Below are 230,686 nucleotides of genomic sequence, written 5' to 3'. Positions count from 1 at the left end.
CCCTGGTGGTAAAAAGAAAACTGATGAACCGGGAAAATACCACCATCCCGATCCCGGCCCCCAGTACAAACCGCACCAGAAAGGACATGCTCTTTCCCGGATTGCGGAAAAAGGAACTGACCGAGGAAATGAGCCTGTCATACACGCCCATGATCATGGCCATGGAACCTCCGCTGACTCCCGGGACCGTCATGGTGCCGCCGATCCACATTCCTTTTAATATCGTAATCAGATGATCTTTATTCATTCTCAGACTCCTTTTTTTCCATTATCCGGATCATTGTAACCCATGGACCGCCAAATGGGAATTAATTTTCTGTATATATTATGCCGGAAGCCGCGTTCTTATTGCAGAAGGGCAAAAAAACTCCCCGCCGTGAAACAGACACAGGCGGGGAGATTTTATAAGGGAATATGATTATGTAGGTATATTAGTTTTGTTCGTATCTAAGTTTGTAGGTATATATAGTTTGTTGGTTTGCAGGTGTATTCGTTTACAGATACATCAGTTCCACATCAATAAGGATTGCTTAGAATCCCATTCCGTTGGAAAATCCGCTGCAGGAATTACCGGACGGTGCGCTGACACCCATCTGGGACAGAATACAGTCCAGATCCTGGTTTCCGTGCTGGTAGCATACATTCTGAGGATTGTTGGATCCGTTGTAAAGCCCTGCATTATAATCATTCATGGTTGCCATATTCGTACCGCATGCAGAACCTAACATTGCGGCAACTGCCATTGTTGAAATTGGTAACATAGTTTGTCCTCTCTTTCTGTGCTTGTAATATTCTCTTGAATATTACAAAAGTATTTCTTTTTTGTTACAAAACCATATTATCACATTTATAACCATCTGTGTCAGGGAGTAATTGGGGACATTTCCAGAAAATGGTGACAAATTTCGCACTTCTTTACACTTTTTTAAGTTATATACATTGCGCATCGTGAATATATTTGTATTATTATGTAACCGCCGCCCTGTTTGCTGTTAAGAGGGATTTGGCAGTTAGTATTATATGACAGGGGATATTACATCATGCTAAACAATGTGAAAAAAAACATAAGTACAGCTTTTCCGCTTTTCAGATGCGAGACAACATTCAGACATGTACAGGAACTGTTTGACACGGTCCAGACCATGAACATCAGCCAGACACTGAACTTTTCCGTTCTCCTCATTGTACTGGAACTGGTGAATCTGGTCAGTTACCTGGCCGTGGACATAAGCAACAGGCTGATCTCACCCATCAGCATGGCCATCGTCCTGTTCCTATTGTTCATGGTAAGCAATCTGTTCTACTGTGAACATATATTCAAATTGGAGCGCAACCGGAGGACACGCCGTATGATACAATACCATACCTATGTGTTCACCTCACTGCTTGGCTTATTCTGTCTGTTGATCAATCATTATTGCCTGAAGAGCAGGATGACTGCGGAAAGTGTGCTTATGTTCTATATCTATATTGCAGCAGGGCCCTTCTTTACGTTTACCGAGGCAGCCACCGCCGTATTCGTCACAGCGGGACTGGCTCTTCCTTCCTTTGTGACACAGCGGGCGCCGGTGGCCCTGTACTCCAACCTGTTCCTTTACAGCTTTATCAGCCTGTTCCTGTCCCAGGTCCGCTGCCGCATTATCGGAAACAACCTGCGTATGCTGCGGGAAGCGCGTGACGAACAGGTCTACCTTCAGAGCAGGGCTGACAATGACCCCCTGACCCATATACCTAACAGAAACGGATTTGCCCTGGGCCTGGAGGCGCTGATGCCCGGGGCCATCCGGCTTCAGATCCCTGTGGCTGTCATTATGGTGGATATTGATTACTTTAAACAGTACAATGACACATTCGGCCACGTGGCGGGGGATGAATGCCTGAAACGGGTGGCGGATGCGCTGGCCACCCACATCCATCAGGAAAAGGATCTGATCTGCCGCTTTGGCGGAGAGGAGTTTGAGATCCTCCTGTATGGGATCAAACCGGAGGACGCCGTCCAGGTGGCGGACCGTCTCAGGTTGTCTGTAACCGACTTAAGGATCCCTTCAGCCAACCACAGCATTTCTCCCTATGTGACCATCAGTGTGGGAATATGCAGCGCCATCCCCACCTCCCTGGAAACATACCCCAATATGGTACAGGCTGCTGATGATGAACTATATTATGCAAAAAACCACGGCAAAAATATGGTCTCCTTCCGCGAGCTGCCCCCTGAACAAAATAAGGACACGGCAGCACCTACTGTGGTCCAGTGTGCCGCCGCATCCTATGAACTGCCCCGTCTCTAAACCCATGGGGCTTTATTTTTATGTTTTTACCTGACAAAAATGCTCTCCGCATAATTGACAGATGCCATGGCGTCCCGGCAGTACATGTCGGCTCCTATGGTCTGGGCATACTCTTTTGTGAGCACTGCCCCTCCCACCATCACCTTGACGTTTGGCGCTGTTGCCCTGAGCTTTTGGATGGTCTCCTCCATGCTGGGCACCGTGGTGGTCATAAGGGCGCTGAGCCCCACAAGGGGAACCTTTCCCTTTACAGCCTCCTCCACGATCCTCTCCGGAGGCACATCCTTCCCCAGATCCATTACATCATACCCGTAATTTTCCAAAAGCACCTTTACAATGTTTTTTCCGATATCATGGATATCGCCTTTAACGGTTGCCAGAATGACAGTGCCTTTTTTCTCCTGCACCTGACCGCTTTGGTCCATCCTGGTCTTAATGACCTCAAAGGCCGCCTTTGCCGCCTCAGCGCTCATAAGGAGCTGGGGAAGGAAGACGGTTCCCTTTTCAAACCCTTTGCCCACCCGGTCCAGGGCAGGGATCATGTGGTCATTGATAATGTCCAGGGCATCCCTTTTCTCCAGCAGAACACCCACTGCCTGGTGGGCCGCATCCTTCAGTCCCCGCTCAATGGCCGAGGTAAGGAGCGCTCCGGCATCTTCCCCGCCGGACAAAGCCGATGATGCGCCGGACGCCTGGCCGCCGTTGCCTGCCGCCTGGCCCGCGCCGTTCTTTCCTATGGTCCGCCCAAGGCCGGATGCCTGGCCGCTGTAGATGCTTATATACCGGCTGCACTGGGGATCCCTGTCCATCAGGGCATTAAAGCTGTAAAAAGCACGCATCATGGCCTCGGAGTTGGGATTGATAATAGCCGCATTCAGCCCGGCCTCCATGGCCATGGTAAAAAAGGCCCCATTGATGATCTCTCTCTGGGGAAGGCCAAAGGAAATGTTGGACACCCCCAGCACCGATTTGCCCCCCAGTTCATCCCGGATGCGCCGCAGGGTCTCCAGTGTGGTCAGGGCCCCCCTGCTGTCCGAACTCACAGTCATACACAGGCCGTCCAGTATGATATCTTCCGGCCCGATCCCATAATCCGCAGCTGTATCAATGATCTTACGGCCCACTGCAATACGGCCCTCTGCCGTCTCCGGGATCCCGCCCTCATCCAGGCACAATCCCACCACAACGCCGCCGTATTTTGCAACCAGAGGAAACACCTGGCTCATAACCTCCGCCTTTCCGTTGACGGAGTTGATCAGAGGCTTGCCGTTATAAACCCTCATGGCCCGCTCCATGGCTTCGATGTTGGAGGTGTCGATCTGCAGCGGAAGATCGATAATGCTTTGAAGTTCCTTTACCACCTCCTCCATCATGGAAGGCTCATCTATCTCAGGCAGACCCACATTCACATCCAGCACATCGGCTCCGTTGTCCTGCTGGCTCACCCCTTCCCTGAGGATGTATTCCAGGTTATGGTCCCGGAGAGCCTGCTTGAATTTAGATTTGCCCGTGGGGTTGATCCGCTCCCCGATAATGACCGTTTTCCTGTCCACCACCACGGCCTGGGCATAGGAGGAAATAACCGTGCGCCTTTTTTTCTCAGGCCATCTTACGGGGATGTCCTTACAGAGCTTAACAGTCTCCCGTATGTGGTCCGGAGTGGTGCCGCAGCATCCTCCCACCACGGCGGCTCCCATGTCTACGATCTCCCTCATGACCTGGGCAAACTGGTCTTCGTTGATATCATAGACCGTTTTCCCGTTCTCGCTTCTTGGAAGTCCGGCATTGGGATTCACCATAACAGGAAGGGAAGTCACTTCAAGGATATCCTTCAGGATCCCCTTCATCTGCTCCGGTCCCAGTCCGCAGTTGATTCCCAGGGCATCCACCCGCAGGCCTTCTAACAGCGCCACCGTGGATTCCACATTTCCTCCTGTGAGAAGCTTTCCCTTCTCATCAAAGGTCACTGAGGTAAACACGGGAATATTTTCACCTGTCACCGGATCCACCCCGGCTTCCTTTGCAGCCAGCACCGCCGCTTTCAGCTCATAGCTGTCGCTCATTGTGGCAATGAACACCAGGTCGGCCCCGGCCTTAACACCGTAAGCCACCACTTCCTTGTACAGACTTACCGCATCCTCAAAGTCCAGGTCTCCCAGGGGCTTTAACAGTTTTCCCGTGGGCCCCACGTCCAGGGCAACATAGCCATGTCCCGCTTCCTCCACTGCCGCCTTTGCGTGTCCCACCGCCGCAGTAATGATCTCCTCCAGGTTGTCCTTATATTTAAGCCCATTGGCTCCAAAGGTGTTGGTTTCCATGATATCAGCCCCTGCCTTCAGGTACTGCCTGTGGATATCCCTTACAATCTCAGGATGGGTCAGGTTCCACATCTCAGGCATTTCCCCTGCCTGAAGTCCCCGGGCCTGAAGCATGCTTCCCATTCCGCCGTCACAGAACAGGCGGCGTACTTTCATTTCCTCTAATAGTCTCATTGTCATTCCTCCCAAGCAGTATCCATCCCGGAGCATGTTCCAAATACACTCCAGGTGTTAGCTGTTTAATATATCCTTTACCAGGGCATCCACATGCTCCTCGCTGGTAACCCAGCTGGTACAAAGCCGGATGGCCGTGTGGGTCTCATCCACCCGGCCCTGGTTGGTATAGCTGTATTTATCCTTCCATTGCTCCAACAGGGCATCAGGCATAATGGGAAATACCTGGTTGGTGGTATTGGTCACCAGGAAGGGAATCTCTTTGTCCCGGCATGCCTTTCTGATCTTATCCGCCATCCTGTCCCCATGGCGTCCCAGTTCCATGTACAGACCGTCCCGCAGCAGTTCTCCAAACTGGATCCCCAGAAGCCTTCCCTTTGCCAACATTCCGCCTCTCTGCTTAATGTGGTAGCGGAAATCCTTTTTCAGCTCCTCATTGGTGATCACCACCGCTTCACCGAACAGGGCGCCCACCTTGGTTCCCCCAATGTAGAACACGTCACAGTTGGAAGCCAGAACCTTAAGATCCACATCATTGCCCTCTGCCGCCAGTCCGTATGCCAGACGGGCGCCGTCCACAAACAGGTACAGGCCCCATGTTCTGCACACCCTGTAAAGAGCTTCCAGCTCAGCCCTTGTGTAGATGGTCCCCAGCTCCGTGGGATTGGATATATATACCATTCCCGGCTGCACCATATGCTCAAAGCTTTCATCGTTAATATGGGCCAGGTACAGTTCCTCCACCTGGGACGCAGTGATCTTGCCGTCAGCGGAGGGCAGCGAAAGGACCTTATGCCCGGTTGCCTCCACTGCCCCCGTCTCATGTACATTGATGTGGGCGGTCACGGCTCCCGCCACACCCTGGTGGGGTCTGAGGGCGGATGCGATTACTGTGGCATTAGCCTGGGTGCCGCCCACCAGAAAGTGGACGCCGGCATCTTCCTTTTGACAAAGCTCCCTGATGATCGCGGCAGCCTCCTCACAATAGGGGTCTTCCCCGTATCCCGGAGTCTGCTCCAGGTTTGTCTCCATCAGTTTGTTTAAAATGCGCTCATGTGCGCCCTCGCTGTAATCACAGTTAAAACGTATCATAATAATATCCCCTTTGCCTGATTCAATCTTCATGATTCCCATTCGTCCCCGGCTCACCGCCTGTAAAGACAATCCCTTTTCCCGCAGGATTCGCAGCCCTTCACATCGCAGCGGTAAGGCTTCTTGCTGACTCCCATCACCGCTGTCACTGATTTGGACGGCATCATAAGAAGGCTGTCCGTCAGCTTGATCCCGATCCTTTTGCCTGCCTCCAGGCTGTCCAACAGCCTCTGCTGGCAGTCCAGGGGAAAGTCCCCGTACCCGGGGCTGAATCTGGGCCGCAGATACCGGTCCCCGGATTCATACTCCTCCCTAATGCCCGTACACACCTGGTCGCAGTATTCCTCTATCATGGCCGTGGCAGCCGCCTGCATGATCACCGCCTTGCTCATCTGAAGTTTGTTGTATTTCTGGATCAGATGGTCCGCTCCCGTACCCAGGGTGGCGGCAAACACAATGATCTGGCCGCAGTCCCTCAGATTCCTTGACAGATTCCTGCTCACGGTCTGGAAACAGCCGCCGTCCACCGCGCCCTCCGGCCCCAGGATCAAAGGATATTCCCTGTACAGACAGCGTGGCTGGGCTTCCTTTAACAGCTGTGCGATACACTCCTCCACCAGACCCATCACGGCCTGATCCGCCTCATGTCTCCCATAACCCAGATACCGGAGCACTTCCCCCCGGTCAATGTCTTCTGTATTCATCCTTCCCTCCGACTAAAACTCCCTGCCTCTACAGTATCTCAGAAAGATTTTCCCTGATCTTCATGGCCACATCCGGCTTATTCATAGAGTAAACGTGGATTCCCCTGACGCCGTTGGCGATCAGGTCAATGATCTGGTCCGTGGCATATGCGATCCCTGCCTGCTTCATGGCTGCAGGGTTATCTCCAAATTTGTCCACAATGGCCAGGAACCTGGAAGGCAGGTAAGTGCCCGACATCTGGGTAATGCGTTTGATCTGTTTGGCGCTGGTCACCGGCATGATCCCCGCGATCACAGGAACCGTGATCCCCTTTTCCCTGATGCGGTACAGATAGCTGTAAAGGATGCTGTTGTCAAAAAACATCTGGGTGGTCACAAAATCGCAGCCGGCTTCCACCTTCTCCTTGAGATAATCCATGTCCACGGATTTGTTGGCTGATTCCACATGGCCCTCCGGGTAACAGGCGGCCCCAATACAGAAATCCCCCGACTGCTTGATCTCATGGATCAGTTCCGAAGCGTAATGGTATTCCCGCGGAGTCCGGCCGTCAGCCGGAATGTCTCCCCTCAGGGCCAGTACATTTTCAATGCCGTGGTTTTTCAGTTCCTCCAGCACGGAGTGTACCTTATCCCGTGTGGATGACACACAGGTGAGATGGGCCAGGGGTGTCACCCCTGATTTTTGTATATCGGAAGCGATCCCCACCGTATAATCGCTGGTCCCTCCGCCTGCCCCGTATGTAACACTCATAAAATCAGGCTTCAGCGTTGCAATCTTTGCAGCTGCACGCTCCACCGTATCATAGGCATCCTCTGTTTTGGGAGGAAACACCTCAAAAGACAGGGTGGGCCTTCCCTGAGCCAGTATATCGCGTATCTTCATTTTTATCGTCCTCTCCTTCCCGTATCCTGCTTTTACAGAAATGCCCCGGCTGCCTCCATGTTTCAGGCTTGCCGGAGCATATTCAGTACCGCACAGCAGCACCGGAATGTATTACATTTCCACTGTCACCTTTTCAAGGTGCCAGATATCCCTTACATACTCCTCAATGGTTCTGTCCGAGGTAAACTTACCGCTGCCTGAAATGTTGAGGATCGCTGCCTTTGCCCACCACTTCTCGTTCCTGAATGCCTGATCCACCCTTTCGTGGGCCTGGGCGTAGGAACGGAAATCCTTCAGGATAAAGTAGGTGTCCGCCTTGTCGCTGCTCTTTGTATTCAGTAGGGAATTGTAGATATCCCGGAACAGTTCTGGGTTGTCAGGCGCATAGTAGCCGTTGATCAGCTGCATCAGCACCCTGCGGATCTCCTGGTCATTGTTGAAAATATCCATGGGGTAATATCCGCCGTTATTCTCGTAATTGATCACCTCATCTGAGGACATGCCGAAGATAAAGGCATATTCCTGGCCCACTTCCTCCACGATCTCCACATTGGCTCCGTCCATGGTGCCCAGGGTCAGGGCACCGTTGAGCATAAACTTCATGTTGCCCGTGCCGGATGCCTCCTTACTGGCCGTGGAGATCTGCTCACTTACATCAGCTGCCGCAAAGATGAGTTCTGCGTTGGATACGCGGTAATTCTCGATAAACACCACCTTGATCTTGCCCCCGATGGATTTGTCATTGTTGATCACATCCGCCACGGAGTTGATCAGCTTGATGGTGAGTTTGGCCCGCTTATAACCGGCGGCGGCCTTTGCGCCAAAGATAAAGGTCCTGGGTACCATATCCATCTCCGGGTTATCCTTTAGCTGGTTATACAGGTACATCACATGAAGTATGTTCATCAGCTGGCGCTTATACTCATGAAGTCTCTTTACCTGCACATCAAAGATGGAGCGCGGATCCACATCGATCCCGTTGTGCTCCTTGATGTATTTCGCAAGGCGTATTTTATTCTGGTACTTGATATTCAGGAATTCCTGCTGGCACTTCTCATCATCGGCATAGATCTCCAGCTTCTTGATATGCGGAAGGTCTGTGATCCACTCATCCCCGATCTTGGAGGTGACCCAGTCGGCCAGAAGGGGATTGCCGTGAAGCAGGAACCTTCTCTGTGTAATGCCGTTTGTCTTGTTATTAAACTTTTCAGGCATCATCTGGTAAAAATCCTTCAGTTCCTGGTTCTTTAAGATCTCTGTATGCAGTCTGGCAACACCGTTCACGGAAAAGCTGGCCGCAATGGCCATGTATGCCATCTTCACCTGACCGTCATAAATGATGGACATGCTGCGCAGTTTATCCTGGTTGCCCGGGTACATGGACTGGATCTGGTTCTGGAACCTGCGGTTGATCTCCTCCACGATCTGGTAAATACGCGGAAGCAGGCGTGAGAACAGCTCAATGGGCCACTTCTCCAGGGCCTCCGACATAATGGTGTGGTTGGTATAGGCACATGTCCTGGTGGTTACATCCCATGCCTCCTCCCATGTCAGCCCTTCCTCGTCCAAAAGGATACGCATCAGTTCCGGTATGGCAACTGTGGGGTGGGTATCGTTCAGCTGGAACACCACCTTTTCATGGAACTTGCGGATGTCCTCGTGTTTCTCCTTATATTTTGTAATTGCCCGCTGTACACTGGCGGAAATAAAGAAATACTGCTGTTTCAGGCGCAGCTCCTTGCCCGCGTAGTGGTTGTCATTGGGGTAGAGGACCTCCACAATGGTTTTTGCCAGATTTTCCTGCTCCACTGCCTTCTGGTAATCTCCCCGGTCAAAGGAATCCAGGTTAAATGTATTCACCGGTTCCGCATCCCAGATACGAAGGGTATTCACCACATTGTTGCCATAGCCGATCACCGGCAGGTCATAGGGCACCGCACGCACGGTCTGGTAACCGTCCTGCACAAAATGGTTCACGCCTCCCACATTCTCAATGCGCACATATCCCCCGAACTTGACCTCCTGGGCGTATTCCGGGCGGCGGATCTCAAAGGGGTTGCCGTCCTTCAGCCACTCATCCGGCACCTCGATCTGGTACCCATTCTCAATCTTCTGTTTAAACATACCGTAACGGTAACGGATCCCGCACCCGTAAGCCGGATAACCCAGAGTTGCAAGGGAATCCAGGAAACATGCGGCCAGGCGGCCCAGACCGCCGTTGCCAAGGGCTGCATCCGGTTCCTGGTCCTCGATCATATTCAGATCAAATCCCAGTTCATCCAATACTTCCTTGATTTCATCATGGGCACAGATATTGATAATATTGTTGCCCAGGGCCCGGCCCATCAAAAACTCCATGGACAGATAATACACTGTCTTAACGTCCTTTTTCTCGTATTCCTTGTGGGATGCGATCCACTCGTCTATAATGACGTCCTTTACTGCAAACGCAACCGCCTGGAACACCTGCTGCGGCGTGGCTTCATCAATGGTCCTGCGGAACATGTTCTTAACATTGTCTATGACGCTCCGCTTGAATGTGGCCTTATCGAATCCTTTATTCATCAGCATTATCCTCCATCCTCATATAGGCGGGGTGCTTAAACCCCGCCTCCCATATTACCATTATTTCATGGTCTTTTCAACACCGAGCATTACTTTTTCACCGTTAATGCTCCACTCCTTGGCATAACCTCCCATGCCTCCCAGGAAGATGGTATCGGCCATAACTTCCGCCTTTATCTCATCTGCATGGGCCTTTAAAAGCTCTGCGATCTTGTCATTGTCGTCCTGGTACACGGCGATATGGTCCATCACCTCAAAGCCTGCCTCCTTGCGCATGGTCTGTACCTTGCTGATGATCTCACGGACAAAGCCCTCCTCGATCAGCTCCGGTGTCAGATTGGTATCCAGCACAACGGTCACGTAGTTGTCTTCCTCCGTCACATACCCGTCCTTTTGGGACACATCGATCAAAAGGTCATCCTTGGTAAGGACCACTTCCTGTCCGTCAAAGTCAAAGGTCAGGGCGCCTTTTTCATTCAGTGTGTCCATGGCAGCGCTGCCGTCAATGTCTGTCAGGGTCTGGCGGATCCTGTTCAGCAGTTTGCCGTACTTGGGTCCCACGGTCTTAAGCTGCGGTTTAAATGTGTAGGAGGTAAATGCCCTCACATCATCAGAGAAGATCACCTGCTTTACATTCAGTTCATCTTCTATGATCTCCACATAGAACTTAGACAGCGCATGGTCGGCCTTTACATACATTTGGCCAATGGGCTGACGGTTCTTTATATTAGCCGTATTCCTTGCCGCACGGCCCATGACAACCGTCTTTAACACCTCGTCCATGTCCGCCTCCAGGCTGGCATCGATCCAGTCCTCCTTCACCTCCGGGAAATCACACAGGTGAATGCTCTCAGGCGCGTCTCCATCGATCTTTCTCACAATGTTCTGATAGATCTGCTCTGTCATAAACGGGATCATGGGAGCCGCTGCTTTGGCAGTTGTCACAAGGGCGGTATACAGTGTCATATAGGCATTGATCTTATCCTGCTCCATTCCCTTTGCCCAGAAACGCTCGCGGCTTCTGCGCACATACCAGTTGCTCATGTCATCCACAAACTCCTGGAGAGACCTTGCAGCCTCAGGGATCTGGTAGTTCATCAGGTTCTCATCCACGCATTTTACCATGGAATTCATCTTGGACAGCAGCCATTTGTCCATGACCGGCAGCTTGTCGTACTCAAGGTTGTACTTGGTGGCGTCAAAATTGTCAATGTTGGCATAGAGCACCCAGAATGCATAGGTGTTCCACAGAGTGCCCATAAATTTGCGCTGTCCCTCTGTCACAGCCTTATCCTGGTATCTCTTTGGAAGCCAGGGAGCGCTGCAGGTGTAGAAAAACCAACGGATCGCATCCGCGCCGTGGGCTGCCAGGGTATCAAAGGGATCCACCGCATTGCCCTTGGACTTGCTCATCTTCTGTCCGTTCTCATCCAGCACAAGACCCATAACAACTACATTTTCATAAGGCGCCTTGTTAAACAGCAGGGTGGATTCCGCCAGAAGGGAGTAGAACCATCCTCTTGTCTGGTCCACCGCCTCGGAGATAAACTGGGCCGGGAACTGGGACTCGAATAATTCCTTGTTCTCAAATGGATAATGATGCTGGGCAAATGGCATGGCTCCTGAGTCAAACCAGCAGTCGATCACCTCCGGCACACGCTTCATGGACTTGCCGCACTTGGGGCACCGGATGTTTACATTGTCAATGTAAGGACGGTGAAGCTCAATATCCTCCGGGCAGTTGTCGGACATGCTCTTTAACTCTTCAATGCTGCCAATGGAGTGCTGGTATCCGCACTGGCACTCCCAGATGTTAAGAGGCGTGCCCCAGTACCTGTTCCTGGAAATACCCCAGTCCTGGATGTTCTCCAGCCAGTCGCCGAAACGGCCCTTGCCAATGGAATCAGGCACCCAGTTGATCGTATTATTGTTGCGGATCAGGTCGTCCTTTACCGCCGTCATCTTGATAAACCAGGATTCTCTCGCATAGTAGATCAGAGGAGTCCCGCATCTCCAGCAATGGGGATAGCTGTGCTCAAATGCAGGAGCTGCCAGCAGAAGTCCCCTGGACTCCAGATCCTTTAACACCAGGGGATCCGCATCCTTTACAAAGGTTCCTGCAAAGGGTGTCTCAGCCGTCATATCGCCCTTGGCATCCACCAGCTGTACAAAGGGAAGGCCGTATTTGCGTCCCACATTGGCGTCATCTTCACCAAACGCAGGGGCAATGTGTACGATTCCCGTACCGTCTGTAAGGGTGACATAGGTATCGCACACCACATAGTATGCTTTCTTGTGCTGCTTCTCACACAGAGGCACCGAGCAGTCGTACAAAGGCTCATACTCCTTAAATTCCAGATCCTTGCCCTTGTAGGTTTCCAGCACTTCGTAATCCTCGCCCAACACCTGGGTTGCCAGGGCCTGGGCAATATAGTAGGTATAACCGTCACCTGTCTTAACCTTGACGTAATCCTCCACCGGATTCACGCACAGCGCCAGGTTGCTGGGAAGGGTCCACGGCGTGGTGGTCCATGCCAGGATATAGGCATCCTCCCCCTTTACCTTAAAGCGTGCAATGGCGGAGCGTTCCTTTACATCCTTATATCCCTGTGCCACCTCGTGGGAGGACAGAGGGGTGCCGCAGCGGGGACAGTAGGGAACTACCTTAAAGCCCTTGTACAAAAGGCCCTTGTCCCAGATCTGCTTTAATGCCCACCACTCGGACTCGATAAAATTATTCTCATAGGTCACATAAGGGTCATCCATGTCGGCCCAGAAACCAACGGTGTTGGAGAAATCCTCCCACATGCCCTTGTATTTCCAGACACTTTCCTTACACTGCTTAATAAAGGGCTCCAGTCCGTACTGCTCGATCTGGTCCTTGCCGTCCAGCCCCAGCTTCTTCTCCACTTCCAGCTCCACCGGAAGTCCATGGGTATCCCATCCCGCCTTGCGTGGCACCATATAGCCCTTCATAGCGCGGTATCTGGGGATCATATCCTTAATAACACGTGTTTCCACATGGCCGATATGAGGTTTGCCGTTGGCAGTTGGCGGCCCGTCATAAAACACGTAAGGCTTGCATCCCTCGCGCATCTGAATGCTCTTTTCAAAGATATGCTCATCTTCCCAAAATTTTTCTACTTCTTTTTCCCTTTCCACAAACTTCAGGTCTGTGGAGACTTTGTCATACATCTTTGTATTCCTCCGTTCCTAAATTGATCCATTTGTTCTTTGATCCAGTGATTCCGGTATGTGTTATGATGACTGAGGTCCCATGGAAGTGATATACCCATAGAACAAAAAAGCTCCCGTCCTTAACAGGACGAAAGCCATAAAACTTCCTTCGTTTAACCACCTATTACTGCATACCATCATATGAGTTCCCTTAACGCAGGAAATGCGATCCGGCTTACCAAAGGGCGGGCGCCGCAAATATCTCGGCCGGACAGCTCCGGAGTGATCTTCAGTTCTGCGCTACTTGTACCGGGATCCCACCCTCCCCGGCTCTCTGAAACGTTCCTGCAGGCCTACTGTCTCCATCACAGCTTTTGTTATTTAACTTCTTTATTATAATAATGGGCGTGAAAAATGTCAACTGAAACCGTATAACAAATAAAAATGTTATAAAACAGAAGTTTCCATCATATACTATAATATTCCCAATTCATATTTTAATCATACCGCGAGGTGCGAGTCATGACGAATCAACTGCATTAACTGGTTTGAATATTCTGTTTATCTGAATTGTTGTGTCTAATAATACATTTATAAATTACTCCCAGGCAGGAAAAACTTCTATCCCGCAATTGTATAACTCTTTATCATATTGATAATACTGTTTTTCTTGTATTCTTTTCAATTCATCAACTGTTTTGGTAAATTTATATCCATAAGTACATCATCTGTCTTTATTTTTATATTGGCATTGGCAACACTGCCGTCTTCATTTTTGGTACGCATACCTTCTCTTTTCCAACTTGAATTCACTAATACTTTTTATACTGTCCTCATCAACTTTTTCTTCTATTAAATATTTCTTCCAGTGGTTTATTATAATTCTGCTCCAAAATGGTCAATATCTCCGATTTCAATAGATTAATCTTTTTACCTTCCGCCAAAACCATTCTCATCCTCTCTTCCCTATTATAACAGAAATTAATTTTTGTTCATAATTTTTTTACTCATTCGTTTATCCTGATTCCACATAATTCATAAGGGGATCCGGTATAGTTTTTGCCGTACTGCAAAAACTAAAACCAGGCGCGCATATGGGTGAAATAATCATCCCGCGGTGCTAAAATGCAATACAGGAGGTAACGTCATGGCAAAAGCAGGTATGAGAAGGCCTGATCCTTATGATCCCAAAAATCACGGCACGGAAAATCACCAGAACATGCATCACCCGGAAAACAAACAGGCCCAGGTTCCTGAGATACAGGGTGCGGCTAAAAACGGGAACGCCAAGGCCGGCCCGATCAATGCCCCCAACTGGGCCAGGGAGGATTACAAAACCGGAAACTGATCTGAGAGCAGGGAGATCCATTCCCTGCTTTTATTTTATAGATTGTTAAGAATTTAACATTTCATTTGCCTTTTGTAAAATTTGTGCTATACTACTAACCAACATACAAGCGCAGCCGCCAAAATCCAGCCGGACCGCACCAAATGCGGACAGCTCCCGGCCACGCACCAGGGAGGAACCTATATGGAACAGAGAAATCTTACATTACTTACAGACCTGTATGAGCTGACTATGATGCAGGGCTATTTTAAGGAAAAGGACGCCAACGAGACCGTTATCTTTGACATGTTCTACCGTACCAATCCCCATGGCAACGGGTTTGCCATCTGTGCAGGCCTTGAGCAGGTGATCGAATATATCCGAGACCTGCATTTTGATGAAAGCGATATCGCTTATCTGGGCAGCCTGGGGATCTTTGAGGAGGACTTCCTGGACTATCTGAGGGACTTCCGTTTTACAGGTGATATTTACGCCATTCCCGAGGGGACCATCATCTTCCCAAGAGAACCCCTTGTAAAAGTCATTGCCCCCATCATGCAGGCACAGCTGGTGGAGACAGCCCTTCTTAATATCATCAACCACCAGAGCCTGATCGCCACCAAGACGGAACGGATCGTATACGCTGCCAAGGGAGACGGGGTCATGGAGTTCGGCCTGCGCCGCGCCCAGGGGCCTGACGCAGGAACCTACGGCGCCAGGGCGGCCATGATCGCAGGGTGTATCGGCACCTCCAACGTGCTCTGCGGCAAGATGTTCGATGTTCCTGTAAAAGGCACCCATGCCCACAGCTGGATCATGAGTTTCCCGGACGAACTCACGGCCTTCCGCACCTACGCGAAGCTGTATCCAACCGCCTGCATCCTTCTGGTGGACACCTACGACACCTTAAACTCCGGCGTCCCAAATGCGATCAAGGTATTTAGGGAAATGCGCCAGGCCGGTATCCCCCTGACTTTTTACGGCATACGCCTGGACAGCGGCGATCTCGCCTACCTTTCCAAAAAGGCCAAAAAAATGCTGGATAATGCCGGCTTCCCGGACGCGGTGATCTCCGCCTCCAACGACCTGGACGAGAACCTGATCAACTCCCTGAAGATGCAGGGCGCCACCATCAACTCCTGGGGTGTGGGCACCAACCTGATCACGGCAAAGGACTGCCCCTCCTTCGGCGGTGTATACAAACTGGCGGCAGTAAAGGACAAGGCCACCGGCCAGTTTATTCCCAAGATCAAGCTTTCGGAAAATGCAGAAAAGATCACCAATCCGGGCAATAAAACCATCCAGCGCATTTACGACAAGGCCACGGGCAAGATCATAGCCGATCTGATCTGCCTGGTCGGCGAAGAGTTTAACACAGGCAACTCCCTCCTTCTCTTTGACCCCATTGAGACCTGGAAAAAGACCATGCTGGCACCGGATTCCTATACGCTCAGGGAACTGCTGGTCCCTGTGTTCCTGGAGGGCAAATGCGTCTATGATTCACCCAAGGTAATGGACATCCAGGCCTACTGCAGACGGGAGCTGGAAACCCTGTGGGATGAGTCCAAACGTCTGATCAATCCTCACGAAGTCCATGTGGACCTGTCCAATGAGCTGTGGCACATAAAAAACCAGCTGCTGGATTCCTACCACAGGAACTGAGACAGCGCAACGAACAGCAAAGCCGCAGGCCAATTGATTTACTGGCCTGCGGCTTTGTTCCTGTCCGGATTTGATTTTCAGCTTTTATCTTTTATTCTTCCTCCACCAGCAGAGGCAGTATATTCTGGGGAAGGTCATAGACCACCATGTCGGCTTTCTCATCCAGGGGCCTGGGCGCCCTGTGGATGATGATCATCTTCTTTCCCTGAAAATACCGTATGTAATGACTGTACACCTCGGATCGGAGGGATGTTCCCAGTACCAGAAGCACCTCGGCCCTGGATATCTCCTCCGCGGTCCGGCTCATCAGCCCGCTGTCCACCATCTCCCCGTAAAGGAAGGTGCCCGGGCGTATGATGTGCCCGCAGTCCTCACAAAGGGGAATGTGTTTTGAATTCTTCATGTATTCCATGGAATATTTTTTGCCGCAATGGGTACATGTGTTATCATAGATCCCTCCGTGGAGGTAGATCACATTTTCCACTCCGGCCGCCTTTGGAAGATCAAAAATACTGGTGGTCACAACACACTGAAGCCTGCCCTGCCGTTCCATCTCGGCCATGGCTTCCACTGACGGTGTCATGCTGGGAACTTTTTCCAGGATCTCCTTTTTATAAAAATCATAAAAGATTTCCGGCCTCCTGGAAAAACAGGATATGTGGAACAATTCCTCCGGGGACTCGCCATACGTTTGTTCAATCTCGTATGCCCTCCCCTCCTCCTTCAGTCCCAGTATGCCGCCCTCTTCCATCATACCGGACCCACAGACAGCCACCGTATAACTGCTGTCAGCCAATGTCTGTTTCAGGAGTTTCAATGTCTCTTTACCTATCATACAAATGCTCCCCCCTCTATCATTTTCTGACCTTATTATACCCTATTATCCTGCTGTCCGCCACCATATTTTTGGGGAAAGCAGACCCGCATCATCCCATATGGTCATTGATACAGATCGCCCCGTATGGACGGATGCTCATACGAAAAGCACTGCCCTTTCCCGTACAGTTTTCAATGTATTCAACATACTCATCCACCAGTTCATTGGGAAGCATGGCCATGATCACACCGGCAAACCCTCCGCCGTGGACACGGCAGGCGCCCTTTTGTTTCCCGGCAATAAACAATTCGGTCAATGCCAGGGTCACTGTGATGCCCTGTTCCTGGTAATTGCTGTTGGTAAAGCAGTTCTGAAGCCATTTCCAGGAAGAGTTTCCCGATGCTGTGATGTTGGCCAGAAAATCCCCAAAGCGGTTCTCCTTCAGCGCAGCCACCTCTGCTTCCACCCTCTTGTTTTCCTCAAAGAAATGAAGGGCGCGAAGCACGGAACGATCCCCCGCAAACTCCCGCACCGCTGCCAGGCTGCGGATCACCTCTTCCTCCGACACCTGGGCCAGCACTTCCTTGCCAAAATACTGGGCCACCTTCTTCATCTCGCTGGGAACGGATGAGTAGTCCGCGCTCAGGTCAGCGTGGCCCTTGCCGGTCTGGACAATGATCAGGCTGTGGTTCTGGGATCCGAAATCAAACTCGATTTTCTCCACTACCGGCGCTGAAGGCTCCACAAAATCAATGGTGATCAGGCCACCCACCGCGCAGGCCATCTGGTCCAGAAGGCCTGACGCCTTATCCCAGTAGTTGTTCTCTGAATATTTTCCAATATGGGCGTATGCCACATTGTCCATGCGTCCCTCATTAAAGAATGTGTTGAGCATGGAGCACAAAAGCATCTCAAAAGCAGCCGAGGAGCTGACGCCTGCCGCACTGATCACATTGCTGGTAATGTATGCATTAAAGCCTCCCACATCATACCCCGACTCCTCAAATCCCTTTAACAGCCCCTTTACCAGGTCCACGGTCCCTGCCTTTTTATCGCTGGGCTCCAGATGATTTAAGTCAATGGTAAAGTCCTGATTATACGTCTCACTGACAATATGTACATAGTTGGAGCTGTTCTTTGCAGCCACTCCCACACAGTCCAGGTTAATGCTTCCCGCAAGGACCTTTCCATGGTTATGGTCCGTGTGGTTTCCGCTGATCTCCGTGCGTCCCGGTGATGAAAACAAAAGCACATCCCCGCTGTCTCCAAATGTTTTCTCATATCCTTTCAGCAGTTCCTGGTACCGTGCCATGTTCTCAGCCACTGCGTCCTCTCCGTACAGCTTAGCCAGAAGTTTTTTTGCGTTTTCACTTTCCATCAACCGGATGGTATCATTTACCTTCATGCCTTACCTCTCCTTTAATCATACACAAAATCAGGGGCTGTCCCCTGTCTGTGATCAGTTTAACACAACAGCAGCCCGGACCACAATAGAATATTTTACTGCATTGTATGAATTTTTATGGAAATGCTTTCTGCTCCCGCCTACTGCCTATTTTGATGGCCTCCAGACACTGTCCGGCTGCGTGTGATCCTCGTTCTTCTCTTCGGAGATGATCAGGCTGCGCAGATCATGGTGCAATAGTCCCCGGTGGGCCAATAGGGCTGATCGTCATATACCGTAAGGGCATATTCCGAGAGCAGGCGCGAAAGACTGTCAAGCTGGGTTGGGTATCATTTCTGACTACCTGATTTCACAGGTTCCTAACAGTTTTTATGGAAATACTCCCTCTTTCCTGGTATAATCCAAAAAGAAAATAACCGGAAAGGCGGCGCCCTATGGACTGGAACGGTAAACCTTATCATTCCCTGGATTATGAACTGAAACAACAATTTGGACAAAAGGTATATAAGCTCTCCCTGAACGGAGGCATGACCTGTCCCAACCGGGACGGGACGCTGGGCACGGGCGGATGTATTTTCTGCAGCGCGGGGGGATCAGGGGATTTTGCATCCCCTGCCATGGAATCCGTTACAGCACAGATCGAGGCCGCCAAAGCCCAGGTACGGAGAAAAATGACGGGCAAGGGCGCATATATCGCCTACTTCCAGTCCTACACCAATACCTATGGGCCTGTCTCCCGCCTGCGCTCTGTCTTCACGGAAGCCATCTGTCATCCGGAGATCGCGGCCCTGTCCATTGCAACCCGGCCGGACTGTCTGGAACCGGAGGTGGTGGAACTGTTAAAAGAACTTGCCGCCATCAAGCCCGTGTGGGTGGAATTGGGCCTGCAGACCATCCACCAGTCCACGGCGCAGTTCATCCGCCGCGGCTATCCCCTGCCCGTGTTTGAATCAGCGGTGGACCGGCTCAAAAAGGCGGGGTTAACGGTCATTGTCCATGTGATCCTGGGACTGCCGGGCGAGACAAGGGAAATGATGCTGGACACGGTCAGATATCTGGCTGAAGGGATAACAGGCGCCGGCCAGGCCAATTCCGGGCTGGCAGGCATTGGTCCAGCCGTTTCCGGGCGGCCAGGTGCAGGCCAGGCCGCCGCCATTGACGGCATCAAACTACAGCTGCTCCACATACTGGAGGGCACGGACCTGTCCCAGCTTTACCGCAGCGCCCCCTTTCCGGTCCTGGAAATGAGTGAATATATTGATCTTGTCATAGACTGCGTGGAACTTCTTCCGCCTGAGATGACCATACACCGCATCACCGGTGACGGCCCGAAAAAGCTTTTGATCGCCCCGTTGTGGAGCGGCAACAAGCGCCTTGTGCTCAACACCCTTCATCAGCGTTTTAGGGAAAGGGACACATGGCAGGGGAAAAACAGGTGAAAACAAGCTTAAAAATTTTAGAGTTTTAAACTTGTTCTAACCTGTAATTCGTTGTATACTATAACATAATGCAAAAAATCAGGAGGACATAGTATGGACAAAATTAAGATGACCACCCCCATTGTAGAGATGGACGGCGATGAGATGACGAGGATTCTCTGGCAGATGATCAAAGACAACCTGATCCTGCCGTACATAGATCTGAAGACAGAGTACTACGACCTGGGTTTGGAATACAGGGATGAGACAAATGATCAGGTAACCATCGATTCCGCCAACGCCACCAAAAAGTACGGTGTGGCTGTCAAGTGTGCTACCATCACCCCCAACGCAGCCCGCGTGGAGGAGTATCATCTGAAGGATATGTGGAAAAGCCCCAATGCCACCATTCGTGCCATCCTGGACGGGACCGTGTTCCGCGCCCCCATTGTGGTAAAAGGGATCGAGCCCTGTGTAAAATGCTGGAAAAAGCCCATCACCATTGCAAGACATGCCTACGGTGACGTGTATAAGGCTTCTGAAATGAAAATCCCCGGCCCCGGCAAGGTGGAACTGGTATACACGGCAGAGGACGGGACTGAAAGCCGCGAGCTGATCCACAGCTTTAACTGCCCCGGAATCGTACAGGGTATGCACAATGTTAACAAGTCCATTGAAAGCTTTGCCAGAAGCTGCTTTAACTATGCCCTTGATACCAAGCAGGATCTTTGGTTTGCCACCAAGGATACCATTTCCAAACAGTATGACCATACCTTTAAGGACATTTTCCAGGAGATCTTTGACAGTGAATATACAAAGAAGTTTGAGGATGCGGGCATTACTTACTTCTACACTCTGATCGATGATGCCGTTGCCCGCGTTATGAAATCTGAGGGCGGCTATATCTGGGCCTGCAAGAACTATGACGGTGATGTGATGAGCGACATGATCTCCTCGGCCTTTGGTTCCCTGGCCATGATGACCTCTGTTCTGGTATCCCCGGACGGTAACTTCGAGTACGAAGCAGCCCACGGAACAGTACAGCGCCATTACTATAAGCACTTAAAGGGCGAGGAAACCTCCACCAACTCAGTGGCAACCATCTTTGCATGGACCGGCGCACTGAGGAAACGGGGCGAACTGGACGGCAATCAAGATCTGATGGAATTTGCCGACAAACTGGAGAAGGCCACCCTGGATACCATTGAGGGCGGCGAAATGACCAAGGATCTGGCCCTTATCACTTCCCTGCCGGATCCGGTTGTGTTAAACAGCGAGGACTTTATCAAGGCCATTGCACGCAGGCTTTAATACTAAAATAAGCATATATACAAAAACACCGCCCGGCCGCTGGAATCCAGTGACCGGGCGGTATTCTTAAGCCCCGTATATCTCTTTTTACAGTTTAACTGATAAATATGTGCCGTCCCCTGTCTCCACATGGATTACTTCCAGGCCCTTGCTTTCTTTGATCACATCCAGGCATTCTTCCAGCACCATAAGGATATGATCTTTTGTAACCAGGCCGCCATATGGCTCCGGTATATTGGCCCTGATATCCTCCATGATCCTTTCAGGCATCCATCTCATGGCCAAACCCATAAATTTCACCGGCACAGGCAGAAACAGGCGCATCCCCTTTGTCCTGATCTTAACAATCATATCTTCGGCCCCTATTTGTCAACATATACCCTTACAGTGGAGCCGTCCGCAGCCTCCACATTGACAAAGTCCCCTTCCAGCTCATCATCCAGACATTCGGAAATGGCTTCCATCATACTGGCAAGATCCACACCCTGAAGATCCTTTTCCGGTATGGGAAGTTTGCCCGTTGCCTTCAGTACCTTCTTAATGGCTCCAACAGGAAACTGGACCTTGACCTTGTCCCCGGAAACGCTGTCCACAATAATGCGAAACATCTTCTTATCATAGTTGATCCGTTCGATCCCTGTCTCCGGTGCCTGTGAATCCAGATTCATGGCCGCGATCAGCTCCGCTCCCTGCTCCGCCGTGATGGTGCCTTCCTCTATCATCTTTAATATTCTTAGTTTTTCATCCATAATGAATGCTCCTTATTCTTGAAATCGTGGTTTCTGGCTGCTACTTTAATTGGGCAATGGCCTGTTCTGCTGTTATCTCCCCATTCTCCAGCGCCCTTAGGATCTCTTCCTTTCTGGCCGCCTGATCATCGGTTCCCGTCTCATATCCCAGCTTCTTGATCACTGCTTCCAGCTTGGAGCGTACCGTGGGATACGATATCCCCATGGCCTTTTCCACTTCCTTGATATTCCCCCTGCACCGGATAAATGTCTCTGTAAAATACAGTTCCTCATCGGAGAGATAATCAAATTTACTGAGTTTAAAATTGTTCTCAATCACCGTATCGCAGGAATCACACTTAAGCCTTGCCACGGTCAGCTCACTGTTGCATACCGGACAACGGCTGATAACCTTTTTCATCTCATCACTTCCCTTCTTTTCCCTGCTGCCTGATGTCAGTATACTACCACAATCTCATAAATGTCAATATAAATATTAATATTTTTAATTATTTTATTGATTATATTAATATTTATACTGAATTTCATTCACTCTTGGTTTTATTTATTTATAATCTGCTCTCAATCTTATCCATCTATAATTTCCTTTACCAAGGCCCTGACATGTATCTTCATGGTGTCCAGGCAGGGAACAGGGGAAATATGGTCATTAAGGATCAACGGCAGCTCCGTACATCCAAGAACGATAGCCTGGATCCCATCCTCCTCCTTCATTCTGCGCACAATGGACAAAAATTCCTGCCGGGTATCCTCCCTGACATCTGCAAATTCCAGCTCGGTATAGATTTTTCTGTTTATGTACTCCATCTCATCTTCCCTGGGAATTGCGATCTGGATCCCCTTATCTGTAAATGGCTTTTTAAAAAAGTCCTCCTCCATGGTAAATATGGTTCCCATTAAACCGATTTTTGTCAGATTCCGCCTGACCGCCTCCCCGCAGGCGGCCCCCACAATACTGATCAACGGAATGGGCGACTGCTTTTGTACCTGGTCAAATACAATATGAGGCGTATTGGCTGACAGGGCGGCAAAGTCAGCCCCTGCCGCGGCCAGGTTCCCGATCGCCTTTAACAGATATTCAGCCAGGTCATCATATCGCTTCTCCCTGCAGAATACCAGGATATCAAACACGTTTACACTTTCCATGGACAAAAACGGCATTACATTTTCCCCCATCCGTTCACGGACGCCATAGACGATCCCACGGTAATAAGGGATCGTGGATTCCGGCCCCATGCCCCCTACCAGACCCAGTTTTTTCATATAAAAACACCTCCTGAAAATGATTTTTTAAAATGTTTCCCTGAATATCAGGATACTACAAATAATATGGATTGAAAAGCCCGTCCATTAAAGATATAATGGGATTCATAACGATTTGAAAAAGGAGAAATTTATGGACTACAGAACATACCTAAAAAACTATCCGGACAAAGACGGGCGTTTTGGCGCTTACGGCGGCGCCTACCTGACCCCGGAACTGATTCCCGCATTTGAGGAAATTGCAGACGCCTACCAGACCATCTGCCATTCTTCCCAGTTTATCAATGAACTGCGCAGGATCCGCAGGGAATTCCAGGGAAGGCCTACCCCTGTGTACCATTGCGAGCGTCTCTCCAAGAAGATCGGCAACTGCCAGATCTATCTGAAACGCGAGGATCTAAACCACACCGGGGCCCACAAGCTGAATCACTGTATGGGCGAGGGACTTCTGGCAAAGTTCATGGGAAAGAAGCGCCTGATCGCGGAAACAGGAGCCGGACAGCACGGGGTGGCCCTGGCTACCGCCGCCGCGTTTTTCGGACTGGAGTGCGAGATCCACATGGGTGAAGTGGATATTGCAAAACAGGCCCCCAATGTGACCAGGATGAAGATACTGGGCGCCAAGGTGGTTCCGGTTACCCATGGGCTTAAGACTCTGAAGGAGGCAGTGGATTCCGCATTTGAATCCTATGCAAAAAACTATAAGGACTCTATCTACTGCATCGGCTCTGCCCTGGGTCCCCATCCGTTCCCACTGATGGTGCGGGATTTTCAATCCGTGGTGGGCTATGAGGCAAGGGACCAGTTCTACGAGATGACAGGAATGTTCCCGGATGAGGTCTGCGCCTGTGTGGGAGGAGGAAGCAACTCCATCGGGATGTTCATACCCTTCTTAGATGACCCGGTGGACATCACCGGAGTGGAACCCCTTGGCAAGGGAGAACATCTGGGTGACCACGCGGCATCCATGAAGTTTGGTGAAAAAGGCGTCATGCATGGATTTGAGAGCATTATGCTCAAGGATGAAAATGGTGAGCCGGCCCCGGTCTACTCCATTGCCAGCGGCCTGGACTATCCTTCCGTGGGCCCGGAGCACGCCTTCCTTCATGATCTTGGAAGGGTCAAATACGATACGGTCAGCGATGAGGAAGCCATGGACGCCTTCTTTAAGCTGTCCCGGTATGAGGGGATCATCCCTGCCATTGAGAGTGCGCATGCGGTTGCCTATGCCATGCGCAGGGCCAGGGAAATGCGCCAGGGTGCCATCCTGGTCTGCTTAAGCGGCAGAGGCGATAAGGATATCGACTATGTGGTTGAGCATTACGGCTATGGGGAGCAGTTTGTGGATTGATCCTGATCGGACTCAGGATACCGCACCGGCCATCTATGACAAAAGGGCGTGCACACGATGGGATTCGTGCTGCACGCCCTTAATATATCCATATATGATCAAATCTTTTTACTCCTGCCTGCACCCTTCCCCATCGATCACTACCCCATAAGAGAGTCCCGTGAGATACCGGTAAAATGCCTGCTTTTCATCTTCTCCCGTCAATGGGCGCGTGTAGCCGCCCGAGGATGTCCCGGGTACGAACGCAAGGGACAGGTTCTCTCCATCCCAGTCAGCTGTGAGAAGGGCTGTCTTAGGGATGCTGCTTCCAAATACAAAATTGCCCAGGCTGTACACAATGGGTTTACCATTGTAGTATTCCATGCCCTGAAGCACATGGGGATGGCTGCCGATCACCATGTCCGCCCCCGCGTCAATATACTGCTTTCCCATGGTGCGCTGGTAATCCTGGGGATACTCGTCCCGCTCAATTCCCCAATGCACGTACACAATCACAAAATCACATGTTTCCTTTGCGCTCTTGATATCCTCTAGCAGCATGGCGGGATCGTAGGTGGTCAGCATGCCCGGGCTTGTGGCCGTGGCATTCCAGGAACCCACGGGTATCACCCTGGATGCGCCCAGAAATCCTATGGTCTTTCCCTTGATCTCCATGATCACAGGTTTCCTGGCTTCCTCCAGGTTTGCGCCTGCCCCTACCCGGTATATTCCCGCCTCATCCAGCGTGTCGCAGGTGTCCAGCAGGGCATCCGTACCAAAATCCAGGGCATGGTTATTGGCAAGGGTTACAATGTCAATCCCCATCTCCTTTAGCAGGGACACCTTCTCCGGAGGCAGGCGGAAGGTAAACTGCTTATCTGCGGCAGCGCTTCCCCTGTTGCTGAACGGAAACTCCTGGTTTGCCATAAACACATCGCTGCCATCGATCACGTCCCTCAAGCCCTGGTCCACAACACTGCCAATGGTCCCGGTTTTGTTATAGGCTGCCAGCACATGGTCTGATAAAAGGATATCGCCGGCAAACACAAAACGGATGGTGGAATCCTCCGGCTCTGGATCCGCTCCGCCATCCTCTGTCATACTGCCTTCTTCACCACCGTTGTCAAGGCCTTCCACTCCCTGTCCGGCGTCCTGCCGGCCATCCTGAAAACCTTCCGGTCCGCCGAGGCCCCGGGATCCTTCTCCCTGTCCGCCCGCGCCCTGGTTGCCGTGAAGGCCGGCGCTGTCCTGGCCGGCGCTGTCCTGACCGGCGCCGTCTGCCGGACCGGCATTGCCTGATGCCCCCGGACCGCCATCCATCACTTCGGCCTTCACATAGCTGTTATGCACCGTATGCCATATCAGGTATCCTGTTATTCCTGACAGCAGCACTCCCAGTACAAGCACCACTGCCAATATCCAGCTTCTTCTCATCCACAACTTCCTGTCATCTCAAGTTATATTGCCAGGATAATGCCGCCGTCATTGGCATACACAGTAGCCACTCCGGCTGCTGTGGTAATCACAATATCCTTAAAAGTCCCTCGCTTCTCCAGCTCTGATTTCATGTACTCTGCCCGCTGGGGGTGGTTTACATGACATACCACTGCGATCTTATCCACGGTGTTCCCGGCTTCCTTCACCGCAATATCGCACATTCTCTGAATCGCCTTATTGATTCCTCTGGCCTGGTCCAGCTTGATGATAGTTCCTGAATCAGCGCCCATCACAGGCTTAATGTTCAGGGCCGTGGCAAAAAATGCCTGAAGCCCAGAAAGCCTTCCGTTCTTGCGGAGCGTATCCAGGCTTTCCAGAACAAAATATGTTTTCATACTGTCCCTGTACGCAAGAGCCTTTTCCAGCACCTGGTCAAATTCCAGACCAGCTTCGCACAGGGCCTGGATATACATGGCAATGTTCAGTTCACCTGAGGATGCGGACAGTGAATCGATCACAGCCACCCTCTTCTCCTGATCCCCATGACCCTTTTCAGCCCGCTCCTCCTCAAACAGCTTCCTGGCCAGCTCCGCCGAATTATAGCTTCCGCTGAGATGGCCTGAAAGAGTGATCACAAACACTCCCTCTGCATCTGCTTCCTCATATGCTTCCTTAAATGTCTCCGGTGAAGGGCATGCCGTCTTCGGGCATTCCGGGCAGGCCTTTACCAAATCTATAAATTTCTTCTGGTCAAATGTCTCGTCATCCACTACCAGCGCGCTTCCAACCTGCAATGTCAGCGGTATCATCTGGAATCTTGGATCCTTCTTTAACTCATCAGTCAAATCAAGACAACTGTCCCCAATAATCTTGTAGGTCATACAAAAGTCCTCCGGTTTCTTATCCATGCATTTTAACATGTAGTATTGATTACTACTTATTATAACAGTATGTATTATAAAATGCAATCCTTAATATATGTAATCAGAGACCGGAGCACGGACAGGACAGCTGCCGGATCCTTGCGGCCCGGAGGAACCCTGCGCCATCCCTGTTCCAGCGTTATATAGGCTGCGCCGGAGAGTGTGGACTCATGGCAGACCCGAAAGCCATGTGCGTCCATCTGGACCATCCAGGATGTGCCGTGGCACCAGCAGTTGATGTCCGGCAGGCAGATATGGTCCGTGCCGTCTGTGAGGAACAGGCGGCAGAAAGGATACCGCTCCATGCGGCCGGCTAATTCCTCCAGCCCCCTGGCACAGTGGATCGGGGAGATCACCACCTGCTTTTTGCAAATCAGCGACAGGCTGGTGCTTATATAGCGGGTGCGGATCCGGCGCTGCATCTCATCCAGCTGCAGGATCTGTATGATCTCCTCCCCTGCCGCCAGATGCCGCTCCGTCATTGCCCTGAGAAGCCGGTTGATCTCCCTGCACCGGGAAGCTGCCTGGCCTGTGACTTCATTTTCCTGCAGGATATCATTTAACAGCGTTTCCTCCACTGTCATAAATGCAGGCGCCGGCAGATAGGAAAGAAGCTTTTCGCCCTGGCGCACAGAACTGTTTAACCTGCTTACAGCCTCCCGTCCCATATCGGTGGAGAGATCCATGAACATGGGCCGGCAGCTGGTCAGCACCATATGGAACACATTCCTGTGCTGGAGTATGGAATACGCATCCGTGTAGACCGTGGTGGAGGTCTGTTCCGTGGACATGGACATCCCAGAAACGCTCATGGCATGTTCCAGGATAAAAAAGGAAAACCAGTATATATTTTCATCATAATACTGGTGGTAAAACCAGTGGGCATTGCGGTGGAAGATCAGAGGGCTGCACAGGTGGAAAAATGATACAAATCCGTCCACTGACACGGAAAAGTGAAGGGCCGCCCGGAAGATAAATCCCCGGTCCAAAAGCCCCAGCATCCGCCCGACCCACTCCTGTGCATAGACCGGATCCTCCAGCAGCCACCTGCTCTGCTCGGAATCCACATAAAGCATCTCTCCCGGCATCTCCATGGCCTCAGCCACATCCAACAGGTCTGATATGGCCTGCCGCCGCCCTTCGCCGCTGGTATACACTGCGATCTCCGCCGTACACACCGCCTCTGTCCTCAGGGTAAATGCCCTGGGAACCGTAAAATGCCGGTCGGTGAGGACCCGCCGAAGGAGCACCGCGGTGTCCGGGGAATCCTCACTGTCCTTAAGCAGGACCAGGGAATGCAGGGCATCATCTAAGGCCGTGCCGTCCTGCTCTAAAAGCATGGCGCATATCTCCTCAAAATATACGGACTTCACATTGAGGCGGCGGCTGCCGCTGCGCCATTTGCTCACCAGGCTGGCATCCACATGGAGCCTGCGGGCCAGTCCCGCTGTGGAAAGGCCCAGCCTGTCCATAAGATAACCCAGGGTGGACAGCTTCTTCTCTGTCATGGCAGATCTCCTTCCAATCATTAAATGCTTGTTTCACATGACAGGCAGCTGTCACGGTACAGTATCTGACAAAGGTCCAAAATCCCTTTTCAAATTGAAATGACATTGTTATACTATAGTTACGACAGCAAAGTGCACAAAAACATTATGATAATAGGCTTATTATTGGTTATCTTCACTATTTCATGGATCTGATCCGGAACAGATTCCATACCCGTCAGCGTTTCGTTAAGAAAGGAGTACATATTTCATGGCAGAGAACAAGGATTATAAATTTGTGGATCATTATGAGTTTGATGAGGAACTTCTTAAAAAAGCATTTGCAGAGGCGCGCAAGATCTATAAAGAACGCGGATTCATGCGTAAAATGGGTTTTGGAAAAGCTCCGGCCATCACCACCGTGGATATGGCCAAGGCATGGATGAGTGAAGGACACCCCTTTACCTGTGACCATTCCGAGGAAGTATGCGCCAATGCCCTGAAGGTGCTGGAAGCAGGCCGCAAGGCAGGGGTTCCTATTTTCCATACCACCACAGGATATGTAGGCAAGCAGCAGTGGGATCTTCCCCGCTGGGATGAAAAGATCCCTATGAGCGCCCTGGATATCAACTCTGAGTGGCTGGAGATCGATCCAAAGCTGAAACCACTTCCGGAGGAGCCGGTCATCCATAAAAAATATGCGTCCAATTTCTTTGGAACCCATCTTGCCCAGACCCTGAATTTCCTGGGTGTGGATACCCTCATTGTCATGGGCGCCACCTCCTGTGCATGTGTACGCCATACGGTCATGGATTCCACCGGTTACGGGTTTAAGACCATCGTACCCGAGGGTACTGTGGGCGACCGTGTACCGGGCGTGATCGAGTGGAACCTGTTTGATATGGAAGCCAAGTTTGCCGATGTGGTTCCTGTAGATGAAGTGGTTGAATATCTGGAAGGGATCGATTCTAACGTTTACACCAAGCATGAAAGGTCCATGGATCAGTAATCATCCAATCCGGCCAAGTAAGCTGTCTGATCATGATACGCCGGTCCCGCGCCTGGGACCCGGGCGCATCATGTATCCATGAAAGGAGTTATCATGAGCCTTCTGATTAAAAATGGAACGATTCTCACAGCTACCAGTGAATTCACCGGCGACCTCTACATTGAAGGAGAGACCATCCGCCAGATTGGATCCAATCTTAATATGGATGCAGACCGTACCGTGGACGCCGCGGGCAAATACATCCTGCCGGGAGGCGTGGATGAGCACGTCCATTACGGCTCCTTCGGAGGCCGGCTTTTTGAAACCGCTGAAGCTGCGGCCGTGGGCGGGACCACAACCATTGTGGACTTTGCCCCCCAGGAAAAAGACGTGCCCCTGCTAGATGCCATCCGCCAACAGGCCGCCAAGGCAGAAGACATTTCCTCTGTGGATTTTGCATTCCATGCAGTGATCATGGACCCCAAGGAATCCGTATTTGAGGAAGTCAGGCATCTGCCTGAAGTGGGGGTGGCTACCCTGAAGCTTTTCATGGCATATAAGGGAACTGCTTTTTACTGTGATGACGAGGCGATCTTAAACGCCATGATGAACGCCAAAGAGGCAGGCGTTACCATGATGGTCCATGCGGAAAATGCAGATATCATAACCATCCTGACTAACCATTATCTGAGCCAGGGAAAGACCGCCCCAGTGTATCACTACCATGCCCGTCCTCCCATTGCCGAGGAGGAGGCCACCGGCCGCGCCATCGCCCTGGCCAAGGCCGCGGACTGCCCTCTTTTTGTGGTCCATGTGAGCGCAAAGGAAGCCATGGAGGCGATCCGCAAAGCGCACAGCCAGGGATGGCCTGTCTTTGGCGAAACATGCACCCATTACCTGACCCTTACCACCGACTATCTTGACCAGCCCGGTTTTGAGGGAGCCAAGTACATTTGCTCGCCGCCGCTGAGGCCCCAGGAACACGTGGACGCCCTGTGGCAGGCGGTGCGGGAAGGATGGCTCACTGCCGTGGGTTCCGACCACTGCGCCCTGGACGGCGGGTTTGAAGGAGCCAAAAAGAAAGGAACCAACTTTTCCAACATACCCAACGGCTGCCCCGGCGTCCAGGACCGTCTGGCCCTGCTGTGGACCTACGGCGTGTGCACGGGAACGATCACCCGGCAGAAATTTGTGGAACTGTTTGCCACCAATCCTGCCAAGGTGGTGGGCCTGCCCGGCAAAGGGGAACTGCGCATTGGCGCTGATGCGGATATTGTCATATTCGACCCTGAGTGGAAAGGTGTCATTACCAACAAGGACAGCCTTCATGGAATTGATTACGAACCATTTGAAGGATTTAAGATCCAGGGGCGCCCGGAACAGGTATACCTGCGCGGCCGCCTGGTAGCTGAAAACGGTGTTTTCGTAGGCGAGCGCGGCAAGGGAAAATGGCAGAAATGCCAGCCTTACGGATTGTGTTACGATTATTACCACAAATAAACGACCCCTGCATAAATCCATATGTCTAAAATAGGGTGTTGCAAAACGCGGCTTCCCACACTGCGCAGTATCTGCCGTTTCGCTGGTAAATATTCCGCTGTGGAGTCCGTCATCCTGCAACACCCCGTTTTATGTCCTGTGATCATCCTCCCCTTTCCCGTATTATGTTATCGCGTTCACATTCAACTGTATCCATTATAGCAAATATCCTGTACTGCTGCAACCATAATCGGAAATACGTTGTTTTTCCCCTTGTTTTTATGGACATCCCCCTGCTGCGGTGCTATAATGATACTGGTTTTTTGCGTCTCCACATTCAACTAAAAACAGATCATTCTATGATCAAAATCTCACGAGGTGCTTAAAATGACAGATACAAACCAAACAGCAAAATCACTTCCGCACTATCACATTGACCATACCTTATATCAGGGCCGCCCGTCTGATCTCACCGGCAGGCTCGCGAAGGAGATCCGCACATACGACCTGCTGGATTCCCTGGGGGTGTCCTATACCCGGGTGGACCACGATGCCCTTCCCACCATTGAAGCCTGCCTGGAAGTGGACCGGCTTTTAGGCTCCGAGATCTGCAAGAACCTTTTTCTGCGCAATGCGCAGAAAACGGACTTTTACCTGCTTCTCATGCCTGGAAATAAAAAGTTCAAGACAGCCCTGCTCTCCAAACAGATCGGAAGCGCCCGGCTTTCCTTTGGTGAGCCTGAATTCATGGAGGAATTTATGGACCTCACCCCCGGCTCCGTCACAGTCATGGGACTGATGAATGACAAGGCAGGCAGGGTCAGGCTTTTGATCGACAAGGATATACTGGACGGCAAATCCTTTGGCTGCCATCCCTGTATAAATACCTCCAGCCTGATGTTCTCCGTCAGGGATCTGATCGATAAAATACTGCCCGCCATGGGCCACCCCTATACGGTGGTGGATCTGCCTTATGCGGAGTGACCGATCTGTGTGATACAAAATAAAAATGACCGGCAGATACGATTCCTGATCAGCCGGTCATTTTTTATGGATCATGTTCTTTTTTCATGGACCATGTTCTTAAATCAGATACGTTCCCATGGTCTGATAGCCCAGTTCCTGAACTCCCATGAGTTCCAGGATCCTTTTCCGCCATCCCTCAGGCATGCTCCAGGACAGGCCGCAGCCCGCTGAAATCTGCCGTGGGACCGGGATCAGACGCCCGGGGATCTCCATTTTACGGCACACCGTCTCCATGGCTATGGCTTCCGCTGTTGTATGAAAGGTTATCACCAGTTTCAGTTCTTTTTTCCTCATAGCATCCTTTCCCGCTCCCTACTCAATGGTAAGCCTGATAGATATTTGTTATACGGCCAGCTCCCTCACTGCCTGTACTGCCTGGTCTATCTCTTCTTCCGTGTTGTAGTAGGACATGGAAAACCGGACCGCCCCCTGGCCGACAGTGCCCAGGGCCTGGTGCATCAGAGGCGCGCAGTGGGCTCCCGCTCTGGTATAGATCCCATAGTTTGCCGCCAGTTCATCTGATACCTCCCCGGAATCATAATTCCCTATATTCAGGGCCACCACCGGCGCATGGCGGTCCATATCGGAAAAATCACCGTATACAGTAACTCCGGGGATACCCAAAACCCCTTCATAAAAACGTCTCATGAGCATCAGCTCCCGGCAGCGGATGGTCTCCATCCCGGTGCTCCGTATAAACTCCAGGGCCGCATGAAGCCCCGCTATGCCGTGGCCGTTGACCGTGCCCGCCTCCAGGGCTTCCGGCATTTCCCCGGGATGGAATTCCTGATAGCTGTGGGTTCCGCTTCCCCCGGCCATCAGAGGCCGTACGGCAACGCCCTCCCTCAGGCATATCCCCCCTGTCCCCTGAGGTCCCATAAGGCTTTTGTGGCCGGTAAAGCAGAGGACGTCAATACCCATGTGTTCCATATGGATGTCAAATACCCCCGCTGTCTGGGACGCATCCAGGACAAACAGCAGGGATGCCTTTGTGCAGATCCGTCCCACCCGTTCAATATCCACCACATTTCCCGTAAGGTTGGATGCATGGGTACATACGATCCCCTTTGTGTTGGGCCTGATGGCTCTTTCCAGGTCCTCATACCGTATATTCCCCCGGCCATCGGCCCTGACAATGGTCAGCTCCACTCCCCTCTCCCTCATCATATACAGGGGGCGGAGGACGGAATTGTGCTCCATCATGGTGGTGATCACATGATCACCAGGTGAAAAGAGCCCCTGTATGGCCATGTTAAGGCTTGTTGTGGAGTTTGCAGTAAATGCAGCCCGGCAGGGATTTCCCAGGCCAAACAGGTCCGACACCAGGACCCTTGTGTCATAAATGGTCCTGGCAGCCCCCAGGGATGCCTCATGGCTCCCTCTCCCGGAGTTGCCCATATGTCGCATGGCATCAGCCACTGCCTGTATCACTGCCTCCGGCTTATGGAAGGTCGTGGCCCCGTTATCCAGATAGATCATATTCTTTTCCCCTTTCAATGCAGATGTTATAAGGTGTTTCAAAGACCATGCTCCCTTTGGTATGTCAGTGGATCAGGACCCGCTTATCTCCCACCATTTTCGTAATCTTTTTCTTATCCATGAACTCCAGCAGCTGTACCGCGTATTTGCGGGAAGTGCCGCACAGATCCCTGAACTCTCCCAGTGAGATCTCCCCGTGCACTGCCAGGTAACCCTTCAGGTCTGCAAGTACCTGATCATAGGCCCGGCTGTCCATGTAGGAGGCCGGATTCAGTTTGATCAGTCTGCCGTTTTTATGCATGTCGGCAATGATCTGCCTGGCCCTGTTCTTATCCTTAAACCGGTCCGCCACCTCTGCGGTGAGAGGAGCCTCGATCCCCGCCCGGGCATACAGGGTCCCTATCTGTTCCAGCATGCCCTTAAGTTCCCGGGAATACGTGGTGGAAAAATCCTTTCCCGACACATACGCCCCCTGGGTCCTGACCACCATCCGCTTCACCAGCTCCGCCAGAAGAGCGGCGCCCTTCCTTATATCCTTTATACGGAATTGCTCGCTGAGCCTGGATTTAAACTCCTCCTTGTCCATGCCCTCGTTGATGGGGTTTTCCCTGTGGTATTCTGCCAGCAGTGCCTCCCCATAATCAGATATCTTCTTCCAGTGATCCATATGGATCACCGAGTCATCGGACAGGATCAGGATCCGCTTGCTTTCCTTTAATGAGCCCATAAGCTGGACAACCCGGGATTTGGGCAGATCCATATTTGCCGCGATCCGGCCTGCGCATGGAAAGTTCCTGCTCTCCTCCTTTATCATCAGCTCCATGACTTCCAGGTCCGTACCCTTCTCCTTGATGCCCAGGGATTCCATCACCTGCGGATCCCCCCGCCTGTGTTTGCAGGGAGATGCGTCCAGCACAATGCCTCCCCCAAAGGTTTCAACCGGCGAGAGGAAACGGATGATGAACCGGTCGTTCCTCTTAAGCACAACGGGTTCGTCAAACCTGAGCTGGGCGTAAGCGCTCTCGCCGCGGGCGATGCGGTCCTGGTCCATGAGCACTGCCTTTGCAATGGTCTGGGCGGAACCGTAGTTGAGATGGATCCTGTCCCCGGACTTAAGTTCCCTGTCACTGGTCTGAAAAATGGACAGTTTCACATCCACCAGGGCGGATGGGACAAGGGAGCCTGGATATGCCAGAACGTCCCCTCGTTTCAGGTCCTCCTTTTTTACATTCAAAAGGTTCAGGGCCGTGCGCTGTCCTGCAATCGCCGCATCCTCCTTCCGTCCGTGGGACTGGATGCCCCTTATCTTAATGGGGCGCTCCCGTGGATATACCATGACTTCCGCTCCTGCCTGAACCATTCCTTCCTGCAAGGTTCCTGTGATCACGGTGCCAAACCCTTCTGTTGTAAATACCCGGTCCACCGGAAGCCGGAACAGTTCCGGCTCCTCACACCTGGTTCCCAGATCGGAAACCATCTGGATGATCCTGTCATGGAGAAGATCTATGTTTTCGCCCGTGAAGGAAGATACGCGGATCACCGGCGCATGCTCCAGGAAACTGCCCTGCACCAGGTCCTCCACATCCGCCTCCACCAGTTGTGCCCACTCCTCATCCACCAGATCGCTTTTTGTCAGCACCAGGATCCCCTGCCTGATGTGAAGCATTTTTAGGATCTCAAAATGTTCCGTGGTCTGGGGCATGACACCCTCATCCAGCGCAATGACCATCAGTACCAGGTCTATGCCCCCTATGCCCGCAAGCATGTTCTTCACAAACTTTTCATGTCCCGGCACATCGATGATCCCTATGTGCAGTCCGGCATCATTGGGCAAATTGGCAAATCCCAGATCAATGGTGATCCCCCTCTTTTTCTCCTCCTTCAGACGGTCTGTGTCAAAACCGGAAAGCGCTTTGATCAGGCAGGTCTTTCCGTGGTCCACGTGGCCCGCTGTTCCCACAATGATATTCTGCATCAGGACTCACCGCCTTCCATGCCGGAAAATGCCTCCACTGCCGGCAGGAATTCCTCGTCTGAAAGGGTCCTCACATCCACCAGGACCCGGTCATGGTTTACCCGCACGATCAGCGGGACCGGCGCCTTTCTCAGCTTCCGCTCCATCCTCTGCGCGGACAGCCCTTCCTTCCACACCGCAACCCCGTACCCCTCCAGCTCACAGGTAGGCGCGCTTCCCCCGCCCACCTGGTCCCTGCAGGACTCTACCTGTACCCTCAGATCCGGGCAGGCAGCTTTCAGCATAACACCCAGCATTTCGGCCCTTTCCTTCAGTTCCAGGGGACTGGCGCAGATCATCTTCAGCACCGGTATCTCCTTTAAGGCCGCCTCCTGGTCAATGTACTGTAAAAATGTCGCTTCCAGCGCCGCCAGGGTCATCTTATCCACCCGGAACGCCCTGGCCAGGGGGTGCTCTTTCATTTTGTCTATATATTCCTTTTTTCCTATGAGGATACCGGCCTGGGGGCCGCCAAGCAGCTTGTCGCCGGAAAACAGGACCACATCAGCCCCTGATTTCAGGGCGTCTGTCACAGTCGGTTCATCCAGCCCATACCGTTTTAGGTCCGCCATGAGCCCATTTCCCATATCATAGATCACAGGCAGGCCCAGTTCCCTGCCCAGCTGTGCCATCTGCTCCAGCTTCACATCCTCGGTAAATCCCACAATGCGGTAATTGGATGTGTGGACCTTCATAAAACAGCCCGTCACCCCTTCCTTATACGCACTTCGGTAGTCGGAGATCCTGGTCTTATTGGTGGTTCCCACCTCCTTTAAAAAGGCTCCGGACTCGCTCATCACATCCGGGATCCGGAAGGATCCTCCCACTTCCACCAGTTCCCCCCTGGAGACCACCACCTCTTTTCCCCTGGCCAGTGCTGCCAGGGCCAGCATTGTGGCGGCGGCATTGTTGTTCACTGCCATGGCAGCCTCGGCCCCTGTCACCTTTTTTATGATGCCCTCCACAATGGCATGGCGGCTTCCCCTGGTCCCTGACTTCAGATCGTATTCCAGGGTACAGTATGCGTCCATGATCTCCCAAACCGCGCCGGATGCATTGCTGCTGAGCCTAGCCCGCCCTAAATTGGTATGGAGCACCACCCCGGTGGCATTGAGTACCCTTCTCATTGTTCTTTTCTTTTTTTCACTTAAAATACCGGTTATCCTGTCCATGATCTCATCCTGGGACAATCCCCTGTCCACGGTACCTTCCAGGATCCCGTTCCTTACATCCCCCACTGCTTCCCTTACCGTGTCCACGATCAGCGGTCTGGGCATGGTTTCATAAAATAAAACGAGGCGCTCATCCTGCAGCACCTCGTCCACTTTAGGAAGCCCGCGCAGAAGCACCTGTTTGTCTCCCATTGGTCTACCTCCTTGTTTGTACCGAAAGGCAGGCTCACTGCCTGGCCTTTCACAATACTTGCCGCATCATTCACAAAACGGAGGTGGTGGGAATCGAACCCACCCGTGAAGCTCTTAACTCCACACAACGGTTTTGAAGACCGCGGGGCGCACCAGCTACCCAGCTCCCTCCCGATTATAAAGCGAAACGATTCAATTGTATGTGTTCGCCGAAACGGAGATGGTGGGAATCGAACCCACCCGTGAAGCTCCTAACCCCACACAACGGTTTTGAAGACCGCGGGGCGCACCAGCTGCCCAACTCTCTCCCTGATATTCCATATTCAGTGCCGGATCCCTTTCAGTGCCGGATCCCTTTTACCGCCGCCGGACAGATACCGGCGGCAGGTTTGCTTAAACTTGACTTGCGTTTATTGATCAGCCGGTGTATCCGGCTTTTTTCAAAATCTCGGCTGCCTTTTCCAGATTGGCTTCCGATATCTGGACAATGGGGCCAGTGCATCCCATGCCGCTTTCCGCGTAGATGCCTTCCTTCCAGAGCGTTTTAACCGCCTCGTCCAGGTCCATGACTTCGATCCCGGGAATGGCTGCTGTCACCACTTCCTTGGGGGGACAGGTAACTTCTTCCGCTGTCTCCTGCCCGGCAGGGGTATTCTTTGCCAGAAGCTCATCCAGGCCCGCCCTTCGGGCTGCCTCGTATTCCTTTGCCGCAACCGCCTTCCAGTCTCCTGCGATCAGGCTGGCCGCATATTCCATGGCTCCTGCGATCACAGGCGCTCCCGAAGCCCTGGACACGATCATCACCAGTTTGTCATATCCTTCGCCGATCCCCGGCCCGTATCCGTACCCTGTGGCCTCGTACTGGCCGCCGGTAGTGTAGGAGGAGAATAGTTTCATCATCAGGTTTCCTGTAAGGGAATCCATCACCACCACATCCGCGGTGCCCATTAACAGGTCATTGCCCCTCATCTCCACGCCTTTGTCCGCTCTGGCAGATTCCGCAAAGGTTATGTCATATCCGTTTTCCTTCAGGGCTTTCAGGATCTTTTCACAGGACCTGGCCCCGTCTATGTTGGCAATCCCCACCGCGGGGTTTAATACCCCGTCAGCCTTGGCGGCAATGATCCCTGCAATGGCATTCTTCACCAGGGCGGATACCCTGTCCGTATGGGAAGTGCCCGTGGTGTTGGCAATGTACATGGCCTTTCCCCTGGCAGGTGTGATCACCTTGCCCACGGTGGATACCCCGATGGGGAATGGATAATGCATGGTCACTCCTGCCTGGGCGCTCCCGGATTCCAGGGCAAACTCCATGGCCCTGTGGGCATCTGCCCCATGGCATACGTTTACCTCGATCCCCTTTCTGGCAGCCAGTCCAAGGGCCAGATCCGTATCCTCCTGTCCCTGCTCGCTTCCCTCCAGGGCAAATACGATCCTGGCTCCATGACAGGGCGCTGTGACCATTGGATGGGAGGGGCTGTGTTCCGGTATCACATGCGCTGTCTGCTGACCTGCATCCGGCCCTGCGTCCTGACCTGCATCCTGGTATACATCCGGCCCTGCATCCTGACCTGCCTTTCCTCCTGTCTTTCTTTCTCCCTCATTGGCCTCCACCACAAAGGATACTCCATCGAACAGGTTGGTCATACGTCCCAGGAACAGTGAGCCTTTGCCCACGATCATGGCCCGTTTGGTCTTTCCCTCCATACATTCTTTTACAAGCGGCCCCAGATAAGGGACGCCGGAAGGAATATGGCCCTGGGTGGGAGCCCAGCCGGTCATTCCATGCTCTTTAACAAAGGATGGGATATCCGCCCGCTGGATCTGCTTTTTCATCACGGCCAGGGCCGCGATCATCTTATAATTGGCTTCCGGCACATCTCCCGCTCCCGCGGGTTTGGTAATGTCCGGGTTCTGAAGCTCCGGCGCGTACTTGTCAATGTCCGTAAACGTAAGCCCTGCTTTTTCAAGAGGCTCCGCCACCAGGGAACTGATCACCATCTGAGGGGCTGAACCGGTCCCGATCTTATGGCATCCCACAATATCCGTGCGGATCATGGGATGGATGCCGTCATCCTCAGAGACCAGGACTGAAAATCCTGCAATACAGTCTTCCAGCACCGGAAGTCCTTTCTTTACATGGTCCTTGCCGTTCATTCCCAGTTTGGCCGTACAGCCTCCGGCCGTGACGATCACATGTTTAAATGTTCCTGACTTTACCAGGGCCGCCGCATGGATCATGGCATGGGCCGGGCCTGCACAGAAACCGCGCACGTCAGAACCGGTGGCGTTTTTATAACCGGCTATCTCAGCCGATGCCTTGGCAAAATTGCCTCCGCCCCTCTGGTTCATGTCCCCGCAGGCTTCCTCACAGCAGTCGATCACATATTCCACCTCATCGGGATCAAAGTTGTTCTTTCGTTTCAGTTCGATCAGCGAGATGACATTGGATGCCTTGGATACCAGATTTTCCAGCATCACATGGGCCGACAGGTTCACATCCACATCATGGGCGCGTTTTACCACTCCCACCAGCTCATCCCGGCGGATGTAAAGCCCCTCGGAATGCTCCTGGGTCACAAGGCGCTCCAGCTCCTCCCCTGTCCCGTTATTCTTCAGAAGTCCTTCCAGCTGCTGCTGTGTGAACATTCCGCGCTTCTCCAGCTTATCCTTAACGGTCTGCGCAAAACCATGTTCCAGCATCACCAGCTCGAACACGTCACAGATGTGCATAACCCCGTAAAATTCATCTTCAGGAAGGATACATCCAAAGGGTCCTTCTTCCTTTGGCTCTTTCCATTTTTTGTCATAGTATGGGAATTGTGTATCCCTCAGTTCCTCGTGGGTGGCATTCCCTATGTAAACCTGGTTTGGGATATAGGAAAGCACATCCTCATATCCCCTCAGGTGTCCCGGCAGTTCCACCAGGTAATCGGAATCCGGGTTTACAACCCGCTCCGTTGTCTGTGTGGTGCCGTTATATAAAACCATATCCGGGGTGGCAGCCAATGTGTAGCTGGTCCCCTTGATTACCGGATAACCTTTCATTCTGTTGATCTCCCAATATTCGTGAATGACATGTGTCTTGTGCTGCAGATCCCGAGAAGGGGAACAGGAGGGGCTTAAGATGGTTTCACCCGCCCCAGCCTGTTTGGATCCTCACCCGGACCATGCTCTAGAGTGTGTTTGAAAATTGCTTTCTGGCAGCTGTACGTTACACTTTGTGGGAGATTTGGCCCCGATGAAGGAGGCGTAGTGGGCTACGCTGACTGAATTGGGGCCAAATATGCCGCGAAGTGGGGCGTGCTTTGTCCTAAGGGGTACCGGGCAGAGCCTGGGGGATTCCTTAGGGCAGATGGCGGGAATGAATTTTCAAACATGCTCTAATACTTGCCGTAGTCCTTGCGGATCTTCTCCACTTCCTCATGGATGGCCGGAACATCCATGACCATCTCCATCATTCCCACCTGTTCATCATAAACAGAAGGGTCTGCCTCTGCCTTTACTTCATCTTCGCAAATGTGATATACATTTAGTCCCAACTGGACTCCTGCTAAAGGACCTGCGTAAGTAGGATCCCCTGCTGTCACGGTTTCTGCGGCCAGGCCGGCGGCTTCCGCTTCAGCAGCTCCCAGAAGAACAACGATGTTCTCCGGTCCGTACTCCTCACTTAACTTTAAAACCCTTTTCTGGTTTTCCAGATCCATAGCACCCGCGGACGTTCAGACAAAGCATTCCGTTGAGGAGTAAGCTATCTTTGCGCCGGCTGTCTTTGCGCACTCTTCTATGGCCGGTCCCGGTACGCCGTCACGGTCACCGATAATGATCGCATACTTGTCTTTTAAAACTGCCATATCATTTCCTCCTATTTCATTTTATTTATGCGTAAGCGCTTATGGCTTTAAGCATACGTTTTGATCATTTCCTCACATGCGTCAGGTGTGGCGTCCTCTTTCACCCTGGAATCGATCATTAAACCGTCTTTGTAAACGGCAATGACCGGAAGCCCCAGAACCTTCTGGGAAATGGCAAGCCTTCTTGCCTTTGTGGTGTTTAAGGAGCAGAACTTCATTGTCTTTCCATACACCTCTTCAAAACCATGGATATGGGGCGTAAGGGCTGCGCAGGGCACACATCCGTCACCGTAAAAATCCACCAGGATATATCCCTGGGCCTTCAGCACTTCTTCCTCAAAGTTTTCCTTTGTCAAATCGATCACTTTTATGTCCTCCTGTCTCACATAACATATTTATAAATAAAACCAACCTCTGTTTCCCGTAATGTAATCGCGATAACTTTTGTCTATATTATACATGGTAATCCCGATTTAATCAAGCGCTATTTTATAATATTTACCAATTTCCTGACGGTACACCGACATTTTTTTAATCACTGCAGATCAGCCACATAATGCTCGGCCTGGCACGCGGCAATGGCTCCGTCAGCAGCAGCCGTCACCACCTGGCGCAGGGATTTGACCCTGACATCACCGGCCGCATACACGCCTGATAGATTGGTGCGCATGTCTTCATCTGTCCTTATGTACCCGCCCTCCATGGCAAGGCCGGTGCCCTCAAGCAGGCCGGTATTAGGCAGGTATCCGATAAACCCAAAGAGTCCGAACATGCCGTCATCCGGGTCAGCGTTCACCTGGGTCAGTTCCCCTGTCTTAACATTTCTCACAACCATGGCGTCCAGTATTCCGTCACCCCTTACCTCATCCACCACGCTGTCCCACATAAAATGCAGTTTTTCATTTCTGAACGCCTTTTCCTGGATGGACTGAGCCGCCCTTAACTGGTCCCTTCTGTGGATCACCGTTACCTTTCTGGCAAATTTGGTGAGATAAATGGCTTCCTCTATGGCGGAGTCCCCGCCTCCCACCACATAGACCTCCATGTCCTCATAGAAATTGGCGTCACAGGTGGCGCAAAAGGAAATGCCCCTGCCCAGAAACTCCTTTTCATTTTTACATCCAATGGGTCTTGGATGGGCGCCCGTGGCTATGATCACGGTCTTTCCCTCATAAACATTGCCCTTTGTGTCCGTAAGCCGTTTCACCGGGCCTTCCAGCTCCACCTTTTCAATGGAGGCACTTACCCGGTGTACGCCGAACTTATCCACCTGCTTTGTCATGCGGGCAATGAGGGTGGCGCCGGATTCCTCCGCCTCCACCATCTGGCCCGGATAATTCTCAATATCCGAGGTGATGGCGATCTGCCCGCCATCCTGTCCTCTCTCGACCAAAAGGGTGTTTAAACGGTACCTGCCTCCGTAAAGTCCTGCTGCAAGCCCTGCCGGTCCCGCCCCCAGAATGATCAGATCATATATGGTTTCCATTTTCTCCGCCTCCTGAAACTTAATGTAATCTCCGCACAAGTATCCTTGATCAACTGCGGAATTAAATATGATAAAAATAGAATCTGCCAATTTTTTACAATGCCAATGCCGCCCTACACTTCCCGGCAGCAGTCCAGCAGGCCTCCAAGGAAATTCTTGATCCTCACATTTCCGTGCTTCTCACTTCTGCCCCGTATAAAGTTCATTTCCTTTTTCATCTGTTCAAAGCTGTAAAGCCTGCCCCCATATTCGTTAAACACAGGATCCGCATAGTCATCCAGGCCTCTGGCAGCCAGATGATACATGCCGTCCGAGGCCGCCCTCCGGATACGCTGCTCCACACTCTTGGGATTTTGTTTCATCCTCCTGCACAGTTCCCGCACCGTAATGTCGCTCAGATCCAGCTCCTGTTCAATGAGATAACTGATGATCCGGATAATATCCTTGCTTCCGGCCTCATTGATGATCCCGATCTCCTGCAGGATCCCCTTAAGGTGCCTGATGGACAGGCTGAGGCTTACGCTGTTATCCATCTCCTCGTCCCGGTTTTGGCTTACTTCCCGGTCCGGTGTACCCATGGTCCCGCTCCTGGCCTGTTTCAGGATCCACTGCATGTTTTGAACCATTTCCATGCTGCGCAGGACGTTCCTGATCTCCGTCATGTTCACAGGCTTGTGAAGGAGCAGCTGTGCTCCCCCCTCATACGCCCTCTGTACCGTTTCCGTATCGTGGGCCGGGGACAGCATGATGATGGATGACTCCGGCAGCTTCTCCTTGATCCTGCGTATGCAGGTGATGACCTTGAGCTCCGGAAGGGGCAGGTCCGCCAGGATCACATCCGGGCGTATGCCGGGAATCCGCCTGCAGGCATCGTCCCATCCGGCCGACACCCCGGATACCTCACCCAGTTCCTCTGCTTCGATCATGCCAGTCAGTTCTGTGCGTGAGATACTGTCACAATCTATGAGATAGATTTTCATTTTTTATGTATAAACGTATCCTTTATATTCTTCCACAACATAAATAAGATCAATACGGCTCCCACATATCCGTTGAGCACATAGATCACATTGACCAGGACCCTGAAGGGAAGGAATAGTCCCACCAAAAGCCCCGCAATGCCTAAAATAACGGTTAAGATCTTAAACCGGGGGGTTCCCTCTTTGGCAAACCTGGCACAGGGATTGTACAAAAGAGGCACTGCCGTTGTGTAGATGCCTGCAAATACCACCACCGCAAATATAGATGCAAATGGTTTCCATATACGCTCTGCCAGGATCAGGTTGGGTATATCTGCATTCCACACAAAGATCCCGTTGTTGCTGACACCGGCCGTATTGATATTGGCGATCTGGGCAAGCATGATTAATATTATGGCCACGCACACAGCCACTGTTCCCAGATAAACTCCATATTCCACGTCTTTTTTCCGATTATTAGCTCCCAATGCTGCTGTAAAGCTGGCAAACCACAGCAGCACGAATCCCGCATAGGACAAACTGGAGATCACCCAGTTGGGTCCTGCATTTTTTATGGTCTCACTGCCTGCCTGTGCAAATGCGCCGCTGTGTATGATCTCCAGCCCCGCGCCGATCTGTCCGCCGTCCCTTGCCAGGGTCACCGCACCGATTCCAATGCACAGTATTACAATGGCAGGCCCTACCAGACCGATCTTATCTACCAGTGAATTCAGCCCGCCTACCACGGTCAGGATGGCAAGGGCTGCCAGGATCACGCCTCCCACCACAAAGGGAAGGCCGTACTGCTGGTTTAAGGTGGATGCTGCTCCCCCTACCATGACAAAGAATGACATATAGCAGAACACGGTTGAATAATAGTCCATAAATGTTCCGATATAGGTTCCGCAGTAGAACTTGTAAACGTCATTCCCCTTTTCAAAATGTTCCTCTGCGCCTGCTTTGGCAAAATTGTAATTGTAGTAGATAAAGCAGACCGCAAACAGTAATATTGTCAGGATCCCCTGCACGCCATATGCAGTAAAATATTGAATGATTTCCTGTCCTGTGGCAAATCCTGAGCCGATGGTAAATGCTATCACCGCCCCCGCAAGTATCAGCACCCGGCTCCAGTTAACTTTCTGATCATTTTCCATATGTCTTCTCCTCTTAGCAGACCTGGCTGCCGCAGGGGCACAGCAGCGTCCGGGAAGCAGCTCTTTTAAACCGCGTCCCGGAGCGTGTCTGAAAATTGCTTTCTGCCACGCCGCAGCAGCCTTCAGCAATTATTTTTCAAACACTGTCTGTCCTTCCACCGGTGTTTCCAGGGCTTTAAGCGCCCTTCTCACCATGGATAAGCGGAGTTTGTAGCTGTCAGTCTCACCCTGCGGCGGGTCGCCCAGTGGGTAGGGGATACCTATGCCGGGGATGATACGATTGGCACCGATCGTCAGGGAGATAGGAACAACGGTTGCCATATGAACTACAGGAAGACCATACTTCTCAATACCTTTCACCATCGTTGCACCGCAACGAGTACAGGTCCCTCAGGTGGAGACGAGGATGACCCCGTCCACATGTTCATCAACAAACATTTTTCCAATCTCGGTCCCGAACCTGGCCGCTGACGCGGTGGCTGTTCCGGTACCGGTAGTAGCACAGAAATAGTTGACAAGTTCTCCGAACTCACCTTCTCTTTCCAGCTCTCTGAGCGCATCTAAGGGGACCACCACATTGGGGTCCGCGATGGCAAACTGGCGGTCATATCCGCCATGGATGGATGTGAAATCATCCGGTGACAGCCGGTCCATTCCGGTCATGTCATATTTGCCCCACTTGGTGGCATTGGATGACTCGATGTGGTCCGGGTTCCCTGTGGGCACGATCCCTCCGGAGGTGACAACCGCGATCCTGGCTTTCTTTATATCCTTAATAGGAGCGGCAGGCTCAACCCGGTCAAACTTGGGCATGGGCAGGTCTGTCTCAAAGGCCTCGCCCTTTAACTTCTTCACCAGCATCTCAACCGCCCGCTCAGAACCTCTCTTTTCCGCAAAATAGTTCACCCGGATCCCTCTTTCAAGATATCCTTCCTCTGAGGGTCCCAGGATCTCCTGCCCCTGGGCCAGCTTCTTGACCAGGGCTGATATAACGGGAAGCACCTTGGGCATACCGGCCGCGGAATTTGGAGTGCTCACGATCAAAAGATCCTTGCGGAACATATCCACACCGGGATTCTCCTCGTACATTCCGGTGATGACCGGTATCATAAGGCGTTCTTCCACCGCTTTGCAGATCGTGCCGCAGGCCACGCCGTAACGTCCGGCGTTAAATGCAGGCCCTGCCACGAACACATCCGGTCCGTATTCCTTTACCATCTCAATAACGGTATCCGTAGCTGCATCCAGGTTTTCCCCAAAATAGTTATCGCCGCAGATAACAGTAGCCGCGATCTCATAGTCACTTCCCAGCGCGGTCTGAAGCCCTCTGCCCGGTCCTACAGCGCCCTGGCGGACTTCAGGCATATGGTCGGCCTTTTCTTCCCCGCCGATACCGGCAAAGAACTGGTTAATATAATGTACTACTTTATATTTAGCCATGTTTCCATCTCCTTTGATTGATTTAATATCCTCTTGCTGCCAGCTTGTTAAAACCATTGGCAATGGTGGAGGCGATGATGATCTGAAGCTCCGCCTCAAAGCTGCCGTCAGGGTTCTTGCACCCGTCCCAGCCCCCGATCTGCATCTCGATAAATTCCTGGGTGCCGATGACCTTATCCATGGCAGGGAATATAAGTGTGGCATTGCCCTGACCGCAGGATGCCAGCGCATCCGCTTCCCGGCACACATCCGCCAGTGACTGGGACTTGCCGTCCTTGCCCGGGAACTCATCTGTGATCAGAACCACCTTGGTCCCCGCATTCTCCACCTTGCGGCAGTTCATCATCAGGTCCGTATCCGGATTTCCATATCCCTCCTCGGTGATCAGGACACCGTCCAGGCCCATCCAACTGCACAGCTTTGCAACCATGTCGGAATGGCGCTCCTTATCTGCCAGGAATACATTCTCATTGGTGAGGATCACTCCCATGAAGTTGATGTCTTTGCCGTGATGTTTGAAGCAGTCCTCGATCACCGGATTGTGGAAATGATGGTATGTGGTAACCTTGTCACAGGGAGCCACACAGTTGCCTGAGACAATGGCTCCGTCCATGATCTCCGTGGGATACATAAAGGTGGGAACAAACTGCTTGGCATCCACTCCGTAATAATATGTATCATGGAGAAGTCCCTGGGACTGCAGCATGTGGATGTAACCTACCTTTGGAAGGTCCGGATACATGGCCGCCTGCTCAAAGATCGGTTTTGTCTCATAGGTGACGATCTCATCCGGCTCCAGGTCCCTTGCTGCCTCGCCAAGGTAGGCGGCTACCTTTAATCCTGCCATGCGTGCCGCCTTCTCGTACACATGGGTCTCCAGGCCATCGGCCGGTTCCACCACCAGGCAGAGATTATTGGTCTTGGAGAAGGGGCAGTAATCCGCGGCAGGGCCGCTCATATCAATCACGCCTTCCTGGAATCCCACGATCCTGCCTGCTGTTATGACGCAGCATCCTTCCAGGGCATGGGTCCTTCCGGCGCCCACCTGAGGGCTTACCTTGCCCACCACACCCGGGAAAATCTCTCCGCCTCCGCTGACCTTGACCCTTGGTTCGATCACATCCTTTACAGGGGTGATCCTTACCGACTCACCCGGCCTCGCAATGTCAACATGGCAGCCTGCCAGCTTGTCGTCTTCCAGGACAAGGGTTTCAACTTCCTTTTTGCTGACATGGAGGACGCCGTCCTTCACGTGAGTCTTGTCATCGAATCGGATATCTTTTATAAAGATTTTTCCCAATTCAAGCTTCATATAAAATACCTCCCACTTCTTTATGATTTACTGTCCTTTTCCCGGCATTCTTTCACCCACTCCGGCAAAATTACAGCATTTTTACAATTGACAAAATTTGTTATTGTGTAAAAATCATAGTTTTAAAATAGTAATCGCGATAACTTATGTATAGAATATAACATATGTTATCGCGATTATCAATGGATTTAATGAAGTCTTTTGTTACTTTTTGTAGGAAACCTGTTTTTCGTCATTTTGTTATATTTTTGACATTGTTTTTGTACATTTTTACCACTAAAACTATTGGGGAACAAAGTCACTGGCATAAAGCCTGGTGATCTCCTTGCTCTCTGAGATAAACCGTTCCACCAGTTCAGGTATCTCTTCCAGCTCCACGCCGTGTTCCTGGACAAACTTAAAATATCCCAGAAACAGTGTACAAAGGATGTGGTTCAGCTTTCCGGCGTTTTCCTCCGTGATCTTGCCTTCCGCCACAAGATGTTTGCAGATAAAATAATCCCGGTCATAATATCCGGGGATCTCCAGCATCTCCTTGACCAGAGGGCTGACCCGTATGATGGCATCCGGGAACATCTCATAATATTCCTTCAGCGCCTCCCCCAGGTCCCTGTTGATATTCTGATAGAACACGGACTCAAATGCCTCCGGATTGCGGAAGGCCTCCGTTGCGTAGGAACGCCATATGCCAAAATGCACATCCCACATATCCTTCCATTCCTTTTCCCGAATGGAAAGGTCCAGGATATATTCATTGAGGGCATCCAGCTGGGCATAGAACAAAAGCTCGTCCAGATTGTCAAAGTACCGGTACATGCTGGCAGAAGAGCATCCCAGTTCCGATGCCATGCGGCGTATGCTGACCGCCCCGACTCCCTCCTCCTTAATAATCCTGCTTGCCAATTCCACGTAATCTTTTCTGCTCAGATCCTTAAAATAGGACGTTCCTGATCGTTTCTTCATGGTTTCTCACACTCCGCTCCCCGTCAATCACTGCAGTCTGTCCCCTACAGCCTTGGAATCACATTTTCAATCATCGACAGATCAATGGTCTTGTAGTCATAAGCCGTCTTCTCATCATACTCCGGGATCTTTTTTATGGAATTCCATTTCTCATAAGTCTCCAGGGCATTTTCTATGAGGCACACATCCTCCGCCTCACCGCTTCCCTGTACGCCGTATAACAGTATGGTCCTGTAGGGCGTCTGATTGGGTTTTAAGCTGGATGCCTGAGGATGGGTCAGAAGCTTGTGCCCGGTATGGATCAGATCCCTGGCTTTTTTAAGCACCTCCTCGTAGGTATCCATCATAAATACATGGTTCACGCTGTCCCCCCACTTCCCGGCCGCCCGGTCATTGTTGGTGACCAGGATACACTTTCCCAGTTCAAACATTGAGTCCACCTCCTTTCATTTCTAAGATTTTAATGCTTTTATTATCTTACATCATATTTATTATTCAGTCAATTTGTGGTAGAGTTAATTCTAATAGTGTACGCTCGGAATCTCCCGGTACTCAGATCTGTGAGATGATTTTTAATCAGTTGTGCACCAATTTATGAGGCGTACACGGTGTGTACGTTGATTAAATAAGCAAAAGGAGTGTCTTAGGTATGTGGAGTTTATATTGGGTTATATTGATCGTCCTGGTGCTGTTCGCCCTGTATCAGATTGCGGTCTCAAGGGCCGTGCAGATGGCTGATGAAATGATCGGGGCGGCACCGGAAGATGAGATTCCAAAGCTGGTCCAGATACGGAACCTGAAGGAGGCCGGCATCACATTTCGCACCGAGGCCCTGGAACAGGAATTTATATTTGACCATTCAGGCAATGAGTACTATGCAGCCCATCCTTATTATGCACTGCTGACCGATGCCGGGGCCAGGGGGATCCTTGCCAATGTTTACGGCATCATCGACAGGGAATGTATCTATGACGATGAATACGGAAAGATCCTGAAAGGGCTGGCAGATATCTCCGGCCTGGATATCACCCATATCACCTGCCCTGGACGGCATACGGTTTCCTGGCAGCTGAAGGGAAGGACCTTTTACTGGAGAGGAAAAAAGCAGAGGGATTGGGCCGACCACCGGATCGGGACTGCCCTGAACCGCTTCTGCAAGGGGGAACAGCGCATTTTTACAGACAATTCCCACCTGGGGATCATTTTCTTTTATGGAACCGTGGCTCAGGCCGAAAACCTGAACCGGGAGTTCGGCCTCCGGTTCCGGTAAGTCATCCTTCCTTTTTCTCAAATTCCTTTTGAAACGCGGTCAGATCCTGCCCCTTTAAAGCGCGCTCCAGGAGATGGGGGATCTTCTGGGGATTGCATGCAAAACATGGGATTCCCATGGATGCGATCCGGCCCGCCACCTGGGCATCATAGTATGGCTTTCCCCTGTCCGCAATGGCCAAGAGGCAGATCACCGAAGCACCGCTGTCACGTATTTCCCCCAGACGCCTGATCAGTCCGGCCCGGTTTCCCCCTTCCATCAGATCGCTGATCAGGAAAAACAGGGTCTTTTTTGGGGTTTCCATCAGCTGCTGGCAGTAGGCCACGGACTTTTCAATATCCGTTCCTCCACCCAGCTGAAAGCCGAACAGCAGGTCCACGGGATCACTGCATTTTTCCGTCAGGTCCGCCACCTGGGTGTCAAATGCCACAATATGAGTTTTCACTGACGCCATGCTGGCCAGGATGCAGCTGATCACGGAGGAATAGATCACCGACTCCCCCATGGACCCGCTCTGGTCCACATCCAGGATCACCGTATAGCGGTTGGCCGCGCTGGCGGTACTTCTGTCAAAAAAGTAAAAATGCTCGGGCACCAGGCACTTTAATTGGGGATCGTAGTTTTTAAGGTTTCTCCGTATGGTTTCCTTATAATCCAGGGCCGCTGCCGAGGGTATGGGGGAATGCCGCCTTTTATTGATGGCAGCTGTCACGGACCTGCGTATATCCTCAGCCAGCAGCTTATTGATCTCCTCCACGATCCGCCGGATAAAGGAGCGCACCTGTTCCTTTGACCGGCCGGGTATCTGGTCCTTCAGGGTGAGGATCATGGATGCAAGGCTGATATCCGGCTCCAGCTGCTCCAGAAGCTCCGGCTCAAACATCAGCTGCTTTAAACCGCAGCGCTCCATGGCATCCCCCTGGATAACGGTCACCAGTTCTTTGTCAAACAGGCTTCTGATATCCCCCAGCCATTTGGAGATCACAGGCATGGAGGGCCCCTTTCCCGCTCCCGCCTGCCCGAAGTTCCCCTCCCGGGTATTGTCATAGATGGCTGCCAGAGCCTGATCCATCAGCGCTTCCTTCTGGTCCAGCTGCCCGCCCCCCATCTGCTGGAACCGGGCCTGGCTGTCATTTCCCAGTATCAGGCGCCAGCGCTTCATTCTCTCTTCCATTTCCATAAATCTATCCTTTCTGGCTGCCGCTGTCTGGCTGCATACCGGCTGCCGCTGTCCGGCGGCGGCTCAGATATCGTCAAAATCAAAATCCTCCAGGCCGTCCAAAAGTTCCTGCTCATCTTCCTTTACCGGCCTGTTAAGTATCTCTGCCGCCTGTTCCCTGCCCACCTGCCATATTTCACCCAGGTTTTCCGCTACATCAAATTTCTCCTTGGGGCTGAAGTCCGCAAAAGCACGCCTGAGAAACAGGAGGGCACGCTTAAACTCCTCATTATCCAGGGTGTCCAGATAATCACTCAGTTCCCTCCAGAGGCTGAGCCTGGCAATGAGGGCATACCGGTTTTTCCGTGACAGGCCCGCAAACCATCCGGCTCCCAGCTGGGCGGGGATCCCTTTGGAAAGCCGCCTGTGCACTTCCCTCCCCAGTTCCTCATCCTCCATCCGCCCACGCTCCAAAATGATGGCGGCCGAAAAGCCGGAAAGCCCTGTATTGATATCATCCCTTGATGCAAGCCGGGCCAGCAGGCTGATCCACCGCTCACTGTCCAGGAAATCATGGTGCAGGCACAGTGTATTCATCCGTTCCATGGCCTCCATCACCCGGCCCGCCGCCTGGTCATCACAGGCACAGGCAGAGCTTAACAACAGACAGAACCGCAGGAACAGCTGGCCGATCAGCGGTTTCAAGGGCTGGGTGTCCAGATGCCGGATGGTGCCGAACCGTATCACCAGGGACAGGCTTTCCCCTGCGGCAGCCAGTTCCTCCACGGCAGCGGAATCCACAGCCAGCTTTTGCAGGCCCGTTGTGGCATACTCCACGTCCTTTGGCATACCGCAGTAAAATGCCGCCCGGATCACCCCGGATGCCTCCCTAATCCCCGTGGCCGCCTGGGCCTGTTCCTTTAGCACAAGGGACGCTGCCTGGAGAACGGTATCTCCCTTCAGGGCCGCCTCCACCAGCTCAATTTCCACCTCCGGGCTCCAGCGGATGTTCCAGACTTCCGACCATGTGGCATTGTCCTGGGACGATTTTGCCGGACTTGCGAATTTAACCCCCAGTACCCGAAGTCGGTGCAGGAAAAAGGACCGGTTCAGATCTCTGAACGCTGCTTTTTCCGACTTCACGCTCAGCTTTTCCCGCAGATCCAGGTCCAGGGTGGAGGCGGTATCGGATTTAAACTTTTCCAGTTTCAGTTCCTGGAGATTCCGGTAAAAATCATCCTGCAGGCTGGTCCTGCTGACCCCTTGAGGAAGGGAACCCACCACGGAGCCGATCTCCGTGTCCGCTGCCGCCAGGGCAATCTCCGAAAAAGAACCGTGTCCCATGGATGTCACCGCCCCGTCCTGAAGATCCCTGAGGGAGGGCACCTGATAACCGTGAATGGCTGCCAGGGAACGGGCCAGATTTACGGCCTCGATCACCTCTGCGGTGGAAACCATAAAGCCGTGCGCCCGCTGAAAGCCGGAGATCCGGCTCAGGTAGCGAAGTGCCGCCATGTCCCGGTCCCCTTCGCAAAAAGCCTGCCACAGCATACCGTAATAGGAGGGAGCCCTGTTGCCCGCGCCGTATCCGGAGCGGGAGGACAGGCGGTAGTAGGAATAGGGCATCAGGGTAATGCTGCACTCCAGCTTTGGAAGGGATTCCAGGCTTGGCACGGACTTAAGTTCCGGCGCAGCCTCAGGCCTTGGTGCAGATTCCGCCTTGTCCCCCTCCCGTTCCCGGTCTGTCCCCTCCGTCCCTTCCTGTTCCCGGTCTGTCCCCTCCAGGCCTTCCACGTGGTAAGCGCCTGTGACCACCACAATATCCTGGGGCGCATACCCCTCTGCGACCGCCGCCGCGATGGTCCGGCGCATATATGCCTCCCGGACCAGGATCTCCGGCCAGTCCCTGTCTTTCCCCTGGGTCAGGCTTCTCAGCTGCGCCCCAAACATACGGGCGCCTGCAGCGTAGCTGCCCGGCTCAAAGGAATGCTCCATCACATGTTCCCAAAAGGTCTCATGGTCATCCTCGCCCGATACCTGGTCCAAAAGCCGGTAAACCCGCTCTGAGGCCGAACCGGAGGCATCCTCCTCCCTGCACAGGGGTTCCCCGCAGGCCTGCATTCCCAGAAATACCCCTGCAGGCAGGTCCATAAACCGGCAGTCCGCGCCGTTCTCCCTGGCCCACAACATAGCCTGGTATTTCGGCGAATACTCGGCAAAGGGATACAGGATGGTCCGCACCGGTGTCTCCCGGGTAAATGCCATCACCGCAATGGGCGGCTTTGTCCCGGGGCCTGCGATCTCATTCACCAGCCCGCTGAAATCCGAAGGTCCTTCCACCAGGACCAGCCTGGGCTTTCTCTCATCCAGCAGGCGGCGCAGATGCCAGGCGCCGGCCGGTGACAAATGCCGGATTCCAAAATAATATGGTTTTCCCATCTAACTGTTCAACTCCTTACACTCCCTGTAAAGCCCCAGCCATCTGCTTCCGCGTTTCATCATGATATTCTCCAGATATTCCTTCCACGCCAGGCCGTCCTTGTCCTCATCCTTTACCACTGCTCCCTGAAGGGCCGCCGCCAGATCGCAGTCTGTAATGTTCCCGTCCCCGAAGCTTCCCGCAAGGGCCATGCTGTTTGCCAGCAGGGATATGGCCTCCGCTGTGGAGAGCACGCCCGATGTGGATTTAAGCTTTTGTTTTCCGTCCAGGGTCATGCCGGCCCGCAGTTCCCGGAAGATGGTGCACACACGCTCGATCACATCCAGCTGGGGAACCCTGGCATGGAGTTCCAGATTTCCGGCCAGCTGCTCCACCCTGGTTTTTACGATCTCCATCTCGGAATTCAGATCCGCGGGAGGAGGAAGGATCACAATGTTAAAACGCCGCTTTAATGCCGCGGACATCTCATTCACGCCCTTATCCCTGGTATTGGCCGTGGCGATCACGGAAAATCCTTTCTGCGCCGGAAGCTCCAGCAAGAGTTCCGGCACGGCGATCCGCTTTTCGGACAGGATGGAGATCAGCGCATCCTGGACCTCGCTGGCACAGCGTGAGATCTCCTCCAGGCGTGCAATGGTCCCGGTCTCCATGGCCCGGTACACCGGACTTTTTATCATGGCTTCCCTGGACGGTCCCTGGGCAATGAGCATGGCATAATTCCAGGAGTAGCGGATCTGTTCCTCCGTGGTTCCGGCAGTCCCCTGCACCACCTTGGTGGAATCGCCGTTAATGGCAGCGGTCAGGTGCTCCGACAGCCAGGACTTGGCTGTTCCCGGTTCCCCGATGAGAAGAAGGGCTCGGTCCGTCACAAGGGTTGCAACGGCGATCTCCACCAGACGTCTGCTGCCTATGTACTTGGGAGTGATCTCCACCCCATCCGCTCTGCCCCCGGTTATGTAGGTGAGTACGGAGCGTGGGCTCATCTTCCATCCCGCAGGCACCCAGTCCTTCTCCGCCCGGATCAGGGCATCTATCTCCTCCCGGTACTGCTGCTCCGCGGGCAGTCTCTGTACATTTTGATTGTTTTCCATTATCTTCCTCCCTGATTACTTCTCTGATCTCTTCTCTGATTTCATCCCTGATTTCCTCTCTATTTACCGCCCGGCAGACCTGATGCTTCATTGATCATCCTCCGCTGCTGCTCATAGGCATCCCAGTTCTTGCGGGCCGGGCTGTGCTTGGGATAACCGCAGAGAATGCGGTCGATCTCCCGTATTTCCATCTGCCGTTCCTCCTCTGTGAGAGGAATGCCTGCCAGCATGCGGTTTATTTCCCATATGCTCAGTCCGGCTTCCGGGTTCTTCTTGACATAAAGGCTTACAAGTCCTCGATAGTCCTTCCAGCCGCACCGGATCAAAAGCCCGTACAGGGAGCGGTTATCCTTCATATCCAGGGCGCGCCTGTGAAAATAGTCTCCCATTGCCGGCCTGCGCTCCGGCGGCAAAAGCCGGTACAGGATCTGGTCATATGTCATCATATCCTGACGGCCGTTTTCGTCAATGGCGCTGACGGTTTCATCCCCGGGCATATCATCCATAAGAAGCTCATACCACCTGGGATCCAGAGGCTCCACAAGGGGCCTGCGGCTTCTGAAAGTCCTACCCTCCGCCCCATACTCCTCCATGCGCTGGGAGCATTCCTGGCGGCCGGTCTTATCATTGTAATGGATCCGGCCAAACACCCCCATCATGGCTTTGCGGATCCTCTGCTTTTCCTCCCGTCCCAGTCCCAAAAAGCCGTCTTTTGGAATGGCTATCCTGTACCGGTCATAGACTTCCTTGGCAGGAAGGATCAGAAGATCTGCGGCAAAGGCAGGGGCGTTCCACCATTTCCCCGCAGTTTTGGCCAGTTCCCCGGCCAAGTCCACAAGGCGTTCATCCCCGCTCTGCAGGATCGAGGTTATGAGCATGTCGGGGAACCTGAGATACTGCTGCCTGTCCGGGGAGCCGGATCTGGCTGCCCGGCGGTATACGTCCTGCATGGCGCAGGACCCCTTGCATGCCATGGATAAAAACAGCTGGTCGAACTGGTCGTTCCACTTTGCGGGCATCTCCCCCTGTGCCTTGTCATATTCATTTAAAAACACTTCTATCTCTCCGGCCAGCCGGTCGGAAATGGAGTCGTCCCGCAAAAGGCGGATATAACCTGCATTTCCCTGGGGATCCTTTGTGAACTGTTCCTCCAGATACTGCCTGGCCGGTTCTGTTCCCATGGCCGACAGGGACTGCTTTACAGCTTCCAGGCAGGCCCCTTTTTCCGTGTTGGCAAGATCCAGCAAACGCTCCGTATTGCCGGGGTCCATCCTCAGGGCCCGGATCGCCTCTTCCCTCAGTTCCTTTTTGGCATGGTCCAAAAGGCTGACATAGAAGTCGTTTTCATCCTTTCCCCCGATCCCTTCCATGGCCCTGAGCCGGCCGAGTTTTCCATATTCTGAAGCTTCTTCAAACCCTTCCTTGATCAGAGGCAAAAGCCCTTTATCCTGTTTGGCCAGATACCGTGCTGCGGTCACCGCAATATCCCTGTAGGAATCGGAAAGGGCTGTCACCATTGCCGCGGACAGGCGGTAATCCTTCAGGTCTTCAGGACGTTCATTTATGGCTTCCATGATCAGGGCATACCTGCCTCCCCCAGGGCAGGTGAGCGCCTCCTCCAAAGGCTTTACCCTGCTGTAGGGAAGACACGGGCAGTATTCCCTGTGAGCAGGTGCCAGGGCGGTAATCTCCTCCTCCCCGCCTGCTCCAAAGGATGCCTGGGTACATAAAAGCGCCTGGGACAGTGCCAGGACATCTAAGAGACTTCCCGCCCGGTCCTCACACTCCGGCGATATGACACCAAGAGCCATCCGGTACAGCTTTCCTATTACCGGTGAAGCCTGGGACAGGGGTTTTACCGCCTCTATGGCCCGTTTTAACCGAAAGTCTTCCTCCATTAGGTTTACGCCTGCAACCGCTGCGGCTTCCAGGCGGTCATGAAGTTCATATAATTCTCTGAGTTCCATCTTTTTCCCTCCTATGGCCCATATTTAATAAAGCAGACGCAGAATTTCCTTTTCCGTGATAATGGAATGGGGCTGCATACATATGTTCTGCCGTTTTCCATCGTACCAGAGCACCCCAAACATCACCTGGCCGGTGCAGAATTCCCTGTCCGGCAAAATGCCCGGCCTCCGGTCCAGGTGCCTGTTCCCGTCAGGGTTTAAAAGCTCTATGGTCTGCCCCTCCCGGTCCACAAGAATGTATCCCTCTCCCGCTCCTGCCTTGCTGCGCCCCAGATGATCAAACCAGATCAGGCAGCCGTACAGGCCGTCCGACATTGTATTTTTAAGCTCATTCTTGGCTGACTTTACAGCCGTCTTCAGGGAGGCTGCCCCATATTCACGGATCGTGCTCCTTATCTCATCCGTCACTGTCTCAAACTCCTGGCTCTCCCAGCGGATACGCCGGTTTCCAGTGCCCGGATAATAAGTGAGGACCGGTGTCTTTACCATCTGGAACGTGGTGTCCTCGGCTTTTACATATTTAAGCGCTTTTAAGGGACGGTAATTAAAGGTGACCGAGAGTTCCCCGCTGTCCACATCGATCCACCAGCCCTTGTCCACAATCTCCCTTCTCGACATATCAGCATATACGTCAAAAGAAAGCTGGACCAGACGGGCATCTTCTTTTTTCAGGCCCAGGCCATTGAGGCGGTTCAAGGTCCAGATCCCCCCCATCTCCTCATACAGGACGCTGTTGTCGTCTTCCAGCCGGTCCTCCTTCCGTTTTTCCTCCAGGTAATTCCTGGACTTTTTTATCAGGGCCCTGAGATAGACCAGGATGCGCACGGCTTCACGGTAATCCCCGGAACCGCCCGCCGCGGCCTGGGCGCCGTAACTGCCCCCCGTGGCGGAACCGCCCGCTGTAACGGGGCCGCTTGCCGCCCGGCCGCCTGTGCCTGTTCCTTCCAGCATCTGCACCTGCAGGGCCAGAGACTGGATCATACGCTGGGGACCTGGCAGGTAATGATCCCCCAGCTGCTTTGCCAGGTCCTGGTATACCTTCACCGATGTGCCTTTCAGGGTCCCAAGTCCTGCCTCCAGCAGTTCCTTTACCATCTGCTCCGCCAGATCCAGCCCTTCCAGCTGCTTATTCAGCTTTTTTATCCGGGCAGTCCTGTTGACCTTTTTTGTCTCCCTACCCCGGACGGCTCCATCCCCAAACGATTCTTCCCCATGTTCTTCCTTTTTGGCTTCCCTGGCTTCCTTCTTTGCCCGTTTGGACAGAATATCCTCAGGTATCTCACACAATTCCCACTGGCGGTCCTGGGTCATTTCCATAAGGAGCGCCAGCCCGTGCTTGCAGGGAAACTGGCGGCTGGGGCAGCTGCACCGGCACAGGGGTGCCGACCCATCTATAAAGTCCGCGGACACGGTGTACACTGAACTGCCGCTGCCCTTACACTGGCCCGCGTAATATGTATCATCCGCCGAACGTTCCCATTTGATAAATCCATTGCCCCGGGATATCTTCCTGGCATTATTCACCGCATTGGCATTGGGCGCCATGGCCGTGATCCGCTGTTCGTCTATTTGTCTCATGAGTAATTCCCTCCTTCTCCCATATGTGTACTTTTAAAATCTCCTGGTGCTCAGATCTTCCTCTTTCTTGTCCTGATCCATTCCTTCCATCTGCAGCAGTCATTCAGATGGAGGATCACATGACGGGTGGGAGGCATTAACAAAAGGCCTGCCACATCCTTTTGGCCCCAGTAATCCAAAAGCCAGAGGGATTCCTCCTGCTTTGTCACCCCACCCTCCTTAAGAATCTGTTCCAATTGCACAGGAGATACCCTGCGCTTCATATCATCCGGCGTAAGATTGGTAACGATCTCCCTAGTCCGTCTTCCCACACAGTTGCGGTATTGGAGCAGTTCCTCCATATCCAGTTCCCTGCTTAAGCCTATGATCTCACTGTCGGTAAGGGCATTTCCTGTATCTGTAATAGAGGCCCTCATCCTCTCTTTCCACTCCTGGTCAAACAGCTGTCCCTGTTCCGCCACCAGCATCCCCATGGTCAGATCTTCGATCCTTGCAATATGCCAGAGCGCCCAGGCAATGGTTTCGTCCTTTGCAGTGGGCATGACCGCATATTCATCTGTGGACAGGTCATTAAACAGCTTGTCTACCTCATTGGGGACCTGGCACCTTTGATCCCCGTCAGCCTTGTCAGTTCCAGGCATACCTGTAAGATGCAGCGCTCCGTGGAGCTCCATAAACAGCTGTTTTGCTTCCTCCAGGCGATCTGTTTTCCGTATCATACGGCTCAGTTCCTTATGTATTTCACTTAAACCACTTCCAAAATATTTCATCTGTCCCTCCCGTTGAGTCTCACTCATTGACCGCGTACAGCACGGCCAGCCGTATCTGGGCAAACAGTTCATCCGTCATTCTCCCCTGTTTTTAAATATCTGTATTTTCTCTATTTTACCACTATGCCGCTTCTATTTCCACTTAATTACAGATATCTTACCCTGCGATTATTTTCCGTGTTTTTCTGGCTATTTATGTTTTTTCCCTGTAAAATAAAGGGGGCAACTAAAAGTAGCGTCAAAAATGTAAAAGGAAACATGAAGTTGGTGGCAGTGGCTTCAGGGCAACTGTAGAATAAACCTATCAAGTTCAGTGTACAGGAGGAATAAATGAGTTTTTCAGAAAATATGCAGTATTTGAGAAAAAAAGAAAACCTGACCCAGGAACAGCTGGCGGCCTGCCTGGATGTTTCCAGGCAGGCCGTGTCCAAGTGGGAGTCCGGAGTTTCCCATAGTTAAGGATATGAAACCACAACTCACGCTTACCTTGCCTATAGCTAATTTTTTTGCTATATTCTTATTACGTATTGACATTGTCATTACGAAACAATATAATAAGTACTAAAGAATAGAGTTTAATCATACTTGACTATATGTGGAGGTATTAATAATGGAGAAGACATTTTTGCAAGTGCGTACTGATACTAAGGATAAGGAACAGGCTAGTGTCATTCTTGAAGAGCTTGGGACAAATTTGTCATCAGTTGTCAATATGCTGTTAAAACAAATTATATTGACAAAAAGTATTCCTTTTGAAATAAAAATCCCACATTTATATACATCTGAAGAACAGATTTCCGAAGTAAGCGCTTCTTTAGCTATGGAACAAATGCCGCTAGATAGGGAAGATATAAAAATGTTAGAAAAATATCAGCAAACTAAGGACAAGGAAGCAATCCGGCAGCAGATTTTGAAGAATTATAAGGAGAGCTAAATGAGTGATAAAATCTACTGTTATCCTAATTCCGATGTTTTGATTAATAAATTGAACATTCATGACACAGATAAGCTTCTCGAAGTAGAACGAAAACTGACAATGCTCCGTTTAATGGATTTGCTAGAGAAACCAATATCAGGTAAATTTGATTTAGAACATTTGCGGAATATTCACAAATATATATTTCAAGATATATATCCCTGGGCTGGAAAAATTCGTACAGTTGATATTGCAAAATCAAATATGTTTTGCAAAGTACAATTCATCGAAATGCAAGCAAAAGAAATATTTGGTAAATTACAGAAAGATGATTATTTAAAACAACTCTCCAAAGAAAAATTTGCCAAAAGAGCAGCTTATTATTTTTCGGAAATAAATGCACTCCATCCATTTAGAGAAGGGAATGGGAGAACTCAAAGGGAATTAATACGGCAATTAGCATGCGAATCAGGTTATATTCTGCATTTTGCTGCCATCACTGAGACGGAAATGATGGAGGCCAGTATTGATTCTTTTGTTTGTGATTATAAAAAAATGGAAGCCTTATTCACAAAAATAATAGAAGTACGATAGGGCATATCTTTCCAAATGGGAGTCCGGTCAGTCCTATCCGGAAATGGAGAAGATACTCCAGCTCTGTGAAATGTTCTGCTGTAACCTGGATACCCTGATCAAGGGGAATGTGATGGCCATAGGGATGTTTGCCATGGTGGGGATAGCAGTCTCCATCTTGATCGTGTCCGGAATCAACCATAGATATTTTAAGAAACGATACTCAACCGTCCAGGATTTCTATACGGAAGAAGAGCGCTACCGATTTAACAGGAAATTTGCAGTGGCCATTGCTGCCGGTGTATGCCTGATCCTCTTTGGACTCTGCTTAAATATGGGGCTGGAGCTTTTGGAAGATCCTGTGCTTGAAGAGGCGGGCGGCGGGATCCAACTGTTCTTTGTAGCAGCCGCCGTGTGGATCTTTATCTATTTTGGGGTACAGAGAGCAAAATATGAAGTGGGGGAATACAATAAAAAAAACCGCGGCGAGCAGGACAGCGGTGCGAAACTGACCGGAAAGATCTCCGGTGTGATCATGCTGTTAGCCACGGCAATTTTCTTTTATTTTGGACTGGTCTTGGATATGTTCCGTATTGCATGGGTAGTTTTCCCCATTGGCGGCCTTCTGTGCGCTGCCGCCAACGTGATATGGGGTGACAAAAAATAGTATCTTTTCCGGTCAAGATGATGAGCCGCCCTGAACAGTTACGTATTTTCTATTGGTCCCGCTTTCTCACAACCGGATACTGTTCCACGATCTCCCGATAGCGGAAGCACTCCTTCCTGTGGTCGTTAATGATCCCGCAGGCCTGAAGGTGGGAATATACGGTGACCGACCCCAGATACTTAAAACCCCGATGTTTCAGATCCTTGCTCACTTCATCGGACAGACTGTTTTTGGCAGGTATCTTTCCCTTCTGATGGCCTGAATACAGAAGGGTCTTTCCTTTGGAGAACCCCCACAGATACCTGCTGAAGGAGCCAAATTCCTCTCTCACCGCCCGGAAACACCGGGCATTGTGGATCACTGCCTCCACCTTTCTGCGTGATCGTATCATGCCCTCGGACGCCAGGATACGCTCCACATCCGCCTCAGCGTACAGGGCGATCTTTTCATAGTCAAACCCGTCAAAGCATTGGCAGAATATCTCCCGCTTCTGGATCATCATATTCCAGTTCAGGCCGCACTGCATCACCTCCATCATGAGAAACTCAAACTGCTTTTGGTCGTCATGAAGGGGCGTGCCCCACTCCTCGTCATGGTATCTCATCATCTTCTCATTGCATAAACACCAGTTGCACCGCTCCATCTTACCTCCCCCTTCTTTATGTGTACGCTCGGAATCCGTGGGCGTACACCTATGATTCGTTGGAAAGGGACATGCAGAACTTGTAATGGTCGTTCTTCATCCCCTGCGCCTCATAGAACCCATGGCTGGGTTTTCGTTTTTTATTGCAGCACACCTCCAGTTGGATGCAGCCGTGATCCAGGGCAGCTTCCTTTGCTGCCTGAAACAGCTGACTGCCAATGCCGGCTCCCCTTCTGTCCCGGTCCACCACCAATTCCTGTATCTCAGCCACATAGGCGGTGTGATGAAGCAGTCTCTGCACGTACAGGCTGGCAAATCCGGCAACCCGGCCCTCCTCCTCATAGACAAAATAATGTATGGCCGGATCTGTCCTGTTTGCCTCAAAGATTTCAAAAAAAGCTGACCTGTCTATCTCTGTTTCCTCCAGGGCAGTGATCAGGACACAGATCTGCTCCCTGTCCTCAGATTTGGCTGCTCTTACACCTTTCATGGATCCCACCTCCAGAATTTATTCCTGTTCTTTGTCCTTCAGCTTCTCAAGCTCCCTGGCCGCCTTTTCCGGCAGCACCTCCAGCAAACTGTTGCGCTTCAGCCGCGGCTTTTCCAAATACTCTTCCCTGAGCATTCCCTTGACCCGCTCCAGGTCCTCCCAAAGCTCCCTGGCAGAGACACGGCGGCAGCCCTGTCCTAGGATAATGACCTGTTCCAGACCGTCTGAGGTTGCCACTGATATGTCAAATCTGCGGGCATTTTCGTGGGCAAACTTCTCAATGTACTGGTCCGCTGTCTCGGCCTCCTTTGTGTAGACCACATGGATGTTATGGTAATCCAGGATCTCGGTTGCATGGCCCTTGACCCTGTAGGCATCAAACACAAGGATCAGATTGCATCTGCGCACTGCCTGGTAATTACACAGCAGGTCCATCAGCCGCCCTCTGGCCCCCTCCATATTGTCCTCCGCAAGGCTGTTTAACTCATCCCAGGCGTAGATGATGTTATATCCGTCCACCAGCAGATATTCCTCTGCAGGCTGGGGACGGACTGCTGCCGGGCGATAGGTGCGGGTCTCAGGCGGGCTGTAGGTCCTGCGGCCCACGCCCTTTCCGGGTATCCCGTTCTTCTGCCTGGCCTTGCCGCGGCTGTTGGAATAAAATGTCCGCTCCAGTATGGCATCGATCTCATCCGTGCCCAGCCATATTTCTTCCTTCCCGGAACCCTCAGGCGCGTTTTTGGCCGGCCCCTTAAATACTTCCGGGCCGGTTCCCTGGTTCTCCTTAAAAATCCCGCTGTCCATATGCATGTACTCCTTCACATGGTCCCAGCTTACCACGAACCCGGCCCCGTGGGCACAGAACACAGACCCGGACGGATTGTCCTCATCCCGTTCCGGGTCATAACCGGACGCTTCCACCACTTCCTCCTGATCATGGCATGGTTCATATCCCCTGAAGGTACAGGTCAGATGGCCGCATCCCTTTGTGTAAGCAGTCACCTCAGTCTGGTAATCTCCCATGGCCGACACGGGAGCGCTTCCTGTCAAACGGGCCTGACCGCCCTCCGTATGGGCGATGACACAGCTCCCCTTTCGTTTTTCGATATCCGTCATGGCCCGGCCAATGGCTGTTTCAGGTATCTCCAGGCAAAAATCATACCAGGGTTCCAAAAGCAGGCTGTCAGCCTCCATAAGGCCCTGGCGGAGAGCCCTGTAAGTAGCCTGCCGGAAATCACCGCCCTCCGTATGTTTGATATGGGCCCTTCCCGCCACCAGCGTGATCCTCATATCCGTAACAGGAGCGCCTATAAGGACTCCCCTGTGCACCTTTTCCTCCAGATGGGTCATCACCAGTCTCTGCCAGTTTCGGTCCAGGATATCTTCGCTGCACCCCGTGGCAAACTGCAGTCCACTGCCCCGCTCCCCCGGCTCCAGAAGAAGGTGTACCTCTGCATAATGGCGCAGGGGTTCAAAATGCCCCACTCCCTCCACCGGTCCCGTTATTGTCTCCTTATAAACAATATTGGGACGGCCAAATTCCACCTCTGCGCCAAACCGCTCAGAAATCAGGTTCTTTAATACCTCAATCTGCACCTCGCCCATGAGCTGCACCTGGATTTCCTGAAGGTGCTCGTCCCACGCCACGTGAAGCTGCGGGTCCTCCTCCTCCAGCTCCCTGAGTTTGGGAAGCATCACGGCCTTGTCACAGCCCTGGGGCAGCTTTACCTCATAGGTGAGCACAGGTTCCAAAAGAGGTTCCATGGATGCCTGTTCCATCCCCAGTCCCTGCCCCGGAAACGTCCGGAGAAGTCCGGTTACCGCGCAGATACATCCTGCTTCCGCCTCCGGTACCGGCTCATATTTTTCACCGGAATACAGACGGATCTGGTTCACCTTTTCCTGCCACTCCTCCCCCTTCTCCCTCCCGCCGGACAACAGGCTTTTCACCTTCAGGCTTCCGCCGGTGATCTTCATATGGGTCAGGCGGCCGCCCTGGTCATCCCTTGTGATCTTAAACACCTTTGCGCCGAACTGGTCCGGATAAACCGGCATCTTTCCATAGGCCCTGATGCCCTCCAAAAGCTCCTCCACTCCCTTAAGCCTTAAGGCCGAGCCGAAATAACAGGGAAACAGCTTCCGCTCACATATCAGACGGCCAATCTCCCCCTCCTCCACGTTCCCTGTTTCCAGGAAATGCTCCAGCACCGTTTCATCACACATGGCCACCTGCTCCAGACATTCCATGGTGCCCGCCTGTGTAAAATCCACACAGCCGTCATCCAGCCTGTCCCGTACCTCCAGGAGAAGGGAATCCCGGTCGGTTCCCGGCTGATCCATCTTATTGACAAAAACAAAGGTTGGCACCCTGTACTTTGAAAGGAGGCGCCACAATGTGGCTGTATGCCCCTGGACCCCATCGCTGCCGCTGATCACCAGAACCGCATAGTCCAGGACCTGCAGGGTGCGCTCCATCTCAGCTGAAAAATCCACATGTCCCGGCGTATCCAACAGTGTAATAGACATACCTTTCCACTCTATTCCGGCTTGTTTGGAAAAAATTGTAATTCCTCTGGCCCGTTCCAGGGCATATGTGTCCAGAAACGCGTCCTGGTTATCCACCCGTCCCATTTTCCGTATGCTGCCGGTGAGATACAGCAGCGCCTCTGACAGAGTTGTCTTTCCCGCATCTACATGAGCCAGCAGGCCAACACATATTCTTTCCCTTGTTTTATCCTCCGCCTGTCCGCCCATAAAAAATGCCTCCTTGTAAAATATACGTTGTATCCCTGGTCGGATAAGGGAACACGCCCTTATCCACTGAGGGTAGTATATCACAAGAGGAGGCATCAGTCGAGACATCACCGTAACGCAGATCGTCACTTACCGGATTCGCAGTCCGTTTGGATCAGATCCAAAAAAAGCTGTATTGCAGGATTGGTATTATCAGGATTGGTTACACAAACATAGGAGTCGGCATATTCAGAATCAAATTTTACAGCATGGTAATGGGGGCTGTCCAACAGCACCGGATCATATGGATTTGAGATCGTGAGTCCATTATCGGATAATACCTTAAAATAGGCATTTTCTGATGAGGACACTTCCACCTGATGAACATCATCCAGGCAAAAACGGTGTTTGAAGATTTTATCCACCTGATATCCGTTGGGCGCGGTGAGAAAAAATGTTTCCCCGCAAAGGTCGTTATATTCAAGGGTTTCTTTTTTTGCCAATCTATGATTGGTAGACATCACAATAAGGGTTTCTACTTTTTTCAACTTTCTGACCGTAAAGCCCAATTCGTTCCAGTGAGGGAATTCAAGGCCAACGGCAACATCTATGCTCTCATTTTTAAGACCCTTGATCTGGTCCCATGAAAACAATTTATTACTTCGTATCTGTAATGCAGGGCTGGTTTCACGCAGTTTGTTGATGGTGGAGAAAAACATATATTCCGAAAAATAACCGGATTGAAAGGAGATGGATAATACCCCCTCTTTTCCCTCCGAAACAATTCTGGCCTTTTCAAGGGTATCATTGATCCGGGAAATGGCTTCTTTCATCCCTTCATACAATATCTGTCCGGGTTCGGTAAGACGGAGCGGTTTACTGTTCCGATTAAAAAGAGAATACCCTAATTCCTCCTCCAGCATCTGTATCTGACGGCTTATGGTGGGCTGGGATGTATAGGCTTGTCTGGCCGCATGGGTGAAATTCCCTGTCTCAACAACAGTAATAAAATATTGGAGCTGTAACAATGTCATAGTAACCTCCCCATTGGTCATGATTGTATATGAGCCGCCAAAATATTTTATACTATATCATATAAATGGGGAATTTTCAATATGATGCAAGCAAGGTCCAGAAAGGTCAGGGGACGGTCCCCTGGTACTCATCCCCGCTATTTTAACGTTTCTCCATCCACCACATACTTCTTACACCTTAGCAGCTTTCCGCCGATTTTAGGCAGGCTTACAAACAGCCATACAGTGGGGACCGTCATCAGAAGGCCGCCTGCGTTTAAAAGACCCTTAACTGCATTCACCCCACCTGAGACAACCAGCAGATAGGCCACCACAGAAACTGCTATGCCTATTATGATCTTAATGTTTTTAGGAGGCTCTTCATCGATCTGCTGTCCATGTACGCACAGGGTTGCCATTGCAGAAGTATTGGGATCCGCCAATGTTACAAAGGATAAACAGACGGTGATCAGGAACACGAATTGAACGATCCTGCCTCCCGGCATTGCCCCCAGCACCTGATACAAAGCCGTCTGCATGCCAAGTTCCTGAACATTGGCCCATATATCAATTGCTCCGCTGACCTGCATCTGCATTGTGGTGCTTGCAAAGATGGCGATGAACAGACAGCAGAATAAGGACGGCACAAGGATCTCCACCAGCAGGAACTCTCGCACGGTTCTTCCTTTTCCCATTCTTGCCAGGAACATTCCCATAATGGGAGCATAAATAAAGAAGGAATTCCAAAAGGTAATGGGCCATTCATTTGCCCATTGGTCATGTTCAGACAATGCATTGTTATAGGTGATCTTGCTGAAAAAATTGTCCAGCATATTGCCAAAGGACTCCATTCCAAGTTTTCCGATGAACTGCCCGTCTCCGGCAATCACAACATAGATCATCAAACCCAGAAAACAAATCATACATGCCATTGAGACGTAGGTGAGCCCTTTATTGATCCCGGTCAGACAAGACAGGATAAAAAACGCACCTACAAAAACAGCGATCAAAAGATATATCTTCTCATCCTGGGGAAGTCCGAAAACAGAGTTGAGTCCCCCGCTGATCTGCATCATTCCCGCTGCCATTGAATTAGATACCCCGCTTGCCACTGCATAGCCGCAAAAAATGTGCAGCAGTATTGTCAGCCATATCCTGTCTTTTCCCGTTACCTCCGTGACAAGAGACCGGAAGGAAAGAGGTCTTTTGCAATTATAGGCAAGAAGCGCAAACACCACTGCCGGAATCGCATAAATAAAATATTGGACAAACGACCAGTGGAACATGGTCTGCCCTACTGCAAAAACTGCAGCCGCTTTGCTCTCAGCTTCGATCCCCGCGGTCACCGGAGGATGCATAAAATGATAGATTGGTTCCCCCATGGCCCAGAATAAAAGACCGCACCCGATCCCGCCGCAGATAGAAATAGAAAACCACTGCCATGTAGAATATTCCGGAACCGCATCTTCCCCGCCGATCCGTATATCCCCATAACGGAAGATTATATAACAAAGCCCCAGAATAACCGCCAATACCACACACAGATCGATCCACCAGCCGAAATTGTCCCCGATCAGGTAGGTCATCTGTGACATGACAGCGCCAAAGGCATCTGTAAAAAACACCCCCAATATAAGCTCAATCATGAATAAAATACCTACTGCGCCCAGAACCTCCTTATGTATGCTTCCCTTTACATAATGTTTTGTCTTCATTTGCTTCATCTGCCCCTCTCCCTACACATCCCATGATCCTCACCCGCATCATCCGCCCATACGACAACATGACCAGATATACGACTTTTCATCGATCACCCGGTCATGTCTCACAGCTCCCTTTCACTCACATTGATATTTCATCGGATCATTTATTTAAAAAGTAATTACTGGGGCCATAGATCTTTGCAGGATTGCGGCCGATCCCCAACTCTTTATACATGTATTCAACAGACTCACGCAAGCCCTTTAATTCCATCTCACGGCCTTCTTCAATCGAATAACCGGAAAGAGGCAATTCAATTTCAAGGTCAATGGTATCCAGACCATCAGGAGCCTCCTCCCTCAGAATATCCATGATCGCCCTGCAGTCAACATTACCTGCCCCAATGGCTGTACCAAGTGAATGTGTTCCATCAGGATCGGCAAATACCCTGTTATCACAGAAATGTACGCAGTAGCAGTACGGCGCCATTTTGCGGACGCACTCCGCAATTCCTTCCATCACCATTAAAGAATTGATCGTATCACAGCATGCGCCGACCAACGGATGGTTTAACTGTTTCACCAGCCAGATCACTTCATCTGCGAACAGGTCACAGTGGTTCTCAATGGCGATCTTCATGCCGTATTTTTCGATCAGTGGAAGATTTTTCTCAAACTGACCGTAGATTTCAACCAATTGCTTCATGACAGAAGGCGCTAAGCATGAGTGGGACGATTTCTCCGGATGCTCCACGTCTGTGCTGTATTTTACAAGATTGCATCCCAGCTTACGGGCAATATGTAAAGAGTTTTCAACATCACAGTTTACACGGGGATCTGAAGGCGCATTAAACGAAACATTCAGTTCCAGTTCAATACCTGCTTCTTCCGCAATTTTACGGCACTCTGCCAGATGGGCATCGGATGTATCATTCTGGATATCCACCAATGTGATATGAAGAACATCAAGTCCAACTTCTACCGCAATGTCTACCAGGTCCTTAAATGTTGCCACCTGCTCAAATGCATGGTGCTCGCCGTATTCCTGAAATCCCCAGCTCTCGCCAAACCCTGAAAGGTGTAATGTGTAACTATGCATTCCGATTTTAAATTTTCTGTCGTGATTCCTGATCATATTGATCCTCCTCTTTTCTTCATCCTATTTTAGATCACTATTGTCTGCCAAGTTCCTTACAACGTTCCACTGAAACTCTTACAAATTCATCGTACATTGCGTCAAATCCCATGGATTCTATTTTTTCCAAAGCCGTTACAGTTGCTCCGCCCGGCAGTCTGAGTGCGGCTTCAAGCTCCTGTAAGCTGATATTGGAAGAGAGGATCATTTCCGCGCTTCCCTTCATGGTCTGGGCAAATAAACGGATCGCCGTGTCAGGATCCAGTCCATATTTTTCCGCTTCCTTTACCATTAAATTGGAAATATGATAAAAGAATCCAGGCGCCGAACCATTAAACGGAAGGATTTCCGCCATCATTCCATCCGGGATCTCCTCCACAAGACCGCATGATCTGAGGATCGCTGTGACACGCTCCACATCCTCATCTGTACAGTTTGTATTGCGTGATACCGCAAATGCGCCTTCCCCTACCTGTGAGCTCATGTTCGGCATACAGATCACAACCTTACAGTCCTCCCCGAGATGTTCCGTATACCAGGGCTGTTCAACACCCGTTACCACGGTTAACATCAGCTGTCCCGGCCGGTAGCATGCTTTCAGTTCATCAATGATCAATCCAACGACCTTGGGCGTTACCCCAAGAACGATCATCTCTGAATTATTAACCAATTCCGTCATATTGTCAAATGTTTTATAACCTCTGGACGCGTAATCCTTACGCACATTCTCATTAATATCAAAAATTCCAATTTCCGAGGGATTGTAATCCGCATGAAGCTCCCCTCCCCTGTGCATTGCACGGATAATATTTCCTGCTGCAATAAATCCATATCGTAACACGATTGTTTCCACCTTTCTTTTAAAGTGTACTCCCCCAAATCCGGATACCGGTGAGACTCCGGGGGGACACTAAATAATCGTTTTGACATATTTACCTGTAATGCGCGCGCACCGCTCCATGTACTCCTGTGAAGGGGTCCTGGCATCAGGAAGCTGATATGTAAGTCCCAACTTGCGGTAGGTATCTGTTCCAAGACGGTGATAAGGCAATAGCTGCAGATGATCCACGCCCGGCAGTTTTGCAAGGAATCCGCCAAGAAGCTTAAGATCCGTCTCAGAATCATTGACTCCCGGGATCAGCGGGCTGCGGATGATCAGCTTCGTGCCGCCTTTTCTGGCCCCGGCTCTGCGGATATTACTGAGGATCACCTCATTATCCACCCCCACATATTGTTTATGGGCTTTGGGATCCATTACTTTTATATCCACAAACGCGGTATCGGTGCTGCTTAAAATAGGCTCGATCTTATCCCACCCTCCATAAAAGGAGGTTTCAATGCAGGTGTTGATGCCTTCCCAGCTTGCACGATGCAGCAAATGATACACAAACTCCGGCTGTGTAAGAATCTCTCCCCCTGATATAGTCATTCCGCCCCCTGAGTGGAAATAAAAGGGAATATCTTTCCGGACTTCCACCAGAACCTCTTCAACCGTCATTATGCGGCCATAGGTGATCTTTTTGTCCAGGGTTGTCTGGATCTCCTTATGATGACTCTCCGGCGTTGAGCACCACCAGCACCGCAGGGGGCATCCTTTCATAAATACAACGGTACGAAGTCCATCTCCATCGAAAATGGAACTTTTTTCAATTCTGAGTACGGAACCCGGCATATCCATGTTTTCGTAAATCAGATCTTCCATTCGACTGCCCTTTCCATCAACCCCAGTTTTCAATTTCCGTTCGCTGGATGATATCATCCTGAATGTCCTTGCCAAGTTCTACAAAGAATGCCGTATATCCCGCAACCCGGACCAACAGATCTTTGTGGTCCCCTGGATTTTTCTGCGCATCCATAAGGATCTCCGGATTGATGACATTGTACTGGGTGTGATAGATATCCAGTGTGCACTGAGTCTTAAGCAGGACCATCATGCTGTTCAGCCCGCGCTCCCCCTCAAGAAGCTTGGGATCGATCTTCAGGTTCATCTGTGTTCCCTGCGTAAAACGCGCATGGGGCAGATTACTGATGGATTTTAAAAGGGCTGTGGCTCCATTGATATCAGTGCCGCCAGTGGCCCCGATGCCGTCAGCGAGAGGCGTCCACGCTTTCCGTCCTGAAGGAAGCGCACCCACGCTCTGTCCAATGGGCACATTGCCGGATACGGGAAGCATACCTGCCGTCAGCTTGCCGAATGGTGAATCGTATTGCTCAATCTGATCCACAAGGTAGTTATAGATCTCTCCCACACAGAAGTCGGCCTTCGGATCATCATTGCCGTATTTTGGCGCATCCATGCACATTTTATGGATGTGCTCATATCCCTCAAAGTCCGCATCCAATGCCCTGCAAAGCTCATCCATGGATATTTTCTTTTCATCAAAAACAAGATATTTAATATCTGCCACGGAATTGATAATGTCCGCCTGTCCGATGATATTGATCCCATTCCCCACATTAAACTCAGCGCCGCCGTTTGCGTAATCTTTTCCAACCACCATACAGTTGGGATATGTCAAAGAAAGGGCCGGCACCGGACGGTAATTCTCGCTCAGATAATCCAGATACGAGTTCATGGTTGCCATTGTATGTACAAAATGATCAATCTGCTTTTTGACCGCTGCCATAAAGTCATCAAACGTTTTGAAATCACGCGGATCACCGGTCCGGATGGAGATCTGTTCTCCTGTCTTACGGCTCCTTCCGTTATTCATAACCATATCCACCACGCCGCCCATGCTGATCTCGCCGATGTCGGTATAGGATTTAAGGCGGCCTTCCAGGTTCGTCTCCACGCAGCCGCATGGAGTCCAGTCCCATGCCTGTGACATTGGGATTCCTTTATTGAGAAGCATCTTGATTCCTGCATCGTCATGGTAGACGGCCGGCATTGTACGTCCCATGCGGATACACTCTGCGGCTTTTCGCAAAAAGGAATCCGGATTTTTGGAAATGCTGTAGCGGACCGTCATGTTGGGTTCCTTAAGAGCAGTGTCTTGTGTGGCCTGGATCGTCATATAGGACAGGTCGTTGACGGCGTCATTTCCATATTGGTCAATACCGCCGGCGCAAACCTGAACCGTCATATTATAACCCGCAGAAAAGGCAGCGCTCTCACCGTCCTGGAACAATCCCATTTCCGAGATTTTGATCCAGAAGCAGTCCATAAGCTCCTGGGCTTCGTCCTGTGTCATGGTGCCGTCCGCCAAATCTTTTTCGTAATATTGAATCAGATATTGATCCATACGGCCCAGGTTGTAAGAAGACGCATTCTGTTCCATAAAAATACAGAACTCATAGGTAAGCATACTCTGCAGCGCTTCATAGAAGTTACGGGGCGGATTGGCAGGAACATTGCGGTTAACTTCCGCGATCTTCAGCAATTCTGCCCTGCGCTTCTCATCCGCCTCTTTTTCAGCCATCTTCTCAGCCAGATCAGCGTGGCGGTTCGCAAGCGCAATGATGCCTTCGGCTGAAATAATAAGGGACTTGTAGAAAATGATCTGTTTCAGCACATCCTCTCCATGTGCATCATCGAGAGCGGCAAGCTTTTCTTCCGCCTCTTTTTTGATGCCGGCGATCCCCTTTGCAAGAAGGGTTCTCCAGCCGGGTGTGTTCTCACCGTATCCGCGGACAAACTTCTTATCAACATATAACATGCCGCCATCGCGCATTGTCCTTACATCTTCCGGCATCATTGCGTTCCATCGGTCCAGAACGCATTTGCCTCTCCAGTAAGGAGCCACTTCTTCCATAAACAGTTTCTTGTTCTCTTCAGAAAGGTAGAATGGATCGTATTTGCGGGTACTGATCGTATCTAACTCTTTCTCGATCACAGAGCATGCGGAATCCGGGTTGAGAATACCTGCACGCGGCTTGAATGCCACGCCGCCGACTAAAAGCTCATGGTCCTGGATAAAGATGGGCTTATTCTCATAAACAGTTTTCATAGCAACTGCTTTCTGGATCTGCCACGGCTGGCCTTCCGTGGCTTTAAAGCCCTGTGTTACATAGTAAGCATCCAGAATATCCATCTCAACACGGTGAGACATATAGTTCTCTCTCAGCGCCTGGATCCTTTTCATATAATCTTTTGACATGATACGCTCTCCTTTATGATCTTTATATTAATTTGCCGCTAAATTTTCATTCATTTCCGCGGTATGGACTTCCTTTATAAACGTTTCAGGCGCAAACAGCTGGCATACCACCCCGCCAATCAGCAGGATAACAAGGCACACGCCTAAGGTGCCGTAGACTCCAATGCGTTCCACCAAAATGGGCAGTAAGAAGGTTCCTGCAGCTGCCCCGATCCGGCTAAAGGCGATCACGATGCCAACCCCGGTGCCTCTTACGCGGGTATCAAACAGCTCCGGCGGGTATGGATTTTCCATTACGACCGCAATTGACATGGACAATGCATACACACAGAATGAAACCACGGTAACTACCATGGATCCGCCATGGCCCACGATCATTACCCCCAGTGCAATGGCTGAAATATAAAAGGTTGAACAAAGAAAACGTCTCCGCGATATTCTGTTGCACAAATATGTTCCAATGAACGCTCCGGCCATACAGAAGACATCGTATAAAATACTGGATGTATTTGCGTCCCCCATGTTCAGACTGGCGATCAGGATCGGAAGGAAGATACCCACTCCAAAGTAAGGGAACACCTGACATGCATAGAAAACACCGCCTACCAGCGTGTTTCTGCGGTACTTTGGGCTGAAGAGTTCTATTACGGATACTTTTTCATTGGATGCATTGTTGTCCTCCGCCACAACGCAGTATCCGTCTCCCAGTTTTTTCGCGATCAACTTGTCAGCCTCATCCGAACGGCCAATTGCAGCCAGCCATGTAGGCGATTCCGGCACTCCTATCACAATTCTCGCAATGGCGGCGATCACACCCGGAATAACAGAGGTTACAAAAATGATATGGTAATCCATGGACAGATTCCCCATGATCAGCCCTGCAAAAAAGGAAGCCACATAGCCGAAGGTCCAGAAAATAATAAACCGGCTCAGGTAGACAGGTCCGTCTTTGGGCGGAAACCATTCTGAAATAATGGTAGTTCCCACTGTGTAATCAACTGCAATACAAAGGCCGATACAGATGCGCAGGAACATTAATACCCCCACGCTGGATGTAAAAAGCTGAAGGACCGAACATACGGAAAATAGCGCCATATCCGCCAGCATCAATTTGCTCCTGCCGATTTTGTCGGCAATGTTGCCTACAACAAGGCTTCCGGCAAGTCCGATCAGTGTTCCGGCTCCCAGCAGGCCCACCCAGAAGGTGCTTAACCCCAGCTTATCCTGTGCCTGTGTGACTGCAGTCCCCGCAATTCCCAGGGCATATCCGCATGCAATCTGGCCTAAAACCGTACAGACATACAGCATCATATGGAATTTTGTAAAGGGGGCTTTTTTGTAATCTTTTTTCATGATTCTCCTTTCCTGTTATCTTGTTAAAATGTAATATGTCGGCGCAGAGATCGTAACCGCATCTGTCCGCGCCTCTCTTGTTAAAATAATAACATTAAATCCCTTGAATTTGAAATATCTATATTAAATACTGCTATTCAGAAATTAAATGGTCTGTTTTTGGGGATTATTTTTGCACAAAAAACATTTGAATTTTTCAAAAATACCTGCTATAATATGGATGCAATGAGTAGCTGACTGCGTAAATCCGGTTGTCAGCTGCTCTTTTTTATTTTAATCGTAACAGTTCAGGACATTGTGAACAGTTATTTTAATCCTATATTTATGCATCACCCATGCATCAAAGCGTGTCGCCGCCCACAGCGTAAATCCAGCTTTCAGGCCCCACGCTTTATTTTTTTGCAATAAAGGAGGAAACATTTTATGGAACAACGATCAAATTCATTTCTGGAGACAGAAAAAATCAGCAGCCTGATGGGGAAATATGCGGTTCCCTGCATCATTTCCCTGTTGGTGGCCGCCCTGTACAACATTGTGGACCAGATTTTTATCGCCAATGCGGATTACCTGGGTTCCTACGGAAATGCAGCCAATACGGTGGTATTTCCCCTAACCGTGGTGGCCCTGGCCATCGCGGTAATGATCGGGGATGGCTGCTGTGCCTTTGTAAGCCTGTGCCTGGGGGCCAATGAAAAGGAAAATGCCCACCGCAGCATCGGCAATGCCATTGTCCTTTGCATTGCGGCCGGTCTGGTCCTCACCGCTCTCTATTTCCTGTTTCAGGATCCCATCCTTACCCTGTTTGGGGGACGGATCAATGAGGAAACCTTTTTACATTCCAAGGAGTACTTTACCTATATCACCATGGGCATCCCCTTTTACATGTTTGGCCAGGCGCTAAACCCCATTATCCGTTCTGACGGCAGCCCCGGCTTTGCCATGGTCTCCACCCTGGCAGGCGCGGTGGCAAACATCATCCTGGATCCTGTGTTCATTTTTATTTTCCGATGGGGGATGATGGGAGCCGCTGTGGCCACTGTTATCGGCCAGGTCCTCACCGCGGTGCTGGCCGTATGGTATCTCTGTCACATGAAGGCAGTGACCCTGCACAGGCAGAGTTTTGGCCTGCATGGAGGGTTGATGAAGCGTTTCCTGCCCCTTGGCATATGCAGCTTTTTGTCCCAGATCTCCCTGGTGGCTTCCATGGCTGCCATTAACAACATGATCCGCACCTATGGAGCCCTGGACCCGGTGTTCAGCCAGCCCGTATACGCCCAGATTCCCATGGCCGTGGTGGGCATTGTGATGAAGTTCTTTCAGATCGTCATATCCATCTCCGTGGGCATGGCCGCAGGGTGCATTCCCATTGTGGGCTATAATATGGGTGCCGGGCGCAGGGACCGGGCCAAAAGCCTGTTCACCCTCTTGCTGGCCCTGGAAGCCGCAGTGGGCGCAGCGGCACTGGGGATCGTGGAACTCTTTCCCGGCCGGCTCATTGCCCTGTTCGGCGCATCCAATGAGAGCATATATTATACGGAGTTTGCGGTAAGGGCATTCCGCATTTACCTCTGTATGCTCATCCTGGCATGTGTCAACAAAGCCACCTTCATTTACCTCCAGTCCCTTGGAAAGGCTCTGGTATCCACCCTTCTCTCCATGGTCCGTGAGGTGGTGTTCGGCGTTGGCTTTGCCCTTTTGCTGCCCGTGTTCTTTGAACTGGACGGCGTGCTCTATTCCATGCCAGTATCGGATGTGCTCACATTTATCATCTCTGCCATTGTAATAGGCAGGACATATAAAACATTAAAATAGCCAGGAGGAAGGACAATGAAAAACAGGATCATAACCATCAGCAGGGAATTTGGAAGCGGGGGACGCACCATAGGGAAAATGACAGCAGAAACATTGGGAATCCCCTGTTATGACCAGGAGCTGATCGAAAAGCTGTCTGAGGACAGCGGTTTTACAGAGGATTATATCCGGGAGCAGGATGAATCCAGCGCCCATAAGGGATGGTTTGCCAATGCATTTTCCGGCCGCTCACTAAACGGGGTTTCCAACCAGGACTATCTCTGGATCATCCAGAGAAGCATCATCCTGGAGCTGGCAGCCAGGGAATCCTGTGTAATCGTGGGGCGGTGCGCAGACTATATCTTAAAGGATGCGGCCGACTGTCTGAAGGTGTTTATCCATGCCGGCTTTGATAAGCGCGCCCAGCGGATCGTAAGCCTTTACGGAGAAACGGATGTGCCCACACAAAAGAGACTGGCTGACAAGGACAAACGCCGGGCCGCCTACTACCAGTTTTATACCGACACCCAGTGGGGGCTTGCCCGTAACTACCATGTCACACTGGACAGCGGGGTTTTGGGCATTGAGCAATGCAGCAGTCTCATATCAGGGCTGTATTGAGATCTTTCATGGGAACGACCCTCAGTGGACAAGGGGGGTGTGTCCCCTTGTCCACTGAGGGTACGTTCAATTTATGAAGATTTACTCACGTATTTCTATCGAATTTCTTAAGAAAATAATCCTTGGACTTTTCATCCTATCTAATGTACAATAGTTATAAGCACATTAAGAGGAGGTACATGCTATGTCAAAAAAGACATTTTTACTGGTTTTTTTGATATCGCTCCTGTCTTTAGGCATCCTGGTACCCGCTTATGGTGAAGAGAGTCTCATCGATTCCGTCCCCCTGTCCATTTCGTGGGACCGAGCACCAAAAGCCGGAGACCTGGTTGGTGAAGTATATGCCACTTCCAGCAATAAGCATTTTGTTGTGGAGGGCGCTTCCTATGTTAAACGAGATGATACATGGGTTTTCGGCGAAAGGCCTGTGGTAGAAATAGAGTTATCCGCCAAAAGCGGGTACAGCTTTACCAGCACTGGCAGAACATACTTTTCCTTATTCGGATGCGGGGCACAGTACAAAAAAGCCACCATGGACGGGGATGGGAATTCCCTGATCCTGCAGGTAACCCTTCCTACCATTGACAGCATCCTTCCTGCTTCCACAGCAGTGAGCTGGAACAATAATACAGCTGTGTGGGATGAGGTGGAAGGTTCCAAGAGTTATGAGATCCAGCTTTATAAGGATAACCGCCTGATGGCCACGGTAACAGCCAAGCATGACCGCTATGATTTCAAGTCATATATCAATGTGGAAGGTGTGTACACATTCCGCGTAAGGGCCTTCGGAACCTATAAATCACAGGCAAGTCCCTGGTCTGAACTCTCGGAGGAGAATAAGATCCGGCCTGAAGATGCCTGGTATATTGACAACGGCAGCTGGGAGCGGAACAGGCTGGGCAGGCGGTACGTTTACAAGAACAAGGCATATCCCACCAACACCTGGAGATGCATCAACAACAAGTGGTATTATTTTAATTACGAAGGCTATATGCTGACCAACTGCTATATCAAGTCAGGAGAGATGAATTTCTACTATTGGCTGGGTGCCAACGGTGCCTGGGATTCGGATAAGGATACTTTTAATCCGGACCTGTCAAAGTATACCATTGTAAAGCAGTGATAATAGAAATCCCGGTTTTTCCGGAACCCTGAACCGGGTCCGGAAACCGGGATTTTTTGTATGCCTAAACCTACGAATGTCTGAATCTACGAATGTCTGAATCTATTTATATCTGTATCACGACAGGTATGGTATGCACATCTTAACCTCTGTCCCTTTTCCCAGGACACTGCGCATCCTGAGCCCGTGAAATTCCCCGTAGCGGATCTTAAGTCTCCTGTTTACGTTTTTAAGGCCAATGGATTCCCTGACTTCCAGAGGAATGCCGTTGTCATCATTGAGTATGGCGTCTATCTTTTCCTGGCTCATTCCCACCCCGTTATCAATAACAGAGATGTAAAGGTTTTGCCGGTCTAAGTCTGCCTTTAAGGTCACAACCCCGTCCGCTTCCAGGTTCTCCACCCCATGTACCACTGCATTCTCGATCAAAGGCTGGATCAGCAGTTTGGGGATCTGGATGTCCAGAACCTCCCGGGGAACATCAATGTTAAAATGGATCCGGTCTCCATACCTGCAGTGCTGTATCATAAAGTAATTCCTGATATGTTCCAGTTCTTCCCCAATGGTGGCAAAGTCAGACCCGTTGATCGTATACCGTAGGATATTACCCAGCGAAACCGCCACCTCCCCCACCTCCGGAACACCTCTGTTCCGGGAGATCCAGCTCATCATGTCCAGGGTATTGTAAAGGAAATGAGGATTGATCTGCATCCTCAGTGACTTGAGTTCCGCTTCCTGACGCAGCATAGTCTCATTATAGACCCTGTCAATGAGATCATTGATATTGTACACCATCATGTTAAAATGCTGGGACAGCTGCCCCACCTCGTCATCGGAGTGGACCGCGCAAATGACGTTAAAGTCCCCTTCCCCAAACCGTTCCATAGCTCCCTGGAGCTCCTTGATGTTTTTCGTAAACCGCTCCGCCAGGATCAGTATAATGATAAAGGAGACAAACAGAACCACCATGACTACTGCAAAAATATAAAATCTCAGTTCATATAAAACCTCACTGTAATTCATCTTTGGTATCAGCGTGATCAGCCTCCAGTCATTGTACCTCAGATCTGATATCACCGCATAATACTTCTCTCCCCCAAAGTCAACGGAATACACATCCTCCCTGACATGGCCGGACATAAACCGCCGGCCCAATGTGTCAAGTCCGTCAGCGGACAACGCCGGATCCGTGGTCACGATCACCCCCTCCGACCGGCTGATGATCATGGTCAGCCCATTCCGTATAAAGGAATACTTGTTGATCTGGTTCTCAAAGTCCTCCACGGGCATCTGTATCATTACAAAACCCAGGGGCTTTAAATTTTTTGTGCTGTTGATCTGGGCCCCGGCCTGCATGAACTTACCGGATTCATCCACCCCCAGCCATACGGTCCTGCCCTTTCCCCCATAGATCTGTTCCTTTTTCTGCTTATTCCATATGACGCCGCCCCCTGACTTTTCCCACACTTCAGAATATCCCTGGTCTGATTCCAGATAAACATTGACCACGGAATCCTCCCACATGATATCCGCATAGATTCCCTGGCGTACCTTTTCCCTGGCCAGATATTCCTCATAAGCCCCATATGTCCCTTTGTCTATCTTTGTCAGGAACTCCTGGACCATGGTCTCGCTCTGGATGCTGAGGATCACACTGTCGATCTGGCGCATGGTAAGTTCAAGGCTGTCCTTTGACTGTTCCGCCATATTAAATACATAATCCTGGGTCTGGGTCACAAACAGCTTGTTAAAATATCCGTAATAACTGCCTGTCAGTATGAGGACCAGGAACAGGCTTATACCGATGCACGCGGCCATATACTTATACTTCAGTTTTCGCTGGAACCGCCTCCGCCTGTGTTTTTTCATATGCCCTTCCGTTTCATGTTCTGTTTATATTGCTTGGGGGAACAGCCATAATATTTTTTAAACATGGTGCTGAAATAACGCTGGTCCGGAATCCCCACCTGTTCCGCTATCCGGCTCACCTTCAGGTCCGTCTCCTCCAAAAGCCTCAGTGACACGGCCATTCTCTTATTGTTAAGGATCTCAAGGAACGTATAGCCCGTGTCCTTTTTCAGTATCCTGTTAATGTAGATGGAATTAAAATGAAACAACTCCGACAAGTCGTTTAAAGATAGATCTTTCCCATAATTGTTCTCAATATAAAACCGTATCTCCTTACTGTTTATCCTGCTCTCCCTTAAATCCCCATGATGTTCCCGGGTCTCCTTACCTTCTTCCCTGCCGTCCTCATTCCGGGCCACCATGGACCTTAAGTCCTGATATGCCTGTATATGCTCCCGTTTGTCCCTGAGCTGCTTAAGCGCCTCCCTGCAGCAGTTAAGTATCTCTCCGGGCGCCGCTGGCTTTAGGATATAATCACATGCCCCCATTTTCAGGGCCCGCTTTACATACTCAAAATCCTCATAACCGCTGAGAAAAATGATCATACAATCACTGTTGCGGGCCAGGATCTGCTCCGCCATTTCCAGTCCGTCCGTTATGGGCATCCTTATATCAGTGAGAATGATATCCGGCATGCACAAAGAAGCCATGTCAATGGCTTCCTTTCCGTTATTGGCGATTCCGCAGACCCGGACACCGATACTCTCCCAGTCCAGGGCACTGATCCCCGCCCGTATATGGGGCTCATCATCTGCAATTAAAAGCTTATATGGATCCATAGTCTAATTCCGTCACCCTTTCACTGCTCCGGCTGTCATACCCTCAATGATCTTATCATGTAAAACGATGTAGACTGCAATGGTTGGAATTACCGTCATGACAACAGCTGCCAGCATACCTGAATAGTCCACGGAATCAAGATCCGCAAACTGGGTCAATATGACGGGCAAAGGCATCTTTGACATGGTTGTCAGGAAAATCTGCGGGAACAAAAGATCATTCCAGACCGTGATAAAGTTGATGACAGACACCGTTGCAATGGAGGGTTTTGCAATGGGTAATATTATTTTATAATATCCTTTCAGGATTGTACACCCATCCATGATAAAAGCCTCCTCCAATTCACTGGGAATGGTCATAAAAAAACCTGTCAGGATATAGATCGTAATGGGAAAAGCAAATACAACATGGGCAATGATAACGGATGTAAAGGAATCCAACAGCTTCATCTGGTTAAACATTGCAAACATAGGGATGATGACCGCATAGGCCGGGATACTCATTCCCATGGAAAACAGGCCCCTCACCATATCAACGCCTGGAAACCGCAGCCTGGTGATTCCATAGGAAACCATGGCTCCAAAGAACACGGTAAGAAATACTGATGCGGATGTGATCAGCACGGAACTTATATAGCTGCTTCCAATATTTCCTTTGGAAATAGCCCTTGCATAGTTATCCAGCTGCATGGTTTCCGGCAGGCCCCATGTATTATAAAACAGCTCCTTATTTGTCTTAAAGGAATTGATCATCAGCCAGATGATGGGATACAGGCAGCACACTGCAAATATTGCCATGACCAGGAATGCGGCCAGACGAAATATGTTTCTCTTCATAGTCGGTCTCCTCTCTAATATTCCAGCTTCTCAGTCCGGATCAGACGGTTGACGCCCCATATCACCAGCATGCACAGCACCAGGAGCACCAGGCCGATGGCGCTGGCATAACCGAATTTCATGGTCCTAAATCCCTGATAATACATATAGGTTGCCATCACCTCACTGGCATGGTTGGGTCCCCCCTTTGTCATGGTCCACACCAGATCAAAGTATTTCAGGGAGCCTGTGATGATCAGCACCACATCGATCTTGATCACATGCTTGATCAGTGGATATGTGATCTTGGTAAACTGCTGCCAGGTGGTGGCCCCGTCAATCCTGGCAGCCTCAAACAGACTGTCGGGTATGGATTTCATGGCCGCCAGCTGTATGACCATATGGTATCCCACATACTTCCACATCACCACAATAATGAGGGCAAGCATTACCGTCTTCTCCTCGCTGAGCCATGCGTGTTTAAGACCGCTTAGGCGGATCAGATCCAGGAATGTGTTGAGGAGGCCGAATTCCGAATTATATATCATATTAAACAGAAGTCCCACACCGGCTCCGCAGATAACAGAGGGAAGAAAGAATATAGACTGAAAAAACCGGCTTCCCCTGATCTTAATAAAGATAGAATTTCCGAACAGCAGCGCCAGGGGCAAATGGGCAAGGAGTGAACCAACCACAAGCATTCCGTTATTTTTTAGGGCTTTCAGGAATATCTTGTCATTTAAAAGATTCATGTAATTGCGGAAAAGCACAAAATTCTTTTTTCCCATCAGATCCGTCTGAAACATGCTCAGGTATATGTTATAGATGATGGGTATCAGGACAAATACCCCATAAAGCAGAAATGCCGGCAATATAAATATTGCAATTGTTTTCTTATTACTCAATACCTTATTCATACACACCCTCCTTGTATAAACAGGGAGTGCCGCAAAAGCAGCACTCCTGTGGGCTCATTAATTATTTGCATTATCAATGGCAAACTGCTGTAAATTATCCATTGCCTCCTGTGGATCTGTGCCGCCTAAAATAGAAACCGATGCATTATTAAACTCCACGCCCTCACCTGCCCCATAAATCCTGTCCAGCCAGGGCGTATAAACCTTCATCTGGTCAAACATTTTCCTGGACCGGACCGTCATCTCGCTGAGATTATCCAGGTTTACCTGTACATTGGTTGCTGTTATCTGGGCATTGTCCGTCAGTACCTGCTGGTAATCCCCCAGCGTCATCTGCTTTAAAAACGCTGCCGCTGCCTCGGGGTTCTCCGCCTGGCTGCTGATGGCGTAGGTCTGTCCGATGGAACCTACATTCACACCGTTGTAATCCGGGTTATCGGAAGGCAGGAGAAAGAAATCAATATCATTGTAGTAGGGGTTCTCCGGGACATCCAGCTTGTTAACCCCTGATGTGATGCACATGAACATGGCCACATCACCGTTGTTAAATAATTCAAACCCTTCACTTGGGGACATTCCTAAAAATCCGTCCACCAGATATCCCTGGTCCATTATCTGTTTCAGAAGCGTTCCCGCTTCCACAAACGTCTTGTGATTCCACTGCACCTCATCGCTGATGGTGTAATTGTAAAACTCCTCGCCCCCCAGTACATTACACAGCTGCTGAAGCATCTGTCCTCCGTACCACGCTTCCCCGCAGGGGATGGCTAACGGGCTGATCCCGGCCTGTTTCAGCGCTTCACACGTTTCCAGGAATTCGCTGTATGTGGCGGGGACTTTGGTACCCGCATCCTGAAACAGCTTATTGTTATAAGCCACTACCACGATCTGCTTGGAATTCGGCACCGCCCATATCTCATCCCCGAATGTAAGGGGACCAAACACGCTTTTGTCCGGATACGCCCCATACCACTCCTCATCATTTACAAGGATGTCCCCTACGGGATATACCTTGTCACCGTCCACAAAGGGCTGAAGGAATCCGGACTCCCATGTAAAAAAGATATCCGGCTGGGCATTGGACGCCATCAAGGTGGTGAGCTTTGTCTTATAATTGTCATTGGAGTAACACTCCAGCTTGATCCTTACATTATACTCATTGCTTTCATTAAACTTATCCACTTCTCTCTGGATGGCCTCTGCAAACACATCATTGGTGCCCCCGTTTAGTGTGGTCATGGTCATCTCCACCACATCCTCTGTTTTTGTCTTGGCCTTGCTGACCGCCCCGCTGTCTCCATCAGCCGCCGCTGAACTGCCGCAGCCCGCCAAAATACCCATTGCCATAAGAACTGATAACCCTATACCTAATCTTCGTTTCATAGTTCCCCATCCTCCCTTATATCTCATATACAAGAACCCCAAAGGGCTCCAGTTTGATCGTCCCGCTTTCTTCATTTCCGGTCAGCACATTTTTCATTGTCCTTCGCAGCTGGATCTCCGTCCACTTATCTTCATAATTCAGTATGAACAGGCAGGCTCCCCGATCCCCTTCCCTGACAGCGGTCTCACACCATTCCGGCACGCTGGCCCAACAGCTCAGGCCGCTGCTGACCCCGGCTGACCGAAGCAGGGTTTTTACAGTCTTGCAGTCAAAGGCAGCCCCAAAGTAATATGCTTCACCTGCGCCGGTACGTTTCCTGACAATGGCCGGACTTCCCTGGTAATAACCGGAACAGTAGGTTGCAACTATTACACATGCCTCATCCACAGGTGTCAGTATATCATGAAACAGCGGCATGTAAATCTTCTGCCCGTCCATCTGGGCATACTGGTCCGTGGAATCCGGCATAACAGCTGTAAAATCCAGGATATGGATCCCAAACAGATCCGTCATCCGGATGGGCATGATCTCCATGGGACACCTTCCGTTCATATCCTTATATCCCGTCCTGGCGCCAGTAATGAACTTGCCCCCGCCTTCCACATATTCCCTGATCACCTGTACCAGGGCTGGATTTACTATGGTCATGTGGGGTGCAAATACCACTTCATACTGCTGCAGGGTGTGTACATCCATTTCCGGGGTGACGGTGACATAATCAAAGGGGATATGTTCCTCCTGAAGCGCCTGGAAAAGTCCAAGGTGGGAGTATCTTCTTAAGGGTCCATGCCACACATCCGTTTCCCCATCCCATTCATTATCATAATCATACAGGATAGCTGCCTTTGCCTGATATCTGCTTCCCGCCATGCCGCTTATTTTCTTTATATCCTTGGACAGGTTCCTGATCTCCTCCAGCCTCCGGTTGTCCAGATTGTCATAGCCCAGGATCCCATGCCAGTATATCTCTGTCCCAAAGGAACAGGTCCTCCAGCGGAAGTAACTTACAAAATCAGCGCCGTTGGCAATGGACTGGAAGGTCCACAGCCGGATCTGGCCGGGCTTTGCCGAGGGCGCCACCCTGAAATTATACCATCCTCCGGGGCCTGACTGCTGTTCCATGATACCGAATCCCTTTACGGTCCCCCGTGCCCTGGCCAGGTTCATGCTCCACCTTCTGTCCTTCAGATGATCGGCTCCCTCCATTAACCCGAACTCAGGATAGCTGTCATATGTAATGAAATCCAGCGCCTCATTGACCATCCTGTTATAATCCACGTGTCCGAACAATCCATTGGTTGTGACAAACACATGGTCCGGCAGGTATTGTTTCAGGATCTCATACTGTAATCTGCAATAGGAGATACAGCTTTCCGAGAAAAACCGGACGGCATCCAGCCTGAGATGGGGATTACAGGTATCCCTCTGTGTGTGGCGCGGCAGGTACACCTGCTCCCATTCCGTATAAGTCTGGTTCCAAAACACGGTTCCCCACGCGCTGTTCAGCTGCTCCAGGGTGCCGTACCGTTCCTGTAAAAATGTGCGGAAGGCTTCATGGTCGGATTCGGAATAAAACTCATTGGTGACACAGTTTAATTCATTATCAATCTGCCATCCGATGATGCATTTGTGTTCCCCATAGTGTCTGGCCAGCTGTTCCGTGATGATCCTGGTCTTATCCCTGTATATGGGGGAATTATAATTGTAATGTCTTCTTGCCCCATGATACTGTTTCCTGCCATCCAGGTCCACGGCCAGCACCTCAGGATATTTTAGCGTAAGCCATGCCGGCGGGGTCGCCGTGGGAGTACAGAAGATAACCTTGATATCCGTTGTCCGGACCACATCCAGGAAACGGTCAAAAAAGCTGAAATCAAATACCCCTTCCTGGTTCTCAAATTTGTTCCAGGCAAACTCCCCGATCCGGATCATTGTTATCCCGGCATCCCTCATACGCCTTAGATCCTCCGGCCATAATTCCTCTTTCCAGTGTTCCGGATAATAACACACCCCTAATGTTATCTCGTTAAAATATGACACTTTATTACCTCCCTTCTGCTGTTGTGTACGCTCGGAGTCTCAGAGAGTACACCTGTTGATGTCATTATAGTAAAAACAGGGCCGGGCTGAAACACAGAATACAAACCTAAAATGTTGAAAAAACAAACCACAAAAAGCAGTCCGGAAGCCGGAGTGCCCGGAGGCGGGTCTGGCGGCTGGACTGCCGCCAGCATACAGGGAATTCGCCGGAATACAAGAGTGCGGTCACCATACGAAAATGCCGCCGGCACACAATGGTACCGGCGGCATCCTGCAGTTCCCTGTGAACCGCATTTCCCCGTGATCAAGATTCATCCATTATAAAAAACTCTGTTACAAAGAACCTCCGCTATAAATATCCTTCGTTTTTCCGCAGAAATTCTTCCATCCCCTGCTGTGACAATGGTTTTGAGTAATAATACCCCTGTATCTGCTCCACCCCAAAATCGATCACCAGCTGCCTCTGCTCCTCGGTCTCCACCCCCTCCGCCACCACGGCCATCCCAAGGTCCTTAAAGGTTTCCACCAGATGCTTTACCGCCAGGGCCGATGTCTGATTGTCCATGGATGCCCACACAAGGCTTTTATCCAGCTTTATGGTTCCAAAGGGAATGCTGATAACAGTGGCAATATTGGAGTATCCTGTCCCAAAATCATCCAGACCCATTATGATGCCGTGGCGTTTCATCTCAATGGCAAAATCCGTCACCACCTGGGGGTTCTCCGCCAGCGTGCTCTCTGTAAATTCCAGCTTGACCATGGACATAGGGGTCCCGTTGCGCTGTATGATATCCAGTACCTTTGCGGTCAGGTCCGGCTGTGAAAACTGGATGGCCGAGAAATTCACATGGATGGCTTCAATGGGAAGCCCCTGTGCCCGGAGGCGGTTGATGTATTTACACACCTTGTCCAGGATCAGATAGGTCAGTTCAATGATAAGGCCTGTCTCCTCAGCAATGGGGATAAATTCCGAGGGATATACCGGGCCGATGGGAGTGTTGTTCATCCTCATAAGGGATTCTGCATACATGAATTTCCCTGAATCCACACAATAGATGGGCTGATAGTACATCTCCACATCCCCGCCGGCCAGCTGATCCTTCAAGATCTGGATGATCTGTTTTCTCCGCTCCAGTTTTCCCAGCATACTGCGGTCGCAGTATAGGACCTCCCCATATTTTCCGGTTTTGGCCTGGTAAACAGCATACTCAATGGCGCTCACCGCTTTCTCCAGCGTGTTCACATACTCGGACCGCCTGACAATGCCTATGGCCACCGGCAGGATGAACTGATAATCCCGGTTTTGCCATGGCTTAGCCATGCGTTCCTGTATCTCACCCACGCACCGGCGGATGCGCTCCCCATCCCCGTCCGTGAACAGTAGGGCAAACTCATCCCCGCTGTACCGGTAGACATTTTCCCGGGGACCGATCTCACACAGGAACCGGCACACCGATTTAAGAAACTCGTCCCCGCTGTGCTGCCCGCATATGTTATTGACCTGACGGAAATCCCGGATCGACACCACCATCAGGGTAAATTCCTTGTCCGGATATTTCTTAAACATCAGGTCCAGCATATTCAAAAGCTCCTGGCGGTTGGGTACACCGGTCAGGTAATCCATGGATATCTGTTTGTTCTGCAAATGTAGGTAGATGATCAGAAGCGCACATGTGGCGGCGGAGCCTGACAGGATGATATCAGGATACAGCTGCTGGAACAGGATGACCAGCACGGCCAGCACCGGAAAAGCCGCCAGGATATGGAAGATCTGCCGGTCAATCTTATGCCGGTTCCTGACCGCCACCACAATACATGCAATACAGTATGCGTAAAAAATCAGATAGGTCAGGAAAATGCAACCGCCTCTCACATATCCCTGGTCGCTGTTTATGGCAAACATACATCCTGTAAACGAATTGGACAATACCAGCATGGTATAAAGGACTGCGGGAATACTTCCGGCCAGGATCATCTGCCTTAATCTGGGGCGCTCCTCATATATGATGGAGACCACATAAAGATAATAGATCAGGCCCATTAAAGGAGTCAGTATAAAATAGACCGTGGTAACCGCCCAGGTCAGCCACAGGGGTGAGGGGATGTAACGGTACAGCATAAAGGTGGACAGGATGTTGCTTGTCATGGCCGCAAAGGTGATGGTCAGGCATCCCTGGAACATCCTGTTCTTCAGGCTCGGAATATGGCTGCCTTTTCGGGAATATACCCATATGATTCCCAGGATAACCAATGATATTGTTTCCGGAGCAATATTCCACTTCACCGTTTCCACCTGCCGTTTCCCACATGTTCGTGTTCTTATCTCTTAATCATATACTAAAATCCCATTTACAGCAATATCCATTTTGTGAACAGTCCTTCCTGTACTTAAAAATGTGCAAAATCTTTTAGTTATTCTAAAAATTTTTGTTGATAAACTCCTGGAAGTTTGTTACAATCCATTTAGGAGGGATTTATTTTAACCAAAAAATAGGAGGGTATTATGAATCAAATGTTACTTATAGTCCCCATCATAGGACTGCTGGGGCTTCTGTTTGCCATCATGTTAAGGCTGCATGTTATCAAGCAGGATCCCGGAAACCAGAAAATGAGGGAGATCGCTGACGCCATTGCAGAAGGCGCAAGGGCTTTTCTCACCTCAGAGTACCGTATACTTATTGTCTTTGTTGCATTGTTGTTTATTGTCATCGGCTTTGGAACAGGCAGCTGGGTCACTGCAGGATGCTTCCTGGTGGGAAGTTTCTTTTCCACAGCAGCCGGCTATCTTGGAATGAGCGCTGCCATCCGCGCCAACTGCCGTACCGCCAATGCGGCCCGCACCTCAGGCATGCGCAGCGCCCTGGCACTTGCATTTTCAGGCGGCAGTGTCATGGGAATGGCTGTGGTCGGCCTTGGACTGATGGGGGTTGGAGCCCTCTATATGATCACACGGGACGTGTCCGTCCTCTCCGGCTTCAGCCTGGGAGCATCCTCCATCGCCCTTTTTGCCCGTGTGGGAGGAGGCATCTATACCAAAGCCGCGGATGTGGGCGCTGACCTGGTGGGAAAAGTGGAAGCAGGCATCCCAGAGGATGATCCCCGCAACCCGGCCGTGATCGCCGACAACGTGGGCGACAATGTTGGTGATGTGGCAGGAATGGGCGCTGACCTGTTTGAATCCTATGTGGGTTCCCTGATCTCCGCACTGACCCTGGGCCTTGTATTCTATCAGGAATCCGGCATCATTTTCCCACTGCTGCTCTCCGCATGCGGCATTGCGGCTTCTATCATAGGAACCCTGCTTGTCAAGGCCATCGGGGGCACGGATCCCCACAAGGCACTAAAGACAGGGGAATACAGCGCTACCGCACTGGTTGTTATCGCTGCACTGGCGCTGAGCCGCACCTTTTTCGGCAATTACCTGGCTGCCCTGACCGTGATCACCGGCCTGTTTGTGGGTGTGCTCATTGGATTTGTCACTGAGATCTATACGTCAGGGGATTACCGGTTTGTAAAAAAAGTGGCCGGCCAGTCTGAGACAGGTTCCGCCACCACCATTATCAGCGGCCTGGCAGTGGGTATGCAGTCCACCGCTGTTCCCATCCTTCTGGTATGTATCGGCATCCTGATCTCCAACCGCCTTATGGGACTTTACGGAATTGCCCTGGCCGCAGTGGGTATGCTGTCAACCACCGGAATAACAGTTGCCATCGATGCTTACGGACCCATTGCAGACAATGCGGGAGGTATAGCGGAAATGGCCGGACTGGACAAATCCGTCCGTGAGATCACCGATAAGCTTGACTCCGTGGGAAACACCACGGCTGCCATCGGCAAGGGCTTTGCCATTGGCTCCGCTGCCCTCACCGCACTGGCCCTGTTCGTATCCTATGCCGAGGCAGTTAAGCTCACCACCATTGATATCCTCAATGCCCATGTCATTGTGGGCCTTTTCATCGGCGGGATGCTCACCTTCCTCTTCTCTGCCATGACCATGGAATCCGTATCCAAGGCAGCTCACCAGATGATCGAGGAGGTGCGCCGCCAGTTCCGTGAGAATCCGCAGATCCTTCAGGGAAATGCCCGCCCCGACTACGCTTCCTGCGTGTCCATCTCCACCACGGCTGCCCTCAGGGAAATGTTCCTGCCGGGACTTATGGCAGTGCTGGCGCCCCTGGCCACCGGAATTATCCTGGGACCGGATGCCCTGGGCGGTCTTCTCACCGGTTCCCTTGTCACCGGCGTCCTCATGGCAATCTTTATGTCCAACTCCGGCGGAGCCTGGGACAATGCAAAGAAATACATAGAGGAGGGCAACCACGGCGGAAAGGGAAGCACGGCCCACAAGGCAGCTGTAGTAGGTGATACGGTAGGCGATCCATTTAAGGATACCTCAGGACCTTCCATCAATATCCTGATCAAACTGATGACCATTGTGTCCCTTGTTTTCGCCCCTCTGTTCCTGCAATACGGAGGATTGATTTAAGTGAATGATACACATACTGAATGATACACACAACAAGGAAAGGGTTCCGGCAATTTTGTCCGGAACCCTTTTTGCGATACTCTTTCCACTATAATTTTTCTATCCGGACTTATTCCTGTCTCAATTCTTCCCCATTGGTCTCAATCACATGACGGAACCAGTCAAATGATTTCTTCTTATACCGCTCCCCGGTACCGCTTCCGTCATCCTCCTGATCCACGTAGATAAAACCATACCGCTTTTTCATCTCCCCTGTGGTGGCGGAAACCAAATCAATAGGCCCCCACATAAGGTATCCGAAGCATTCCACATCATCCTCCTCAACCGCCAGTTTCAGCTGCTCCAGGTGAAGCCTCAGGTACTCAATGCGGTAGCTGTCATCCACGGTCTTGTCCTCACTCAGGATATCCACCGCGCCCAGACCGTTCTCCGTAACGATCAGGGGTTTCCCGTACTTTTTGTACACTGCGTTCAGCAGATAGCGCAGTCCCTTGGGATCAATGGACCACCCCCACCTGCTCTGCTCCAGGTATGGGTTCTGCACACCCCCAAACAGGGTCTCCTCCCCCTCTTCCCCATCATGATGGCCCACGCTGGAGGAGTAGTAATTGACGCCGATAAAGTCAATGACGCCCTGTTTAAATGCTTCCTCATCCTCCTCTACACCCTCCGGTACAATGCCCATTTTTTCGTATTCCTTCAGCTTATACCTGGGGAAATATCCGTTGCACATGGCGTCCACCTGATAAAAATCCCGGTACATTTCCTTAAATGCCTGGAACGCATTCTCCGGTTTACAGTTATAGGCGTACACGGGTTGAAGGCCGAACACACATCCGATCTGGTTATCCGGGTCCACCCTGTGGCCCAGCTCCACTGCCTTCACCCCTGCCGCTGTCATATTATATCCCACCGCGGCCAAGGTCCTGGCAGGTTCTTCCATCTGTGAAAACTTAAGGCCCGCAATGATATAAGTGAAAATATCCGATGCCTCTGTGGCCGGATCAATATGGTTCATCTCATTAAACGTGACCCAGTACCTGACCTTTCCCTTCAGTGCACGGAACATGGTCTCACAGTACTTCAGATAAAAGTCAATCACTTTCCTGTTGGTCCAGGAACCATATTCCGTCACCAGATGATAAGGCATTTCAAAGTGATACAGGGTAACCATGGGTTCGATCCCCTGCGCGCGCAGTTCATCCACCACGGACCTGTAGTACCGGATCCCCTCCTCATTGGGCTGTTCCTCGTCACCCATGGGATAGATCCTGGACCAGTCCACAGAGATCCGCAGTGTCTTAAACCCCATCTGGGCAAAGAGACCAATGTCCTCCCTGTACCGATGGTAAAAATCAATTCCCCTGTGGGAGGGATAATACTTTCCCTCCTCTATCTCCGTACAGATTTCCCTTGGAACTTCATGGGAGCCGCTGGTCACCAGATCCATAATAGCGGTTCCCTTTCCGCCCTCCTGCCAAGCGCCCTCACACTGATGGGCCGCTATACTGCCTCCCCATAAAAAGTCTTTTCTCATCCTTATCAGCTCCTTTACGTTCTAAAACACAACACTGAGGCACTCTTCATCCAGATGGATATTCTCAGCCGTAGTGGGGATCACATCCAGGAACTGGGCCGTGTTGGTGATAATGACCATGACAGTGGTATCATACCCTTCTGCCTCAATGGCCTTCATGTCCGCTTCCACCAGAAGCTGTCCCCGCTCCACACGCTGCCCCTGCTCCACATGGGCGGTAAAATATTTACCGTCCAGCTGGACCGTATCGATCCCGATATGGACCAGCAGCTCCACGCCGGAATCGCTTTTGATCCCAATAGCATGTTTGGTGGGGAACAGGCATACCACCTGTCCGCTTACAGGAGCGTAGACCTGATCGGCCGCCGGCTTGATTCCGATCCCCTTTCCCATGGCGCCGCTGGAAAATGCCTTGTCATTTACCTGTGAAAGCAGAACCACGGTTCCTTCCGCCACAGTGCTCAGAAGTTCCTTCTGAAGCCCGCTGGAATCCGCCGGTACAGGAGCTGCATCCGGGCTGACTGTACGCTCTTTCTCCGTCTCCCCCCCGGGCGCACACAGAACAAATCCCGCAATGGCCGCTGCCACGAATCCGATGAGCACGGCCGCTATCATGTAATAGAAATTGTTAAAATCATTTACCCCGATATAGGAGGGAAGTCCGGCCAGTCCCCATGCCATGGTATATGTTTTTACCTGCATAAGGCCTGCAAACAGTCCTCCCAGACCTCCGCCGAATATAACGGCCAGGAACGGACGGCGGTATTTTACAAACACACCGAACACGGCCGGCTCTGTGCAGCCTAAGATCGCGGAAAAGCTGACCGTACCAAACAGTTCTTTCTGTTTTGGATCCTTTGCCCGGAGGAAGTATCCGAACATGGCGCCGCCCACAGCAATATCGGAAATGGTGCAGGCTGCCAGGAACAGGGGGTCATAACCCATTTCAGCCAGGAATGCCATGACCACGGGCATGATAAAGTTTCCGGCTCCCATCATGATCAGGAACGGCTGGATGGCCGCATAGAAGGCCACCACACTCCAGTTGCCCAGCGTATTGGCCAGGAAGGTGCATACAAAGCTGATCCCCTCCCCGATCCAGGTCCCGATAGGGCCAAAAAACATTAGGGTAACAGGGAGGGTGATCACCAGGGTCAGTACCGGGATCAGAAAATACTGCAGCAGATTAGGGATGACCTTTTTCAGAAACGCCTGCACATATCCCATAAACCATACGGCCAGCAGGATGGGAATAAAGGAACTGGAATAGGTAATGGCAGGAAGGGGGATTCCAAACACACTGAGCCCTTCCACCCCGTTAATGGAGGAGGACAGCAGGGTTGCCGCCAATGCCACGGCCAGATACGGGCTGGCGTTCAGACGCTTGGCACATGCCATGGCCATAAAAATGGGGAGGAAAAAGAACACGGCTCCCCTGATGGAATCCAGCACAATATAGGTTGGACTGTCCGCTGATACCAGCCCTGTCAGGGCTACCAGGGACAGCAGTCCTGCCAGCATGCCCGCTGCGATAATGGGCTCCAGCAAAGGTGTCATGGATTCCGACACCAGGTCCAGGGCCGCCTTAAAGGGATTCTTCTTTCCTTTGGGCTGCGGATCCCCGATCTCACTGCCAAGTCCCAGCATGGCGGTCAGCTCCTCGTGTACCTCCGATACCTGGGTTCCGATGATGATCTGATATGCCACATCATTGGATACCACGTCAATCACCCCATCCAAAGCCTTGATCTCATCTGTTTTCGCCAGGCTCCGGTCCTTCAGTGTAAAACGAAGCCTTGTCATGCAGTGCACCACTGCGCTGATATTATTTTTTCCGCCCACTAAGCGGATGATCGATTCATTTAATGCCTGATATTTCATGGCTTTTACTCCTTTTTTTCATTTCTGTCCGCGACCCTGTGTATATGCAGGATCAGATATGTTTCCTCATCAATTGTAAGTTCCATTTTAAAACTGTCTTTAATGTACGCCCTGATCTTCACCGCACACTCATAGGCTCTTGGGTACAGGACCCTCACCTGGGAATTCAACGCCTTGTCATTGTCCTCAAATACCTGTCCGGTCTGAAGCCGCTGGATAAAATACTGCAGATGGGTAATGAGCCGCATATAATTCACTGACGACTCGTCCAGGCGCAGGCTGTAATGGTATTGTATGATGGACAGGATATCTTTTAACACCTGCATGGCCTCTATGGTCTCCTTCAGATCGTGTCCCTCTGACTGGAGATTGACAAAATGAAGGGCAATGGAAACCGCCTCATCCTCAGGAAATCCCACGTCAAAGCGCTGGTTCATCAGATTCAGGGCATGCAGGCCGATCTGGAAATGTTTCGGGTAGAATTTCTTCACCTCCCATGTCAGGGGGCTGCGGATAAACTGCCCTTTTCCCGCCCTTTTCAGGGCAAAGTCAATATGGTCCAATAAAGTCAGATATAAATAATCATTTGCCTTCTGCCCCAGCAGGGTCTCGCCAAAAGCAATGACATTGTTGGCAATGTTCAGATACTCTTCATCTGTATTGGCAAGCAGGTAACTGAAATGCTCCAGCATATCATTGGAATCCAAAACATATGTTTTTTCGATTTCCTCTTCCCCTATCGACTGGCCAGCCTTTTTTCTGAATGATATGCCCTTGGAGTAGACGATCAGCTCACTGCCCCCTTTTTTTACCACTGCAACATTGTTATTTAAAATCTGACTTATCTTCACAATAGATCCTCCTTTCCAGAAAAAAAAACTCAAACTACACGGAAAATAAAAATTTTCAGTGTAATCTGAGTTCTGCCTGCATACCAGTAACATACTCACTTCGTGACTCCCTAGTCACATAAGTTTTCTTTTCTAAGTTTTTCTCTGGTTTTAATTCTATATAATAATTCCTGCAATGTCAAGTCCTTTTTCTTATGTAAAATGATCATCATTCATCAAATATACTGACAATCTCCCCATTGAGTATCCGGTTCATATTCTTAACCGCACAAAAGTTGCCGCACATAGAGCATGTATCTTCCTTTTCCGGTTTTGCGGATTCCCTGTAGCTCCTGGCCTTTTCAGGATCCAGGGACAATTCAAACATCCGCTCCCAGTCCAGATTCTTGCGGGCAGTGCTCATCTCATGATCCCACTGGGCAGCTCCCTTGATCCCCTTTGCAATATCCGCCGCATGGGCCGCGATCCTGGATGCAATGATTCCCTCCTTTACATCATTTACATCCGGCAGCCTCAAGTGCTCTGCCGGAGTCACATAGCAGAGAAAGGATGCGCCGCTGGCCGCTGCCAGGGCTCCCCCAATGGCTGCTGTTATATGGTCATATCCAGGGGCAATATCTGTTACCAGGGGGCCCAGTACATAGAACGGCGCTCCCTTGCAGATGGTCTGCTGTATCTTCATATTGGCCTCGATCTGGTTTAACGGCATATGTCCCGGTCCTTCGATTATAATCTGAACATTCTTATCCCACGCCCTCTGCGTAAGCTCACCCAGCGTTACCAGTTCCTCTATCTGTGAAATGTCCGAGGCATCAGCGATACATCCCGGACGGCAGGCATCTCCCAGGCTCAGGGTCACATCATATTCCTGGCAGATATCCAGTATCTCGTCAAAATGCTCATAAAAGGGATTCTCCTGTCCGGTCATCTCCATCCATGCAAAGATGATGGAACCTCCCCTGGACACGATATTAGTCAGACGCTTTGCCTTCTTAAACCGACCTGCCGTTCTCCTGTTGATCCCAATATGGATGGTCTGGAAATCCACGCCGTCCTCCGCATGCATTTTTACAATATCGATCCATTCCCGGGATGTGATATCCTTTAAGGGCTTATGGTAATATACCACCGCATCATAGATGGGAACCGTGCCGATCATGGCCGGGCATTCCCTGGTCAGTTTCTTCCTGAAGGTACGGGTATCCCCAAAAGAACTGAGATCCATAATAGACTCTGCCCCCATCCGCACTGCGTCATTTACCTTTTCCAGTTCCATGTTGAGATCCATGCAGTCCCTGGATGTGCCCAGATTAACATTGATCTTTGTTTTCAGCATGGAGCCGATCCCATTTGCCTCCAGGCATTGGTGGCGTTTATTGGCGGGAATGGCCACTTTGCCTTCCGCCACCAGCTTCATCAGCTCTGCAATATCAAACTTCTCCTTTTCAGCCACCTTTTTTAATTCCTTTGTCAGGATGCCCCTTCTGGCTGCATCCATCTGCGTTGTGTAGTTCATGATTCTCCTCCTTATTTTCTTTTGTGGAAAATAAAAATGGCCCGCTCCGTTAAGGAATGGGCCATGAATCACTCATGCTGTACAGCAACCTCGCATATTCCGCGCGATTCCTGTATGTTCCATATTTCCCTACGTTGGCATTATCCAAATCAGGTATAATAGGTCGAAGTTCGATTACTTCCTCTCAGCCTGCGCTACAAGCTCCCTGTTGTAATTGTATCGGACGTGTACATTGGATACCGGGTCCAAATTTATATATCCTTTACCAGTTTATTCGGTAATTCCCTATCTGTCAACCCCTTTTTTCACACCTCAGGCTTCAGATTCACCCGTGTTTCTCCGGGAGGGCAGACGGTGCTTATCCCCCCATGCACACATCATATCCAGAATGGGGATCAGTGACCTTCCCCGCTCTGTCAGGCTGTATTCCACTTTCGGCGGGATCTGGGGATACTCCTCCCTGTGTACCAGCTGGTCGCTCTCCAGTTCCTTCAGGGTGACGCTCAGTGTCTTATATGATATCTCACCAATATACTTTTTCATCTCATTAAAGCGCACCACACCAAATTCCATTAAAGTGTAGAGGATCGTCATCTTATATTTTCCATTGATCAGAGACAGGGTATAGCTGAAACCAGTGTCTCCCAGACATGCCTGGGATATACGGCATTTTTCCATTTCACACTCTCCTCTAGGTAAGTATATAACTTTTAGTTTAGTATCTAACTTTAAAGTTAGTATCTCACCTGAATGTTCGTACTTGCTTTTTATAATGGTACTGTTAAAATTATAATATGTTGTAATGGAAAAGTCAATGGACCATAAGGCAGATGATTCCAGTATTAACACTAAAAAGGAGATTTATGAATACAGTACAATCTAAAAAGCACACCACGACACAGGCGGACATGCACGACACACAAAGCAGACAATACACGGTTTCAGGAAATACGGCTCTTTCTAAGGAATGGGAACTGAATATTCCCAGCATCATCCATACCAGTCCTTTGGAATTCAGGAAACTGACCATACATGACCGCACCTGGGCTGCTCCCATTCTGGCAGCGGAAGACAGTCTGGCATCCGATGGATGCTTTGGGACCTTCTTTCTTTGGGGCAGCGCATATGGAATGACGGCAGCCAGGATCGACAACAGGATGATCCCAAAGTATAGCACAAAGGAGGGGCTGTTCTTTTCCTTTCCAGCGGGCAGCGGTCCCCTCAAACCGGCAATCCTTCAGATGAAACGGTTGTCAGAACAGCAGGGACAGCCCCTTTTGATCAGGGGCATGACCGAAGAGCAGAAAAACCGCCTGGAAAAAGAGTTCCCGGCCCAGTTCACCTTTGAGGAGGTTCGCAGCAGTGCGGATTATATTTACGAAGCAGAAGTCCTTGCAGGGCTGGGCGGCAAAAAACTGCACAATAAGCGCAACCACTGCAACCGGTTTGAACAGGAGTGCCCGGACTGGCGCTTTGAACAGCTCGGCAAAGAACATGCCAAATCCTGCCTTGATCTGCTAAACAGCTGGGAAGAAGATCACAGTGGGCAGGAAGGCGGTATGGCCGAGGCGGAAAAAGAAGCCATTCTGACAGCCTTTAAGCATTACGACCAGCTGGGGCTGGAAGGCGGCGTCATCTATGGCGGGGACCGTCTGCTGGCATTTACACTGGGGGAGCCTGTTGGCAGGAACGGGTTTGATGTAAGGTTTGAAAAAGCCGACATCTCAGTCCACGGCACATACCAGATGATCAACCGGGAATTTGTCCGCCATCTTCTTAAGACCCATCCGGGGCTTCGCTATATCAACCGGGAAGAAGATATGGGCATGGAAAACCTGAGAAAGGCAAAGGAGTCCTATTATCCGGCCTTTATGCTGAATAAATATGCGGCCCGCTGGTAATCAGCGGACCGCCCTCCGGGGCCCATTGAACCAACTGCGCCCTTTGCCAGCCCGTTTGATCATCATGAACGCCGTTTGAAATCATGTGTATAAGATCCCCTTGTCCACTGAGGGTAGCATCTGAATATAGATACGTCAAGATTAAAATTCCTGTCTTATAAAAAGGGACTTATAAAAAAGGGACATCAGACATGATATCCCTTTTTTGCCGCCCACCGAAACATTCCCTGGGGCAGTTCAAACACAAATACAATCCCCAGCACAATGGCAACCGCCACCTTCACCGCCTCATATCCCGTATATACGGCCAGGCGGAGCTGTTCTGTCACCAGATAGTACGCGGTCCAGTAAATACCTGCCCCGGGCACCAGAGGGAAGATGCCTGATACAAGGAAAATGGTAACCGGACACCTGTTTCGCACAGCGGCGGACCTGGACAGGAAAATCACCACCACCGTGGCAATAAAGGATGCCCCCGCCGGTCCGCAGCCGCCGGATGTTGTCAGCACATATACGGCCCATCCGGCTCCTCCAATGGCCCCGCACCATGGGTAGAATACCCTTGGGACTCCAAACAGAAGAGAAAACGCCACCGTCCCCACCATGGCAACACAAATCTGCAGTATCATAGCAGCGTACCCCCCTTCAGCCATCCGATCACGGTGAATCCCACGCCCACACCTATGGCAATGCAGAAAAACACCAAAAGGGCGTCCAGCATACGGACCGATCCTGATATATAATCACCATTGGCAATATCCCTGATGGCATTGGTAAAGGGCACTCCGGGTATCAGCGGCATGATGGAGCCGATCACCATATAGTTGAGATGCTGCCCCACCCCCAGAAGATACATGGCGCTGCACAGGATGGTGACCAGTGCCCCGCCGCTGATATTTGCCACGATCTTGGACAGATGAGGGCCGCTGACATACAGCACATACAGATACAGGGCCAGCCCTGCTAAAAGTGCAACAGTGCTGTCCCAGGGACTCCCTCCAAACAGATAGCAGAATGCGGCACTTCCGCAGCCGGATGCCATCACCTGCATAAGCCGGGTCTTACCCGGCATTCTTTTTATATCCTCCAGCCTTTCCCCCACTTCTTTTATGGTATATCTTCCTTCCTCTATCTCTCTGGAAAGCTGGTTTACAGCCGCCACACGGTCCAGATGGGTTCCGCTGACCGGAATGTGCTCCACCTTTGCAAAAAACGACTCGTTCCTGTCCCCTACCGTTGTAAATATACCATTGGAAAGCACAAATGCATTTCCGGAACGGACACCATAATAGTTGCAGATCCGGTCCATGGTTTCTTCCACCCGGGAGATCTCGGCTCCATTTTCCAGCAGCAGATGACCTGCCTGAAGCGACACCTCCATGACTTCCTTTTCCCTGTTCTCCTCCACTTCCCCACTTTCCTCCTAATAATCCCACCGGTGAAAATCCTGAATCAGGATGCCGGACGTTCCTATCTGTTCTTTTGTGTATTCCGAAAGATCCATATGCTCTGCAAGCCTTCGGTCCACAATGGCAAAGGGTATGGTCTTAGGGACCTTCCCCTGCTCTATGGCTGTAAGCCCCACACTGGCATCATCTGCTTCAAGGCCTGTCTGAATAGCCTTTACCGGATCAAATTTCCAGATTTCCCCTGCACATTCGACCACATCCTGTACCCTGTCACCTATAAAGGAACAGGATCCTTCCGCTTTCAGCATTTCACTTTCAGGGATGATGATTTCAAAACTGAACTGTCCGTCTTCCGGATAACGGTTCATCCAAAATCCCCTGACATGGGAAAATCCCCTGTAATCAAACAAGATCTGCTTGTAATTATGAAGATATGTTTCCGTGAACCCCAGTTTAAAATCCTGCTCCAACAGCCTCTGGTTAAAGGCGGCTGTCTCCGCAAAGCTGTTATCCTCCGAATTCCAGTAACCGCTTTTAAATATAAGGCCGGCCTTTTCCAAAGCCGTATGAAAATCCATTACAAACAAGGGATAGAGGTCCTCTCTCTGAAACTGGATACTCAAATTAAAATATGCCGGCATGACCATACACCTCCCCGCTTAGCCAGCTGTATTATTCATGTCTCTTCAGTTCAAGCACGTCAGGTCTTGCATAATGCCCCCAGACATCAAATTCCATAGGGATGCACAACACAGCTTCCGTCCCGGCATACGGTTGGGGGAAGCTTTTGAATCTCATCCGGGTATGCAGCCGGCCAAAAATCAGCCGCAGCCATGGGTGTGGAGGAGAATCCGAACGTACGCTCTTAGCTTACCACATTTTTATCCCATATTCTACATTGCCTGTATGGAATCGGGAAATATATATGACAGAAAGCAGGACGTACAGACAGATTGTTTTACTTCTGCCTGTACGTCCTGCCTGTTAATTCTACGGATCCTGCCTTCCGTCCCTCAACTATTATGTCTCTCAAACCCCAGATACCTGGTCCCCTGAAACTTCAATGTCCCGGTATCTCCCTCTGCCAGCATCCCATATTCCGAACCGCTCACGGACAGTTCCATCCGGTCACCGCTTGCCACCTCAAATGTAACATAATAACTGGTGGATGAGGAGGAATGGAATCCGTGGGCTCCTGTCATATCCCCTGCATTGGCATGCTGGCGGCGGACCACGTTGGTGCGTTTTGCCGTTACCCGGGCTGTCACGGATAATCTGGGAGAATGGTTGTTTTTATTCCACTGCCCGATCCCCCGAACGGCTCCAACCACAAACATTACAATAATAATGGTGAATATAAGGAAAAACAGAATATCAAACCCGCCTCCCCAAAAGAACGAATCCATATACATGATCCATCCACCTCCTGCTGCAAAATTAATGATCCCGCATATGGTTAAATATTACCATATGGCCGCTTCCACAATATTACTATTTATTTACGTTATTCTAAATTTTTCCTGTAACATTGCGTCATCTGGCTTGTATTGTGCGCAGGTTTGTGATAAAATTAATTAAACCATTAGTTTAATTAATTAACTGTATGGAAAATCCCCACCGGGAGGAAAAGATGGGACGAAGAAAAAAAGAACCGGAGCATGTGCACCGTGAGGCCATTGCCTCTGCCGCCGAAGACTTGTTCGTGCACAAAGGGATACAGGCTGCCACCATGGATGACATTGCTAAAAAATCCGGCTACAGCAAGGCAACCCTGTATGTGTATTTTGCAAACAAGGAGGAAATCGTGGGATATCTTGCCCTTAAAAGCATGAAACTTCTCTGTCAAAGCCTTTCCGACAGCGCTTTAGGGCAGGGAACCATAAGGGATAGGTACAACAGCATATGTACCGCACTGTGGAAGTACCATGAACAGTATCCTCTGTATTTTTCCTTTACCCTGAGCGAGATCAATGTGGATTTTGATCACGGTGACTTTCTTCCGGTGGAAAAGGAGATTTACCAGGCCGGGGAACAGATCATCGAAATCATTGCCTCATTTATACGTGAAGGGATGGAGACCGGGGACTTTCTGCCCGATCTGCCGGTTCCGGAAACTGTTTTTTTATTCTGGTCAGCGCTGTCAGGCCTGGTCCAGGTTGCCTCAAACAAACAGTTTTATCTTGAGAAAGCCATGCAATTGTCAAAGCAGCAGTTTTTGGATTTTGGATTTGATAAGTTGTACCGGATGATTGAAAGGAATGGTGTGATATGAAAAAAAGAATGGTCGCGCTTTTGGGAAGCCCCCATAAAACCGGCTCAACCGCATCCATGTTAGACTGTGCCGTAAAAGAAGCAATGGGAAATGGATGGGAGGTCACGGTAATCCATCTGTATGAGAAGCAGATCGGGTACTGCCAGGGCTGCCGGGCGTGTATGGGTACCGGGATCTGTGTACATCATGATGACCTGCAGGAAATCGCCGGACTTATCAAATCCTGCGACCGTGTTGTACTGGCTGCCCCGACTTACTGGGCCAATGTACCAGCGGTTGTCAAGAACCTGTTTGACCGTCTCCTTGGAACCGCCATGGAAGAAACCGCTGCATTTCCCCGCCCCCGGCTTTCCCCCGGCCAGGGCTATCTGCTTTTGACAGCCTGTAACACTCCCTATCCTTTTTCATGGATCTTTGGCCAGAGCAGGGGGGCCATCCGGGCTATGAATGAATTTTTTAAGACTTCCGGCATGAAAAAACTGGGAACGGTTGCATTTGCGGGGGCAAAAGGAAGATCCCACCTGCCTGCCGGCATACAAAAGAGGATCATCCATGCCCTAAAGTAATTGCAGCACCTGATTTAACCGGATACCAGTTTTGCGATCTCCTCCGCACTTTTTCCGCAGCAGAGGCATCCGTCCACCATCACATTGGGAGCCGTACGGCAATGCTTTAAGCAGGACCTGGTTTTCAGATACACGGTCCCATCCCTGGATATCCCATCCCCGTTGATTCCCAGCTTTTGTTTTAGCTTCTGCAGGACATCCAGACTGCCCTTTGCTGCACAGTTTTTTCCGATACAGAAGACGATCTCATGCCTATAAGCGGATTCCTTTAAACTGGGAATCCGCTTTATGATGGCCTGTATGGTGGATACCTTTACATCTGCTGCCTGCGCCGCCATTTCCCGGAGTCCGGGACCGATACAACCGTTCACTTCCTGGAGTTCCCGCAGCATTTCCACGATCATTTCCTGGGAGGAACGGTTTTGCAGACCTGCATAGTAGTCCAGGATCTCATTTGTTTGGATCTCATTTTCCGTGTTGCTGTTTGACTGCATTTTCTGTCTCCTTATTTCCCTTATATCTTCTGCCACTCCCCATGGATTTATTCATTTCATTCTCCCGCCGTCTGAACAGTTACATTTTCATTATATTTCATCCCTTGTACTGTTCTAAATCAAAATGCCGGTGCATACAGGTTATCCCTGTCCGCCACACACCAATCTCATTCTGCCGCATAAGATATGGCAAAGAATACTTTGAAAGGTAACCTTATGTACAACAACACTTACAACCCTTCGCTGACGGAAGATCCTTACTACTATCCCACTGCCTATTCTGAATCTCATCCCCAGGCAGAAGACTCCGTTGAGTGGGTGTATTCACAGGAATTAGAACCTATCATACCTTACCCTGATGATGTCTTTGATGAGGTTGACGATATCCTGGAAGAGGCTGAGGACGCCATATTAGAAGATTTTGACGATACCGTCTTTGATGATTCTGAGGATACCATGGAATTCACTGCCCAGGAAGGAATGGGACGCCCTGCGCCTCCGTTTATGCCTGACAGGCCAGGCCGGCCTCAGCCGCCAAGACCCCAGCCACCACGGCCCGAACCTCCAAGGCCCCAGCCTCCACGGCCCGAACCTCCAAGGCCCCAGCCTCCACGGCCCGAACCTCCAAGGCCCCAGCCTCCCAGACCTCAGCCTCCAAGGCCCCAGCCTCCACGGCCCGAACCTCCAAGGCCCCAGCCTCCCAGACCTCAGCCTCCAAGGCCCCAGCCTCCAAGGCCCGAACCTCCACGGCCCCAGCCTCCCAGACCTCAGCCTCCAAGGCCCCAGCCTCCAAGGCCCGAACCTCCACGGCCCCAGCCGCCCAGACCTCAGCCTCCACGGCCCCAGCCGCCCAGGCCTCAGCCGCCCAGACCCCAGCCGCCCAGGCCTCAGCCGCCCAGACCCCAGCCGCCCAGACCCCAGCCGCCTAGACCTGACTGGTCATGGAATTGGGGCGTGCTTTTGCCGGGAAATGTTTTCCCAATCACCACTGCACGCGTCAGATTCTATAACGCCGCGGTCCGTGAGCCGGTGCAGATCTACGTAAATGACCGGCTGGTTGTCTCCAACCTGGATTTCCTGAACTTTACTCGTTTTTATAATGTGGCACCGGGACGCTACCGCATCACGGTTTACCGAAGTTCCAACCTGCGTACACCCCTTGTGGATACCTGGATGAATTTCCTTCAGAATAATTCTTACACCGTTACCCTGGCCGGCTCCGGCTCCAATTTCTGGCTTGAGTCAATGGCATTTTAAAGACCCCTGAACGCTCAGCCATCTTATGTTCTAACTCCACCCGGGAAGCTCTTGTGAAAGTTTCCCGGGTGCTTCATTATTTGTAACTGGAAAACCGGCCCATATCATCTCACAAAACGGATGTAATCCACTGAGGACGGATTAACCAGGATCTTGATCTCTTTGATGGTCTGTGTGCGGTAAGTGCTGATCTTTCTGTCCTTTAGATCTGCCAGTATCTGATCCTTGCATTCCATAAATATTTTAAAATCATCGGAACTGTCTCCTATGTATGAATAATAGATACCGGACGATTCATTTTCCGCATAATCGAGAAACGGCTTTACAGCTGCCGCATTATAGGTAACCTGGAAACGGATGGTGTTTTCCGGTACATCCGGTGACTCCACCAGTTCTTCCTGCCCGGAATGAGATCCATAGTGATTATAAACCGCCAACTTCTCCTCCCGGGGTTCAAAGGCACACTCAAATTCTTCCGTTTGCATGTCCACGGTTCCTGCATCCTTCTCTCCCATATAGGCAAAAGAAGATACCTCAGAAAAGGCAAGTCCGGTCCCTGCCCCGCTCAGAAAAACACCTGTGCAGAAAACCCCGATCATAATCATTTGTAACTTACGCATGCCGTACCTCCTTCAGTTGTGTTTCTTCCTTCTGGTCATCCGTATCCCGGTCATCTGTTTTCCGCCCACTTGCTTCCTTTCCCTTTTTATGCAGACGCAGAAAGCTGACGCACAGGTATGTAAAGGATACGCCGCAGAGGATAAGGCCTAAGCTCATCAGGCTTGTGCCCATGAACGGAAATCCCTGGGACAGCCAGACCGCTGCAACTCCAAACAGGAACAAAAAGGCCAGTGTGAAAACAGCACTGATCAGGGCCAGGAAGATCATGCAGCAGTTCCAGCACCACCGGATACCCCACAGGACCGTAAACAGGACCAGGCGGAGACAGTATCCCATCAAGGCTCCTATGGAGCGGCATATCTTTCCCGGCCACTTTTTAAAACCGGAAAGACAGGAAGTCCTCCCGGCCCTCGTCCCGGATACAGTATTCACCGCACCAGGCATTACACCGCCGTATACTGATCCTGCACTGTCAGGTATCCCATCTTCTCCGCCTGGTGCCGCCTGTCCCTCACTGAATATGGAACCTGCTTTTCGTTTGGACATGGGCAGCAGCGTCCGGATCCCGGATCCGGTCCTGCTCCATCTCCCGGCATGAGCAGGGCGCTCCCCCTTCCATGGCCTGGACAGAGCCGCCTTGGCCCTGACGATCCCTTTCTTTGTCTTTCCCCAACAAAGGGCCAGGAACCGCCCGGCGGCCTCCCGTCCTTTCCGGAAAAAGCCGGACACTGTATACAGCAGCTGTTTTCCCTTTTTCGCGGCAGCCTTTGTACCCTTTTTTACTTTTAATGCCCCGGCTCCCTTATATTCCGGATTAACATGGTACGCCTCCAGTATCTCCCCTGCCAGCTCCCCTATATGGCCGAAATCGCGGATAGCGTCCTCCTCACTTAGTCCATTCTCAATCTTCATATCAATGTGCTGCGAATATTCTTCCAGGATATCCTGCTGCTCCTTCTCATCCAGGATGGCAAGGTATCCTCCCAGTTCCTCTAAAAATTCTTTTTTATTCATCCTTCTGCTCCTTTAAAAATACACATACCTTTTCCTGAAATTCATTCCACTCCTGCTCCAGCCGGTCACGGTACAGCACACCGGCTGCTGTTATATGGTAATATTTTCTGGGGGGGCCTTCCGTGGATTCCCTCAGATAGGTCTCAAAATACCTCTCATTGGTAAGGCGCTTTAACAGCGGGTAAATGGTTCCTTCATTTACATCAATCACCTTTGATACCTCCTCCACCAGTTCATATCCATACATGTCCTTTTTCCTGACAGATTCCAGCACAACCAACTCAAGGACCCCTTTTTTAAATTGTGGATTCATGGCCGTCCTCCTTTAGATACTATATTATACATACTACTATGCAATGTCAAGTACTATAAAAAATAAAATACTTAACATTTTCTTAAAGACCGTCCAATGCTTTATCAGGCGGATAAGATAGAACTGAAAAAGGGCCCCTAAAGGCCCTATTATGAATGTCTCCTGATACATCTGTCAAGCGCTATATATTTGAACCGATATTATTTACCACACAGGCCACAGCGCCTTATCTCATCCTTCCCATCCGGTCAAGGGCATAATCAAAGAACATCTTGTAAGACCGGCAGAAATAGTTCCTGCCCGATGCACTCTCCTCCCGCACCCTGCGGCATCCGCCGCGGCACAGCGGGAAATAGCGGCAGTTTTGGCACTCCTCATCTATGTTATGTGAACTTTCTATAAATTCCCTGGCCTTTTCCCTGGCACGGTAGTCAGCGAAATCATCCTCCATAACATTTCCCAGCCTCCATTGGTCCAATACATAGAAATCACATGGATACACACTTCCGTCCGCTTCCACCACATGCTGGACACTGCACTGCCCCCGCATGTCGCACGCTTCAGGCGGATATCCCCGAAGGATCCCCAGATAATTGTCAAAGGTGCGGATGGAAACAATCCTTCCATGAAGATAGTCATCATACCACAGATCAAACAGTTCACACAGAAACTTCCCATATGCCTCCGGCAGCAGGGAGTATTCCTCGTTTCCCTTCTCCTTCCCGATCGGATCCAGACAGGGAATGAACTGGAGGTAACGGAAATCATTTTTACGGTAAAACTGATAGATTTTCCTCACGCTCATGGCAGTGGCCTGATTTACAACGGTCAAAATATTATACTCTGCCTTGTAGCGGTCAAACAGCTCAATCGTCTCCATGACCTGGGCAAATGAATCCTTCCCGTCATAGTTCTTTCTGTAACGGTTATGGGTGTGTATGGTGCCGTCCAGGGATATCCCTGTAAGGAAATGATGCTTTGCCAGGAACTTTACCCATTCCTGAGACAGCTGGTATCCGTTGGTCTGTATGTAAAAACTCACATCCAGGTTCTTATGGTTATACTGTTTTACCAGCTCCACGAACTCCTTGTAGAACTCCAGTCCGATCATGGTGGGTTCTCCCCCCTGGAATCCAAAGGAGCACTGGCCTGCAGCATAGTCAAGCGCCTTCTTTATCAGGGTTTCCCGTATCTCCCCGGACATGAATCCATAGGACGGGATCTCCCGCTTGCTCATCAGGTCGTGGTAAAAACAGTAGGTGCAGTTTAAATTACACATGCCTGATGATGGTTTGATCAATAAATTCAAGGCTGGCATATCATTATTCCCCTCTTATGATTTTAAATATTTTTCTTCATACTCACTGGTGGGGATGGGTTTGCTGAACAGATATCCCTGCACCAGTTCCACTCCGCAGGAGCGCAGCGCTTCCAGCTGTTCCTCTGTCTCGATCCCTTCCGCCACCACCTTGATCTGCATCCCTTTGCAGATACTCACTATATTCTCCACCACGGAACGGGCCCTGGAACTAAGGGCCACGTCATCCACCAGGCTTTTGTCCAGCTTAAGCACGTCAAACTCAACCGTGGACAGCAGGGCCAGGTTGGCGTACTCCGTCCCAAAATCATCAATGGCAACGATAAATCCTTCTTCCCTGAGACTGCGGATCAGGGCTTTCAGATCCACGCCATCCCCTTCACGGGCCGTCTCTGTCAGTTCAATTTCCAGATACCGTTTATCCACGCCGTACTGCCGGCACAGCCTGTTTAAGCGGTCTACAAAATCGTGCTGGGACAAGGAGCTTCTGGAAAAGTTCACCGACACGGGGAGGGCCTGCTTTCCCTGTCTTGCCCACTCCTTAAGCTGGGAACAGGCATACTCAAATACATAAAAATCAATCTGGCTTATGGTCTGGCTCTCCTCCAGCAGAGGAAGGAAATTGCCGGGCAGGATCAGGGATCCTGAATAAGGCTGGTAGCGGATCAGGGCCTCCGCCCCCACGGCACAGCAGTCAGATGAGGATATCTGAGGCTGAAGATATACCACAAAACGCTCCTGACAGATCTCTTCCTGCAGCACCTTTGGATCAGACAGATGGAGCACCTGGTCATTATGGTGGCGGTATCGGTGGGAGGAGGGATTCCTGCGGTAGAAATCCTTCTTATCCTCATACATCTTTGCATCAGCCTTTGCAATGACCTGCTGGAGGTTAGCGTACTCCTGATCCCACTGCGCCCCAATGGCAGCCTTGCACAAGGGGTTCAGCCTGAAATGATGGCGCAAATCCGCCACCCTCATGTCAAAGGTTTCCTGGTCGATCCCCGGGCAGATGATGACAAACTCATCCCCGCCGATCCTGTAATAATTGGAATCCCTGAATACCTCCCTCATCTGACAGGTGCATTCCACCAGCACCTTATCCCCATAGGCATGGCCGTGCTCATCATTGATATCCTTAAGGCCGTTCACATCCAGGTACACAATCCCCATTGGCCCCGAGCGGCCGGATAATGCAGCGGAGTCCTCAATATACCGGTTGCGGTTGTAAAAGGAGGTAAGCATATCATAATAGCTCATATGGGAAAGCTGCTGTTCGCTTTCCGTACGCTGGTAGGCCAGCATAAGGAAATAACACAGGGTCTGCAGCAGGGACCCGATGCTCCGTATCCGCTCCGGCGGCGGGTTGTCCACTCCCAAAAGTCCTCTGAAATTCCCGTTCTGTTCCATGGGCGCGGCCACCAGGCTGCGGATACCCTGGGAACTCAGCAGTTCATATTCCTGGGGATAGCTTTCCTTTATATCTTCTATGTTCTCAAGTATGACACACTTCTGGCTGTTGAATATGGGCACCCAGCGTTCAACGGAGGACAGTGGGACACCCTGCAGGTTTTCTTTCTGGGAGTCAATCCCGTCTTTGCACCATTCAAAATCATTATACAGCAGACCGTCTCGCAGCATGGCCAGATAGGAACGGTCTGCCGAGAGAAAGCATCCCAGGTGTTCCAGCACCATGGGGGCGGACAGCGCCATGTCAGGCTGCCTGTACATGATACGCACACACTCCATGACCATCTGTTCCGTGTCCAGGGTGTTCTTAAGCGCCTGCTTTTCCGCTTCCGCTTCCGTGATATCAAAAGCGATCTCTATCCTTGCAGGGCGGCCGTCCCACTGCAGCAGCCGGTCCTTCAGCAGATAATGCCTCTTTGTAATGGGATTTGTAAATTCCCAGGTATAATTCTCTCCAGGCACCAAAAATGAAGTGGTGCAGAATTCACAGGGATGGTCCAGGCCCTGAAGGACCTTATAACACTTCTGTCCCCTCAGGTCCGTTACCCCAAATGTTTTCCGTCCGGCCTCGTTCAGGAAGAGAAGGTCATTGCTCTCCACATCACTGACATACAGAAGTTCCGAAATGGCATCCATTGGCGCACGCAGGTCCTCGGACATGCGGTCCAGATGTTCGCTCCTGATCCGGTTGGCATCCTCCGCATCCGTCAATGCCTTCTGGCGCTGTTTCTGAATACGGCCATACCATACCAGAAAAAGGGTCAGGATGATAACCGCCGCCCCCAGAATAAAAAATCCCTGTTCCGCCCGCTCCACCTGCTGCTCTGAATACTCCTCCGCTGCAGAAACCGTGCGGTCGGCCAGCTCAAAATACGCTTCACTGAGCCTGTAAAGTTCTGTCTTGTCTGTCCCCTGCCGGACCTGACGGATCTCATCCTTGATCTCTTCCCACTGATCCTGCATCTGGGCGATCAGTTCCTGAAATGCATCGTTCTCCAAACGCAGGAGGCCGTTATCTCCCTGGCCGGTGGCCAGTTCGTTTAAAATCCCATCCAATCTGGCAATGAGGGCATCATTATGCTGTCCGTTCATTTCCTGTTTGATCAGTCTCTGGGTCGCCCCCCTCACTACGCCGGTATAATTGATGATCCGCGCATTCCCCTGTAGTCCATGGATGGACAGGATGGAGAGGACACCGGAGACAAGCAGCGCTGCAGCCAAAAGCATGGTTACGATTCGCTTTTGCATAATACTGTCCTCCGTACCATAAATTATGTAATTTCTTACCACTCACATGAATACCATTCTACCACAGATCGACAATTAAGTCCATGGAATACAGACAAAGCGGCGCCGGTATCAATCACTGACTGATACCGGCGCCGTCCTGTTTATTTATGCGTTAAAGCAGCTGTTCCCAGCATATCCTTTTTAGCAGGGGGGATTTCAGGATCCCGGTACGCTTCAGCTCCTGTACATCTCCTTATACATGTCCTTTCCCTGATTTTAAGTCCCCTGTGGCCGGATTGTCCGTCAGATGCCCTTTTCCGTCAAAGCGCGAGCCATGACATGGACAGTCCCAGGAATGCTCAGCTTGATTCCATTTCAGCGCGCATCCCATATGGGGACAGCGGGGAGTTGACAGGGTTAAGAGATTCTTTGCCGCCTCCAGCCCGTTGGCTGCCAGCTGCGGCCTGAGCATGGTCCTGGACGGGGAAAATACCGCTTCATAAGGATTCTTCTTTCCCATGACCATATCCGTAAGCACCATGGCGGAAACCATGGAGGACGTCATCCCCCATTTGTTAAATCCGGCTGCCACCAACAGGCCGCGGGTGCGTCTGGAATACCGGCCGATATAAGGGACATGGTCAAGGGTCATACAGTCCTGGGCGGCCCACCGGCAGCATTCCCGGACATCCGGATAATGATCGGATGCAAACCGTCTGAGTTCCTCCCAGTTCCCTCCCGTCTTCCCCGTTCGGTGTCCGCCTCCGCCGACCAGCAGCAGATCCTTATAGTTGCGCAGGGACAGCCCTGCAGGCGCCGCATCCACATACATGCCCTTCAGATCCGGCCCATGTTCCAGGGCGATCACATAGGAACGGTGCTGGTACATTTTCAGGAAATAACTCCCATGCTTATTGATAAAAGGAAAATGGGTGGCAACGATCATATGATCCGCTGTAACAGTCCCCGCGTCAGTCATCGCCTTTCCCTCTGCCAGTTCCCTTACCCTTGTGTGTTCATAAATGTTTAAGCCGCCGGCAATCCCTCGGATGAATTTTATGGGGTTGAACTGGGCCTGATCCGCAAACCGCACGGCCCCGGCCACCGGGAAGGGAAGGGGCGGATGCTTTACAAACTCCGATGGAAAGTGAAGTTTTCCCAGGGTATCCAGTTCATCTTCCATCTCCCGCGTGTCTTTCAGGGAATATACAAAGGCGTCCCTTTCTTCAAGATCACAGTCTATTCCCCTGCACAGGTCCTTATATCTGCTCAGGGCATCCTCATTGGCGTGAAGGTACATTGCCGCCTTTTCCATGCCGAATTCCTTTACCAGCTTGTGATAGATCAGGCCGTGCTGGGATGTGATCTTGGCAGTGGTGTTCTCTGTGATCCCGCTTCCGATGGTATCTGCCTCAACCAGCACATAGTCCACTCCCGCCCGGTCCAGCATATAAGCGCATAAAAGTCCGGCCATGCCTCCTCCGATCACAAGCACGTCTGTCTTTAGATCCGTCTTCAGACCTTGAAAAGCCGGACGGTCTGCACAATCACTCCATATAGACCCAGCCGTTCTGAAATCTTCCCTGTTTATCTGCTTTTCTGCCATTGCATCTGCCTCCCTGTAACAGCCGTTTGGAATACCCTTGTCCACTGAGGGTAGTATACCCACAAATGCTTCGGGGATTCCTGCAGCATGGATTCTAAGAAACATTTTAAAGCTGTGGTTTTAACCATCAGATTGTTATTTAAAGGAAACTCTGATATAATTATGGAAGATTTTTGACTTATCATATTGGAAGAAGGTGAAGTCCCCATGCGCCGTATTGCCCATCGAATCCTAGTTCAGATCATCATGCTCCTGTCATTGTGCCTTCTGACGCCTGACGCTGTCTTTGCCCAAACCGCTGAACCCCAAACCGCTGAAATCCAAACCCATGAAACCCAGACCATACAAGTGGGCTATTATGAAGACGGGGATTACATGTCACTGAACCAGCAGGGGGAGTATGTCGGCTACAACATAGAATTCCTCCAGGAAATCGCCAAGCAGTCCGGACTCAGGTTTGAAATCGTGGATGCCGGGAGCTGGAATGCGGCATATCATATGCTTGTGGACGGGGAGATCGATCTCCTTCCTTCCGTCTATTTTTCAGAAGAACGGTTAAATGAGATCCTGTTTGTAACCCAGCCCATGTGCAGCATCTATACTACCCTGAATGTGCGCATGGATGATGAGCGCTATGACTACGAGGACTTTAAAGCGTTTGAAGGCATGAAAGTAGGGATCATCAAGGGAGGGATCGATGGCGTCCGTTTCAGGGAATTCTGCGAGGAACATCAGATCACCCTGGATATCATTGATTATGAGGAGACAGGCGAGCTATTGTCCGCCCTGGATCAGGGTGTCCTGGACGGTGTGGCGATCACCCATCTTGGCAAGAACAGTTCCTACCGCAGCGTTGCCCAGTTTTCCCCCAGTCCCCTGTATTTTGCTGTGACAAAGAAAAATCCCGGACTGCTGGATGACCTGAACAGGGCCATGAACAGCATCCTGTTAAACAATCCCGGTTACAGTACGGATCTCTATGACAAATACCTTTCCCCCAGCACCAACCAAAAGCCTGTGTTTACCAGGGATGAGAGACAGTACATGGCGCAGGCCGGTCCTGTGGTCGTATCATACGATCCCGGATTTGCCCCCCTGTCCTATCAGGATAAAAATTCCGGCGAGTTCAGGGGTGTGGTTTCCGACATTTTCCATTTTATTGAGAGCAACAGCGAACTTTTCTTTGTTTATGAGGCGCATCCCCAGTCGGAGGCATTGGAGCTTCTGTCCCAGGGAAAGGTGGATGCCCTGTGTGTGTCCGATGGGGATTACCTCTGGGACGGAAGGAACCACATCAACTCCACCCTTTATTACCTCAGCTCTCCCACCTCCCTCATCACACGGAACAATTCCGCAGTTCAGGAGGTCCTGGCCCTTCCAAAGGGATATCAACTCTCCGAAGAAGTAGCAAAGGATTTTCCCAATAGTGTGATCCACTACTTTTCATCCATACGGGAATGTCTGGATGCAGTGCATCAGGGTAAGGCGGACGCAGCTTACCTTAACACCCAGGCGGCCGGATCCTTCCTGGATGATATATATTACAATGATATGAACGAGACCACGCTGAGCCGGTATACCAACAAACTGTGTATCGGCGTCTCCTCCAACGCGGATCCCCGCCTGTATTCCATCTTAAACAAATGCATCCAATACCTGCCCGCGGAACAGGTCGATGCATTTATGATCAAAAATTCCGCGGACGCAAAGGATATAAGCCTGGCTGAATTTGTGGAGCAGCACACCTGGCCTGTGATGGGCGGAGTGTCCCTGATACTTGGCATCATCATTCTCCTGGTGAGTTATAATCTCAGAAACGCCCTGCGCAGCAACCGCAGGATCCAGGAATTGCTGTACAAGGATGAGCTGACCGGCCTGGACAGCATGAACGGCTTTTATGGCAAATGGTCCGCCCTGACATCAAACAAAAAACAGCACGGTCTTGCACTGCTTTACGGAGATATCCGTCAATTCAAGCTTATCAATGATACCTTTGGATTTGCCATGGGAGATAAGGTGCTGCTTACCTGCGCCAGGGTCCTGTCTGAGGCCTTAGGCCCCAAGGAGTGCTGCGGGCGTATATCCGCGGACAATTTTGTACTGTTACTGCAGTACCAATCCTGGGAACAGCTCACTTTACGCCTGACCGCCTGCGTTGACAAACTGGACCAGTGGAGAAAGGAAGAAACAGAAATTCCCAACCGGATCCATGTTGTCTTTGGGGTTTACCTTACCGGCCAGGCCGAAGATCCGGACATCCATCAGATGATGGATTTGGCAAACTATGCAAGGCGCCATGCCAAAAACACACCGGGAAGTTTTGCCGTGCTGTATGATGAGCAGATGCGCAGGGCGGCCGTTGTGGCCGGACAGCTGGAAAGCAGCCTGGATCAGGCCCTTTCCTGCAATGAATTCGAGGTGTATTACCAGCCCAAGGTATCCATAAGGGACGCACAGGTGATCGGCAGCGAGGCGCTGATCCGGTGGAACCATCCGGAAAAGGGATTTCTCATGCCGGGAACCTTTATCCCTCTGTTTGAAAAAAACGGTATGGTAAAAAAAGTGGACTTCTGGCTGTTTGAGACAGTCTGCCGCACCATTCAGTCATGGAAGCAGCAAGGGATCCGGCTGTTGCCTGTTTCCTGTAATTTCTCAAGGCTGCACTTTATAGAACCGGACTTTCCGGAACAGGTCTGCCGCATTGCCGACCTCTATGGGATCCCTAAAAATCTTCTGGAGATCGAGATCACGGAGAGCGCTCTTCTTGAAGATTCCGATACCATTGTCTCCATGCTTCCCCGGCTGAAGGAACTGGGATTCCTGATTTCCATTGATGACTTTGGCTCCGGCTATTCTTCCCTGGGACAGCTCCAGCAGCTGACCGCAGATATCCTCAAGCTGGACCGAAGCTTTGTGTGCCACGGGGTTGCCGGGATCCGGGAACAGATTGTGCTGCGAAACCTGATCCAGATGGCAGGTGAACTGGGAATGACGGTCATCTGCGAGGGCGTGGAGAACCGCACCCAGTCCCAACTGCTTCAGGCAATGGGATGCCGGTTCGCACAGGGCTTTTATTTCCACCGCCCCATGCCCCAGGCTGATTATGAAGAGCTGCTATCCTGACTATAATCTTGTTCAGACAAAAACAGGCCCTATACTGTTAGGCCTGTTTTTGATTTCCTGCTGCCCATGATCCCCAACAGCAGCAGGACCGGGAACACCACCGCTGCCAGGATCCCCTTTCTCAGATCATCTCCAAAATAGCCGGACACCACCCCCACCAGTGTGGGGCCCCCGGAACATCCCAGATCCCCGGCCAATGCTAAAAAGGCAAACATTGCAGTGCCTCCCCGTTTCACTGAGGCCGCGGCCATGCTGAAGGTGGCCGGCCACAGGATCCCCACGGACAAGCCGCACAGGGCACACCCCGCCAGACCAAGGACAGGGACCTGAAGCAGGGAAATGCACAGATAGGACAGGATGCACAGAATGCCGCTGTAGATCATGAACCGTTCCAAATTGATCTTGTGGCCGAACCTGCCGTAAAAGGCCCTGGAGGTTCCCATGAGAACAGCAAATGCCATGGGACCTGCCAGATCCCCCACAGTCTTGCTCACACCCAGTCCCTTTTCGGCAAACGTGGAAGCCCACTGGCTTACAGACTGTTCGCACGCTCCCGCGCAGACCATCATCAGCATCAGGATCCAGAAGATCCTTTTGGAGAAAAGCGCCTTGATGGTAAGCCCTGTCTCATTTTCCGGTGTAAGGGGCGCAATGGGTACCTTTGCAAATACAAATGTATTTAAAAGGGGAATCACCGCCCATATAAGGGCCATTGCTTTCCAGCTGCCAATGCCGAAAATCCTGAAATATATGGTGGAACACAAAACCACACCCACATGGCCCCAGCAGTAAAAAGAATGGAGCAGACTCATGGCCTTTTCCTTATTGTCCGTGGGGCAGGCTTCCATCACAGGGCTTACCAGGACCTCAAGGAGCCCGCCGCCCACCGCATATACCATGACCGCGATCAGCAGACCCGCAAAAGGGTCCTCAAACACCTCCGGCAGAACGGTCAGGGATACCAGTCCTGCCGCCACAAAGATATGGGCAAGCATCATGGACGCCCGGTAGCCGATCCTGTCCACAAACCCAATGGAAACCAGGTCCACCAGCAGCTGGAGGATAAAGTTAATGGTGACCAGCATGGTGATCTTACTCAAGGGAATCCCATAACTGCCCTGAAAGGTCAGGAACAGCAAAGGTGCAAAATTATTTACAATCGCCTGTACCACATATCCGGTAAAGCAGGCATACACTGTTTTGTTATATCCGTTCTTCATATACTTCATAATACCCCTTTTTCTCTATTCGGCATTTTACATTATATCACAATATCCTTTCGGTATCTTGTGTTTTTTTAGCCAATCCTCCTTCTTCGCTGATCCGCTCTTTTTATGTGCCGAAAATCTCCCCATCCCCTCACTGATCCGCTCCTTGTCAGCAGTTCCCCCTCCTCTATGCTTCAATGTCCGCGATTCCCAATACGGCCCAGTCATATGCATCCATGGCCTGGGTAAATGCCAGATCCGCGGATCTGTATTCCGCTGTTCTTTGGATATAATTCATCTGCTCCCTTAAATATTCATCCTGGCTCAGCATTCCAATACTGTACTTCGTATCCGCATTCTGTTTTTCCCTGCCTGCCTTCTCATATCCTGTTGCAGCAGTTTCCAGGGCTTTCTTTTTCTGCTGCACCGAATCATACAGACTCTTCATCTTGCTGGCCAGCTTCTGTTCTCCCTCCTCCATGGTACGCAGCTTATAATTTGAACTGGAGGTGGATGTCGCCTGCAGGGAATGCCTGTCACTCATCAGTGTATCATTATTTCCAATGGCCTTTCTTGTATCTTCTTCCAGCTTGATCCCATCTGCCCGCTTCGTATCGGCTGCGGGAATTTCCGCGATCACCATCCCTCCGTTTGTATCCCTTCCCACCGAGAGACAGATAGAGTCATAGAGACCTGCCATGCTTTCATCCGTGGAAGCAATGGACGCCTCTGCGGACTGTACCTGGTTCAATGCCTTTAATACGTCCGCCTGCGTTCCCATTCCCGCCTGTTCCCTCACAACCGCAAGCTCATACTGTTTCTGATAAAGTTCCCTTTCCTTTTCAAGGGTATCTCTTTCAAGCCTCATGGTTTCATAAGAGATCACAAGGGATTGGGTTGCCACGGTCATCTGCCGTTCGATTTTTCGCTGGCTGCTGGTACTGGAAGCAGACTGCATACTATCGTACATTTTTTGGTAGGATTTAGCCGCGGACTGATAGATGGCCTCTTCCGCTGCATAGTAGGAATATTGCTGCGCGTCCCCGCTGTCTTTTGCATTTTTCTTATCTGTGGCCACACTGTTTTTGCCGAACTTCATTTCTGCCCATCCGTCTGCGTACTGCTCCAGTGTCCTGTTATAGGCGGATACCGCCTCCTGGACAGAAGGGTTATAGTTTCTGATCATATCCTGGATTTCCGAGTACTCCAGCACTTGATCCTTCAGTTTTTCATTTTGTTCCTCTCCCAGATATTCCTGAACCTCCCCCTCATCACCTGGGCCCTGTTTATTTTTCTGTGCCTCCTGCTGTACTTCCTCCTGAGCCTCTTCCATGTCCGCCCATGCTGTCCCGGCATGGCAGAAGGAGGAAACAGCAGTAATTCCCAGCAGTATCAGATACATCGCCCATTTCCTCTTTTTGATCAACCGCCTCACCTCCTGCTACTCTGCCGCCGCCAGACCATTGACCTCCCACTGGTAATTCTCCATGGCTGTCATCAGGCTCAATGCAGCTGTTTTTGAGGTAATCTGGCTGTTGTCCCTGGCGTGCACCTGTTTTTCATATTCCAGCCGGGTCATCATACCTGCCTGAAGCTTGCCGGCCGCTATCTGTGTATTGGTTTCCTCCAGCTGTGCCTGTGTAAGCGCCTGCTGGTATGTGATCCTGGCGGACAATACTGATTTATAAGCACTGGACAGGGACGCGCCTATCTGCTTCTCATTATTGGCAATGGCAGTCTTAAGGCTGTCGGATGTGGTCTGGCTCTTGGCATTCTCAAGCTTCCGTCTGTTGATCTTTAATGTGTAGTTGTTTTCAAGCGCCTGGTTAAGATCCTTCTCCGGGTCCATGCTGTCTATCCTGCTCATATCCAGTTCCGGCAATTCCCCTATGACGGGGCTGTCATTATAGTTCCATCCCAGCAGCACAAGCAGAGTCTCTTTTGTGTTCCGTATCTCCGAACCCAGCTGTTTAAGCTCATCTTCAGCGGACTGTACGGCTTCCTGTGCGCTCAGAACCTCCACCTGGGTTATGGTGCCTGCGGCGTATTTTACCTGGGCAAGGCTGTAATCCTGCTTTGCTTCCTCCAGGGACGCCTCCTTCTGCTGCTGTTTTAAAAGCTGTTCATAATAGGAGATCATTTTTGACTGGGCCGTGACCACCAGGTTCTTTTCAGCCTGCTCGTAAGTCAAAAGATAGATCTTACTGTCCTCCAGGCTTTCATCCGCCTGTTCCATCATATTGTCCCCCAGTATCTGAAGGTTCAGATCCGACATTCTGGAACTGGCATCATCCTCTCCGGACATATCATTGTAATAATCCTGGGCCAGGTCATAGTATGCATCCGCCACCTCCGAATTGGTATCCCCGTAATCCTCCCTGAATTTCTGATAGTCATACTGGTTATTCTGTACCGTTGCGTTATATTCATGGATCAAGTCCGCCAGTTCACCATACTCAATCACGTCATCTCTAAGTTTTGCCCACTCCTCCCCGGTCCTGGCAAATTCCGGGCTTGCAGCCCAGGCAGGCCAGGGCCCTGTAAGCCCCAAAGCGGCGGCCAGGGCGGCGGCGGTCATCATTTTATACCATTTCATGTTTCACTCTCCTGCTTTGTTTTTCCACTCATCATCTTATAATAAACAGGCAGCATCAAGAGGCACAGGATTGTGGACGCGGTCAGGCCGCCGATATCCACCACCGCCAGTCCCTGGGTCATGCTTCCGGAATTTCCCAAAGCCATGGCCATCGGGATCATGGACAGCACGGTTGTCAACGTTGTCATCAAAATAGGACGTATACGTGTGGCGCCTGCCTCTATCAATGCCGTGTCCATATCCATCTCACTGCGGTATTGGTTGGCCGTATCCACAAACAGGATTCCGTTGTTGACAACCGTACCTATGAGCATCAGGAATCCGATCAGGGATACCATGCTTATCTTACAATTGGTCAGATACAAAAGTCCAAATGCGCCGATCAGGCTGAATGGAATGGTGGTCATGACCATAAATGAATACTTGGGCGATTCAAACTGGGCTGCCATCACCACGAAGATCAGGAATACTGCTGTGCCGATCGCTCCGAACAGGGCTGAGAACTCTTCATTCATGGACTGGTCCATGGAGTTCAGTCCAATGGTCACGGTGCTGGTCAGGTTGGGGGTGACCACCTGGTTTTTTATCCGGTTCTCCGTGTCCCTGTCGGCCTGTTCCGTATATTCGCCTGTGATGGTGACCAGGTACTGCTTATCCTCCCTTGACACGGTGGCCGGACTGTCCACAAACTTTACATCTGCCAGGTCAGTCAGTGCCACGGAACCTCCGTTGGATGTAGTCAGTACAATTCCTTTTACCTGGTCAATGGTTTTATATTCATCATCCGCATATTCCACCCTGACCTCAATGTCCTCACCGTCCACTTCAATCTCCGTTGCCTCCACACCGCCGATCAGGCTGCTTACCGTACTGCCGATGGCCGAAGCTGTCAGCCCCATGGACTGGGCTTTTAATGCGTCTACCCTCACTTCCACCACCGGGGAGGAATTCTCAATATCGGAATGGATCTTGGTAACGTCATCCCGTTCCATCAGCTCACTGACAATATTGGATGACACCTCTTTCACTGCGTCATAATCCGCGCTCTTTAGGATCACTTCATAGCTCTCTCCAAAGGAGGACATCATGCTCATGGAAGAACTGACATCCACGGTAATATCACAGTTTTTAATTTCCGACAGCTCCTGCTTCCACAGATTGGCCACCTCTGACGTGGACATATCCCTGTCATCTTTGAGATAGGCCGTTATGCTGGCTGAACTGCCGCCCATAAGAGAACTGCCGCCATAGGAAGTCATGTAGGACTCCAGGTTGGGGTTTTGTACGATCACCTGCTCAATCTCCTGCAGGATGGCATCCACCTTCTCCGTTATAAGCCCCGGCCTTGTATCCACCGATATGCTGACCTCACCCTGGTCATCGGAAGCCATCAGCTCCATATCCAGCTTTGTGGCGATTAAAAGCGAGAATGCCAGAAGCCCCAGAGATACGCCCAGAACTGTTTTTTTCCTGTGAAGAAGCTTTTTCATTAAGATCCGGTACCCCTCCTGCATGCGGATCACTGGTCTGGAAAGCGGAGCATTTTCACGTTCCCTGGGCTTATACATCATATAACACAAAGGTACTACCGTGATGGCTGCCACCAATGAGGCCACCATACAGAAAACAATGGTGAACCCCAAGGGCTTAAACATCTGACCGGTCATTCCCTCCAGAAATGCCAGCGGCAGGAACACTACGCAGGTGGTGGCCGTGCCCCCCAGTATGGAAGCCCAAACCACATTGGTCCCCTTCAGCGCATCCTCCAGGTATTCCACAAACCCTCCCCGCTTTTTATCCGTGGCCCTGAAACAGCTCTCCAGGACCACGATGGAGTTATCCACCATCATGCCTACCCCCAGGGTCAGGGCGCTCATGGTAATGACGTTCAATGTGAAACCCATGAGGTTTATAAGGATCAGCGCTGCCAGTATGGATACCGGAATAGAGCTTCCTACGATCAGGGATGCCTTTATGTCTCCAAAGAACAGCCATATGACAGCCATGGATATCACAACAGCCAGAATCAGGGTTTCAGCAACGGACAGCAGGGATTCCATAATGGAGTCCGCCGAGTCACTGACCGTGACGATGTTCAGGCTCCCGTTCTCCATGGTCAGGGTTTCAATGACCTTCTTAACCTCATCGGACAGACCCACGGATGTTGCGCTCTGCTGCTTTGTGATGGAAACAGAGACAGTCTCCTGACCGTCATACCTTGCAATGCTGTCACTGTCCTCCGTGGTGGTATACACATTTGCCACGTCCTCCAGATAGACAGCGCTTCCGTCCTGGGTGGTCAGCGGTATCTCCTTTAACAGTTCCACCGTATCATATGTAAGACGGGTGGACACAGACAGCTTCTGGCTTCCTACCCGCGTATCGCCTGCCGGATAGGACAGATCGGCCGCCTTTATGTCGGAGGCGATGGACGACATGGTCATCTTATACTGGCTCACCTTTTCCGGGATCAGCTCCACCTTCACATAGTCCTTTGCGCCTCCCCGCAGGTTCACATCCGCCACCACGGAGATCTTCTCAAACTCCGGCACGATCTCATCTTCCACATACGCGTACAGGTTATCCTCTTCCGGGTTATCAATGGAAAGGGTAATATCCGGCTGGGAGTCCATGCTCATCTCCATGATAGTGGGGGTATCGGCCCCATCCGGCAGCTGGCTGGACACCAGATCGATCTTTTTCTTCAGGTCATCATATGCCTCGTCCGTATCTGTTCCGTATTCATACTCCAGCATGACCATGGAACTTCCCTCGCTGGAGCTGGAGGTAATGGATTTCAGACCGCTTAAAGAGCTGACCTGGTCCTCAATTTCCTTTGTCACCAGTTCATCAATATCCTCCGGGCTGGCTCCTGAGTAGGTCGTCATGACCATCAGCATGGGCATATCCATATCCGGACTCAGTTCCAGCGGTGTGCCGGTTACGGAAGAATACCCGAAAAAGATCAGGCAGAGGATACACATGACCGCTGTGACCGGCCGGTGCAGGACATACTTTGTTAATCCGTTCATTGTCCGTCCTCCTCCTGATTTTTCAAGATAACCTCCGCCCCTTCATACAGCTCGGAGCTCCAGGTCGTCACCACTTGATCATCCAGTGTCAGGCCGGATCGCACCTCCATGGTATTGGAATCATATATACCGCTTTCAATGTCCCTTTTGTGTACTTTTCCGTCTGTATATACATAAACATAGGGTTCTCCATCTTCATAATAAACAGCATCCACCGGTATGGTCATTGCATTGGTGGTCTCTTCTGAAGTCACATACAGCTTTACCTCTGAACCGGTGGAAAGGAAGGTGTCCTCATCCATGCTGGCCTTGACCTTGTAAAGCCCTGTTGTTTCATCCGCCATGGTGCTGATCTCATAGATGGTCCCCTGGTAGGAGCCGCCATCCTTTTCCACCTGTATGGTATCCCCCTCCTGAAGGTATCCACGGATCCTCTCTGTGGCTGAAAAGGATACCACCCTGCTGCCTCTTCCCGAAATAACACAGATCAGGTTGCTCTGGGAAACTGTGTCATACGGCTCCATATCGCAGATCTCCACCAGTCCGTCTATAGGCGCCGTGATCTGGCTGTACTCCATCTGTGTTTCATAGGAGTACTTGGCCTGGTTATATGAAATCTCAGCGCTGGTAACATTATCCCGGTACTGTTCATATTCCTGATCAGAAATCCCTCCGCTGCTGTATAAGATCTGCTGCCTGGCCAGCTCCTCCCGGGCCTGTTTTAGGGACAGCCCGGCGGAATCCATACTGCTTTTTGCCGTCTCCACCTGTTTGGTATCAATGGTACAGATCACCTGCCCCTGAGCCACTATATCCCCTGCTTTTACATTGACAGCCGTTACATCTCCCGATGCCTTCGGATATATGTACACCACATCGGACGGCTCAATCTTGCCGATCAGGCTGGTGGTCAGCCTGATATCCCCCATGACGGGCTGTTCCGCTTCCATGACAGGCGGCGACACCGCCTGAGCAAACTGCTTGTTTCCCAATAACCGGGGAATCAAAACAGCACACAATACCACCACAACCACTGCTCCTGTTATAATCTTTTTCTTCATTGTCCTCTCCTCACTTATCACTTATATCCAACTGCCTCATGCTGTTTTCCAGATATGACAGTTTTTGACTGAACTTCTCCATGATGTCCTTCTTTTTCATCCTGCCTGTAAAAAAGAGCTGCAGGGATATAAAAAGTGACCCGTAGCATACCTCCTGAATCGTGTCAAACATCTCCGGTCCTGAATGTTTGATCTAGGCATATATTTCCTTCCTTTCATATTTTGTGTACTCTCGGCATCTCCCCGGCACCCATCTTTGGGGATGAGATTCCAGGAGTGCACGTTTTGGTTTATGATAGCACACCAAAATAAATTTTCGTTCAACCCAGGATGAACGGAAGATGAAATCACAAAATATTCACATTTCCTCCTTTTGTCTAATGTGTGCTCTTTTAATCTCCCGGCACACGGACCCGAGAGATAACTTTTTGCCGGTTGTACGGAAATCATGGAAAAGTTCATGGATAGTTAAGATGGATGTGTATAATGGAAAAAGTGTACTGCAAGAGTACACAAACTAAATTTGGAGGTGAAATGTGATGTTTATGCTGAAAATATTGATTGTGGAAGATGATGAATCCCTTCTCCAGCTTTACTCCATTGTTCTGGAAAAGGACGGATACCAGACCTTCCAGGCCCGCAACGGACTTGAGGCCTGTGCCGTCATAGAAAAAGAACATATTGACCTGGTCATAACAGATATACTGATGCCCATCATGGATGGCTATGAATTTGTAAGCTTTTTGCGTGAAAACAATCCCAGGCTCCCGATCCTTATGATCACAGCCAAGGACGACTTTTCTTCAAAAAGCAAAGGCTTTAAGCTGGGGACGGATGATTATATGACCAAACCTGTCAATTTAGAGGAAATGCTTCTCCGCATAAAAGCACTGCTGCGCAGGTCCGGTATAGCAGCGGACAGAAAACTCACCATAAAGCAGACAGAACTGAACTATGATGCACTGACCGTTAATTATGGAGACCGGTCCGTCATGCCTCCTAAAAAAGAGTTTATGCTGCTTTATAAACTGCTGTCTTATCCTGACAAGATATTTACCCGCAACCAGTTAATGGATGAGATATGGGGAAGGGAGAGCAACACCGAGGACCAGACCATTGATGTCCATATCAACCGGCTCCGGAAACGTTTTCAGGACAACGGCAATTTTGAGATCATCACGGTACGGGGACTAGGCTATAAGGCGGTGATCAACGAATGAAAAACTTCAAATTGTGGATCACATTTATCGCAGCGGTCTCCCTGCCCTTTGCCATCGGACTTCCCATCACGGTATTCTTAACATTTTTGTCCATCCAGACCGGGCTGGTCCAAACCGGCCCCCCTGTTTCCTGGCTGCCCTTGGCCGGCATGGTGATCGCTGTGTTCATTGTTTCCCTTTTGTTTACCATCATTGTTTCCAGGCATTTTTTCAAACCCATACATGAACTGATCCATGCCCTGGATGAAGTGGTGGCCGGAAACTTCCATATCCGGCTTCCCGCAAATAGCAAATTCTTTGAGATGCAGTCCGTATCCATTAATTTTAATAAAATGATGGAGCAGTTAAATTCCATAGAGCTGCTCCAATCTGATTTCATACAAAATGTGTCGCACGAAATAAAGACGCCCTTGGCCGCCATTGAGGGATATGCATCGCTGCTGATCACATCCCCCCTTTCCGAGGAGCAGACAATATATGTGTCCCGTATTTCCGAGAGCAGTAAACGGTTATCCTCCCTTACCGGCAGCATTTTGAAATTATCTAAATTGGAAAACCAAAAGATCGTGTCAGATAAGCAGATATTTTCCCTTGATGAGCAGATCCGCCAGGCCGTGCTTTCCATGGAACCTTTGTGGTCCCCCAAAAACCTGGATATGAGTATCGATCTGCCCAAAATGCATTATTATGGGAATGAGGAGCTGATGTACCAGATCTGGTCAAACCTGTTTTCAAATGCAGTGAAATTCACCCCCATGGGCGGACATATTTGTATCCATGGGGAGTATGCAGGTTCCCTGACCAAGATCGTTTTTAAAGACTCCGGGATCGGCATGACCAAAGAGATCCAGGACCATATATTTGAAAAATTCTATCAGGGAGAACCCAACAGGAGCATGGAGGGAAATGGGATCGGACTGGCTCTGGTTAAAAAAATCCTGACACTGTGCAACGGTTCCATTGAGGTGGTAAGCCGGCCTGGCCACGGCTCCACATTCACGGTATTCCTTCCAAACCCGTTATATGAGAAAAAAGGCTCTTAAGCTTCTCTCAGCCTTCCGACCTGCCTTACACAGACCGTGACCAGTACCAGCGTAGCTGCAGCCCATGCGCATGGCTCGGCAAAAAAGATTGCCTCTGTTCCCCATAAGCGGGAAAAATACACAGCCACTGAAACCCTTGCAAAAAACTCCATAACTCCAGACAAAAAGGGGGCCACGGTATTTCCCAACCCCTGCAGCGTATTGCGGAAGGCATACAGCAAATATAAGGAAGACAGGAGACAGCTCATGATAAACAGGTAATGATATGAAATCTCCAACACTTCCGCTGCGCTGGAACTTGTGCTGTCAATAAACAGGCCCAGAACAGCCCGTCCACCTGCAATCATTGCAGCGGACACACACACGGACATTGCCGCTGCGATGAGCACAGAACTTTTCAGTCCGTTTCGGATACGGTCATACCGGCCTGCGCCGTAATTTTGCGCCGTATAGGTGGTGACCGCATATCCCAGGGATATGGCGGAACTTTCTAACAGACCGTAGATTTTATTGGTGGCCGTAAATCCTGCTATAAAGACAAAACCGTGCCGGTTAATGGAAGACTGCAGGATCATGCCTCCGATGGCGATCAGAACATGCTGGAGCGCAAGGGGGATCCCCAGACCGCACTGCCTTTTTATTATGCTGCTTTCCGGCTTCCAGTCCTTTCTCTCCATTTTCAGCAAATCTATTTTCCTCATAACAAGAAGGCAGTATATAAAGGCAAGAAGCTGTGCCAATACGGTTGCAAAAGCAGCGCCCGCAACGCCCCACCGGAATACCAGCACAAATAGCAGATCCAGCAGGATATTGGTGATGGCCGCAATGACAATGGCAATCAGCGGTGTCTTTCCATCCCCCAAAGAACGCAGGATCGCTGCCGCCATATTATAGGCCATAACAACCAGGATACCGGCGTATAGGATCATAAGATAAGACAGGGCCCCCTGGAAAATAGGATCCGGAGTCTGTAATATACGAAGCAGGAATCGGGCAAAAACCAGGCCTGATACTGTCAGCACAACTCCGATCCCCAGGCACAGCCAGATGGACATGGCCACGGTTTTCTTGATCCGGCTCTGGTTCCCTTCCCCGAAATGCTGGGAAATGGAAATTGCGAACCCCTGTGTCATCGCCTGAATGACCCACAGAGCAAGCCAGTAAGACCAGTCCGTGGCTCCCACGGAGGCCAGCGCCTCCACTCCCACTCCTTTTCCAACAATCATTGTGTCCACGATCATATACAGCTGCTGCCCAAGATTCGCTGCCATCAGAGGAAGCGAAAACGAAAGGATCAGCTTTGCCGGTGACCCTTCTGTCATGTTTTTCATTCTGCTCATACTATTACTTTTTCCATCCCTTCCACTGGATCCGTCTTAATACGAACGGCCTCCCGTTACTGCATATTGACAGCTTTGTCAACCACATTATATAATAATAGAATCATAAACCGATATTTGCATCTGATAAATGTGCCAATATCTATCAATATAATACCAATTTTAACAGCCACCTATTTGTTATATAAGTTTTACCGGAGATAGCCATGAACCCAAAGACAGTAATTACAGATCGAAACCTATTGGAAAAGATCCAGTATCAGGACAGCGCCTTTCCCATTTCCTTTTACATGGATCATTTTGATGAGTATTTGAATGGAGAAGTAAACCATCATTGGCATGATGAGTTTGAATTTGGTATTTTATTAAAAGGACAGGCCGAATGCCGTATTGACCAAAGCCCTGCCTCAGGGGAATACCGCATACTGGATCAGGGAGATGGACTATTTATCAACTCCAAGACCATCCATAATATAAAACAAACAGAATCTGGTACGATCCTGTTTAACTTTGTACTTTCCCCTGGTTTTTTTCAACTTCTTCCCGCAGGAAATACTTACCAAAAAAACATTCTGCCGGTCATCAAATCCTCACTGGCAGGATTATTTCTAAAGAGCGAAAATGACAAAGACAGGCTGCTGTTAAACAGCATCATGGAGTTTTCCCTTCTAAAGGAAGATTCCCCTGCCTATGAACTATATTGCATTGAACTGATCTGCAGACTATGGAGATACCTGATTAGCCGGCTTGCAGAAGTAAAAGATATTTCAAAGGTCAAATCCAAGAAGATCCAGGAGCAGCGGATCCGCCTCATGCTATCCTACATACACACTCATTATGGGGATGATATCGCCGTCTCCTCCATCGCCCAGGCGGCCAATGTAAGCAGAAGCGAATGCTTCCGCTGTTTTCAGACGGTCATTGGAAGAACCCCCACCGAGTATCTGTGCGATTACAGGCTTTCCCAGGCCGCCCACATGCTGACCAGTACGGACAGGAAGATATCGGATATCTGCTTTGCCTGCGGTTTCACCAGTCCCAGCTATTTTGGAAAATTATTCAAAGAAAAATGCGGCATGTCACCGGGACAGTACCGTTATAACAGGACTGCCCCGGAGATTGTATGATCCGGGATATCCGGATATAAGAAACAGTTATACATCTATCTTCACACTCTCCATCCTGCCATCCTCCTGATTGTCAGGATCAAAGAAGTGCCGGCTTTTAACAGCCTTACGCCTTCAGCAGTTCCTTGACCCAAACGATCATTTCCCCCGTCCCCCTGTTGTTCCAGTATGCATAGGGAACGGCTTTCAGCTTCACATCCTCCCAGACAACAGGGTGCAGGCCGTACAGTTCATCATCTCCCCACCCTTTTGCCGATATCCTCTTTCCACTCAGTGTCAGGCCTGTTATTTCCCCCATCAGATCCCATTTCTCTTCCTTTATCTCAGTACCGGAATCCACGTAAACAGCTGCCAGGTTGGGACCATTGTCCACCTCCTCCAGGCAGTATACAATGGGGCCTCTGACCAGAGCCACCTTTCCGCTGTCAGCCCGCACCAGCGGGTTGCTGCGTACAAACCGTGCCTTGGCATCCATCTCGATGCGCAGTCCGGCATCCTCTGTCAGGGAGATCACTGCATACCCCTTTTCACGGCTGAATGCAAGGGGCTGTTGGGTTCCCGCCTTGGTGACCGTAAAGCTGCCGGCATAATCCGGTATACGGACTGCCAGGCGGATCCCTGATGCCGGTACCCCTTCACAGGCGATATCCACGGACATATCCCAGGGGAACCGGGTCTGCATCTGAACAGAGATTTCCCGGCCGCCCAGATCCACACTTGTCTGATTGGAAATAAACAGATTCACATACAGGCTGTTCTGGTCCGCACCATAGATGTACTGTCCCAGGGAAGCCAGTGTCCTGGCAATGTTGGGCGGGCAGCAGGCCACACCAAACCACTTCTGGCGCACCGGCTTTACATGTTCCCTGGACGTGCGTGGAATGCAGTTATCCGGCCACACTTCCAGGGGATTCACATAGAAAAAGCTTTTTCCGTCCAGGGCGATCCCAGCCAGAACCGTATTATACAGAGCCCGTTCCACCACGTCATAGTACTTTGCCTCCCCTGTAATATTGCCCATCCGCTGACCGAACATGGCCATTCCAATGGACGCACAGGATTCAGAGTAATTACAGTCATTGGGCAGGTCATAGTCTGTTGTAAACCGCTCCAGGATGCCGGAGGATCCGATGCTGCCCGTGATATACATACGCTTCTGGGTCATATTGTCCCACAGGGTGCAACAGGCCTCCATCAGCGTCTCATCCTCACAGGCTTCCGCCAGGTCCGCCATGGCGCTGTACATATACATGGCCCGCACCGCATGGCCCTCCGCTGTCCTTTGCCCCCGCACCGGCAGATGGGACTGGGAATAAATAGGTTCGTAATCTTTAAACTCCGGGAAAATGTATGAAAAACCAGGCCGGTTTAATTCCTTCAGAAAATAGTTCTCCCCCACTCCCCGGGCATCGATAAAATATTTTGCCTGTTCCAGATATCTGCGCTCCCCTGTCACCTGGTACAGCTTAATAAGTCCGATCTCCACCTCCTGGTGTCCCGGATAACCGTGTATCTTTCCCTCCTGGGCTCCAAAGGTGTCACAGATCAGATCCGCAAAACGCACCATCACCTCCAGAAACTTTTGTTTCCCCGTACCCAGATAATAGGCCACTGCCGCTTCCATCATATGGCCTGCCGTATAGAGCTCATGGCCTTCGCACAGGTCGCTCCAGCGCTTCCCGGGCTCTTTGATGGTAAAATAAGTGTTCAGGTAGCCGTCCTCACACTGGGCCTTTGCTATGATGTCGATCACCTCATCCGCCGTGCGTTCCAATGCTTCATCCTTTTGCGCCGCAAGGGAAAATCCCACTGCCTCCAGCCATTTGGCCACATCCGTATCCTGGAACACGGCTCCGTAAAATTCCCCTTCACACAGGCCTGCCGCGATCTTAAAATTCATCAGACTGTGGCTTGGCTCCGCATCCTTTATCCTGTCATTGATGGCATCCCATTGGTAGGGGATGACCACCTCCTTGACCAGTGACACATGCTTTGACCAGAACGCATCATTGATATGAATCTTTTTTAAATCCACTGGATGTAATCTCATTGTCATTCTCCTCTAAGCCTTGACCGCGCCATTGGTCAGGCCGCTTACAATATACTTTTGCATGAAAATAAATATCAGCACCACCGGCGAGATGGCAATGATCCCAAACGCCATGGTGGAATTCCACAGTGTCTGGTACTGCTGGACATAATTATAGATGCTGGAGGTAATGGGCCTCATATTGGGATTGGTGATAAATGTAATGCCGTAAATCAGATCACCCCATGCATATACAAAGGAGAACACTGCTGCCACCACAATACCGGGCTTGGCAATGGGGAGCATGATCTTTGTAAATGCCGACACATGGCCGCACCCATCAATCTTAGCCGCCTCATCCAGTTCCTTGGGAATGGATACAAAATAAGTCCTCAAAATAATGATACTGAAGGGGATCCCCAATGTGGCGTCCGCCAGGATGGGGGCCCAGTACGTATTTAACAGCCGCATTTTGGAGAACATGATGTACAGGGATGTGAGAACCAGGGTGGAAGGCAGCATCTGGGTAATGAGGAAAAACAGGACCAGGCCTTTTCTGGCCCCAAACCGGAAGCGCGCCAGGCCGTATGCGGCCGGAATGGCCAGGACCGTGGCAATGGCAGTCGCGCCGCAGGATATAATCAGGCTGTTCTTAAATCCTCTCAGCGTGTCCCCGGAAGCGGACAGCTGCTTGGCAAAGGCCTCAAAGGTAAGATTCTCGGGCCACAAAGGGGTTGGGATGGAGAAGATCTCCACCTGGGTCTTCAGGGCCGTAACGATCATCCAGTACAGCGGGAAAATAAATACCAGGAATACAATGCCTCCCACAAGAAAAGAAATAAGTTTACTCCTGCTCTCTTTTTTCATCACATCACCTCATCATCACTGATCGTCTTAATATAGAAACATCCCACTGCCAGCAGGATCACAAACAGGACATTGGCGGCCGCAGCGCCCTGGCTGAACTGAAACTCCTCAAAGGACAAACGGTAGGCATAGGTGGAAACCAGCTCCGTGGAATTCACAGGTCCGCCCTTTGTCATCACCCACACCAGGTCAAAGACCTTAAAGGTGTACACAAATCCCAGGGTGAGCACGGACATGATGGCCGGCTTTATCATGGGAATGGTGATCAGGAACAAAGTCTGGAGCTTGCCTGCCCCGTCCAGGCTGGCACTCTCGTATATATCGCCGGGAATGGTGGTCAGGCCGGTGATGAGAAGCATCATATTAAAGGGAATACCGATCCATATATTGGCTGCCACAGCCGCGGCCATGGCAAGCCCGGGTTTTAAGAGCCAGTCCAGCGGCTGCTTCACAAGTCCCAGCCCCATGAGGAACTGATTGATGATACCGCCGCTGCTTGCAAACATGAACTTAAACAAAAGTCCGGCAACCGTCACAGGCAGCAGCCAGGATATCATGGTGACTCCCCGGAAAAAGGAACATCCGGGGAATTTCTTGTTAAACAGAAGGGCCAGGCCGAATCCGATCATAAACTGGAAAAAGATTGAACAGACCGTAAAGATCAGGGTATTTAAAATCGCTTTGGAAAGGATGGAATTCTTTCCTGTAAACAATTCGCTGTAGTTCCGAAACCCCACGAAATTCTGTTTGGTTGCATCTGAGAATGTATACACATCCACATTTTTAAAACTCAGTATGATATTCTGTATCATCGGATAGCCGATGAATATAAGCATATATAACACTGCCGGAGCCGCAAACAGAAAGCCCATTTTAGCAGCGGTATCCATTCTCCTATTTCCTTTCATCTTACCTCTTTCCTCCTGTGATGGGGACCTGTCCCCTTTGCTCCTGAGACCGGGGGCAGATCCCTTTTACCTCTGCGGACGAGACAGGTCCCTTTTGTCCTCCGCCGAATTTGTGCTTTTATTTCACTGCGTCCACTGCTTCCTGAGTATCCTCAGCCACCTGTTCCGGTGTCTTTGACAGGGTCAGGACTTCCTGGAACCCTTTCTGGATCGCAGAGGAATAGGATGGCCATGAGGCGGAAGGTCCTCTTGGGATAGAGGTTTCCAGCTGGGTGATAAACTCCGCCTGGATGGGGTCATCGGTCCAGTAAGCGTCCTTGGCAGCTTCTGTCTTTGGAGGGAAGGAGCCGTACTGCTTCATGGCGTCCACCATCACCTGGGTCTGGTCATAATATTTTAAAAATGCAACAGCGCCTGCCGTATCATCCTTGGCAACCACGCCCATGTTCTCGCCGCCCAGAATGGAGGTGGCCTGACCGCTGGCATCATCCATCTTGGGAAGGACGGTCACGCCGTAATTCAGATCCGGCGCATCCTTGGCGATTCCCGGGATCTGCCAGGGCCCGTTCTGCTGCATGGCCAGATTGCCTGCAATAAAGTTATTGTTTACGTCAGACTGTGTCCAGTTTACACATTCCTTTGTCCATGAACCGTCTGTGATCATCTCCTGCATCAGGTCATAGGCCTTGATTCCGCCCTTGATGTCTGTGTAGCTGCCTCCTGCGGTATAGAGCCACTGCAGGCACTGGAACGTACCCTCGTCCGTATTGGTGGCTGCATTTCCAAAACCCGTAACTCCGTCTTTGGTCAGGGCCTTTGCCATCTCATGGAACTGCTCCCATGTGGTATTCTCATCAGGATACTCCACCCCTGCTGCATCGAACATATCTTTATTGTAGAACAGGGCCGTACAGTTGGTGGCAAACGGAATGCCGTAATGCCTGCCATCCGCCATGGTGGATTCCATGGGGCCTTGTATGTATTCATCCCACTTAATATCCGCGTCCGATATGTCACCGAATAATCCCAGTGAAATAAAGCTTGCCATGGAACAGCCGTCCAGGATGACCAGATCCGGCAGTTCTCCCGATGCGATCCCCAGGGTGAGCTGCTTCTCATAATCGGAGAAGGGCACATAAACGTGGCTTGCAACATATTCATTCTGGGAAGAATTAAATCCGTCCAGCAGGCTGGTCATCATCTCCTTCTGGGCGTCTGTCTCAAAATAATCCCAGATAACGACCTCCTTTTTACTGCCCGTATCCGCGGCGGCCGCCTGTGTGCTTCCCCCTGACGTATTCCCCGAACCGCATCCCGATACCATTGCCGCAGTCATTGCTGCACATAATAAGGTACTGACAAATCTCTTCTTCATTAAAAAACCTCCCTCTTGTTTAATGCTTTCATTATAAAAGGGGAGGGAGGGTTTTGTTAGGGGAAAATATTAAAGAGGGTGGATATATTTTAAATCCCTGGAAAAACAGGTTTAAAATTATCCACCCTCTTTAATTTTCTCTACCCTGGACCTTGGATCCGATCCGCTCTGCCGCCTCCTGCGGCGTCATTCCCCCTGTTATGACCTCATACAGGCCTTCGGAAAGCACGCCTGTGATCTTGGGCCAATAGGAGTAGGCGCTCCTTGTAATGCAGTGGTCCATCTGTTCCACAAACACCTGGTAAACCGGATTCTTTTCCTGGAATTTTTCCGCCAGATGCCTGACAGGAGGCAGGGAATACATTTGCTTATTGAGACTGAGCATGACTTCGTCTTTATAATAATAGGACATAAGCGCCATGACCCCATCCACGTTCTTTCCCTTAACGACCCCAAAATTCTCCCCGCCGGTTACCACAATACTCTGTTGGTCTACCGGAAGCTTGACCACTCCGTAATCAACGCCTGCCTCCTCCACCAAAGGAAGGGCCCAGGGACCGTTCTCCATCATGGCGCATTTACCTGCCGCAAACTGTCTGGCCACATCCACCTGGGACCAGTTGATACAGTCCTTGGGCATAATCCCCTCCTCCACCATATCCCGCAGCAGCGCAAGGGCCTTTACGGTCCCCTCCCCTCCCAGATCATCCATCTCCTCCCCGGTTGACAAGATCCAGGGTACCAGCTGGAAAGAGGACTGCTCCTCCACAATTGCCGACATGATAAAACCGTACCTCTCCCCTGTGGTCATTGCCCTGGCAGCCTTCAGAAATTCTTCCCAGTTCTCAGGCGGCTCCATACCGGCTTCCCGGAACATTTCCCTGTTATACACAAGACCCACGTTATTGCAGCAAAAAGGCATGCCATAGTATCTGCCGTCATACTGCACCGAGGAGAGGACTTCCGGGTAAAACTGGGACAGATCATACCGCCCCTCCACGGCCTGCGTGATGTCCTCAAAAATGCCCAGGTCCACGTATTTGCGCATATCCGGGTTATCGATCAACACCACATCCGGCAGCTTTCCCTCCGCCACTCCAATGGATAAAAGCTTTTTAAATTCCGAGGAAGGCCCCTGGTATTCCCATCTGGCCATGTATTCATCCTGGCTGTTGTTAAAGCCTTCCACCAGACGGTCCAGTCCTTCTTTCTGCTGTTTTGTCTCATAATAGGACCAGAGCACCACTTCCCGCGGCCCTGTTTCCTGCCCCGGCAGTTCAGGCGCCCTAATCTGCACACCGCAGCCTCCCAGACAGATCAGGGAGAACAGGATACAGAACAGGGTATAACACCCGGCCGGCCGTCTTTTTGTCCGGCTCTCTGTTTTCCATTTCATGCCATCCCTCCTTTGCAGAGTATCTTTCACGCCTAGTCCATCTGCCTGTAATCCCCGGGGGATATGCCGAGTTCATCTTTGAACACCCTTGCAAAGTATTTGGGATCCGTGTAGCCTACTGTCTCCGCGATTTCATATACCTTCATGTCCGTACCTTTCAAAAGCCGCTTTGCATGGCTGATCCTGAATTTCCTTAAAAATGTGGAAAAATTCTCCCCCATCTCCCGGTTAAACAGCGTACTCAGGTATTCCGGAGTGATTCCCAGCTTACCGGCCACCTCCTCCAGGGAAATTCCCTCCTGGTAATGCTCCCTGATATAGTTGATAGCGCGTTTGATGGTGTAATTGCTGATGTCCTCTTTTACCCTATGGGGGCTGCACACAAGGGAAAGTCCATCCCCATAGCTTTGTTCCAGTTCCCGCAGGGTAACTGCCTCCGTACACCGGGTCAGCAGGTCTGCGTTCTGCAGCTGCCCATAGGTGTCCCCGTCTATCTCGCGGACGGTATCTAAAAGCAGGTAAGTGGCTTTCAGATATGCCTGCCGTATTTCCTGCTCCCGGTAAGGTCCGTCTTTCATAAACTCCATGAACATTTCCCCCGTTTTCCGGGCATTTTCCAGATCTCCCCTGCACAGGGCATTCTTCATATCGGCGCCAAGGTCGGCAGGAAAACGGAACTCCTTCCAGTCAACCGCGTCCATGCGTTCCCTGGTGACCAGATCTCCCTCCGTAACAGGCAGGGCCTCCCTGATCAGAAGTTCCGCATCCCGCGCTCCCTTTTGGACAGACTCCCACCCTTTCATGGAAACCATGGCCCAGACCGCCCGGCCGTCCCTTTGCTTATAAGGCCGCACGATCTTCCGCTCCACTGCCTGGCAGAGCAGGCAGGATACGTCCTCATCCTCCGGCAGGGCGGCCAGACCCAGGAACTGACGCCTTCCCCTGTCCCACGATACATGGAGCCGGACGGAAGGCAGCAGTGCCCTGATCTGGTCAAACTTTCCGCCGATCTCCTCCTCATAACCGATGGGTGCATCCCCTGTATATCCTAAATACAGCTGGAAATGAACAAAAGCGCCAAAACCGCAGATCGTTCTCACCCGTCTGTCTTCCTCCTCCGACAGCGGACCGCCATAAATCAACTCCTTGATGCACTGTCCCGGAGTGCCGGCATTTTTCTGTTCTTCCGCCTCCATCTTTCTCTGGGTGCGCTCCAGCAGATCCACAATATCCTCTGCTGCCAGAGGCTTTAGCAGATAGTCGTCCACACCAAAATGAATGGCTTTCTTTGCATAATCGAATTCAGAATACCCGCTGAGTATCACAGCCCGGATGGGAAGACTCATGCCGTGAAGGGCTTCGATCATCTGAAGCCCATCCATCACCGGCATACGGATATCTGTTATGACCAGATCCGGCTTGAATCTAAGCGCAAGAGACAGGCCCTCCTGTCCGTTGGACGCCTCCCCGATCACCGTGTGCCCGGTATGTGATTTGATCAGTCTTGCCAGACCTTCCCTTATCATCACTTCATCTTCTACGATCAGTATCCTCATGATATCCTCCTTAAGACGGCCTGTTCACAGGCAGGGTCAGGGTGACCACCGTACCCATTCCCTCAATGCTGTTCACATTCCACACAGCTTCCTTTCCATAGTACATGTCCATTCTGGCAAATGCATTGTGCAGGCCAATGCTTCCTCCCTCATCCTTTACCGCCTGTTCACGCACATTAAAGCTTTCCGCCATCTCCCGGGACATTCCCTTTCCATTGTCCTCTATTATGATATTCAGCCGTTCTCCGGTCTCGGACAGGAACAGGTCCACCCTGAGCACCCCTCCCTTTTCCGTTCCCTTAAAGCCGTGGATAATGGCATTCTCCACAAAGGGTTGGAGGAGCAGCTTATAGATCATCACCTTCCTGGCTTCTTCTGTTACATTCAGCGAAAACCGGAAGGACTGGTTAAAACGCATCTGCTGAAGACTTACATATTTTTCCAGCCAATCGGCCACCTCCGATACACTGGCCATCTGATTGCTCTGGTTCACGCTGTAACGCAGGATAACGCCAAGGTTGCGCAGCATCCTGCTGATCTCATACTCTTCTTTCTCAATGGCCATCCAGTTGATGGAATCCAGGGTATTATATAAAAAATGGGGATTGATCTGTGCTTCCAGTGCACGGATCTCCGCATTTTTCTGCTGATCCTTTGCCTGTGACACCTCAGCCACCAGGTTTCTGACCTTGCCTGTCATATCATTGAAGTTGCTGGCGATCTGTCCCAGCTCGTCCCTGCTCTCCAGAGCAACGGACACATTCAGGTTCCCCTCCTTGACCTGGTCGATCCCATCTGTGATCAGGGCCACAGAGCTGCCGATCCTGCGCACAATATAGCAGATCAGCACACTGGAAAACAGGATGGCTGTCAGACTGATGACAATGAACATGATCTGGTTGTTCCTTATGTCCCGCATCATATAATCCTTATTGTATACATTGTAATACACCCATCCCCTGTGCTCATTCACATATGTATTCACAGCCGTGTTCTGGCCTTTCAACAGTCCCGTCACACTGACAAATTCCTGTACGGACAGCTTTGGGTTCATATTGATCCCCGTATAGAAGGGATTGGGGTAGGATATGACAAAGCCGGTCCGGTCCGTGATAAAGTTTATATTGTACTCGGCCTCGTCTTCTGCAATGGCAACCGCGCAGATGTCCCGCAGCACGCTCTCGTCCACACTCATGACAATGGTGGCAATAACGCCTTTATCCAGATTATTATAATCATACATACATTTTGAGATATGGAAATAGTACTCATCCCCGTCATAGCCCTTATACCTGGTTGTGGGCGTGACCAGCATTCCAGGCTGGCCCTGCACATCACGGTAAGGCGCTATCTCCCTCAGGTCACCGTAATCATCCCACAAATTCTCAATGGAGGAACCGGTGCCGGCATCATATGTAACCGACTGGCCGTTGGAACAGATAACACTGATGCAGCGCACGCCTTTTACCGACTTCTCAGCCTGCTGCAGCCGGTTATATATGGTGTGGAAAGCAACCTCCCGTTCACCGGCTTCCCGTTCCATAAGGATATTTACATTTTCTATGATCTTATCATCCACATAGATCTGATATACCAGGTTGGTGTAAATGTCCATGGTCAGGTCCACCCGTTCCGAGAGCTGGGTCAGATTGTCCACCATCAGGGTATCGATCTTGCGTTTCAGGGAATTGGAATTCATCCTGTATCCAATGAACTGGATGGCCAGAATGGGGACTATGGATGCCATGACAAAGGCAAGCATGATCTTTTTCCCTATTTTCATGTTATTGAAATGGTCCAATAAGAAAAGGTGAGGTTTCATGATCCTGCTCCTTCCTTTGTTTGTCGGGATCACAGCGCAAGTATCGTTCCCACCCCTTTTTCAAGAGCTCGTTTCATCACCACATTGCCAACGGAAATATCACAGATCCCTTCCCCGCCGGTGACCAGCAGGATCTTTTCATCATTGTCCCTGCGCCCCTGCGCCCTTCCGGTGAGGAGATCACCGATCATAACCGGCCGCAGGGACCGCGTCCCGTCCCATGGCCGTGGTCTTGACTGGATCTTGTCATAGACCTCATGATCATCCATAAAATACCGGTCAAATGACATAAACGCGTCATACTCAAAATGGTTGGCGCCGCTGATGGAGATCGCAGTCACCCCGGGCTTCAGCCATTCCTTCTGCACCACGGTAAATGTATCGGCCCGTCCAAAGGGTGTTGAGGACAGTAAGACATCCCCTCTGGACACAACATACTCCGCATCGGTGGATATGGTGATGGAGATCCCGTGCCGCTCCTCCATTTCCTTTTTAAATCGCTCCAGGCTGTCCTCATGGGGACCCCAGGCATAGATCCGGTCAATACCCTTACACTGGCTGACCGCCGCGTCCAGATGGGTCCTGCCCTGGACTCCGCAGCCCAGCACTGAAATATTCTTATTCCCCTCCCGCACCAGATGGCGCAGGGCGATTCCGCTGACCCCGGCTGTGCGCATGCCAGTGATCCAGGTACAGTCCATCACAGCCATGGGGCAGAAGGTGTCAGGATCATTTAGAATAATCAATCCGGTAATGGTTGGAAGGGAAAAAAGCTTCGGATTTGCGGGCCTTGCCCCAAGCCATTTTGTCCCCATCTCCCTCCTGTCCACGATACGGGCAGAATATGCCTTTAAAAATCCTTCCGTATCCGGGTTTCCTATTCTGGGCTTTAAGGGGATCTCTGTCTCCCCATTACTTTTAGACCTGTATACCGCCTCAAGCACATCAATGCACTCGCTGATTGATAAATCCAAGGATTCCACATCCGAAAATGATAGATACAGCAATTCTTTTCCTATTTTCATCTTTGCCTCCGTTCAAGACTCCCACCCCTTCAGGCAGTGCCTGTATCAGATAATTATACGCCATTCCTCCATAAATACGCAACCCTTGTCTTTCCATATAACGGCACCAAGGTTACGAGTTCATTGGAATCCCATGCCCTCCTTCTTGATTCCACCTGAAAAAAAGTTTATAATAGCCAATGGAGTACCCTGTATTCCAAGATTACTCCTGGACAGTTACAAATAACCATACAAAGGGAGACTGCTATGGCAAAGATCGTACCAATGCAAAGCCTGTACTGTTCCATGCAGGATGAAAATAAAATATGCAGCTTTGATATCGAGGTATTGACCGAACCCACCACGCCTCTGATCCATCCCATGTCACGATTCTGGCTGATCAACAGCGGAGAAGGCACGCTTATGCTGAACAACCGCCCCTACCATTTAAAGCCCGGAACCGTGGTTTCCGTGCTGCCGTGGCAGATCAGCGATATCGTGGAGGTGGCCGCACCCATTCAATTTTTTGTTATGGCGTATTATTTCGATAATATCAATGAGATCATCAAGACTTTCTACAATCCCAGCAGCGATCCGCTGTCCATTATGCAATCCCTTTCCAGACAGCCTGTCCTATATTTGGAGGGAGATGCCCTGGAGTCCATGCAGAAACTGTTTCTGCAGATAAAGGAAGAGATTGGTATGGAATCCACCATGGATTCCGGCCGGGATTCCCATGCGTCATCCAGCCGGGATCTGGGCAATCTTTACATAACAAACAAACTGATTGAGATCATCATCTGCTTTTTACGGGCAAAAAGGGAGACTGGTGCCCCCGCTTCCCCCCAGACCATTGAGCCCAGCGAGATATTCCAGTATCTTTACAGCCATTTGAACGAGAAGATAACCCTGGCCATGCTGTCCAAGATCTTTTATATGAGTGAATCCTCCATCAGCGCTTATATTACAAAGACCACCGGACTATCATTTTTTGACCTTTTGGGTGAAATGCGGATCGGCAAAACCATCAATTATCTTCTGTACACTGATTTCACCCTGGAGGAGCTGTCTGAGATCCTCGGTTTTGTGGACAGCGCCCATATCAGCAAGGTATTCTCCGCAAGGGTGGGCATGAAGGCAAATGACTTCCGCAGCACTTACCAGAACATTGGCAATATGTGCCGCATCAAGGACAGGAAGGACTTTTATTCCGTTGTTTCATACATCTACCGCCATTACAGCGAGGACCTTCATCCCAAAACCGTGGCGGAACAGTTTAACATGTCCCCCAGGGAATTAAACCGTATCCTGCTGTACCAGGTGGAGATGAACTTTACGGACTATCTTAATTTTATCCGGGTCAACAGAGCCTCCGAACTCCTGCTTAAAACCACAAAAAGCATATTGGAGATAGCCCTGGAAACCGGATACAACAATGAAAAAACCCTGAACCGCAACTTCCTGAAGTTCCGCTCCATGACGCCCGGCTGGTTCCGTCAGACGATCGAGTTGCAGGAGAATTGAGATTCAAGGGTGGGGGCATCCGTCCGTTCAGGGAATGGGGATGGGACGGGGCCGGCTTTTTTTTACATCAGTTTCAGTCCTTTGGCTACAATGGTGATGAAATCCTGGACATTGGTCACCACTGTGGTTGCGCAGAGGCTGCCTCTGTCTAACAGCTTGTTGACCACAAACTCATCTGCGTCCACGGTGTAGAGGTATACAGGGCGGATGGTTCCGTCCGGCATGACGCGGAAAGAGGGGGTCATGTTGCCGGTGGCAATGGTGTGGAGCATGGTTGCCAGGCAGATCACACAGGTGGATCTGCGCACCAGGTTCCTCATGGCGCTCTGTCCTTCGTAAGCGCTGGCGATCACCTCCGGCATGGGGCCGTCATCGCGGATGGAGCCGGTGAGCACCATAGGTACATTATTTTTGACACAGCTGTAGATAATGCCGTTATCAATGTTGTAGTCTTTTATAAACTGTGGAATGGAACCGCTCCTGCGCACCTTGTTGATCACATCCAGGTGGTTATAGTGGCCGTTCGGCTGGGATACCTGGGTGTAGATGTCCTGCCCCAGGGCCGTGTGCAGCAGGGCGCCCTCCAGGTCATGGGTGGCCAGGGCATTTCCGGCCATCAGGCCGTGGGCGTATCCGTTGTCGATCAGCGCCTGCATGGCCGCCCTCGCATCCGCGTCAAAGGAAAAGGCAGGTCCCATGACCCAGACAATGTTGCCGAATTCCTTTTCATGTTTTAACAGTTCAAACAGGTTGTCATAGTCGCGGGCGTAGGAAGTCTCACGGCTTCTTCCCTGGCGGAATACAAACTGGTCCTCCAGATGCTCCCCCTCCTGTTCAAATCCATGACAGTGCATATAGATCCCCTCTTCACACTTTTCCGTGCGTCCCAGAATCACCTTATCGCCTTTTTTGATGTTCCGGTTCTCCACCACTTCCAGGTGTCCGTCATCACAAAGTACCACGCTGGAATCCATGCGGCTTTCCTCTGCCAGGATCCACTTACCGTTGATCTTAAAATATTCCGGATACATGGAGGTACTGTGGTAATGATCCGGTGCAACCCCGTCCATATCCGCCTCCTGGTATTTGGCATCGGGGGCATTTACAAACAGTTCCTTTGTAAAGTCGGGATGATGGTATTCAGGTATTTTAAATGACATATATTCTCCTTCTTTCTCTCTTATTAATTGATATCTGCCTCATATGATTCACTATCCATGTCTAAAGGCACATAGCTGCTTGGAGCCGGCTCTGAGCGGATCCTTGTCCCCGCTTCACCGTGGAGGGCCTGGGCCGCCTTTTCCAGGGAAGTGATAATGGCGCTCCTGCCGGGCAGGGCTCTCACAAACTCCATACATGCTTCTACTTTGGGAAGCATGCTTCCCTTTGCAAACTGGCCTGACTTTATATAGGCATCCGCCTCCTTTAGGGTCAGCTCTGAAAGTGCCCTCTGGTCCGGCTGGCTGTAATTGATATAGACCTGGTCCACGGCCGTCAGAATGATCAGCATATCTGCCTTCAGCTCCTGGGCCAGTTTACTGCTGGATCTGTCCTTGTCAATGACAGCATCGATCCCGTGTATTCCCTGGTCATCCTCCACCACGGGGATCCCTCCGCCTCCCACAGCGATCACCAGCAGGCCGCTCTGTATCATTTTCCGTATAGCTCCCAGTTCCACGATCCGTTGAGGTGCCGGGGATGGCACGACCCGGCGGTAACCCCGCCCGGCGTCCTCCACAAAGACAAATCCTTTTTCTTTTTCCAGCTTCACGGCCTCCTCATAGGTACAAAAATTCCCAATGGGCTTGGTGGGATTTTCAAAAGCCGGATCATTTTTATCCACCAGGACCTGGGTGACCACACTGACCACCGCCTTACCCAGGTTCCGTTTCAGAAGGCTTTGCTGCAGCGCCTGCTGGAGGTGGTAGCCTATAAATCCCTGGGACATAGCGCCGCACTCCGGAAAGGGCATATATGGGGTACAGGGGCCGTTGGCGGCCGCATAATCCATGGCTGAATTAATGATTCCCACCTGAGGTCCGTTTCCATGGCCTATGATGATCTCATGGCCTTCCGAAGCCAGGTCCGCTATGATCTTTGCAGCAGCGCGGACATGTGTGATCTGCTCCCCGGGCGTGCTGCCCAGGGCATTTCCCCCAAGGGCGACCACGATCCGTTTTTTCATCTTATTCACTGTTTCCTCCAATCAAGGCTCCCGTCAATCCAAAAGCAGATATCAGCAAAGTGTGGCGTAGATCACTGCCTTGATGGTGTGCATACGGTTTTCCGCCTCATCAAATACAACGGACTGTCTTGACTCAAACACCTCGTTGGTGACTTCCATCTCATTGATGCCGAACTTCTTTGCGATCTCCGCGCCGATGGTGGTATTGGTATCATGGAAGGATGGCAGGCAGTGCATGAAAATGGCCGAGGGTTTTGCTTTCTTCATCACCTCTGCATTGACCTGGTAGCCGCGGAGAAGTTTGATCCTTGTGCCCCACACCTCGTCAGGCTCACCCATGGAAACCCATATATCTGTGTAGACCGCATCCGCGTCCTTTGCCCCCTGGTCAATATCCTCTGTAAGACGGACCGTGCATCCGTTTTTCCCTGCGATCTCCCTGGCCCTGCTCACCAGTTCCTCGGCCGGGAACAGTTCCTTTGGCGCGCAGGCAGTAAAGTTAATCCCCATCTTTGCACACGCCACCATGAGTGAATTTCCCATGTTGTTTCTGGCATCGCCCATGTATGTAAAGTTCAGGCCCTTTAAACGGCCAAACTTTTCCTCCAGTGTGAGAAGGTCCGCCAGCATCTGGGTGGGATGGAACTGGTCCGTCAGTCCATTCCACACCGGCACACCTGCGTACTCTGCCAGCTCATCCACGATCTTCTGGTCAAATCCCCTGTACTCGATCCCGTCATACATACGGCCAAGGACTCTTGCCGTATCTGCAATACTCTCTTTTTTCCCCATCTGGCTGCTGCCAGGATCCAGGTAGGTCACTCCCATGCCCAGGTCCATTCCCGCCACCTCAAAGGCACAACGGGTACGGGTGGATGTCTTTTCAAAAAGAAGCACGATGTTTTTGTTCTCCAGATACCTGTGGGGGACGCCGTTTCTTTTCATGTTCTTAAACTCCTTTGACAGATCCAGCAGGTAACGGATCTCTTCCGGCGTATAGTCCAATAATTTCAGATAGTTTCTTCCTCTTACATTGACAGCCATTTTCTCTTCTCCTTTTATATGATTATGATGTTCACTTAAATCTCTTCCCGCTCAAGAGGCATGCTCATACACCGCGGGCCTCCCCTGCCTCTGGACAGTTCTGAACTGGGCATTTCCAGCACCTCTATCCCATTGTCCCGAAGGATGGAATTGGTGATATAGTTCCTGTCATACACCACTACCCTTCCGGGCCGGATACAAAGGGTATTGGATCCGTCATTCCACTGTTCCCGTTCCGAGGCGATCTTGTCCTTACCGCCGCAGCGGATCATGGTCACCTTATCAAGCCCCAGATGGGTGGCCAGAACCACGGGGAGAGGCTGGTCCAGTTCTGTCACGTGGAGCGGCTCTGACTTATCTCCCCTGCATATCTCATAGATGCGCAGGCTTCCCAGGATCCCCGGATGGATGGTGAATTTATCGTAATCCACCTGGGTGCACACGGTATCCAGGTGCATATAAGCCCTGATACTGGGGATATCCAGGGCAAGGATGGTCTCCACCTCACAGCCCTTGTCCTCAAATATATTCTGTGCCAGAAGTTCGATGGCCTCCGGTGTTGTCCTCTGGGAGATTCCCACTGCCAGCACCCTTCTGCTCAGGTTCAGGATATCGCCTCCCTCAATGGAAAATGGGTACTCCCTCTTATAATAGAAAGGGGTGCGTCCGGCATGGTCCGGGTGGTGTTCCAGAATGTATTTGCCAAAAATGGTTTCCCTGCGCCTGGTCCTGGAATACATGCAGTTCAGGCTCACGCCGTTTCCGATGCAGGCAAACGGATCCCTTGTAAAATACAGGTTGGGTATGGGATCTGTGATAAAATAGCTGTCCGACTTCACCAGGCTTACCAGAGGGCTGCCAAAAGCCGGTTTCAGTTCGTGGATACCGACACCGGACATGGTCTTTAGCACCAGCTGCTTTTCATCCGGTATATCCATAAGGAACTCATATAACTGGTTCTTAAACTTCTGGGCCGTGTTCCCGCTCTCACTGATAAACTGCTTTACAAAGCTTTCCTTTACAGCCGGATCTGCCTTTAAAACCTCTGCCATCCTGTCTTCCAGGTATACCACCTCCGCCCCGTTTTCCTTTAAAATACCGGCAAACAGGTCATGTTCACTCTGGGCCGTCCTCAAATACGGAATATCGTCAAACAGCAGCCGTTCCAGCTCGTCCGGAACAAGATGTTCCAGTTCTTTTCCCGGCCTGTGGAGCATCACTTTATTCAGCTTTCCTATTTCGCTTTTCACACAGATTGGCATGTTCTTCCTCCCTTGTTCCGTTTTCTACATTTTATTATATTTTCCCCGGATTTTCAGGACATACACAGGTGTTAAAATGGTATTTTAACCTGATTAAAAAGAAGGAGATCACCTCCAAACCACACCGGACACTCATGGAAATCCGCCAAATGTACAATCAAATGAAGGCAGCTGTCTTGGTTTCCATCAGTTTTAAATACAAAAAAATGAAACAGATTTGTCCTAACTTCGGGCAGTCAATGTTTTGTTATATTGGGCCCTGTCAGAAAAAAAGAAAGACAAACCGTTCTTATCCTTGATCTTACTGGACTTTTCCGGTTTGTCTTTATGATACTGTTTCAGTTACATGAACGTTTTTCCGCCTAAAATTTCTACGCAAATTCCTCCGGTCCCACGATTGCTCCGGCCACGGCGCAGGCCGCGGCTGTCCGCGGAGATGCCAGGTAGATCTCCACCTTGGAGGTCCCCATACGGCCCAGGAAGTTGCGGTTGTTGGTTGCGATCACCCGTTCCCCATCGCTTAATATTCCGCCGGTCCGGCCGCAGCACAGTCCGCATCCCGGATGTGTGATAATGGCTCCTGCCTCCGCCAGGGTTTCGATGGCGCCGCAGGCAATGGCCTCCTGGTAGATCCTGCGGCTGGCCGGTGTGACGATCAGCTTCACATAGTCAGCCACCTTTCTGCCCTTTAGCACCTGGGCGGCTGCCACCAGATCCTCCAGCCGTCCATTGGTGCAGGAACCGATGAATACCTGGTCTATGGGTGTTCCCTTCAGTTCCCTTACCGGCCTGATCTTATCCACCTGGGACGGACATGCCATGACCGGTTCAAACTCCTGGGCCTTGTATACAATGGTCCTCATGTAGACCGCGTCACCATCTCCGGTCAGACTCTTCTGATACTCATCCAACTTGATCCCGCAATATGCTTCCGTCTTTTCATCCGGCGTAAACAGCGCGCATTTGGCGCCTGCTTCAATGGCCATGTTGGCCATGGTCATTCGGCTGGCAACGGTCATGGACTCCACCGTGCTTCCTGAGAACTCCAGCGCCCGGTATGTGGCCCCGTCCGCTCCCAGGTCCCCGATCAGGCGCAGGATAATATCCTTTGACATCACGCCCTCCGGCAGTGTTCCGTCAATGACCACCCGGATGGTTTCCGGAACCTTGATCCACATGGTCCCTGTGCCCAGGATACTTGCCATCTCCGTGTAGCCGATCCCTGAGGAAAATGCTCCCACGCATCCATAGGTAGTGGTATGGCTGTCCGTGCCGAACACCACGTCCCCGGGCTTCACATATCCGGCCTCTGTCATCAGCTGGTGGCAGATCCCGTCACTTCTGTGCACATTCTTCATGCCGTGCTTTGCGGCAAAGGCGTCCCCCACCCGGAAGTGCCTTGTATCATCCAGCTGGCTGGCCGGAACCAGATGGTCGTAGATCAGCACCACCCGGTCAGGATCCCAAAGCTTTGTAAAGCCCATCTCCTCAAACTTTTCAGCCACAAATGGGATGAAAATATCATGGATCATCACACGGTCCACATTGACCGTGACAATATCCCCGGGCTTTACCTGATCCATACCTGTATTATGCTTAATAATCTTTTCAATGATCGTGTTTCCCATTGCAATCTCCTTAATCAAGTCCGTTCAGTTTTCTCATGGCCTTCACCAGCCCGCCTGCGTTTATAATATCAACCAGGTTCTGGGGAAGGGAGGCGATCGTGTATTGCCTTTCCTTGTAATCCACATGGTGATTCACCGTCACCGTTATGCTGTCGCCTTCTGTCATGTCATCATACAGATCCGGCTGCTCTATGAGCAGCAGTCCGTTGTTGATGGAATTGCGGAAAAAGATCCTTGCAAAGGATTTGGCGATCACGCACTTGATGCCCAGCGCCTTGATGATCTCCGGTGCCTGTTCCCTGGAGGAACCGCACCCAAAATTTTTGCCCGCAACAATGATATCCCCTTCCCTGATCTGTGCCGCCAGTTCCGGCCGTAGGGGGCTGAAGCCGTATTGTTTCATATCATCAATGGTTTTAAGGGCCAGATATTCCGTTGGGATAATGATGTCCGTGTCAATGTCATCCCCCAGTACCCAGACCCTGCCTGTAAATATTTCCATGATCAAACTTCCTTTCCTTGTCAATTAGCCAGAGCGATTTCACCTGCAATAGCCGATGCGGTCACTGTTGCCGCGGATCCCAGATAAACTTTGGAGCTGGGATGGCCTGCCCGTCCCTTAAAGTTGCGGGTCCCTGTGCTGATCAGTACCTCGTTTTCACCGATCACACCCTGGCAGCTCCCCCAGCACACACTGCAGTTGGGGTTCATGACAATGGCGCCCGCTTCCATGAAAATGTCGATCAGGCCTTCCTTTAATGCCTGCCTGTAGACCTCAAGGCTTGCAGGAACCACCAGGAACCTTACGCTGTCAGCCACTTTCCTGCCTTTTAAAAGCTCTGCTCCAACCCGCAGTTCCTCGATCCGCCCGTTGTTGCAGGAACCCAAGAACGCCTCATCAATCTTAACTCCGCACACATCCTTTGCAGGCACCACGTCATCCACAAAGTCAGGCCTTGCCACAACCGGCTGGATCTTTGACAGGTCAAAGGTATACTCCCTCACATAGACCGCATCCGGATCGCTGGTAAAGACAGCCTTTGGCTCACGCCCCCGCTCCCTCAGATACTCCAGGGCAGCCTCATCCGCCTCAAAGATACCGGTCTTGGCGCCTGCCTCCACGGCCAGGTTGCACAGCACCATACGGTCATTGACGCTGAAGGTCCCGGCGCCCTCCCCGGTAAATTCCATCACCTGATAGTTGCACCCGTTGGCCCCCACTTCCCCGATGATGGTCAGCATCAGATCCCTTGGATAGACGCCCTCCGGAAGCCGTCCCACCAGGTTGAACTTTACCGTCTCAGGAACCAGGACCCAGGAGGTCCCGGTCACCATGCCGTAAAGGAAATCCGTACAGCCCACGCCGGTTCCGAATGCCCCCAGTGCGCCGTAGGTACAGGTATGGCTGTCCGCTCCAAAGATCAGCTCACCCGGACATACGTAGTGTTCCATCATGATCTGGTGGCATACGCCCTTTCCTTCCCAGAAGTCGATCTTGTTTTCCCTTGCAAAATCCCTCATCTTTTTCTGGGAAGCCGCTGTCTTTGGATTGTCCGCAGGCACATTGTGATCCACGATGAACACCAGCTTCCTTGCATCCGCGATCCGCGGATTCTTAAGCTTGTTGTTGTACATATCAACGGTCAGATGCGTGGTGCCGTCATTGCTCATAAGGCGGTCCAGCTTCACAGTATGTATATCCCCCGGCTTCACGCTGTCCACGCCGGCTGCTGCTGCTATGATTTTCTCCGCGATTGTCATTCCCATGGCTATGCCTCCTCCTTGTTCAGTGATGCGATCAGTCCGCCCTGATTCAGTATATTCTGCATATATTCAGGAAGCCTGGTGCAGGGGTATTCTTTCCCATTGGCCCGGGCAACTCCCTCTGACAGGGAAAGCTCCATGGCGTCTCCTGTCTCAACCTCATCCGGAAGTTCCTTGCACACAATCACAGGAAGTCCGATATTAATGGAATTTCTATAAAATATCCTGGCAAATGATTTGGCAACCACTGCCTTGACACCCAATGCTTTCAGGACACTTGGCGCCTGTTCCCTGGAGGAACCGCAGCCAAAGTTTTCCCCTCCCACCACATAGTCCCCTTCTTTTACTTTTTGGGGAAAATCAGGATCCAGGGATTCAAATGTATGCACCTTCATCTCGTCAATGGTTGGCAGTAAAAGATACTGCGATGCAATAATCTGATCCGTATCCAGATCATTATGAAATTTAAATATAGTTCCGCCCGACATAAGGTAGTCCTCCTGTTAAAAATATATTGACCAAATACGTGTTTCGTCTCTGCTTATCTATTCTACCACAGAGTTTACTATAATAATAATACATGATAAGAATACTTACCATAGTAACAGGTTATGAAATAAAAAAACCTTTTCCCTCCCGCTGCGTTTAGCAGCAACAGGGAAAAGGGGTTATTCATCCTTCTCCTGATATACGCAGTACCGGGACCTGCCCTTCCTTTTTGCCTCATAGAGGGCCAGGTCGCTCCGCTGCAGCAGCACATCCACATCCAGGTCCGGCCTGTTGCTCTGGGCAATTCCAATGCTGGCCGACACGGTGCACATCTGATCCGATTCCTGAAAAGCGCTTGTCATCCTGTCCAGGAATCCGCCTGCCTCCAGCTCCAGCCGTTCCACGGTACAATCCCCCAGGCGGGCCACCAGGAATTCATCCCCTCCCAGACGGGCCACAAAATCATTGGGAAAGCATTCCGTCAGCAGGACTGCCGTCCGCGACAAAACCGCATCCCCCACCTTGTGTCCATAGGTGTCGTTGACCCCCTTAAAGCGGTCCAGATCAATGTACATCAGGCTTACGGCCCTGTTCCACCGATGATCGTGAATGTATTGGTAAAAGTATCTGCGGTTGTACAGTCCGGTGAGGAAATCCGTATTGGAGCTTTTCAAAATCTGGCGTTCCAGATCGCGTTCCGTGGTAACATCCCGAAAAATACAAAGTTTTCCAACCACATGGTGGAAAATATCGTAAATGGAGTTCTCATGGATCTCCAGCATCTTTTCCGTTCCATCCCTTAAGGCAGCCCTGGCCTCCAGATATCCCTCGCTGTTGATGGTATGCTGTTCCTCAAAGGTGCCGGCCCGCCATTTATAATAGTCTTCCCCCAGCACCTGTTCTTTCAGCGTCTGGAAATACTCTTCAAATTTTGCATTCACATTGACGATCATTCCCTTGTTGTTCCACAGCAGGATGGCGTAAGGCATGCTCTGCAGCAGGATCTCGATCTCTGTGCTCATATTTCCCAGGTCCGTCACATCATGGCCGATCCCCACCGTGCCCAGTATGGTAGTCCCATCCATATCAATGATCGGTGATTTGTAGGTGCGCAGCTGCCGCATGCCCTGGGAACACTTGACCTCCTCCGTAAACTGAAGGGTGCGCCGGGCCCGGATGACCGCGTCCTCGGATTCCTTGCAGGAGTCTTCCCCGTTTTCAAGATCATCCGGTGAGACTCCCCAGATATAACAGTGACCGCGTCCTGTCACATCCTCCCGCTCCCTGCCCACAACGGAGCAGAATGCTTTATTGACCTTCACATGGGTTCCGTCCAAGGATTTAAACCAGAGCATGTCCGGAATACTGTCAATGGCCGTATCCAGATAATTTTGGGTCATGTACAGATCGCGGCGCAGCTTTATCACCTCCAGAAAGCGCTTGATCCTCACCCTGACCTGCTCCCGGATCAGAGGCCGCGTCCACACCTCGTCCGCCGCCTCCAGATCACAGGCTGCAAGCCGGTCCGTCCACTGCCGTTCCCCGCACACCACCAGTACTGCGTCCTTTTTGCAATGCAGGCGAAGTTCTGAGGGAAGCTCCCCCGTATCCAGATCCCAGATGATGAGACCGCTCTCCCGGATCGTCCCCGGATCCGGCATGTCCCTGACTGCCAAACTATGTGAAAAATGCTCCATTGGCTGAATGGAACCAGCCACTTCCCCAACCATGGGATCCCTGCTGAAAACAGCAATCTGAAGTCTGCAATGATACATGTGATCCACCCCCCGGCACAGCCCGCCTTATAATAAGTAACGCGTCTCAAACTCAGAAGCACTCACAGGCCTTCCGAACAGATACCCCTGTATAAAGTCCGGCGCGGCCTGCTTCACCACCTCGAACTCTTCCAATGTCTCCACGCCCTCCACACAGACCTCCAGGGAGATGCTGTGCGCAAGCTTGATAATATACTCCAGGAAAATATACTCGTAGCTTCCCTTGCTGATTCCTGTAACAAAACTCCGGTCAATCTTAAGCACATTGGCCGGAAGTTCCTTTAGATGGCTTAGTGATGAATACCCGGTCCCAAAATCATCAATGGCAACCCCGTATCCCGCCTGATGAAGCTCCCTGAATTCCTCATTCAAAAAATGCAAATTGGGCACCCAGCAGCTTTCCGTCAGTTCCAGGATAATCCCCCTGGCGGGAATGTGATCCCTCTGCCTTGCTTTCAGGTATTTTAACAAGCCATTTTCCTTTAGCTGTATGTAAGAAACGTTCACGCTCATGATAAAATCCGGGGCATATGTTTCCCATTTCCTGTACTGCTTCATGCTCTCCTCCAGCACCCATGTCCCTACCTGGGTAATGAGGCGGCTCTCCTCCAGCAAAGGAATGAACTCCGCCGGCGATACCTCCCCATGCTTTGGGGAATGCCACCGAAGCAGTGCTTCAGCCCCGATCACAGCACCCGTTCCTGTTTCCACCTGCGGCTGGTAAAACAGTTCAAATTCACGAAACCCTTCCTTGACGCAGGTATGCAGGCTTTCCTGCAGTTCCATCATACGCAGCTTCTGTCTGTACATTTCCTCTGAGAAAAACACCAGCTGGTTCTTGCCGTTCATCTTGGCGACCTCCACCGCGTTTTCCGCATTCCGAAACAGCTTATGGCATGTCTCTCCGTCCCTTGGGAAAAAGCACGCCCCTGCGGACACGGAGATCATGATCGGCCGGCCTTCCACCACAAAGTGGCTGCCAATGATCATCTGTATGTTTTCATAAATATACCGCACGCCCTCCTCCGTACCGTTTTCCAGGAGGAACACAAACTCATCTCCATCCAGGCGGTAAAGCTGGCACTCCTTTGGAAGCAGGGACGAGATCAGGGCGGACAGCAGGTTCAAAGCCCTGTCCCCCAGGGCGTAGCTGTATTTCTCATTAATATTTTTAAAATCGTCAATGTCCAGCGCTACCATCACCCCCTGCACGTCCTGCCCCCGCTTAAGGAGCAGTTCCGTGTCCTGTTCAAACTGGCTCCGGTTCATGAGCCCTGTGACATTGTCAAATTTATTCTGTTTTCCAATGTTGGAAATCCTTCCGATCATAAAAAGAGGGCGGCCATCCTCATCCTTTTTCACCGTTCCCCTGCATGAGACCCATATGATCTGGCCGGATCTGTTATATACGCGGTATTCCATATCATGATAGTCTTTGGCCCCGTCCCGGATCAGCTGCATATCAGCCAGCCAGCGCTCCTGGTCCTTGGGGATCATGATGGATGACCAGACTGATACGACATCTGTTTCGATCCTGCGGCTGATCTCAAGATCTTTGTATGCGTGATCCGATATATAAAAGGTCCCGTTCTGTATATCCCACAGATATAGATAATCATCCGTGGTCTCGGAAAGCAGTGCCAAAATGACATCCGCTGTAAACTTTACATATTTTATCATATCAGGCATGGTTCTCTTCCCCCGTTGGCCTTATTGGATATCCTGAAATGTGTCCTGAACCCGCTTTCACGCACACTCTGACTATCATTGTATCACGCCGGGGGGGTTGTGTCCATAAGCATATCCGCTCCCTATGCGCCGCTGTACTTGATCTTTTTCAAGAAATCTTCAATGGAATATTCGGTGCCATGTTCATCCACAATACAATAATGATCCTGATTCGCCTGATGGGAAAAGAAATCCACCAGGCTGCCCTCATCCCTGATAATATGGTCATCCACATAAGACCCTTCCCACTGGAAAAGAGTCCTTTTGCCATTCCACCTGGATGAACCGAGCGCGGTCTCATAGCTCTGCGAATCTCCTGGCGCATGGCAAATTTTAGAGATCTCATCCTCCATGACCCGTTCCGCAAATCCCATGTTCACATGGATCCCGTTGGCCTCTCGCAATATTCATTGATCTGTTCCTTGATCCCCGGAATGAGTTTTTCTTCCCAAAACCGGTTAAATGCCAGTATCTCTTCCCGTTTTCTGCGGTTAGAAATGTAATATTCTGTAGACAATCTTTTTTTCCTCCGTTCAAATATGGTGTACTCTCTAAGTCTCCTCGGCCCATCTTTGCGGCTGAGCTTACGGGAGTGCACTATGTAGGAAACAGGACATGTACTGCCGCTCACATGTCCCGCATCCTGTTATAAAAACATCCGTATATCCTTCACCAGTCCCTCTTCCAGGCCGATGAGACGGATCGCCATGGCTCTGGATTTTTCATCAGCTGCCTTATATTGGTTCAGATATTTGTTAAGGGACTTGATCCCCATATTACACCCATCCGTCATCAGGTCCGCGATGGTCTCATCTGATTCATTCAGGACCAGCTTCACATTCGTCTTGAGCCATGACATGCTTTTGGCCATAGGGCCCGGCGCCTTTCCCTCATGGTGATGTTCAGCCAGCAGGGATCGTATTTCCTCTTTTACCTTTTGGTGATCCTCTTTGCAATCCAGCAAATACTGCTTAAATTCCTTATTGGAAACATAATCCAGCACTTCATCCAGCGATGCAACGCCCATTTGGGTTCCCGCATCACACTCACACAGCAGTTTTATGGTATCCTGTTCCGTCATTGTTCCTCTCAGCTCCTTATCTCTTTTATAGATAAGTATGGCTGATTTGGCCTCCATTATCCTGCCGGCCACTTCGTCCAGTGAATAGAGATCCCGCTGCCTCCCACGTTTTAAGGATACACCAATTTTTACCAACTATCAACCAAAACCAGTTTCTTACTGAATTCTTCTATTTTCCCTCATGCAAATTCTTAAGGCTTTTCTAATTTTTCTTACAGTTGCATCCCCTGTCTTTACATTTAAAGTTGAAGTGATTAGTATACAGGTGTACTCTCGGAGATTCCGGGAGTACACACAGCTTAAAAGGAGGAATCCGGGTATGATACATATGAAAAAACTTTGTTTCAAGCTAAAGCAGTACGGTACGGACCTGGTCAGGCTTGGCATTGCCAGCTGGCTTTTAACAAACACCATGTTCCTGCTGGGCAGCCATGTCCCGTTCATTACCCTGGACTTTGTAAGGCAGATATCCCTGGAAAGTTTCTTAGGGATCTGGATGGGGATCTATCTGTGTATGGCGTTTCCATACCTTATTTTAACCGGTTCAAACGCCAGGCATGTTTCCCTGGTTCCCAGCACGGCTATCTACATCGCAGCACTGGCCCTTCAGGGCAGCGTTATCCTGTAAGAGGCACACGCCCCGGCTAAGGCCAGGGCAGACCCAGAACAAATATAACAGAATGGATTTCAACCAATGAGAGAACGGACAGATAAATGGCTGACCGGCCGAACACTCCCCATCATCCTGGCAGGTGCCGCCCTGCTGTGGTTTTTGTTTACTGCGTCCATGACGGTTCTGCGCTACCGTCTCAATTACGCATCCGCCTACGATTTCGGAATATTTTCCCAGATGTATTATTACATGGATAAGCTGTGGGAACCTCTGACCACCTGTGAGCGGGATGGGCTTTTATCCCATTTTGCAGTGCATCTGTCCCCTGTCTTTTATGTGCTGCTGCCTTTTTATAAGCTGGTCCCCCGCCCGGAAACCCTGCTGGTGCTTCAGGCGCTCCTGGTCATCAGCGGAATGGTTCCCCTGTATCTCCTGACCAGGGCCTTTGGTTTTTCCCATATCCAGACCCTGTGCTTTGGCTTGGCATACTGTCTGTATCCCGCATTCATGGGGGGATGTTTTTACGATTTCCATGAGAATAAGTTTCTCGCCGTCATCATATTGTGGTGCTTTTATTTTCTGGAAACAGGGCGGTTCAAAACCATGACAGCCATGGTGTGCCTCCTGCTCCTGGTAAAGGAGGATGCCCCGGTTTACGCGGCATGTATAGGTCTTTACGCGTTTTTCTGTAAAAGACAGCGCCGGTACGGAGCGCTCATCTTTGTGGGTTCCTGCCTGTATTTCTGTATGGCCATCTGGTACATCAACCAATTTGGGGACGGTGCCATGATCAACCGGTTTGACAACTTCATCTCAGACAAACGCCTGGGCCTTATAAGCATGTTTAAGACCATACTGGTCAATCCCGCCTATGTGCTGTCACAGATCGCAGTTAAGGACAAGGTGGTTTTCTTTCTTCAGATGCTTCTTCCCCTGGGCTTTCTGCCCCTCCTCACAAAGAACTGGAGAAAATGGCCGCTGCTGATTCCCTTCCTGCTCATCAACCTGATGTCCAACTATAAGTACCAGCACTCCATCCATTACCAGTATACCTACGGTTCCGGCGCCCTGCTGATCTATCTGGCCGCTGTGAATTTCCGCGATTGGAGGGGACAGGACAGGTTCCTGTACGTAAAGTCCCGGCGTTCATCCAGCGGCTTGGAATCCCGGCCTTCGGCCTTGGGCTTAAATTTTCATCTGTTGGTCTGGGGCCTGTTGTGCGGCCTTATCTTTACCGGCATCATTGCCGAGAGCCGGCTGTTTTATGTCCGCACCTATGCCCGCAGCCATGAAAGCGCAGCCCTTGCCAGAGATCTGCTCTCTGAGATCCCACAGGAGGCGTCCGTGCGCTCCTCCACCTTTTTTATCCCTCAATTATCCGGACGGGACGAGATCTATATGATCGACAGCAGTCACTCCGCCCAGTATGTGGTAATAGACAGGAGGCCCGGATATCAGAAGGACCAGGAGGACATACTGGAGGACTGCAGCCAGCAGGGATATGTGATGCTGGGGGAAGTCGATGGATATGTGACCGTGATGAGAGCGGAAGACGAATAGGCTAAGAGCCGTGTCAGGTCATGCCGTGTCACACTGTTTTCACCTGCAGTTCCTTTACCTGCTCATAAAGCCTGCCATATGTTTCATACATACCGTCATACAGTTTTACATGTTCCGGCATGGGCTGATATGCGGTATCGCCGTATGACACAAAACGCGCTGCTGCTGCCTCAAGGCTGTCCAACACCCCGGCGGATACTCCGGCCAGCATACACGCCCCCAGGCAGGCCTGCTCCGATACGCTGCAGACATGGATCTCTTTGTCCAGGACATCTGCCTGGATCTGCAGCCATACAGGGCTGGCTGCCCCGCCGCCGGAGGAGATCATCCCTTTGCAGCTACCTCCCACCTGCTCCAGGATCGTCATGCAGTCCCTCAGGGCAAATGCCACCCCCTCCATCACAGACCTTGCCATATGGCTGCCCGTATGGGCAAGATGCAGTCCAAAAAACATTCCCCTGGCATCCGCATCCATGTGGGGCGTCCTCTCCCCTGTAAGATAGGGCAGGAAGATAAGCCCCCCGCTTCCGGCAGGCACACTCCCCGCCATGCGGCTGAGCCTGTCGTAGTCTGATTCGCCGAGTATATTGTTCTTCAGCCACTTAAGGGACATTCCTGCGTTCAGGATCGCTCCATATATGGTATAGGCTTTCCCGGTGCAATGGCAGAAGGTCTGGGTCCGGAACCCGGCATCATACACAGGGTCATTGGAAAAAGCAGATACCTGCCCTCCGGTTCCCACATTGCAGATAAACATCCCTTCCCTAAAAACCCCGTTTCCTATACTCTGGGCCTGCTGGTCACCCATGCCGTAAATGACCTGGACCCGGGGGCTGATGCCTGTAAGTTCAGAACACTCCCTGTCCACCGGTCCCTGGATCTCCCCTGATTCATGGCATTGGGGAAATAGTTCCCTGGGAAACCCGCACAGATCGATCACAGGCCACGCCCAATCGCGTTTTACCACATCAAACATCAGGGTCGCGGAGGCATCCGTGACCTCCGCTCCCATCATCCCTGTCAGTTTATAACGGATATAGTCCTTTGGCTGCATGACCTTATGGATGTTCCTGAAACATTCCGGCTCATGTTTCTTTACCCAGAGCAGGGAGGGAAGGGCGAATCCTGTAAAAATCCGGTTGCGCAGCACATCTGCTTTCAGCTGCGTTGAAAGTATCCGGTCCAGCTCCCCGCATTCCTCTTTTGTCCTCTGATCCAGCCAGAGGATAGCCGGCCGCACCGGCTTTCCTTTCCTGTCCACCATGACCAGTCCGTGCATCTGCCCGGAAAGCCCCACACTGACGATCTCTCGGTATTCCCTGCTGTATCGGGTCCTAAGACGGGAGAGGCAGGAAATCACCGCCTCCCACCACGTATCCGGATCCTGCTGCGCGTAACCGATCTGAGGGATCAAAACATCATAGCCCCTGCTCTCAACTCCGATCACACCTCTCTCAACGTCCAACAGCATGACCTTTACGCTTGATGTGCCTATATCGATTCCCAAAACTGATGCCATTGTTTCTCAATCCCCCATCTTTATTGCGTTTTTTTAACCGGACTTAAAAATCCCGGATTTCATTATAGCAGATGTGGGGGGAATAATACAGCACTGAATATCAGGCTTTTGCGGGAAGATAAAGAATATGATAGAAACGGGAAAAACCTTGTGATAAAATAGAGAAACGAGGTGATGACATGAAAAAAGACAATGGTCTGTACAGACTTGTATACGAATATTACGAAGCCCGGATCCTCCTGGGCTGTTATACCTGCGGTGACAAGCTCCCATCCATTCCAAAAATATCTGATATCTTCCATCTGGCCCCCACCACCATACGCTCCGCACTGTCCATGCTGGAGCAGGAGGAACTGATAAAAGTCGATGCCAGAAAAGCTGCGGTTGTGACCTATGATCTGTCCCCCGGCCAGATGAAAAAAAATGCTGCCGAATATTTCATACCCAGAAGGGAGGGGATCCTGGGCATTTCCCAATCCGGCTCCTATCTCCTGGAACCCCTCTGGAAAGAGGGGCTGCGCAAATGGGATGACAATGACTGGGAATCCCTTCGCCGCGGTATCATGGACCCCTCGTTAAACATGGTATCCATACCCGTGGAATTCTATCTGCTGGCAGTGGGCGCCCTGGACAACCGGCTGGCCATGAATCTTTTATGGGAAACCGTCCGCTACCTCCGCTTTCCCTACCTTACCAATGGGATGGAGACACTGACTGGCAGAAAGGAACTGGCCGGCTTCTCCCGTGAGGAGACCATTGAGGCATTGCGCGCCGAGGCAGCTCACTCCTACGGCAGATCCCTTCAGGCTCTGTTTGCTTTTATGGACGAAATGTCCCTGGACCCCGGGCTAAAGTATGCCGCGCCAATTCCATTCCACTGGAACATTTACAGGCAAAGGCCCCAGCTTCGCTACTCCTTTGCCTCCCTGCTCATCCGGGAGATCCTAAAAGGCACCTATCTTCCGTCCCTTCCCCAATTGGTGGACCGGTATGGAATCCCTCTGATGACCGTGCGCCGGACATTGGGGCTGCTGGAAGAGCTTGGTATGACCAGGTCCTACCACGGGAAAGGAACCCTGGTCTGTATGGAGCCGGCCGACATTGATCTTTCCAGATCCTCCATCCGTGAGGGAATCCGGCTTTATGTGGAGAGCCTGCAGCTGCTGCACCTGACCGTCCAAAACATATTCCTGTGTACCTGGGAATCAGCTGACCCTGCAAAACGAGCTGCCCTGATCAGACATTTCCTGTTTCTGCAGTCAGAAGAAAAAAGCTACCTGTGTTTTGAGGCATGCCTCACATTCATAGAGGATCACTGCCCCCTTTCCACGGTGCGGGAGTGTTATGGCAGCATCAAGGTCCTGATGGTATGGAAATATCCACTGATATTATCACGGTTAAAAAACCGCAGCCTACATGCCGAGTACAGGGACTGTGTATCCCGGCTTACAAGCTTTCTCCAGGAGGAAAGACCGGAAATGTTTTCTTCCGAACTGAAGCATCTCTGGGAACAGGAGGAACAGCAGGTCCGCGCCTTCTTGTCCTGATACAATACATCTTCATATTTTAAATCTTCACATCTCAAATCTTAACACCTTAACGCCTGCCGGCCGGTATCCCCGGTCATCTGCCAGGCCGTCCTTGTACTCTGTTCATATCATATCCAAATCCCCTTGTACAGCCGCGGATATCGTGATACAATGAGGTTTATACTTAAATGAGAAAAACATGAGGGGAAACTCTAAGGGGAAGAATATGAAAAGACAAAGGCGCTCCTTTGCAAACATCCTGACCACGGCCCTGGCGGCCGCTTTATCCACGATCCTGACAGTTGGCGCAATGTGCGGATGCACTGCAGACCAGGGGGAAAATATTGTTTTTGACAGTACCGGAACCGATGATGGACCGATGATCCCGCTGACTTTTTTCGGTTATAAATATGAAGCACTTAATGTAATGGCAATTGAAGATACACTTCACGGTTTTATGGATGTATATCCTCATATTTCTATCTCCTATGACGGCATCAAAAGCCCGGAATATTTTGAAGTCCTGGACAAAAGGCTGGACACCGGAAATGGGGATGATATCTTCATGGTAGACCACGAGCATGTCCTGAACCTGGGCGGCAGCGGCAGACTGGCTGACCTTTCCGGCATTTCCACCCTTGATGACTTCAGCGACCTGGCCAAAAGCCAGATGACTGTGGATGGAACCATTCATTACCTTCCCACTTCCATCTCCGCCTTTGGCCTGTACTGCAACCTGGATCTGTTGAAGGAACATGGCCAAAAGGTTCCGGAAAACCTGACGGAGTTTGAGGATGTCTGCAACTACTTTGTCTCCCGGGGCATTACACCTATTGTTGCAAACAATGACATCTCACTAAAAACCATTGTGATCGCAAAATCCCTGCTCCCCTGCTACCAGACCCAGGATACAGTCTCCCGGCTGGCGCGCTTTAACAGCGGGGAAACCAGCCTGGCAGAAGCCCTGCGTCCGGGATTTGAGCTTGTGCAGCAGATGCTGGACCTGGGGTGGGTCGACCGCCAGGAAGCCCTTGCCACCACTAAGACCAAGGATGATCTGGTACTGTTTTCCAGCGGAAAGCAGCCCTTTATGCTCACCGGAGCCTGGGCAGTAACACGCCTGCGTGAACTGGACCCCGGCTTCCGCTTTGAGGTGCATCCTTACCCTGTTATGGATGATGGATGCGTGCTTGTCATCAATGTGGACACCCGTGTCAGCATCAATGGGGACAGCCCTCATCAGAAAGAGGCCATGGAGTTTGTGGAATATCTGACTCAAAGCGAAGTCCTGTGGGAATTTGTGGACAGCCAAAGTTCCTTCAGTCCTCTGAAGGAAAACCGGCTGGCGGAGGATGCAGCCATCCAGCCCATCGGCCCTTACCTTACCAATGGCCGCAGTGTGATCGGCTCTGACGATAATCTGAAGTTTCCAATCTGGGATATGTCCCGCCAGTGTATCCGGACCATGCTGGAGGGCGGCAGCGCGGACCTGGCTGTGTCCCACATGGAGGGATTGACCGAGGCCTGGAACAATGAAAAGCAGGGGGATGATGCATCATGAAAAAGGGACAAAAAAGGAATATCATCCTGGTATGCCTATCCGTGGCCGTGATCCTTGCGGGAGGCCTTTATTATATTACCTCCGTACAGCGTGCCCTGTGGAATAAATCCGTGACCGATATCCTGGAGGTAACGGTCCAGGGCCGTCATGCCCTTGATACTTATCTGGAAAAGGATAAGGAGATGGTCCACTGGCTGGCCGCCGACCTGGCCGCTGAGAGTTCCTTTCACGAGGATAAACTCCATGAAAAGCTGCTACTTGCCGGTGCCGGTAATTCCTCCTGCTTTTGTGTGAATCTGGATACGGGTACCGTCTACACACTGCAGCTGGAAGGGGAATGGCCGCTGGACCCGGATCAACTGGAGATATTCAGGGGCCTTCAGGGCAGCGGAATCCGCAAGCCGTTCCTGGACGGACGCACAGGGGTATGGACCCTTGCGTATTATGAACGTTTTTTATGGCCGGACGGCTCTCAGGGTTTTGTCCAGAAAACGCAGCCCCTGTCGGAGATTGCAGACCGGTTCTCCCTTTCCTTTTACAACAATACCGGATTCTCCTACGTGGTGGACCGGGAAGGGGATATACTGATCCGCTCCCAACACCGCAACAGCAACCGCACCTTCCAGAACCTTTTTGACATCATCGACCTGCAGGGCAATGATTCCCGGGAAATTGATTTTTTCCAGGCTTCCCTGGAAAACAGCCGAAGGGGCGCTGCCCGGTTCCGGTACCAGAAGGAGGACTATGTATTCTGCTATGTCCCCATGGAACAGGTTCCGGACTGGTACGTGGTCTCCATCATCCCCAACCGGGTCATCATGGAGCAGGCAAACAGCATTGTCCAGGATTCCCTGCTGTTTCTTTTTCTGATCTTTGCATGTGCCTCTGTCATGGGAGCATTTTTTATGATCTACCGTAATTCCGCCCGCAGGATCCTCTTGGCTGAGGAAAATGCCCGAAAGGCTGCGGAAAGTGCGAATGCGGCTAAAAGCCGTTTTCTCTCCAATATGTCCCATGATATCCGGACGCCCATGAACGCCATCCTTGGAATGACAAGGCTGGCCATGGATCATATCCATGAATCGGATAAGGTCAGTGATTACCTGAAGAAGATTGGGCTTTCTGGCCAGCTGCTGGTGGGACTGATCAATGATATACTGGATATGTCTAAGATTGAAAGCGGGAAAATGGTGCTGAACCAGGAGACCGCTTCCCTGGAGCCTCTCTTTACCAGCCTTGTGGGCATCATCCAGCCCTCCGCCGCTGCCAAGAACCTGACCTTTGATATACGGCTCCACGGGATCGAACATGAGTCATTGTGTTTTGATTCCCTCCGCCTAAACCAGATCCTGCTGAACCTGCTCTCCAACGCGGTAAAATTCACCCCTGAGGGCGGGTCCGTCAGCGTGGACGTGACAGAGCTTCCTTCCCGCCGTCAAGGCCTGGCTCATCTCAGATTCCGTGTGTCAGATACCGGTATAGGCATGAGCCCGGAATTCCTGGAACATATTTTTGACTCCTTTACCCGTGAACATGATGACCGGGTCAATAAGATAGAGGGCACCGGCCTTGGAATGGCCATTACAAAGATGATCGTGGACAGGATGGATGGCACCATAGTTGTGGAAAGCCGGCCCGGACAGGGTTCCGTATTCACGGTTGACCTGGATCTGCCCATTCCCTCCGGTATTGCCCTGCCGGATATGTCATTGCCCCGCATCCGGATCCTTGTGGCGGATGATGACTCAGATACCTGCCGTTCTGCCAGCGAATTTCTTAAGGAACTGGGAATGACTGCGGACATCACATCCAGCGGACAGGAGGCTGTGGAAAAAGCAGTGGCTGCCCACCTTGAGGGCAGGGATTACGATCTGGCCCTGCTGGACTGGAAAATGCCGGATCTAAGCGGGGTACAGGCAGCACAGGCCATCCGCCTTCAGGCGGGATATGACCTGCCTGTGATCATTGTCTCAGCTTACGACTGGATCAGCATTGAAAAGGAGGCCATGGAAGCAGGGGTCAATGGATTTATCCAGAAACCATTTTTTAAATCCACCCTCTACCACTGTATCCGGCAGCATGTCCTCCATGAGGACGGGTATCCCCAATGGCAGGATGACAGAGTAAACCTTACCGGCAGAAGGATCCTCATGGCAGAGGACAATGAATTGAACAGGGAAATTTCCCTTGAACTGCTCATAAGTGCGGGCGCTCAGGTAGAGACAGCTGTCAATGGTCAGGAATGTGTGGAGTTTTTTGCCCAGTCGGTTCCCGGGTATTTTGACCTGATACTGATGGATATACAGATGCCCATTATGAACGGCTATGACGCGGCCAGGCAGATCCGTACCATGGACCGCCCCGATGCCCTCGCCATCCCCATCTTTGCCATAACGGCAGATGCCTTTGCAGAGGACATGGAGGAGGCTAAAAAAGCCGGAATGAACAGCCATTTAGCAAAACCGCTGGACATTCCGGCTATGATGCAGGAGATCAAGAAATATTTGGAGCCTTAATCATTTTTACTTAACATATCAGCAAGGGTTTGATACAGCAGGTTTGGGTCAATGGGCTTGGACAAATGCCCATCCATCCCTGCTGCCAGGGCCTGTACCACATCCTCGTGGAATGCGTCCGCGGTCATGGCTATAATGGGTATGGTCTGCGCCCTGGGCCGGCCGGATCTGCGGATGGCTTCCGTTGCCTGGTATCCATCCATCACAGGCATCTGCACATCCATCAGAATAAGGTCATACAGGTCCCCCTGGGACAGGAATTTTTCCAATGCTTCTCTGCCATTTTCCGCGTAATCCACTGTAATGCTTGTCATCTTCAGAAGTTCCACGGCAATTTCCCTGTTAAGGTCATTATCCTCTGCCAGAAGTACGTGGCGGCCTGCCAGTTCCGGGTGTTTGGGATGACCCCCAGGGGCGGGGATCATCACCGCCTTGTTGATCCCAGTCACCGTGAGCAGGGTATTATAAAGTGTGGACGCAAAAATAGGTTTTGCCAAAAAGGCATTGGCGCCAGCCTCCCTTGCACGCTGTTCGATCATGCTCCAGTCATAGGCTGTAATGATAATGATGGTGGTATCCTTACCCACCAGTTCCCGGATCCTCCGGGTCACCTCTATGCCGTCAATATCAGGCATCTTCCAGTCAATAAGGCACACGTCATAGTCCTGTCCGACCCGGTGCGCTTCCCCAACCTTTTTCACACATTCCTCACCGGTCATGGCCCAATGCGCCTGAATGCCCAGATTCTTCAGCAAAAGAGATGTATGGGTACAGCTGTCCCTGTCATCATCAGAAACCAGCACCTTCAGGGACTCCAGAGCAGGCTGCTTCTGGGCCTGTATACCGCACTCCCCTTCCGGAACTTCAAAATCCAGTTCCACAGTAAATGCCGTCCCCTTTTCCACCTCACTTTTTACAGAGATCGTCCCTCCCATCAGTGTGACCAGGTTTTTGGTGATCGCCATTCCAAGGCCGGTTCCGCCAAACCTCTTTCCCGTGTACGCGCTCTCCTGCTCAAAGGGTGTGAACAGCCGTTCCATAAACTCCCGGCTCATGCCGATACCGGTATCACCGACTGTAAACCGCATGCGCGCCCTGGTGCCCGCATGCTGCAGCTGACGGATCTCCATACGTATGGTACCTCCCCCGGGTGTGAACTTAAGTGCATTGGATAAAAGGTTGAGCAGCACCTGGTTCAGTCTCAGGGCGTCCCCCACCAGAACGGTATCTGTAAGTTCCACCAGCGGAACGGTAAAGGCCAGCCCCTTTTCCAATGCCTGGGGATAAATAATGGAAGTAATGGACTCTGCCACTGTTTCCAGGTTAAATACTTCATGGGCGATCTGCATTTTACCCTCGTCAATTTTGGACATATCCAGAATGTCGTTGATCAGGGACATCAGGTGCTTGGATGAATATCCGATTTTCTCCAGACAATCTTCTACTCTCTGGCGTTCTTCTATATATGCGGCAGCAATGGTAGTCATACCAATGATCGCGTTCATAGGGGTACGGATCTCGTGGCTCATCCGGGAAAGGAAGTCCGACTTGGCGCGGTTCGCCCGCTCCGCCACAGTCAGAGCATCCCTCAGGGCTTCTGTCTGTTCGGTCAGCTTTTTCTGCATCCTTCTCATCTCCGTCACATCCGTGATATCAATGAAGATCGCAAGGTAAACCGGGCATCCTTCCTGCCAGTCCACACAGGTGGCATTGATCTGAAGCCACAGAGCCTGTCCATATCTGCTCTCCACATGCATGACAAAATGGAGCGGTGCGCCTGAAAGCATGTCTGCCCTATACTCATTAATGGTTTCAATGTTATCCTGTATATTCTTCCTGTATAAAGAGCTTGTGACGCGGTTGCCATCTTTCCCAAAGTATTCCAAAAAACGGGAATTTGCTTCCAGCAAGGTGAGGTTAACATCTCCCCCTGTCTGCCGGACCTGATATTTGGCCACAAATCCCGGCAGGCTTTCGTATGTAACGGACTGCTCCTTCTGCATGTGTGCCACTTTATCAATATTGGTAAGTACAGAATAGGCCACCTGGTATCCATCGATATATTCGTCTGCAAACCTGGTTGAAAACTGCACCCACACATGATCTCCATTTCTGCGGCGGATCCGTGACACCATCTGATATCCGGTCTGATGGGCCGCGATGGCATTGAGCACGGTCTGCGAAAGTTCATTCCACTCCGTCTGGTCATTCTCATAATAGAGGTCGGGCCGGTTATGGAACCTTGCCTCATATTCGTCTTTTGGCCAGCCGATGAGTTTATAGTAATACTCATTTGCCCAAACCAGGGTAAAATGTTCATCCAACAGATGTTTGCTCACACTGACTCCCAACAGATGCATCAGTGTGCTGTATTCATAGCCTGCCATGGGGCCTGCTTCCAGTCCTGTTGCCGGTCCTGTTGCCCGGTCTGCCATAGGGCCTGCTGCCCGGCCTTCCATTTGACCCTCATTATCCTCCATTGTTTCAATTTCCAGTTCAGCCATCTCAATGCTTCCTCCCAGCCGTAATTCACTATCTGATCCTATCTATTCTCAGGAATGCCGGACATGCATTCACTTAAAAGCCTTTGCAGGTTCAAAAATCCCGGAGCTGCTTAAGCTGGATGCCGGAAATACTTCCATTCCTCCCCCGCCTGGCTGTGCCATCCTCCCACCCCCTTTATCTCCTGGGCTTCCCTCCAACCTTGTTCATGTTGATACCTTTCAATCATAACACAGAAAAGACAAAAGTTCAACGATGCTGTCACTTACCATTTGCGCGCCCCCTGTATGTGGATAAAACGCGCCTGTTCATATACGTAGGAATCCAGCGGGCGCATATACGCATCATAACTGTGGGCTGCCACCAGGATGTGCCCACCTTCCACGGCCACAATGACCGGGCTATGGTAATACCCGTTTCTGTTGCCCAACTGCACAATATCCCCCGGCTGCACCCCGCCCTCATCAGTCACTGCCCCGTAAGGACCTACGGATCTGTTTTTTACCAGGAAGCGGTAAAGATACTCCACTCCTGTCCAGCTTGGACTTCTGTCTGAACTGCTGTTATAATACCATCCCAAGGTGGGGGTATAATTCATAACCCTGCTCCCCGCATAAATACACTGGGATGCAAAATTAGTGCAGTCTCCTCCCAAATGTTCAAAATCCAGATAGCGCGGATTTCTACCCATAGCCCACTGCCTGGCGTATTGTAAAGCCGCCTCCCGGTCATAACCTGTTTCTTTCAACATCGCACACCCGAATGCATTATTTATTATCTATCATATGACGGAGGGATTGATTATATCATTCAGGTTGGCGGGGGAATCGGATTTAAAATAAGGATCAAAAAGGAAAAGCGCTGAAAGTGTTACTACACATAGCAACAACTTTAGCGCTTATTTACGATCCCTTTATTATTTTAAAAAATTAAATTACTGCACCCACGCCCCATCACTCCCCACATAATAACCATCCGGTGTGGTGGTGCCGGAAAGCATTGCGCCCGATTCACTGCAGTAATACCACTGGGAATTCCAGGAAACCCATCCTGTTACCATGTATCCGTACTCGTTGAAATAATACCAATAACCATTGATATACTGCCAATTGCTGACCGTATAGCTTTTATCGGCATTACAGTACCACCATCCCACGTCATCCTTCAGCCAGGCGCCGTCACTTGTGCCGGAAGGGCTGCCCAAGCTGCTGCCTGCGCTTATCTCTTCCGCTTCATCTGAAGATACATACCAGGAATCGGATTCCTCCCAGCTTCCCTTATAGGAAGCGCTGTAAACCCCCCGTACCTTAAAGGTATAAGAACCGCTTTTTGTGATGTAGGAAGAAAAATCATAGCTGGTATCCGAGGTGGTCAAAACCGAGGTTACGGCGCTGCTTCCTCTGTACAGACGCACTTCATACCGCTTCGCATCCTCCGCCTCGTCCCAGTCGGCAGTCCCATCGTATTCACTCCACTCCAGGCCGCTTACATCCAGATCGTAATCCCCATCATCCCCGTCCAGCGCATCCAGGGTGATGTATACCACCAATTCATCACTGCTGCGGCTCACGGAAGTCACCTTACCGTCATCACCGCTTAAGCTGACATCGCTTTTGGAAAATCCTGATGCAAAGGTATAGTCGTCATCTGCTGTCAGCGTCACCTTCAGCTTGGGCTTATCCCCGTCCTCCCACTCGTCATCCGGCTCGTTGGTCACTTCCGTATCAGACACATCATACTTGCTGGAACTGGTAGTCACTTCCACATCGCTGCCGCTGTCCCCTGCCCCGATCTCTGAGGATATCTTTAAGGACACACTGCTGATCTTGGATGCTGCCAGTGAGGTCATCGGAACGGACAGCGCCAGGGCCATGGCTGTAATTGCTGTCAATGGTTTTAAAATTGTCATATCGCTTCCTCCTTTTGTCCACTGAGGGTATATATAATAAATACCACATCAACCTGAAATAAACCTGAAAAACACAATTTCTTCATACTCCCCGGAGTTGACCACCCATAAGATACATTTTACTACCAAAAATATTTTGCCGGCATTTTTACAATACCTTTTAAGATAGATTTGTGACTTTGACGTGTCTGCCAGCCCCCTGGTCTCCCAGTAGAAAGCGGTAGATTCAAGAAGGCCGCCCGGTCCCAGAAAACCCTCATAGATCCTACCCTTTTCAACCATTTTAGTACTAATTCCTACCCTTCTGAAAATCACCCAACATTAAAGTGTTGTTAATATTGGGGACCTGATGTTGACATCTGTTCCTGTCCCTCATATAATTCCATCAGAACAGGATCATTCTCTGTATTTTAAACTGAAAGGAAATGATATACTTATGGACAACGCCGTAAGTGACGCTGGCCACATCTTCATATACATCACAGATGGACAGATGAAATCAAAAAAATCAAAAGACATAACCTGCATTTATGTACCAATGCAGGCTATGTCTTTTTGTATAAATACAGACTTTTAATTTACGTAGGAGGGATATTACTTTGAAAATCGAATCGTTTTTCAGCCTGCTGGGTGGTCTTGCGCTATTCTTATATGGAATGCAGATGATGAGCACCAATCTGGAGGCCGCTGCGGGGAACCGTATGAAACAAATCCTGGAACGGCTGACCGCCAACCGCTTTCTGGGCGTGTGCGTGGGCGCCGGGATCACGGCCATCATCCAGTCCTCATCCGCCACCACAGTCATGGTGGTTGGCTTTGTCAATTCCCAGCTCATGACACTGAAACAGGCTGTCTGGATCATCATGGGCGCCAATATCGGAACCACTATCACCGGACAGCTGATTGCACTTGATATCGGGGCGATCGCCCCCTTGATCGCCTTTGTGGGCGTTGGGCTTATTTTGTTTGTCAAAAAGAAAAAAGTGCAGTTTGCAGGAGGAATTGTGGCCGGCCTGGGTATCCTTTTCCTGGGCATGGGAATGATGAGTGCCGCCATGATACCTTTAAGGGAATCGGAAGCGTTCGTGCGTCTGATGACAAAATTTTCCAATCCCTTCCTGGGTATTCTGGCCGGCGCTGTGTTCACCGCTATCATCCAATCCTCTTCTGCATCCGTAGGTATTCTCCAGGCTCTGGCCGTAAGCGGCCTGATCGGGCTGGACAGTGCCGTGTTTGTACTGTTCGGACAGAACATCGGCACCTGTATCACGGCTGCTCTGGCATCCATTGGCGCAAACCGTGATGCCAAACGCACCACACTGATTCATTTGATGTTTAATATCATCGGGACCGCCCTGTTCACCGCTGTCTGCATCATAACTCCATTTACTGCATGGATGGCGGCATTTACTCCCAGCAACCCCGCGGCACAGATCGCCAATGTACATACCCTGTTTAATATTGTGACAACCCTGTTGCTGCTGCCCTTTGGCACCCAGCTTGCGCATATTTCCGAAAAACTTCTGCCGGACCGACCGCAGCAGCCTGCAGACGAGGAGCGCTGGTTTGAAGAGCTGCTGGCCTCCGAACATGTTCTTGGCGTATCCGTTATTGCACGGAAGCAGCTGATGGAAGACATCAACCAGATGCTGGGCCTGGCTGTTGAAAATGTAGAAAAAGGATTCCTGGCTTTTGATGATAAGGATACGAAAGAACTGGAACGAATCACTGCACGGGAGGAAGAGATTGATCTCTTTAATGCACGTTTATCACGGCGCATTTCCAAGGTTCTCGCCATAGAAAACTCTCCCTCGGAGGTGGATGCACTGCGCCGGATGTTCACTATTATCGGTAATGTGGAGCGGATCGGCGATCATGCCGTCAATATTGCCGAGTACGCCCAGACCATGATGGAACGCGGCCTGGAACTGACATCCCAGGCCCATGTGGAGCTGAAGGAAATGAGGGATACCGCCATGGCTGCCATGCACTTGATCTGCAATACCAGTCGGCTGACTCCCCAAAACCTGTTAAGCCAGGCATCTGCCCTGGAAGAGGATATTGACAATAAGACCATGCTCTTTCGGGCCAACCAGATCGAACGTATGGGAAATGGGACCTGCCATGTGGAGACATCCATTCTATACTCTGAAATCCTCACGGATTACGAGAGAATCGGCGACCATGCATTAAACATTGCCCAGGCCTGCGCCAAACTGGGAAACGGCGCCGGCACCGGTCCTGTAAGACCCATATAAGCACACAGCGAACGAGGTAAAACATGAACCATAACATAGCTGCTCTCTACACCAAACTATCGTCCCTTCTGGAACTTTGTGTGGGAGCAATCCTGCTGGCAGCCATCCTGGTAGGGGCCTTGCTTCTGGCAGTGGACCTGACCGGCACACTTATAAGCAATCCCCGGCTGCTGGATTTGAATCAGTCGCTGGGCGATGCCCTGTCTCTGGTGGTGGGGATCGAATTTGTAAAAATGCTGGTAAAACACACACCGGAAGCCGTGGTGGAGGTGCTGCTGTTTGCCATTGCCAGAGAAATGGTGGTGGTACACTCAGGTTCCCTGGAAACCTTGATGGGGGTAACTGCCGTGGGCATCATCTTTCTGATCCGCAAGTATCTGTGCCCCCCGGTATCCGGGGAAGGGACAATGGGAAACTAAATAATATGGAAAGGAAACATTTACATGGAAACGTATTCAAGAGGACAGCTGGCAAAAACAGCCCGTCTGAACAGAGAAGCTCTGAGATACTATGAGAACAGCGGTTTGATTCCAAAAGCCGGGCGTGAAGCCAACGGATACCGGGCCTATCCGTCCGAGACCCTGGTTCTGCTGGATTTTATCTCCACAGCCAAGGAGGCCGGTTTTTCCCTGCGGGAAATCAAAGAACTATTTTCACATTTGCAAGGTCCGACCATTGACACGGCCGATCTGGAGCATATTATAGAAGAAAAGCTGGCAGAGGTAGAGGAAAAGAAAAAGGCCCTGGATCGGACCAAGGAAAATCTGATGGACATAAAGGGGCATCTGGATACACCTGAGGAATGTCCCGTTTTCCAAGCCTTTCGGACACTTACGAAAAAAACTTCTTGACATTGTACCATAGTACAACCTGTATAATGGTTGCGTATCACTTAAACAAGGAGGCGCAACCATGAAAATCTATTATCTATCCGCCACAGGCAACAGCCTGTTTACCGCCAGGGAACTGGTCAAAGAACTAGCCGTTAAACCGGCCAAAAAGCTGGTCAGGGAACCGGCCGGCCGCTCTATCCAGGGCAGGCAGGATCCTGTCTCCCTGTATTCTTTCAGGGAAATCCGCATAATGTCCCATATCCATACGGATGATGACACTGTGGGTTTTATATTTCCTGTCTATTTTGCCGATATACCAAGGGAATTTCTTACATGTATCCAAAAAATGACCTTCCGTCCTGAAGCCTATATATTTGCCATTGCTACCTGCAACGGCGTTCCCGGCATTAGTCTGACCACACTGGACAAGCAGCTCCAAAAACAGGGCAACCGCCTGTGCGCCGGCTTCACCCTGAACATGCCCGGTAATGCGCTGATCACTCCCCTGGCCGAATCTGAAAAAAGACTTAAGGGTTTTTCCCATTCCATCAAGGAGATCAGCGCCTTTATTAAAAACCGAAGGCAGGCCTTCCCCCCGGCAGCAGTTCCAACAGAGCGTCTGCAGGCTCTGGCCGTGAAGATGATCGGCACTAATCTTGTGGTAAATCCCAACCATTTCCATGTGGAACAAGCAGCATGTTCCGGGTGCGGCATCTGCCAAAGGGTATGCCCTGCTTCCAATATCACCCTAACAGGCAGCACTCCCTGCTGGGAAAAGAATTGCATCCATTGCCTGGCCTGCTTTCACTGGTGTCCCCGCCAAGCTATCCGTATCGGCGGCCCGCTGTCAGACCGCCCCCGGTATCACCATCCCCAGATCGCCATAAAGGATATCCTTCCCACATCGCGCTGAGGGATATCCTTCCCGTATCGCGCAGAGGGTATGCTCCCATGTCGCGCAGAGGGGTATGCTCCCATGTCGCGCAGAGGGGTATTCCATGAATCCGCATGCCAAGGCATCAGAATTCCTTGCATGGCATCAAAAAAAGGGAGCCTATTCGGCTCCCAAGATCGTGTCCAATGCATAATGAAGCTTCCCCTTGTCCATGGGCGACATAAGAAAATGTGACGCCTCGCCGCCCATCTGCTCCAGGTAACGCGTATCAGCATTTGATTTTGGCGTGAGCATAAGGACAATACGGGCAAGCGGACCTGATAGGATCCTCTTTATTACAGTCAGTTCCTCCTGGTTCATGTCCATGTCACAGATAATAACACTGGGCGGATTATGGTAAAGCTTTGTGTGGACCATCTTACTGTCAGACGCACTGTCAATATGTTTAAATCCCAGTGAACGGATGATCAATGCCAATTCAGTTACGGTTTCATGCTGTTTACTTATTATTAAGACCTGTCTCATACCAATACCCCCATTTAATCATTTGCAGAATTCAATGTTGATAGTAACAGTTGCAAGTATTCAAAGTTCTTAATACTATATTAACCAGTGTACAATATCCCCATGAATGCGTCAAGCCAAACGGGACGATCCATCCAAAATTTTCCATCGACACGTCTTTGACAAAAATCGAGCTTCCATAAATTTCTGGTCTTTAAATCCTTCTCAAATCCTTCAGGCATGTTTTCACTTCAGCCAGTTCCCTGTTCTTTTCATTCAGGGTCCCAAACCCGGAAAGGCAGCAAATTACCTGTTCACAGGATTTTAGCACAGAGACTGCCCGCTCGTAGGTTGTATCCCGGATGGGCTCAAAGGGGATTTCTGATATCACCTCCGATGCCAGGGCCTTTGCTACGGGATAATCCATATCATTCTCGTGAAGGATACCGGCGGCAAAGGGGATTCCCTGGCGCTGCAGTCTCCTGTAAACCGGTATACCGCTTCCGTTTCCGCCTATGACAAAAACTTTTGGCTCTCCTTTCACCGGCTCCATCTCAAGACAGCCCATTTCCGCATGATAGCTTCCCTTGGTAATGCCATAAAGTTCTTTGATATAGGAAGATACAAAGATCTCTTCCGGAGTACCGCAGCGTTCAATGGCATTTCCCTTTACACATACAACAAAATCCGAAAGCTTCTGGGCCAGATCCAGTTCATGGAGGGACATGAGCACTGCCACCTTTTTTTCGCGGACCAGGTCTTTAAGGATGGTCAGCAGTTCCAGCTTATGACGTATATCTAAAAAGGAGGTTGGTTCATCCAGAACAATTGCCTCGGGCTCCTGGCAGATGGCACGCGCCAGAAGGATCCTCTGTTTTTGTCCATCGCTGATCTCCATAAAATCCCGGTCTGCCAATTCCCCGGCATGTACCAGTTCCATGGCCTCCCTCACCTTTTCATGATCCGCAGCCGTAAGGATCCCCAGCCTTCCCGTGTAAGGATATCTGCCCGTGCCCACCACATCCTTGCAGGTCATAAGCTCCGGGCGGATCCGCTCAGTCATCAGAACCGACATGCGTCTTGCGATCTGCTTTTCCGTCATTCCCTCCATGGACTGTCCATCCAGGTATACGGTCCCCCCAAGAAGGCCCAGCTGCCGGATGATACTTTTCAAAATCGTGGACTTTCCCGCACCGTTTGGCCCGATCAGGGTAACGATCTCTCCCCGCCTCACATGGAGTTCAATCTGTTCGATCAGGGGAATCCTGCCATAACCCACTGTCATATTTTCTGTAAAAATGTAATCCTCTGCCATTATCTCCTTCACCTCACTGCATATCTTCACCCTACTGCATTCCTTTTCTGCCCCGCACCATCATATAGATGACAATGGGCGCGCCAAACACTGCCGTGACCGAACTGATACTGAGCTCTGTGGGCGTAAATACGGTCCTGGCAACCAGATCACAGAACAGGCAGAAAACCGCTCCGCCTAAAAAACATCCGGGAATCACCATGATTGGCCTGGCCGTCTTAAACAGGCTCTTTACCAGGTGGGGCACCGCGATCCCTACAAAGGAGATAGGGCCTGCAAATGCTGTCACGCAGGCTGAGAGAATGCTGGACATCAGGATCAACGCCACTCTAAATCTCAGGATATTGACCCCCATGTTCTGTGCGTACACCTCTCCCAGCTGATATGCGCTGATGGGTTTTGCCATGAGGAACACCAGGAATAGCGACAGGAGGACGACCCCTGTCATGACCCGGATATTTTCCCAGGACATCCCTGAAAAACTTCCCATAGACCAGTTGTGAAGATTCACAATATTGGCATCATCAGCAAAGGTTACCGCAAAATCCGTTATGGCGGAACAGATATAACCGATCATCACCCCGCATATGACCAGCATGGACATCTTCTTTACCTTGCCGGATATAAGAAGGACAAAACCCATGGAGATCATGGCGCCTGCAAAGGCTGCCAGGATCATGGCAGCGGAGTTGACGGACATCCCCTTTCCCAGCATGAAGATCATCAGCAGGGATACCACCAGTTTGGCGCCGGAAGAGATACCCAGCACAAAGGGACCTGCAATGGGATTGGCAAAAAAGGTCTGGAGCAGGAAACCGGACACGGACAATGCCCCTCCCAGAATAACAACGGCCAGGATCCTGGGAAGCCGTATATCCCATACAATATGATAGGCGGTGCTATCTCCTGTTTGATCTGCCAGTATTTTCCCTATTTCCCCCGCCGACAGGTGGACGCTGCCCGAATTGATATTCCAGAAAAGCAATAGGATCAGCATGGCTGTCAGAAATGCAAAGGAAACCGCGTATCTTGTATATGTCCTTTTTGTCATAGGGGCAACTCCTTATTTGTCAGCTTATTCCAGCCGGTATATGTAATTCATTTCCTGTGGTTTGGGTTCGTCCTCTGTAAGGATCCTGTGAATGTCCAGGATCATATCCCCCAGTCCCATGGTTTCCTGGAACAGGTTCTTCCCCGTACACCACACATTTCCCTCTTTAACCGCCTTAAAATCAGCCAGCAGGCTGCTTTTATCCAGAAGCTCATCCAGTGATCTCAGTTCCCCATCGATCGTGCTGTTGTAAATAAGACAGTCCGCATCCTTTACCGCCGCATAAAAGGCCTCCATCTGCATGTTCATAGTGGACAGGGCATTTTTATGTTCGTCCAGATCCTGCGGCACATAGGTTCCTCCTGCAAGGTCGATCATCCTGGCCACATAGTCCCCGGATTTTCTCACATTCACATATCCGTTGGAGCTGATATAGAAAAAAGCCACTGTCTTGCCGGTTTCCTCCTGATCCATCACCGGCTGCAGATGTTCCACCTGCTCTTTAAAACAGGACTCTGCCAATTCCTCTCTGCCCAACATCACCCCGTACAGCTTTACCCACTCCATCCGCCCCAATGGGTGGTTCTCATAGCTGGAACGCTCCACAAACACGGGGATCCCCAGCTTTTCCAACTGTTCCTTTACCTCGGGCGAATGGTAGATCATAGTGGATTCAATGGCCAGGTCACATGAGCCTGACAGGATCCGTTCATAATCCGGCGCATTGTATTTGCCGGCAAAAAGCATCCTGCCCTCCTCCATAGCCTTCCTTGCCTCCCGGATATACCATCCTGAGGCATCTGTCCCGGACAGGGTGATCCGGTCCACGCTGTCCAGACTGCGAAATAGATCCATGGCTGAGGTGGCTGCCAAATAGATATTCTTTAAGGGCTGCCTGATCACTGTCACATCATCAGGAAGCCCTTCCCATGGCTCCCGGTCCTCCGGCACCACCAGGTAGCGCCTGTTGTCCTTAATGGTGATCATGGCATAGTTGTCATCATAATAATCCACTGAAAACTGGTCCGCATAGAGAAGTTCCATGGTGCGGCGGATTGTCTGCTCACTCCATTTTCCTGCGGACTTAGGCGTTGTGGACTGAGATGTCACGGCCTGGGGCGTTATGGACGGACCTCTTTTAGGAGAACAGCCCCAAAGGACGGAAAAAATCAGGGCAACCAGCGCCAGTATTAAACAATATCTGTTTTTTTTCATCATTCAGCCCTTTTTAGTGTTGAAGAGTCAAAGATCAGTGTGTAGCTGATCTCATGGGGCTGGCTCATGGCAATGGTGTCTGCGATCACGGGGATTTTCCAGTCAAAGCTATTTACCGGGATCTCAAAGGCGGAATTGCCTTCCGTGTTGATCAGTTCAAATTTCTCTTCATCCACTTTCATATAATCATAATTGGAACTTCCCCAGATAATGGTTGCCAATGCCTTTCCATCTTCCACACGAAGCACTGTGGGAGACTCCACTGCGGCCCGACCGGAACCTCCTTCCAGCTTCACTTCCACGGTGTAGGACCCATCCTCCAGCTTCAGGCTCTCAACCGTTGTCATCTTACTGTCCGCAAATGCATCCAGCGGAAGGGATTGGGATCGGAACACCAGGACCCGGTCATACCATTTCTCTTTATTCTTACTGAAGGCGCTGCAGTCTATCTCCTGATCCAAGGCTGCCACAGGCACCGTAAATGTATGTACTCCGTCCTTTGTCTCCACATAGGGGATAAAATCCTGATCAGAAGCCTTTTGGGCTTCCTCCCCGGTACCCATATACAGCTTCAGGTACCCCGTGCCCCCCATGGTCATGACCGCGCTCATGGAGCCGTCCTTGACCGTAAGTTCGCATTCGGTGATGCGGAACATATTGGAGCTGGACTCCACCGCAATCGGATAGACGCCGTCTTTCAATTCATCGCCGTAGACCGGCTCGCTTTCATGATCCGCTTCCCTGTTTTCTTTGGCTTCTCCGGTTTCCATGGACTCTCCGGTTTCCATGGACTCTCCGTTCTCTTCCGATTCCTTTGCTGATCCCATGGTCCCTGGTGCCCCGGTCACCGCCCCACCGGAATTATCTGGGGAAGCTGTTCCCCCGCAGCCGGCAGCCATCAGGCTCATGGCAAATATAACTGCCGCTAATCGTGTCCTATATAAACTGGCCTTACGTAAATAGGTCTTACATAAACTGTCTTTATATAAACTCATATGCGTTCCACCTTTAAAAGGGCGATCAGCAAACTTCCCCGACCGCCCATTCTTCCTTTTGATTTACTTTGACAGACTTTCAACCGCAGCCTTGGCATGCTCCACAAAGAGCTGCTGTATGGCTTCCATCTCCCCAAGTCCGCGGACAAGGCATGTCACCTCATATCCGGCGTCCTCGAAGGTCTTTTTCCAGGATCCCTCTTCGTCCCCCGCCATATCATTGTTGGCATGATCACCTGCAACAATCATTAACGGCTCCAGCACTACCTTTTTGTAGCCGCCGGCCTGAACAGCTGCCAGAACATCCTCAACCGTGGGAGATGCCTCCACTGTTCCCACATAATAATTGTTATAGCCTGCATCTGTCAGCATGTCCTGCATCTTAGAGTAAACCTGATTGGATTCCGCCTCAGTGCCATGACCCATAAAGCAAATGGCGGTCTCTCCGTCATCATACTCGGCTGTTGCCTCTGTGATAGCCTTGATCACAGCCTTAAAATCATCATCTGTGGTAAGCAGAGGCTCTCCCACTGCAACCTTCTCAAACGCATCCGAGTACTCCGCCACTTCATTCACAAGATCCGTATATTCCAATCCATTCATCAAATGGGTCGGCTGGATCACCAGGTTCTTAACTTTATTGTCAACCGCGCGATCCAATGCTTCCCCCACATTATCAATGGAGACCTGATCCCTGGATTTTACATGGTCAATGATGATCTGGCTGGTAAATCCTCTTCTCACGGAATAATCCGGGAACGCCTTCTCAATGGCATCCTCAATGGCTCCCACTGTAAGACGCCTGTTATCATTATAGCTGGTGCCAAAGCTGACCACCAGAAGTTCGTTCTCACCGATCTCGTCCTGATTTCTGGTATTGTCCAGGGACGCATCACCTGTGTCGTAGTTTTCCTCATCCTCTTCAGCTGTGTTTTCTTCTGCCATTGTTTCCTCTGCTGTTGTGGTTTCTGAATCAGTTTCCTTTGCAGTTGTCTCCGCGGTCGTCTCCGGGGCTGCGCCGGCGGCAGCCGTCTCCTTCTGCCCGCCTGAACACCCGGCCATCACTGTGGTTGACAGGGCTGCTAACGCAAATAAAACTACCAGTTTTTTCATTTTCATCTTCCTTTTCCTCCTTTTTTTGTAACACAATATCGGTCTATAAAAGGTATAGGAATGTACTGGAGGATCCTCCCCAGTATCTGATGATATCTCAAACCGGCAGTTTTTCGCAAAAACAAGCAGCAGAAGTTTTCTTTGCGTGTATGTATCCGCCCAAAGTCTCCTGCCCTGCAAACTATATGTATCTCCAAAGCAAAAAAATCTGTCCATGTCTAAGAGTCAGAAATCCGCGGTTGAAACGTATGCGCCGTTTAAAACATATGAATGGTTTAAACATAGGAACGCTCCGAAGCACCACAGACCGGCACAACCAATTACTCGTGATTTGGAAGTGTATTCCTGTACCAACAGCTGGCAGGTTTCCTGACTTGCAGATCAACACGCATAACCGCCTTCCCAATCCGCTTCGGATCAGTGACCGTACATGACACAGGTCATGCGCTCCTTACTTACAGTGACGAGATCGTACAGGTTTTTCACCTGTTTCCCTATTATCCATTGTCTGCCAAAGCAGACACCGGCACCGGCTGTTCTTAACTCGATATGCTTTATCCTACCACTTAATGGCGAAAAATGCAATCCTTGTATCAGGATGCGGCTGAAAATCAGCCACAAAAAATGCTGCCCATTGGCATGAGCAGCATTTCCAAAACCTGATCTGGTCCCTAACCTGTTACGGCTATACTTCCTTTACAGCCGGAAGAATGACCTCCACCTCCGCATGGGGACGCGGAATCACGTGTACGGACACCAGTTCTCCCACTCTCTGGGCTGCCGCTGCACCGGCATCAGTGGCTGCCTTGACAGCGCCCACATCGCCTCTTACCATTACGGTTACCAGGCCGCCGCCCACAAACTCCTTGCCGATCAGCGTAACATTTGCTGCCTTTACCATTGCGTCAGCTGCTTCGATAGAACCTACCAGTCCCTTTGTTTCGATCATTCCTAATGCATCATACTTCATTTGATTGTCCTCCTGAAATTTCTATTATGTTTTTATTTTATTTAATGATCTTTACAGTGCAAGAAGAATCCAGCCCCAGGGCATTGGCTTCCTCCGTATCAATGTGGCATTCCAGACCGGACTGGCCGGTTACGCGCACAATGGTGTTTCTCAAAATGCCGCCGCGGATCCCGTCTATTTCCAGGCTTACATTCTGTCCGTCATGCACCCCAAACCGGGCAGCATCCTGGGGCAGCATATGGATATGCCGCTGCGCGGCCATCAACCCTTCCTTTGTCTGGACAGAGCCCCTGGGGCCTATAATGGTAATTCCCGGCGTTTTGTCCAGGTCCCCGGACAGCCTTGCAGGAGCCTTGATCCCCAGTTTAAAGGAGTCTCCGGACAGGATCTCCACCTGTGTCCTTGGGCGCACCGGTCCCAGGATCCGGACCTTCTCAATAGCACCCTTGGGACCGCAAATCGTAACTGTCTCCTTGCACGCATATTGTCCCGGCTGGGACAAATCCTTCATCTTTGTCAGCTCATACCCTGCACCAAAGAGATCCGACAGATCTTCACGGGAAAGGTGTACATGACGGTTGGAGATGCCTACAGGGATCCTGTCGTCCTTCTCAGGGCACTGACCACCGGCCTGACCGCTATCCTGACCATTGGCCTGACTGCCCAAAGCATCCTCCTTTGCAGCTTTCATCAAAAGCCTGATTATTGCCTCATACTGATCCATGCTGTCTCCTTTTCCTTACGCATCCTGCTGGTTTTTCATGGTAGTGATCAGCTGGCGCACCAGGGCTGCCAATTTTTCATCTTCGCATGCAGGTGCTGCACCGGATGGGGCCGGGCTGCCCGTATGTTCCTCTGCATGATTCCTCGCTTCATAGGCTGCCACGATTGCCGCCGGACTCATACTCCCTCCGCAGCTTGAGCAGGCCAAAGGCGCCTTGGGAGCGGAAACCGGAGCAGGCATTGAAACAGCCGCGTCCGGACGGAAGGTTTTGTCATCTTCCATCAGGGTTACGCAGTCTTTCAGGCCGTAAGCCACCTTCTTTATATTGATCAGCTGCATGGGACTTACATTCTCCGAAACAGAGCTTCCGCCGCAGGTTCCGCATCCCAGCGTAAATGCCACATTAAGGCCTGTGCTGATTCCTGTTCCGCCCTGGCTTCCGCCTGTATTCACCAGAATCCTGGATGCCGGCTTGGCTGCAAACTTAAGCACCATGCCGCGGTCCTGGGTATGTAAGCTCATGGTATGGCCAATGCCGTTTTGCAGCAGATCCATGCTCAGTTTGCAGGCTTCCTTCCAGTCCTTTACCGTGTAAAATGCCAGCACGGTGGTCAGCTTTTCATAGGACAGCGGGTATCCCTCCCCCACGCCGCCCTGTTCACCGATCAGGACTTTTGTGCCTTCCGGAATAGTGATCCCCGCTTTTTCGGCAATCATCCGGGGAGAGCGGCCCACAAATTTGGCGTTCATGCTGTGGCCGTTTTTAAACAGCAGGCTGCACACCTTTTCGGTCTCTTCCTTTGTCATAAAATATCCGCCCTGGGCTTTTAATTCAGCCACCACCTGGTCATGGTTGCATTCCTCGCAGATGATGGACTGCTCGGATGCACAGATAGTTCCATTGTCAAAAGTCTTGCTGGCTATGATGGTCCTGACCGCATGGCGCACATCAGCAGTCCTTTCAATGTAAGCCGGTGAGTTGCCGGCGCCCACACCAATGGCCGGCTTTCCTGCGCTGTAAGCCGCCTTTACCATGCCTGGTCCGCCGGTGGCAATGATGATGGATACTTCCTTGCAGTGCATAAGTTCATTGGTGGCACCCATGGTGGGCATGGAAATGCAGCTGATCACACCTTCAGGCGCTCCCGCCTCCTCAGCTGCCCGGCCCATTAGTTCTGCTGCCTTCAGGGTACATTTTGCAGCTGAAGGGTGGGGTGAGAACACAATGGCATTGCCAGCCTTTATGGCGATCATGGACTTGTAGATAACAGTGGAGGTGGGATTGGTGGATGGTACGATGCCCATGATCAGGCCAACCGGCTCCGCCACATCCATGGTTCCCTTATCCTTGTCCTCACATATGATCCCCACGGTATTCATCTCTTTTATATCATTATAAAGAAGGGTGGATGCCGCATGATTTTTATAGGTCTTATCAAGAACCTTTCCAAAACCGGTCTCCTCCACCGCCATCTGGGCCAGGCAGGCGGCATGTTCCTCCGCGGTTTTGACCATGTTCTGTAATATCCGGTCTATCTGTTCACTGGTATAACCAGCCATCTGTTTTGCTGCTGCTTCTCCACGGCGTGCCAAATCCCTGGCTTCCTGAATGGATTGCAGATCGTAATCAAAATTTTCCATGTAAGAATTCCCTCTCTTTGCTTATTTACTGCTCTGTCCTGTCATAAAATGCCTTAAACTCCGTCAGCAGCAAGGTCTTATTTGCCTTGGAAATTTCCCGGCCTCCAATGCCAAGCTCCGGGTACTCCCTTGCCAGTGCCCTAAGTTCTGTTACCTTCAGGCTGACAAGAGCCCGAACAGCTGTTTCCGCTCCTGATTCGGCGGCCAGACAGTCCAGTGCGGGGCGGTCCGGGGCGGTTGTGAAGATAATGGGGGGCGTTGGTTCCTCCCAATCCTGTACATTGTCCGCATATTCCCGGTCTTTTGCTGCATTTATGCAGCCTGCATCCTCTACTCCGGCCGCATCCTCTGCTCCGGCCGCACCCTCTGCTCCGGCCGCATCCTCTGTGCTTTCCGCATCCCCTTCAGCCCCAATGCCGCCCGTTGGCGGTTTCCCGGGCGGCGGCCCGCCGATCACTGTCTCCAATTCCTCGTGGGGCCGGGGAATCACATGGCTGGATAGAAGCAGTCCCGCTCCCAGGCGTTCCACTGCTGCCCCGGCCGCGTCCACAGCCGCCTTTACAGCTGCCACGTCCCCGGTTACGGACACATTCATGCGCCCGCCGCCCACTTTTATCGTTTCAAGGATACTGACGTCCGCTGCTTTTAACATGGCATCCGCCGCTTCTATGGCTGCCAGCAATCCTTTTGTTTCTATTAATCCAAGGGCCTGCATCTTCTACCTCCTATACCAGGTCTGCCCAGTTTGCCGGATAGGTGGCGTAGAATATCCTTGCCTTGTCCGGTGACCCCCAGACCACCTTAGAGCCGGACGGGACAAACAGCACATCCCCTGCATGGGCGCAGTACGTTGTTCCGTCAATGGTTACGGTCAGAGTGCCCTCAATCACATAGTCGATCTCCTCATAGGTCAGTTCCCACTGGAAGTCCGAGTGGTCGATCACCAGAAAACCGGCGCTGATATGGGATTCCTCCTTGCTTACCAATTCCTGGAAATAAACCTTTGCCTCCGGGTTTCCCGTGTCAAACACATCCATTTTTACTGAATCACCGCGCACGACCTTAAGGCCATTTGGGTGGCGCTGTGAATCGTAGGGATCAAGGATCCCGTCTAAAAGTCCCTTGTTTAACAATCCCTTATCCATCAGGGCCTTTAGCACCATATAGATCTGGCCGCTGTCTATGTCCCGGCTTATTGATGGGGCATTTCCCCCACCGCTTTCCTTTTTATATGAAAATGTAATTCCAAAGGAGTCAGCTGCATCCCTTGCGGAAGGTGTGATGATCGCGCCCTCACAGATACAGTACTCTGTCTTTCCTTCCTCCTTCAGGGTTTCCACGTCTTTTGCGCAAACCAGCTGTTTCATACCCTCACTTCCTCTCTGCAATTACCGCTGCCTTTTCAGGAGCGCATCTTATGCATGCTCCATATCAAAGGTGCAGTCCTCGTCTATAATTCCAACCACAACGGCGTCCACCGGAATCTCATCATCCTTAAGCATCCGGCGGGCAGAGGAACCTGTGGTAATCATGACCCTGTCTCCAATGCCTGCGCTGATGGTGTCTACCACAACCAGCTGTTCCCCGGCTCTGGCTCCTCCGATCACCTGGGCCAGCATCAGCTTGCAGCCGTTGAGAGCCTCCGCCTTTCTGGTGGCCCATATGTTATCGATCAGTCTTGCAGTTACCACTCTTTCTTTCCCTCCTTCTCCTTTTTGCGTATCTCATCCAGGGCAGCCTCCACAGAAGCCGTGTCACCGAAGATTGCCAGCAGGATCATGTTCTGGGGGCAGTTGCCCCGTATATCCTCCACCGTTACTCCCACTGCCTTTTCCGCCACATCGGCCGCACAGACCATTTCAATCATCCTGCCCTGTATCAGGCCGATGGCATCCGGGTAGTCCATGGTTTTTGAAGCACCGGACCCCTTTCTGCGGCACAGTATGTCAATGGTGCCCTGGGTGGGCGATTTTATGATTCGGTATTCCATTGGTTCTTTCCTTTACTTTCTGCTCAGTTCTCCTTGGCAGACCGGGCTCAGCGTCCGTCATCCGCAGGCGCTCGCGCAATTTTTCGCAATTCCAAGGGGTGTTACAAACATGGGGTTTGCCGGCTTATAGGTGGGGATCCCGGTTTTCTTCTCTATGATCTCCTCGATTCCCGTGAGGCAGCAGGTTCCCCCCACCAAATAGATCCCGTCCACATCCCTGCCCTCAATATGGCGGCTGATGATGGCGGAGACCTTTTCAATCACTGGTTTTAATACCGGCAGCAGTTCCCTGTGGTTTTTCCGGTCCCGTTTGTAAGCATCCGCTTCCTCAAAGGACAATTGATACGCACCTGATATCACCAGCGAAAAATGAGTCCCGCCCGTGGGTTCATCCGCCACGTAAACCACCTTTCCATCCTTCAGCACTGAGATGCCTGTGGTGCCTCCTCCGATATCAACCACAGCGCCATTTCGTATATTCAGGACCGCATTGGCTGCAGTAGGCTCATCAGGCAGGGCTGTGATCTCAAAGCCCGCACCCTGGACCACATTTTTGATGGCGCCGGAATCCAGGGCATCCGTGCCCGGAGGAATGGCGGCCGCCGCATAGACCAGTTCAGTTCCCAGCTTTTTCTCCAGTTCTTCCTTCATTTCCCTTACAATACGGATCGCACCGATGTAGTCCACCACCATTCCGTCCCTGACCACATCCGCATAGCGGTAGGAACCGGCCACCGGGCGGAGATCTTCATCCAGGACCGATACCACCACGCAGGCAGTTCCCAGATCCACACCCGTATAGTATACGGCGGAGTGTCCTCTTACAGGTTTTTTGATCACGTTTTCAAACTCCCTGACCAGCCGGTCACAGGCTTCAAATGTTAATGCTTCTTTTGACATGTATTTCCTCCAAACGCCAGACAGATCATCTGGGACAGACGGTTGATCACAGGGTAAACAAGTTTCCTTTGGTGTTCGGGGATCTTTCCCGCCAGTTGGCGCAGGGTACACCGCAGGAGATGGAGGCGGACAATCTCACGCCCTCTGGGGGATTGGGCGTGAAATCCGGTGACTTCAAAGCAGTCTTCCAGCAGACAGTCCCAGTTGTCCGGCGTGATACCCGCACAGCCTGTACATTCCGGACCTTGGGCCGGGCGCTCCTTTAAAAGTCCTGCCACCCGCCGCTCCAGTGTGAATATCTCCTGGGCGGTAAGTACATTGATCTCCAGCAGGTCGGAACCTGTCTGCAAAAGCAGCGCCTGAACAGTTCGGATGAAGGCGGCAGTGTCCGAAGAAATTTTGCAGTCTGCCCCAGATAACCTGATGTCCTCTTTCCTCCCCGGCCCGGCTTCCCCCGGATCCGGCGGGTTGAAATCACAAATCCTGATTTGGCGGTCAATGAGAAATTGCCTTCCCCCAGGGGTCAGCCGTTCCTGCGGCATGATCACATAGGAGGTAAAGGGCACGGATTTATAGGCCAGGCGCAGGTCATCCTCTGTTATGAATTTCATCCCAGGCCCCCTTTGCAAAGCCTCCCATATATGTCTTCCAATTCTTTCAGTTCAGGTTTTCTCGGATTGGTCGCCGTACAGTTGTCCTGAAGTGCCTTTCCTGCCATATCTTCCACCCACTGTCCAAATTCTTCACGCTCTACTCCCAATTCCGTGACCTGCTCCGGAATGCCGATGCGCTTCATCAGATTCCGTATCTGCCGTATAAGACAGTGGACCGTGGCCTTCTCTGTACCGGCGGAGATCCCCAGCATATTGGCTATCTGGGCATAACGCAAAAGCGCCTCTGTCTCACCGGCCTCCTCAAGCCCTGCATTGTATGCGATCACGTGCGGCAGCAGGATGGCGTTGCTTCTCCCATGAGGGATATGGAAACGCGCTCCCAAAGCATGAGCCAGACTGTGGCAGATTCCCAGGGAAGCGCCGTTAAATGCAACTCCCGCCAGGCAGGAAGCATTGTGCATGTGCTCTCTGGCCTCCATGTTGCCTCCATCCGCCACTGCCTGTTCCAGATATTTCCAAACCATGCGGACCGCTTTTTCCGCGCAGGCGTCCGTAAAGTCCCCGGACCTGGTGGAAACATAGGCCTCCAGTGCATGGGTCAATACATCCATCCCCGTATCCGCTGTGATCTGCGGCGGCACGGTGGCTGTAAGCTCAGGATCCAGAAAAGCCGCATTCGGCACCATGGCAGGATCCCTCAGGGGATATTTGGCCTGTGCCTGGGGATCGGATATCACCGCAAAGGATGTGACCTCGCTTCCGGTCCCGCTGGTAGTGGGAACTGCCGCCAGGTACGGACGCTTTTCCTGCTTCATGGCCGCATAAAGATGGCACACGGCCTTGGCCGTATCAATGGCCGAACCGCCGCCTAAAGCGATCACGGTATCCGGTTCAAACGCTCCCATTTCCTCAATTCCCTGTGTCACCACCTGGATGGTGGGATCCGGCACAACCTTTGAAAAGATCCGGCTGTCAGCCCCTGTCTCTTTTAACAATCCTGCTATCTCCGCTGCTTTTCCTGATTTCTCCATAAATGGATCGCATATAATATATGCCTTTTTGATTTCCAGGCCGCTCAGCCGGGAAAGACATGCTTTTCCCATATAGATCTTTGTGTTCATTATAAATTCTTCCATGTTCTGTCCCTCCTTTCCGTCAATCATTCTATAACATTGGCTCTTTCATTCCGCTTTCTCTTTTATTCCGGCTGCCTCAAGACAGCCTTTCACTTCCCTTCCCAGTGCTTTCAGACCTGTCTGGTCCAATATGCTGGTCCTTAGAAAGGGGTTCCTGATTCCGGCCCTGGCAAGCTGCTTAAAACAGGCCTCCATTCGTCTGCCATCCGAAGCCGTCAGGTCGCATTTTGTGACAACGCCCAGGACCGTACAGGGAAACACCCTGGCAAATCCCGGCGGATAAATCTCTCTTTTTCCCGTGGAATCCGCCAGCATCAGCACACAGCAGGCGTCCTGGGCCGCTGCTATGAGGTGATGGCGCATCCAGGGACTTTCCAAATAGGCGCCCGGCGCCTCGATGACCGCGCCCCTGTACACCAGGGTGGGAGTACGCCTGTTCCAGCTGTCCGGGTTTTCCCCCCGGGCAGCGCCCGGGAACCAATCCTGTTGGTCCAGCCATCTTCCCAGGGAGCTTTTCCCGCTCCGCCCGGCTCCGATTATCATGATCCGCTTATTCCTCACGTCCTTGTGATCTCCGCTACATTAAATCCCAGAAGCCCTGACAATGTACTGTTTACCGCTCTCAGGGCCGTATCCACGCTTTCCACATCCCCGGTAACCACCACGGATCCGGTGAACCGGTCCAGGAACCCGATCTGCACATTGGATGCTTTGGCCGCAATATCCGCCGCTATGATGGCTGTTTCAAAAGGACTTAAGGTCAAAATGCCAATGGCTCCCAGGGCATCAATGCCAAGGCACTCATAAACTTCCGGCACCGGCGAGGCGATCACATGTGCAATGGTCACCTGTTTGCCCGGCACCGATTCCTCAATCACTCTTCTGACATCCCTGTTATCTGCAAGGCACATCCCTGTCAGCTCCTTTCCCAACTGTTTGCGGCATCCGGTCCGCCGCTGATCAGTGGCTGGTCAGTACTGCCGTTCAATGCCGCACCACCTTGACAGGGAAATCGTATTCCCTGATCCATCCCTCGATCCGGTCCAGCTCTTCCCCGCTGAGGCTGGGGTCGCCCTCGATGGTGTATGGCTTATCAAGCTGTTTATATTTATTCACGCCCATCTTGTGATAGGGCAGCAGGTCGATCCCTTTAAAATTCTTGCTGCCCCGGTAGGGAAGGAGGAATTGGATGATCTGGTCGATCTCCTCCCTGCTGTCATTGATCCCTTTTAACATGGGCATCCGGACTTTTACATTGTGCCTGTGGCGCAGCAGTTCATTTAAGTTAAACAGGATCAGCTCATTGCTGATGCCTGTGAGTTCATTGTGGCGGACCGGGTCCATATGCTTCATGTCATAAAGAAACAGGTCCACATACCCGGCGATCTGCAGCAGCTTTTCTGTCTTAACATGGCCGCAGGTTTCAATGGCTGTGTTGATGCCCTCCTCCTTGCAGGCCATAAGCAGGCTTTTGGCCGCCTCGGGCTGGGAAGTGCATTCCCCGCCGCTTAGGGTCACACCGCCGCCGGACGTCTCATAAAAGGCGGAGTCCTCCTCCACCAGCTTTAACAGCTGGGAAATGGTCTTTGTCTCTCCTGTTATCTCAAGTGCCGACTGGGGACAGCTGTCCTTGCATTTGCGGCATCCGATACAGTCAATATCCCTCCGGATCATATGCGTTCCGGTCTCTTTTGACAATACGTGGATACCCACCGGGCAGACATTGACACAGGCGCCGCAGTCCGTACAGGAATTCCTCTTAAACATGACCTGGATTTTCCTGTCCAGCCCCTCAGGGTTTGAACACCATTTACAGCGCAGAGGACAGCCTTTAAAAAACACAATGGTACGGATTCCGGGGCCGTCATACATGTTGTACTTCTGCACATTAAAGATCAGGGCTTTCCGTTCTATCTCTCCCGTATTTGTCTGTTCCATCTTCCTATCTCCATTCATGGCATCAAACGCCTTAAAAATGTGTAAGCATGGTTCTGCTTATGATCTCATCCTGTACATCCTTGCACAGCTCCACAAAAAAAGCGCTGTAGCCGGCCACCCGGACGATCAGGTCACGGTACTGTTCCGGATGCTTCTGTGCCTCGATCAGGGTGTTGTTGTCCAGGTAGTTAAACTGCATCTCGCCGTTGCCCAACATGCAGGCCGTGCGCAGCAGGGTAACCAGGCTCTCCTCACCCTCCGGGGTGTCTAAAAGTCCTGCCATGATCTTAAAGTTATGTACCATTCCAATATTCATACTGTCATTGGACATTTTGGACACGGACTTGATAATGGCTGTCGGTCCCTTGTAGTCGGCGCCCTGGCTGGGGCTGATCCCATCGCTGAGCGGCAGCCAGGCATGGCGGCCGTTGGCGGAGGCTCCTGTCATCTGGCCAAAGGGGGTATTATTGGAAATGGACAGGGTTCCGTGGCTCAGAACAGAATAAAGAGTCTTGTATTTCCGGTGCTCGTGCTCGGTAAAGGTCACCAGATCAGCTGCGATCAGGTCGGCGTAATCATCATCATTGCCGTACTTGGGAGCGTTCAGGCAGTCTGTGCGGATCTGCTCATAGCCTTTAAAATCCGCCTTTAATGCTTCATTCATCTGTTCCAGCGTGTATTTCTTATCATCAAATACCAGCTTTTTAATGGCTGCCATGGAATCCGCATAGGTGGCCAGGCCGGACCAAACCACGCCCGGTCCAAAGTTGTACATGGCTCCTCCTGCTGAGACATCCTTTGCTTTTTCCATACACCCCTCGTACATGATGGACATGAGAGGCTTTGGCGCAAGCTCCCTGTGGACGCGCTGGGAGATCACCGTGGCCACATCCGTCCACTTGGTGATGTACCTGATCTCTTCCTTAACCGCTGCCTCAAATTCTTCATAGGTCTTAAAGCCGCTTAGATCCCCCATGTCCGGGCAGACCTGCTTGCCGTACCACAGAGGCGTGCCGTGGTTTAACACCAGCTCAATACAGATCGGCCACTGGGTATAAGCAGTGGAGGTCCACTGGTACAGACGTCCCGATTTCTGCGGCTCCACGCAGCCCATAAGGCAGTAATCCCTTGCATCCTCAATGGATACGCCCTTGGCCAGCATCATTTTAATATGGGCATCGTCAAAATGGCAGGCTGGAAAGCCCATGCCAGAACGTACCACGTCCACGATCTTTTTCAGATACTTTTTCGGGGACTTATTGTGGATACGGCAGGCCAGAGACGGCTGATAGATCTTCACATGGCGTACCGCGTCCATGAGCAGGTAGGTCAGTTCATTGGTGGCATCCCTTCCTTCCCTGGTCACTCCGCCCACACACATGTTGACAAAGGGCTGGTAACCCGCAAAGAACTTGGAGCCGCCTTCGCTGGTGATCCACATCATCTCAGACATCTTGATCAGCATACAGCCCGCCAGTTCAAAGGCCTGGAAATCGTTCAGGCGTCCGCTGTCAATATCCCCCTTATAATAGGGATACATATACTGGTCCACACGGCCGATGGACATACCGGTCTGGTTCTCCTCCACCACCAAAAGGGACTCAATGGTCCATACTGCCTGTATCGCCTCCCAGAAGGTCTCCGGCTTATGAGCGGGAACACGGGTATTGACCCTGGATATTTCCAGCAGTTCAGCTTTTCTCTTGGGATCTGACTCCTTTTGAGCCAGTTCCTTTGCGTATTCGGACATCCTTCTGGCATAGATCATCACGCCCTCTGTGGTGTCCATAATGGATTTATAAAAATAGATCTTTTCAATATCATCAGGGTTCTGGTAATCCAGCTCTGCCAGATGATCCATGGCCTCCTTCTGGATATCCAGCATTCCCTTTTTCATCAGGATCACATCATAGCCGGGATTGGAGTCACCGCCTCCGTTTAATGCGTGGTAGGAACAGTCGGAAACAAAGGACTCACCGGAAAGTTCCCAAACACCGGCTTCGCGGTACTGGTCCTCGCAGTACTCATCCACGGATTTCCCTTTCCAGAACGGAAACAGTTCCTCCCTCATGATCTTCTTGTCTTCCTCTGATATGTAGAATGGATCCTGTGGTCTGGAACCAATCGTGTCGATCTCGTCCTCCATCCATCTCCAGGCAATATCCGGTGAAAATGCTCCTGCCCTGGGCGCGCCGCAGGGTGCGCCTACAATCAGCTCATGGTCCTGGATAACCAGGGGAGCCGTCTCGCAGCAATAGCGGAAACATTTGGCCCGAAGCATGATTTTAGGCATTCCCGGGTTTTCACCGGCAATCTTTGTAATGGCTCTTGCCCGGTGTGTTGTGATGGTTGGTTTATGGGTAAGGTAATTATCCTTCAGTGCCTGGAGGCGGGCCGTCATACCGTCCGGTATGGAGGTTCCCTCTGTAACGATCCGGTCAGCCGCAGCCCCCTGTGAAGCCTTGCCTGTCTGGTCAGCCCCTACTTTTGTAATCTCGTCAGAAACAGCTTCAAACATCTTCATCAGTGAAGCTTTTTCTTCCGGAGACATGGTCTTTGCGGCTTCCGCCAATTTATTTGAAAATTCACGAATATCCAATCTATTCCCCTCGCTTTCAGCTTATTTATATTCCAGCTGCTCCAATATGGTTTTCAGCAGTCCTGCTACATCCACAGCTTCCTTATTATCTTTTCCTGCTTCCTTACTATCTTTTTCCGGTTCCTCTATCTTTTCCCTTTCCATGCCTTCCCATTGATCCAATGGATCCAGGTCCCGGATCCCCCTCACGCCCCAGGCTGCACTTCTTATGTACACCAGGTTCATGGGAGATACGTTGTCGGAAGTGATTCCCAAACCGGCAGTGAGTCCTCCAAGAGTCATGGAAGGAAACAGGTTGGTGGTTGCACCCATGGCTCCAAAGGATGCCGGCGTGTTGATCAGGACCCTTCCCACAGGTTTTTTTAGCATGAACTGGCGGATCACATCCTCGTCCCTGGAATGAATGACCAGGGTATGGCCGCTGCTCTCATTGACCAGCAGCTCCATGCATTTTTCGCATGCGTGCATCCAGTCATTTTCTATGTAAAACACCAGCACCGGGCATAACAGCGCCCCGGCATATGGATTAAACTCAGTGATGTATTTCTGCTGGGATACCAAGACCCTGGTACCCTCAGGCACGGTGAATCCCGCCTTTTCGGCCAGCCATAGGGCAGGCTTGCCCATGTACTCCGGATCCCTGCCGCCATTTTCCCGGCACAGCAGGCCCATCAGCTGTTCTTCCTCTGTCCGGTTCATAAAGTATGCACCTAAGGTCAGCATTTCCCGTCTCGCATCCTCTGCAATCTGGTGGTCGGCCACCACATACTGTTCCGCTGCCGCCGATGTCCCGCAGTCAAAACTGCGGCTTTCAATAATATCCTTCACAGCCTGCCTCACATCGGCTGTCCGCTCAATAAACACAGGACTGGGACCGATCCCTCCGCAGATAAACGGCTTTTTGCTCTCCCGGGATGCATTTAGCAGCCCGGGAATCCCTGTATTGATCACAAGGGATGTAAACGGATGGCAGAGCAGCTGGGCTGTTCCTTCCTTTGTCACCGTATTCAGACAGGAAATAGTTCCCTCAGGAAGCCCTGCTTCCTTTGCAGCCTCAGCCAGTATTTCCACTGTTTTTTGCACTGTTTTTTCCGCCCTGGGATGGGGGGCGAACACCACCGCATTGCCGGATTTTACAGCGATCGCTGCCAGGAACAGCGTTGTGGATACCGGACTTGTGGCCGGAACCAGGGCGGCGACCACTCCAATGGGGACACCAATCTTTGCAGTCTTTCTGTCCGGATCCTCCTCCAGCAGCCCCACACAGCGCATACCGGCAAGTTTTTCCTGTATCCGGCTTAAGATAAGACGGTTTTTCCTGTATTTATCCCGTTGGTTTCCGTAACCTGTTTCCTCAGCGGACTTAAGGGCCAATTCGTTCAGACAGCCTTTTATCCCATCCAGAATGGCCGTCACCCCAAAATCCAGTTTTTCCTGGTCAAAAAGCGCCAGGGCCTTTCTTGCCTCCCCTGCGTGTTCCATCAGGATTCTGGCTTCCTGTACGGAAAGCAGGTCCTTGTCAACGAATTTCATGACGCACACCCTTTCCCGGGCAAAAGGCTTTCCAGTGAGTAGCGGGCGATGATCTTTTCCAGGTGCGGGTGGGGTCTTGGGATCACTACCGAGCTGTATACCTCTGCTCCCATGGCCTCCACAGCCTTAACCCCCGCCTCCACAGCTGTCTTGCAGGCGCCCACATCCCCCCGCACCAGGACGGATATGTATCCTGAGGCCACGTTCTCATAGCCGATCAATTCCACATCCGCCGCCTTGCACATGGCGTCCGCTGCTTCCAGGACAAATACCAGGCCAAATGTTTCGATCAGTCCAATGGCTTCATATCGTTCCATATATTCGATTCCTCTCTCCATGTTTTAAGCTCTCTTTTGTCAGGCGTCAATGTCATGGACGGATACAATATCCCCCACTTCACGGATGGGCCTTGGCATCACATTCTTGGCTGTCAGCTTTCCGATGGCGGCTGCTGCCGCTGCTCCTGCCTCCACCGAGGAACGGACCGCTGCCACATCCCCCTTCACCATAATGGTGACAAGGGTGGAGCCCACATTTTCATAGGAGATCAGTTCCACATCCGCTGCCTTTAACATCTTGTCAGCCGCCTCCAGAGCGGGCACCAGCCCCACTGTCTCCACCAGTCCCAGGGCTTCTTCACCATAATATCTCATATGTTTTCCTCCCGTCAGCTGCACTGACGGTATTTCTTCGGCACATATTTTTCAACCGTTGCTTTTCCGTCTTCGTTTATGATATAGCGCAGGGAAAGTTCCCCTGCCTCATCCAGCTTGTAGCTCTCCAAGTTTAAAAGGCCGTTGGCTTCCAGGGACATGACGTGATCCAGGTAACGTTCCTTTGTAAACTGCCGTTCCCCGCCGTACTGGGGTTTCAGGGCTTCCATGATTTCTTTTATGTCAGCGCTCTTAACACTGTACAAATAATTCAGCACTGCTGTTCTTGCCGGTAATAGCATTTTCCTACTCTCCCTTCTTAAGCAGATCCAGTGGATTCATAGTTACCAGGATGGCTCCGAACACGATGACAACGGATCCGATCACAATGGTGGATGTGAGCTGCTGGCCCAGGAACATGACGCAGAAGAGCACGCCCCAAAAGGCGTATGTTACATTTAAGGACATGCCAATGGCACAGCCCACAGTGGAATTGCTCTTGTACCAGCATACAAAGGATACGGCTGCGCTTAAACCGGAAAGCGCCAGCCAGATCAGCGGAAGTCCTGCTGCAAAGGTTCCTCCCAAAAGGGCCATTCCACCCACCAGCGGAACGATCACGACCAGGTCCACAATGCCGGAGATCAGTTCCCTTAAGTTAACCGCCACATCCGTATCGATCATAGCGCCGCCGTAGCTGGAAAGCATTCCCTCCAGTCCCCAGCTGATCGCAGCGATCAGTGCGCAGATGATGCCCAGTGTGAAGTTGGGGCTGCCCTCAGGCTTTACCCAGTTGATCACAATGGCGCCGGCCACGCAGATCATCATACCTGCAATGACACGCTTGGTAGGCTTTTGTTTTAAGAAGATCCACGCAAAGATCGCTCCAAACAAGCTGCATGTGGCGGAAATGGGGATGGCGTATGCCCCTGCCATGGCCAGGCCCACCAGGTAAGCCCCGTTGGCAATGGGTCCTCCCAGCAGGGATCCAAGCACGATCATCTTGCCGGGAAATGTATGTAAGCTTCGTCCAAGCTCACTGAGCCTGCCGCATCTTGCGTTGTAAAGGGTCAGCCAGATGCCTGCGAACAGGTCATTGAGTCCTGAACACACATAGGGAGCTGCCAGGACACCGGCCGCGCCCATAAGAGGCTCATAATATCCAGCCACCAGTACCAGGGTGGTGTAGATCCCGTAGGTCAGGCCGGATATCAGCCCTGTGGTTATTCCCGTCACTCGGAATTTTTTGTTCACCTGTTTCATTTTGTCATCAGCCGTCATAGGGGCTGCCGCCCCATAATTTACTGCTGCACTGTCTCCGTTCATATATGGAATCTCCTTTGGTCGCTATTCTGATGTTCTGTTCTGTGATGTTCTATTCTGAGGTCCTGGTTCCCGGAAGAATGGTTTCCACTTCCCCGTGGGGCCGTGGTATCACATGTACGCTTACCAGTTCTCCCACTCTTCCGGCCGCAGCTGCTCCCGCGTCTGTGGCAGCCTTCACAGCGCCAACATCTCCCCGCACCATCACAGTGACCAGGCCTCCGCCGATCATTTCTTTGCCAAGCAGTGTAACATTGGCGGCTTTTACCATGGCGTCCGCCGCCTCAATGGATCCCACCAATCCTTTTGTCTCAATCATTCCCAATGCATCATATTTCATGGTCTGTTGCTCCTTTTCTTGCGCCCGCTTTTGCGTGTCAAAATGCACAAAAGCCGGTTATCATATTTTGTTTTAATGATTTTGTGTTCGGCCTTCACAAATTAGAAAACATCCCAAATCAGCAATATTACCAACTTTTTAAATACGCGTCATGTTTTTCTATGCATTTAGTATAGACCCTGCCCTTTAGTGGAATGTCAACCGTTTTTTTGAGATTTTTTTAACTATTTGCTGCTTTTTAATTTTGCAAAGAATTGGGTATTCTCGGAAAGCATTGAAATATAAGGGTTTTATGGAAGATTATTCCATCAAAACCGGCAAAAAAAGAAGCAGGTGACCAGGCACCTGCACGTCAGAATCCGACCATTCTCGTCTCTTTATTTTCATTCGGAAGGGGAAATCTCTGTATTCTCCCCCCGTATGTCCTGCATAAATCTTTCCCCTAAGGGGAAGCTTTTTGTCCTCAGTCACAGGGACCGCTGACAATGGGTACGATCACCTCTGTCACAAACTCCTCCGGATTCCTGGTGGTCCAGTAATCCACCACATAGCGCTCATAAGATTCCGGGCCGCATTTGTATCCCCTGGCAGCTGTCCAGTCCCGTATCTTCCCATAGGAATCCTCAATCTGTTCCAATGCGCCTAAATGGTAAACCGTGGCCGCCATGTTCCCGCCGAACACAGTCTGGTTCGTTCCCTCCATACATGGACGGATGGGCCTTTGCATGATCCTGGCGGACGTGCTGGTCCCATTCATCTTGTCCGTCCAGGAAGGGAACCGAAGGATCACCTCACCTGCGATCTCGTTGTTCACGCTCTCCAGATAGTTCACCCAGTCAATATTGATAATAGATTCCATGTAGTGGTAGGAAAACGGCTGGTCCATGTAACAATAATTAGCCGTGCTTATGTATTTCACCCCTACCTCCTGCACCTTGCTCCTGGAAACCAGCTGAGCTTCCTGGATCAGCTCATACCAGTCCTTGACCGCCACATAACTGTTGTGGATCTCCTGTTCCTGGATCCTCAGCTCATCGATCTTACTGATAAAATTCTGTTTGACAAAATAGTATGTGTTCCCCTCCACCAGGTCCTGCATTTCCTCCAGCTTAAATCCCATCTGCTTGTAATACTTCACAATGGGAACGGTCAAAAGGGTCTCCCTGTTATAATACCTGTACCCGTTCTCCTTACATATTACGTCCGGCGCAATAATTCCGATCTGGTCATAAAAGCGAAGGGCCTTTTTTGAAATGTTGCATATTTTGCTGACTTCCCCGATTGAATAAAGTTTTTCTTTTTGCATCTTCCCCGATCAAACCCCCTGTCAGTTTTTTAACATAATACTAGTATAAACCTTCCTGTTAGGTGGAATGTCAATATCCATTCCCGGATACCTCCGATTCCGGAAAATAAGGCAAAAAAGAACGGCCAGGCCCAAAAAAGGGGCCTTTCCCTTCTCTTTTTACCTGGTCGTTCCTGTTTCCTTCCCTTGTTACATTCCTGTAAAGGGGAAGGTTTTTATCCGGATCTTGGGGTCACCGGCACGATCACTTCTGTCACAAATTCACTGGAACTGCGGGTAGTCCAATAATCGATCACGTAGCGCTCAAAGCATCCCTGGTCACAGGCATATCCTCTCATATCCGCCCATTTTAAGATCTTCTCATAGACTTGTCCCATATCCTCATAACCGCCCACATGATAAGCGCACGCCGCCATCCGGCCGCCCCACATGATCTGAGCCGGATCCTCCGGATCCGCCCATACCGCCTTCTGCATGATCCTTGCCCTGGTACAGGTTCCTGACATCTTATGGGCGGCGGAAGAAAAATTCAGGATGACCGGTCCTGTTATCTTCTGTCCCGCCGCTTCCAGATAATTGGTCCAGCTGATATTGATAATGGATTCCATATACTGGTAATTAAAATCCTGATCCATATAGCAATAGGATGCGGGATCTATAAAACGCACGGAAACGTCCTGGATTTTGTGACGGATGACCAGTTCCGCTTCCTTTATCAGCTCATACCAGTCTTTGACCGCCGCCAGGCTACCCTGGATCTCCCTTTCCATGTCCTTAAGTCCACTGATCTTGGAGTGGAAATTCTGCTGCAGGAACTGGTATGTATTTCCGCCCAGCATCTCCTGCATTTCCTCCAGCTTAAACCCCATCTGTTTATAATATTTCATCACGGGAACCAGAAGCAGGGTCTTCCTGCTGTAATAGCGGTAACCATTTTCCTCACTGATATGGTCAGGGGAAAGAAGGCCGATCTTATCATAGTAGCGCAAAGCCTTGGCGGAAATATTGCAAATCCCGGCCACCTCTCCTATGGTGTATAATTCCTTCTCCTTCAAGAAACCACCCATCCCTTCCCTGTGTTTAGAGTCCCTGTCACTTCATAAAAGGCCAGTATTTCTTGAGTAATATAAAGGTGATGAACGGAGGTATCCCATGCCTGACAACCGCTGCCAGCAGATTGACCTTTATCAGGACCGAGGACAGTATCAGAACGCCAAACAAAACTAGGATCAGATAAAATGTCAGACGTTTTCTTCCTATCATCAGCCAATAATAGAGGATCCCCGCCGCAATACAGGTCACCATGGAAAAATAATCCTTAAGCAGCGCACACCCAAGAATATTGATCGCAGCCACTGTGACCATTAAATAACACCAGAACTTGATTTCTTTTCCAAATTGAACATTTCCGTATTCCATAACAACCTCACTTGTATTTAATAGGGCTTACCTTCAGCGCACAAGGCATCTGAAGGGTGTGTACCCTTGCACACTGAGGGTATTATAGCACAATGGGGATGAATTAGCTATAGGAATGATCAGACCTTTACATATCATCCCATCCCCGCTCCAGCACATAAGCAAAATACTTCTCCCTGATCCGTTTCCGTTCCCGGACCTTGATGGGGATTCTGTCACCGTTTTCCATTGTGAAATCCGTATCCGCGCGGGTAATATAATCCATGTTTACAATATAACTTTGATTACACTTTAAAAACCTTGGCTGGGTCAGTTCTGCCTGGACCTCATCCAGCTTTTTGCGAATAGTATGCTCCACCCCCTTGGCGCATACAATCCTCAGATTCATCCTCCGGCTTTCAATATACATGATATCGTCATAGGAAATCCGTCTGCTGGAACTCCCATTTACCATCAGAAGGCTCTTTTTGTTCTTTGGATATCGGTATTCCATAAAACGGTTCAGGACATTTTCCACTTTATCCCGCACAATGGGCTTGAGCAGGTAACCATCTGCCCATACATCATAGCTTTCTATGGCGTAATCCGGACTGGAGGACATAAATATCACAGCAACATTCCTGTCATGTTTGCGCAGCCTGCGTATGATCTCCATTCCGCTTAACCTCTGCAGATAAATATCCATAAAAATAAGGTCATATCCCGGATACTGATCCTCGCTTTCATATTGTTCGATCAGGTCTTCCCCCTGCTCAAAATATGCAATCTGTAAAGGTTCTCCCCGTTTTTTCATCTTTTGTACCAATATTCCTCCGACCTGCTCTCTCTCTGATTTCTCATCATCACAAATTGCAATCAACATAAGTATTCCCCTCCTCCAATGAATGTCCTGGAATCAGCAAGTCTGAAATCCATATATTACCAAATATAACATGATCATAGATGAAGCCGGGCTTTTCCGTAAGCCCTCCGGGACAAACAGATGCAAAACGAGACAATTGGTCATTGAAAATCTTGCATCTCCCCATGTTCTGTGCTTAAATAAATATACTATGACAATTTGTAAGGGGGATTTTTGTGAAAATAGCAATTTGTGACGATGATGAGTCTATACGAGTCCAGCTTCGTCAGTTTATCCAGCAATATGCCATTGATAACGCTCTTGATTACACAATTCTGGAATTTAGTCAGTCCACGCTGCTTTTAGACACTGCACGTCAGGACCCTGATATCCGAATCATGTTTTTAGATATCTACATGTCACCTCTTTCCGGCATGGATCTGGCTGAAACAATCCGTGCAGAAGGAAATGGCTGTGCCATTATTTTCGTCACCATCAGCAGGGACCATTATTCCAGAAGCTATGAGGTGGATGCGGAACATTATCTGGTAAAACCAGTTACATATGAACAGGTTGAAAAAGCGCTCAAACGGTGCGAACGGCTGCTGATATCTGCTGCCAGATGCGCCTTTTTCTTTTCCAACGGACATGAAATAAAAGTGCCTTTGAGAAACATACGGTTTGTTGAAGTATTCCGAAACCAGACCATTATTCACGCGTCCGCTGACATTGTTCTGCGCTGTCCGCTGGCGAATGTTATGGGGCAGCTTTCAGACTCCCGTTTTCTGAGGACACACCGCAGTTTTATTTTAAATATGGATTTTATCGCCTCAAAGGATGGAAATGACATCCTGTTAATAACCGGTGAGAAAATCCCGTTAAGCCGCACCCGGGAAAAAATTTTCGATAAAGAATATGGACAGTACCTGACTGCATCCATGGCAGGTGATGAATGATGAAAAAACAAATGATCATGCTGCGCTCCGCCATTGCCCTTTCCATCATTGCTCTGGCAACAGGCAGTACATCCCTCTACTCCCTGGCCGCTGCCCAGCCCGTTCCGCCACCTTATGCCTATCAGTGCTCCGGTGAGAATGGGGATTCCAGCAACAAAGGCTCTGTCTCATCCGGGGAAATTGGATCTTATGCAGCAAAAGATGATGCAAAAGATCACAGGGGCCGTATGGAGGATTCGTCTGAAAAGGCTGAAAGTGATGGGGATGGTTCCTCTGATGGCGGTGAAGAGGATTCCTCTAACCAGTCCAATGGCAATGAAGATGATTCCTCCGACCTGCCTGACGGCAATGAAGATAATTCCTCTGACCTGCCCGATGGCGGTGAAGATGATTCCTATAACCCGCCTGACGGCAATGAAGATGATTCCTCTGGCCTGCCCGATGGCGGTGAAGATGATTCCTATACCCCGCCTGACGGCAATGAAGATGATTCCTCTGGCCTGCCCGATGGCGATAAAGATGATTCCTCTGGCCTGCCCGATGGCGGTGAAGATGATTCCTATAACCCGCCTGACGGCAATGAAGATAATTCCTCCAGCCAGCCTGACACTGACAGCGATAAAGACGATTCCTCTGACAAACCCGGCCATAACCAAGAGGGCTCCTCTGACCCAACCGATGGCACAAGGGAAGATCCTGACAACACAACAGGTGAAAAAGAGAACCCGGAGGACAAGCTGGAGGATCAGGATACCGCACCAGATGCCGTGTCCGCAGGCGAGAGTTGTATTTCCAGGGAACAATACCGCAGCGAACCGAGGAAAAAACAGGAGGAAGAATACGTTTTTTGCGGCTATCATTTCGATCATCATGATTGGCCTTTAGAATGGGCAGCAGGTGTTGAATTTGATGCTTCTGCGGAACTTCCAGCTGTTGTGGAATTATATGTGGATGGCCCTGACGGCCATATAGACGAACCCGAATATCTGGATGTGGAATGGGATCTAAGTGAGGTTGATTTCACCAGGGAAGGAGAATATCCCGTTACAGGTATCCTGGATACGGATGCCTGTTCATATCCTCTGGATTGGGGCGATATCCCTTCTCCTTCCCTTATAATTGCCGTGGTCCGCAGCGGAACCATGTCATTCCAGCCCGAGGTAAATGGAAGTACGCTTCTGCTCCAATATAGAATGAATGAAACTCCCTTTCGTTTGCCTCTAATGTTCATGGAACTATATGAAAGCCTGGACAATGGTGCAAGCTGGCATAATATCACTCAAAGTTCCAGGGTACGGATCAGTGATAACCAACTTTCCATTACCGGCATTTACTCAGACTCCCTGTTTCAGGCCATTGATTTAAAACTCTCCGATTATGATTCCCATAATTCGGATATTGTGGAGGTGACCGCTGACGGCAGCATACAGTCGGTTTCCATCATTTCCTCCGGCGGTGAACAAGGCGGAGATGAATGGAATCCAGATTGCGGCAGTGTCTGGGATCCCACCCCAGCCGTGGACGGCCCCTATCCGATCATTGAGTACAAAACAGGGGCTCCCCGTCCCTTTTTTCTGGACCTGAAAATAGAAAAGGGAATCAGTGACTGGATCAACCGGGACCTATATGATCCGATCAGCGTCTTTTATGGAGACTCCCCCCATGGATTTTGGAAAGAAAAGATTCTGCTCCCTGTGGAATGGGATTGGGAAACAGTGAATGCCATTGATTGGGATCAAGTGGGTGATACCGTGGTCCATGGGCATTTTTCAAACGAGACAATAGATGCCAACAGACATCTTCTGGATTTCGACCATATGCCTGAGCTTTCTTTTACAATATCCGTCTATTCTCCTGAGGCCGCATTTTTCTTATATGCTGACGAGGAAAAACTATTTGAAGACCAGACAGCCCGCTTTCAGTTTTACAACTGTCAGGACCAGGTTATTTCCCTGGGTGATCCCTCTATGCTGACGGTCTGGTGCTCTTTAGACGGCAGGGATACATGGTATGATATCACAGATGCGCCAAATGTAATTCTGACCGGCAATTCCCTTTCGGTATCCCATTTAAGCCGGAAACATCTGGATGGCCTGGGATACACGTTTCAGATCGAACAGTCAGCTGATCCGGACCGTGAATCATTTTCCTCTACCCTAAGTGTATACCACAATATCTATGGTATTTCGTTCGGGACGGATATTGGCGGTAACCGGGGCGGCGGTAACCGGCAGGAGCAGCCCCCGGAAGGACTGTTTGACACAGAGGGATCAGAAGATGAGTCCAATGAGGAACCGCCGGTGGAGATTCCTCCGGATCCTGATATTCCCCCTTCCCCTGATCCTTCGCCTGATCCGCCGCTTCCTCCTAATCATGACGGGCAGGAATCCCCTGATTCCGGGGATGGGCATCAGGATGGTGATGGGAATCAAGGTGGTAATGGGAGCCATGGCGGCGATGGAACAAAAAACAGTGTTATCAGCAATGGGGCAACGTCTAAAAAGGATACTCTCATAACAGCAATTCCACCGGAAACTTCCCCATATAATAGCCTGGATATCCCTGATTCCGCCCTCTTATCCCCACCTTCCATCGGACCGGTCAAGGCTGTCGATGCGCCCGTGGACGCTGGTGCAGCATTGGAGAAGGACAGGGGTACACCGGGAACAGAGATTCCCGATCAAGTCCCACACAATGCGGAACAGGACCCGGCGGACACAAACACAACGGCGGATGTCCAAAACAAAGAACACAAAGCTCCGACTGCACCAACCGGGACAGAACCGCCTGACATTTCGGAGAAACCACCTGCCAAGTCGGTCTGGAATGCCACTGCACGAAAGCTTGCCGGCGCTGTTGCTGTGCTTTTCGGCGGAATTGCCGGTTTTTGGATGACAAGGAGGCGATGATATCAGAACACCCTATGATTGGAAGCGCATTGTATTGCTTTTTTGTGCTGTATTATGCGCTGCCTCCCTCTTTTTTCTACAGTATCAATATGATAATAAATATAGCGCCTCTGCTGTTTACGGAAAGCAAGGGGGCCTGGACTTAAGTACTTCCATGGATGCGCACCCGCTGAATATTCTGACGTATGGCTGGGAATTTTATCCGCAAAAGCGTTTGGACCCAGGTACATTTGACGGACATCATCCCCAATATCTATTCTTAGGCCAATACGGCGGTTTTGAAGGCAAAGGCAGTACCGGCTCCCCCCACGGATCCGCTACCTACCGCCTGAATATCCTGCTTCCGTCCAAACCGGATGAATACGCTTTGGAACTTCCTGAGATCTATTCCGCCTCCCGTGTCTGGATCAATGGCAGTCTGGTCAGCCGTTTAGGCGATATTTCCGGTTCCGGCCAGCCCGCTATCCGCACAGGGATGGTCACGTTTCAGGCAACCAGCCAGGCAGAGATCGTAGTGCAGGCAGCCGATCATATCCACTACTACAGCGGTATGATCTATCCGCCCGCATTCGGAACCATGGAAACCGTATCAGATTTGATCTCCTTCCGCCTTATGCGCACCTGCATTATGGTGATATCCTCATTCACCATAGGGATCATGTATCTTATGATCGGCATAAGGACCGGAGAAGAACGGCGACAGATGATCCTGTTTGCTTTAACCAGCCTTCTGTTTGCCCTCTATGCCACCTATCCCCTGCTCCATTTGTTCGGTGCAGGATACTGGTCCTACCGTTTGGAAGATACCAGTTTTTTTCTCTTCCTTTTAGCAGTCACTACCCTTCATTGTAGTTTATGCAGGATCAGCGGCAGCCCTCAGCGGATTGTTCTCAGCCTTGGCGGTTTTATTGTACTGCTCACCCTGGTCATCCCCTCTTTTCTGATTAATGACAGCTTAAATGCAATGATGGCCTATTCTGTTTTTCTGGACAGCTGCAAGCTGCTCCTTTTCAGCTGGCTCATTGTAACCGCATGTTTCAATAAACAGCGCGATGAACGGATCAACGGACTGCTGCTCGCAGGGCTTTGTATCATTGCGGTGTCTCTTCTGTTCCAGACAGCCCTGCCTGTATTTGAACCAATACGATTTGGATGGCAGACTGAAAATGCCGGCTTTGCATTCATACTTATCCTGGGAGGCGGCCTTTGGTTTGATACGGTCAAAGCTTACGCTGACCGTGCTGCTCTGACTGAAAATGTACGTCTGATGAAAAAGCAATTTTCCCTTCAGGAAGAGAATTACCGGCTCATTACCGGAAATTTTGCGGAAATACGCCGGATACGCCACGATCTGCGCCATCACCTCAATACAATAAAGGAACTGGCTGGACAGCATCAATACGAGGAACTTGAACATTACATCATGGGCTGGGAAGACAGTTCAGAACAGGCCACCCGTCCCGCCCTATGTGAAAATCAGGCTGCCAATGCCATTTTGAATTATTACCAGCAGGCTGCAGATGAAAAAAACATTTCCCTGCGTTTAAAAGTAGCACTGCCATCTGAACTAAAACTGGAAGGGTGGAATCTGGGAATCCTTTTGGGCAACCTTTTGGAAAATGCCATTGAAGCCTCTGAAAAACTGCCGGAAGAAATGCGCCTGGTAAAGGTTTATTCCAGAGTTGCAAACGGCAACCTCCTTCTGACTGTCAAGAACCATTGGTCCGGTGAATTTTTGGCTTCCGGAGAACAGGTATATTCCACCAAGCACCAGGGCGTTGGAATCGGTCTGTCCAGTGTCCGCAGCCTTGTAAAGAAAAAGGGCGGCCAATTTTTCATCAGTCCCAATGAACCGGATTTTACAGTTTCCGTGGTATTATGGAATGTTGCGGACCAGAACAGGTTTATAAGGGAATGAAGTTATAGAATCATATAATAAGAGCGCTTTTTCATATAATAGGGAGTTCCAGAGGATTTTACTGCGTTGAAAAAGAGAGCCGGACCGGCTCTCTTTTATATCCGTGTTATCATATTCTCTTTGTAGACACCTGCAATATGGGAATATCATTCAATCCATTCGCCCTTTTCATTCACAGTATATCCATCCGGGGTAGTTGTCCTTACCAGCAGCTGCCCTTGTCCGGCCCCCTGTTCCTGGCTGAAATAATACCATTTTCCATCAATCTGATTCCACCCGGTATACATAGCGCCCTGTTTTCCGTCTGCTGATGGATTCAGGTAAAATTTCCTTCCGTCAGGAGCCGTAAACCATCCGGTTACCATATGGCCATCCTGGTCAAAGTAATACCAGTTGTAGTTTCCATTATAATACAGATATCCCCACTGATCCCGATAAGAATTACCATAACTGAATGTCCACTTATCCCCATCCACCGACCAGTATTCCGTATCATCATGTCCTTCACCGTCATCGCCATCATCTGTATCCGGCATCTCTGCATCTGAATAATCGTAAATATCCCCAATTCCAAAGATAACGGAATATTTACCCGTCTCACCTGCATCCAATGACAGATCCAGCCATGAGCAAGCCATACCGCTGTCCATATCTTCCAAATCCTCCTCAGGCAAGTCTCCTGCAAATATATTGCTGAACCGGTTTCCATAGTAACCGTACCACCATCTGTCAATGGGAGCCTCACTTTCATCATCATCTTTGACAACAAAAGCATTTACATACTCGTTCACTTCCTCTTGGCTGTAATCGCGTCCCAGCATCAGGATCCCATCATCCGTCCGTTGAACTTTTGCCATGTCATCCCTGCCCACACATGTATCTGCATCTAAACCAAGGGAAAATCCGATTTCTTTATCATCTGTTGTATTTTCCACATAGTAGGTCAATCTGACATAAGAAACATCGTCAATCGGTATGATTTCTGCCCTTAAGTAAATCTCCAGACCGTTTTTATCCGCTTTCAGATCATCGCTGAAATAAAGAGTATCTGAGCTGCGGCTATCTGCCATAAGGATTCTGGATCTATATCCACTGTAACTGCTTTTTATATAAGTCTCTCCATTATATCCGCCTATATCGAATCCGTTCCGCTCTAAGATAAACTTCATATTACCATTATCATCTTCCGCTATCAGCTCTGGAATGTCGTTTTGCGAAACAACATTATTTAAGGCTGCTGCCATCAAAAGTTCAGGCTGGACCACTTCCGGGTTTAACAAATCCGGGTTTAACTGGTCCGGATCCATCTGGTCCGGGTCTAACTGGTCCGGATTTACCACATCCGGATCCATCTGGTCCGGATCCACCTGGTCTTGGGGAGGTATGTTCTCATTTTTCTCCTGATCATCGATCAGATCATCATCGTTCTTCACATCATCCTGGGAATTCTTATCATCTGTACCATTTCCCTCATCTAAATCTTTATCCTTGTCCGGAGCGTCTTGATGGGATGAGTTCTCTCCGTTCTCTCCGTTCTCGGTGTTTTCGGTTCCGGTTTCTCCACTCTCGGGTCCATTGTTTTCGGTTCCGGTTTCTCCGCTCCCGGTTCCATTATTTCCGGTTCCTTCGGTTCCGTTTTCCCCGCTCCCGGTCCCTTCACTCCCGGATTCATTATTCCCGGATTCATTATTCCCGGTTTCTTCACCTCCGGCTCCTTCGTTCCCGGTCTCTCCACCTCCGGCTCCTTCGTTCCCGGCTCCTTCACTTCCGGCTCCATTGTTCCCAGTTCCTTCACTTCCGGCTCCCTCGTTTCCGGCTCCTTCGTTCCCAGTTTCCTGGTTTCCGGCTCCTTCACTCCCGGCTTCCTCTTTTCCGGTTCCTTCACTTCCGGCTTCCTCTTTCCCGGTTCCTTCACTTCCGGCTTCTTCATCACCGGTATTTTTAATTCCAGTCCCTTTGTTTCCAGTTTCCTCCTGTCCCTCTCCTTTCGACATCTCTGTCTTCCCGGTTTCTTCCTGAGCCAGAGCTGTGAGCGGAGCATTGCTTGCCGCAAGACAGATGGTCACTGCATAAGCTGCTGCCTTTGGGCCAAACCCCTTAATCTTCCTCACCCTGCTATATGATTTCCGCATACACTGCTTCCTCCTTTAAATTACTTTAAATTACAAATTCTTATTGTAACTATAGCAAAAAACATAAAACAAGAGGATGCCTTGTGAAATAAGTCAATTTTATTGATACAAAAGTCATTCATGAAAACACAGAGCCCAAGGGACAGCGGTGATGCACATCAGATAAACCATTAAAGGCATCCTTCCTGGAATAGCCGCAAATGCAAGCGGGTTTTACATTGCAATGGCTCCTGTAGAACCGCTGGGATTACATGGCATTGTTTTCTACATACCAAAAGGCTGCTATGAAATTCGGCTATCTTCATAGCAGCCTTTTATACTTTTTCATTCATTCTCATTTATCGTTATCGGCAAACGGCTGTATCACCACATCCGACTCCTGTTCCGCAACCCGGACAATGGAACTGCAGTCATCTGATCCAAATCCGCAGTTCTGAGCAACGCGGATATTTTCCCTGGCCAGATTTCCCAACTTCATCGGCACCTGCAAGCTTCTTGCCATATCCAGGGCCATGTCTACGTCCTTGGCCATAAGATCCGTGGTAAATCCCGGCTTGAAATTGCGCTTAAATGTAAAGTTCTCCATTTTTACACGTCCGGCAAAGCTTTCCCCTGAGCCTGAGTTCACCACGGACATCAGTACCTGTGGATCCAGCCCTGCCTTGACAGCCAGCGCCAGGACCTCGGACGCAGCGCTCAGATTCAGGGCAAACAGCATCTGGTTGCATGCTTTTGCAATATCCCCTGAGCCAACGGGTCCAACCGGTATGATCTTATCTCCCATTACCTCCAGTATAGGACGCACCTGTTCCAGGGTGTCAACATTCCCTCCAACCATAATTGTCAGGGTTCCCTCCGCTGCTCCCTTGGCGCCGCCGGTTACCGGGGCATCCAGCATTCTGACCCCTTTTTTTTCCAGTTTCTTGCTGATTCTTTGAGTGCTGGCATAATCCGAACTGCCCATATCCATAAATATCTTTCCTTCATCCAGGCCTTCATACACTCCGTTTTCGCCAAACATTACTTCTTCCACCACCCGTGAATCCGGCAGCATGGTAATGATCACATCGCTGTGCTCAGCAATCTCTTTGGGAGTTTGTCTGGCAATCCCGCCTTCTTCTGCCAGGGGCTTTACGTGCACATCCGTTCTGGCATAAATATTCACCTGATATCCTGCTTTTAAAAGGAGCCTTGCCATGGGCGTTCCCATGATCCCAAGTCCGATAAAGCCTATCTTCTGCATCATTTCCACCTCCAAAAGGGCAGACATCCGTCTGCTGTATTTAGTTTTATCATTGTTACAGAAACGGGAAGATCATACGCTTCTCCGCATAGCTGCCAATTCCAGAAAACGAAGCTGTGATGGGGTGCCGCTTATCTTTTCTTTTTCCGGGAATTCCTGATCGAAGTGATTGACTGCAGATTCATCCGCTTCGTAGATTCCATCCTCCACATAGCGTCCGCTGATTCCATTGAGAGCACCTTTGTACAACTCACAGGCCTGAAGTGCTGCGGCATACATATTGTCAGCGGTCCGGATTCCCAGTTCCTCGGCAGGAATAAAACCTCGGCGTGAATAGTAATCCGGATCACCGCAGAGCAGAATTGCCCTGTACCCCAGATTCCGGGCTATTTCTTTGGTATGTTCGATCATTTTCCTTCCAACACCGGACCGCTGGTATTGGGGCAGAACGGAAATCGGCCCCAAACTCAGCACCTGGTAATCCTGTCCGTCATCCCCATGGATGATCCCCTTTACACAGACCACATTTCCAATGATCCTGTCCCCATCCTTGGCCACATAGTCCAGTTCACCCACAAAAGCGGGGCGGCTGCGCATAACATGGAGAAGGTAATGTTCACAACATCCTGGGGAATAAATATTCCAAAATGCCTCACGGGTCATATTTTCGGTCTGACGGTAGTCTTCAGGCTGTTCAAGCCTTAACTTTATACTCATCGTATGATCTCCCTCCATCTATTACTGTCGTTTTCACCATATACGATTATAAAGGTATTATAGTATAAAAAAACAGGAAAAGATAGCCATCATCTTTTCCTGTTTCATCTCTATTTTATCATTGCCCAATGCCGGAGAATGGTTCCACCTGAGTGGATTCTGCTGCAGGTAATTCCATGGAAAAAGTTTCTATGGGAATGGATTCCGATGGAACGGCGTTCCGGAACTGTTTCATCATACCGTCCAAATGTGGTAATTTTATGATAGATGGGTGATCACAACAGCCCTGTCACCAGGGATCCCAATAAAAAAGATATGGATCACAGACTCCCTGTACCCATATCCTTTTTCATTGTTATTTATTTTTTCCCGGCAGCTTTATGACAAATCGGGTGCCGCCTCCCTCCCGGCTTTCGCCATGGATCCTGCCTCCGTGCTGCTCCACAATGGCCTTTGTGATGGAAAGTCCGATCCCCATTCCTCCTGTTTTCTTGCTTCTGGATTTATCCACCCGGTAAAACCTATCAAACAGGAAGGGCAGTTCTTCCTTCGGCACTCCAATCCCATTATCCTCCACGGATATCACGATTTTGCCGTCTTCCTGTGTTCTGTATGTTACCCGGATCGTTCCTCCCTCCGGTGTATAGGTCAGGGCGTTTGACAACAGGTTTACCAGACATTGTTTTATCCGGAAATAGTCAGCGTACAGCCGGTCTCCCTGTTGGGCATCGATCTCCATCACGATCTCCTTTGCCCGGATCCTGATCTCGAAATCATGAAAAACCTCCCGGCACAGGCTGCAAAACTCAAACTCCGTACGGTTTAACTCCTGGCGGCAGTTTTCCAGGGAATACAGCTCCTGCAGCTGCTCCACAATCCTGACCAGGCGCAAAATCTCAGCGTGACAGCTTTTTAGGCGTTCCGAGGTAGGATCCCAGATTCCATCGATCATAGCCTCCATGTGGCTCTGGAGATTGGTGAGGGGCGTCCGCAGTTCATGGGCCACATCTGACGTGATTTGACGTTTCTGCTTTTCCTCTTTTTCCAGGGCCAGGGACATTTCATTGATGGCTTCCACCATATGGCTGGTCTCACGCATCCCCTGTCCTGTCCTTGCCTGGGCGCCGTATTCTCCTCCTGCAATCTTCTGGGCCACCAAGATCACGCTGTCAATGGGTTTGGAGACAGCGCGGGCAATGAGCGTTCCCAGGATCACCACACCTAAAAGCGCAATTGCTCCAATAACCAGCAGCGAATGATTCAGGTTCCCCATCAGCTCCAGCTCCTGATCATTCAGTGAATAGGGGCCATAATATCCTACCTTTAATGTGCCGAATGGCGTTCCCCCGCGGTCCAGCGTATATGTCTCCTGTGTGTAGCTTCCATTAAAGTTGGGGTAGCGTTCCTTCATCTTTCCTTCTGCATGTTTCAGGATCATATCGCATTCATGGGAGCGGTGGGTACGCATATCCCAGTCCATTTCACTGTTCTCTGCCTGGACATGGATAATAAGGCCATTCTGCAGGGCGGCATATCCTATGATCTCTATCCCTTTCTGGTCAAATGTACCTGTCTTTTCATCGTAGAGCTGATCAATCTGGCTGATCATCTGATCGATCTGGGTCCTCTGCTGTTTGATCGCATATTGCTCAAACAGGCTGTCGGCCATGATATTAAAAAACAGGCTTAATCCCAAAACGATCAGAAGAGCCATGATGGAGTAGGATATGATCAGGATGTTCTTCAAACTTTTTTTCATTCCATTTCTCCGGCAAACTTATAACCCAATCCATGTACCGTAAGGATATAGGAAGGGTACCTGCGGTCGTCTTCGATCTTCGACCGGATTCCTTTGATATATGTATCAATGCTCCGGTCATAGCCGTCAAAGTCGTCATTCAGTGCATAGGTAATCAGCTGCTCCCTTGTGAAAATACGGTTAGGGGCCTTGGCCATGGTGGTCAGGATCTTTAATTCCGTTGGGGTTAAGTCGGTCTCTTTTCCCTGCACCTTCACAATCATATTGTCAAAATCAATGACCAGTTTTCCCTGGTTATAGGATACCGGCAGGCTGGTCAGTTCATCCCCCTCAGCCCTTCTCAAAACAGCCCCAACCTTTGCAACCACAGCCCTTGGACTGAACGGCTTGAAAATATAATCATCCGCCCCCATCTGAAGCCCGTTGATCAGATCAGCCTCTTCCGTTCTGGCAGTCAGCATGATAATGGGAACACGGGAAACCGTGCGGATGGACCTGCAGACCTGTTCCCCCATAATATCCGGAAGCATTAGATCCAGCAATATCAATGAAACCTCATTTTCCTTAAACAATTTCATTGCCGTGGTACCGTCATAAGCGCACAGCACCTGATATCCTTCCTTTTTCAGATAGACCTGAAGGACTTCCACTATCTTTTCTTCATCATCCACAATAAGGATGGTTCTTGGACATTTCATCTTTCCCTCCGATTCAAACTTCCGCCTTTTCAGGAGGCGCACAAATATTTATTATACTATACCACACGGCGGACGGACAAGATTGGCTTATAATTTGCCGGTGAAATGGTGATCCCCTCCCTGGCATTGCTGGCATGGACAAGCTGATTCTGTCCTTTATAGATGCCGATATGTCCCCTGTAGGAGACAATGTCCCCCGGCTGCGCATGTTCCAGACCGCCCACATCCATCCCCACACGTCCCTGAGCCCTGGATGTTCTGGGCAGGGAAACGCCGAATTGCTCGTACACCCTCATCACAAATCCGGAACAGTCCGCGCCATTGGTCAGACTGGTTCCGCCGTAAACATATGGATTCCCTACAAACTGGGATGCGTAGGCCACTACCTGCTCTCCTGTGCTGACCTGAGGAATTTCCACAATGTCCTCTTGGATCTCCTGCGTGGAAGGCTGGTCTATGTCAATGGCCGGTTTCTCTGTTTTTTCAGTTTCATCCATCACAATGGACGGTTTTTCAACTATTATTGTATCTGCTTTCACGGTATAAGGATTTGAGGCGGCCAGAAACAATACGGTAAAAGCTGCTGTCAGTTTCATTCTTCTCATAAGTGTCTCCATTTCTTTTCGTAATTGTTACATTTCTGTTACAATTTACCTCAAGAATGTGGGGATTATATGATTATTTATAGTTTCCTCTTTCCAAACCAGCAGGGTTGTTATATACTTTCATTGTATGAAAAAACATGGCGGATATATGGTGTTTAGGGCAATATCCGATTCCCCATATTATCCCCACATTTGTCAGATATATTTTGATACATCGGCCGGCTGTCTTTGATACGGCGGCGGAAAATGCCGCCAATTGCCAAATAGTTTACATCCGGCGAGAAAAGGAGTCTTAGATATGAAGAAAAAAATCATCACTGCATTAACTGTTTTGGCTGTGTTCGCTTTCCCCATCAGTTCCCTGGCTGCCAATGGTCCGGCGACCCCAGGGGCTTATACCGGAACTGCCGCCTGCCCTGTTACAGGCTGCACCATTGACGGCGGCCATGATCACAACTCCGGCTGCTCCGTTACAGGCTGCACCATTGACGGCGGCCATGAGCACAATTCCGGCTGCCCTGTTGCGGACTGCACCATTGACGGAACCCACAGCCACACATCTTCCCGCGGTAACTGCGGCCGGACAGATGGTTCCCGGTCCCACAGCACATCACACAGCCATTCGGCCGGAAGAAGACACCATCAATAAACAGCATTAATAGCACCATCAATAACCGTTGATCAAATCCCTGCTTTCCATAATTGGACAGCAGGGATTTGGCAGTTCAGGGTCAATTTATTTTCCTCCCCTTTTTCTGTAGTTCAAAGGTGTGCATCCCCTGTACCGGAAGAATGTATTGGAAAAATGGCTGCTTCCAGAAAATCCCACAGCCAGGGCGATCTCAAGCACACTCTTATCAGAATGAGCCAAAAGATATTCTCCCATACGGACGCGGTAAGAAATAAGGTAGTCCACGGGCGCTTGTCCAAGGACCTGCCTGAAATCGCGGCAGCACTCGCTGACACTGACGCAGGCTGCATCTGCAATATCCTCCAGACGGACCTTTCCTGCATATTCCTGATGGATATATTCCAGACAGGCACGGACTCTCTGATACCGGATGTCCTCACAGGGACTGTGGTTTCCCTGGTTTGTATCAAGGTGTTCGTCAAGATGTTCAAACAGGGTGAGCCCTGACTGCTGGACCAGGATCTGCAGTTTCCACAAATAACCCGCGGGACGGTTTACGTCACACACATACATCTCATGGATAAAGTCCAGGATCTTCCCATGCCAAGAACAGCTGTTGTCAAACAAAAAGAAATCTTCCCCCGAACCGGTAAGGGATGACACGTACCGTGTTTCAACCGCGCCGCCGGAAAGTCCATGGAGCAGATACGGATCAGCAAGCACCGCACAGTAAGTGCTTCCCCTCTGCCGCCGGTAAGGATTTACCATATGAAGCATATTAGACGGAAGAAGACCTCCCTGCCCCTCAGAGATCACATAGATCCGGGCACCCGTTTGAAATTCAATGGTCCCGGTTAAAACATATACAAATTCCAGTTCCCGGTGCCAATGCCACGGGATCATCCGATTTGGGTATAGGTCCAGGTTGTCCAGATAGACTTCCATGGGAAATGCCGGTGACCCGTGGCATGTGACCTCCTCCAGATTTCCATTTACCTCAAGATAGTTCAGCTGCATTTCTGTTCTCCCGTGTGTCCTCCTGTGTTCCTCTGCATGTCATGCAAAATGACAAGATTCTGTTATTTTTGGCTTGCATTTCATTAGAAATGATCCTCATTTTATTATAATATAAAAAGTAAGAGAAACAAGAAAACTTTATAAAAAGTGAGATGATAAACGTGAAAATGGACCATATCGTAATCTCATCCGGCAACCCGGAGCAGATGAAGGATTTTTATATAAAATACCTGGGCGCTGTGGCGGACAGCGAGGGGACTGTTCTGTGCTTTAAGGGCGGCTTCCGGATCAAACTAATGCCCAGGGGACCAATGTCCGGCAGCCGGAGCCTTCCCAATTCCTCCGGTGTTCAGACGTTAGTCAGCCTGGCGTTCAGACTGGGCAGCAGAAAACGTGTCAATATCCTGACCAGCCGGCTGGTCCTGGAAGGCCACGAGGTGATCTGCGAACCACATTTGTCCGGATCCTCACATTACAGCAGCAGTGTCTATGACCCGGAAGGCAATATTGTGGAATTGATCGCGTGATCCTGCATTGGGATGCCTCTCACGGCCGATCCTTTTCATTCCGTCACCACCACATAACTGGCTGTTCCATACCCTCCATTTTTTTCCAGTTCCTCCTCGTCCCATTGGGCAAACAGTTCGTACACCCGTCCGGCTTTCAGTTCAGGCAGCAGGGCCTCCTCATACGCCCTGCTTGATATGGGCTGGACATCTGATCCTTCCAGATCCTCTATGGAATATTCATACACCGTGACCCGGCTGGGCATTGGGGTACAGGAAATGCTGTAGGTTACATGATCAGATCCACTATACCGCGGAAGTTTTAAGGGTTCCTTGTCCTTTGCTTCATACAGAGGATGAGCGCCGCAGGCGATCACCCCGGTCATCTCATCCCCTTTTTTGAAATTCCATGTATAATTTCCTGATGTAACTATAAATTCATTCATAGTACTGGAAAGGACATCCCTAAGCGTAATGGAGGGAGCCGACTGCTCCGTCTCCTGGGAGGTATCATTTTCCTTTTCGCTCAGCCTGACATCCACCACCCTGCGGCCGTCTCCGCCATAATACACGATCAGGCCCTTTTTGTCCTTATCCAGCTCATACATATCCCCGTCCATGCCAAACAGCGACATGACCGGTTCTCCCCAGGCCTCGGCAATCTTTGATTGCTCAAGGCCAATTATTTTTTCCTCAATCTGTTCCTCGGTAAGCCCATTCAGCTCACTTAACGCAGCCACCGGCTTTTCCGTCCTGCTTCCCCCACAGCCTGTGACAGGCGCTGACACAACGGCCAGAAGGAAAAATAACCTGGTATATCTCCTCATAGATCCGCCTTTCTCCTGCCTTTGAAAGGCAGATAAGTTTCTGGTTTTACTATATCAGATTTCTTTCCTTCAAGCTTTAATCTTTACTTACAGTTCTCTGGTTTTTCTATGACATTTTCCTGATGTTTCCATATAGCAGGAAAGCGCCTTCCCCATAAATACGGAAGCGCCCTTCCCATATTTTTTATCCATGTTTTCTATCAGGGCTGAATTATGAAGGTAGCTGTCGATCATGACATCCCAATAATTTTCTCCCAGATCCATGTCCGGCTTGTCCTCCTCATCCAACAGGTTCATCATCTGGCCGATTATGTCCTGGATTTCCTTTGATCCCGGATCTTTTGACAGATCCTTTAACAGCTGTTCGATCAGGATCTGATTTCTCTCCACATATCCCTTTTCCTTGATCTGCTCCATCTTTTCCATATTTTCCGAGAAATGCTCCATGCTGTCCTTCATGGCCTCCACATAGGCCTCCACACTGCCGTAATATTTAATTGCGTCCTGTGCAATGCTGGACTCGTGGTCCTTAATGCGTTCCATCAACTGGTCGAATTCCTCCACGCTCCCCCAATGACGGATAACTTCCTCCATATTTTCATTCCTGAACTGCTCCAATATATGCAGATACTCACTAAGATCAAATTCCTTAAAGCTCATACACGTCTCCCCTTTCTCCAGCCTGTCAAGCAGGTCCAGCAAACGGTCCAAACGGTCCCGCTTTGCCTTTAACAGGGCTTTCTGCTTTTGGAATGCTTCTATCTTGTTAAAACCAGGTGTTTCCATAATGATCCTTATGTCTTTTAAGGGAAAATCCAGCTCCCTAAAAAACAGGACCTGCTGCAGGGTATTCAGGGATTCGTCATCATACAGGCGGTATCCCGCATCCGTAACCCTGGTGGGCCTGAATACACCGATCTCATCATAATACTGCAGCGTGCGTACACTGACACCGGTCAGCCGGGCAACCTCTTTTACGGTTCTCATCTTATCAGCTCCAATCTTTTTTATAAAAGATATATTTTTATCCTCAGTGGACAAGGGGACACGCGGTTTTGCACCACAGATTTGTGATTCTGCGGCGTTACTGTCGCTCGGCGTACGTCCAGTACGCCTCGTTCCAGTGCCTTGCAGAATCACAAATCTGAGGCGCAAAACTCCTTCGGACCCCAATCACCGTATTTTGGTGGCTGGTAAGGCAACGGATGGAGGCGTACTGGACGTACGCCGACTGACGTTAACGCGGCCAGCCGCCAAAAGACGGCGGTTGGGGCGTGTATCCCCTTGTCCACTGAGGGTATCCTTATCTTATATTATCACGTAACGTGAGGGTCAAGGAATTTTTGAACATTCATTTTAAAAAATTTAATACTTTATCTACTATTTTTTCCAGTTAAATTAGCTTATTATCAAAAACATACATAAACTACTTATACTTTTAGGAGGAATGCTATCATGTATCATATTTCAAACTTCACGAATAACGATGATGTCAAAATACTTGACCAGTTAGGTCCCTTTACTGTAATCGAATATCAAAGGGATCTGAGCGTTATGCCCTCGGACGCTGCAACCGCTTACTTCAGCGCGGCCATGAATGTCCGCAAACGCCAGGTGGTATGCGACCTGAGTAAGGCTGACATCACCCTCCAGGCCGGCGCCATGCAGTGGATGGCAGGAAATGTAAATGCCACCACTGGAATTAAAGGAGTGGGCGACTTATTCGGCAAAGCAGTCCGTGGAAAAGTAACCGGCGAAAGTGCAATAAAGCCGGAATACACAGGTGATGGCACAATGGTACTGGAGCCAACCTATCGCCATATCATCCTGCTTGACCTGGCGGACTGGAATGGCTCCATTGTATTGGATGACGGGCTGTTCCTGGCATGCGATTCCAATTTAAAGCATAAAGCGGTCATGCGTTCCAATCTCTCCTCTGCCGTGGCCGGCGGGGAAGGCCTGTTTAACCTGGGCATTAACGGCAGCGGAGTCCTCTGTCTGGAGTCCCCCTGCCCCAGAGAAGAATTAGTGGAGATAACCCTGGACAACGATGTACTTAAGATAGATGGAAACATGGCAATCGCCTGGAGCGGCAGCCTCAATTTTACAGTGGAGCGTTCCGGCAAATCCCTGATCGGATCCGCGGCCTCCGGGGAAGGCCTGGTCAATGTATACCGCGGCACGGGCAAGGTTCTTCTGGCTCCTGTTGCAAAATAATACCATTTGTCCATACAAAACAACAGGCGCAGCTTTTCGCTGCGCCTGACATGCATCAACTTGTCTATTGGACGTCTTCGACTGCCTGCTTCCCCCAGGGGCTCCAATGTCACCTGAAACGTCTGGTCTCTATTATGATCTCAATTGTCTCAGGAAGGGGTTCTGATTCCCTGGATTCCGTTGCCTGGCTGCCGGGTTGACTTATGTAATCTGAAGGATGGACTGTTCAAACTCCTCTATGGGCATTGGTTTTGCAAAATAATACCCCTGGCCGATATCGCAGCTTATGGACCGCAAAAATTCCAGCTGCATCTCATTCTCAATTCCCTCCGCAACCGTTGTGATCGATAGCGACTTTGCAAGGTGGATCATGCTCTCAATGACCACCTTGCCCCTGGGTGATGTGGACTGTTCGGACAGGAATTCCTTATCCAGCTTCAGCTCCGCAATATCCAGGTCCTTTAGTGTATTAAGGGATGAATATCCGCTTCCAAAGTCATCCATGGAAATGGAAAATCCCATATGATGCAGCTTTTTAATGACCATCTTAACCTGTTCTAAATTACTCATAGCCACACTCTCTGTCACTTCCAGTATGATCAGGGACGGATCGATGTGATAACGGTCCACAATCTGATGGAACTTATTAAGATATTCCTCATCATAGAAAAAGATTCTGGATTGATTTACAGAAATGGGAACTGCTTTATATCCCTGCCGGATCCAGTATGAAACTTTCCTGCAGGCTTCCTCCAGCATATACATGTCAAGCTCTGTAATAAATCCATTTTCTTCAAACACCGGGATGAACTCATCCGGATAGTGTATGGTCCCATCTCCTGAATACCAGCGCACCAGTGCTTCCGCACTGTGCAGAACAGGTCCTCCTGATACCGTGTCTCCTTGTGCCGGACGTTCCGGTGCCGGACCTTCCCTATTGGGATCACTCAGATAATACTTTGGCTGGAGATACATGTGGAATTCCCCGTTGGACAGGGCCGAATGCATCTGACTTTCAATCTCTGTTTTTTTACGGGCCTTCTCATGGATGGTTTCATCATAAAACGCAAACAGGATGGCCGTATTGCCCTTCACACTGTCAAGCGCCAGCTGCGCGCCGTTGATCACCGCATCCGGGGATAGTCCGTTGGCCTTTGCATCCCCGGCACGTATTATATGAATCCCGAAATTACAGTTTATGCGGTAATCCTGATTGGGGCTCACCGTGTAAGCATTGATCTCAGATTGTATTTTCTGAATTCCGGCAATCAGCGCTTCTTTGCTGTCATAGCGGGTCAGCATACCGAAATGTTCCGCACTATCCCGGTAAAAGCGCTCTCCCTCCTTGATGTTAGCATGAAATACGTCTGCAATATGCTTTAGCAGGAGATCTCCCCTTTCAAATCCAAAAAATTCATTGACGAATTTGAATCCCGTAATGTTCATCAATACCATGGCATGGTCCCATGGCTCCTGGAGCATGTCGGGCAGGTCTTTGACAAAGCGGTTCCGGTTATCCGCCCCTGTAAGAATATCTTTATATGCAAGGACCTGAAGCGTCTTTTCCCCTTTCTTTAAAATACTGTAAATATACAAAAACAATACAACAAACAGGGCCAATATACAGGCCATGACGCACAGGCATACGGTGAACAGCGCACTGAAATTATGATTCAGGAACGTATGGGAAACCAGGCAGAAGATCTGCCAGTCATTGATCCCAACCGGAATAAAGGTGGCCCAGTAGTCATTTCCCCGGAACCGGAAGGTGGCAAAGGAATCCCCTCCCCTTGCCATATCGGAAAGTATGGACAAACGGGTCTGTTCCGCAATCTCCCCGTCATCAAAAACATTATCCAGGGGTCTGTCAATGACTGCATGCTCAGAGCGAAGGATAAAATTCCCCTGGGAATCCACCACATGGATATAGGCAGCACCGCCAAATATCTCCCCGCTGATAATCTCAGAAAAGCCGGAGGCCAGGCGGGTGGCTGTGATGGCCCCCACTATATTTCCATTATGTGTGACCGGAACCCCATAAAAAACAACGGTCTCACCTGAAAATCTGTCCTCTGTTATCTCTGATACCACAGGTTTGCCGGATAGGGTTTCCTGTATAAAATCTTCGTCACTTAAATCAATATCATAGCGCTTCTCCCCATTCGTATCCATCAAATACCCCTTCCGATCCGTGGATATAAACCCCATGCGTACAAAGTCATTGCGGCGGCTTTCCACTTCCAGCCGCGGGAGTATAAAGTCAAAGTCCACTGTCTCATCCTGCCCTACAAAGGCAGCCAGTGCATCCAGGGTCTGCAGGTCACCATCGATCTGCGCCGTGATAATACTTCTGTACTGCGACACGACCTCTCTCATGTATTTTTGTGCTTCCTTTTCCTGGGCGCCCTTTATGCTTCCATAGACAACACAGCCTATGAACATCAGTATTCCGCTGATGACAGCAACCAAAATTCCGGATAGGATGATCTGCTTTTTTATGGTCCCCTCTTCCAAAGCCATTCCTCCTTTATATGCCCGACAGAATCCGCTCCTCAGCGGACGAGGGCAGTGGTTCCCTTTTCCATCAAAAATACCAAAAAGGCAGACTGATAACAGTCTGCCCAAGCCCTCATGATCATAATGAGCTGAAAACCGCAGCATCACTTTTCAATTCAGTATTATTATAACAATGCATTCTCCTCTTTGCAATAGTGTATTCTCGGAATCTCCTGGTACTCAGATTTGCTTATAACCTCCCACATCACCGGCATCCCGGACATCCCCAGGCCCCGTGTGCATCCGGAACCGCAGGCCGAACCGCATCCCGCGGCACACCGTCCCATGCTGTCCAATCTGCGAAGAAAGCCCGTATGCTCCAGATACTCCACCTGGCGTCTGATGTCTTCCTGGCTGGTCTCCAGCCGGCCGGCCAGTTCTTCCACGGACCAGGCCCTGCCCTCCTTCAATAATCTCAAAAGTCCTGTCACAGCCATCCTCCTGTCAGAATAGGATCACACCCACATGGTACACCAAAAACGACATAAGAAGGGCCATTCCCACATAGTACAGGGCAATCCTTCCTGTCCATTTTGCGGAGTGGGTCTCCTGATAGGTGGAGGCCACTGCCACAATGCAGGGGATATTAAAGGTGACTGCAAAAATAAATGCAAGAGCTTCTGCACGCCCGATATTGGCTGCCAATATTTCCCCCAGATTGGCTGCCTGTTCCGCTCCGCCTACGGTTGAGGCAAAAATCGTGCCCGTTCCCGCATAGAGAGAGCTGAGAACCCCCAGGGCCGCCTCCTTACTCACCGCTGAGGAGACAAAGGCCAGAAATGTCTGCCAGCTCAATCCAAAGATACGGGTCGCCGGTTCAATAAAGGTGCCAACCCGGTAGATCACGCTGCGCTCCACATTGCCGTCCGAAGTGTAGGACAGCAGCCAGAAGATAAGGGAGATCATCAGTATCACCTTCAGCGCCCGTACCAGCACGTCCTTTGTCCTGCCAAACACATACCGGAACAGGCTGCCCCATCTGGGCCTGTGGTAAGGCGGAAGCTCCATAATAAGTCCTGTGCGCTCCCCTTTTATCAGATAACGGCCAAACACCTTGGAGGTGATCCACATATGTACAAGGGCCACAACAAAGATCGCCACAATTACAAGAGGCGCCCAGGACCCGAAGAATACGCTGGATATCACCGGTACAATGGCCCAGGTCGCCGCGCAGGGCACTGCCCAGGCAAGAGCAATGGTAAGGATCCTCTGCCCCCAGTTATCGATCACCCGCGTGCCTGCCGCACCTCCTATGGTACAGCCGAAACTCACCAGAAAAGGCATGATTGCCTTGCCCTGAAGCCCCAGCTTTGCCATGGTCTGGTCAAATACATAGGAGATCCTGGCCATATAGCCGATCTCTTCAATAAACCCAAACACCAGCGTGATTCCAAAGACAAATCCGATCATGGAAATGGCAAAATACAGGGCGTTCACCCCCACATCACACACCAGCCTGATGAGGATCCCGGGCGCTCCCACTGCCTCCAGCACATGGGTCAGGGCCGGAGTCAATACTGAGGGCAGAAGACTTCCTCCCACCATAAAGGGCATGGCCGGGATAAAGGACGCCACCAGCCCCAGAAGGATGATGGCAACAGCCAGGGGTTTTCCCCACCGCCTGCTGGTAGCCACACGGTCAAATGCTCCCAGGGAAGCTGTTCTTTTCTTTCCCTCCACGGCCCCCTTTAGAATACAGTCGATCCACGCAAACTTGCACTGCCCGGTGAGGAGAGCGCCATGGCTGATCTCTGAGAGAAGTCCGTCCAGTTCTGTCCTGTCTTTCTCATCCAGCAGTTCCTTCACCTTAGCGGTCACGGGCACGTCTCCCTCCACGACTTTTGCCGCCAGCCACAAGCCCGAATAATCACCCATGCCGTTCTCCGGCATCAGCCTGCAAACTTCAGGAAAATGCTCCGTGTCCATGTACTTCCGCTCCAACAGCCCGGTATCCAGCACCGGCCGTTCCCTCAGGACTCTGTCAAGGGCCTCATAAAACCCGCCGTAGTTTTTGACATCATTGGCAGTAAAGGGCACGACCGGAATCCCCAAACGTTCCTCAAGCATCCCCGCATCCACGGTTTTCCCCTGCTCCGCGGCCACATCCATCATGTTCAGCAGCAACAGGGCCGGCGTCCTAATCCCCGCAAAATCCGCCAGCATAAATAAGCTCCGCTCCAGTTGGGACGCATCTGCCAGGATGCACACCGCATCCGCCTTTCCTCCGGCTATGTAATCCCTTGTGATGATCTCCTCATCTGAGTTGGCGGAAAGGCTGTAGGTTCCCGGCAGGTCCGTTACCGTATATCTGATCCCATTCCGGTTATAATATCCCTCCTTTTGCTCTACTGTTTTTCCCGGCCAGTTTCCCACATGCTGCCTCAAACCCGTAAGCCCGTTAAATAAGGTGGACTTTCCCGAGTTGGGCTGTCCCAGCAGAGCGATGACCGGATGATCAACGAAAGTCTTTGTCATTTTCCCTCACCCCCGATCTGAATCCTTTCACACTCCTCACGGTTAAGTGCAACCATGGTATCCCGGCTGTACAATAGGACGGGATGCTTTTTCTCATTTTGAAGAACAGTCACCGGGCAGCCTATGGTAAGGCCAATGGAGGTGACCCTGCTTAAAAACCTGGTATCCCCCTGGATCTCGCAGATCACACCCTGTTCACCATTGTCTGCTTCTGACAGCTTTTTCATATTCCCTTTCATATTCCCTCTCCTCTCTGTGCTCACATGCGTGATCCATCGGTCGTCAAGCCAGCTTCCAGCTGACAGCCTCCCTGCGCTCACCGATAAACTCCCGGTATACGCTGCCATATTGCAGGCCACTCCCGCTGCCGCCAGTGCCACGGAGACCAGAAAACCCCGGTGGTACTCCTCTGCCCATCCCCATAACACGGTGAATGGCGATGGTTCCTTTTTCTTTTTCATCCGTTCCTTCCTCCTGCTTCCCAAAAATTAGCTTCGACTAACTATGCGTCAAAAATATATCGGGAACCATAACTATGAGATTCCCAATATCTTAAACCATCCGGCGGAATAAAACTCCCTGAGGCCGTCCATATGGGCGAACGCCTTGTCCCGGGGCATGTCATGGCGTACAGTCTCAAACATGCCGTTAAACAGCGCGCTTGATACGATATGGATCAGTTCATCATCAATGGGCCGAAGCTTATATCCGCTTTCATTCATCCGGTCAATCAATGCATGGCTGGCATTGGCCTCTATCTCCACCAGCTCGTCAATATAGTGCTCATACCGGGTGCCGGAGGAACAGCAGATAATAAGCTTAAATGCATCAAAATTGTCATAGACATGCTTCATCATCCAGATCTGCCCATTATCCGATATCTCCGGCAGGCCGGATAGCTGCTGTTCCAGAGGCAGTTGGGAAAAGGACTTTTGTATCTCGCGGTAGCGCTCCAACAGCTCTGCGGCCGGCTTTTCCACAAGCGCGCCAAACAGTTCTGCCTTATCCGTGTAATAACGGTAAATTGCCCCGGTAGTTACCCCCATGGAGGCTGCAATACTCCGCAGGTTCGCCCCCTGAAATCCACAGAGTAAAAATTCTTTTTTCCCCATTTCCAGCAGATCTGCCGCCAGCTTTTCGTTTACCAGTCTCATCCTGTCCTTACAATACCTCTCTAACTCAAAAAATAACGTTGCTATTTGATAACAACGTTATTTTATAACCTTCTCATTGGTTTGTCAATCGTGAATGTAAAAATACGTGGTTACTGAATTTTTTTCTCTTTACACAGTTCTCCACTTCAGTAAAAGTGCTGAATTAAGGATCACGATCACCGAACCTGCATTATGTACAAGGGCTCCTATCACAGGATTTAGGATTCCGGTCATTGCAAGGATAACGGCCACAACATTTAATGTCATGGAAAATGTAAGGTTGCATTTGATGGTAACCATCATCCGCTTTGCAAGGCGCAGAAGATGAGGCAGTTCCTTTATATCATCATTTACAAGGACGATATCCGCTGCGTCAACTGCAATATCGCTTCCAATTCCGCCCATTGCAATTCCAACATATGCTTTTTTCAGGGCAAGAGCATCGTTCACCCCGTCTCCCATCATGCAGACCTGCTTGTTCCGGTTCTGACATGTATGGATCCACTTTAATTTGTCCTCCGGGAGACAGTTAGCCTGCACATTGGTGATGTGAAGCTGCCCTGCGATATGCCTTGCTGTATTTTCATGATCCCCGGTGAGAAGCACGGGTGTGACGCCGGCCCTTTTTACTTCCTCAATGGTTTTAGCCGCGTCCCTGCGCAGTGTATCTGCAAGGGCGATAAACCCTGCCGCCTCTTTCCCAACTCCCAGGAAGATGACCGTACATCCATTGTCCAGGTATTGGTCCGCCTTTTCCAGTATCCTGTCTTCAATTCTTATATTTCGTTCGGAAAACAATTCCTGATTACCGGCAATGACCGCTTGCCCGTCTACCAGGGCGGCCACGCCGCGGCCCGGAAGCATTTGAAATTGTTCCGGCTGGGGAATCTCATTTTCATGGCTTATGCGGTAAGAATGGACCACTGCTTTTCCCAGGGGATGTTCTGATCGCTGTTCCGCACCGGCCGCGTACCTGTAAAGGGCATGTTCCGGAACTGCTTCTCTAAAACTATGTACCGCCACCACTTCCGGCTTTCCATTGGTAAGAGTGCCTGTTTTGTCAAATGTAAGATTGGAAATGGAAGCCAGCCGCTCCAGGGCATCCCCTTCCCGCACAAGAAAGCCATGCTTTGTGGCGTTCCCGATCGCTGCCATAATGGCCGTGGGCGTTGCCAGAACAAGGGCACAGGGGCAGAAAACAACCAGTATTGTTACCGCGCGTATGATCTCCCCGGTTGCCAGCCAGGTGACCATGGCCGCGGTCAGGGCAATGATGACGATCCAGGTTGCCCAGCGGTCGGCAATCCCCACGATCTTTGCCTTTCCCGCATCCGCTGACCGGACCAGACGGATCATGCGCTGAAGGGAACTGTCCTCCCCTACTTTTGCGGCCCTCATGTCAAAGGAACCGAACTGGTTTACCGTACCGCTGGACACCTCATCCCCTGCACGCTTATCAACGGGCAGCGACTCCCCTGTCATAACCGCCTGGTTGATGGAGGTCTGCCCTGACAGGATCACGCCGTCCACAGGGATGGTCTCTCCGGGCAAAACACGGAGCAAGTCCCCCACCCGTACCTGCTCCGCCGGTATGATCTGCTCTCCCGGTATTTCCTGAACCCCGGCGCTCTCCTGCCCCCCGGAGCCGGCGATCCTTCTTGCGGTTCTTGGCGTCAGATGAACCAGTTTTTCAATTCCCTCCCTTGCCCTGGCCACGGTCATATCTTCAAGCAGCGCTCCCAACTGCATGATAAAAGCCACCTCTCCGGCAGCAAAGTCCTCTCCTATTATAACGGAAGCGATCAATGCAATGGAGACTAATACATCTGCCTTGATGTCGAATTCCTTTGCCAATCCTATGACGGCTTCCAGGATGATGGGCAAGCCGCACAAAATAATTGCGATCCAGGCCATCTGGAAGGAAAATGGCTGAATCCCCAAAATACTTGCCGCCAGTGCAAAGCCGGAGATGGCCAGACATATGATATCCTTTTTCATTCCTCCCCATTCCAGCATCTTTTCTGTTTTTTCCAGCATTTTGTTTCTCCCTTCATCTTTTCCTGCGGGCCGGACTCCGGCTGATTTCCTCAACCCCCGCCCATATATACCCATATGGGTATATGTATATATTATACCTATGGGGGTATAGGTTGTCAACCAAAATAGTATTAATAAAAATCCATACCTTGGTTGACTCGGTTTGATATAAGTGCTATGATGGGCACAGTTCATCACAGGTATTTATATGTTCAAGGAGGTGAAACAATGGACGGCAAACCACGAAGTCGTAAAACTGTATTTAACATCTCATATAACAACATGAACCGGACCGGTTACGCTGGGTGCGGCTGGCCGTCTATTGCATTTTCACAAAGCTAAGACGGACCTGTCGTTTCTTTTGCGCCGCCTCTCGGGGTGGTTTTTTGTTGTTTTATGGGAACTCTATTATGGAAAGGAGTAATCCCAATGATATTTTTCAGAAAAAGAAACATGGAGATCCAACAGAAACAAACTGAAAGCGAGCAGCTTCTGCGCACATTTGCGTTCCTTGATTTAAAGGACCTATACCATCATTTTTCAGTCCCGGAATCGGGCCTGGATTCCCGGCAGGCAGCCCAGCGCCAGGAGACATACGGCAAAAATATGATCACAACAGATCAGAACAATACCACATTCCACCGTCTTCTGACATCTGTTATCAATCCCTTTAATATTGTTTTGCTGATTATTGCAGTCATAACTCTTTTTACAGACGTGGTCTATTCCCAGCACCCGGACTATGTGACCGTGTCCATTATCCTGTTACTGGTAGCAGTGTCAAGCCTGGTGGCATTTATCCAGGGGGAACGATCCAATTCAGCGGCGGAAAAACTTTCAAACATGATCTCCAACAAAGCGGATGTGCTGCGGGATGGGAAACAGGCGGAGATTCCCATGGAGGACATTGTTCCCGGAGATATCGTTCGGCTGTCGGCCGGCGATATGCTCCCGGCTGATATCCGCTTTCTGTGGGCCAAGGATGCCTTTGTGGCCCAGGGTTCCCTTACCGGTGAATCAAATCCCGTGGAAAAATATGCCCGGATTCCTTCCGCCAAAGAGGACGCGCTGACCGACCTTCAGGATATTGGTTTTATGGGGAGTAACATGGTAAGCGGCAGCGCCACAGGTATGGTGCTGGCAACAGGCAATGAGACTTACTTTGGCTCTATGGCAAAATCCCTTTCCGGCGACCGGGCAAAGAACAGCTTTGAACGGGGCGTGGATTCCGTCAGTTCCCTTTTGATCCGCTTAATGCTCGTGATGGTCCCCATCGTCCTGCTGATCAATGGTCTTACCAAGGGGGACTGGGGCGATGCGCTTTTATTTTCCATTACCATTGCAGTGGGTCTGACCCCGGAAATGCTGCCGGTGATCATGACCTCCACCCTGGCCAAGGGGGCGGTCCTCATGTCAAAGCACCAGGTCATCATAAAGACCCTGGGGGCCATTCAGACCTTTGGGGAAATGGATGTGCTCTGCACGGACAAAACCGGTACCCTGACTGAGGACAGGATTATTTTGGAAAAATATATGAATGCGTCCGGGGATGAGGACAACCGGATCCTGCGCCATGCGTTTCTCAACAGCTACTTTCAGACCGGCCTTAAAAACCTCCTTGACCTGGCTGTCATTAACAGGGCCCATGAAAACGGCATTGACCCGATCCTGCAAAATTATTCACGGCTGGACGAGATCCCCTTTGACTTTTCACGGCGCAGGATGAGTGTCCTGTTACAGGATGGACAAGGCAAACAGCAGCTTGTGACAAAAGGCGCAGTGGAGGAGATCCTGTCCATCTGTTCCTATGTGGAGTGGAACGGTGAACTGTCAAACCTGGACCAGGAGATTTTGCAAAAAGTACGGGCCGTATATGAGCGGCACAACAGGGACGGTCTCCGGATGATCGCCGTGGCCCAGAAAAATGACGTTCCCGCCGTGGAATTGCGTGTGGAGGATGAGCGTGATATGGTGCTCATCGGTTTTATAGGATTTCTCGATCCACCAAAGGAGAGTGCCAAGGCAGCTGTCACCGCACTGTCCAGCCATGGGGTCCGTACCGTGGTCCTCACCGGGGACAGCGAAGGTGTGGCGGTTAAAGTCTGCGGCAAAGTGGGCGTGGACGTGTCACATTATCTCACAGGAAGGGAAGTCGAGGCCATGGACAACGCTGCTTTGTCGGAGGCAGTGGAAAAATGCAGTCTTTTTGCCAAACTGTCCCCCTCCCAAAAAGCACGTGTGGTCCAGGCGATCCAGGCCAATGGCCACACCGTGGGTTACATGGGCGATGGGATCAACGATGCTCCGCCCTTACACCAGGCGGATGTGGGCATTTCCGTGGACACGGCTGTTGACATTGCCAAGGAGACAGCAGATATCATCCTGCTGAAAAAAGACCTGATGGTACTGGAGGAAGGCGTGGTGGCAGGGCGCAGGACCTTTGGAAATATTGTAAAATATATTAAAATGGCTGCCTCAGGCAACTTTGGCAACATCATTTCCGTGATCATTGCCTCCCTTTTCCTCCCCTTCCTGCCCATGCTGCCCGTTCAGATTCTGACCCAGAACCTGCTCTGCGATTTTTCACAGATGGGGATTCCATTTGACCATGTGGACCAGGATTATCTGTTGAAACCCAGAAAATGGGAAACCCGGTCCATCAAATCCTTTATGGCATTCATGGGACCCTTAAGTTCCGTGTTTGATATCCTGTGTTTTGCTGTTATGTGGAAGATCATGGGCGCTGATACAATGCAGCAGGCTCCCCTTTTCCAATGCGGATGGTTTGTGTTTGGAACCGTATCCCAGGTTTTAGTCATCCACATGATCCGAAGCGGTAAAATCCCCTTTGTGCAGAGCCTGGCGGCAAAACCGCTGCTTGTGTCCACCACCATGGTAGCATTTTCAGCATTACTGATCGGCTTCTCACCATTGGCATCCGGGCTGGATATGGCCGCCCTTCCCTTTAGGTTCCTTCCCTGGCTGATCCTCCTTCTTGTGGGTTACTGCGTTTCAACCCAACTGTGCAAACAGCTCTACATCCGGCATTTTGGCGAATGGCTGTGATCAAACCATAAAACAGGATATAAAAACGGCAGGGCTGGTCGGTTTCCAGATCCCTGCCGTTTCGTTTGATCTTACTGTATCCAGACTCCCTGCTCATTTACCGGGTATCCGTCCGGTGTCACGGTGTTCTTTAGCATCATTCCCTGCTTTGCACCGTCCTCCGTGTTAAAATAATACCACTTCCCATCGATTTGATGCCATCCGGTGTACATACTGTCCCATGGATCTGCTGGCGCCCATACCTGACACGGAGTAAATAATAGCAAAAAATCCAAAAAAGGGAGAGACTGTAAAAAGGTCAATCTATTAGATACAAATGTCAGCTGAAATTTTTCCAGAATCCGGCTCCTGTATGAAAACGGCCGAACACAAAGTCCACGGTAAATGCCAGACACTCCCGCACCATGTAATGGGGCAGCAGGATCCCGGAAAAAGGAGCCGCGATCCCGGTGACATCCTCCCCACCGGCAGCCCTTGCCGTCACCACTGCCCGGAACACATGAAAGTTGCTGGTTACAATCCCCACTTTCAGGTCCGTGCTGCCAATGATCTCATATCTGTTCTTAATATTTTCCACCGTGGTGGTGGAATGTTCTTCTTTTATAATACGCGCCTCACTGATCCCGGATTCTCTCATCAGGCGGGCCATGCATTCCGCCTCGCTGATATCCTCCCCCGGGCCCTGCCCTCCGGACAGCACTGCCTTTGTGTCAGGATTTTCATTAAGGTAACGGATGGCAGTCTCTGTTCTGGACCGCAGGGCCGGGCTTGGCTCCTCCCCATAGACACCGGCTCCCAGAACAATGAGATAATGTAACCCCGGATCTCCCCGGGACACCACGCCGGTGAACACCATGGCCTCCACCACCCCAAAATACAGCAGCACAAAAGCCGCCAAAATACAGGCAGCCCTCCTGGATCTCCTGCCCTTAAACCATGTTCTGCCAGTCTGCGCCATTTTCCTGTCCAAAAATCCCAGGGCCATCAAAGCCACGCCGGCTGCCAGCCAGATCCAGAAAGCGGAAAGCTTAAAACTCCTGAGTATTCCTCCCAGGAGATAATAAAGGATACACAAACCGCCCGCTCCCAGCAGGAGCAAGGATCTCAATCGTATCCCCCCATTTCTTTTGTCTCTCATTTTTACTCCTTTTGTCACATCCATCTGAATGCTGCCTCCATTATATCATCTGGACCAAGGTAATCCCAGCGCGTATTTGTAAAAATGGGATTGCAATTCTTCCTCAGATATGTTAACATATCACATCTTTTCGCATAAAAATAATGTGTGTACTCCTGGAGATTCCGAGAGTACACATGTATCATTAGGAGAAACGTTTATGTATCCAAAAGGAATCATCATTGAATGCTGCTGCGTTTTACTGGGCACCAATCTGGGCAGTGTTATTAAAAACAGAGTACCGGTCCGTATCAAACAGCCCATGAATACCATCTTTGGTATTGCCGCCATTGCCATCGGCGTCACATCCCTGATCAGGCTTGAATCCCTGCCTGCTGTCATCATTGCCTTGATCCTTGGGGCTCTGATCGAGGAGGGGATTGATCTGGACCGCAATGCTGCCGTCCCTGGTGCTGATCTGGCCCTGTTCCTGGCTGTTTGGCCTGATGATGTGATTTCAACAGAAATGTGAAGTTCTTCCAATCACTTCATGGAAGCAGGCTGCAGGCTGCCATGTAGGCATACATGATAAGGGGCATTGACAATGCCGACAGCAGGGTGCTCAGGCATACGATTTTAACCGCATACCCGTAATCCTGAGCTCCCTTTTGGGCATATACCGCCACATTGGATCCCACCGGCGCTATGGCTGACAGCAGCAGGGCCATAGCCATGGCCTGATTATCAGGAAACATGAACCGAAGCACAACAACGGTGATGGCCGGTATCACCATCAGGCGCACCGCGGAACACTTCCATGCATTTTTATCACAAAGTATCTCCCTTATGGGCACATGCCCCAGGTAAACTCCCAGGATGATCATGGCTATGGGTGCATTCAGCCGGGCAATCGCACCCATACTGCTCTGTATCATGCTGGGCACCGGCAGCTGGAGCAGAAATATACACATTCCTGCCGCCAGTGCCGCTACCACCGGGCTCTTTGCCACTTCCTTCAGGGACACCGCCCTCCTGTCTCCTGACAGTATCATCTGCCCATAGGTCCATTGGAGCGCATTTAGGAGCGCGATCATTCCTGCCGCGCAGATCACTGCCTGTTCCCCAAGCGTGGCTGTTATAAGAGGGATTCCCATGAAACCTGCGTTTGAAAAAGCTGCGCCGAAATTGTCCACCGGCTTTTTTTTCAATAACAAATGTGAAACCATCATGGCTGCCGTCAGCACGGCTATGGCTCCGGCAAAGGACTGCTGGATCATCCTTATGTTCTTTGCGGACCGCTCCACACAGAAGGATTGAATGATGACGCAGGGCAGGATCACATACAGCAGCAGATGGGCCATGGATCTGCTTCCTTCCTGGGTTATAAGATTCTTCTTATACATCCACCAGCCGATAGCCATATAGAGAAACATTATGATGATCTGCCGGAGGATAATGGCTGCTGTCTCCATGGGCACCTCACTCCGTCCTTTTCACAAATGCCAGTTCCCGGTTCAGGAAATACGGCCTGTAGAAGGCAACCATGTCACTCATAGGCAGTACCTCCGCCGGTACCTGGATGTGCAGGACATCCTTTATGTAGTTCCTGCGCTCCATGAACACATGATAAAGCTGCGGATACGCCCTTTGCATCTCTGCCCTGAGTTCCCGGTCCGCCAGCACGATCCCGCTTTCACATCCGGCGCCTCCATATTCGGGCTTACCGGGAATGATATCGATCTGGAGCATCATGCCGCTTTTAAGTACTTCCTCTGAATCCTGGTAGATCGGGGATGACATCCACTCCTCATCCCCGGTCAGATGTCCTGGATTCAATGACCAGTTGTACGTTTCCTTTGGAAGCACATTCTGTATCTTCCGGTACAGCTCCCCTCCCGTCATTCCGATCCGTATTGACTCCAGCCACTGTATCACTGCTGCAAAATAAGGTCCTGCCAGCTGTTCCACATAATCCTGCACAGGCTTGAGCAGCTGTTCCCTTTTCTCCACCGCATAGCCTGCCCTGCTGCTCAGTCCTCCCTTATACCCCACGGTCAGGGAAACCTTGTCTCCCGCCTTTACTTTCCTGCTTCCAGGGTACAGGTTTCCATTCTCAAACCGTTCTCCGGCTGCCGCTATGGTGACCACACTGCACCGCTGCCCTGATGCGTTTAAAAAGGCTCCCAACTCCATCTCTGTCATCCCGGTCCGGATGTGCTCCAATGCATCAGCCATACAGTCTCCTGCAAGGGCTGCGCCGAATTCATAGTGGGCAATCTCATTTGCATTGTTGGTGGTCCGCACCCCATGGCTGCCTATGAACAGATGGGACACATTGGCCACCCGGGAACCCCCAACAATGGTTTTCACCGCCTCTGTCAGATAAGCGGGCAGATCCAGCAGCTTACGGTTATCTTCCACACGGCTGGTGAACATTTTCCAGCCAACCATTCCCACCCGCTGTCCGTGCAACAGCCCTGCGTCCGCAAAATATTCATAAATGGGCCTGTCGTCTTCCATGGGCTGGTTGGGAAGTGATAAAAACGGCACATGTATAAGGCCGGCCGGTATCCGGCTGTATCGGACCATTTTTGTATTTTCATTTCCCAGCATCAGGAAAGCGGTCCTGTCCCTGTGCAGTACCAGTATCCCCTCTTCAAAGCGGGGAAGAAACCCGGTCAGGTATTCAAAGTTGGAACCGTGCTCAAGGTCGCCATAGATCACCAGAACATCCAGGTTTTCCTGGTCCATTTTCCCTATCACCCGGTTCAGGCGTTCCTCCATGGTGGCATCTGTCAATGCCACCGGTATCCGCTTCCCCCTTTTTGGCGGTTTCTCGACTCCTGTCAAACAATATCTTGTCATATGTCCAAACTCCCCTTATAAAATATCAGAATATTTTTCCAACTAAAGTCAGGATCCCATGGATGATGATGCTTACCACATTGTAATCCACTGCCGGGAAAGCTGACTGCGCCACCCCCATGCCTGCCAGGACCGGATACATCACAAGAGGCAGGAATGACAGCAATAATCCTGTCACAAAAGAACCTGCAATCGCCCCTCTCCATCCGCCTGTGGAATTGCCGAACACCCCCGCAGTCCCTCCCAGGAAAAAGCAGACATTGGCTGCCGGGATAAATACTACCGGCGCATTGGTGCTGGCCATGACAAAGGCTGCCATCAGGCTGGCAATGTATGCGGAAAGGAAACCCAGCATGACCGAGGTGGGCGCATAGGGAAATAAGGTGGGGCAGTCCAGAGCCGGCCTTGCATTGGGAATGATCTTTTCGGATATAGAGATAAATGCCGCTGTGATCTCTGCCAGAAACATCCTGACTCCGTACATAAGGACGTTCATACCTGCGGTAAATGTAACAGCCTGGATAAAAGGCCATACGATCCAGTGAACGGAGCCAGCCATCTCCTGGGTGGTCTGCTGTCCGGCCGCAAATGAGGCAATGTAGAACAAGATCAACATGATCACAGACATTCCAAGGGTAAAATCCTTAAAAAAAGATAACCATCCAGGAAGTTTCAGATCCTCTGTGGACTCATTCTCATATTTTGAAAAAAGCTTCCCGATGTAACCTGACAATGCGTAGGCACACATACTGAAATGACCAATGGCCATATCGTTGGATCCTGTAATTTTCCGCACAAACGGCTGGCAAAGTTCCGGCAAAAAGGCGGAAGCAAAACCAATGGAAATACCTCCCACAAGGATTGCAGCCGTATCACTGTATCCGTGGGATTTGATGACCAGGGCAAGCATCGCGCCGAACATAAATTGGATGCTGGTGAGAAATACTATGTTTTTGAACCTGGTAAACCTTGCAAATAGCAGGTTTGCCACAAAAGCCACTATGAAGGTTACGGACACCACATACCCATAGTTTTCCTTGGCAAGGGCCACCGCCGCCTCCGACATTGCCACCACCCCATTGATGTGGAATCCCACCTGAAACAGCGTGTTAAAGCTTTTGAGAACTCCTGTAATGGCGCTGCCTCCAAGGTTAAAGATCAAAAATCCGATCACTGTTTTTAAGGTTCCCTCAAACACCTTGGTCAAGGGCTTTTTCTGGAGCATCAGGCCTGCAAAAGCCACCACTCCAAGTATGATGGACGGTTCACTTAATATACTGATTACTACATTCATGGTTTTCCCCCTTCTCTTTACCCCTTTTACTTATCTTCTTTTGCTTTCAGGAACATCTGCATTTCTTTGAGAAGATTTGCCTTGTCCACTATGTTCTGGATCCCCACAATATACCGTTTCGGGTACTCGGCCTTTAACTCAGCCGCCACATCCGACAGCGTAAAAATCCCGTCTCCGTCAAATCCCGGCACCCCGTCAAGGTTCGTGTGTTCAATCTCAATGGGCAGCCCGTACTCTTCTATGACCTGATTCATTTTGATCTTTAAGATCAGGCTTGATCCCACTCCTGCCCTGCAGGCCACTAAAATCCGATACATGTTCTTCCTCCTACTACAATATATTTATGGTTAATATCCCTTACATCCAGTAAGGAATTATCCATCTTGTTGCTTAAGCTGTTAGAATGTAAGAGCAATCG

The 230,686-nt window shown here is 50.7% G+C and carries 198 protein-coding genes, 1 tRNA gene and 2 riboswitches (1 of these 201 cut by a window edge); of the genes, 45 read left to right on the top strand and 154 right to left on the bottom strand.

Annotation, left to right across the window (positions count from 1 at the left end; translation table 11 throughout):
* On the bottom strand, positions 1 to 247 hold the 5' portion of the coding sequence (locus tag ABID13_RS05080) for a DUF368 domain-containing protein (protein ID WP_048930178.1). 566 nt of this gene lie to the left of the window's left edge; 247 of the gene's 813 nt are visible here — the first part of the coding sequence; its start codon is at positions 245 to 247; the stop codon falls past the left edge of the window.
* A 283-nt stretch (positions 248 to 530) separates the two neighbouring features.
* A complete protein-coding gene (locus ABID13_RS05075) occupies positions 531 to 761 on the bottom strand; it encodes a hypothetical protein (RefSeq protein ID WP_007858791.1) in 231 nt (76 codons plus the stop codon).
* Between the two features lie 279 nt (positions 762 to 1,040).
* Between ABID13_RS05075 and ABID13_RS05070 the strand changes: the two genes are divergently transcribed.
* Positions 1,041 to 2,288 carry a GGDEF domain-containing protein gene (locus ABID13_RS05070; protein ID WP_048930179.1) on the top strand — a complete coding sequence of 416 codons (1,248 nt, stop codon included), beginning with the start codon at positions 1,041 to 1,043 and terminating at the stop codon, positions 2,286 to 2,288.
* 26 nt (positions 2,289 to 2,314) lie between these two features.
* Here the strand turns inward: ABID13_RS05070 and ABID13_RS05065 are convergent, their stop codons facing one another.
* The 6 genes from ABID13_RS05065 to ileS all read right to left on the bottom strand — a co-directional run bounded on the left by ABID13_RS05065 (position 2,315) and on the right by ileS (position 13,219).
* Complete coding sequence (locus tag ABID13_RS05065; RefSeq protein WP_045092459.1) at positions 2,315 to 4,780, bottom strand: homocysteine S-methyltransferase family protein; 2,466 nt, start codon at positions 4,778 to 4,780, stop codon at positions 2,315 to 2,317.
* A 57-nt stretch (positions 4,781 to 4,837) separates the two neighbouring features.
* Positions 4,838 to 5,872 carry a threonine aldolase family protein gene (locus ABID13_RS05060; protein ID WP_040415384.1) on the bottom strand — a complete coding sequence of 345 codons (1,035 nt, stop codon included), beginning with the start codon at positions 5,870 to 5,872 and terminating at the stop codon, positions 4,838 to 4,840.
* Positions 5,873 to 5,925: 53 nt separating this feature from the next.
* On the bottom strand, positions 5,926 to 6,576 hold the full coding sequence (locus ABID13_RS05055) for a vitamin B12 dependent-methionine synthase activation domain-containing protein (protein WP_048930180.1): 651 nt from the start codon (positions 6,574 to 6,576) through the stop codon (positions 5,926 to 5,928).
* A gap of 28 nt (positions 6,577 to 6,604) precedes the next feature.
* On the bottom strand, positions 6,605 to 7,459 hold the full coding sequence (metF, locus tag ABID13_RS05050) for a methylenetetrahydrofolate reductase [NAD(P)H] (protein WP_007858801.1): 855 nt from the start codon (positions 7,457 to 7,459) through the stop codon (positions 6,605 to 6,607).
* Positions 7,460 to 7,570: 111 nt separating this feature from the next.
* Positions 7,571 to 10,024: a glycogen/starch/alpha-glucan phosphorylase gene (locus ABID13_RS05045; protein ID WP_007858803.1), complete on the bottom strand. Its 2,454-nt coding sequence runs from the start codon at positions 10,022 to 10,024 to the stop codon at positions 7,571 to 7,573.
* 60 nt (positions 10,025 to 10,084) lie between these two features.
* The gene (gene ileS, locus ABID13_RS05040; protein WP_007858805.1) at positions 10,085 to 13,219 is read right to left on the bottom strand and encodes an isoleucine--tRNA ligase; all 3,135 of its coding nucleotides are present in this window, start codon (positions 13,217 to 13,219) and stop codon (positions 10,085 to 10,087) included.
* Positions 13,220 to 14,348: 1,129 nt separating this feature from the next.
* On the opposite strand from ileS, the gene ABID13_RS05035 reads away from it, so the two are divergent.
* Both ABID13_RS05035 and ABID13_RS05030 read left to right on the top strand, forming a co-directional pair.
* Positions 14,349 to 14,549 carry a hypothetical protein gene (locus ABID13_RS05035; RefSeq protein WP_007858809.1) on the top strand — a complete coding sequence of 67 codons (201 nt, stop codon included), beginning with the start codon at positions 14,349 to 14,351 and terminating at the stop codon, positions 14,547 to 14,549.
* 183 nt (positions 14,550 to 14,732) lie between these two features.
* Positions 14,733 to 16,190, top strand: a complete 1,458-nt coding sequence (locus tag ABID13_RS05030) for a nicotinate phosphoribosyltransferase (RefSeq protein ID WP_007858810.1) — start codon at positions 14,733 to 14,735, stop codon at positions 16,188 to 16,190.
* 91 nt (positions 16,191 to 16,281) lie between these two features.
* Here the strand turns inward: ABID13_RS05030 and ABID13_RS05025 are convergent, their stop codons facing one another.
* A complete protein-coding gene (locus ABID13_RS05025; protein ID WP_007858811.1) occupies positions 16,282 to 17,025 on the bottom strand; it encodes an SIR2 family NAD-dependent protein deacylase in 744 nt (247 codons plus the stop codon).
* A 91-nt stretch (positions 17,026 to 17,116) separates the two neighbouring features.
* Positions 17,117 to 18,412: a galactokinase gene (locus ABID13_RS05020; protein WP_045092456.1), complete on the bottom strand. Its 1,296-nt coding sequence runs from the start codon at positions 18,410 to 18,412 to the stop codon at positions 17,117 to 17,119.
* A gap of 434 nt (positions 18,413 to 18,846) precedes the next feature.
* Here ABID13_RS05020 and mnmL point away from each other — a divergent pair, with 434 nt between their 5' ends.
* Positions 18,847 to 19,851 carry a tRNA modification radical SAM protein MnmL/YtqA gene (gene mnmL / locus ABID13_RS05015; RefSeq protein WP_007858813.1) on the top strand — a complete coding sequence of 335 codons (1,005 nt, stop codon included), beginning with the start codon at positions 18,847 to 18,849 and terminating at the stop codon, positions 19,849 to 19,851.
* Between the two features lie 93 nt (positions 19,852 to 19,944).
* The gene (locus tag ABID13_RS05010) at positions 19,945 to 21,141 is read left to right on the top strand and encodes an NADP-dependent isocitrate dehydrogenase (RefSeq protein WP_007858815.1); all 1,197 of its coding nucleotides are present in this window, start codon (positions 19,945 to 19,947) and stop codon (positions 21,139 to 21,141) included.
* 87 nt (positions 21,142 to 21,228) lie between these two features.
* Here ABID13_RS05010 and ABID13_RS05005 read toward each other — a convergent pair whose 3' ends face one another.
* The 4 genes from ABID13_RS05005 to ABID13_RS04990 form a co-directional block, all read right to left on the bottom strand.
* Positions 21,229 to 21,492 (bottom strand): hypothetical protein, encoded by a 264-nt coding sequence (locus tag ABID13_RS05005; RefSeq protein WP_007858816.1) that lies wholly within the window; start codon positions 21,490 to 21,492, stop codon positions 21,229 to 21,231.
* 11 nt (positions 21,493 to 21,503) lie between these two features.
* The gene (locus ABID13_RS05000; RefSeq protein WP_007858818.1) at positions 21,504 to 21,890 is read right to left on the bottom strand and encodes an SHOCT-like domain-containing protein; all 387 of its coding nucleotides are present in this window, start codon (positions 21,888 to 21,890) and stop codon (positions 21,504 to 21,506) included.
* 40 nt (positions 21,891 to 21,930) lie between these two features.
* Positions 21,931 to 22,290, bottom strand: coding sequence for a DUF2089 domain-containing protein (locus ABID13_RS04995; protein ID WP_007858820.1), 360 nt, complete (start codon positions 22,288 to 22,290; stop codon positions 21,931 to 21,933).
* A 167-nt stretch (positions 22,291 to 22,457) separates the two neighbouring features.
* A complete protein-coding gene (locus ABID13_RS04990; RefSeq protein WP_048930181.1) occupies positions 22,458 to 23,153 on the bottom strand; it encodes an aspartate/glutamate racemase family protein in 696 nt (231 codons plus the stop codon).
* Between the two features lie 133 nt (positions 23,154 to 23,286).
* On the opposite strand from ABID13_RS04990, the gene trpB reads away from it, so the two are divergent.
* Positions 23,287 to 24,504 carry a tryptophan synthase subunit beta gene (gene trpB / locus ABID13_RS04985; protein ID WP_007858822.1) on the top strand — a complete coding sequence of 406 codons (1,218 nt, stop codon included), beginning with the start codon at positions 23,287 to 23,289 and terminating at the stop codon, positions 24,502 to 24,504.
* Between the two features lie 108 nt (positions 24,505 to 24,612).
* On the opposite strand, the gene ABID13_RS04980 is transcribed toward trpB, so the two are convergent.
* The 3 genes from ABID13_RS04980 to ABID13_RS04970 form a co-directional block, all read right to left on the bottom strand.
* Positions 24,613 to 25,917: a CapA family protein gene (locus ABID13_RS04980; protein ID WP_048930182.1), complete on the bottom strand. Its 1,305-nt coding sequence runs from the start codon at positions 25,915 to 25,917 to the stop codon at positions 24,613 to 24,615.
* A gap of 23 nt (positions 25,918 to 25,940) precedes the next feature.
* Positions 25,941 to 26,801 (bottom strand): DegV family protein, encoded by an 861-nt coding sequence (locus ABID13_RS04975; RefSeq protein WP_007858825.1) that lies wholly within the window; start codon positions 26,799 to 26,801, stop codon positions 25,941 to 25,943.
* A gap of 74 nt (positions 26,802 to 26,875) precedes the next feature.
* Entirely contained in the window at positions 26,876 to 28,351 is a 1,476-nt protein-coding gene (locus ABID13_RS04970) for a helix-turn-helix domain-containing protein (protein ID WP_048930183.1), read from the bottom strand.
* Positions 28,352 to 28,601: 250 nt separating this feature from the next.
* Between ABID13_RS04970 and ABID13_RS04965 the strand changes: the two genes are divergently transcribed.
* The 3 genes from ABID13_RS04965 to ABID13_RS04955 all read left to right on the top strand — a co-directional run bounded on the left by ABID13_RS04965 (position 28,602) and on the right by ABID13_RS04955 (position 31,781).
* On the top strand, positions 28,602 to 29,339 hold the full coding sequence (locus ABID13_RS04965) for an isochorismatase family protein (protein WP_007858829.1): 738 nt from the start codon (positions 28,602 to 28,604) through the stop codon (positions 29,337 to 29,339).
* Between the two features lie 93 nt (positions 29,340 to 29,432).
* Positions 29,433 to 30,818 (top strand): dihydropyrimidinase, encoded by a 1,386-nt coding sequence (gene hydA / locus ABID13_RS04960; protein ID WP_007858831.1) that lies wholly within the window; start codon positions 29,433 to 29,435, stop codon positions 30,816 to 30,818.
* Between the two features lie 366 nt (positions 30,819 to 31,184).
* Positions 31,185 to 31,781 carry a prolyl-tRNA synthetase associated domain-containing protein gene (locus tag ABID13_RS04955; protein WP_007858834.1) on the top strand — a complete coding sequence of 199 codons (597 nt, stop codon included), beginning with the start codon at positions 31,185 to 31,187 and terminating at the stop codon, positions 31,779 to 31,781.
* 99 nt (positions 31,782 to 31,880) lie between these two features.
* Here ABID13_RS04955 and ABID13_RS04950 read toward each other — a convergent pair whose 3' ends face one another.
* From ABID13_RS04950 to grdC, 6 genes are all read right to left on the bottom strand, one after another.
* Entirely contained in the window at positions 31,881 to 32,117 is a 237-nt protein-coding gene (locus tag ABID13_RS04950; RefSeq protein ID WP_007858836.1) for a putative Se/S carrier protein, read from the bottom strand.
* 48 nt (positions 32,118 to 32,165) lie between these two features.
* Complete coding sequence (locus tag ABID13_RS04945) at positions 32,166 to 33,302, bottom strand: aminotransferase class V-fold PLP-dependent enzyme (RefSeq protein ID WP_045092450.1); 1,137 nt, start codon at positions 33,300 to 33,302, stop codon at positions 32,166 to 32,168.
* Positions 33,303 to 33,366: 64 nt separating this feature from the next.
* On the bottom strand, positions 33,367 to 35,277 hold the full coding sequence (gene selB, locus ABID13_RS04940) for a selenocysteine-specific translation elongation factor (RefSeq protein ID WP_048930184.1): 1,911 nt from the start codon (positions 35,275 to 35,277) through the stop codon (positions 33,367 to 33,369).
* Positions 35,277 to 36,680, bottom strand: a complete 1,404-nt coding sequence (selA, locus tag ABID13_RS04935; RefSeq protein WP_007858847.1) for an L-seryl-tRNA(Sec) selenium transferase — start codon at positions 36,678 to 36,680, stop codon at positions 35,277 to 35,279. The genes selB and selA overlap by 1 nt, the downstream gene beginning before the upstream one ends.
* A 78-nt stretch (positions 36,681 to 36,758) precedes the next feature.
* A tRNA-Sec gene (locus ABID13_RS04930) sits at positions 36,759 to 36,852 on the bottom strand.
* A gap of 245 nt (positions 36,853 to 37,097) precedes the next feature.
* Positions 37,098 to 39,728 (bottom strand): glycine/sarcosine/betaine reductase complex component C subunit beta, encoded by a 2,631-nt coding sequence (gene grdC, locus ABID13_RS04925; RefSeq protein WP_048930185.1) that lies wholly within the window; start codon positions 39,726 to 39,728, stop codon positions 37,098 to 37,100.
* 132 nt (positions 39,729 to 39,860) lie between these two features.
* On the opposite strand from grdC, the gene ABID13_RS28635 reads away from it, so the two are divergent.
* Positions 39,861 to 39,953, top strand: a complete 93-nt coding sequence (locus ABID13_RS28635) for a DUF6783 domain-containing protein (protein ID WP_416387852.1) — start codon at positions 39,861 to 39,863, stop codon at positions 39,951 to 39,953.
* A 110-nt stretch (positions 39,954 to 40,063) separates the two neighbouring features.
* Here ABID13_RS28635 and grdA read toward each other — a convergent pair whose 3' ends face one another.
* The 9 genes from grdA to ABID13_RS04870 form a co-directional block, all read right to left on the bottom strand.
* Positions 40,064 to 40,534 carry a glycine/sarcosine/betaine reductase complex selenoprotein A gene (gene grdA, locus ABID13_RS04910; protein WP_082173904.1) on the bottom strand — a complete coding sequence of 157 codons (471 nt, stop codon included), beginning with the start codon at positions 40,532 to 40,534 and terminating at the stop codon, positions 40,064 to 40,066.
* Between the two features lie 47 nt (positions 40,535 to 40,581).
* Positions 40,582 to 40,899: a thioredoxin TrxA gene (gene trxA, locus ABID13_RS04905; protein WP_007858851.1), complete on the bottom strand. Its 318-nt coding sequence runs from the start codon at positions 40,897 to 40,899 to the stop codon at positions 40,582 to 40,584.
* Positions 40,900 to 41,069: 170 nt separating this feature from the next.
* Complete coding sequence (gene trxB, locus ABID13_RS04900; protein ID WP_048930186.1) at positions 41,070 to 42,020, bottom strand: thioredoxin-disulfide reductase; 951 nt, start codon at positions 42,018 to 42,020, stop codon at positions 41,070 to 41,072.
* Positions 42,021 to 42,133: 113 nt separating this feature from the next.
* Positions 42,134 to 43,000 carry a DNA-binding domain-containing protein gene (locus ABID13_RS04895; protein ID WP_048930187.1) on the bottom strand — a complete coding sequence of 289 codons (867 nt, stop codon included), beginning with the start codon at positions 42,998 to 43,000 and terminating at the stop codon, positions 42,134 to 42,136.
* On the bottom strand, positions 42,997 to 44,133 hold the full coding sequence (locus ABID13_RS04890) for a YkvI family membrane protein (protein ID WP_048930188.1): 1,137 nt from the start codon (positions 44,131 to 44,133) through the stop codon (positions 42,997 to 42,999). The genes ABID13_RS04895 and ABID13_RS04890 overlap by 4 nt, the downstream gene beginning before the upstream one ends.
* Positions 44,134 to 44,262: 129 nt before the next feature.
* Entirely contained in the window at positions 44,263 to 45,573 is a 1,311-nt protein-coding gene (gene grdF, locus ABID13_RS04885; protein WP_082173905.1) for a sarcosine reductase complex component B subunit beta, read from the bottom strand.
* 22 nt (positions 45,574 to 45,595) lie between these two features.
* Positions 45,596 to 46,885 (bottom strand): sarcosine reductase complex component B subunit alpha, encoded by a 1,290-nt coding sequence (grdG, locus tag ABID13_RS04880; protein ID WP_007858867.1) that lies wholly within the window; start codon positions 46,883 to 46,885, stop codon positions 45,596 to 45,598.
* A 282-nt stretch (positions 46,886 to 47,167) separates the two neighbouring features.
* Positions 47,168 to 47,848, bottom strand: a complete 681-nt coding sequence (locus ABID13_RS04875; protein ID WP_045091288.1) for a TetR/AcrR family transcriptional regulator — start codon at positions 47,846 to 47,848, stop codon at positions 47,168 to 47,170.
* Positions 47,849 to 47,892: 44 nt separating this feature from the next.
* Positions 47,893 to 48,279: a GrdX family protein gene (locus ABID13_RS04870; protein WP_007858872.1), complete on the bottom strand. Its 387-nt coding sequence runs from the start codon at positions 48,277 to 48,279 to the stop codon at positions 47,893 to 47,895.
* Between the two features lie 218 nt (positions 48,280 to 48,497).
* Between ABID13_RS04870 and ABID13_RS04865 the strand changes: the two genes are divergently transcribed.
* A complete protein-coding gene (locus tag ABID13_RS04865) occupies positions 48,498 to 49,118 on the top strand; it encodes a hypothetical protein (protein WP_007858875.1) in 621 nt (206 codons plus the stop codon).
* Position 49,119: 1 nt separating this feature from the next.
* Here ABID13_RS04865 and ABID13_RS04860 read toward each other — a convergent pair whose 3' ends face one another.
* The 6 genes from ABID13_RS04860 to ABID13_RS04835 all read right to left on the bottom strand — a co-directional run bounded on the left by ABID13_RS04860 (position 49,120) and on the right by ABID13_RS04835 (position 58,123).
* Complete coding sequence (locus tag ABID13_RS04860) at positions 49,120 to 50,298, bottom strand: VWA domain-containing protein (RefSeq protein ID WP_048930190.1); 1,179 nt, start codon at positions 50,296 to 50,298, stop codon at positions 49,120 to 49,122.
* A 63-nt stretch (positions 50,299 to 50,361) separates the two neighbouring features.
* On the bottom strand, positions 50,362 to 52,716 hold the full coding sequence (locus tag ABID13_RS04855; protein WP_048930191.1) for a DUF5682 family protein: 2,355 nt from the start codon (positions 52,714 to 52,716) through the stop codon (positions 50,362 to 50,364).
* Positions 52,717 to 53,808 (bottom strand): AAA family ATPase, encoded by a 1,092-nt coding sequence (locus ABID13_RS04850; protein ID WP_048930192.1) that lies wholly within the window; start codon positions 53,806 to 53,808, stop codon positions 52,717 to 52,719.
* 59 nt (positions 53,809 to 53,867) lie between these two features.
* On the bottom strand, positions 53,868 to 55,775 hold the full coding sequence (locus ABID13_RS04845; RefSeq protein WP_048930193.1) for a HEAT repeat domain-containing protein: 1,908 nt from the start codon (positions 55,773 to 55,775) through the stop codon (positions 53,868 to 53,870).
* A 24-nt stretch (positions 55,776 to 55,799) separates the two neighbouring features.
* On the bottom strand, positions 55,800 to 57,353 hold the full coding sequence (locus ABID13_RS04840) for an SWIM zinc finger family protein (RefSeq protein ID WP_048930194.1): 1,554 nt from the start codon (positions 57,351 to 57,353) through the stop codon (positions 55,800 to 55,802).
* A gap of 50 nt (positions 57,354 to 57,403) precedes the next feature.
* Positions 57,404 to 58,123 carry a DinB family protein gene (locus ABID13_RS04835; RefSeq protein WP_040414902.1) on the bottom strand — a complete coding sequence of 240 codons (720 nt, stop codon included), beginning with the start codon at positions 58,121 to 58,123 and terminating at the stop codon, positions 57,404 to 57,406.
* Positions 58,124 to 58,453: 330 nt separating this feature from the next.
* Between ABID13_RS04835 and ABID13_RS04830 the strand changes: the two genes are divergently transcribed.
* From ABID13_RS04830 to ABID13_RS04815, 4 genes are all read left to right on the top strand, one after another.
* Positions 58,454 to 58,582 carry a helix-turn-helix transcriptional regulator gene (locus tag ABID13_RS04830; RefSeq protein WP_048930195.1) on the top strand — a complete coding sequence of 43 codons (129 nt, stop codon included), beginning with the start codon at positions 58,454 to 58,456 and terminating at the stop codon, positions 58,580 to 58,582.
* 151 nt (positions 58,583 to 58,733) lie between these two features.
* Positions 58,734 to 59,057 (top strand): type II toxin-antitoxin system RelB/DinJ family antitoxin, encoded by a 324-nt coding sequence (locus tag ABID13_RS04825; RefSeq protein WP_048930196.1) that lies wholly within the window; start codon positions 58,734 to 58,736, stop codon positions 59,055 to 59,057.
* A complete protein-coding gene (locus tag ABID13_RS04820; RefSeq protein WP_048930197.1) occupies positions 59,058 to 59,633 on the top strand; it encodes a Fic/DOC family protein in 576 nt (191 codons plus the stop codon).
* Between the two features lie 43 nt (positions 59,634 to 59,676).
* On the top strand, positions 59,677 to 60,279 hold the full coding sequence (locus ABID13_RS04815; protein ID WP_048930198.1) for a hypothetical protein: 603 nt from the start codon (positions 59,677 to 59,679) through the stop codon (positions 60,277 to 60,279).
* Between the two features lie 49 nt (positions 60,280 to 60,328).
* On the opposite strand, the gene ABID13_RS04810 is transcribed toward ABID13_RS04815, so the two are convergent.
* The 10 genes from ABID13_RS04810 to ABID13_RS04765 all read right to left on the bottom strand — a co-directional run bounded on the left by ABID13_RS04810 (position 60,329) and on the right by ABID13_RS04765 (position 73,446).
* The gene (locus tag ABID13_RS04810) at positions 60,329 to 60,922 is read right to left on the bottom strand and encodes a DNA-3-methyladenine glycosylase I (RefSeq protein ID WP_048930199.1); all 594 of its coding nucleotides are present in this window, start codon (positions 60,920 to 60,922) and stop codon (positions 60,329 to 60,331) included.
* 49 nt (positions 60,923 to 60,971) lie between these two features.
* Complete coding sequence (locus ABID13_RS04805) at positions 60,972 to 61,412, bottom strand: GNAT family N-acetyltransferase (RefSeq protein ID WP_007858905.1); 441 nt, start codon at positions 61,410 to 61,412, stop codon at positions 60,972 to 60,974.
* Positions 61,413 to 61,430: 18 nt separating this feature from the next.
* Entirely contained in the window at positions 61,431 to 64,166 is a 2,736-nt protein-coding gene (locus ABID13_RS04800) for a translation factor GTPase family protein (RefSeq protein ID WP_048930200.1), read from the bottom strand.
* 125 nt (positions 64,167 to 64,291) lie between these two features.
* Complete coding sequence (locus ABID13_RS04795) at positions 64,292 to 65,179, bottom strand: LysR family transcriptional regulator (protein WP_007858907.1); 888 nt, start codon at positions 65,177 to 65,179, stop codon at positions 64,292 to 64,294.
* A 137-nt stretch (positions 65,180 to 65,316) separates the two neighbouring features.
* On the bottom strand, positions 65,317 to 66,882 hold the full coding sequence (locus tag ABID13_RS04790) for a BCCT family transporter (protein ID WP_053095351.1): 1,566 nt from the start codon (positions 66,880 to 66,882) through the stop codon (positions 65,317 to 65,319).
* A 139-nt stretch (positions 66,883 to 67,021) separates the two neighbouring features.
* The gene (locus tag ABID13_RS04785) at positions 67,022 to 67,993 is read right to left on the bottom strand and encodes a sugar phosphate isomerase/epimerase family protein (protein ID WP_195415212.1); all 972 of its coding nucleotides are present in this window, start codon (positions 67,991 to 67,993) and stop codon (positions 67,022 to 67,024) included.
* 37 nt (positions 67,994 to 68,030) lie between these two features.
* The gene (locus ABID13_RS04780) at positions 68,031 to 68,834 is read right to left on the bottom strand and encodes a pyrroline-5-carboxylate reductase family protein (RefSeq protein ID WP_048930201.1); all 804 of its coding nucleotides are present in this window, start codon (positions 68,832 to 68,834) and stop codon (positions 68,031 to 68,033) included.
* 69 nt (positions 68,835 to 68,903) lie between these two features.
* The gene (locus tag ABID13_RS04775; protein WP_227161196.1) at positions 68,904 to 69,695 is read right to left on the bottom strand and encodes a glycyl-radical enzyme activating protein; all 792 of its coding nucleotides are present in this window, start codon (positions 69,693 to 69,695) and stop codon (positions 68,904 to 68,906) included.
* A 16-nt stretch (positions 69,696 to 69,711) separates the two neighbouring features.
* Positions 69,712 to 72,093, bottom strand: coding sequence for a glycyl radical protein (locus tag ABID13_RS04770; RefSeq protein WP_048930202.1), 2,382 nt, complete (start codon positions 72,091 to 72,093; stop codon positions 69,712 to 69,714).
* Between the two features lie 27 nt (positions 72,094 to 72,120).
* Positions 72,121 to 73,446, bottom strand: coding sequence for an MFS transporter (locus ABID13_RS04765; RefSeq protein WP_007858913.1), 1,326 nt, complete (start codon positions 73,444 to 73,446; stop codon positions 72,121 to 72,123).
* Positions 73,447 to 73,869: 423 nt separating this feature from the next.
* On the opposite strand from ABID13_RS04765, the gene ABID13_RS04760 reads away from it, so the two are divergent.
* The 3 genes from ABID13_RS04760 (at position 73,870) to ABID13_RS04750 (ending at position 76,981) form a co-directional block, all read left to right on the top strand.
* Positions 73,870 to 75,258: an MATE family efflux transporter gene (locus tag ABID13_RS04760; protein WP_007858922.1), complete on the top strand. Its 1,389-nt coding sequence runs from the start codon at positions 73,870 to 73,872 to the stop codon at positions 75,256 to 75,258.
* Positions 75,259 to 75,273: 15 nt separating this feature from the next.
* Positions 75,274 to 75,858: a cytidylate kinase-like family protein gene (locus ABID13_RS04755; protein ID WP_045091294.1), complete on the top strand. Its 585-nt coding sequence runs from the start codon at positions 75,274 to 75,276 to the stop codon at positions 75,856 to 75,858.
* A 184-nt stretch (positions 75,859 to 76,042) separates the two neighbouring features.
* A complete protein-coding gene (locus ABID13_RS04750; RefSeq protein ID WP_007858926.1) occupies positions 76,043 to 76,981 on the top strand; it encodes a hypothetical protein in 939 nt (312 codons plus the stop codon).
* Between the two features lie 117 nt (positions 76,982 to 77,098).
* Here ABID13_RS04750 and ABID13_RS04745 read toward each other — a convergent pair whose 3' ends face one another.
* From ABID13_RS04745 to ABID13_RS04715, 7 genes are all read right to left on the bottom strand, one after another.
* Entirely contained in the window at positions 77,099 to 78,850 is a 1,752-nt protein-coding gene (locus ABID13_RS04745; RefSeq protein ID WP_045091295.1) for a sensor histidine kinase, read from the bottom strand.
* On the bottom strand, positions 78,847 to 79,668 hold the full coding sequence (locus ABID13_RS04740) for a response regulator transcription factor (protein WP_007858930.1): 822 nt from the start codon (positions 79,666 to 79,668) through the stop codon (positions 78,847 to 78,849). The genes ABID13_RS04745 and ABID13_RS04740 overlap by 4 nt, the downstream gene beginning before the upstream one ends.
* 12 nt (positions 79,669 to 79,680) lie before the next feature.
* Positions 79,681 to 80,505: a carbohydrate ABC transporter permease gene (locus tag ABID13_RS04735; RefSeq protein ID WP_007858932.1), complete on the bottom strand. Its 825-nt coding sequence runs from the start codon at positions 80,503 to 80,505 to the stop codon at positions 79,681 to 79,683.
* A 14-nt stretch (positions 80,506 to 80,519) separates the two neighbouring features.
* Positions 80,520 to 81,401, bottom strand: a complete 882-nt coding sequence (locus tag ABID13_RS04730) for a carbohydrate ABC transporter permease (protein ID WP_048930203.1) — start codon at positions 81,399 to 81,401, stop codon at positions 80,520 to 80,522.
* A gap of 57 nt (positions 81,402 to 81,458) precedes the next feature.
* Positions 81,459 to 82,784, bottom strand: coding sequence for an ABC transporter substrate-binding protein (locus ABID13_RS04725; protein WP_007858936.1), 1,326 nt, complete (start codon positions 82,782 to 82,784; stop codon positions 81,459 to 81,461).
* 16 nt (positions 82,785 to 82,800) lie between these two features.
* Positions 82,801 to 84,825 (bottom strand): beta-galactosidase, encoded by a 2,025-nt coding sequence (locus ABID13_RS04720; protein WP_048930204.1) that lies wholly within the window; start codon positions 84,823 to 84,825, stop codon positions 82,801 to 82,803.
* Positions 84,826 to 85,174: 349 nt separating this feature from the next.
* The gene (locus ABID13_RS04715) at positions 85,175 to 87,109 is read right to left on the bottom strand and encodes a putative bifunctional diguanylate cyclase/phosphodiesterase (RefSeq protein ID WP_007858944.1); all 1,935 of its coding nucleotides are present in this window, start codon (positions 87,107 to 87,109) and stop codon (positions 85,175 to 85,177) included.
* A gap of 219 nt (positions 87,110 to 87,328) precedes the next feature.
* Here ABID13_RS04715 and ABID13_RS04710 point away from each other — a divergent pair, with 219 nt between their 5' ends.
* A complete protein-coding gene (locus ABID13_RS04710) occupies positions 87,329 to 89,311 on the top strand; it encodes a sodium-translocating pyrophosphatase (protein ID WP_007858945.1) in 1,983 nt (660 codons plus the stop codon).
* A 109-nt stretch (positions 89,312 to 89,420) separates the two neighbouring features.
* Here the strand turns inward: ABID13_RS04710 and ABID13_RS04705 are convergent, their stop codons facing one another.
* The 5 genes from ABID13_RS04705 to ABID13_RS04685 all read right to left on the bottom strand — a co-directional run bounded on the left by ABID13_RS04705 (position 89,421) and on the right by ABID13_RS04685 (position 95,774).
* On the bottom strand, positions 89,421 to 90,848 hold the full coding sequence (locus ABID13_RS04705; protein ID WP_082173907.1) for a family 1 glycosylhydrolase: 1,428 nt from the start codon (positions 90,846 to 90,848) through the stop codon (positions 89,421 to 89,423).
* A 21-nt stretch (positions 90,849 to 90,869) separates the two neighbouring features.
* Positions 90,870 to 92,729 carry a beta-glucoside-specific PTS transporter subunit IIABC gene (locus ABID13_RS04700; RefSeq protein ID WP_048930206.1) on the bottom strand — a complete coding sequence of 620 codons (1,860 nt, stop codon included), beginning with the start codon at positions 92,727 to 92,729 and terminating at the stop codon, positions 90,870 to 90,872.
* A gap of 5 nt (positions 92,730 to 92,734) precedes the next feature.
* Positions 92,735 to 93,580, bottom strand: a complete 846-nt coding sequence (gene licT / locus ABID13_RS04695; RefSeq protein ID WP_007858948.1) for a BglG family transcription antiterminator LicT — start codon at positions 93,578 to 93,580, stop codon at positions 92,735 to 92,737.
* Between the two features lie 208 nt (positions 93,581 to 93,788).
* On the bottom strand, positions 93,789 to 95,096 hold the full coding sequence (thiC, locus tag ABID13_RS04690) for a phosphomethylpyrimidine synthase ThiC (protein ID WP_048930207.1): 1,308 nt from the start codon (positions 95,094 to 95,096) through the stop codon (positions 93,789 to 93,791).
* Positions 95,097 to 95,204: 108 nt separating this feature from the next.
* Positions 95,205 to 95,314: riboswitch (TPP riboswitch) on the bottom strand.
* A gap of 94 nt (positions 95,315 to 95,408) precedes the next feature.
* Positions 95,409 to 95,774 carry a winged helix-turn-helix transcriptional regulator gene (locus ABID13_RS04685; protein ID WP_007858952.1) on the bottom strand — a complete coding sequence of 122 codons (366 nt, stop codon included), beginning with the start codon at positions 95,772 to 95,774 and terminating at the stop codon, positions 95,409 to 95,411.
* 185 nt (positions 95,775 to 95,959) lie between these two features.
* Between ABID13_RS04685 and ABID13_RS04680 the strand changes: the two genes are divergently transcribed.
* The gene (locus ABID13_RS04680) at positions 95,960 to 96,997 is read left to right on the top strand and encodes a DUF2156 domain-containing protein (RefSeq protein WP_048930208.1); all 1,038 of its coding nucleotides are present in this window, start codon (positions 95,960 to 95,962) and stop codon (positions 96,995 to 96,997) included.
* A gap of 185 nt (positions 96,998 to 97,182) precedes the next feature.
* Here ABID13_RS04680 and ABID13_RS04675 read toward each other — a convergent pair whose 3' ends face one another.
* The 4 genes from ABID13_RS04675 to ABID13_RS04660 form a co-directional block, all read right to left on the bottom strand.
* Entirely contained in the window at positions 97,183 to 97,626 is a 444-nt protein-coding gene (locus ABID13_RS04675; RefSeq protein WP_048930209.1) for a threonine/serine exporter family protein, read from the bottom strand.
* Entirely contained in the window at positions 97,623 to 98,378 is a 756-nt protein-coding gene (locus ABID13_RS04670) for a threonine/serine exporter family protein (protein WP_045091308.1), read from the bottom strand. The genes ABID13_RS04675 and ABID13_RS04670 overlap by 4 nt, the downstream gene beginning before the upstream one ends.
* A 42-nt stretch (positions 98,379 to 98,420) precedes the next feature.
* Complete coding sequence (locus tag ABID13_RS04665; RefSeq protein WP_048930210.1) at positions 98,421 to 99,047, bottom strand: hypothetical protein; 627 nt, start codon at positions 99,045 to 99,047, stop codon at positions 98,421 to 98,423.
* A 372-nt stretch (positions 99,048 to 99,419) separates the two neighbouring features.
* Complete coding sequence (locus ABID13_RS04660; RefSeq protein WP_048930211.1) at positions 99,420 to 99,818, bottom strand: DUF2500 domain-containing protein; 399 nt, start codon at positions 99,816 to 99,818, stop codon at positions 99,420 to 99,422.
* Between the two features lie 218 nt (positions 99,819 to 100,036).
* Between ABID13_RS04660 and ABID13_RS04655 the strand changes: the two genes are divergently transcribed.
* Both ABID13_RS04655 and ABID13_RS04650 read left to right on the top strand, forming a co-directional pair.
* Entirely contained in the window at positions 100,037 to 100,678 is a 642-nt protein-coding gene (locus ABID13_RS04655; RefSeq protein WP_007858964.1) for a TetR/AcrR family transcriptional regulator, read from the top strand.
* Positions 100,675 to 101,244 (top strand): flavodoxin family protein, encoded by a 570-nt coding sequence (locus tag ABID13_RS04650; protein WP_045091303.1) that lies wholly within the window; start codon positions 100,675 to 100,677, stop codon positions 101,242 to 101,244. Before ABID13_RS04655 ends, ABID13_RS04650 begins: the two co-directional genes overlap by 4 nt.
* A 14-nt stretch (positions 101,245 to 101,258) precedes the next feature.
* Here the strand turns inward: ABID13_RS04650 and ABID13_RS04645 are convergent, their stop codons facing one another.
* On the bottom strand, positions 101,259 to 101,738 hold the full coding sequence (locus ABID13_RS04645; protein ID WP_007858968.1) for an NADH-quinone oxidoreductase subunit NuoE family protein: 480 nt from the start codon (positions 101,736 to 101,738) through the stop codon (positions 101,259 to 101,261).
* A gap of 502 nt (positions 101,739 to 102,240) precedes the next feature.
* Entirely contained in the window at positions 102,241 to 102,576 is a 336-nt protein-coding gene (locus tag ABID13_RS04640; protein WP_354020982.1) for a hypothetical protein, read from the bottom strand.
* A 122-nt stretch (positions 102,577 to 102,698) separates the two neighbouring features.
* On the opposite strand from ABID13_RS04640, the gene ABID13_RS04635 reads away from it, so the two are divergent.
* Positions 102,699 to 102,995 (top strand): DUF4397 domain-containing protein, encoded by a 297-nt coding sequence (locus tag ABID13_RS04635; RefSeq protein WP_227161202.1) that lies wholly within the window; start codon positions 102,699 to 102,701, stop codon positions 102,993 to 102,995.
* 104 nt (positions 102,996 to 103,099) lie between these two features.
* Here ABID13_RS04635 and ABID13_RS04630 read toward each other — a convergent pair whose 3' ends face one another.
* The 6 genes from ABID13_RS04630 to ABID13_RS04605 form a co-directional block, all read right to left on the bottom strand.
* Complete coding sequence (locus ABID13_RS04630) at positions 103,100 to 103,615, bottom strand: hypothetical protein (protein ID WP_197092187.1); 516 nt, start codon at positions 103,613 to 103,615, stop codon at positions 103,100 to 103,102.
* The gene (locus tag ABID13_RS04625) at positions 103,608 to 104,630 is read right to left on the bottom strand and encodes a DUF1700 domain-containing protein (protein ID WP_048930213.1); all 1,023 of its coding nucleotides are present in this window, start codon (positions 104,628 to 104,630) and stop codon (positions 103,608 to 103,610) included. Before ABID13_RS04625 ends, ABID13_RS04630 begins: the two co-directional genes overlap by 8 nt.
* A complete protein-coding gene (locus ABID13_RS04620) occupies positions 104,623 to 104,943 on the bottom strand; it encodes a PadR family transcriptional regulator (RefSeq protein ID WP_007858976.1) in 321 nt (106 codons plus the stop codon). Before ABID13_RS04620 ends, ABID13_RS04625 begins: the two co-directional genes overlap by 8 nt.
* A gap of 226 nt (positions 104,944 to 105,169) precedes the next feature.
* Positions 105,170 to 106,261: an anaerobic sulfatase maturase gene (locus ABID13_RS04615; protein ID WP_007858977.1), complete on the bottom strand. Its 1,092-nt coding sequence runs from the start codon at positions 106,259 to 106,261 to the stop codon at positions 105,170 to 105,172.
* A gap of 15 nt (positions 106,262 to 106,276) precedes the next feature.
* Entirely contained in the window at positions 106,277 to 108,979 is a 2,703-nt protein-coding gene (locus ABID13_RS04610) for a bifunctional diguanylate cyclase/phosphodiesterase (protein WP_048930214.1), read from the bottom strand.
* A gap of 235 nt (positions 108,980 to 109,214) precedes the next feature.
* The gene (locus ABID13_RS04605) at positions 109,215 to 110,567 is read right to left on the bottom strand and encodes an FAD-dependent oxidoreductase (protein ID WP_048930215.1); all 1,353 of its coding nucleotides are present in this window, start codon (positions 110,565 to 110,567) and stop codon (positions 109,215 to 109,217) included.
* A gap of 207 nt (positions 110,568 to 110,774) precedes the next feature.
* Between ABID13_RS04605 and ABID13_RS04600 the strand changes: the two genes are divergently transcribed.
* The gene (locus tag ABID13_RS04600) at positions 110,775 to 113,690 is read left to right on the top strand and encodes an EAL domain-containing protein (protein ID WP_048930216.1); all 2,916 of its coding nucleotides are present in this window, start codon (positions 110,775 to 110,777) and stop codon (positions 113,688 to 113,690) included.
* A gap of 29 nt (positions 113,691 to 113,719) precedes the next feature.
* Here ABID13_RS04600 and ABID13_RS04595 read toward each other — a convergent pair whose 3' ends face one another.
* The 5 genes from ABID13_RS04595 to ABID13_RS04575 all read right to left on the bottom strand — a co-directional run bounded on the left by ABID13_RS04595 (position 113,720) and on the right by ABID13_RS04575 (position 121,587).
* The gene (locus ABID13_RS04595; protein ID WP_048930322.1) at positions 113,720 to 114,910 is read right to left on the bottom strand and encodes an MFS transporter; all 1,191 of its coding nucleotides are present in this window, start codon (positions 114,908 to 114,910) and stop codon (positions 113,720 to 113,722) included.
* Positions 114,911 to 115,085: 175 nt separating this feature from the next.
* Positions 115,086 to 116,324, bottom strand: coding sequence for a TolC family protein (locus tag ABID13_RS04590; RefSeq protein WP_242849262.1), 1,239 nt, complete (start codon positions 116,322 to 116,324; stop codon positions 115,086 to 115,088).
* 15 nt (positions 116,325 to 116,339) lie between these two features.
* On the bottom strand, positions 116,340 to 117,494 hold the full coding sequence (locus ABID13_RS04585; RefSeq protein WP_048930217.1) for a TolC family protein: 1,155 nt from the start codon (positions 117,492 to 117,494) through the stop codon (positions 116,340 to 116,342).
* A complete protein-coding gene (locus ABID13_RS04580) occupies positions 117,491 to 120,526 on the bottom strand; it encodes an efflux RND transporter permease subunit (protein WP_048930218.1) in 3,036 nt (1,011 codons plus the stop codon). Before ABID13_RS04580 ends, ABID13_RS04585 begins: the two co-directional genes overlap by 4 nt.
* Positions 120,523 to 121,587, bottom strand: a complete 1,065-nt coding sequence (locus ABID13_RS04575; RefSeq protein WP_007858991.1) for an efflux RND transporter periplasmic adaptor subunit — start codon at positions 121,585 to 121,587, stop codon at positions 120,523 to 120,525. Before ABID13_RS04575 ends, ABID13_RS04580 begins: the two co-directional genes overlap by 4 nt.
* 545 nt (positions 121,588 to 122,132) lie before the next feature.
* On the opposite strand from ABID13_RS04575, the gene ABID13_RS04570 reads away from it, so the two are divergent.
* Positions 122,133 to 122,807, top strand: a complete 675-nt coding sequence (locus tag ABID13_RS04570) for a response regulator transcription factor (RefSeq protein ID WP_040415418.1) — start codon at positions 122,133 to 122,135, stop codon at positions 122,805 to 122,807.
* Positions 122,804 to 123,850 (top strand): HAMP domain-containing sensor histidine kinase, encoded by a 1,047-nt coding sequence (locus ABID13_RS04565; RefSeq protein ID WP_007858995.1) that lies wholly within the window; start codon positions 122,804 to 122,806, stop codon positions 123,848 to 123,850. The genes ABID13_RS04570 and ABID13_RS04565 overlap by 4 nt, the downstream gene beginning before the upstream one ends.
* On the opposite strand, the gene ABID13_RS04560 is transcribed toward ABID13_RS04565, so the two are convergent.
* Complete coding sequence (locus tag ABID13_RS04560; RefSeq protein WP_048930219.1) at positions 123,847 to 125,190, bottom strand: MATE family efflux transporter; 1,344 nt, start codon at positions 125,188 to 125,190, stop codon at positions 123,847 to 123,849. The two genes, ABID13_RS04565 and ABID13_RS04560, sit on opposite strands and share 4 nt — an antisense overlap.
* A 206-nt stretch (positions 125,191 to 125,396) precedes the next feature.
* Here ABID13_RS04560 and ABID13_RS04555 point away from each other — a divergent pair, with 206 nt between their 5' ends.
* Complete coding sequence (locus tag ABID13_RS04555; RefSeq protein WP_048930220.1) at positions 125,397 to 126,317, top strand: AraC family transcriptional regulator; 921 nt, start codon at positions 125,397 to 125,399, stop codon at positions 126,315 to 126,317.
* A 106-nt stretch (positions 126,318 to 126,423) separates the two neighbouring features.
* On the opposite strand, the gene ABID13_RS04550 is transcribed toward ABID13_RS04555, so the two are convergent.
* From ABID13_RS04550 to ABID13_RS04515, 8 genes are all read right to left on the bottom strand, one after another.
* On the bottom strand, positions 126,424 to 128,367 hold the full coding sequence (locus tag ABID13_RS04550; RefSeq protein ID WP_048930221.1) for a glycoside hydrolase family 127 protein: 1,944 nt from the start codon (positions 128,365 to 128,367) through the stop codon (positions 126,424 to 126,426).
* A 12-nt stretch (positions 128,368 to 128,379) separates the two neighbouring features.
* Complete coding sequence (locus tag ABID13_RS04545; protein ID WP_007858999.1) at positions 128,380 to 129,213, bottom strand: carbohydrate ABC transporter permease; 834 nt, start codon at positions 129,211 to 129,213, stop codon at positions 128,380 to 128,382.
* Positions 129,213 to 130,121: a carbohydrate ABC transporter permease gene (locus ABID13_RS04540; RefSeq protein ID WP_048930222.1), complete on the bottom strand. Its 909-nt coding sequence runs from the start codon at positions 130,119 to 130,121 to the stop codon at positions 129,213 to 129,215. Before ABID13_RS04540 ends, ABID13_RS04545 begins: the two co-directional genes overlap by 1 nt.
* 118 nt (positions 130,122 to 130,239) lie before the next feature.
* Positions 130,240 to 131,496 (bottom strand): sugar ABC transporter substrate-binding protein, encoded by a 1,257-nt coding sequence (locus ABID13_RS04535; RefSeq protein ID WP_007859002.1) that lies wholly within the window; start codon positions 131,494 to 131,496, stop codon positions 130,240 to 130,242.
* Positions 131,497 to 131,626: 130 nt separating this feature from the next.
* Complete coding sequence (locus ABID13_RS04530) at positions 131,627 to 132,892, bottom strand: extracellular solute-binding protein (protein ID WP_048930223.1); 1,266 nt, start codon at positions 132,890 to 132,892, stop codon at positions 131,627 to 131,629.
* A 32-nt stretch (positions 132,893 to 132,924) separates the two neighbouring features.
* Entirely contained in the window at positions 132,925 to 134,448 is a 1,524-nt protein-coding gene (locus ABID13_RS04525; RefSeq protein WP_007859007.1) for a response regulator transcription factor, read from the bottom strand.
* Between the two features lie 10 nt (positions 134,449 to 134,458).
* Entirely contained in the window at positions 134,459 to 136,270 is a 1,812-nt protein-coding gene (locus ABID13_RS04520) for a cache domain-containing sensor histidine kinase (RefSeq protein ID WP_007859009.1), read from the bottom strand.
* Positions 136,271 to 136,299: 29 nt separating this feature from the next.
* The gene (locus ABID13_RS04515) at positions 136,300 to 137,295 is read right to left on the bottom strand and encodes an ornithine cyclodeaminase family protein (protein ID WP_007859011.1); all 996 of its coding nucleotides are present in this window, start codon (positions 137,293 to 137,295) and stop codon (positions 136,300 to 136,302) included.
* Positions 137,296 to 137,541: 246 nt separating this feature from the next.
* On the opposite strand from ABID13_RS04515, the gene ABID13_RS04510 reads away from it, so the two are divergent.
* The gene (locus ABID13_RS04510) at positions 137,542 to 138,798 is read left to right on the top strand and encodes an AraC family transcriptional regulator (RefSeq protein WP_007859013.1); all 1,257 of its coding nucleotides are present in this window, start codon (positions 137,542 to 137,544) and stop codon (positions 138,796 to 138,798) included.
* Between the two features lie 62 nt (positions 138,799 to 138,860).
* On the opposite strand, the gene ABID13_RS04505 is transcribed toward ABID13_RS04510, so the two are convergent.
* The 13 genes from ABID13_RS04505 to ABID13_RS04445 all read right to left on the bottom strand — a co-directional run bounded on the left by ABID13_RS04505 (position 138,861) and on the right by ABID13_RS04445 (position 151,754).
* Positions 138,861 to 139,958: a putative NPN-dependent ornithine cyclodeaminase gene (locus tag ABID13_RS04505; RefSeq protein ID WP_048930224.1), complete on the bottom strand. Its 1,098-nt coding sequence runs from the start codon at positions 139,956 to 139,958 to the stop codon at positions 138,861 to 138,863.
* Positions 139,959 to 139,981: 23 nt separating this feature from the next.
* On the bottom strand, positions 139,982 to 140,983 hold the full coding sequence (gene arcC, locus ABID13_RS04500; RefSeq protein WP_242849270.1) for a carbamate kinase: 1,002 nt from the start codon (positions 140,981 to 140,983) through the stop codon (positions 139,982 to 139,984).
* A gap of 51 nt (positions 140,984 to 141,034) precedes the next feature.
* Entirely contained in the window at positions 141,035 to 142,027 is a 993-nt protein-coding gene (argF, locus tag ABID13_RS04495; RefSeq protein WP_048930226.1) for an ornithine carbamoyltransferase, read from the bottom strand.
* A 35-nt stretch (positions 142,028 to 142,062) separates the two neighbouring features.
* Positions 142,063 to 143,289, bottom strand: coding sequence for an arginine deiminase (gene arcA / locus ABID13_RS04490; protein WP_048930227.1), 1,227 nt, complete (start codon positions 143,287 to 143,289; stop codon positions 142,063 to 142,065).
* 371 nt (positions 143,290 to 143,660) lie between these two features.
* Entirely contained in the window at positions 143,661 to 144,917 is a 1,257-nt protein-coding gene (locus ABID13_RS04485) for a 3-isopropylmalate dehydratase large subunit (protein WP_048930228.1), read from the bottom strand.
* Between the two features lie 10 nt (positions 144,918 to 144,927).
* A complete protein-coding gene (locus tag ABID13_RS04480) occupies positions 144,928 to 145,419 on the bottom strand; it encodes a LeuD/DmdB family oxidoreductase small subunit (RefSeq protein ID WP_045092112.1) in 492 nt (163 codons plus the stop codon).
* Positions 145,420 to 145,439: 20 nt separating this feature from the next.
* Positions 145,440 to 146,684 carry a 3-isopropylmalate dehydratase large subunit gene (locus tag ABID13_RS04475; protein ID WP_045092113.1) on the bottom strand — a complete coding sequence of 415 codons (1,245 nt, stop codon included), beginning with the start codon at positions 146,682 to 146,684 and terminating at the stop codon, positions 145,440 to 145,442.
* Positions 146,685 to 146,686: 2 nt separating this feature from the next.
* Positions 146,687 to 147,169, bottom strand: a complete 483-nt coding sequence (locus ABID13_RS04470) for a LeuD/DmdB family oxidoreductase small subunit (RefSeq protein WP_007859030.1) — start codon at positions 147,167 to 147,169, stop codon at positions 146,687 to 146,689.
* Positions 147,170 to 147,349: 180 nt separating this feature from the next.
* Positions 147,350 to 148,945 carry a sensor domain-containing diguanylate cyclase gene (locus ABID13_RS04465; protein WP_048930229.1) on the bottom strand — a complete coding sequence of 532 codons (1,596 nt, stop codon included), beginning with the start codon at positions 148,943 to 148,945 and terminating at the stop codon, positions 147,350 to 147,352.
* Positions 148,946 to 148,972: 27 nt separating this feature from the next.
* Positions 148,973 to 150,634 carry a bifunctional diguanylate cyclase/phosphodiesterase gene (locus tag ABID13_RS04460; RefSeq protein ID WP_048930230.1) on the bottom strand — a complete coding sequence of 554 codons (1,662 nt, stop codon included), beginning with the start codon at positions 150,632 to 150,634 and terminating at the stop codon, positions 148,973 to 148,975.
* Between the two features lie 122 nt (positions 150,635 to 150,756).
* Positions 150,757 to 151,047, bottom strand: a complete 291-nt coding sequence (locus tag ABID13_RS04455) for a hypothetical protein (protein ID WP_242849263.1) — start codon at positions 151,045 to 151,047, stop codon at positions 150,757 to 150,759.
* A 2-nt stretch (positions 151,048 to 151,049) separates the two neighbouring features.
* Positions 151,050 to 151,190, bottom strand: a complete 141-nt coding sequence (locus tag ABID13_RS04450; protein ID WP_242849264.1) for a hypothetical protein — start codon at positions 151,188 to 151,190, stop codon at positions 151,050 to 151,052.
* Positions 151,191 to 151,319: 129 nt separating this feature from the next.
* Positions 151,320 to 151,754, bottom strand: a complete 435-nt coding sequence (locus ABID13_RS04445) for a hypothetical protein (RefSeq protein ID WP_048930324.1) — start codon at positions 151,752 to 151,754, stop codon at positions 151,320 to 151,322.
* 319 nt (positions 151,755 to 152,073) lie between these two features.
* On the opposite strand from ABID13_RS04445, the gene ABID13_RS04440 reads away from it, so the two are divergent.
* Both ABID13_RS04440 and ABID13_RS04435 read left to right on the top strand, forming a co-directional pair.
* The gene (locus tag ABID13_RS04440) at positions 152,074 to 152,382 is read left to right on the top strand and encodes a hypothetical protein (RefSeq protein WP_007859040.1); all 309 of its coding nucleotides are present in this window, start codon (positions 152,074 to 152,076) and stop codon (positions 152,380 to 152,382) included.
* Positions 152,383 to 152,448: 66 nt separating this feature from the next.
* Positions 152,449 to 153,927, top strand: coding sequence for a DUF2079 domain-containing protein (locus tag ABID13_RS04435; RefSeq protein WP_007859041.1), 1,479 nt, complete (start codon positions 152,449 to 152,451; stop codon positions 153,925 to 153,927).
* Between the two features lie 28 nt (positions 153,928 to 153,955).
* Here ABID13_RS04435 and xylB read toward each other — a convergent pair whose 3' ends face one another.
* Positions 153,956 to 155,446, bottom strand: coding sequence for a xylulokinase (xylB, locus tag ABID13_RS04430; protein ID WP_045092115.1), 1,491 nt, complete (start codon positions 155,444 to 155,446; stop codon positions 153,956 to 153,958).
* Between the two features lie 179 nt (positions 155,447 to 155,625).
* Here xylB and ABID13_RS04425 point away from each other — a divergent pair, with 179 nt between their 5' ends.
* The 3 genes from ABID13_RS04425 (at position 155,626) to ABID13_RS04415 (ending at position 161,052) form a co-directional block, all read left to right on the top strand.
* Positions 155,626 to 156,993 (top strand): GntR family transcriptional regulator, encoded by a 1,368-nt coding sequence (locus ABID13_RS04425; protein WP_048930231.1) that lies wholly within the window; start codon positions 155,626 to 155,628, stop codon positions 156,991 to 156,993.
* A gap of 208 nt (positions 156,994 to 157,201) precedes the next feature.
* On the top strand, positions 157,202 to 158,536 hold the full coding sequence (locus ABID13_RS04420; protein WP_048930325.1) for an ABC transporter substrate-binding protein: 1,335 nt from the start codon (positions 157,202 to 157,204) through the stop codon (positions 158,534 to 158,536).
* A complete protein-coding gene (locus ABID13_RS04415; protein ID WP_048930232.1) occupies positions 158,533 to 161,052 on the top strand; it encodes a response regulator in 2,520 nt (839 codons plus the stop codon). Before ABID13_RS04420 ends, ABID13_RS04415 begins: the two co-directional genes overlap by 4 nt.
* Here the strand turns inward: ABID13_RS04415 and ABID13_RS04410 are convergent.
* The 3 genes from ABID13_RS04410 to ABID13_RS04400 form a co-directional block, all read right to left on the bottom strand.
* A complete protein-coding gene (locus tag ABID13_RS04410) occupies positions 161,049 to 163,487 on the bottom strand; it encodes a response regulator (RefSeq protein WP_048930326.1) in 2,439 nt (812 codons plus the stop codon). The genes ABID13_RS04415 and ABID13_RS04410 overlap by 4 nt on opposite strands.
* A 332-nt stretch (positions 163,488 to 163,819) precedes the next feature.
* Complete coding sequence (locus ABID13_RS04405; RefSeq protein WP_195415296.1) at positions 163,820 to 164,302, bottom strand: amidase domain-containing protein; 483 nt, start codon at positions 164,300 to 164,302, stop codon at positions 163,820 to 163,822.
* Between the two features lie 186 nt (positions 164,303 to 164,488).
* Positions 164,489 to 165,427: a hypothetical protein gene (locus tag ABID13_RS04400; RefSeq protein ID WP_416390428.1), complete on the bottom strand. Its 939-nt coding sequence runs from the start codon at positions 165,425 to 165,427 to the stop codon at positions 164,489 to 164,491.
* Positions 165,428 to 166,062: 635 nt separating this feature from the next.
* On the opposite strand from ABID13_RS04400, the gene ABID13_RS04395 reads away from it, so the two are divergent.
* The 4 genes from ABID13_RS04395 to ABID13_RS04380 all read left to right on the top strand — a co-directional run bounded on the left by ABID13_RS04395 (position 166,063) and on the right by ABID13_RS04380 (position 169,467).
* Positions 166,063 to 167,721, top strand: a complete 1,659-nt coding sequence (locus ABID13_RS04395) for a Na/Pi cotransporter family protein (protein ID WP_007859066.1) — start codon at positions 166,063 to 166,065, stop codon at positions 167,719 to 167,721.
* 23 nt (positions 167,722 to 167,744) lie between these two features.
* On the top strand, positions 167,745 to 168,140 hold the full coding sequence (locus tag ABID13_RS04390) for a hypothetical protein (RefSeq protein WP_007859067.1): 396 nt from the start codon (positions 167,745 to 167,747) through the stop codon (positions 168,138 to 168,140).
* A gap of 24 nt (positions 168,141 to 168,164) precedes the next feature.
* Positions 168,165 to 168,572, top strand: coding sequence for a MerR family transcriptional regulator (locus tag ABID13_RS04385; RefSeq protein ID WP_007859068.1), 408 nt, complete (start codon positions 168,165 to 168,167; stop codon positions 168,570 to 168,572).
* Positions 168,573 to 168,633: 61 nt separating this feature from the next.
* On the top strand, positions 168,634 to 169,467 hold the full coding sequence (locus tag ABID13_RS04380; RefSeq protein WP_048930235.1) for an EFR1 family ferrodoxin: 834 nt from the start codon (positions 168,634 to 168,636) through the stop codon (positions 169,465 to 169,467).
* A gap of 141 nt (positions 169,468 to 169,608) precedes the next feature.
* Here ABID13_RS04380 and ABID13_RS04375 read toward each other — a convergent pair whose 3' ends face one another.
* The 30 genes from ABID13_RS04375 to ABID13_RS04230 all read right to left on the bottom strand — a co-directional run bounded on the left by ABID13_RS04375 (position 169,609) and on the right by ABID13_RS04230 (position 195,590).
* On the bottom strand, positions 169,609 to 169,974 hold the full coding sequence (locus ABID13_RS04375) for a response regulator (RefSeq protein WP_048930236.1): 366 nt from the start codon (positions 169,972 to 169,974) through the stop codon (positions 169,609 to 169,611).
* A gap of 193 nt (positions 169,975 to 170,167) precedes the next feature.
* The gene (locus ABID13_RS04370) at positions 170,168 to 171,268 is read right to left on the bottom strand and encodes an ABC transporter ATP-binding protein (protein ID WP_048930327.1); all 1,101 of its coding nucleotides are present in this window, start codon (positions 171,266 to 171,268) and stop codon (positions 170,168 to 170,170) included.
* 31 nt (positions 171,269 to 171,299) lie between these two features.
* Positions 171,300 to 172,319 (bottom strand): FecCD family ABC transporter permease, encoded by a 1,020-nt coding sequence (locus ABID13_RS04365; RefSeq protein ID WP_048930237.1) that lies wholly within the window; start codon positions 172,317 to 172,319, stop codon positions 171,300 to 171,302.
* 24 nt (positions 172,320 to 172,343) lie between these two features.
* Positions 172,344 to 173,537 carry an ABC transporter substrate-binding protein gene (locus tag ABID13_RS04360; RefSeq protein WP_048930238.1) on the bottom strand — a complete coding sequence of 398 codons (1,194 nt, stop codon included), beginning with the start codon at positions 173,535 to 173,537 and terminating at the stop codon, positions 172,344 to 172,346.
* Positions 173,534 to 174,529: a hypothetical protein gene (locus ABID13_RS04355; RefSeq protein WP_048930239.1), complete on the bottom strand. Its 996-nt coding sequence runs from the start codon at positions 174,527 to 174,529 to the stop codon at positions 173,534 to 173,536. The genes ABID13_RS04360 and ABID13_RS04355 overlap by 4 nt, the downstream gene beginning before the upstream one ends.
* A 63-nt stretch (positions 174,530 to 174,592) precedes the next feature.
* Positions 174,593 to 175,648 carry a sirohydrochlorin cobaltochelatase gene (locus ABID13_RS04350; RefSeq protein WP_048930240.1) on the bottom strand — a complete coding sequence of 352 codons (1,056 nt, stop codon included), beginning with the start codon at positions 175,646 to 175,648 and terminating at the stop codon, positions 174,593 to 174,595.
* 336 nt (positions 175,649 to 175,984) lie between these two features.
* Positions 175,985 to 176,191, bottom strand: a riboswitch (cobalamin riboswitch).
* Positions 176,192 to 176,327: 136 nt separating this feature from the next.
* The gene (gene eutM / locus ABID13_RS04345; protein WP_007859079.1) at positions 176,328 to 176,612 is read right to left on the bottom strand and encodes an ethanolamine utilization microcompartment protein EutM; all 285 of its coding nucleotides are present in this window, start codon (positions 176,610 to 176,612) and stop codon (positions 176,328 to 176,330) included.
* A 37-nt stretch (positions 176,613 to 176,649) separates the two neighbouring features.
* The gene (locus tag ABID13_RS04340; RefSeq protein WP_048930241.1) at positions 176,650 to 177,336 is read right to left on the bottom strand and encodes a phosphate propanoyltransferase; all 687 of its coding nucleotides are present in this window, start codon (positions 177,334 to 177,336) and stop codon (positions 176,650 to 176,652) included.
* 15 nt (positions 177,337 to 177,351) lie between these two features.
* Positions 177,352 to 178,977 (bottom strand): acetaldehyde dehydrogenase (acetylating), encoded by a 1,626-nt coding sequence (locus tag ABID13_RS04335; RefSeq protein ID WP_048930242.1) that lies wholly within the window; start codon positions 178,975 to 178,977, stop codon positions 177,352 to 177,354.
* Positions 178,978 to 179,002: 25 nt separating this feature from the next.
* Entirely contained in the window at positions 179,003 to 179,692 is a 690-nt protein-coding gene (locus tag ABID13_RS04330; RefSeq protein WP_048930243.1) for a BMC domain-containing protein, read from the bottom strand.
* A gap of 10 nt (positions 179,693 to 179,702) precedes the next feature.
* Positions 179,703 to 180,344, bottom strand: a complete 642-nt coding sequence (locus ABID13_RS04325) for a cupin domain-containing protein (protein WP_007859087.1) — start codon at positions 180,342 to 180,344, stop codon at positions 179,703 to 179,705.
* 48 nt (positions 180,345 to 180,392) lie between these two features.
* Positions 180,393 to 180,668, bottom strand: coding sequence for a EutN/CcmL family microcompartment protein (locus tag ABID13_RS04320; RefSeq protein ID WP_007859088.1), 276 nt, complete (start codon positions 180,666 to 180,668; stop codon positions 180,393 to 180,395).
* Positions 180,662 to 180,967, bottom strand: a complete 306-nt coding sequence (locus ABID13_RS04315) for a BMC domain-containing protein (protein WP_048930244.1) — start codon at positions 180,965 to 180,967, stop codon at positions 180,662 to 180,664. Before ABID13_RS04315 ends, ABID13_RS04320 begins: the two co-directional genes overlap by 7 nt.
* Before the next feature lie 57 nt (positions 180,968 to 181,024).
* Complete coding sequence (gene eutJ, locus ABID13_RS04310) at positions 181,025 to 181,867, bottom strand: ethanolamine utilization protein EutJ (RefSeq protein ID WP_007859095.1); 843 nt, start codon at positions 181,865 to 181,867, stop codon at positions 181,025 to 181,027.
* A complete protein-coding gene (locus ABID13_RS04305; protein WP_048930245.1) occupies positions 181,849 to 182,478 on the bottom strand; it encodes a hypothetical protein in 630 nt (209 codons plus the stop codon). The genes eutJ and ABID13_RS04305 overlap by 19 nt, the downstream gene beginning before the upstream one ends.
* Positions 182,475 to 183,617 (bottom strand): 1-propanol dehydrogenase PduQ, encoded by a 1,143-nt coding sequence (locus ABID13_RS04300; RefSeq protein WP_048930328.1) that lies wholly within the window; start codon positions 183,615 to 183,617, stop codon positions 182,475 to 182,477. Before ABID13_RS04300 ends, ABID13_RS04305 begins: the two co-directional genes overlap by 4 nt.
* Before the next feature lie 45 nt (positions 183,618 to 183,662).
* Entirely contained in the window at positions 183,663 to 184,178 is a 516-nt protein-coding gene (locus tag ABID13_RS04295) for a EutP/PduV family microcompartment system protein (RefSeq protein ID WP_045092126.1), read from the bottom strand.
* Positions 184,175 to 184,528 (bottom strand): BMC domain-containing protein, encoded by a 354-nt coding sequence (locus ABID13_RS04290; RefSeq protein WP_048930246.1) that lies wholly within the window; start codon positions 184,526 to 184,528, stop codon positions 184,175 to 184,177. Before ABID13_RS04290 ends, ABID13_RS04295 begins: the two co-directional genes overlap by 4 nt.
* 73 nt (positions 184,529 to 184,601) lie before the next feature.
* Positions 184,602 to 185,555 carry a choline TMA-lyase-activating enzyme gene (cutD, locus tag ABID13_RS04285; RefSeq protein WP_007859103.1) on the bottom strand — a complete coding sequence of 318 codons (954 nt, stop codon included), beginning with the start codon at positions 185,553 to 185,555 and terminating at the stop codon, positions 184,602 to 184,604.
* 31 nt (positions 185,556 to 185,586) lie between these two features.
* Positions 185,587 to 188,154 carry a choline trimethylamine-lyase gene (cutC, locus tag ABID13_RS04280; RefSeq protein ID WP_048930247.1) on the bottom strand — a complete coding sequence of 856 codons (2,568 nt, stop codon included), beginning with the start codon at positions 188,152 to 188,154 and terminating at the stop codon, positions 185,587 to 185,589.
* A 21-nt stretch (positions 188,155 to 188,175) separates the two neighbouring features.
* Entirely contained in the window at positions 188,176 to 189,687 is a 1,512-nt protein-coding gene (locus ABID13_RS04275; protein ID WP_048930248.1) for an aldehyde dehydrogenase family protein, read from the bottom strand.
* On the bottom strand, positions 189,684 to 190,004 hold the full coding sequence (locus ABID13_RS04270; RefSeq protein WP_007859106.1) for a BMC domain-containing protein: 321 nt from the start codon (positions 190,002 to 190,004) through the stop codon (positions 189,684 to 189,686). Before ABID13_RS04270 ends, ABID13_RS04275 begins: the two co-directional genes overlap by 4 nt.
* A 39-nt stretch (positions 190,005 to 190,043) precedes the next feature.
* Positions 190,044 to 190,340 carry a BMC domain-containing protein gene (locus tag ABID13_RS04265; protein ID WP_007859107.1) on the bottom strand — a complete coding sequence of 99 codons (297 nt, stop codon included), beginning with the start codon at positions 190,338 to 190,340 and terminating at the stop codon, positions 190,044 to 190,046.
* A 14-nt stretch (positions 190,341 to 190,354) separates the two neighbouring features.
* A complete protein-coding gene (locus ABID13_RS04260; protein WP_007859108.1) occupies positions 190,355 to 190,642 on the bottom strand; it encodes a hypothetical protein in 288 nt (95 codons plus the stop codon).
* 4 nt (positions 190,643 to 190,646) lie between these two features.
* A complete protein-coding gene (locus tag ABID13_RS04255) occupies positions 190,647 to 191,666 on the bottom strand; it encodes a DMT family transporter (RefSeq protein WP_007859109.1) in 1,020 nt (339 codons plus the stop codon).
* Positions 191,667 to 191,715: 49 nt separating this feature from the next.
* A complete protein-coding gene (gene eutM, locus ABID13_RS04250) occupies positions 191,716 to 192,003 on the bottom strand; it encodes an ethanolamine utilization microcompartment protein EutM (RefSeq protein ID WP_007859111.1) in 288 nt (95 codons plus the stop codon).
* Between the two features lie 463 nt (positions 192,004 to 192,466).
* Positions 192,467 to 193,309 carry a MerR family transcriptional regulator gene (locus ABID13_RS04245; RefSeq protein WP_048930249.1) on the bottom strand — a complete coding sequence of 281 codons (843 nt, stop codon included), beginning with the start codon at positions 193,307 to 193,309 and terminating at the stop codon, positions 192,467 to 192,469.
* A 215-nt stretch (positions 193,310 to 193,524) separates the two neighbouring features.
* Positions 193,525 to 194,364, bottom strand: coding sequence for a MerR family transcriptional regulator (locus ABID13_RS04240; protein ID WP_117450713.1), 840 nt, complete (start codon positions 194,362 to 194,364; stop codon positions 193,525 to 193,527).
* A gap of 37 nt (positions 194,365 to 194,401) precedes the next feature.
* Positions 194,402 to 194,728, bottom strand: coding sequence for a hypothetical protein (locus ABID13_RS04235; RefSeq protein ID WP_007859117.1), 327 nt, complete (start codon positions 194,726 to 194,728; stop codon positions 194,402 to 194,404).
* Positions 194,729 to 194,855: 127 nt separating this feature from the next.
* A complete protein-coding gene (locus ABID13_RS04230; protein WP_007859119.1) occupies positions 194,856 to 195,590 on the bottom strand; it encodes a LytR/AlgR family response regulator transcription factor in 735 nt (244 codons plus the stop codon).
* A gap of 215 nt (positions 195,591 to 195,805) precedes the next feature.
* Here ABID13_RS04230 and ABID13_RS04225 point away from each other — a divergent pair, with 215 nt between their 5' ends.
* The 3 genes from ABID13_RS04225 to ABID13_RS04215 all read left to right on the top strand — a co-directional run bounded on the left by ABID13_RS04225 (position 195,806) and on the right by ABID13_RS04215 (position 201,352).
* Positions 195,806 to 196,525, top strand: a complete 720-nt coding sequence (locus ABID13_RS04225) for a LytR/AlgR family response regulator transcription factor (protein ID WP_195415234.1) — start codon at positions 195,806 to 195,808, stop codon at positions 196,523 to 196,525.
* Complete coding sequence (locus ABID13_RS04220) at positions 196,522 to 199,434, top strand: ICP22 family protein (RefSeq protein WP_156200104.1); 2,913 nt, start codon at positions 196,522 to 196,524, stop codon at positions 199,432 to 199,434. The genes ABID13_RS04225 and ABID13_RS04220 overlap by 4 nt, the downstream gene beginning before the upstream one ends.
* Positions 199,435 to 199,648: 214 nt before the next feature.
* Complete coding sequence (locus tag ABID13_RS04215) at positions 199,649 to 201,352, top strand: sensor histidine kinase (protein WP_048930329.1); 1,704 nt, start codon at positions 199,649 to 199,651, stop codon at positions 201,350 to 201,352.
* Between the two features lie 146 nt (positions 201,353 to 201,498).
* Here ABID13_RS04215 and ABID13_RS04210 read toward each other — a convergent pair whose 3' ends face one another.
* The 6 genes from ABID13_RS04210 to ABID13_RS04185 all read right to left on the bottom strand — a co-directional run bounded on the left by ABID13_RS04210 (position 201,499) and on the right by ABID13_RS04185 (position 208,506).
* The gene (locus tag ABID13_RS04210; protein WP_048930252.1) at positions 201,499 to 203,484 is read right to left on the bottom strand and encodes a hypothetical protein; all 1,986 of its coding nucleotides are present in this window, start codon (positions 203,482 to 203,484) and stop codon (positions 201,499 to 201,501) included.
* Positions 203,485 to 203,818: 334 nt separating this feature from the next.
* Positions 203,819 to 204,730, bottom strand: a complete 912-nt coding sequence (locus tag ABID13_RS04205) for an NAD(P)-dependent oxidoreductase (RefSeq protein ID WP_007859129.1) — start codon at positions 204,728 to 204,730, stop codon at positions 203,819 to 203,821.
* 69 nt (positions 204,731 to 204,799) lie between these two features.
* Positions 204,800 to 205,444 carry a GNAT family N-acetyltransferase gene (locus tag ABID13_RS04200; RefSeq protein WP_007859130.1) on the bottom strand — a complete coding sequence of 215 codons (645 nt, stop codon included), beginning with the start codon at positions 205,442 to 205,444 and terminating at the stop codon, positions 204,800 to 204,802.
* 355 nt (positions 205,445 to 205,799) lie between these two features.
* Complete coding sequence (locus ABID13_RS04195; protein ID WP_007859131.1) at positions 205,800 to 207,203, bottom strand: sensor histidine kinase; 1,404 nt, start codon at positions 207,201 to 207,203, stop codon at positions 205,800 to 205,802.
* Complete coding sequence (locus ABID13_RS04190; protein WP_045094015.1) at positions 207,200 to 207,901, bottom strand: response regulator transcription factor; 702 nt, start codon at positions 207,899 to 207,901, stop codon at positions 207,200 to 207,202. The genes ABID13_RS04195 and ABID13_RS04190 overlap by 4 nt, the downstream gene beginning before the upstream one ends.
* A 56-nt stretch (positions 207,902 to 207,957) precedes the next feature.
* Complete coding sequence (locus tag ABID13_RS04185; protein ID WP_330376730.1) at positions 207,958 to 208,506, bottom strand: C40 family peptidase; 549 nt, start codon at positions 208,504 to 208,506, stop codon at positions 207,958 to 207,960.
* A 298-nt stretch (positions 208,507 to 208,804) separates the two neighbouring features.
* Between ABID13_RS04185 and ABID13_RS04180 the strand changes: the two genes are divergently transcribed.
* Positions 208,805 to 209,155, top strand: a complete 351-nt coding sequence (locus tag ABID13_RS04180) for a hypothetical protein (protein WP_048930254.1) — start codon at positions 208,805 to 208,807, stop codon at positions 209,153 to 209,155.
* An 87-nt stretch (positions 209,156 to 209,242) separates the two neighbouring features.
* On the opposite strand, the gene ABID13_RS04175 is transcribed toward ABID13_RS04180, so the two are convergent.
* Positions 209,243 to 210,154, bottom strand: a complete 912-nt coding sequence (locus ABID13_RS04175) for an AraC family transcriptional regulator (RefSeq protein WP_048930255.1) — start codon at positions 210,152 to 210,154, stop codon at positions 209,243 to 209,245.
* A gap of 167 nt (positions 210,155 to 210,321) precedes the next feature.
* Between ABID13_RS04175 and ABID13_RS04170 the strand changes: the two genes are divergently transcribed.
* Positions 210,322 to 210,681 (top strand): VOC family protein, encoded by a 360-nt coding sequence (locus ABID13_RS04170; RefSeq protein ID WP_007859136.1) that lies wholly within the window; start codon positions 210,322 to 210,324, stop codon positions 210,679 to 210,681.
* Positions 210,682 to 210,716: 35 nt separating this feature from the next.
* Here the strand turns inward: ABID13_RS04170 and ABID13_RS04165 are convergent, their stop codons facing one another.
* Both ABID13_RS04165 and ABID13_RS04160 read right to left on the bottom strand, forming a co-directional pair.
* Positions 210,717 to 211,487, bottom strand: a complete 771-nt coding sequence (locus tag ABID13_RS04165) for a hypothetical protein (RefSeq protein ID WP_007859138.1) — start codon at positions 211,485 to 211,487, stop codon at positions 210,717 to 210,719.
* 87 nt (positions 211,488 to 211,574) lie between these two features.
* Positions 211,575 to 212,474 carry a MerR family transcriptional regulator gene (locus ABID13_RS04160; RefSeq protein WP_007859140.1) on the bottom strand — a complete coding sequence of 300 codons (900 nt, stop codon included), beginning with the start codon at positions 212,472 to 212,474 and terminating at the stop codon, positions 211,575 to 211,577.
* A gap of 468 nt (positions 212,475 to 212,942) precedes the next feature.
* On the opposite strand from ABID13_RS04160, the gene ABID13_RS04155 reads away from it, so the two are divergent.
* Complete coding sequence (locus ABID13_RS04155) at positions 212,943 to 213,704, top strand: AIM24 family protein (protein WP_045094012.1); 762 nt, start codon at positions 212,943 to 212,945, stop codon at positions 213,702 to 213,704.
* 201 nt (positions 213,705 to 213,905) lie between these two features.
* Here the strand turns inward: ABID13_RS04155 and ABID13_RS04150 are convergent, their stop codons facing one another.
* The 6 genes from ABID13_RS04150 to ABID13_RS04125 all read right to left on the bottom strand — a co-directional run bounded on the left by ABID13_RS04150 (position 213,906) and on the right by ABID13_RS04125 (position 221,926).
* Complete coding sequence (locus tag ABID13_RS04150) at positions 213,906 to 216,224, bottom strand: bifunctional diguanylate cyclase/phosphodiesterase (protein WP_048930330.1); 2,319 nt, start codon at positions 216,222 to 216,224, stop codon at positions 213,906 to 213,908.
* A gap of 161 nt (positions 216,225 to 216,385) precedes the next feature.
* Positions 216,386 to 216,691, bottom strand: coding sequence for a DeoR family transcriptional regulator (locus ABID13_RS04145; protein ID WP_007859145.1), 306 nt, complete (start codon positions 216,689 to 216,691; stop codon positions 216,386 to 216,388).
* A gap of 13 nt (positions 216,692 to 216,704) precedes the next feature.
* Positions 216,705 to 218,735: a ferrous iron transport protein B gene (gene feoB / locus ABID13_RS04140; protein ID WP_048930256.1), complete on the bottom strand. Its 2,031-nt coding sequence runs from the start codon at positions 218,733 to 218,735 to the stop codon at positions 216,705 to 216,707.
* Entirely contained in the window at positions 218,732 to 219,196 is a 465-nt protein-coding gene (locus ABID13_RS04135; RefSeq protein WP_242849265.1) for a FeoA family protein, read from the bottom strand. The genes feoB and ABID13_RS04135 overlap by 4 nt, the downstream gene beginning before the upstream one ends.
* Before the next feature lie 72 nt (positions 219,197 to 219,268).
* The gene (locus ABID13_RS04130; protein WP_040415456.1) at positions 219,269 to 219,889 is read right to left on the bottom strand and encodes a TetR/AcrR family transcriptional regulator; all 621 of its coding nucleotides are present in this window, start codon (positions 219,887 to 219,889) and stop codon (positions 219,269 to 219,271) included.
* A gap of 129 nt (positions 219,890 to 220,018) precedes the next feature.
* The gene (locus ABID13_RS04125; protein ID WP_048930257.1) at positions 220,019 to 221,926 is read right to left on the bottom strand and encodes a heavy metal translocating P-type ATPase; all 1,908 of its coding nucleotides are present in this window, start codon (positions 221,924 to 221,926) and stop codon (positions 220,019 to 220,021) included.
* 429 nt (positions 221,927 to 222,355) lie between these two features.
* Here ABID13_RS04125 and mgtA point away from each other — a divergent pair, with 429 nt between their 5' ends.
* Positions 222,356 to 224,992 carry a magnesium-translocating P-type ATPase gene (mgtA, locus tag ABID13_RS04120; protein ID WP_048930258.1) on the top strand — a complete coding sequence of 879 codons (2,637 nt, stop codon included), beginning with the start codon at positions 222,356 to 222,358 and terminating at the stop codon, positions 224,990 to 224,992.
* 71 nt (positions 224,993 to 225,063) lie between these two features.
* Here mgtA and ABID13_RS04115 read toward each other — a convergent pair whose 3' ends face one another.
* Together ABID13_RS04115 and ABID13_RS04110 are read right to left on the bottom strand one after the other, a co-directional pair.
* On the bottom strand, positions 225,064 to 225,204 hold the full coding sequence (locus ABID13_RS04115) for a hypothetical protein (protein ID WP_082082698.1): 141 nt from the start codon (positions 225,202 to 225,204) through the stop codon (positions 225,064 to 225,066).
* 107 nt (positions 225,205 to 225,311) lie between these two features.
* Entirely contained in the window at positions 225,312 to 226,130 is an 819-nt protein-coding gene (locus ABID13_RS04110) for a YdcF family protein (RefSeq protein ID WP_197092189.1), read from the bottom strand.
* Positions 226,131 to 226,329: 199 nt separating this feature from the next.
* Here ABID13_RS04110 and ABID13_RS04105 point away from each other — a divergent pair, with 199 nt between their 5' ends.
* Positions 226,330 to 226,641, top strand: a complete 312-nt coding sequence (locus ABID13_RS04105; protein WP_045094006.1) for a DUF554 family protein — start codon at positions 226,330 to 226,332, stop codon at positions 226,639 to 226,641.
* 16 nt (positions 226,642 to 226,657) lie between these two features.
* Here ABID13_RS04105 and ABID13_RS04100 read toward each other — a convergent pair whose 3' ends face one another.
* Genes ABID13_RS04100 through ABID13_RS04085 form a run of 4 tightly spaced genes read right to left on the bottom strand, consistent with a single transcriptional unit; the run spans position 226,658 to position 230,585 of the window.
* On the bottom strand, positions 226,658 to 227,581 hold the full coding sequence (locus ABID13_RS04100; protein WP_045094037.1) for an AEC family transporter: 924 nt from the start codon (positions 227,579 to 227,581) through the stop codon (positions 226,658 to 226,660).
* 7 nt (positions 227,582 to 227,588) lie between these two features.
* The gene (locus ABID13_RS04095) at positions 227,589 to 228,974 is read right to left on the bottom strand and encodes a M24 family metallopeptidase (protein ID WP_048930261.1); all 1,386 of its coding nucleotides are present in this window, start codon (positions 228,972 to 228,974) and stop codon (positions 227,589 to 227,591) included.
* A 25-nt stretch (positions 228,975 to 228,999) separates the two neighbouring features.
* Positions 229,000 to 230,268 carry a PTS ascorbate transporter subunit IIC gene (gene ulaA / locus ABID13_RS04090; protein WP_048930262.1) on the bottom strand — a complete coding sequence of 423 codons (1,269 nt, stop codon included), beginning with the start codon at positions 230,266 to 230,268 and terminating at the stop codon, positions 229,000 to 229,002.
* 26 nt (positions 230,269 to 230,294) lie between these two features.
* A complete protein-coding gene (locus ABID13_RS04085; protein ID WP_045094003.1) occupies positions 230,295 to 230,585 on the bottom strand; it encodes a PTS sugar transporter subunit IIB in 291 nt (96 codons plus the stop codon).
* Positions 230,586 to 230,686 lie beyond the last annotated feature (101 nt).

Source organism: Enterocloster citroniae, from assembly GCF_040545455.1.
Lineage (GTDB): Bacteria > Bacillota > Clostridia > Lachnospirales > Lachnospiraceae > Enterocloster > Enterocloster citroniae.
This window is presented reverse-complemented; position numbering and strand designations above follow the sequence as displayed.

Bases quoted from the DNA above. Each gene is read 5' to 3' on its own strand.
- ABID13_RS05075 (WP_007858791.1), bottom strand. From the start codon at position 761: ATGTTACCAATTTCAACAATGGCAGTTGCCGCAATGTTAGGTTCTGCA.
- ABID13_RS05070 (WP_048930179.1), top strand. From the start codon at position 1,041: ATGCTAAACAATGTGAAAAAAAACATAAGTACAGCTTTTCCGCTTTTC.
- ABID13_RS05065 (WP_045092459.1), bottom strand. From the start codon at position 4,780: ATGAGACTATTAGAGGAAATGAAAGTACGCCGCCTGTTCTGTGACGGC.
- ABID13_RS05060 (WP_040415384.1), bottom strand. From the start codon at position 5,872: ATGATACGTTTTAACTGTGATTACAGCGAGGGCGCACATGAGCGCATT.
- ABID13_RS05055 (WP_048930180.1), bottom strand. From the start codon at position 6,576: ATGAATACAGAAGACATTGACCGGGGGGAAGTGCTCCGGTATCTGGGT.
- metF (WP_007858801.1), bottom strand. From the start codon at position 7,459: ATGAAGATACGCGATATACTGGCTCAGGGAAGGCCCACCCTGTCTTTT.
- ABID13_RS05045 (WP_007858803.1), bottom strand. From the start codon at position 10,024: ATGAATAAAGGATTCGATAAGGCCACATTCAAGCGGAGCGTCATAGAC.
- ileS (WP_007858805.1), bottom strand. From the start codon at position 13,219: ATGTATGACAAAGTCTCCACAGACCTGAAGTTTGTGGAAAGGGAAAAA.
- ABID13_RS05035 (WP_007858809.1), top strand. From the start codon at position 14,349: ATGGCAAAAGCAGGTATGAGAAGGCCTGATCCTTATGATCCCAAAAAT.
- ABID13_RS05030 (WP_007858810.1), top strand. From the start codon at position 14,733: ATGGAACAGAGAAATCTTACATTACTTACAGACCTGTATGAGCTGACT.
- ABID13_RS05025 (WP_007858811.1), bottom strand. From the start codon at position 17,025: ATGATAGGTAAAGAGACATTGAAACTCCTGAAACAGACATTGGCTGAC.
- ABID13_RS05020 (WP_045092456.1), bottom strand. From the start codon at position 18,412: ATGAAGGTAAATGATACCATCCGGTTGATGGAAAGTGAAAACGCAAAA.
- mnmL (WP_007858813.1), top strand. From the start codon at position 18,847: ATGGACTGGAACGGTAAACCTTATCATTCCCTGGATTATGAACTGAAA.
- ABID13_RS05010 (WP_007858815.1), top strand. From the start codon at position 19,945: ATGGACAAAATTAAGATGACCACCCCCATTGTAGAGATGGACGGCGAT.
- ABID13_RS05005 (WP_007858816.1), bottom strand. From the start codon at position 21,492: ATGATTGTTAAGATCAGGACAAAGGGGATGCGCCTGTTTCTGCCTGTG.
- ABID13_RS05000 (WP_007858818.1), bottom strand. From the start codon at position 21,890: ATGGATGAAAAACTAAGAATATTAAAGATGATAGAGGAAGGCACCATC.
- ABID13_RS04995 (WP_007858820.1), bottom strand. From the start codon at position 22,290: ATGAAAAAGGTTATCAGCCGTTGTCCGGTATGCAACAGTGAGCTGACC.
- ABID13_RS04990 (WP_048930181.1), bottom strand. From the start codon at position 23,153: ATGAAAAAACTGGGTCTGGTAGGGGGCATGGGGCCGGAATCCACGATC.
- trpB (WP_007858822.1), top strand. From the start codon at position 23,287: ATGGACTACAGAACATACCTAAAAAACTATCCGGACAAAGACGGGCGT.
- ABID13_RS04980 (WP_048930182.1), bottom strand. From the start codon at position 25,917: ATGAGAAGAAGCTGGATATTGGCAGTGGTGCTTGTACTGGGAGTGCTG.
- ABID13_RS04975 (WP_007858825.1), bottom strand. From the start codon at position 26,801: ATGACCTACAAGATTATTGGGGACAGTTGTCTTGATTTGACTGATGAG.
- ABID13_RS04970 (WP_048930183.1), bottom strand. From the start codon at position 28,351: ATGACAGAGAAGAAGCTGTCCACCCTGGGTTATCTTATGGACAGGCTG.
- ABID13_RS04965 (WP_007858829.1), top strand. From the start codon at position 28,602: ATGGCAGAGAACAAGGATTATAAATTTGTGGATCATTATGAGTTTGAT.
- hydA (WP_007858831.1), top strand. From the start codon at position 29,433: ATGAGCCTTCTGATTAAAAATGGAACGATTCTCACAGCTACCAGTGAA.
- ABID13_RS04955 (WP_007858834.1), top strand. From the start codon at position 31,185: ATGACAGATACAAACCAAACAGCAAAATCACTTCCGCACTATCACATT.
- ABID13_RS04950 (WP_007858836.1), bottom strand. From the start codon at position 32,117: ATGAGGAAAAAAGAACTGAAACTGGTGATAACCTTTCATACAACAGCG.
- ABID13_RS04945 (WP_045092450.1), bottom strand. From the start codon at position 33,302: ATGATCTATCTGGATAACGGGGCCACGACCTTCCATAAGCCGGAGGCA.
- selB (WP_048930184.1), bottom strand. From the start codon at position 35,277: ATGCAGAATATCATTGTGGGAACAGCGGGCCACGTGGACCACGGAAAG.
- selA (WP_007858847.1), bottom strand. From the start codon at position 36,680: ATGGGAGACAAACAGGTGCTTCTGCGCGGGCTTCCTAAAGTGGACGAG.
- grdC (WP_048930185.1), bottom strand. From the start codon at position 39,728: ATGAAAGGTTATCCGGTAATCAAGGGGACCAGCTACACATTGGCTGCC.
- trxB (WP_048930186.1), bottom strand. From the start codon at position 42,020: ATGGAAACCATATATGATCTGATCATTCTGGGGGCGGGACCGGCAGGG.
- ABID13_RS04895 (WP_048930187.1), bottom strand. From the start codon at position 43,000: ATGAAAATCTATCTCATAGATTGTGACAGTATCTCACGCACAGAACTG.
- ABID13_RS04890 (WP_048930188.1), bottom strand. From the start codon at position 44,133: ATGGAAAATGATCAGAAAGTTAACTGGAGCCGGGTGCTGATACTTGCG.
- grdG (WP_007858867.1), bottom strand. From the start codon at position 46,885: ATGAAGCTTGAATTGGGAAAAATCTTTATAAAAGATATCCGATTCGAT.
- ABID13_RS04875 (WP_045091288.1), bottom strand. From the start codon at position 47,848: ATGAAGAAACGATCAGGAACGTCCTATTTTAAGGATCTGAGCAGAAAA.
- ABID13_RS04870 (WP_007858872.1), bottom strand. From the start codon at position 48,279: ATGTTTGAACTGGGAAAGTGTATCCTGGTCACCAACAATGACCGGGCG.
- ABID13_RS04865 (WP_007858875.1), top strand. From the start codon at position 48,498: ATGTGGAGTTTATATTGGGTTATATTGATCGTCCTGGTGCTGTTCGCC.
- ABID13_RS04860 (WP_048930190.1), bottom strand. From the start codon at position 50,298: ATGGAAATGGAAGAGAGAATGAAGCGCTGGCGCCTGATACTGGGAAAT.
- ABID13_RS04855 (WP_048930191.1), bottom strand. From the start codon at position 52,716: ATGGGAAAACCATATTATTTTGGAATCCGGCATTTGTCACCGGCCGGC.
- ABID13_RS04850 (WP_048930192.1), bottom strand. From the start codon at position 53,808: ATGGAAAACAATCAAAATGTACAGAGACTGCCCGCGGAGCAGCAGTAC.
- ABID13_RS04845 (WP_048930193.1), bottom strand. From the start codon at position 55,775: ATGGAACTCAGAGAATTATATGAACTTCATGACCGCCTGGAAGCCGCA.
- ABID13_RS04840 (WP_048930194.1), bottom strand. From the start codon at position 57,353: ATGAGACAAATAGACGAACAGCGGATCACGGCCATGGCGCCCAATGCC.
- ABID13_RS04835 (WP_040414902.1), bottom strand. From the start codon at position 58,123: ATGAAATATTTTGGAAGTGGTTTAAGTGAAATACATAAGGAACTGAGC.
- ABID13_RS04830 (WP_048930195.1), top strand. From the start codon at position 58,454: ATGAGTTTTTCAGAAAATATGCAGTATTTGAGAAAAAAAGAAAACCTG.
- ABID13_RS04825 (WP_048930196.1), top strand. From the start codon at position 58,734: ATGGAGAAGACATTTTTGCAAGTGCGTACTGATACTAAGGATAAGGAA.
- ABID13_RS04820 (WP_048930197.1), top strand. From the start codon at position 59,058: ATGAGTGATAAAATCTACTGTTATCCTAATTCCGATGTTTTGATTAAT.
- ABID13_RS04815 (WP_048930198.1), top strand. From the start codon at position 59,677: ATGGAGAAGATACTCCAGCTCTGTGAAATGTTCTGCTGTAACCTGGAT.
- ABID13_RS04810 (WP_048930199.1), bottom strand. From the start codon at position 60,922: ATGGAGCGGTGCAACTGGTGTTTATGCAATGAGAAGATGATGAGATAC.
- ABID13_RS04805 (WP_007858905.1), bottom strand. From the start codon at position 61,412: ATGAAAGGTGTAAGAGCAGCCAAATCTGAGGACAGGGAGCAGATCTGT.
- ABID13_RS04800 (WP_048930200.1), bottom strand. From the start codon at position 64,166: ATGGGCGGACAGGCGGAGGATAAAACAAGGGAAAGAATATGTGTTGGC.
- ABID13_RS04795 (WP_007858907.1), bottom strand. From the start codon at position 65,179: ATGACATTGTTACAGCTCCAATATTTTATTACTGTTGTTGAGACAGGG.
- ABID13_RS04790 (WP_053095351.1), bottom strand. From the start codon at position 66,882: ATGAAGCAAATGAAGACAAAACATTATGTAAAGGGAAGCATACATAAG.
- ABID13_RS04785 (WP_195415212.1), bottom strand. From the start codon at position 67,993: ATGATCAGGAATCACGACAGAAAATTTAAAATCGGAATGCATAGTTAC.
- ABID13_RS04775 (WP_227161196.1), bottom strand. From the start codon at position 69,695: ATGGAAGATCTGATTTACGAAAACATGGATATGCCGGGTTCCGTACTC.
- ABID13_RS04770 (WP_048930202.1), bottom strand. From the start codon at position 72,093: ATGTCAAAAGATTATATGAAAAGGATCCAGGCGCTGAGAGAGAACTAT.
- ABID13_RS04765 (WP_007858913.1), bottom strand. From the start codon at position 73,446: ATGAAAAAAGATTACAAAAAAGCCCCCTTTACAAAATTCCATATGATG.
- ABID13_RS04760 (WP_007858922.1), top strand. From the start codon at position 73,870: ATGGAACAACGATCAAATTCATTTCTGGAGACAGAAAAAATCAGCAGC.
- ABID13_RS04755 (WP_045091294.1), top strand. From the start codon at position 75,274: ATGAAAAACAGGATCATAACCATCAGCAGGGAATTTGGAAGCGGGGGA.
- ABID13_RS04750 (WP_007858926.1), top strand. From the start codon at position 76,043: ATGTCAAAAAAGACATTTTTACTGGTTTTTTTGATATCGCTCCTGTCT.
- ABID13_RS04745 (WP_045091295.1), bottom strand. From the start codon at position 78,850: ATGAAAAAACACAGGCGGAGGCGGTTCCAGCGAAAACTGAAGTATAAG.
- ABID13_RS04740 (WP_007858930.1), bottom strand. From the start codon at position 79,668: ATGGATCCATATAAGCTTTTAATTGCAGATGATGAGCCCCATATACGG.
- ABID13_RS04735 (WP_007858932.1), bottom strand. From the start codon at position 80,505: ATGAAGAGAAACATATTTCGTCTGGCCGCATTCCTGGTCATGGCAATA.
- ABID13_RS04730 (WP_048930203.1), bottom strand. From the start codon at position 81,401: ATGAATAAGGTATTGAGTAATAAGAAAACAATTGCAATATTTATATTG.
- ABID13_RS04725 (WP_007858936.1), bottom strand. From the start codon at position 82,784: ATGAAACGAAGATTAGGTATAGGGTTATCAGTTCTTATGGCAATGGGT.
- ABID13_RS04710 (WP_007858945.1), top strand. From the start codon at position 87,329: ATGAATCAAATGTTACTTATAGTCCCCATCATAGGACTGCTGGGGCTT.
- ABID13_RS04705 (WP_082173907.1), bottom strand. From the start codon at position 90,848: ATGAGAAAAGACTTTTTATGGGGAGGCAGTATAGCGGCCCATCAGTGT.
- ABID13_RS04700 (WP_048930206.1), bottom strand. From the start codon at position 92,729: ATGAAATATCAGGCATTAAATGAATCGATCATCCGCTTAGTGGGCGGA.
- thiC (WP_048930207.1), bottom strand. From the start codon at position 95,096: ATGAACTACACAACGCAGATGGATGCAGCCAGAAGGGGCATCCTGACA.
- ABID13_RS04685 (WP_007858952.1), bottom strand. From the start codon at position 95,774: ATGGAAAAATGCCGTATATCCCAGGCATGTCTGGGAGACACTGGTTTC.
- ABID13_RS04680 (WP_048930208.1), top strand. From the start codon at position 95,960: ATGAATACAGTACAATCTAAAAAGCACACCACGACACAGGCGGACATG.
- ABID13_RS04675 (WP_048930209.1), bottom strand. From the start codon at position 97,626: ATGATACTGCAGATTTGTGTTGCCATGGTGGGGACGGTGGCGTTTTCT.
- ABID13_RS04670 (WP_045091308.1), bottom strand. From the start codon at position 98,378: ATGGAGGTGTCGCTTCAGGCAGGTCATCTGCTGCTGGAAAATGGAGCC.
- ABID13_RS04665 (WP_048930210.1), bottom strand. From the start codon at position 99,047: ATGCCGGCATATTTTAATTTGAGTATCCAGTTTCAGAGAGAGGACCTC.
- ABID13_RS04660 (WP_048930211.1), bottom strand. From the start codon at position 99,818: ATGTATATGGATTCGTTCTTTTGGGGAGGCGGGTTTGATATTCTGTTT.
- ABID13_RS04655 (WP_007858964.1), top strand. From the start codon at position 100,037: ATGGGACGAAGAAAAAAAGAACCGGAGCATGTGCACCGTGAGGCCATT.
- ABID13_RS04650 (WP_045091303.1), top strand. From the start codon at position 100,675: ATGAAAAAAAGAATGGTCGCGCTTTTGGGAAGCCCCCATAAAACCGGC.
- ABID13_RS04645 (WP_007858968.1), bottom strand. From the start codon at position 101,738: ATGCAGTCAAACAGCAACACGGAAAATGAGATCCAAACAAATGAGATC.
- ABID13_RS04630 (WP_197092187.1), bottom strand. From the start codon at position 103,615: ATGCGTAAGTTACAAATGATTATGATCGGGGTTTTCTGCACAGGTGTT.
- ABID13_RS04625 (WP_048930213.1), bottom strand. From the start codon at position 104,630: ATGAATAAAAAAGAATTTTTAGAGGAACTGGGAGGATACCTTGCCATC.
- ABID13_RS04620 (WP_007858976.1), bottom strand. From the start codon at position 104,943: ATGAATCCACAATTTAAAAAAGGGGTCCTTGAGTTGGTTGTGCTGGAA.
- ABID13_RS04615 (WP_007858977.1), bottom strand. From the start codon at position 106,261: ATGCCAGCCTTGAATTTATTGATCAAACCATCATCAGGCATGTGTAAT.
- ABID13_RS04610 (WP_048930214.1), bottom strand. From the start codon at position 108,979: ATGCAAAAGCGAATCGTAACCATGCTTTTGGCTGCAGCGCTGCTTGTC.
- ABID13_RS04605 (WP_048930215.1), bottom strand. From the start codon at position 110,567: ATGGCAGAAAAGCAGATAAACAGGGAAGATTTCAGAACGGCTGGGTCT.
- ABID13_RS04600 (WP_048930216.1), top strand. From the start codon at position 110,775: ATGCGCCGTATTGCCCATCGAATCCTAGTTCAGATCATCATGCTCCTG.
- ABID13_RS04595 (WP_048930322.1), bottom strand. From the start codon at position 114,910: ATGAAGAACGGATATAACAAAACAGTGTATGCCTGCTTTACCGGATAT.
- ABID13_RS04585 (WP_048930217.1), bottom strand. From the start codon at position 117,494: ATGAAATGGTATAAAATGATGACCGCCGCCGCCCTGGCCGCCGCTTTG.
- ABID13_RS04580 (WP_048930218.1), bottom strand. From the start codon at position 120,526: ATGAACGGATTAACAAAGTATGTCCTGCACCGGCCGGTCACAGCGGTC.
- ABID13_RS04575 (WP_007858991.1), bottom strand. From the start codon at position 121,587: ATGAAGAAAAAGATTATAACAGGAGCAGTGGTTGTGGTGGTATTGTGT.
- ABID13_RS04570 (WP_040415418.1), top strand. From the start codon at position 122,133: ATGCTGAAAATATTGATTGTGGAAGATGATGAATCCCTTCTCCAGCTT.
- ABID13_RS04565 (WP_007858995.1), top strand. From the start codon at position 122,804: ATGAAAAACTTCAAATTGTGGATCACATTTATCGCAGCGGTCTCCCTG.
- ABID13_RS04560 (WP_048930219.1), bottom strand. From the start codon at position 125,190: ATGAGCAGAATGAAAAACATGACAGAAGGGTCACCGGCAAAGCTGATC.
- ABID13_RS04555 (WP_048930220.1), top strand. From the start codon at position 125,397: ATGAACCCAAAGACAGTAATTACAGATCGAAACCTATTGGAAAAGATC.
- ABID13_RS04550 (WP_048930221.1), bottom strand. From the start codon at position 128,367: ATGAGATTACATCCAGTGGATTTAAAAAAGATTCATATCAATGATGCG.
- ABID13_RS04545 (WP_007858999.1), bottom strand. From the start codon at position 129,213: ATGAAAAAAGAGAGCAGGAGTAAACTTATTTCTTTTCTTGTGGGAGGC.
- ABID13_RS04540 (WP_048930222.1), bottom strand. From the start codon at position 130,121: ATGAAAGGAAATAGGAGAATGGATACCGCTGCTAAAATGGGCTTTCTG.
- ABID13_RS04535 (WP_007859002.1), bottom strand. From the start codon at position 131,496: ATGAAGAAGAGATTTGTCAGTACCTTATTATGTGCAGCAATGACTGCG.
- ABID13_RS04530 (WP_048930223.1), bottom strand. From the start codon at position 132,892: ATGAAATGGAAAACAGAGAGCCGGACAAAAAGACGGCCGGCCGGGTGT.
- ABID13_RS04525 (WP_007859007.1), bottom strand. From the start codon at position 134,448: ATGAGGATACTGATCGTAGAAGATGAAGTGATGATAAGGGAAGGTCTG.
- ABID13_RS04520 (WP_007859009.1), bottom strand. From the start codon at position 136,270: ATGAAACCTCACCTTTTCTTATTGGACCATTTCAATAACATGAAAATA.
- ABID13_RS04515 (WP_007859011.1), bottom strand. From the start codon at position 137,295: ATGAAAATAGGAAAAGAATTGCTGTATCTATCATTTTCGGATGTGGAA.
- ABID13_RS04510 (WP_007859013.1), top strand. From the start codon at position 137,542: ATGGCAAAGATCGTACCAATGCAAAGCCTGTACTGTTCCATGCAGGAT.
- ABID13_RS04505 (WP_048930224.1), bottom strand. From the start codon at position 139,958: ATGTCATTTAAAATACCTGAATACCATCATCCCGACTTTACAAAGGAA.
- arcC (WP_242849270.1), bottom strand. From the start codon at position 140,983: ATGAAAAAACGGATCGTGGTCGCCCTTGGGGGAAATGCCCTGGGCAGC.
- argF (WP_048930226.1), bottom strand. From the start codon at position 142,027: ATGGCTGTCAATGTAAGAGGAAGAAACTATCTGAAATTATTGGACTAT.
- arcA (WP_048930227.1), bottom strand. From the start codon at position 143,289: ATGCCAATCTGTGTGAAAAGCGAAATAGGAAAGCTGAATAAAGTGATG.
- ABID13_RS04485 (WP_048930228.1), bottom strand. From the start codon at position 144,917: ATGGGAAACACGATCATTGAAAAGATTATTAAGCATAATACAGGTATG.
- ABID13_RS04480 (WP_045092112.1), bottom strand. From the start codon at position 145,419: ATGGAAATATTTACAGGCAGGGTCTGGGTACTGGGGGATGACATTGAC.
- ABID13_RS04475 (WP_045092113.1), bottom strand. From the start codon at position 146,684: ATGGGAATGACAATCGCGGAGAAAATCATAGCAGCAGCAGCCGGCGTG.
- ABID13_RS04470 (WP_007859030.1), bottom strand. From the start codon at position 147,169: ATGTCGGGCGGAACTATATTTAAATTTCATAATGATCTGGATACGGAT.
- ABID13_RS04465 (WP_048930229.1), bottom strand. From the start codon at position 148,945: ATGTATCATTGCAGACTTCAGATTGCTGTTTTCAGCAGGGATCCCATG.
- ABID13_RS04460 (WP_048930230.1), bottom strand. From the start codon at position 150,634: ATGCCTGATATGATAAAATATGTAAAGTTTACAGCGGATGTCATTTTG.
- ABID13_RS04455 (WP_242849263.1), bottom strand. From the start codon at position 151,047: ATGGGATTTGCGGAACGGGTCATGGAGGATGAGATCTCTAAAATTTGC.
- ABID13_RS04445 (WP_048930324.1), bottom strand. From the start codon at position 151,754: ATGACGGAACAGGATACCATAAAACTGCTGTGTGAGTGTGATGCGGGA.
- ABID13_RS04440 (WP_007859040.1), top strand. From the start codon at position 152,074: ATGATACATATGAAAAAACTTTGTTTCAAGCTAAAGCAGTACGGTACG.
- ABID13_RS04435 (WP_007859041.1), top strand. From the start codon at position 152,449: ATGAGAGAACGGACAGATAAATGGCTGACCGGCCGAACACTCCCCATC.
- xylB (WP_045092115.1), bottom strand. From the start codon at position 155,446: ATGGCATCAGTTTTGGGAATCGATATAGGCACATCAAGCGTAAAGGTC.
- ABID13_RS04425 (WP_048930231.1), top strand. From the start codon at position 155,626: ATGAAAAAAGACAATGGTCTGTACAGACTTGTATACGAATATTACGAA.
- ABID13_RS04420 (WP_048930325.1), top strand. From the start codon at position 157,202: ATGAAAAGACAAAGGCGCTCCTTTGCAAACATCCTGACCACGGCCCTG.
- ABID13_RS04415 (WP_048930232.1), top strand. From the start codon at position 158,533: ATGAAAAAGGGACAAAAAAGGAATATCATCCTGGTATGCCTATCCGTG.
- ABID13_RS04410 (WP_048930326.1), bottom strand. From the start codon at position 163,487: ATGGCAGACCGGGCAACAGGACCGGCAACAGGACTGGAAGCAGGCCCC.
- ABID13_RS04400 (WP_416390428.1), bottom strand. From the start codon at position 165,427: ATGGCCCTGGCGCTGTCCGTTCCGATGACCTCACTGGCAGCATCCAAG.
- ABID13_RS04390 (WP_007859067.1), top strand. From the start codon at position 167,745: ATGAACCATAACATAGCTGCTCTCTACACCAAACTATCGTCCCTTCTG.
- ABID13_RS04385 (WP_007859068.1), top strand. From the start codon at position 168,165: ATGGAAACGTATTCAAGAGGACAGCTGGCAAAAACAGCCCGTCTGAAC.
- ABID13_RS04380 (WP_048930235.1), top strand. From the start codon at position 168,634: ATGAAAATCTATTATCTATCCGCCACAGGCAACAGCCTGTTTACCGCC.
- ABID13_RS04375 (WP_048930236.1), bottom strand. From the start codon at position 169,974: ATGAGACAGGTCTTAATAATAAGTAAACAGCATGAAACCGTAACTGAA.
- ABID13_RS04370 (WP_048930327.1), bottom strand. From the start codon at position 171,268: ATGGCAGAGGATTACATTTTTACAGAAAATATGACAGTGGGTTATGGC.
- ABID13_RS04365 (WP_048930237.1), bottom strand. From the start codon at position 172,319: ATGACAAAAAGGACATATACAAGATACGCGGTTTCCTTTGCATTTCTG.
- ABID13_RS04360 (WP_048930238.1), bottom strand. From the start codon at position 173,537: ATGATGAAAAAAAACAGATATTGTTTAATACTGGCGCTGGTTGCCCTG.
- ABID13_RS04355 (WP_048930239.1), bottom strand. From the start codon at position 174,529: ATGAGTTTATATAAAGACAGTTTATGTAAGACCTATTTACGTAAGGCC.
- ABID13_RS04350 (WP_048930240.1), bottom strand. From the start codon at position 175,648: ATGAAAATGAAAAAACTGGTAGTTTTATTTGCGTTAGCAGCCCTGTCA.
- eutM (WP_007859079.1), bottom strand. From the start codon at position 176,612: ATGAAGTATGATGCATTAGGAATGATCGAAACAAAGGGACTGGTAGGT.
- ABID13_RS04340 (WP_048930241.1), bottom strand. From the start codon at position 177,336: ATGGATCAGTATGAGGCAATAATCAGGCTTTTGATGAAAGCTGCAAAG.
- ABID13_RS04335 (WP_048930242.1), bottom strand. From the start codon at position 178,977: ATGGAAAATTTTGATTACGATCTGCAATCCATTCAGGAAGCCAGGGAT.
- ABID13_RS04330 (WP_048930243.1), bottom strand. From the start codon at position 179,692: ATGCAGGCCCTTGGATTAATAGAAACAAAAGGATTGCTGGCAGCCATA.
- ABID13_RS04325 (WP_007859087.1), bottom strand. From the start codon at position 180,344: ATGAAACAGCTGGTTTGCGCAAAAGACGTGGAAACCCTGAAGGAGGAA.
- ABID13_RS04315 (WP_048930244.1), bottom strand. From the start codon at position 180,967: ATGGAATACCGAATCATAAAATCGCCCACCCAGGGCACCATTGACATA.
- eutJ (WP_007859095.1), bottom strand. From the start codon at position 181,867: ATGTCAAAAGAAGCATTAACATTTGAAGCCTGTGACCGGCTGGTCAGG.
- ABID13_RS04305 (WP_048930245.1), bottom strand. From the start codon at position 182,478: ATGAAATTCATAACAGAGGATGACCTGCGCCTGGCCTATAAATCCGTG.
- ABID13_RS04300 (WP_048930328.1), bottom strand. From the start codon at position 183,617: ATGGAAGAATTTATAATGAACACAAAGATCTATATGGGAAAAGCATGT.
- ABID13_RS04290 (WP_048930246.1), bottom strand. From the start codon at position 184,528: ATGTGCCTTGCAGATAACAGGGATGTCAGAAGAGTGATTGAGGAATCG.
- cutD (WP_007859103.1), bottom strand. From the start codon at position 185,555: ATGGAACAGACAAATACGGGAGAGATAGAACGGAAAGCCCTGATCTTT.
- ABID13_RS04275 (WP_048930248.1), bottom strand. From the start codon at position 189,687: ATGAAATTCGTTGACAAGGACCTGCTTTCCGTACAGGAAGCCAGAATC.
- ABID13_RS04270 (WP_007859106.1), bottom strand. From the start codon at position 190,004: ATGGAACGATATGAAGCCATTGGACTGATCGAAACATTTGGCCTGGTA.
- ABID13_RS04265 (WP_007859107.1), bottom strand. From the start codon at position 190,340: ATGAGATATTATGGTGAAGAAGCCCTGGGACTGGTGGAGACAGTGGGG.
- ABID13_RS04260 (WP_007859108.1), bottom strand. From the start codon at position 190,642: ATGCTATTACCGGCAAGAACAGCAGTGCTGAATTATTTGTACAGTGTT.
- ABID13_RS04255 (WP_007859109.1), bottom strand. From the start codon at position 191,666: ATGAACGGAGACAGTGCAGCAGTAAATTATGGGGCGGCAGCCCCTATG.
- eutM (WP_007859111.1), bottom strand. From the start codon at position 192,003: ATGAAATATGATGCATTGGGAATGATTGAGACAAAAGGATTGGTGGGA.
- ABID13_RS04245 (WP_048930249.1), bottom strand. From the start codon at position 193,309: ATGCAAAAAGAAAAACTTTATTCAATCGGGGAAGTCAGCAAAATATGC.
- ABID13_RS04235 (WP_007859117.1), bottom strand. From the start codon at position 194,728: ATGGAATACGGAAATGTTCAATTTGGAAAAGAAATCAAGTTCTGGTGT.
- ABID13_RS04230 (WP_007859119.1), bottom strand. From the start codon at position 195,590: ATGTTGATTGCAATTTGTGATGATGAGAAATCAGAGAGAGAGCAGGTC.
- ABID13_RS04220 (WP_156200104.1), top strand. From the start codon at position 196,522: ATGATGAAAAAACAAATGATCATGCTGCGCTCCGCCATTGCCCTTTCC.
- ABID13_RS04210 (WP_048930252.1), bottom strand. From the start codon at position 203,484: ATGCGGAAATCATATAGCAGGGTGAGGAAGATTAAGGGGTTTGGCCCA.
- ABID13_RS04205 (WP_007859129.1), bottom strand. From the start codon at position 204,730: ATGATGCAGAAGATAGGCTTTATCGGACTTGGGATCATGGGAACGCCC.
- ABID13_RS04200 (WP_007859130.1), bottom strand. From the start codon at position 205,444: ATGAGTATAAAGTTAAGGCTTGAACAGCCTGAAGACTACCGTCAGACC.
- ABID13_RS04195 (WP_007859131.1), bottom strand. From the start codon at position 207,203: ATGAAAAAAAGTTTGAAGAACATCCTGATCATATCCTACTCCATCATG.
- ABID13_RS04190 (WP_045094015.1), bottom strand. From the start codon at position 207,901: ATGAAATGTCCAAGAACCATCCTTATTGTGGATGATGAAGAAAAGATA.
- ABID13_RS04185 (WP_330376730.1), bottom strand. From the start codon at position 208,506: ATGAGAAGAATGAAACTGACAGCAGCTTTTACCGTATTGTTTCTGGCC.
- ABID13_RS04180 (WP_048930254.1), top strand. From the start codon at position 208,805: ATGAAGAAAAAAATCATCACTGCATTAACTGTTTTGGCTGTGTTCGCT.
- ABID13_RS04175 (WP_048930255.1), bottom strand. From the start codon at position 210,154: ATGCAGCTGAACTATCTTGAGGTAAATGGAAATCTGGAGGAGGTCACA.
- ABID13_RS04170 (WP_007859136.1), top strand. From the start codon at position 210,322: ATGGACCATATCGTAATCTCATCCGGCAACCCGGAGCAGATGAAGGAT.
- ABID13_RS04165 (WP_007859138.1), bottom strand. From the start codon at position 211,487: ATGAGGAGATATACCAGGTTATTTTTCCTTCTGGCCGTTGTGTCAGCG.
- ABID13_RS04160 (WP_007859140.1), bottom strand. From the start codon at position 212,474: ATGAGAACCGTAAAAGAGGTTGCCCGGCTGACCGGTGTCAGTGTACGC.
- ABID13_RS04155 (WP_045094012.1), top strand. From the start codon at position 212,943: ATGTATCATATTTCAAACTTCACGAATAACGATGATGTCAAAATACTT.
- ABID13_RS04150 (WP_048930330.1), bottom strand. From the start codon at position 216,224: ATGGCTTTGGAAGAGGGGACCATAAAAAAGCAGATCATCCTATCCGGA.
- feoB (WP_048930256.1), bottom strand. From the start codon at position 218,735: ATGACAAAGACTTTCGTTGATCATCCGGTCATCGCTCTGCTGGGACAG.
- ABID13_RS04135 (WP_242849265.1), bottom strand. From the start codon at position 219,196: ATGAAAAAGAAAAAGGAACCATCGCCATTCACCGTGTTATGGGGATGG.
- ABID13_RS04130 (WP_040415456.1), bottom strand. From the start codon at position 219,889: ATGAGACTGGTAAACGAAAAGCTGGCGGCAGATCTGCTGGAAATGGGG.
- ABID13_RS04125 (WP_048930257.1), bottom strand. From the start codon at position 221,926: ATGCTGGAAAAAACAGAAAAGATGCTGGAATGGGGAGGAATGAAAAAG.
- mgtA (WP_048930258.1), top strand. From the start codon at position 222,356: ATGATATTTTTCAGAAAAAGAAACATGGAGATCCAACAGAAACAAACT.
- ABID13_RS04115 (WP_082082698.1), bottom strand. From the start codon at position 225,204: ATGTACACCGGATGGCATCAAATCGATGGGAAGTGGTATTATTTTAAC.
- ABID13_RS04110 (WP_197092189.1), bottom strand. From the start codon at position 226,130: ATGAGAGACAAAAGAAATGGGGGGATACGATTGAGATCCTTGCTCCTG.
- ABID13_RS04105 (WP_045094006.1), top strand. From the start codon at position 226,330: ATGTATCCAAAAGGAATCATCATTGAATGCTGCTGCGTTTTACTGGGC.
- ABID13_RS04100 (WP_045094037.1), bottom strand. From the start codon at position 227,581: ATGGAGACAGCAGCCATTATCCTCCGGCAGATCATCATAATGTTTCTC.
- ABID13_RS04095 (WP_048930261.1), bottom strand. From the start codon at position 228,974: ATGACAAGATATTGTTTGACAGGAGTCGAGAAACCGCCAAAAAGGGGG.
- ulaA (WP_048930262.1), bottom strand. From the start codon at position 230,268: ATGAATGTAGTAATCAGTATATTAAGTGAACCGTCCATCATACTTGGA.
- ABID13_RS04085 (WP_045094003.1), bottom strand. From the start codon at position 230,585: ATGTATCGGATTTTAGTGGCCTGCAGGGCAGGAGTGGGATCAAGCCTG.